Origin of the sequence: Nonomuraea gerenzanensis (genome assembly GCF_020215645.1) — a bacterium.
Lineage (GTDB): Bacteria > Actinomycetota > Actinomycetes > Streptosporangiales > Streptosporangiaceae > Nonomuraea > Nonomuraea gerenzanensis.
On the sequence record NZ_CP084058.1, the window covers coordinates 7475367 to 7702462 of the forward strand.

General features: G+C 72.4%; 204 protein-coding genes (2 of these 204 cut by a window edge). 96 read left to right on the forward strand and 108 right to left on the reverse strand.

Annotation, left to right across the window (positions count from 1 at the left end; translation table 11 throughout):
- The 3 genes from LCN96_RS34645 to LCN96_RS34655 form a co-directional block, all read left to right on the forward strand.
- A protein-coding gene (locus LCN96_RS34645; RefSeq protein ID WP_225266640.1) for an NAD-dependent epimerase/dehydratase family protein crosses the window boundary here: on the forward strand, positions 1–806 show its 3' portion. Its footprint begins 277 nt before the window's first position; 806 of the gene's 1083 nt are visible here — the last part of the coding sequence; its start codon lies off the left edge, out of view; the stop codon is at positions 804–806.
- 16 nt (positions 807–822) lie between these two features.
- Positions 823–1779: a UbiA prenyltransferase family protein gene (locus LCN96_RS34650; RefSeq protein ID WP_225266641.1), complete on the forward strand. Its 957-nt coding sequence runs from the start codon at positions 823–825 to the stop codon at positions 1777–1779.
- 63 nt (positions 1780–1842) lie between these two features.
- Complete coding sequence (locus LCN96_RS34655; RefSeq protein WP_225266642.1) at positions 1843–2613, forward strand: AfsR/SARP family transcriptional regulator; 771 nt, start codon at positions 1843–1845, stop codon at positions 2611–2613.
- Between the two features lie 48 nt (positions 2614–2661).
- On the opposite strand, the gene LCN96_RS34660 is transcribed toward LCN96_RS34655, so the two are convergent.
- The 6 genes from LCN96_RS34660 to LCN96_RS34685 form a co-directional block, all read right to left on the reverse strand.
- Entirely contained in the window at positions 2662–3693 is a 1032-nt protein-coding gene (locus tag LCN96_RS34660) for an endonuclease/exonuclease/phosphatase family protein (RefSeq protein WP_225266643.1), read from the reverse strand.
- 2 nt (positions 3694–3695) lie between these two features.
- Positions 3696–3893 (reverse strand): hypothetical protein, encoded by a 198-nt coding sequence (locus LCN96_RS34665; RefSeq protein ID WP_225266644.1) that lies wholly within the window; start codon positions 3891–3893, stop codon positions 3696–3698.
- 150 nt (positions 3894–4043) lie between these two features.
- On the reverse strand, positions 4044–5087 hold the full coding sequence (locus LCN96_RS34670; protein ID WP_225266645.1) for a glycosyltransferase family 2 protein: 1044 nt from the start codon (positions 5085–5087) through the stop codon (positions 4044–4046).
- Positions 5088–5090: 3 nt separating this feature from the next.
- Complete coding sequence (locus tag LCN96_RS34675) at positions 5091–6095, reverse strand: glycosyltransferase family 2 protein (protein WP_225266646.1); 1005 nt, start codon at positions 6093–6095, stop codon at positions 5091–5093.
- Positions 6092–6793 carry a sulfotransferase family protein gene (locus LCN96_RS34680; protein ID WP_225266647.1) on the reverse strand — a complete coding sequence of 234 codons (702 nt, stop codon included), beginning with the start codon at positions 6791–6793 and terminating at the stop codon, positions 6092–6094. The genes LCN96_RS34675 and LCN96_RS34680 overlap by 4 nt, the downstream gene beginning before the upstream one ends.
- Before the next feature lie 6 nt (positions 6794–6799).
- Positions 6800–7840, reverse strand: a complete 1041-nt coding sequence (locus LCN96_RS34685; RefSeq protein WP_225266648.1) for a glycosyltransferase family 2 protein — start codon at positions 7838–7840, stop codon at positions 6800–6802.
- Positions 7841–7975: 135 nt separating this feature from the next.
- Here LCN96_RS34685 and LCN96_RS34690 point away from each other — a divergent pair, with 135 nt between their 5' ends.
- The 4 genes from LCN96_RS34690 to LCN96_RS34705 all read left to right on the forward strand — a co-directional run bounded on the left by LCN96_RS34690 (position 7976) and on the right by LCN96_RS34705 (position 12952).
- The gene (locus LCN96_RS34690; RefSeq protein ID WP_225266649.1) at positions 7976–9181 is read left to right on the forward strand and encodes an endonuclease/exonuclease/phosphatase family protein; all 1206 of its coding nucleotides are present in this window, start codon (positions 7976–7978) and stop codon (positions 9179–9181) included.
- A gap of 33 nt (positions 9182–9214) precedes the next feature.
- Positions 9215–10297: a glycosyltransferase family 2 protein gene (locus LCN96_RS34695; RefSeq protein ID WP_225266650.1), complete on the forward strand. Its 1083-nt coding sequence runs from the start codon at positions 9215–9217 to the stop codon at positions 10295–10297.
- Complete coding sequence (locus LCN96_RS34700; RefSeq protein WP_225266651.1) at positions 10294–11277, forward strand: lysylphosphatidylglycerol synthase domain-containing protein; 984 nt, start codon at positions 10294–10296, stop codon at positions 11275–11277. The genes LCN96_RS34695 and LCN96_RS34700 overlap by 4 nt, the downstream gene beginning before the upstream one ends.
- Positions 11278–11380: 103 nt before the next feature.
- Positions 11381–12952 (forward strand): phosphodiester glycosidase family protein, encoded by a 1572-nt coding sequence (locus tag LCN96_RS34705; protein WP_225266652.1) that lies wholly within the window; start codon positions 11381–11383, stop codon positions 12950–12952.
- A 6-nt stretch (positions 12953–12958) separates the two neighbouring features.
- Here the strand turns inward: LCN96_RS34705 and LCN96_RS34710 are convergent, their stop codons facing one another.
- Complete coding sequence (locus tag LCN96_RS34710; protein ID WP_225266653.1) at positions 12959–13801, reverse strand: WD40 repeat domain-containing protein; 843 nt, start codon at positions 13799–13801, stop codon at positions 12959–12961.
- A gap of 237 nt (positions 13802–14038) precedes the next feature.
- On the opposite strand from LCN96_RS34710, the gene LCN96_RS34715 reads away from it, so the two are divergent.
- Positions 14039–18766, forward strand: coding sequence for a GH92 family glycosyl hydrolase (locus LCN96_RS34715; RefSeq protein ID WP_225266654.1), 4728 nt, complete (start codon positions 14039–14041; stop codon positions 18764–18766).
- 52 nt (positions 18767–18818) lie between these two features.
- On the opposite strand, the gene LCN96_RS34720 is transcribed toward LCN96_RS34715, so the two are convergent.
- On the reverse strand, positions 18819–19313 hold the full coding sequence (locus tag LCN96_RS34720; RefSeq protein WP_225266655.1) for a DUF305 domain-containing protein: 495 nt from the start codon (positions 19311–19313) through the stop codon (positions 18819–18821).
- Between the two features lie 295 nt (positions 19314–19608).
- Here LCN96_RS34720 and LCN96_RS34725 point away from each other — a divergent pair, with 295 nt between their 5' ends.
- The gene (locus tag LCN96_RS34725) at positions 19609–20769 is read left to right on the forward strand and encodes an FAD-dependent monooxygenase (RefSeq protein WP_225266656.1); all 1161 of its coding nucleotides are present in this window, start codon (positions 19609–19611) and stop codon (positions 20767–20769) included.
- Positions 20770–20853: 84 nt separating this feature from the next.
- Here the strand turns inward: LCN96_RS34725 and LCN96_RS34730 are convergent, their stop codons facing one another.
- From LCN96_RS34730 to LCN96_RS34750, 5 genes are all read right to left on the reverse strand, one after another.
- Positions 20854–22041 (reverse strand): AI-2E family transporter, encoded by a 1188-nt coding sequence (locus LCN96_RS34730; RefSeq protein ID WP_225266657.1) that lies wholly within the window; start codon positions 22039–22041, stop codon positions 20854–20856.
- Positions 22042–22186: 145 nt separating this feature from the next.
- Positions 22187–22747, reverse strand: a complete 561-nt coding sequence (locus tag LCN96_RS34735) for an HdeD family acid-resistance protein (protein WP_225266658.1) — start codon at positions 22745–22747, stop codon at positions 22187–22189.
- 137 nt (positions 22748–22884) lie between these two features.
- The gene (locus LCN96_RS34740; RefSeq protein WP_225266659.1) at positions 22885–23571 is read right to left on the reverse strand and encodes a DUF308 domain-containing protein; all 687 of its coding nucleotides are present in this window, start codon (positions 23569–23571) and stop codon (positions 22885–22887) included.
- A 28-nt stretch (positions 23572–23599) separates the two neighbouring features.
- The gene (locus LCN96_RS34745; protein ID WP_225266660.1) at positions 23600–25063 is read right to left on the reverse strand and encodes an MFS transporter; all 1464 of its coding nucleotides are present in this window, start codon (positions 25061–25063) and stop codon (positions 23600–23602) included.
- A complete protein-coding gene (locus tag LCN96_RS34750; protein ID WP_225266661.1) occupies positions 25060–27810 on the reverse strand; it encodes a cation-translocating P-type ATPase in 2751 nt (916 codons plus the stop codon). The genes LCN96_RS34745 and LCN96_RS34750 overlap by 4 nt, the downstream gene beginning before the upstream one ends.
- 218 nt (positions 27811–28028) lie before the next feature.
- Here LCN96_RS34750 and LCN96_RS34755 point away from each other — a divergent pair, with 218 nt between their 5' ends.
- The 5 genes from LCN96_RS34755 to LCN96_RS34775 all read left to right on the forward strand — a co-directional run bounded on the left by LCN96_RS34755 (position 28029) and on the right by LCN96_RS34775 (position 33266).
- On the forward strand, positions 28029–28511 hold the full coding sequence (locus tag LCN96_RS34755; RefSeq protein WP_225266662.1) for a hypothetical protein: 483 nt from the start codon (positions 28029–28031) through the stop codon (positions 28509–28511).
- Between the two features lie 124 nt (positions 28512–28635).
- Positions 28636–30036 carry an APC family permease gene (locus LCN96_RS34760; protein WP_225266663.1) on the forward strand — a complete coding sequence of 467 codons (1401 nt, stop codon included), beginning with the start codon at positions 28636–28638 and terminating at the stop codon, positions 30034–30036.
- 13 nt (positions 30037–30049) lie between these two features.
- Positions 30050–31279: an arginine deiminase gene (locus LCN96_RS34765; protein WP_225266664.1), complete on the forward strand. Its 1230-nt coding sequence runs from the start codon at positions 30050–30052 to the stop codon at positions 31277–31279.
- 9 nt (positions 31280–31288) lie between these two features.
- The gene (gene argF / locus LCN96_RS34770; RefSeq protein WP_225266665.1) at positions 31289–32290 is read left to right on the forward strand and encodes an ornithine carbamoyltransferase; all 1002 of its coding nucleotides are present in this window, start codon (positions 31289–31291) and stop codon (positions 32288–32290) included.
- Positions 32291–32303: 13 nt separating this feature from the next.
- The gene (locus LCN96_RS34775) at positions 32304–33266 is read left to right on the forward strand and encodes a carbamate kinase (RefSeq protein ID WP_225266666.1); all 963 of its coding nucleotides are present in this window, start codon (positions 32304–32306) and stop codon (positions 33264–33266) included.
- Between the two features lie 102 nt (positions 33267–33368).
- Here LCN96_RS34775 and LCN96_RS34780 read toward each other — a convergent pair whose 3' ends face one another.
- Positions 33369–33833, reverse strand: a complete 465-nt coding sequence (locus LCN96_RS34780; RefSeq protein ID WP_225266667.1) for a DUF7144 family membrane protein — start codon at positions 33831–33833, stop codon at positions 33369–33371.
- 181 nt (positions 33834–34014) lie between these two features.
- Here LCN96_RS34780 and LCN96_RS34785 point away from each other — a divergent pair, with 181 nt between their 5' ends.
- Positions 34015–34311, forward strand: a complete 297-nt coding sequence (locus LCN96_RS34785) for a hypothetical protein (RefSeq protein ID WP_225266668.1) — start codon at positions 34015–34017, stop codon at positions 34309–34311.
- 50 nt (positions 34312–34361) lie between these two features.
- Here the strand turns inward: LCN96_RS34785 and LCN96_RS34790 are convergent, their stop codons facing one another.
- The 4 genes from LCN96_RS34790 to LCN96_RS34805 are packed head-to-tail and all read right to left on the reverse strand — an operon-like array spanning position 34362 to position 36140.
- Complete coding sequence (locus tag LCN96_RS34790) at positions 34362–34796, reverse strand: DUF7144 family membrane protein (protein WP_225266669.1); 435 nt, start codon at positions 34794–34796, stop codon at positions 34362–34364.
- Positions 34793–35323, reverse strand: a complete 531-nt coding sequence (locus tag LCN96_RS34795) for a hypothetical protein (protein ID WP_225266670.1) — start codon at positions 35321–35323, stop codon at positions 34793–34795. The genes LCN96_RS34790 and LCN96_RS34795 overlap by 4 nt, the downstream gene beginning before the upstream one ends.
- 40 nt (positions 35324–35363) lie before the next feature.
- Entirely contained in the window at positions 35364–35621 is a 258-nt protein-coding gene (locus LCN96_RS34800; RefSeq protein ID WP_225266671.1) for an SHOCT domain-containing protein, read from the reverse strand.
- Positions 35622–35648: 27 nt separating this feature from the next.
- Entirely contained in the window at positions 35649–36140 is a 492-nt protein-coding gene (locus LCN96_RS34805; RefSeq protein WP_225266672.1) for a DUF1269 domain-containing protein, read from the reverse strand.
- A 171-nt stretch (positions 36141–36311) separates the two neighbouring features.
- Between LCN96_RS34805 and LCN96_RS34810 the strand changes: the two genes are divergently transcribed.
- The 3 genes from LCN96_RS34810 to LCN96_RS34820 are packed head-to-tail and all read left to right on the forward strand — an operon-like array spanning position 36312 to position 40985.
- A complete protein-coding gene (locus tag LCN96_RS34810; RefSeq protein WP_225266673.1) occupies positions 36312–38981 on the forward strand; it encodes an MGH1-like glycoside hydrolase domain-containing protein in 2670 nt (889 codons plus the stop codon).
- On the forward strand, positions 38978–40459 hold the full coding sequence (locus LCN96_RS34815) for an alpha-amylase family protein (protein ID WP_225266674.1): 1482 nt from the start codon (positions 38978–38980) through the stop codon (positions 40457–40459). Before LCN96_RS34810 ends, LCN96_RS34815 begins: the two co-directional genes overlap by 4 nt.
- Before the next feature lie 40 nt (positions 40460–40499).
- A complete protein-coding gene (locus tag LCN96_RS34820) occupies positions 40500–40985 on the forward strand; it encodes a DUF6069 family protein (RefSeq protein ID WP_225266675.1) in 486 nt (161 codons plus the stop codon).
- A gap of 41 nt (positions 40986–41026) precedes the next feature.
- Here the strand turns inward: LCN96_RS34820 and LCN96_RS34825 are convergent, their stop codons facing one another.
- Positions 41027–41275, reverse strand: a complete 249-nt coding sequence (locus LCN96_RS34825) for a hypothetical protein (protein WP_225266676.1) — start codon at positions 41273–41275, stop codon at positions 41027–41029.
- 194 nt (positions 41276–41469) lie between these two features.
- On the opposite strand from LCN96_RS34825, the gene LCN96_RS34830 reads away from it, so the two are divergent.
- On the forward strand, positions 41470–41892 hold the full coding sequence (locus LCN96_RS34830; protein WP_225266677.1) for a DUF7144 family membrane protein: 423 nt from the start codon (positions 41470–41472) through the stop codon (positions 41890–41892).
- A gap of 190 nt (positions 41893–42082) precedes the next feature.
- On the opposite strand, the gene LCN96_RS34835 is transcribed toward LCN96_RS34830, so the two are convergent.
- The 6 genes from LCN96_RS34835 to LCN96_RS34860 all read right to left on the reverse strand — a co-directional run bounded on the left by LCN96_RS34835 (position 42083) and on the right by LCN96_RS34860 (position 51909).
- Positions 42083–42631, reverse strand: coding sequence for a hypothetical protein (locus LCN96_RS34835; RefSeq protein WP_225266678.1), 549 nt, complete (start codon positions 42629–42631; stop codon positions 42083–42085).
- A 62-nt stretch (positions 42632–42693) separates the two neighbouring features.
- Positions 42694–44907: a cation transporting ATPase C-terminal domain-containing protein gene (locus LCN96_RS34840; protein WP_225266679.1), complete on the reverse strand. Its 2214-nt coding sequence runs from the start codon at positions 44905–44907 to the stop codon at positions 42694–42696.
- Between the two features lie 130 nt (positions 44908–45037).
- Positions 45038–46498, reverse strand: coding sequence for a hypothetical protein (locus LCN96_RS34845; protein ID WP_225266680.1), 1461 nt, complete (start codon positions 46496–46498; stop codon positions 45038–45040).
- 93 nt (positions 46499–46591) lie between these two features.
- On the reverse strand, positions 46592–48772 hold the full coding sequence (locus LCN96_RS34850; RefSeq protein ID WP_225266681.1) for a LuxR C-terminal-related transcriptional regulator: 2181 nt from the start codon (positions 48770–48772) through the stop codon (positions 46592–46594).
- Between the two features lie 208 nt (positions 48773–48980).
- Positions 48981–51443 (reverse strand): helix-turn-helix transcriptional regulator, encoded by a 2463-nt coding sequence (locus LCN96_RS34855; RefSeq protein ID WP_225266682.1) that lies wholly within the window; start codon positions 51441–51443, stop codon positions 48981–48983.
- Positions 51444–51759: 316 nt separating this feature from the next.
- Positions 51760–51909 (reverse strand): hypothetical protein, encoded by a 150-nt coding sequence (locus LCN96_RS34860; RefSeq protein ID WP_225266683.1) that lies wholly within the window; start codon positions 51907–51909, stop codon positions 51760–51762.
- Between the two features lie 183 nt (positions 51910–52092).
- Between LCN96_RS34860 and LCN96_RS34865 the strand changes: the two genes are divergently transcribed.
- From LCN96_RS34865 to LCN96_RS34880, 4 genes are all read left to right on the forward strand, one after another.
- Positions 52093–53265 (forward strand): AI-2E family transporter, encoded by a 1173-nt coding sequence (locus LCN96_RS34865; RefSeq protein ID WP_225266684.1) that lies wholly within the window; start codon positions 52093–52095, stop codon positions 53263–53265.
- On the forward strand, positions 53262–53960 hold the full coding sequence (locus LCN96_RS34870) for a hypothetical protein (RefSeq protein WP_225266685.1): 699 nt from the start codon (positions 53262–53264) through the stop codon (positions 53958–53960). Before LCN96_RS34865 ends, LCN96_RS34870 begins: the two co-directional genes overlap by 4 nt.
- A gap of 162 nt (positions 53961–54122) precedes the next feature.
- Positions 54123–54554 carry an RDD family protein gene (locus LCN96_RS34875; protein WP_225266686.1) on the forward strand — a complete coding sequence of 144 codons (432 nt, stop codon included), beginning with the start codon at positions 54123–54125 and terminating at the stop codon, positions 54552–54554.
- 105 nt (positions 54555–54659) lie between these two features.
- Positions 54660–55298, forward strand: coding sequence for a TetR/AcrR family transcriptional regulator (locus tag LCN96_RS34880; RefSeq protein ID WP_225266687.1), 639 nt, complete (start codon positions 54660–54662; stop codon positions 55296–55298).
- Here the strand turns inward: LCN96_RS34880 and LCN96_RS34885 are convergent.
- Genes LCN96_RS34885 through LCN96_RS34900 form a run of 4 tightly spaced genes read right to left on the reverse strand, consistent with a single transcriptional unit; the run spans position 55295 to position 58987 of the window.
- The gene (locus LCN96_RS34885; RefSeq protein ID WP_225266688.1) at positions 55295–55522 is read right to left on the reverse strand and encodes a hypothetical protein; all 228 of its coding nucleotides are present in this window, start codon (positions 55520–55522) and stop codon (positions 55295–55297) included. The two genes, LCN96_RS34880 and LCN96_RS34885, sit on opposite strands and share 4 nt — an antisense overlap.
- Before the next feature lie 14 nt (positions 55523–55536).
- A complete protein-coding gene (locus tag LCN96_RS34890) occupies positions 55537–56874 on the reverse strand; it encodes a TRAP transporter large permease subunit (protein WP_225266689.1) in 1338 nt (445 codons plus the stop codon).
- Positions 56875–56930: 56 nt separating this feature from the next.
- Positions 56931–57767: an HpcH/HpaI aldolase/citrate lyase family protein gene (locus LCN96_RS34895; RefSeq protein ID WP_225266690.1), complete on the reverse strand. Its 837-nt coding sequence runs from the start codon at positions 57765–57767 to the stop codon at positions 56931–56933.
- Between the two features lie 44 nt (positions 57768–57811).
- Positions 57812–58987 carry a CaiB/BaiF CoA transferase family protein gene (locus LCN96_RS34900; RefSeq protein ID WP_225266691.1) on the reverse strand — a complete coding sequence of 392 codons (1176 nt, stop codon included), beginning with the start codon at positions 58985–58987 and terminating at the stop codon, positions 57812–57814.
- 68 nt (positions 58988–59055) lie between these two features.
- Here LCN96_RS34900 and LCN96_RS34905 point away from each other — a divergent pair, with 68 nt between their 5' ends.
- Positions 59056–59709, forward strand: a complete 654-nt coding sequence (locus tag LCN96_RS34905) for a GntR family transcriptional regulator (RefSeq protein WP_225266692.1) — start codon at positions 59056–59058, stop codon at positions 59707–59709.
- Between the two features lie 6 nt (positions 59710–59715).
- On the opposite strand, the gene LCN96_RS34910 is transcribed toward LCN96_RS34905, so the two are convergent.
- Entirely contained in the window at positions 59716–60552 is an 837-nt protein-coding gene (locus tag LCN96_RS34910) for a Scr1 family TA system antitoxin-like transcriptional regulator (RefSeq protein WP_225266693.1), read from the reverse strand.
- A gap of 241 nt (positions 60553–60793) precedes the next feature.
- On the opposite strand from LCN96_RS34910, the gene LCN96_RS34915 reads away from it, so the two are divergent.
- From LCN96_RS34915 to LCN96_RS34930, 4 genes are all read left to right on the forward strand, one after another.
- Positions 60794–61414, forward strand: a complete 621-nt coding sequence (locus tag LCN96_RS34915; protein WP_225266694.1) for a hypothetical protein — start codon at positions 60794–60796, stop codon at positions 61412–61414.
- Positions 61411–62109 carry an HAD family hydrolase gene (locus tag LCN96_RS34920; protein WP_225266695.1) on the forward strand — a complete coding sequence of 233 codons (699 nt, stop codon included), beginning with the start codon at positions 61411–61413 and terminating at the stop codon, positions 62107–62109. The genes LCN96_RS34915 and LCN96_RS34920 overlap by 4 nt, the downstream gene beginning before the upstream one ends.
- Before the next feature lie 225 nt (positions 62110–62334).
- Positions 62335–63177 (forward strand): TIGR04222 domain-containing membrane protein, encoded by an 843-nt coding sequence (locus tag LCN96_RS34925; RefSeq protein WP_225266696.1) that lies wholly within the window; start codon positions 62335–62337, stop codon positions 63175–63177.
- A 57-nt stretch (positions 63178–63234) separates the two neighbouring features.
- Entirely contained in the window at positions 63235–63975 is a 741-nt protein-coding gene (locus tag LCN96_RS34930) for a GntR family transcriptional regulator (protein WP_225266697.1), read from the forward strand.
- Positions 63976–63997: 22 nt separating this feature from the next.
- On the opposite strand, the gene LCN96_RS34935 is transcribed toward LCN96_RS34930, so the two are convergent.
- Complete coding sequence (locus tag LCN96_RS34935; RefSeq protein WP_225266698.1) at positions 63998–64525, reverse strand: P-loop NTPase family protein; 528 nt, start codon at positions 64523–64525, stop codon at positions 63998–64000.
- Between the two features lie 142 nt (positions 64526–64667).
- On the opposite strand from LCN96_RS34935, the gene LCN96_RS34940 reads away from it, so the two are divergent.
- Genes LCN96_RS34940 through LCN96_RS34980 form a run of 9 tightly spaced genes read left to right on the forward strand, consistent with a single transcriptional unit; the run spans position 64668 to position 75375 of the window.
- A complete protein-coding gene (locus tag LCN96_RS34940) occupies positions 64668–66650 on the forward strand; it encodes a glycoside hydrolase family 127 protein (RefSeq protein WP_225266699.1) in 1983 nt (660 codons plus the stop codon).
- Entirely contained in the window at positions 66647–68341 is a 1695-nt protein-coding gene (locus tag LCN96_RS34945) for an ABC transporter substrate-binding protein (RefSeq protein WP_225266700.1), read from the forward strand. The genes LCN96_RS34940 and LCN96_RS34945 overlap by 4 nt, the downstream gene beginning before the upstream one ends.
- Positions 68342–69277, forward strand: coding sequence for an ABC transporter permease (locus LCN96_RS34950; RefSeq protein WP_225266701.1), 936 nt, complete (start codon positions 68342–68344; stop codon positions 69275–69277).
- Positions 69274–70272 (forward strand): ABC transporter permease, encoded by a 999-nt coding sequence (locus LCN96_RS34955; RefSeq protein ID WP_225266702.1) that lies wholly within the window; start codon positions 69274–69276, stop codon positions 70270–70272. Before LCN96_RS34950 ends, LCN96_RS34955 begins: the two co-directional genes overlap by 4 nt.
- Complete coding sequence (locus LCN96_RS34960; protein ID WP_225266703.1) at positions 70269–71069, forward strand: ABC transporter ATP-binding protein; 801 nt, start codon at positions 70269–70271, stop codon at positions 71067–71069. The genes LCN96_RS34955 and LCN96_RS34960 overlap by 4 nt, the downstream gene beginning before the upstream one ends.
- Complete coding sequence (locus LCN96_RS34965; protein WP_311131996.1) at positions 71066–71878, forward strand: ATP-binding cassette domain-containing protein; 813 nt, start codon at positions 71066–71068, stop codon at positions 71876–71878. Before LCN96_RS34960 ends, LCN96_RS34965 begins: the two co-directional genes overlap by 4 nt.
- Positions 71875–73164: an alpha/beta fold hydrolase gene (locus LCN96_RS34970; protein ID WP_225266704.1), complete on the forward strand. Its 1290-nt coding sequence runs from the start codon at positions 71875–71877 to the stop codon at positions 73162–73164. The genes LCN96_RS34965 and LCN96_RS34970 overlap by 4 nt, the downstream gene beginning before the upstream one ends.
- Positions 73157–74488 (forward strand): aminopeptidase P family protein, encoded by a 1332-nt coding sequence (locus tag LCN96_RS34975; protein WP_225266705.1) that lies wholly within the window; start codon positions 73157–73159, stop codon positions 74486–74488. The genes LCN96_RS34970 and LCN96_RS34975 overlap by 8 nt, the downstream gene beginning before the upstream one ends.
- Positions 74485–75375, forward strand: coding sequence for a dihydrodipicolinate synthase family protein (locus LCN96_RS34980; protein WP_225266706.1), 891 nt, complete (start codon positions 74485–74487; stop codon positions 75373–75375). The genes LCN96_RS34975 and LCN96_RS34980 overlap by 4 nt, the downstream gene beginning before the upstream one ends.
- 106 nt (positions 75376–75481) lie before the next feature.
- Here the strand turns inward: LCN96_RS34980 and LCN96_RS34985 are convergent, their stop codons facing one another.
- Positions 75482–76462 carry an ACT domain-containing protein gene (locus tag LCN96_RS34985; RefSeq protein ID WP_225266707.1) on the reverse strand — a complete coding sequence of 327 codons (981 nt, stop codon included), beginning with the start codon at positions 76460–76462 and terminating at the stop codon, positions 75482–75484.
- 156 nt (positions 76463–76618) lie between these two features.
- Entirely contained in the window at positions 76619–77116 is a 498-nt protein-coding gene (locus LCN96_RS34990) for a hypothetical protein (RefSeq protein ID WP_225266708.1), read from the reverse strand.
- 290 nt (positions 77117–77406) lie between these two features.
- Between LCN96_RS34990 and LCN96_RS34995 the strand changes: the two genes are divergently transcribed.
- The 4 genes from LCN96_RS34995 to LCN96_RS35010 are packed head-to-tail and all read left to right on the forward strand — an operon-like array spanning position 77407 to position 81853.
- Positions 77407–78489: a hypothetical protein gene (locus tag LCN96_RS34995; protein ID WP_225266709.1), complete on the forward strand. Its 1083-nt coding sequence runs from the start codon at positions 77407–77409 to the stop codon at positions 78487–78489.
- A 16-nt stretch (positions 78490–78505) separates the two neighbouring features.
- Complete coding sequence (locus LCN96_RS35000; protein ID WP_225266710.1) at positions 78506–79648, forward strand: toxic anion resistance protein; 1143 nt, start codon at positions 78506–78508, stop codon at positions 79646–79648.
- Complete coding sequence (locus LCN96_RS35005) at positions 79645–81246, forward strand: vWA domain-containing protein (RefSeq protein ID WP_225266711.1); 1602 nt, start codon at positions 79645–79647, stop codon at positions 81244–81246. The genes LCN96_RS35000 and LCN96_RS35005 overlap by 4 nt, the downstream gene beginning before the upstream one ends.
- Positions 81233–81853, forward strand: coding sequence for a hypothetical protein (locus LCN96_RS35010; protein ID WP_225266712.1), 621 nt, complete (start codon positions 81233–81235; stop codon positions 81851–81853). The genes LCN96_RS35005 and LCN96_RS35010 overlap by 14 nt, the downstream gene beginning before the upstream one ends.
- Here LCN96_RS35010 and LCN96_RS35015 read toward each other — a convergent pair.
- Positions 81850–82356: a hypothetical protein gene (locus LCN96_RS35015; RefSeq protein WP_225266713.1), complete on the reverse strand. Its 507-nt coding sequence runs from the start codon at positions 82354–82356 to the stop codon at positions 81850–81852. The two genes, LCN96_RS35010 and LCN96_RS35015, sit on opposite strands and share 4 nt — an antisense overlap.
- A gap of 266 nt (positions 82357–82622) precedes the next feature.
- On the opposite strand from LCN96_RS35015, the gene LCN96_RS56825 reads away from it, so the two are divergent.
- Positions 82623–83525, forward strand: coding sequence for an ArsR/SmtB family transcription factor (locus tag LCN96_RS56825; RefSeq protein WP_263657357.1), 903 nt, complete (start codon positions 82623–82625; stop codon positions 83523–83525).
- Here LCN96_RS56825 and LCN96_RS35025 read toward each other — a convergent pair.
- A complete protein-coding gene (locus tag LCN96_RS35025) occupies positions 83522–85603 on the reverse strand; it encodes an alpha-galactosidase (protein WP_225266714.1) in 2082 nt (693 codons plus the stop codon). The two genes, LCN96_RS56825 and LCN96_RS35025, sit on opposite strands and share 4 nt — an antisense overlap.
- A gap of 228 nt (positions 85604–85831) precedes the next feature.
- Between LCN96_RS35025 and LCN96_RS35030 the strand changes: the two genes are divergently transcribed.
- A complete protein-coding gene (locus tag LCN96_RS35030) occupies positions 85832–86731 on the forward strand; it encodes a siderophore-interacting protein (RefSeq protein ID WP_225266715.1) in 900 nt (299 codons plus the stop codon).
- On the opposite strand, the gene LCN96_RS35035 is transcribed toward LCN96_RS35030, so the two are convergent.
- Both LCN96_RS35035 and LCN96_RS35040 read right to left on the reverse strand, forming a co-directional pair.
- Complete coding sequence (locus LCN96_RS35035) at positions 86732–89644, reverse strand: hypothetical protein (RefSeq protein ID WP_225266716.1); 2913 nt, start codon at positions 89642–89644, stop codon at positions 86732–86734.
- Positions 89644–90510: a hypothetical protein gene (locus tag LCN96_RS35040; RefSeq protein ID WP_225266717.1), complete on the reverse strand. Its 867-nt coding sequence runs from the start codon at positions 90508–90510 to the stop codon at positions 89644–89646. Before LCN96_RS35040 ends, LCN96_RS35035 begins: the two co-directional genes overlap by 1 nt.
- 345 nt (positions 90511–90855) lie before the next feature.
- On the opposite strand from LCN96_RS35040, the gene LCN96_RS35045 reads away from it, so the two are divergent.
- Positions 90856–91176, forward strand: a complete 321-nt coding sequence (locus tag LCN96_RS35045) for an STAS domain-containing protein (protein ID WP_225266718.1) — start codon at positions 90856–90858, stop codon at positions 91174–91176.
- 33 nt (positions 91177–91209) lie between these two features.
- Positions 91210–92631, forward strand: coding sequence for an RNB domain-containing ribonuclease (locus LCN96_RS35050; RefSeq protein WP_225266719.1), 1422 nt, complete (start codon positions 91210–91212; stop codon positions 92629–92631).
- A gap of 105 nt (positions 92632–92736) precedes the next feature.
- Here LCN96_RS35050 and LCN96_RS35055 read toward each other — a convergent pair whose 3' ends face one another.
- The 9 genes from LCN96_RS35055 to LCN96_RS35095 form a co-directional block, all read right to left on the reverse strand.
- Positions 92737–93336, reverse strand: a complete 600-nt coding sequence (locus tag LCN96_RS35055; protein ID WP_225266720.1) for a TetR/AcrR family transcriptional regulator — start codon at positions 93334–93336, stop codon at positions 92737–92739.
- Positions 93337–93475: 139 nt separating this feature from the next.
- Complete coding sequence (locus LCN96_RS35060) at positions 93476–95524, reverse strand: ABC transporter ATP-binding protein (protein ID WP_225266721.1); 2049 nt, start codon at positions 95522–95524, stop codon at positions 93476–93478.
- A 474-nt stretch (positions 95525–95998) separates the two neighbouring features.
- Positions 95999–98722 carry a DEAD/DEAH box helicase gene (locus tag LCN96_RS35065; RefSeq protein WP_225266722.1) on the reverse strand — a complete coding sequence of 908 codons (2724 nt, stop codon included), beginning with the start codon at positions 98720–98722 and terminating at the stop codon, positions 95999–96001.
- Between the two features lie 135 nt (positions 98723–98857).
- Positions 98858–99751, reverse strand: coding sequence for a diacylglycerol/lipid kinase family protein (locus LCN96_RS35070; RefSeq protein WP_225266723.1), 894 nt, complete (start codon positions 99749–99751; stop codon positions 98858–98860).
- Between the two features lie 41 nt (positions 99752–99792).
- Complete coding sequence (tatC, locus tag LCN96_RS35075; RefSeq protein WP_263657358.1) at positions 99793–100626, reverse strand: twin-arginine translocase subunit TatC; 834 nt, start codon at positions 100624–100626, stop codon at positions 99793–99795.
- Between the two features lie 92 nt (positions 100627–100718).
- The gene (tatA, locus tag LCN96_RS35080) at positions 100719–101069 is read right to left on the reverse strand and encodes a Sec-independent protein translocase subunit TatA (protein ID WP_225266725.1); all 351 of its coding nucleotides are present in this window, start codon (positions 101067–101069) and stop codon (positions 100719–100721) included.
- Between the two features lie 64 nt (positions 101070–101133).
- A complete protein-coding gene (locus tag LCN96_RS35085) occupies positions 101134–101313 on the reverse strand; it encodes a hypothetical protein (protein WP_225266726.1) in 180 nt (59 codons plus the stop codon).
- Positions 101310–102275, reverse strand: coding sequence for a helix-turn-helix transcriptional regulator (locus LCN96_RS35090; protein ID WP_225266727.1), 966 nt, complete (start codon positions 102273–102275; stop codon positions 101310–101312). Before LCN96_RS35090 ends, LCN96_RS35085 begins: the two co-directional genes overlap by 4 nt.
- Positions 102272–103222, reverse strand: a complete 951-nt coding sequence (locus LCN96_RS35095) for a helix-turn-helix transcriptional regulator (protein WP_225266728.1) — start codon at positions 103220–103222, stop codon at positions 102272–102274. The genes LCN96_RS35090 and LCN96_RS35095 overlap by 4 nt, the downstream gene beginning before the upstream one ends.
- 38 nt (positions 103223–103260) lie before the next feature.
- Here LCN96_RS35095 and LCN96_RS35100 point away from each other — a divergent pair, with 38 nt between their 5' ends.
- A complete protein-coding gene (locus LCN96_RS35100; RefSeq protein ID WP_225266729.1) occupies positions 103261–104328 on the forward strand; it encodes a DUF3866 family protein in 1068 nt (355 codons plus the stop codon).
- On the opposite strand, the gene LCN96_RS35105 is transcribed toward LCN96_RS35100, so the two are convergent.
- The 9 genes from LCN96_RS35105 to prcB all read right to left on the reverse strand — a co-directional run bounded on the left by LCN96_RS35105 (position 104274) and on the right by prcB (position 111882).
- Positions 104274–104768, reverse strand: coding sequence for a DUF3291 domain-containing protein (locus LCN96_RS35105; RefSeq protein ID WP_225266730.1), 495 nt, complete (start codon positions 104766–104768; stop codon positions 104274–104276). The two genes, LCN96_RS35100 and LCN96_RS35105, sit on opposite strands and share 55 nt — an antisense overlap.
- 16 nt (positions 104769–104784) lie before the next feature.
- Positions 104785–105441 (reverse strand): helix-turn-helix transcriptional regulator, encoded by a 657-nt coding sequence (locus LCN96_RS35110; RefSeq protein ID WP_225266731.1) that lies wholly within the window; start codon positions 105439–105441, stop codon positions 104785–104787.
- Positions 105442–105450: 9 nt separating this feature from the next.
- Complete coding sequence (locus tag LCN96_RS35115) at positions 105451–105774, reverse strand: hypothetical protein (RefSeq protein WP_225266732.1); 324 nt, start codon at positions 105772–105774, stop codon at positions 105451–105453.
- Between the two features lie 45 nt (positions 105775–105819).
- Positions 105820–106716 (reverse strand): FKBP-type peptidyl-prolyl cis-trans isomerase, encoded by an 897-nt coding sequence (locus LCN96_RS56830; RefSeq protein WP_263657359.1) that lies wholly within the window; start codon positions 106714–106716, stop codon positions 105820–105822.
- A gap of 159 nt (positions 106717–106875) precedes the next feature.
- Positions 106876–107829 carry an FKBP-type peptidyl-prolyl cis-trans isomerase gene (locus tag LCN96_RS35130; protein WP_225266733.1) on the reverse strand — a complete coding sequence of 318 codons (954 nt, stop codon included), beginning with the start codon at positions 107827–107829 and terminating at the stop codon, positions 106876–106878.
- A 95-nt stretch (positions 107830–107924) separates the two neighbouring features.
- On the reverse strand, positions 107925–109283 hold the full coding sequence (gene pafA / locus LCN96_RS35135) for a Pup--protein ligase (RefSeq protein WP_080037257.1): 1359 nt from the start codon (positions 109281–109283) through the stop codon (positions 107925–107927).
- A 140-nt stretch (positions 109284–109423) separates the two neighbouring features.
- A complete protein-coding gene (locus LCN96_RS35140) occupies positions 109424–109945 on the reverse strand; it encodes a hypothetical protein (protein ID WP_225266734.1) in 522 nt (173 codons plus the stop codon).
- A gap of 245 nt (positions 109946–110190) precedes the next feature.
- Positions 110191–111012 (reverse strand): proteasome subunit alpha, encoded by an 822-nt coding sequence (gene prcA, locus LCN96_RS35145; RefSeq protein WP_225276127.1) that lies wholly within the window; start codon positions 111010–111012, stop codon positions 110191–110193.
- A 21-nt stretch (positions 111013–111033) separates the two neighbouring features.
- Entirely contained in the window at positions 111034–111882 is an 849-nt protein-coding gene (prcB, locus tag LCN96_RS35150) for a proteasome subunit beta (RefSeq protein ID WP_397351771.1), read from the reverse strand.
- Positions 111883–112098: 216 nt separating this feature from the next.
- Here prcB and LCN96_RS35155 point away from each other — a divergent pair, with 216 nt between their 5' ends.
- The 5 genes from LCN96_RS35155 (at position 112099) to LCN96_RS35175 (ending at position 117371) form a co-directional block, all read left to right on the forward strand.
- Complete coding sequence (locus LCN96_RS35155; RefSeq protein WP_225266736.1) at positions 112099–113469, forward strand: extracellular solute-binding protein; 1371 nt, start codon at positions 112099–112101, stop codon at positions 113467–113469.
- Entirely contained in the window at positions 113444–114370 is a 927-nt protein-coding gene (locus LCN96_RS35160; protein ID WP_225266737.1) for a carbohydrate ABC transporter permease, read from the forward strand. Before LCN96_RS35155 ends, LCN96_RS35160 begins: the two co-directional genes overlap by 26 nt.
- A gap of 73 nt (positions 114371–114443) precedes the next feature.
- Positions 114444–115262 (forward strand): carbohydrate ABC transporter permease, encoded by an 819-nt coding sequence (locus LCN96_RS35165; protein WP_225266738.1) that lies wholly within the window; start codon positions 114444–114446, stop codon positions 115260–115262.
- Positions 115259–116308 (forward strand): ABC transporter ATP-binding protein, encoded by a 1050-nt coding sequence (locus tag LCN96_RS35170; protein WP_225266739.1) that lies wholly within the window; start codon positions 115259–115261, stop codon positions 116306–116308. Before LCN96_RS35165 ends, LCN96_RS35170 begins: the two co-directional genes overlap by 4 nt.
- 22 nt (positions 116309–116330) lie before the next feature.
- Positions 116331–117371 (forward strand): DNA polymerase IV, encoded by a 1041-nt coding sequence (locus LCN96_RS35175; protein ID WP_225266740.1) that lies wholly within the window; start codon positions 116331–116333, stop codon positions 117369–117371.
- 121 nt (positions 117372–117492) lie between these two features.
- On the opposite strand, the gene LCN96_RS35180 is transcribed toward LCN96_RS35175, so the two are convergent.
- The gene (locus LCN96_RS35180) at positions 117493–117702 is read right to left on the reverse strand and encodes a ubiquitin-like protein Pup (RefSeq protein WP_148432818.1); all 210 of its coding nucleotides are present in this window, start codon (positions 117700–117702) and stop codon (positions 117493–117495) included.
- 145 nt (positions 117703–117847) lie between these two features.
- On the opposite strand from LCN96_RS35180, the gene LCN96_RS35185 reads away from it, so the two are divergent.
- On the forward strand, positions 117848–118252 hold the full coding sequence (locus LCN96_RS35185; RefSeq protein ID WP_225266741.1) for a hypothetical protein: 405 nt from the start codon (positions 117848–117850) through the stop codon (positions 118250–118252).
- Between the two features lie 27 nt (positions 118253–118279).
- Here the strand turns inward: LCN96_RS35185 and dop are convergent, their stop codons facing one another.
- The 6 genes from dop to LCN96_RS35215 all read right to left on the reverse strand — a co-directional run bounded on the left by dop (position 118280) and on the right by LCN96_RS35215 (position 127511).
- Positions 118280–119794, reverse strand: coding sequence for a depupylase/deamidase Dop (gene dop, locus LCN96_RS35190; protein ID WP_311131998.1), 1515 nt, complete (start codon positions 119792–119794; stop codon positions 118280–118282).
- An 86-nt stretch (positions 119795–119880) separates the two neighbouring features.
- Positions 119881–120978 carry an acyltransferase family protein gene (locus tag LCN96_RS35195; protein ID WP_225266742.1) on the reverse strand — a complete coding sequence of 366 codons (1098 nt, stop codon included), beginning with the start codon at positions 120976–120978 and terminating at the stop codon, positions 119881–119883.
- Positions 120979–121050: 72 nt separating this feature from the next.
- A complete protein-coding gene (locus LCN96_RS35200) occupies positions 121051–122142 on the reverse strand; it encodes a pyridoxal-phosphate dependent enzyme (protein ID WP_225266743.1) in 1092 nt (363 codons plus the stop codon).
- Between the two features lie 84 nt (positions 122143–122226).
- On the reverse strand, positions 122227–124488 hold the full coding sequence (hypF, locus tag LCN96_RS35205; protein WP_225266744.1) for a carbamoyltransferase HypF: 2262 nt from the start codon (positions 124486–124488) through the stop codon (positions 122227–122229).
- 191 nt (positions 124489–124679) lie between these two features.
- Complete coding sequence (gene arc, locus LCN96_RS35210; RefSeq protein ID WP_225266745.1) at positions 124680–126443, reverse strand: proteasome ATPase; 1764 nt, start codon at positions 126441–126443, stop codon at positions 124680–124682.
- 204 nt (positions 126444–126647) lie between these two features.
- Entirely contained in the window at positions 126648–127511 is an 864-nt protein-coding gene (locus tag LCN96_RS35215; RefSeq protein ID WP_225266746.1) for a tRNA (adenine-N1)-methyltransferase, read from the reverse strand.
- 70 nt (positions 127512–127581) lie between these two features.
- Here LCN96_RS35215 and LCN96_RS35220 point away from each other — a divergent pair, with 70 nt between their 5' ends.
- The 3 genes from LCN96_RS35220 to LCN96_RS35230 all read left to right on the forward strand — a co-directional run bounded on the left by LCN96_RS35220 (position 127582) and on the right by LCN96_RS35230 (position 130804).
- The gene (locus LCN96_RS35220; RefSeq protein ID WP_225276129.1) at positions 127582–128673 is read left to right on the forward strand and encodes a GNAT family N-acetyltransferase; all 1092 of its coding nucleotides are present in this window, start codon (positions 127582–127584) and stop codon (positions 128671–128673) included.
- Positions 128674–128927: 254 nt separating this feature from the next.
- Complete coding sequence (locus LCN96_RS35225) at positions 128928–129404, forward strand: hypothetical protein (protein ID WP_225266747.1); 477 nt, start codon at positions 128928–128930, stop codon at positions 129402–129404.
- A 566-nt stretch (positions 129405–129970) separates the two neighbouring features.
- Positions 129971–130804, forward strand: a complete 834-nt coding sequence (locus LCN96_RS35230; protein ID WP_225266748.1) for an SDR family oxidoreductase — start codon at positions 129971–129973, stop codon at positions 130802–130804.
- Between the two features lie 264 nt (positions 130805–131068).
- Here the strand turns inward: LCN96_RS35230 and LCN96_RS35235 are convergent, their stop codons facing one another.
- Positions 131069–132535 carry an FHA domain-containing protein gene (locus tag LCN96_RS35235; RefSeq protein ID WP_225266749.1) on the reverse strand — a complete coding sequence of 489 codons (1467 nt, stop codon included), beginning with the start codon at positions 132533–132535 and terminating at the stop codon, positions 131069–131071.
- Between the two features lie 340 nt (positions 132536–132875).
- On the reverse strand, positions 132876–134012 hold the full coding sequence (locus LCN96_RS35240) for a site-2 protease family protein (protein ID WP_225266750.1): 1137 nt from the start codon (positions 134010–134012) through the stop codon (positions 132876–132878).
- Between the two features lie 115 nt (positions 134013–134127).
- On the opposite strand from LCN96_RS35240, the gene LCN96_RS35245 reads away from it, so the two are divergent.
- The 3 genes from LCN96_RS35245 to LCN96_RS35255 all read left to right on the forward strand — a co-directional run bounded on the left by LCN96_RS35245 (position 134128) and on the right by LCN96_RS35255 (position 137055).
- Positions 134128–134988 carry a RecB family exonuclease gene (locus LCN96_RS35245; protein ID WP_225266751.1) on the forward strand — a complete coding sequence of 287 codons (861 nt, stop codon included), beginning with the start codon at positions 134128–134130 and terminating at the stop codon, positions 134986–134988.
- Positions 134989–135184: 196 nt separating this feature from the next.
- A complete protein-coding gene (locus LCN96_RS35250; protein WP_225266752.1) occupies positions 135185–136375 on the forward strand; it encodes a sensor histidine kinase in 1191 nt (396 codons plus the stop codon).
- Positions 136372–137055, forward strand: coding sequence for a response regulator (locus LCN96_RS35255; protein WP_185103527.1), 684 nt, complete (start codon positions 136372–136374; stop codon positions 137053–137055). Before LCN96_RS35250 ends, LCN96_RS35255 begins: the two co-directional genes overlap by 4 nt.
- Positions 137056–137242: 187 nt before the next feature.
- Here the strand turns inward: LCN96_RS35255 and LCN96_RS35260 are convergent, their stop codons facing one another.
- The 8 genes from LCN96_RS35260 to metH all read right to left on the reverse strand — a co-directional run bounded on the left by LCN96_RS35260 (position 137243) and on the right by metH (position 148236).
- A complete protein-coding gene (locus LCN96_RS35260) occupies positions 137243–138232 on the reverse strand; it encodes an ABC transporter ATP-binding protein (RefSeq protein ID WP_263657550.1) in 990 nt (329 codons plus the stop codon).
- 32 nt (positions 138233–138264) lie between these two features.
- On the reverse strand, positions 138265–139290 hold the full coding sequence (locus LCN96_RS35265) for an ABC transporter ATP-binding protein (protein WP_225266754.1): 1026 nt from the start codon (positions 139288–139290) through the stop codon (positions 138265–138267).
- Positions 139287–140300, reverse strand: a complete 1014-nt coding sequence (locus LCN96_RS35270) for an ABC transporter permease (protein ID WP_225266755.1) — start codon at positions 140298–140300, stop codon at positions 139287–139289. Before LCN96_RS35270 ends, LCN96_RS35265 begins: the two co-directional genes overlap by 4 nt.
- 96 nt (positions 140301–140396) lie before the next feature.
- Complete coding sequence (locus tag LCN96_RS35275; protein WP_225266756.1) at positions 140397–142163, reverse strand: ABC transporter substrate-binding protein; 1767 nt, start codon at positions 142161–142163, stop codon at positions 140397–140399.
- A gap of 48 nt (positions 142164–142211) precedes the next feature.
- Positions 142212–143204 (reverse strand): ABC transporter permease, encoded by a 993-nt coding sequence (locus tag LCN96_RS35280; protein WP_225266757.1) that lies wholly within the window; start codon positions 143202–143204, stop codon positions 142212–142214.
- A 241-nt stretch (positions 143205–143445) separates the two neighbouring features.
- Positions 143446–143958 carry a cellulose synthase gene (locus tag LCN96_RS35285; protein ID WP_225266758.1) on the reverse strand — a complete coding sequence of 171 codons (513 nt, stop codon included), beginning with the start codon at positions 143956–143958 and terminating at the stop codon, positions 143446–143448.
- A 98-nt stretch (positions 143959–144056) separates the two neighbouring features.
- Entirely contained in the window at positions 144057–144701 is a 645-nt protein-coding gene (locus tag LCN96_RS35290) for an HAD family hydrolase (protein WP_225266759.1), read from the reverse strand.
- 70 nt (positions 144702–144771) lie between these two features.
- On the reverse strand, positions 144772–148236 hold the full coding sequence (metH, locus tag LCN96_RS35295) for a methionine synthase (RefSeq protein ID WP_225266760.1): 3465 nt from the start codon (positions 148234–148236) through the stop codon (positions 144772–144774).
- Between the two features lie 130 nt (positions 148237–148366).
- Here metH and LCN96_RS35300 point away from each other — a divergent pair, with 130 nt between their 5' ends.
- The 3 genes from LCN96_RS35300 (at position 148367) to LCN96_RS35310 (ending at position 150852) form a co-directional block, all read left to right on the forward strand.
- On the forward strand, positions 148367–148825 hold the full coding sequence (locus tag LCN96_RS35300) for a universal stress protein (protein WP_225266761.1): 459 nt from the start codon (positions 148367–148369) through the stop codon (positions 148823–148825).
- Positions 148826–149262: 437 nt separating this feature from the next.
- Positions 149263–150117, forward strand: a complete 855-nt coding sequence (locus LCN96_RS35305; RefSeq protein ID WP_225266762.1) for a PAC2 family protein — start codon at positions 149263–149265, stop codon at positions 150115–150117.
- Positions 150118–150393: 276 nt separating this feature from the next.
- Positions 150394–150852, forward strand: coding sequence for a hypothetical protein (locus LCN96_RS35310; RefSeq protein ID WP_225266763.1), 459 nt, complete (start codon positions 150394–150396; stop codon positions 150850–150852).
- An 87-nt stretch (positions 150853–150939) separates the two neighbouring features.
- Here the strand turns inward: LCN96_RS35310 and LCN96_RS35315 are convergent, their stop codons facing one another.
- The gene (locus LCN96_RS35315; RefSeq protein WP_225266764.1) at positions 150940–151656 is read right to left on the reverse strand and encodes a sirohydrochlorin chelatase; all 717 of its coding nucleotides are present in this window, start codon (positions 151654–151656) and stop codon (positions 150940–150942) included.
- A gap of 160 nt (positions 151657–151816) precedes the next feature.
- Positions 151817–152983, reverse strand: coding sequence for a uroporphyrinogen-III synthase (locus LCN96_RS35320; RefSeq protein WP_225266765.1), 1167 nt, complete (start codon positions 152981–152983; stop codon positions 151817–151819).
- 230 nt (positions 152984–153213) lie between these two features.
- Between LCN96_RS35320 and def the strand changes: the two genes are divergently transcribed.
- Complete coding sequence (def, locus tag LCN96_RS35325) at positions 153214–153702, forward strand: peptide deformylase (protein ID WP_263657360.1); 489 nt, start codon at positions 153214–153216, stop codon at positions 153700–153702.
- Between the two features lie 86 nt (positions 153703–153788).
- On the opposite strand, the gene LCN96_RS35330 is transcribed toward def, so the two are convergent.
- Positions 153789–157391, reverse strand: a complete 3603-nt coding sequence (locus LCN96_RS35330) for an nSTAND1 domain-containing NTPase (protein WP_225266767.1) — start codon at positions 157389–157391, stop codon at positions 153789–153791.
- Positions 157392–157550: 159 nt separating this feature from the next.
- On the opposite strand from LCN96_RS35330, the gene LCN96_RS56835 reads away from it, so the two are divergent.
- On the forward strand, positions 157551–157673 hold the full coding sequence (locus LCN96_RS56835; RefSeq protein WP_263657361.1) for a hypothetical protein: 123 nt from the start codon (positions 157551–157553) through the stop codon (positions 157671–157673).
- 13 nt (positions 157674–157686) lie between these two features.
- Positions 157687–158331: a tetratricopeptide repeat protein gene (locus tag LCN96_RS35335; RefSeq protein WP_225266768.1), complete on the forward strand. Its 645-nt coding sequence runs from the start codon at positions 157687–157689 to the stop codon at positions 158329–158331.
- A 171-nt stretch (positions 158332–158502) separates the two neighbouring features.
- Here the strand turns inward: LCN96_RS35335 and LCN96_RS35340 are convergent, their stop codons facing one another.
- The 3 genes from LCN96_RS35340 to LCN96_RS35350 are packed head-to-tail and all read right to left on the reverse strand — an operon-like array spanning position 158503 to position 160298.
- Positions 158503–158760, reverse strand: coding sequence for a WhiB family transcriptional regulator (locus LCN96_RS35340; protein WP_318528323.1), 258 nt, complete (start codon positions 158758–158760; stop codon positions 158503–158505).
- Between the two features lie 30 nt (positions 158761–158790).
- The gene (locus LCN96_RS35345) at positions 158791–159711 is read right to left on the reverse strand and encodes a glycosyltransferase (RefSeq protein WP_225266769.1); all 921 of its coding nucleotides are present in this window, start codon (positions 159709–159711) and stop codon (positions 158791–158793) included.
- Positions 159708–160298, reverse strand: a complete 591-nt coding sequence (locus LCN96_RS35350) for a D-glycero-alpha-D-manno-heptose-1,7-bisphosphate 7-phosphatase (protein WP_225266770.1) — start codon at positions 160296–160298, stop codon at positions 159708–159710. The genes LCN96_RS35345 and LCN96_RS35350 overlap by 4 nt, the downstream gene beginning before the upstream one ends.
- A 172-nt stretch (positions 160299–160470) precedes the next feature.
- Here LCN96_RS35350 and LCN96_RS35355 point away from each other — a divergent pair, with 172 nt between their 5' ends.
- Genes LCN96_RS35355 through LCN96_RS35395 form a run of 9 tightly spaced genes read left to right on the forward strand, consistent with a single transcriptional unit; the run spans position 160471 to position 169747 of the window.
- Positions 160471–162102, forward strand: coding sequence for a carbamoyltransferase family protein (locus LCN96_RS35355; RefSeq protein WP_225266771.1), 1632 nt, complete (start codon positions 160471–160473; stop codon positions 162100–162102).
- Positions 162099–163070 (forward strand): glycosyltransferase family 2 protein, encoded by a 972-nt coding sequence (locus LCN96_RS35360; RefSeq protein ID WP_225266772.1) that lies wholly within the window; start codon positions 162099–162101, stop codon positions 163068–163070. Before LCN96_RS35355 ends, LCN96_RS35360 begins: the two co-directional genes overlap by 4 nt.
- On the forward strand, positions 163067–164167 hold the full coding sequence (locus LCN96_RS35365; RefSeq protein ID WP_225266773.1) for a glycosyltransferase family 9 protein: 1101 nt from the start codon (positions 163067–163069) through the stop codon (positions 164165–164167). Before LCN96_RS35360 ends, LCN96_RS35365 begins: the two co-directional genes overlap by 4 nt.
- Positions 164164–165357: a glycosyltransferase gene (locus LCN96_RS35370; RefSeq protein ID WP_225266774.1), complete on the forward strand. Its 1194-nt coding sequence runs from the start codon at positions 164164–164166 to the stop codon at positions 165355–165357. Before LCN96_RS35365 ends, LCN96_RS35370 begins: the two co-directional genes overlap by 4 nt.
- Positions 165358–165359: 2 nt before the next feature.
- Positions 165360–165905, forward strand: a complete 546-nt coding sequence (locus tag LCN96_RS35375; protein ID WP_225266775.1) for a D-sedoheptulose-7-phosphate isomerase — start codon at positions 165360–165362, stop codon at positions 165903–165905.
- A complete protein-coding gene (locus tag LCN96_RS35380; RefSeq protein WP_225266776.1) occupies positions 165902–167239 on the forward strand; it encodes a PfkB family carbohydrate kinase in 1338 nt (445 codons plus the stop codon). Before LCN96_RS35375 ends, LCN96_RS35380 begins: the two co-directional genes overlap by 4 nt.
- Positions 167236–167910: an SDR family oxidoreductase gene (locus LCN96_RS35385; protein WP_225266777.1), complete on the forward strand. Its 675-nt coding sequence runs from the start codon at positions 167236–167238 to the stop codon at positions 167908–167910. Before LCN96_RS35380 ends, LCN96_RS35385 begins: the two co-directional genes overlap by 4 nt.
- The gene (locus tag LCN96_RS35390; RefSeq protein WP_225266778.1) at positions 167901–168788 is read left to right on the forward strand and encodes a glycosyltransferase family 9 protein; all 888 of its coding nucleotides are present in this window, start codon (positions 167901–167903) and stop codon (positions 168786–168788) included. The genes LCN96_RS35385 and LCN96_RS35390 overlap by 10 nt, the downstream gene beginning before the upstream one ends.
- A complete protein-coding gene (locus LCN96_RS35395; protein WP_225266779.1) occupies positions 168785–169747 on the forward strand; it encodes a UDP-glucuronic acid decarboxylase family protein in 963 nt (320 codons plus the stop codon). Before LCN96_RS35390 ends, LCN96_RS35395 begins: the two co-directional genes overlap by 4 nt.
- A 126-nt stretch (positions 169748–169873) precedes the next feature.
- Here the strand turns inward: LCN96_RS35395 and LCN96_RS35400 are convergent, their stop codons facing one another.
- The 6 genes from LCN96_RS35400 to LCN96_RS35425 all read right to left on the reverse strand — a co-directional run bounded on the left by LCN96_RS35400 (position 169874) and on the right by LCN96_RS35425 (position 175009).
- Positions 169874–170836: an NAD-dependent epimerase/dehydratase family protein gene (locus LCN96_RS35400; RefSeq protein WP_225266780.1), complete on the reverse strand. Its 963-nt coding sequence runs from the start codon at positions 170834–170836 to the stop codon at positions 169874–169876.
- 241 nt (positions 170837–171077) lie between these two features.
- The gene (gene mshC / locus LCN96_RS35405; protein ID WP_225266781.1) at positions 171078–172304 is read right to left on the reverse strand and encodes a cysteine--1-D-myo-inosityl 2-amino-2-deoxy-alpha-D-glucopyranoside ligase; all 1227 of its coding nucleotides are present in this window, start codon (positions 172302–172304) and stop codon (positions 171078–171080) included.
- Positions 172305–172314: 10 nt separating this feature from the next.
- On the reverse strand, positions 172315–172968 hold the full coding sequence (locus LCN96_RS35410; protein ID WP_225266782.1) for an NRDE family protein: 654 nt from the start codon (positions 172966–172968) through the stop codon (positions 172315–172317).
- Positions 172969–173000: 32 nt separating this feature from the next.
- On the reverse strand, positions 173001–173768 hold the full coding sequence (locus tag LCN96_RS35415) for an SCO1664 family protein (protein WP_225266783.1): 768 nt from the start codon (positions 173766–173768) through the stop codon (positions 173001–173003).
- Complete coding sequence (locus tag LCN96_RS35420; RefSeq protein WP_225266784.1) at positions 173765–174313, reverse strand: DUF3090 domain-containing protein; 549 nt, start codon at positions 174311–174313, stop codon at positions 173765–173767. Before LCN96_RS35420 ends, LCN96_RS35415 begins: the two co-directional genes overlap by 4 nt.
- 9 nt (positions 174314–174322) lie before the next feature.
- Positions 174323–175009 carry an MSMEG_4193 family putative phosphomutase gene (locus tag LCN96_RS35425; RefSeq protein WP_225266785.1) on the reverse strand — a complete coding sequence of 229 codons (687 nt, stop codon included), beginning with the start codon at positions 175007–175009 and terminating at the stop codon, positions 174323–174325.
- A 64-nt stretch (positions 175010–175073) separates the two neighbouring features.
- On the opposite strand from LCN96_RS35425, the gene LCN96_RS35430 reads away from it, so the two are divergent.
- From LCN96_RS35430 to LCN96_RS35445, 4 genes are all read left to right on the forward strand, one after another.
- Entirely contained in the window at positions 175074–176021 is a 948-nt protein-coding gene (locus tag LCN96_RS35430) for an aldo/keto reductase (protein ID WP_225266786.1), read from the forward strand.
- A 157-nt stretch (positions 176022–176178) separates the two neighbouring features.
- Positions 176179–177027 carry a hypothetical protein gene (locus LCN96_RS56840; protein WP_263657362.1) on the forward strand — a complete coding sequence of 283 codons (849 nt, stop codon included), beginning with the start codon at positions 176179–176181 and terminating at the stop codon, positions 177025–177027.
- 160 nt (positions 177028–177187) lie between these two features.
- Positions 177188–177607: a hypothetical protein gene (locus LCN96_RS35440; RefSeq protein WP_225266787.1), complete on the forward strand. Its 420-nt coding sequence runs from the start codon at positions 177188–177190 to the stop codon at positions 177605–177607.
- 89 nt (positions 177608–177696) lie between these two features.
- A complete protein-coding gene (locus LCN96_RS35445; protein WP_225266788.1) occupies positions 177697–178041 on the forward strand; it encodes an STAS domain-containing protein in 345 nt (114 codons plus the stop codon).
- Positions 178042–178048: 7 nt separating this feature from the next.
- On the opposite strand, the gene LCN96_RS35450 is transcribed toward LCN96_RS35445, so the two are convergent.
- From LCN96_RS35450 to LCN96_RS35460, 3 genes are all read right to left on the reverse strand, one after another.
- Positions 178049–179185, reverse strand: coding sequence for a cobalamin B12-binding domain-containing protein (locus LCN96_RS35450; RefSeq protein WP_225266789.1), 1137 nt, complete (start codon positions 179183–179185; stop codon positions 178049–178051).
- A gap of 339 nt (positions 179186–179524) precedes the next feature.
- Positions 179525–180289, reverse strand: coding sequence for an enoyl-ACP reductase FabI (fabI, locus tag LCN96_RS35455; protein ID WP_225266790.1), 765 nt, complete (start codon positions 180287–180289; stop codon positions 179525–179527).
- Between the two features lies 1 nt (position 180290).
- Positions 180291–180986 carry a beta-ketoacyl-ACP reductase gene (locus LCN96_RS35460; protein ID WP_225266791.1) on the reverse strand — a complete coding sequence of 232 codons (696 nt, stop codon included), beginning with the start codon at positions 180984–180986 and terminating at the stop codon, positions 180291–180293.
- A gap of 77 nt (positions 180987–181063) precedes the next feature.
- Between LCN96_RS35460 and LCN96_RS35465 the strand changes: the two genes are divergently transcribed.
- Positions 181064–182557 carry a TldD/PmbA family protein gene (locus LCN96_RS35465; protein WP_225266792.1) on the forward strand — a complete coding sequence of 498 codons (1494 nt, stop codon included), beginning with the start codon at positions 181064–181066 and terminating at the stop codon, positions 182555–182557.
- Positions 182554–183924: a metallopeptidase TldD-related protein gene (locus LCN96_RS35470; protein ID WP_225266793.1), complete on the forward strand. Its 1371-nt coding sequence runs from the start codon at positions 182554–182556 to the stop codon at positions 183922–183924. Before LCN96_RS35465 ends, LCN96_RS35470 begins: the two co-directional genes overlap by 4 nt.
- A gap of 171 nt (positions 183925–184095) precedes the next feature.
- Here the strand turns inward: LCN96_RS35470 and LCN96_RS35475 are convergent, their stop codons facing one another.
- On the reverse strand, positions 184096–184689 hold the full coding sequence (locus LCN96_RS35475; protein WP_225266794.1) for an arsenate reductase/protein-tyrosine-phosphatase family protein: 594 nt from the start codon (positions 184687–184689) through the stop codon (positions 184096–184098).
- Positions 184690–184933: 244 nt separating this feature from the next.
- A complete protein-coding gene (locus LCN96_RS35480) occupies positions 184934–185146 on the reverse strand; it encodes a dodecin (RefSeq protein WP_225266795.1) in 213 nt (70 codons plus the stop codon).
- 99 nt (positions 185147–185245) lie between these two features.
- On the opposite strand from LCN96_RS35480, the gene LCN96_RS35485 reads away from it, so the two are divergent.
- Entirely contained in the window at positions 185246–185560 is a 315-nt protein-coding gene (locus LCN96_RS35485; RefSeq protein ID WP_225266796.1) for a DUF3099 domain-containing protein, read from the forward strand.
- 303 nt (positions 185561–185863) lie between these two features.
- Here the strand turns inward: LCN96_RS35485 and LCN96_RS35490 are convergent, their stop codons facing one another.
- From LCN96_RS35490 to LCN96_RS35500, 3 genes are all read right to left on the reverse strand, one after another.
- Complete coding sequence (locus tag LCN96_RS35490; protein WP_225266797.1) at positions 185864–186121, reverse strand: DUF6457 domain-containing protein; 258 nt, start codon at positions 186119–186121, stop codon at positions 185864–185866.
- A 92-nt stretch (positions 186122–186213) separates the two neighbouring features.
- Positions 186214–187203 (reverse strand): GTP 3',8-cyclase MoaA, encoded by a 990-nt coding sequence (moaA, locus tag LCN96_RS35495; protein WP_225266798.1) that lies wholly within the window; start codon positions 187201–187203, stop codon positions 186214–186216.
- A gap of 146 nt (positions 187204–187349) precedes the next feature.
- A complete protein-coding gene (locus LCN96_RS35500) occupies positions 187350–187715 on the reverse strand; it encodes a winged helix-turn-helix transcriptional regulator (RefSeq protein WP_225266799.1) in 366 nt (121 codons plus the stop codon).
- An 87-nt stretch (positions 187716–187802) separates the two neighbouring features.
- Here LCN96_RS35500 and LCN96_RS35505 point away from each other — a divergent pair, with 87 nt between their 5' ends.
- On the forward strand, positions 187803–188465 hold the full coding sequence (locus LCN96_RS35505) for an NAD(P)-dependent oxidoreductase (protein ID WP_225266800.1): 663 nt from the start codon (positions 187803–187805) through the stop codon (positions 188463–188465).
- A 66-nt stretch (positions 188466–188531) separates the two neighbouring features.
- Here LCN96_RS35505 and LCN96_RS35510 read toward each other — a convergent pair whose 3' ends face one another.
- From LCN96_RS35510 to LCN96_RS35520, 3 genes are all read right to left on the reverse strand, one after another.
- The gene (locus LCN96_RS35510; protein ID WP_225266801.1) at positions 188532–189026 is read right to left on the reverse strand and encodes a hypothetical protein; all 495 of its coding nucleotides are present in this window, start codon (positions 189024–189026) and stop codon (positions 188532–188534) included.
- 146 nt (positions 189027–189172) lie between these two features.
- On the reverse strand, positions 189173–190480 hold the full coding sequence (locus tag LCN96_RS56845) for a hypothetical protein (RefSeq protein WP_263657363.1): 1308 nt from the start codon (positions 190478–190480) through the stop codon (positions 189173–189175).
- Positions 190481–190547: 67 nt separating this feature from the next.
- Positions 190548–192395: an AMP-dependent synthetase/ligase gene (locus LCN96_RS35520; protein ID WP_225266802.1), complete on the reverse strand. Its 1848-nt coding sequence runs from the start codon at positions 192393–192395 to the stop codon at positions 190548–190550.
- 143 nt (positions 192396–192538) lie between these two features.
- Here LCN96_RS35520 and LCN96_RS35525 point away from each other — a divergent pair, with 143 nt between their 5' ends.
- Positions 192539–194011, forward strand: coding sequence for a peptide MFS transporter (locus tag LCN96_RS35525; RefSeq protein ID WP_225266803.1), 1473 nt, complete (start codon positions 192539–192541; stop codon positions 194009–194011).
- An 11-nt stretch (positions 194012–194022) separates the two neighbouring features.
- Complete coding sequence (locus LCN96_RS35530; RefSeq protein ID WP_225266804.1) at positions 194023–194631, forward strand: trimeric intracellular cation channel family protein; 609 nt, start codon at positions 194023–194025, stop codon at positions 194629–194631.
- Positions 194632–194634: 3 nt separating this feature from the next.
- On the opposite strand, the gene yczR is transcribed toward LCN96_RS35530, so the two are convergent.
- The gene (gene yczR / locus LCN96_RS35535) at positions 194635–196056 is read right to left on the reverse strand and encodes a MocR-like transcription factor YczR (protein WP_225266805.1); all 1422 of its coding nucleotides are present in this window, start codon (positions 196054–196056) and stop codon (positions 194635–194637) included.
- A gap of 72 nt (positions 196057–196128) precedes the next feature.
- Here yczR and yczE point away from each other — a divergent pair, with 72 nt between their 5' ends.
- The 4 genes from yczE to LCN96_RS35555 all read left to right on the forward strand — a co-directional run bounded on the left by yczE (position 196129) and on the right by LCN96_RS35555 (position 201027).
- Complete coding sequence (gene yczE / locus LCN96_RS35540) at positions 196129–196731, forward strand: membrane protein YczE (RefSeq protein ID WP_225266806.1); 603 nt, start codon at positions 196129–196131, stop codon at positions 196729–196731.
- A 79-nt stretch (positions 196732–196810) separates the two neighbouring features.
- Positions 196811–198565, forward strand: coding sequence for a glycoside hydrolase family 15 protein (locus LCN96_RS35545; protein WP_225266807.1), 1755 nt, complete (start codon positions 196811–196813; stop codon positions 198563–198565).
- A gap of 186 nt (positions 198566–198751) precedes the next feature.
- Positions 198752–200461 (forward strand): hypothetical protein, encoded by a 1710-nt coding sequence (locus tag LCN96_RS35550; RefSeq protein ID WP_225266808.1) that lies wholly within the window; start codon positions 198752–198754, stop codon positions 200459–200461.
- Positions 200458–201027, forward strand: a complete 570-nt coding sequence (locus LCN96_RS35555) for a hypothetical protein (RefSeq protein ID WP_225266809.1) — start codon at positions 200458–200460, stop codon at positions 201025–201027. Before LCN96_RS35550 ends, LCN96_RS35555 begins: the two co-directional genes overlap by 4 nt.
- 9 nt (positions 201028–201036) lie before the next feature.
- Here the strand turns inward: LCN96_RS35555 and LCN96_RS35560 are convergent, their stop codons facing one another.
- The 3 genes from LCN96_RS35560 to LCN96_RS35580 all read right to left on the reverse strand — a co-directional run bounded on the left by LCN96_RS35560 (position 201037) and on the right by LCN96_RS35580 (position 203825).
- The gene (locus LCN96_RS35560) at positions 201037–202047 is read right to left on the reverse strand and encodes a lytic transglycosylase domain-containing protein (RefSeq protein ID WP_225266810.1); all 1011 of its coding nucleotides are present in this window, start codon (positions 202045–202047) and stop codon (positions 201037–201039) included.
- A gap of 37 nt (positions 202048–202084) precedes the next feature.
- The gene (locus tag LCN96_RS56850) at positions 202085–203410 is read right to left on the reverse strand and encodes an acyl-CoA dehydrogenase family protein (RefSeq protein ID WP_263657364.1); all 1326 of its coding nucleotides are present in this window, start codon (positions 203408–203410) and stop codon (positions 202085–202087) included.
- Positions 203411–203525: 115 nt separating this feature from the next.
- A complete protein-coding gene (locus LCN96_RS35580) occupies positions 203526–203825 on the reverse strand; it encodes a hypothetical protein (RefSeq protein WP_225266811.1) in 300 nt (99 codons plus the stop codon).
- A gap of 242 nt (positions 203826–204067) precedes the next feature.
- Between LCN96_RS35580 and LCN96_RS35585 the strand changes: the two genes are divergently transcribed.
- The gene (locus LCN96_RS35585) at positions 204068–205228 is read left to right on the forward strand and encodes a hypothetical protein (RefSeq protein WP_225266812.1); all 1161 of its coding nucleotides are present in this window, start codon (positions 204068–204070) and stop codon (positions 205226–205228) included.
- Here LCN96_RS35585 and LCN96_RS35590 read toward each other — a convergent pair.
- From LCN96_RS35590 to LCN96_RS56855, 5 genes are all read right to left on the reverse strand, one after another.
- Positions 205167–206411, reverse strand: coding sequence for a cation:proton antiporter domain-containing protein (locus LCN96_RS35590; RefSeq protein WP_225266813.1), 1245 nt, complete (start codon positions 206409–206411; stop codon positions 205167–205169). The two genes, LCN96_RS35585 and LCN96_RS35590, sit on opposite strands and share 62 nt — an antisense overlap.
- A 118-nt stretch (positions 206412–206529) precedes the next feature.
- Positions 206530–209826, reverse strand: a complete 3297-nt coding sequence (locus LCN96_RS35595) for a PQQ-dependent sugar dehydrogenase (protein ID WP_225266814.1) — start codon at positions 209824–209826, stop codon at positions 206530–206532.
- Between the two features lie 104 nt (positions 209827–209930).
- Positions 209931–211097, reverse strand: a complete 1167-nt coding sequence (locus LCN96_RS35600; RefSeq protein ID WP_225266815.1) for a sugar phosphate isomerase/epimerase family protein — start codon at positions 211095–211097, stop codon at positions 209931–209933.
- A gap of 131 nt (positions 211098–211228) precedes the next feature.
- The gene (locus tag LCN96_RS35605) at positions 211229–212392 is read right to left on the reverse strand and encodes an ROK family transcriptional regulator (protein ID WP_225266816.1); all 1164 of its coding nucleotides are present in this window, start codon (positions 212390–212392) and stop codon (positions 211229–211231) included.
- A gap of 342 nt (positions 212393–212734) precedes the next feature.
- On the reverse strand, positions 212735–212860 hold the full coding sequence (locus LCN96_RS56855) for a hypothetical protein (RefSeq protein WP_263657365.1): 126 nt from the start codon (positions 212858–212860) through the stop codon (positions 212735–212737).
- 137 nt (positions 212861–212997) lie between these two features.
- On the opposite strand from LCN96_RS56855, the gene LCN96_RS35610 reads away from it, so the two are divergent.
- The 8 genes from LCN96_RS35610 to LCN96_RS35645 all read left to right on the forward strand — a co-directional run bounded on the left by LCN96_RS35610 (position 212998) and on the right by LCN96_RS35645 (position 224261).
- Entirely contained in the window at positions 212998–214773 is a 1776-nt protein-coding gene (locus tag LCN96_RS35610; RefSeq protein WP_225266817.1) for an aldehyde ferredoxin oxidoreductase C-terminal domain-containing protein, read from the forward strand.
- Positions 214752–215519 carry a substrate-binding domain-containing protein gene (locus LCN96_RS35615; protein ID WP_225266818.1) on the forward strand — a complete coding sequence of 256 codons (768 nt, stop codon included), beginning with the start codon at positions 214752–214754 and terminating at the stop codon, positions 215517–215519. The genes LCN96_RS35610 and LCN96_RS35615 overlap by 22 nt, the downstream gene beginning before the upstream one ends.
- A gap of 29 nt (positions 215520–215548) precedes the next feature.
- Positions 215549–216088 (forward strand): dihydrofolate reductase family protein, encoded by a 540-nt coding sequence (locus tag LCN96_RS35620; protein ID WP_225266819.1) that lies wholly within the window; start codon positions 215549–215551, stop codon positions 216086–216088.
- A gap of 284 nt (positions 216089–216372) precedes the next feature.
- Positions 216373–217332 carry an arabinan endo-1,5-alpha-L-arabinosidase gene (locus LCN96_RS35625; RefSeq protein WP_225266820.1) on the forward strand — a complete coding sequence of 320 codons (960 nt, stop codon included), beginning with the start codon at positions 216373–216375 and terminating at the stop codon, positions 217330–217332.
- 231 nt (positions 217333–217563) lie between these two features.
- Entirely contained in the window at positions 217564–218589 is a 1026-nt protein-coding gene (locus tag LCN96_RS35630; protein ID WP_225266821.1) for a LacI family DNA-binding transcriptional regulator, read from the forward strand.
- Positions 218586–220589 carry a beta-galactosidase gene (locus LCN96_RS35635; protein WP_225266822.1) on the forward strand — a complete coding sequence of 668 codons (2004 nt, stop codon included), beginning with the start codon at positions 218586–218588 and terminating at the stop codon, positions 220587–220589. The genes LCN96_RS35630 and LCN96_RS35635 overlap by 4 nt, the downstream gene beginning before the upstream one ends.
- On the forward strand, positions 220586–222865 hold the full coding sequence (gene yicI, locus LCN96_RS35640) for an alpha-xylosidase (protein ID WP_225266823.1): 2280 nt from the start codon (positions 220586–220588) through the stop codon (positions 222863–222865). Before LCN96_RS35635 ends, yicI begins: the two co-directional genes overlap by 4 nt.
- Position 222866: 1 nt before the next feature.
- Positions 222867–224261, forward strand: a complete 1395-nt coding sequence (locus LCN96_RS35645; protein WP_225266824.1) for a GH1 family beta-glucosidase — start codon at positions 222867–222869, stop codon at positions 224259–224261.
- Positions 224262–224264: 3 nt separating this feature from the next.
- Here LCN96_RS35645 and LCN96_RS35650 read toward each other — a convergent pair whose 3' ends face one another.
- The 4 genes from LCN96_RS35650 to LCN96_RS35665 all read right to left on the reverse strand — a co-directional run.
- A complete protein-coding gene (locus LCN96_RS35650; RefSeq protein WP_225266825.1) occupies positions 224265–225098 on the reverse strand; it encodes an SAM-dependent methyltransferase in 834 nt (277 codons plus the stop codon).
- An 88-nt stretch (positions 225099–225186) separates the two neighbouring features.
- Positions 225187–226224 carry a uroporphyrinogen decarboxylase family protein gene (locus tag LCN96_RS35655; protein WP_225266826.1) on the reverse strand — a complete coding sequence of 346 codons (1038 nt, stop codon included), beginning with the start codon at positions 226222–226224 and terminating at the stop codon, positions 225187–225189.
- 55 nt (positions 226225–226279) lie between these two features.
- Complete coding sequence (locus LCN96_RS35660; RefSeq protein WP_225266827.1) at positions 226280–226918, reverse strand: nitroreductase family protein; 639 nt, start codon at positions 226916–226918, stop codon at positions 226280–226282.
- Positions 226919–226933: 15 nt separating this feature from the next.
- On the reverse strand, positions 226934–227096 hold the end of the coding sequence (locus tag LCN96_RS35665) for a globin domain-containing protein (RefSeq protein WP_225266828.1). The gene runs 1022 nt beyond the window's last position; the window shows 163 of its 1185 coding nt (coding positions 1023–1185); its start codon lies beyond the right edge, outside the window — the gene reads right to left on this strand; the stop codon is at positions 226934–226936.

The window sequence follows — 227096 nt, forward strand, 5'->3', positions numbered from 1 at the left end:
TCCTGGAGGCGGGGCGACGGGCCGGCGTGGAGCGGCTGGTGCACATCTCCTCCACCGCCGTGTACGGGCTGCCGGCGCTCGTGCCCACCCCCGAGGACCACCCGCGCGCGCCGGTCGACCCCTACACCAGGGCGAAGGCGGCGGCCGAGGAGCTGGCCGAGAAGTACCGGGCCGGCGGCATGTGCGTGCCGATCCTGCGCCCGAAGACCTTCCTCGGCCCCGGCCGGATGGGCCTGTTCGCGATGCTGTTCGAGTGGGCCGAGGAGGGCCGCAACTTCCCGGTGCTCGGCAGCGGCGACAAGCGCATCCAGATGTTCGCGATCGAGGACCTGGTGGACGCCGTGACCGTCGTGCTCGACGCGCCGGCCGGCGTGGCCGGCGACACCTACAACCTGGCCGCCGCCGAGTTCGGCACGCTGCGCGAGGACTTCCAGGCCGTGCTCGACGCGGCCGGCCACGGCAAGCGCGTGGTCTCGCTGCCCGCCGGACCGGCCCTGGCGGGGCTCCGGCTGCTGGAGCGCAGCCGGCTGTCCCCGGTGTACGGGCGGCTGGCGCGCAAGCTGCTCGCCGACTCCTACGTCAGCATCGACAAGGCCCGCGAACGGCTCGGCTTCCGCCCGCGGCTGTCCAACCGGGACGCGATCCTGCGCACGTACGCCTGGTGGCGCGAACACCGGGCGGCCGGGTCAGCGGCCGGGTCAGCGGCCGACGCCAAGGCCGGTGCGAACGGCGGCGCGAAGGGCGGCGCGACGAGCCGTGACGCGTGGCGGCAGGGCGCGCTGTCGCTGGCGAAGGTCTTCTTCTGAGCTATCGGGGTGAACCATGCGCCTTGTCGAATCGGCGGACGTTCCAGAGAGCCCGCAGCGTCAGGAGGACACCCAGGACCGGGACACGCAGACCCGCAGGCGCCCGCTCGCCGACCTGGCCGCCCTGATCCGGCCCTCCCACGCGGCCAAGGCGATCCTGCTGGTGCCCGTGGCCCTCATCGGCGCGGCCCCGCCCACGCCGGCCGAGGTGGTCGAGGTCATGTGGGCCACGGTGGCGTTCATGGTGGCCTCCGCCGCCGTCTACATCGGCAACGACATCGCCGACCGGCACCGCGACCGTCTCCATCCGGTCAAGCGCCACCGCCCCGTCGCGGCCGGCCGGGTGAGCGTGCTGACGGCCGCCGCCTGCTGCGCCGTGCTGCTCGCGGTGCTCGCGGCCGTCGTCGCCCGATCGCCCGCGGCCTCGTGGCCGGTGCTGGTGTACCTGGTGCTGAACGTCGCCTACACCCGCCTGCTCAAGCACCTGCCGCTGATCGACGTGGGCACGGTGGCCGTCGGCTTCGTGCTGCGGGTCCTGCAGGGGTACGAGGTGACCGGGGACCGGGTGCCCGGCTGGCTACTGATCACGGTGTTCTCCATGTCCCTGCTGCTGCTCATCGGCAAGCGCCGCCGGGAGCTGCTGGAGGGCGGGGCGCCGCACCGGCCCGCGCTGCGCGGCTACTCGATGGAGCTGACCAACTGGCTGCTGCAGATCGCCTCCGTGCTGGCCCTCGTCTCCGGCCTGATGTACCTGCGCGACGAGGGGCCGTTCGGCCCGCAGCACGGCCAGACGGCCATGATGTTGTCCACTCCGTTCGCGCTCTTCGCCCTCTTCCGCTACCTGCAGCTGCAGCTGGTGCACAAGGAGGGCGGCGATCCGGTGCGCGTGCTGCTGCGCGACCGCGTCATGGTCGCCAACTCGGTGGTGTGGGCCGCCGTCCTCGGCGTGACCCTCCTGCTCGTGCACCTGTGAGAACGACCCGTGAGAAAGCCCTGCGAGAACGACCTGTGCACAACGATCTGTGAGAGGAAGGCGATGGACGTCCGCTTACTGGGACCGGTCGAGGTGACCTCCGGCGGCCGGGGTGTCCCGCTGGGGCCGCCCCAGCGGCGCGCGGTGCTGGCCGCGCTGGCGATCGACGCCGACCGGCCCGTCTCGCTCGGCACGCTGATCGAGCGGGTCTGGGACGATCCGCCGGACCGGGCGGCCGACTCGCTGTACGCCCACATCGCCCGCCTGCGGCAGGCGCTGGCCGGGACGCGGGTCTCCATCGAGCGCCGCGACGGCGGTTACACGCTGGAGGTGGATCCCGACCGGGTGGACGCCTACCGGTTCAGGCGGCTGGCCAAGCAGGCGCAGCAACGGGCGCGCGACGACGCCGCCCGTACCAGGCTGCTGGGCGAGGCGATGGAGCTGTGGCGCGGCACGCCGCTCACCGGCATCCCCGGCGAGTGGGCCGCGCGCATGCGCTACGGCATCGAGCAGCAGTACGTCGGCGCGCTCGTCACCTGGGCCCAGGCGCACCTGCGCCTGGGCCGCCCCGACATCGTGGTCACCGAGCTGACCCCGCTGGTGCCGCGTTACCCGCTCGCGGAGCCGCTGGCGAGCATGCTGATGCGCGGCCTGTGCGCGCTGGGACGCGGCGCGGAGGCGGTGGCCCTGTACGCCCGCCTGCGCGGCTACCTCGCCGACCACCTGGGGGTCGAGCCGGGGCCTGAGCTGCGGGCGCTGCACCTGCGGATCCTGCGGGCGGGCGCGGACCCGGTGCCCCGGCCGGCCCTGCTGTACGCCCAGGTCACGGGTTGAACGACGCTGTACGCCCGGTCACCGGTCGAGCGACGTTGTACGCCCCGGTCACCGGTTCAGCGACAGGACGAGCCGCTGCCCGCTGTGGTCCGACAGGCCGTGCGAGCGGACCAGCCGGTAGTCGTGGACGGCGAGCTCCCGCGTCGTGTACGCCCAGTCGATCCGCCACAGGGACAGCAGGGGCCGCCGCTCGTCCCAGGACACGGGGTAGAGCGAGCGCAGCGCGGGCGTGGCGTCGATCATGCGCTCCGGCACCAGCCGCATCAGGCCCATCGCGGGCGAGGCGTTGAAGTCGCCCGCCAGGACGGCGGGCAGCGGGTTCGCCCGGATGTCGGCGGCCAGGGCGCGCAGGTTGGCCTCGCGGGCCTCGTGCTGCCAGCGGTCGAGGCCGCCCGTGGCGACCGGCGAGTTGATGTGGGTGTTGTAGAACGAGACGGTCCGGCCGGCGACGCGCAGATCCGTGCGCAGCGTCTTGACCGCGTGGAAGCCGGGCCAGGCGGCGCCGGGCGGCACGTGGCCTCCCTCGATGCCGCGCTCCTGGACGACGGGGAAGCGCGACAGCGTCACCAGCTCGCCCGCCGTGGAGAGGTGGAAGCCGGGGAACTCCCGGCGCAGCCGGGCCAGGTCGTGCACCCGGATCGGGCGGGAGTCGGGGCCGAAGTAGACGTACTCCTGCAGCAGGAGCACGTCGGCGTCCTGGGCGCGCAGGTAGCGGTAGAAGGCGGCGACGTCGCTCGCGGGCGTGCCGGTGGGCGGGGGCATCAGGGTGGTCACCGGCTGGTCCCAGTACCAGGTGTTCCAGGAGAACACCTTGATCGCGCCCGGTGGGGCGGGGGCGGGGTGGTGCCACAGCGTGGCGGGGTTGAGCCCGCTTCCGCTCCAGCCCAGCGTCAGCGACACCAGCGCCGCCGCCGCGCACGCCCTGCGGGCGCGGCGGCCCGCGGCCGGCGTCACGGCGAGCAGCGCCACGGGGACGGCCGCGAGCGCGAACGGCGGGACGAGCTCGGCGGCCTGCCACCACCACACCCGGCCGGACAGGGCGCGGTGCAGCACCACGAACACCAGCCACGCGACGGCCACGCTCAACACCAGCGGAATCCGCCGCCGCGCCCGCCGGGCCCCGCGCTCCAGCCTGGCGGCTCGCTCGCCGCCGCGCACCTCCGCCGCCGCGCCACTCCGCGCACCGGCCCGCCCATCAGCCCGCCCATCAGACCGTGCATCAGCCCGCGCACCGGCCCGCCCATCAGCCCGCCCATCAGCCCGCGCATCGGCTTGTGCATCGGCCCGCGCACTGGCGCCGGCGCCGGTCTCAGCGTCAGTCCGCGGGCGGGCCCCTGCGCCGGGCTGCGCCCCGGGGTGCACGACGCCGCGTGAGGCGGCGGGCGGGCGGGCGAAGCGGGCCCGGCCGAGCAGGGCCCGCAGCGGGGCCGTCACGTGGCCGCCTCCCCGGTGGCCGGCCGTCGCATGATCGGATCGGGGTCGTAGAGCCGGCGGAAGCGCGCCGAGCACGACCACCGCACCACCCCGGCCGCCACCCCGGCCGCGATGGCCACGTTCACCAGGAAGTGCACGGCACCGAAATACAGCAGGAACAGCACCCCCCGCCGGCGCAGCACGAAGCGGTACATGCCGAGGTCGGCCAGCAGCGACACGGCCAGGGCGAGGGCCGCGAGCCCGGCGCCGGCCGGGCCGAGCGGGACGGCCAGGGGCAGGGCGGCCAGCGCCGCCAGCGCGGCGAGGCTGCCGCCGGCCCGGCTGGAGGTCTCGAAGCCGCGGGCGAAGCGCCGCCGCCGCGCGTACAGCGGCACCCGGGCGCGCCCCCGCCGGTACAGCTTGCGCAGCAGCTTGACCAGCTTGTCGTCGTGGTCGTGCCGCGAGCGCACGGCGGTGGTGAGCACCATCTCGTACCGCTGGGTGAGCCGGTGGCCGTAGTCGACCTCCTCGGTCTCGCGCAGCCGCGGGTTGAACGGCCCGACCTCGTCGAACACGCGGCGCGGCATCGCCATCAGCGCCGGGAACAGGAACGACACGGGCCCCTCTGAGCTGACCGTCCAGTAGTGGTACTGCAGCGCGCGGTACTCCTCGACGAGGCTGTCGCGGATCAGCGGCTCGGGGTCGTGCACGCTGGACACGGCGCCGAGCCGCGGATCGGCGGCGAGCAGGCCCACCGCCACCTCGGCGGCGTCGGGGTAGGCGGCCACGTCGGAGTCCACGAACATCAGGATCTCACCCCGCGCGTGCTCCGCGCCGAGGTTGCGCGCGGCGGCGGTGCCCAGGTTGCGCTCGGTGCGGATCACCCGCACGCCGAGCCGCCGCGCGACCTCCGCCGAGTCGTCGGTGCTGCCGTCGTCCACGACGATCAGCTCCATCGGCCGGTACGTCTGCGCCTGCAACGCGCGCAGGCACAGCTCCAGCGAGGCGGCGTAGTTGTAGTTGGGCACGATCGCCGACACCAGGGGCCCTTGCCCGGTCATCGCTCACACCTCCGCGGGCAGGTCGTACGTGCGGCGGAACCTGCTGGACACCAGGCACTGGGCGGCGCCGGCGAACACCGCCACCGCGACGGTGACGTTCACCAGGAAGTGCACCCCGGTGAAGAACAGGGTGAAGGGTATGCCGGCGTACCGGCGGACGAAGCGGTACATGCCCAGGTCCGCGGCGATCGAGCCGGCCAGCAGCACGGCCGGCGCGGCCAGCCAGGCCGGGCCGAGCAGGACCGGCAGCGGCGCGGCGAGCACGGCGAACAGGGCGGCCAGCGAGCCCCAGCCGCGGCTGCTGTTGGCCGGGCCGCCGTTGAAGTCGGGGCGGCGCAGGTAGAGCGGGATGTGCAGGCGGGCGCGGTGGAAGAACTTCGACAGCACCACCTTGAGCCGGTCGTCGTGGTCGTGCCTGCCCCTGATCCGGTTGTCGAGCACGATGCGGTAGCGCTGGGTGACGCGGTGGCCGTACTCGGCGTTCTCGCTGTGGCGCAGCGCCGGGTTGAGCGGGCCGATCTCGCGGAAGACCTCCGCCCGCATGGCGAACAGCGCGGAGTAGATCGTGCTGATCTCGCCCTCGTCCCCGGAGATCCAGTAGTGCAGCTGGAGGCTGCGGTAGCGCTCGACGAGGCTGTCGGGGATCAGCGGCTCCGGGTCGTAGGTGCCGCACACCACCCCCAGCGTGGGGTCGGTGGTGAGCAGCCGCACCGCGTGCTCGACCACGTCCTCGGCCAGCGCCAGGTCGGAGTCGAGGAAGAACAGCACCTCGCCGCGCGCGTGCTCGGCGCCGAGGTTGCGCGCCGCCGGGGCGCCGATGTTGGTGTCGGTGACCACGACGCGCACCCCGTGCCGGTGCGCGACCGCCACGGAGTCGTCGGTGCTGCGGTCGTCGACGACGATCACCTCGATGCGCGGGTACGTCTGCCGCTCCAGCGCGCTCAGGCACAGCTCCAGGGTGCGGGCGTAGTTGTAGTTCGGCACGATGACCGAGACCAGCGGCTTCATCGGGCCTCCCGGCGCCCGGTCCGGCGCAGCAGCAGCGGCAGGGGCCGGCCGAGGCCGCTCCTGGTGAAGTCGGAGGAGTTGTTGACCCGGGGGTAGGGCTCGGCCGGGACGGGGACCTCCAGGAACTCGCACAGCGGGCCCCACCCGGCGGCGGCGTCGAAGACGAGCAGCCGCTCGGCCGGGATGGCGGCGACCACCCTGGCCATGTGCTCCTGGAACAGCTCGACGGCCCGTCCGGGCTCCCGGTCGGCTGCCGTGGCGAAGGTCCGCGCGTCGAGGGTCGTGTCGACCATCCTGACGAACGCGGCGAGGTCGGTGCCGAGCAGCGACGACAGCAGGAGGGCGGCCCGGCCGGGCACCGACTCGATGCGCCGCCGCTGCGCGAACAGGGTCCGCTGCATGCTGGCCAGCCAGCGCTCCGGGTCGCGCGTGGTGAGGATGACCTTGGCCTTCGGGTAGTGGTCGGCGAGCTGCCGCCAGTAGGCGGAGGTCGGGCCGTCCACGCACGACTCGTAGCCGACGAGGAGCCGGTCCCAGTCCACCTCGCGGGCCGCGGCCGCGGCGAGCCAGGGCCTGATCTGCCAGGGGTGGGTGAAGACGTCCACCATGTGGTGGCACGGCCCGAACCCGAGCCGTTCCAGCGCCGTCTTGAGCGAGAGCGTTCCGGTCCGGCCGAAGCCGGTGGCGATGACGCGCATGGCCGCTCAGTCCTGGGCCGCGAGCCGGGCGAGCCGGTCCAGGCGGGACAGCGCGAACCGCTGCGTGACGCCCACCGCGCCGCCGAGCGCGCCGGTGAAGGTGACGGCCAGGTGCACGCCGGAGAAGTACAGCCCGAACGCGGCGCCCCGGTGCCGGAAGGCGAAGCGGTAGGTGCCCGCGTCCAGCGCCATGGCGGTCGCGATCATCGCGGGCGGGACGAGCGCGGCGGCGCGGCGCGCCCGCGCGGGCACGCCACCGGAGCGGGCGCCGGGCAGCACCCGGGGTAAGGCGAGGGCCGGGACGGCGGCCAGCAGCAGGACGCCGCCGATCGCGCGCGGCACGGAGTCGCCGGGCGTCTCCCCCTCGCGCCAGTCCAGCGCGCTGAGCCGGGCGCGCCGGAAGACCTTGCGCAGGATCGTCGCCACGGTGGCGTCGTGGTCCTTGCGCCCCCGGATCGCGTCGCTCAGCTTCACCTCGTACGAACGCGTCACGCGCACGCGGTAGTCGGAGGAGACGGTCTCGCGCAGCCGGGGGTCGAACGGGCCGACCTCGGCGAACACCTTGGCGGGCACGGCGAGCACGGACGCGTGCAGTTCGAGCGTCGGCCGGTGGGCTGGCATCCACCAGCGGTGCATCTGCAGCGCGCGGTACCGGGCGGCCGGGCTCTGGGAGACCAGCGACTCGGGCAGCAGGATGCCGCCCAGCGCGCCGACCTCGGGGTGGTCCCGCAGGATCCGCACCGCGTTCGCCACGGCGTCGGGTTCGAGCGCGATGTCGGCGTCGAGGAAGAACAGGATCTCCCCGGTGGCGTGCTCGGCGCCGAGGTTGCGCGCGGGGGTCGGGCCGCCGTTGACCCTGGTGCGGACCACCTTGGCCCCCATGGACGCGGCCACCAGCGCGGCGTCCTCGGTGCCGCAGTCGTCCACCACGATGACCTCGAGGTGCGGGTGGGTCTGTGCCCGCAGCGCGTCCAGGCAGAGTCGCAGCACGCCGGACCGGTTGTAGCTGGGGATGATGACCGAGACTAGCGGGTGCTCCCGACTCATGATGTGTGCTCCATCGGCGGTGTCGGACCTCATGTCCGGCTCACGGTAGGCACGGTGCCTTGTCCCGTTCTTGTCGTGGCGGGCGCGCCTGCCGCGACAAGAACGGGACAAGGCGCGCCCACTACGTTCGGCCCCGTGATCGAGCAGCGGCTAGCCACCCCCTCGCCGCGGCCGGCGAGCTCCTGGGCGGGACGGGTCAGGCGGTGCGTGCGCCCGCGCCGGCGCTGGTGCCTGGGCACCAGGCTGGTGGTGACCGCGTCGGTGGCGTGGCTGCTGTTCGTGCTCTGCCACCTGGCGGCCAGCGGGCGCCTGGCGTGGTGGGCCCCGATCGAGCTGGTCCCGCCGCTGCTGTTCCTGCTGGTGCCCGCGCTGCTGCTGGTCGTGGCGCCGCTGGCCAGGCCGGTGCGCCGGCGCGTCATCCCGCTGCTGGTGCTCACCGCGGTGCTGGGCGCCGGGCGCAGCGGGATCAACTACGCCACCCTCTGGTACGCCCCGCCGCCCGCGGGCCCCGCGGCCATCACCGTGGCCGCCTGGAACACCCAGTTCTGGGACCAGGACTGGCGCACCGCCGACGGCGACCGGTACTCCCCCGGCTTCTACGCCTACCTGCACGAGCTGGACGCCGACGTCTACCTGCTGACCGAGTACCTGTACGTGAACACCGCGGCCGGGGACATGCGGTCCCAGCGCTGGACCGCCGACCTGGCGATGCGCATCGACAAGCTGGCCGAGCTGCGCCGCGAGTTCCCCGGCTACCACGTCGCGGTGTCCGGCGAGCAGATCACGCTGTCCCGCTTCCCGATCGTCGGGCACCGGGGCCTGGACCTGCGCCCGTGGCTGCCGCCGGACCAGCGGGAGATCCCCGAGGCGCTGCGGGGCTGGCCGGAGGGTTACACGGTCGAGACGCTGCGCACCGACCTCGACGTGCGCGGCACGACCGTCTCGTTCTACGCCGCTCAGATCGCCCAGCCGCCGCTCGAATGGCGGCTGTACGACGCCGCGGCCCGTGACGCCGCCGTCAGCAAGACGCTGCGGCGGGAGGCGAGCTACCGGGCCCTCGCCGCGGACGTCGCGGCCAACCCCCATCCCGTCGTGCTCGCCGGCGACCTGAACACCTCCCCCGCGATGGGCGCCCGCCGCCTGCTCCCCGAGCGGCTGGTCGACAGGACGCCCGCGCTCTCCTCCCTCTATCCGGCGACCTACCTGGCCGGCACCGCCGAGCTGTGGCGGATCGACTGGCTCTACACCAGCCCCGACGTGACCGTGCACCGCTACGACCTGCCCGGCGCGCGGGGGCTGTCCGACCATCGGGCCCAGCGCATGGTCGTCTCGGTGCCGTGACCGGCGCCGCTTCACCGACGAGAGGAACGACCCATGCCCGACGAGGTGGCCTGGCGTGATGACGTCGCGGTCGTCGTGCCCAACTACAACAAGAGCAAGACCCTGCGGGCGTGCCTGGAGTCGGTGTACGCGCAGACGTACCGGCCGGCGGAGGTCGTCGTGGTGGACGACGTCAGCACCGACGGCTCGCCGGAGATCGCCAGGGGGTTCCCGTGCACGCTCGTCCAGTCGCCGCGCAACCAGGGGCCGGCGGGGGCCCGCAACCTCGGGGTGGCGCGCAGCTCGGCTCCGCTGCTGTTCTTCGTCGACTCCGACACGGCGCTGGCGCCCGACGCGATCCGCAACGCGGTCAAGGCGTACCGTGAGACGCCGGACTGCGGCCTGGTGCAGGGCATCTACGACATCGAGCCGCTCTACGACGACGGCCCTGTCGAGCGTTACCGGGTGTTGTGCGAGCACTACGAGCGCAGCCGCACCACAGCGACGTTCCTGTCCTGCACGCTGATCCCGCGCTCGGTCTTCGAGGAGGCGGGTGGCCTGGACGAGCGGCTGCGCGACGGCGAGGACTTCGAGTTCGGCACCCGCGTCCCGGCCGGCTACCGGCGGGTCGTGAGCACGGCCGTGGTCACCAGGGCCGACGACGAGGACCGGTTCTGGGGCTGCCTGGCGGAGCGGTTCGTGCGGTCCACGACCCTGCCGGTGATCATGGTGCGGGCGCGGCGGCTGCGCGGCGAGGGCAGGGCCGGATTCCAGCTCGACATGATCGGCACGGGCCGGCAGCGGCGCCGCAAGGGGCCCAGGCTGTCCTCGGCCTCGGCCACGGCCGTGTTCCTCACGCTGCCGCTCGCGCTGGTCAGCCCCTGGCTGCTGGCCGTGCCGGCGGCGGCGCTGACGGTGTTCCTCTACCGGAACCGCGTCTTCCTCGGGTTCGCCCGCCGCCACCGGGGTGTGCGCTTCGCCGGGTGGGTGGCGTGGATGCAGCTCTGCTTCCACGCGGCCTTCTTCCTGGGCGCCTGCGTGGGGCTGCTGCGCGTCGCCTACGAGCTGGGCCGCCGCCGGGGCGAGCCGATCAGGACGGGCCCGTCCCCGGTGCCGTCGGGCGGGGCACGCGAGTGAGGAGGATCAGGCTTCCCCGGCTGCCCCGGCCGGTGGTGCGGGCGCTGGTGGCGGCGTTCGTCCTGGCCGTCCTGGCCGCCATCGCGTGGTCGATGTCCCGGCTGGACTGGAGCGTGGTCGGCGTCCTGTTCTCCCGCAACGACGCCGGCCGGATCGCCCTGCTGCTCGGCGGCTCGCTGCTGGCGAGCACGGCCGGGCTGTCGTTCGGCTTCCTGGCCTGGCGCGTCGTGCTGCTGGAGCTGGGGCCGGCGATCAGCGGGCCGCGCGTGGTGCGCATCTTCTTCGTCGGTTTCCTGTCGAAGTACCTGCCGGGACGGGTGCCCGGCATGCTCGCCACCGCCAAGGTGGCCACGGTCAACGGCATCACCTTCGGCCGGCTGATGACCACGGCGGCGCTCGTCATGAGCCTGGTGCTGCTGAGCGGGTTCACGATCGGGCTGCTGGCGGGCGTGCAGGTGCTGGGGGCGCGGGCGGCGTGGCTGGCGGGAGCCGCCGTGCTGGTCGTGGCCGTGCTGGTGCGCCCGCAGCTCGTCAACCGGGGCGCCGCGCTGCTGCTGCGGCTGCTGCGCCGCCCGGCGGCGGCCAAGGCGGCCTCGGTGCGCGGGGTGCGGCTCGCGGTGGCCTGGCAGAGCCTGTCCTGGGTGGTCACGGGGCTGCACCTGTGGCCGCTGGCCGTCGCGATGGGCGCGCCCGCGTCCCGCTCACTCCTGCTGTGCGTCGGCGCGTTCACGCTCGCCACCTCGGTCGGCATCGCGGCCGTGTTCATCCCGGACGGGATCGGCGTCCGCGAGGCGGTGCTCACGGCCGCGCTGAGCGTGGTGCTGCCTGCCCCGGCCGCCGCGGTGGTGGCCCTGGCCAGCCGGCTGGTCTCCACCGTCAGCGAGGTGCTGCTCGGCGCGGTCGCCCTCGGGGTCGCCGAGTACCTCGTCCGCCGCGAACGGGCCGAGGCGCCCCAGCCCGTAACGGGACGAAAGGTGTGATCTCCGACGCTGTTCACCTGGGTGCTCCTCGGGCAGCGCCCCCCGTTCACCGGCGGGTCCTTGACTGCCGTGGCAGACACTTCGCACGGGACCAAGGACGTACATGCACCGCAACACCCTCTCCGCCGTCGCGGCGGCCGTGACCCTGCTGGCCGCGGGAGCGGCGCCGGCCGCGGCGGCCACGCCGCCCGGCTCCTTCTTCGGCGGGAAGCTGCCGCTGAGCGCGCCCCCGGTGACCACGACGGTGGCGCCCGGCGTGACGCTGACCTCGATGTCGCTCGGCGCCAAGGACGCCGGCGACCACTGGACCGTCCACGTCTACCTGCCGGGCACCGCCGACGGGCCGCTGGGCACGGCCGCCACCGCGCTGGGCGCGCGGGAGATCGCCGACCGGGTGGCGGGCGCGCTGCGGGAGAAGGGGTTCGAGCCGCGGGTGGAGGAGGTCGCCACGCGTGCCTTCGCCGACCGCCCGGCCGGCACGCTGGGCTGGACCGTCCGCGTCGGCCGGTACGCCACCGGCGCCGAGGCCGCCTCCGCGCTGTCCACGATCAGGGCGGCCGGCTTCGCGGGCGGCACCCGCTACACCGCGCAGGACGGCACCGACCCGGGCGCGCCGCAGCAGGTGCACCTGCTGCGGGTGGACTTCCGCCAGTTCCGGGGCACGGTAGGCACCGACTTCGGCGCCGCGCTGAACGGCACGGAGAAGCTCACCGACCTGGCCACCGCCGCCGGCGCCGTGGCGGGGATCAACGGGCAGTGGTTCTACAACAGCGCACCCGGCGGCATGTACGTCAAGGACGGCAGGCTGATCGGCTCCGCCACCCAGGGCCGCGCCGGCATCAAGATCACCAAGGGTGGCCGCGCGGTGGACGTGGACACCTACACCGCCCACGTGACCCTGCGCGCCGGGCGCGACAGCGTCGAGATCGACGGCGTGAACCGGCTGCCCGGCGAGATCTGGAACTGCGGCGGCGTCGGCGGCGACCTGCCCACGGAACGGCCGCAGCACGACCTGAAGTGCACGGACCCGAGCGAGCTCGTGCTGTTCACCCCGGAGTGGGGCACGCCGCCCGCCGGAGCCGGCGCCGAGGCCGTCCTGGACGCGCGCGGCACGGTCACCGCCGTGAACGCCTCGCGCGGCTCGGCCGTGCCCGCCGGCGGCTCCACGATCCAGGCCATCGGCGACAGCGCGGCGTGGCTGCTGGAGCACGCCAGGCCGGGCGAGCGCCTCAGGGTCACCGAGCGGGTCGAGGACGGCAGGGGGCGCCGGGTCGCGCTGACGCCTGACACGACGATCCTCCAGGTGGGCCCCTCCCTGGTACGGGACGGCAGGATCTCGGTGAACGCGGCGGCCGACGGGGTGATCCGCGAAGGCGCCGACCAGACGTTCACCTACAACTGGACCGTCCGGGCCAACCCTCGCTCGATGATCGGGACTGACGAGCGGGGCCGGCTGATGCTGGTGGTCGTGGACGGGCGGCAGGACGGGTACAGCGAGGGGCTCGGGGTGGCGCAGACCGCCGAGCTGATGAAGCTGCTCGGGGCCCGGGAGGCGATGAACCTCGACGGGGGCGGGTCGAGTGTCATGGTCACGTCGGGCGGCGGGATCGTGAACCGGCCCTCGGACGCGGCGGGGCAGCGGTCGCTGGGCAACGTCATCCTGGTGCGGCCGTAACCCTCTCTAGAGGTGGCAGGCCTCGCGGACCGTGAGGTCGCCGAGGTGCCGGGTCCATTCCGGGGTGCCGTGCACGCGTGCGGCCAGCCGTTCGCACGCCGCCGGCGCTCCGGGAGGGACCGGCGTCCGCCACACCTGCAGATCACCGTCGCCGTTCGGCGCGACGAGCGTCGCGCCGCGCCCGTCCAGGGCGAGGTCCGCCGGTCCCGTCGAGAGGTGGTCCAGCTGGGGCCCGGTCTGTCCCTGGCCGTCCACCGACCGCAGGCGCGCGGAGCCGTCCGTGTCGACGCTGGCGATCGTCGTCCTGTCGGCGCTGACCGCCACCTTGCGGATCGCGCCTCTGAGGCCGGTGAACGAGCGGGGCGGGCCGCCGCCGGCCGGATCCCACACGAGCACGCCGGAGGAGTAGGTGGCGGCCGCGAGCACCTTCCCGTCGCCGCCGAGCGCCACGTCCCGCACCCGGTCGGGAGCCTGGAGGAGCTGCTTCCCGGCCGGCCGCTCGGGCCGGGCGGTGTCCCACGCCCAGACGGCGCCGCGGCTGTCGTAGCCGGCCAGGGTGCGGCCGTCGGCGCTCACCGCCACCCCGACGATCGCCGGCGGGCCGCGCAGGGCACGGCCGGGGGTGAACGGTGAGGTGGCGTCCCAGATCCACACCGTTCCCCTGGTGCCGGCCCCGGCGAGCAGGCGGCCCTCCGCGCTCATCGCGATGTCGCCGACGGGCAGGCGGTGGCCGGTGAAGGGCCGGCTGGGCTCGGGCGGGCCGGCCGACGAGGCAGCGTTCCAGGCCGGCGAGGGTGGCGGCGACGGCCGGCAGGTCGGGCAGCCGGGATCCGGGCCCGTGGCGGCCACTGCCGGTCAACAGGACGCGGGCACCGGGGGTGGCCAGCAGCAGCCCGCCGTCGGCCATGAGACCTCCCCGGCACCGGTCAGGGCGAGTGCCCGCATATCGCTGCGAATCGCCGGAGCGCTACATGACAGCGCTGTCTTGACAGCGCGCCGCCCGGGTGAAACTTTCTTACCAGATCGGGGTTGACAACGTTGTCAGATTTGTTCGTCCTGACCTGCCGACCTGCGGAAACGTCCCCGATGAAGCGATCCGTCCTGACAGCACTCTTAGCTCCCCTCATCACTCTCGCCCTCGCGGCTCCCGCCACCGCCGCGCTCACCGCACAGAGAGGTCCCGGCCCCATTCCCCACCCAGGCCCTTCGGGCACCCCCTCCCCCGGCCCGTCCTACAGCCCGCCGCCCGACCCGTCCGTGGCCGAGCCGGCCCCGCCCACCGACGAGGTACGCCGGGCCGCCCGCGACGGCCAGGACCTGGCCAGGGCGGAAGGCGCGGCCTTCGCCACCTCCTTCGAGCCGGGCGACCCGCAGCCGACCTGGACCAACACGGCCGAGCGGTCCAGGAACACCACCGGCACCCTGCCCGGCCGCATCGAGGGCAGCGTCGCCGACCGGATCACCCGGGTCCTGGCCAGCGGCGAGTACGCGGCCTCAGGCGAGGTGAAGGAGAACCTGGCCGACACCGACGCCAACACGAAGTGGCTGGTGTTCACCGGCACGGGCTGGGCCCAGTACGAGCTGTCCGAGCCCGTCGCGGTCGTGCACTACGCGCTGACCTCGGCCGACGACGCCCCCGAGCGCGACCCGCGCGACTGGGAGCTGCAGGGCTCGCAGGACGGCCGGTCCTGGACCACCCTCGACACCCGCACCGGCGAGACGTTCACCGCCCGCCACCAGCGCAAGGAGTACCGCTTCGGCAACACCACCGCCTACGCCCACTACCGGCTGAGCATCACCCGCGTCGGCGACGGCTCCATCGTGCAGCTCGCCGAGTGGGAGCTGTCGGACGGCGGCAGCGGGCCCCCGCCGCCCAGCGACATGCGCACGCAGGTGGGCACCGGCCCCACGGGCGGGTACGTCTCCAAGCCGCGCGCCGGCTTCACGGGCCTGCACGCCCTGCAGTACGCGGGCAGCACCACCGCCGAGGCCGGCGGCCACTCGGTGAACAGGGTGTTCGAGGTGGACCTGCCGGTGACGGCCACCACGGAGCTGTCGTACCTGGTCTTCCCCGAGTTCACGGCCGCCGACCCGCGCTACCCCAGTACGTACGTCTCGGTGGACCTGGCCTTCGGCGACGGCACCTACCTCAGCGACCTCGGGGCCGTGGACCAGCACGGCGTCCGGCTGGCCCCCAGGGCGCAGGGCGAGTCCAAGACCCTCTACGCCGACCAGTGGAACTTCAAGCGCGCCGAGATCGGCCGGGTGGCGAGGGGCAAGCGGATCACCCGCATCCTGGTGTCCTACGACAGCCCCGCCGGCCCGGCCGGGTTCCGCGGCTGGGTGGACGACATCAGGATCGTCTCCGAGCGCAGGCGGCAGCCGTACGAGGGGCGCTCGGCGCACCGCAGCCTCGCGGACCACGTGGTCACCACCCGGGGCACGCACTCCACCGGCGGCTTCTCGCGGGGCAACAACTTCCCCGCCACCGCGGTGCCGCACGGCTTCAACTTCTGGACGCCGATGACCGACGCGGGCTCGACGAGCTGGTTGTACGAGTACCACCGCGCCAACAACGCCGCCAACCAGCCGGAGATCCAGGCGTTCACGGCCAGCCACGAGCCCAGCCCGTGGATGGGCGACCGGCAGACCTTCCAGTTCATGCCGTCGGCGGCCGAGGGCGTGCCTGACCCGTCGCCTACCGCCCGCGCGCTGCCCTTCCGGCACGAGCGCGAGGTCGCGCGCCCGCACCTGTACGCCGTGACGTTCGACAACGGCGTCAAGGCGGAGCTGGCGCCGGCCGACCACGCGGCGCTGGCCCGCTTCACCTTCCCCGGCACCGCGGCGAAGCTGATCTTCGACAACGTGAACGACAGCGGCGGCCTCACGCTCGACACCGGCGCCGGCGTGGTCACCGGCTGGTCCGACGTGCGCAGCGACCTGTCCACCGGGGCCACGCGGATGTTCTTCCACGCCGTCTTCGACCGCCCGGTCACCGGCGGCGGCAGGCTGACCGGCCAGGGCCGCGACAACGTGCTCGGCTACCTCGCCTTCGACGCGGGCCAGGCGCGCACGGTGAGCATGCGCATCGCGTCCTCGCTGATCAGCGTCGAGCAGGCGAGGCGGAACCTGGAGCTGGAGATCGCCGCCACCGACACGCTGGAGACGGTCAGCGAGCGGGCGCGGCGGGCCTGGGACGCCAAGCTGGGCGTCATCGAGGTGGCGGGGGCGAGCAGGGACCAGCTGGTCACGCTCTACTCCAACCTGTACCGGCTGTTCCTGTATCCGAACTCCGGCTTCGAGAACACCGGCACCGCCGCCGCGCCGGTGTACCGGCACGCGGTGCAGTCGGCCACCGGCACCCCGCCCAGCACGCCGACCGAGACGGGCGCGCGGGTGGCCGACGGGAAGGTGTACGTCAACAACGGCTTCTGGGACACCTACCGGACGACGTGGCCGGCGTACGCGCTGCTCACGCCGCGGGCGGCGGGCGAGATGGCGGCGGGGTTCGTCCAGCAGTACCTGGACGGCGGCTGGATCGCGCGCTGGTCGTCGCCGGGGTACGCCGACCTGATGGTGGGCACCAGCTCCGACGTGGCCTTCGCGGACGCCTCCCTGAAGGGGGTGCCGGGGCTCGACGCCGAGGCCGCCTACGCCGCCGCGGTGAAGAACGCCACGGTGGTGCCGCCCAGCCGGCACGTGGGCCGCAAGGGCCTGGAGACCTCCACGTTCCTCGGCTACACGAGCATCCAGTCCACCGGCGAGGCGATGTCGTGGGCGCTGGACGGCTACATCAACGACTTCGGCATCGCGAACCTGGCCCAGGCGCTGGCCGAGCGGTCCACGGGCGCGCAGCGGGCCCGCTACCTGGAGGAGCACGAGTACTTCCGTGAGCGGGCGCTGAACTACGTGCACCTGTTCGACCCGGCGGTGCGCTTCTTCCAGGGCAGGAACGCCGACGGCTCGTTCCGCCGCAAGCCGGGCGCCTACGACCCGCGCGTCTGGGGCTCCGATCACACCGAGACCAACGGCTGGAACATGGCCTTCCACGTGCCGCAGGACGGCCGCGGCCTGGCCAACCTGTACGGCGGCGCGAAGGAGCTGGCGGACAAGCTGGACACGTTCTTCGCCACGCCGGAGACGGCGCGCTTCCCCGGCTCGTACGGCGGCGTCATCCACGAGATGCGCGAGGCCAGGGACGTGCGGATGGGCCAGTACGGCCACAGCAACCAGCCCTCGCACCACATCGCCTACATGTACGACTACGCGGGCCGGCCGTGGAAGACGCAGGCCAGGGTGCGCGAGGCGCTGTCGCGGCTGTACCTGGGCAGCGAGATCGGCCAGGGTTACCCGGGCGACGAGGACAACGGGGAGATGTCGGCCTGGCAGGTGTTCGGCGCGCTGGGCTTCTACCCGCTGCAGATGGGCAGCCCGTACTACGCGATCGGCTCGCCGCTGTTCGAGAAGGCCACGGTGCGGCTGGAGAACGGCGGCAAGCTGGTCATCAGGGCGCCGGGCAACAGCGAGCGCAACGTCTACGTGCAGGGGCTGAAGGTCGACGGCAAGCGCTGGGACAAGACGTACCTGCCGCACGACCTGATCGCCGGCGGCGGCGAGCTGGTCTTCGAGATGGGGCCGAGGCCGTCGCGGTGGGGCACCGGCAAGGACGCCGCGCCGCCCTCGATCACCCGCGACGACCGCGTCCCGTCGCCGCTGCGCGACGTCACGGGGCCCGGCCGGGGCACCGCGTCCGGCGCGGGCGGGGCCGACGTGGGCGCGCTGTTCGACGACACCTCGGCCACCCGGGCGGCGCTGCCCGAGTGGGTGCGCTACGACCTGCCCGCCGAGCGGCGGGTGAGCTTCTACACGCTCACCTCCGGCCCGCAGGCGGGCGCGGACCCGGCCGGCTGGGTGCTGGAGGGCTCCGCGGACGGCCAGACGTGGCGGGTGCTCGACGAGCGGTCCGGCGAGAGCTTCCCGTGGCGGCTGCAGACCCGGCCGTTCAAGGTGGCCGAGCCGGGCGCGTACGCGCACTACCGGATCAGGTTCACCGGCGGGACGCTCGCCGAGATCGAGCTGCTCGCACCGTCCGCGCCGGAGACGTCGCCGCTGGCCGTCGAGTCCGCCGGGGTCTTCGCCACGCCGGGCGAGACCGTGACGCTGCCGGTGACCGTGTCCAACCACGCCGGCCGGCCCGCCGGCGGCGAGCTGACCGCGACGGGGCCCCAGGGCTGGGCCGTCCAGCCGGCCTCCGCCGCCTTCGGCCCGCTCGCGGCGGGCGCGTCGCAGGTGCTGCCGTTCCGGGTGACGGTGCCGGCGACGGCGGCTCCCGGCAGCCATCCGGTACGGCTGGCGGCGGTCTCCGGCCTCGGGACGACGAGCGAGCAGGTGCGGATCACGGTGGTCGGCGACACCGTGGAGTTCACGCCGGGCACCGCCGCCGAGGAGCCGTGGCTGTTCGACGAGGACGGCTCCCGGCTCGACGGCGCCGTGCACGACGGGCGCGCCCGCTTCACCGACGGCGACAGCCAGGCCGTCTACCGGTTCGAGCTGCCGGCCGGGGCGAGGTGGGGGTCGCTGACCATGGACCTCGGCAACCAGTTCCTGGTGCAGGTCTCGGCCGACAACCTGAGCTGGCGGACGGTGCTCCAGGAGGGCGCGAACGTGCGCGACCTGTCCAACCGGGGGGTGCGCACCGTGGAGGTGGGCGGCGAGGGCACGTTCTACCTGCGGATCGCGGACAGCCGGCCGCAGGACGGGTGGGGGGCGTGGCTGGCCAGGGTACGGCTGGAGGTCCACCGCCCGGCCACCTGACCCGCCGGTCCGGGGGCGCTTCCCGCGTCCCCGGGCCGCACCGCCCCGGGCGTCAGGTCAGGCGCCCGGTGATCTCCTTCAGCTCCGCGTTCTGCACCTCGATGATCTTCTCGGCCAGCTCCAGCGTGGGCCCGTGCCTGCCGGACTTGCGCACCGTCTCGGCCATCATCACGCCGTGATGCAGGTGCTCCGACAACGCCGTCAGCCACGCCCGGTCGAACCCGTCACCCTCGGGCAGGTCCTTGCCCGTCCCGGCGGCCGCCTTCACCGGCACCGCCTCGTTCCAGGACCGCAGCCAGGACTCCATCATCGCGATGTCCGCCCGCTCCTCCGGGATGAGCTTCCCGGCTAGCTCGCGCACGTACGAGCTGCCCGCCCGCCCGTCCGCCGCCTCGGCGAGCTGGATCGTCTGCTGGTGATGCGTGATCATCTCCTGGTTGAAGACCACGTCCGCCTGCACGTACGTCTTCTCTGTCTCCGCCGCCGCGGCACAGCCCGCCGCCAGCAGCAGCCCGAGCAGCGCCACGATTGCCGTCTTCCACCGCATGTCGTGAGGTACGCACGCGAACGCCCGCCGGTTCGGTGTATCACTCCAACGGCGGGACGTGCTCCTGCCGGTTCTCCTCCCCCGCGTGAGCCCGTCCCGCATCCTCGACTCCCCCTGGGGACGGGCTGCGGCCCGCCGGCCTGCGCCGGCCGGCCCGCGCCACCGTGACCGGCTGACCCAGCCGCCCGCTCGCCGGTGCGCGGGCGACACGGTGTGAGGCCCTCCGCTGCCGCGACGCCACCGACTGCTACTCTCCGTTATAGATTGCTTACTTTTCGTATAGTGGGGAGCTCTTGTGAAGGTCGCGTGCGTCGGCGGCGGGCCCGCCAGCCTGTACTTCTCGATCCTGATGAAACGGGTGGACCCCGCCCACGACATCACCGTGTACGAGCGCAACCCCGCCGGTTCCACGTACGGCTGGGGGGTGACGTACTGGGACGAGCTGTTCGGCTACCTGCACGACGTCGATCCCGAGTCGGCCCGCGAGATCAGCGCCGGCTCCGCCCGCTGGGACAGCTGGGTCGTGCACCTGCACGAGCGCGCGACGGTGACCGTGGGGCACGGCGACAAGGGGTTCGGCATCAGCCGGCGGCGGCTGCTCGCCATCCTCGCCGAGCGGGCCGAGTCGCTCGGCGTGCGTGTCGAGTACGAGCACGAGATCGCCGCCGAGGAGCACGTGGCCGACGCCGACCTGGTCGTGGCAGGCGACGGCGTCAACAGCCGGCTGCGCGAGCGGCATGCCGAGCACTTCGGCACCGAGGTGGAGGTGGGGCGCAACCCGTACGTGTGGCTCGGCACCACCAAGGTCCTCGACTCCTTCACCTTCGCCTTCGTCGAGACCGAGCACGGCTGGATCTGGTGCTACGGCTACCCGTACGGCGAGGAGGGCAGCACGTTCATCGTCGAGTGCGCGCCGCAGACGTGGCGCGGGCTCGGGCTGGACGTGGCGAACGAGGGCGACGGCCTGGCCCACCTGGAGAAGCTCTTCGCGGAGGTGCTGGACGGGCATCCGCTGATCGGCCGCACCCAGGGCGGCGGCGAGGCGCACTGGCTGAACTTCCGCACCCTGACCAACCGCACCTGGCACCGCGGCAACCTCGTCCTGCTCGGCGACTCGGCGCACACCACGCACTACTCGATCGGCGCCGGCACCGCGCTGGCGCTGGGCGACGCGGCCTACCTGGTGGACGCGCTGCACTCCGGCGAGGAGCTGGAGACGGCCCTGACCGGGTACGAGCGGGAGCGGATGGCCGCCATCAGGCCGTCCCAGCGGGCGGCGCGGCGCAGTGCCCAGTGGTACGAGAACGTGCCTCGTTACATCGACCGGCCGCCCAAGGAGATGATCGCGCTGCTGAACTCGCGGCATTCCGGGGTGCTTCCACACGTTCCGCCGCGCCTGTACTACTGGACGGGCACGGCCGCCGGGGCGATCTCGGGGCTGTTCAGCCGGCGATAGGGCGGGCCTCAGGGCGGCAGCGGCAGCGGCAGCGGCAGCGGCAGCGGCGACGGCGACGGCGACGGCGACGGTGGCAGCGGTGGCTCAGCCGGGCGTGGTGCGTTCGGCGTCCGGCTCCGGCGAAGGCGCCTGGCCACCACCCGGCCCGTCCTCACGCGCGGCGGCATCGCGCGGGCCGTCGTGGCCGGTGGAGGCGGGCTGCACCAGCTCCTGCCGCTTGACGAACGTGTCGATCAGCGACAGCAGCATGGCCACCACCGGCACCGCCAGTAACGCCCCCACGACCCCGAACAACGACGCCCCCAGGATCACCGCCGCGAACGCCACCCCAGGATGGATGTCCACCGACTTCCCACTGATCCGCGGCTCCAGCACCAGATTCTCCACCTGCTGATACAGCACCCCCCATCCCAGCGCGACCAGCCCGATCCACGGCCGGGGCGACACCAGCCCGACCACGGCGGGCAGCACGACGGCGATGTACGTGCCGATGGTGGGCACGAACTGGGCGATCAGCCCCGTCCACAGCCCGAGCGCGAGCCACGACGGCATGCCGAGCACCAGGAACACCACGGCGGAGGCGGCGGCGTTGACGGTGGCCAGGATGAGCCGGGCCCACACGTACCCGCCGGTCTTGACCAGCGACACGTCCCACACGGTGAGGAAGACCCGCTGGAAGTTCGCGGGCATGAGCCGCGCCAGCCACAGGCGCAGGCGGGGCCCGTCGGCCGACAGGTAGAAGACGAGCAGCAGCAGGGTGAACGCGTTGACGAGCGCCCCGGTGACGGTGCCGAGCACGCCCAGCACGTTGCCGAGCACGTCCTGGGCGTACTGGGCGGCCTGCTGCGGGGTGAGGTTGAGCGAGGTGAGAATGGTGGAGATCTGGTAGTTGGTGCCGAAGCGCTCGTTCACCCAGGCGACGGCGCCGGTGAGGATGTCGGGCAGCTCCCGCACCAGCACCGCGACCTGCTCCGCCAGCAGGCTGCCGAACAGGTACAGGAAGATCGCCGACACCAGGGCGAACGCCACCATCACGAGCAGGGCCGCCGCCCCGCGCCGCATGTGCCGGGCCAGGCGGCGCACGGCGGGCTCCATGGCCAGGGAGATGAACCAGGCCATCACCACCACGACGATCAGCCCGCCCGCGTCGATCAGCACGAAGCGCGCGAAGAGCACCACGGCCAGGACCGCGACGACGGCGAAGGCCGCCCGCCACACGTTCGCGGGTGAGAGCAGCACGCGCACCACCCGGGGCTCCTGCCGCTGCGTCATGTGCCCTCCCTGAGGTTCGCGGGTGCCGCGTCCCTCCGGATCGGGTGACATGATCGGCGACAGGTACGTGGCCCTGGGCAGCGTACGTGCTGGGCGAGGTGCTTGCACAGTCTCGATCACCGCGTACGCCGCCGGCGGGCGGGCCTCAGGTGGCCAGGGCGGCCCGCTGCCGATCGGCGTAGCGGATCCACAACATGATCACGATGACCAGGATGCCCCAGGTCACCAGCCAGATCCCCAGCATCCAGATCAGCACCAGCAGCGACAGGCTGGGGATGGCCAGGATCACGATTCCGACGAGGATCGCCAGGATCGGCAGCACGAGGTGCCAGCCCCACTTCGGCCTGGAGCGGTCGCCGAGCACGGTGACCAGCTCGATGACGCCGCCGAGGAGCCAGAACAGGCCCATCAGGATGGCCAGCACGGTGACGGTCTGCGGCACGTTGCGCACCGCCAGGATGCCGATGGCCAGGGACAGCACGCCGAGCAGGGCGTACAGGACGCGGGCGCCACCCGTGGCCAGCTCCGCCATGAGGGCCTGGACGATCCGGTAGATGCCGAGCACGATCAGCTGCAGGCCGAACAGCACGGCCGCGATGGCGATCGAGGGGCCCGGCCAGATCAGCACCGCCAGGCCCAGCACCAGGGACAGGAGGCCGGCGGCGATCGCCCAGCCGGTGGCGCCGCGCATCAGGCGCACGGTCATGCCGTCCTTCTCTGCCGGACCTGCCCCGGCAGCCTCGGGAGAAGTCGCTGATGTCATGGGTCTTCCCTCCTCGGCGCCCTACGCGGGCCTCGCGAGAGTGTCTCCTTCGACGACACCGCGCCTGCGGCGGCGCCGCATCACCCGTCCGAGGGGAGGCGGGGCTGGGCGGTCGTGATGAGGGCGGTGAGGCCGCCGCTCGCGATCAGCTGGACGCCCACGATCAGGATCAGCGCCTCCGGGGAGGGCGCGGGGAGGAGGAGCAGGGCGCCGCCCGCGAGCGTCGTGGCGACGGACAGTGCGGCCGTGGCGCCGGCACCGGGTCGCAACGGGCCGGTGACGACGCTCATCAGCTCGATGATCCCGCTGATGAGCCACATGAGGCCGAACAGCACGCGGAACACCGCCGCCGTGCGCACCTGACCGTCCAGCGTGAGCGCACCGGCCGACGGCATGACGCCGTCCAGCGTGAGACCGCCGGCCGCCGGCATGACGCCGTCCAGCGTGAGACCGCCGGCCGCCGGCACGACGCCGTCCAGCGTGAGACCGCCGGCCGCCGGCACGACGCCGTCCAGCGGGAAGGCGCCGGCTGAGGGCGAGGCGCTGTGCCAGGCGAGCGCGCCCACGACGACCAGCGAGCCACCGTGCAGTGCGAACAGCAGCCGCACCCCCGTGTCGTCCTCCGTGACGCACCTGGCGACGTCGAGCACCCCGGCCACGACCAGGTACCCACCGAGCAGCGTGGCGGCGGTGCCGGGCGCGAGCCAGGGCCCGGTCAGCATGAGCACCCCGGCGACCAGGCTGACCAGCCCGGCCGCGCGCCGCATGGCAGTGGCACCGGGGTCCACGGCCGGCTCAGGCGGCCGTGGACCGCGTCTGCTTGGCCTCCTGCTCACGTGGCAGGAACATCGCGGCGGCCAGCCCGATGAGCGAGATCACCACGAGGGTGGCCAGCGCCGCGGCGTAGGGCCGCCCGCCGGGGAAGCTCGCCGCCACGATCACCGACCCGGCCAGCGCGGTGCCGAGCGACGACCCCAGGTTGGACACGCTGCGCGACAGCCCGGAGATGTCGTCCTGCTCGTCCTCGGGGAAGCTCGACTGCACCACGTTCACCGACGCGGTGAGCATGGTGCCGACGCCGAGCCCCATCAGCAGCAGCCCGGGCGCGTACGCGAGGACCGAGTCGGTGTCCGGCCCCAGCGCCAGCAGCAGCAACATGCCCAGGGCCATGGCCAGGAACCCGACGCGGATCATGCGGCGTTGCGGATGCCGGCTGGCGAAGCGCTCGGCGGCGGCCGAGGAGGCCAGGATGCCGATGGTGGCGGGGGTGAGCATGAGGCCGGTCTGGATGGCGTTGTAGTGCCACGCCTGCTGCAGGTAGACCGAGATCACGAAGAACGAGCCCTGCATGGTCAGCCACTGCACGTTCTGCGTCACCAGGCCGAGGTTGGAGGTGCGGCTGCGGAACAGCGACAGGGAGATCAGCGGGTTGCCGCCCGCCTTCTCCCTGGCGCGTACGTGCAGGCAGAACCAGAGCAGGAACAGCGCGCCGAGCACGACGAACAGCCACACCGGCGAGATCCCGCCGGCGGGGATCACCACGGTGCCGCCGATGACGAAGTCGGCGCGGGAGGCGAGCCAGCCGTAGGTGCCCGACTGCAGGATGCCGAACACCACGAAGAACATGCCGGCCGCCGACAGGACCGCGCCCATGACGTCGAAGGACGGCCGGGGCCCCGTTCGCGGCATCGCGGCGATCCGGCGGGCCAGCACGATGATCCAGACGACGACCAGGACCTGGAGGATGAAGGAGGCCCGCCAGCTGATGGTGCTGGTGATGAGCCCGCCGATGAGCGGCCCGGCCGCCGCGCCCAGCCCCGCCGCGCCGCTGACCACGCCGAAGTACTTGGCCCGCTGGCGCACGTCGGTGAAGGCCACGGTGATCAGGATGTAGATGGGCGGGATGAGCAGGGCCGAGCCGATGCCTTCGAGCAGCGAGTACCCGATGATCATCAGGGGCAGCCCCTGGGCGAGCGACGCCAGCAGGGCGCCTGCCCCGTACACCACGAGGCCGGCCAGGAAGCAGGTCTTGCGGCCCAGGATGTCGGTCAGCTTGCTGCCGGCGATCATCAGGGACGCCATCGTCAGCGTGAACAGGGTGATCGTGGTCTGGATGCCCGTCACCGACGTGCCGATGTCCTGCGCGATCGTGCTGATCGCCACGTTCATGTTGGTGGCCGCGTAGCTGGCGATGAACTGCGCCAGCGCCAGCGGGAGGACCAGGGCCCGCGGGGACGGGCCCGTGCTCGGTTCCGTCATGCCACGCTCCCGGTCAGAGCCTCGTCCGCCTTGCGCTGCTTGCGCCGCGCCAGGGCCTTCTGCACCTCGGACACGGGGATGATGACACCGGCCACCACGATGCAGACGAGCCACTGGCCCAGGTCCATGTCCACGGTGCCGAGCAGCCGCTGGAAGAAGTCGACGCCGCCGGACAGGACGATCGCCAGCACGGACAGCAGGCTCGCGTAGAGGAACGGCTTGTCGGGGGTGCCGCCGCGGGCGAACATCGAGCGCGTCTCGTCCCGGCAGGCGATGGAGAAGAACAGGTTGAACAGCGCGAACGTGGTCAGCGCCATCGTCCTGGCGAGGTCCTCGCCCTGCGCCTGGCCCCACCAGACGACCCCGAGCGTGCCGACGCCGACGACGAACCCGGCGACGCCGAGCCAGCGGAACAGCCGGCGGTCGAGGATCTGCTCGTTGATCGGGCGTGGTCTGCGCTGCATGAGGTCGGCCGCCGCGACGCCGTAGCCCAGCCCGACCGCCTGGCAGATCTGGACGGTGAAGTTCACCCAGAGCGTCTGCAGGGGCAGCATCGGCACGCCGCTGACCAGGTTGAAGACGCTGGCGCCGAGGAAGGTGACGATGAAGCCGATCAGCGTGCCGATCTGGAACTTGATGTACTTCTTCAGGTTGTCGTACAGGCCGCGGCCCATCTCCACCGCCCGCACGATGGTGGAGAAGTCGTCGTCGGTGAGGATCATGGTGGCGGCCTCCTTGGAGACCTCCGTGCCGGTGATGCCCATCGCGATGCCGATGTCGGCGCGCTTGAGCGCCGGGGCGTCGTTGACGCCGTCGCCCGTCATGGCCACGACGTGGTCCTGCCTGCGCAGCACGTCGACCAGGCGCACCTTGTGCTCGGGCGCGACCCTGGCGATGACCCCGATGTCGGAGATCTCGCGCAGCGCGGTCTCGTCGTCCATGGCCGCGAACTCGGCGCCGGTGATCGCCCGCCCCGGGATGCCGAGCTGCCGGGCGATGGACTCCGCGGTCACCGCGTGGTCGCCGGTGATCATGCGGACCTCGATGCCGGCCTCGCGGGCCTTGGCGATGGCCGCCTTGGCCTGCGGGCGCGGCGGGTCCACGATGCCCACGAGCGACAGCAGCACCAGGCCGTCCACCTGGGCGAGCAGATCGCCGTCGGGGTCGAACGCGGCGGGGTCGAAGTCCTTGCGGGCGGTGCCCATCACGCGCAGGCCCTGCTCGGCCAGGCGCTGGTTCTCCTCCAGGTAGCGGGCGCGGAAGTCATCGGTGACCGGGATGGGGCCGAGCCCGGAGTCCAGCACGGAGTCCGAGCGGGCCAGCAGCTGGTCGGGCGCGCCCTTGACCAGGCAGCGGATGACCTCGGAGCCGCGCTCGTCGGGCATCCGGTGGAAGGTCGCCATCAGCTTGTACGCCGCGTCGAACGGCACCTCGGCGACCCGCGGATAGGCCGCCCGGGTGCCGCGCACGTCCAGGCCGCCCTTCTCGGCCAGCACGACCAGCGCGCCCTCGGTCGGGTCGCCGACGAGCACGCCGTCCTGCACCTCGGCGTCCGCGGTCAGCGCCATCGGCAGCAGGAACGGCTCCAGGGGCACGTCGGGCTGGCCCGCCACGCGCTTGATCGTGCCCTCGGTGGAGTAGCCGGAGCCGGAGATCACGTACCGGCGGCCGGGGAGCGTCATCTCGACCGCGGTCATCTGGTTGAGCGTCAGGGTGCCCGTCTTGTCGGAGTTGATGGCGCTGGTGCAGCCGAGCGTCTCGGTCGAGCGCAGCCGCTTGACGATGGCGTTGGCCTTGGCCAGCATCTGCGTGCCCATCGACAGGATGGTCGTGACCACGGCGGGCAGGCCGGTGGGGATGGCGGCCACGGCGAAGGCGATGGAGGCGGTGAAGACCTGCGCGAAGGGGTTGCCGCGGGCCAGGTTCAGCGCCATCGACAGCACGAGCGCGAACCCGGAGATGACCAGGATCTGGTTGGTCAGCGCGGCGAGCTGCCTGGTCAGCGGGGTCTCCGTCTCCTCCTCGGTCTGCAGCATCCCGGAGATGTGCCCGACCTCGGTGGACATGCCGGTCGCCGTCACCACGAAGTCGCCCGAGCCGCGGGTGACGTTGGTGTTCATGAACGCCATCGTGATCCGGTCACCGATCCCCGCGCCGGGTGACAGCAGCGCGGCCGGGTCCTTGCCGACGGGCGTGCTCTCCCCGGTCAGCGCGGACTCGTCGATCTCCAGGGTCGCGGCCCTGATGATGCGGCCGTCGGCCGGCACCAGGTCGCCGGCCTCGACGGACACCACGTCCCCCGGCACCAGCTCGTCGGCGGCGACCTCGGCCAGGGCGCCGTCCCTGCGCACCTTCGCCTTGACGATCATCATCTTCTGCAGCGCGGCCACCGCGGCCGCGGCCTTGCCCTCCTGCCGCAGCCCCAGGAAGGCGTTGAACAGGGTCAGGCCGAGCAGCACGATGCCGGTGCCCCACTGCTGGAGCAGCAGGCTGCCGATGCCGGCGACCAGCAGCACGAGCTGCATGGCGTCGGCGTACTGGCGCACGAAGGCCCGCCAGGCGGGCTCCGGCTTGGCCTCGGCGAACTTGTTGGGGCCGTACTGTTCCCTGCGGGTCTGGACCTCCGCCGCGCTCAGGCCGTGCCCGGCCTCCACGCCCAGCACCTTCAGCGCCTCGACGGCGGGCATGGCGAAGTAGGCGGGGGGCTCGGAATGGGCGGACCCCTGGCCCGCCGAGGACGTTGTCATCGCTGCCTCCTCAAAACCGCGGGCACCGGTGCCGAGTGTCCGGGGGCGAGCACCGTCCGGGCGTCACCCGGCGAGGGTGAACCCGGCGGCGCGGGGCCCGGCCACAGTGAGGACCACGGCGGCGGGAGACTCGGCCGCGGTGACGAGGACCACGGCGGCGGGTGCTCGGCGCAGTGGCGAGGACCACGGCGGCGGCCGGGCGCGGCGGAGGGGGAGCGATGGACGAGGACCTGCGCGCCGACTACACGGGCGCGGTGTACGGATCGTTGCTGGCCGCCTCCGTCGTCGCCGGGACCAGCCCGGGCAAGGACCCGCCCGCCGGCGTGGTGATCAGCCTGCTGGTCCTGGCCACCGGGCTGGTGTTCTGGATCGCCCACGTCTACGCGCGGCTGGTCGGCGAGCGCCGGCACCTCCTGCGGCTGAGCTGGCGGCAGGTGCGGGCGGTGAGCCGGCGCGAGCGGCCGCTGGTGGAGGCCGCGCTGCCGCCCGCGCTGGCGGCCATGGGAGGCTGGGCGCTCGGCCTGCCCGACTCGGTGACCGCCTGGATGGCGTTGACGACCGCGCTGGCAGGCCAGGTGACCTGGGCCACCGTCGCGGGCATCCAGGCCCGCCTGGGCAGGTACCTGATCGTCCTGGCCGCCGTGGGCAATCTGCTCATCGGGCTGCTCCTGGTCGCGCTGAAGGCCCTGCTGGCGCACTGACCCTTGGGCAAGCCGCTCCTGCCTGCACTGATCTCACCCGGAGCGGGTGAGGCCCGCCCGCCGTACGCGCGACGAAGGTGCAAGCGGTGGTGTCAGGAAGCGGCGGGACGGAAGCGAGACAGCCATGGCCGAGGCCGAGGTCAAGAAGGGCGCGCCCACGGCGCCGAGCAGGTTCGGGCTGCCGCAGGCGACCGCGCTGATCCTGGGCAGCATCATCGGGGTCGGCATCTTCAACCTGCCGTACTCGCTGGCCTCGTTCGGCCCGATCAGCATCGTCGCGATGGCCGTGACCACGGTCGGCGCGGTGGCGCTGGCGCTGATGTTCGCGTCGTTGTCGCGGCGGCTGCCCGCCGAGGGCGGCCCGTACGCCTACGCGCGGGCCGCGTTCGGCAACCGGGTCGGCTTCGCCAACGCCTGGTCGTACTGGATCACCGCGTGGGCGGGGAACGCGGCGATCGTCACCGGCTGGGTGTACTACGTCGAGAACTTCGTCAACCAGGACGGCGTGGCCGGCTGGTCCATCCTGATCGCGATGGTCGGGCTCTGGATCCCGGCCGCCGTCAACCTGTCGGGCGTGAAGAACATCGGCGCGGTGCAGCTCTGGACGACGATCATCAAGTTCGTCCCGCTGGCGATCATGTCGACGGTCGGGCTGCTGCTCATCGACCCGGCGAACTTCCAGCCGTGGAACGTCAGCGGGCAGAGCGACCTGCGGGCCATCGCCGGCGCGATGGCCATCTGCCTGTTCAGCTACCTCGGCGTGGAGACCGCCGCCGTGGCCGCGGCCAAGGTCCGCGACCCGGAGCGGAACGTGCCCCGCGCCACCGTGTTCGGCACGCTGGTCAGCGCCGTGGTCTACCTGCTGTCCCTGCTGGCGGTCTTCGGCACCGTGCCGTCGGCGATCCTGGGCGAGGAGGCGAACAAGGCGTCGTACTCGGTGGCGGCGACCACGATGGCGGGCGGCGCGAGCTGGGTGGGCGACCTGGTGGCGCTCGCGGTCATCGTCTCCGGGTTCGGCGCGCTCAACGGCTGGACGATGATCTGCGCCGAGATGCCGCTGGCCGCGGCCCGCGACGGGCTCTTCCCGCCGGCCTTCGCCAGGATCTCCAAGACCGGCGTGCCCGCCGTCGGGATCATCGCCTCCACGTCGCTGTCGTCCGTGGCGATGGCCGTCAGCTTCATGGGGGCCAGCGGGGCGACGGTGTTCAACACGCTGATCCTGATGACCGGGATCACCTCGGCCATCCCGTACGGGTTCTCGGCGCTGGCGCAGCTCAAGTGGCGCTGGCGAGATCACCGCACCCTGCACACGCCGCGCTTCGTGCGCGACGCGGTGGTCGCGGTCGTGGCCCTCATCTTCTCCGTGCTGTTCATCTGGTACTCGCGCAACACCGGGGAGACGGACTGGTTCCTGGTCTGGGGACCGTTCCTGATGGCCGCCGGTGCCTTCCTCGTCGGTATCCCGGTCTACCTGCGCATGCGCGACCGGATGAGCCCACCCCAGCAGGTCCCGCCCTATCACTGAGGAGAACGACGTCATGCCCTTCCACGTGGATTCCGAGATCGGCAGGCTCCGCCAGGTGATCCTGCACCGGCCGGGGCTCGAGCTGAGCAGGCTCAGCCCCGCCAACGTCGACGAGCTGCTGTTCGACGACATCCTGTGGGCCAAGCGGGCCCGCGAGGAGCACGACGCGTTCGCGCAGGTGCTGCGCGACCGGGGCGTGCGGGTGCACTACTTCGCCGAGCTGCTGGCCGACGTGCTGAACGACGCCGTGGCCAGGGAGTGGGTGCTGGACCGGGTGCTGACCGACGACACCGTCGGCCCCACGCTGGCCGCGCCGCTGCGCCAGCTCGCGCAGGACGTGGCGAGCGACCGGCTCGCGGAGCTGCTCATCGGCGGCGTGCTCAAGGCCGAGCTGCGCCGCGCCCACGTCAGCAGCCTGCGCTGGGAGCTGATGAACGCCGACGACTTCCTGCTGACGCCGCTGCCCAACCACCTGTTCCAGCGCGACAACTCCGCCTGGATCTACGGCGGGGTCAGCATCAACCCGATGGCCAAGCCGGCCCGGGCGAGGGAGTCGGTGCACAGCGCCGCCATCTACAAGTTCCACCCGATGTTCAAGGACCAGGACTTCACGATCTGGTACGGCGGCGACGACGCGCCCCACCAGCCCGCCACGCTGGAGGGCGGCGACATCCACGTCCTCGGCTCCGGCGCGGTGCTGATCGGGCTGGGCGAGCGCAGCACCGCCATGGGCATCGAGAACCTGGCGCGCTCGCTGTTCGCCGCCAAGGCGGCCACCAAGGTGATCGCCGTCGAGCTGCCGCACTCGCGGGCCATGATGCACCTCGACACCGTCATGACGATGATCGACTCCTCGACCTTCGTGATGTACCCGTACCTGCAGCTCCCGCTGCGCTCCTGGACGGTGCTGCCGGCCGACGACCCCGACCATCCGGCCGGGCTGCGGATCGTCGCCAACGACGACCTGCTGGAGACGCTCGCCGAGACCCTGGGCGTGGACCGCGTCTCGGTGCTGCGCACGGACGAGGACCTGCGGGCCGCCCAGAGCGAGCAGTGGGACGACGGCAACAACTTCCTGGCCGTCGAGCCCGGCGTCATCGTCGGCTACGAGCGCAACGTCGCCACCAACACCCACCTGCGCAAGCAGGGCATCGAAGTCATCACGATCGCGGGCAGCGAGCTCGGCAGAGGCCGTGGCGGACCGCGATGCATGTCGTGCCCGATCGAACGAGACCCCGCCTGAGGAGCTGTCATGACCTACAACCTGCACGGGCGCAACTTCCTCAAGGAGCTGGACTTCACGCCGGCGGAGTGGAAGCACCTGCTGGACCTGTCCGCCAGCCTGAAGAAGGCCAAGTACGCCGGGCTGGAGCGACCCGGCCTGGTGGGCAGGAACATCGCGCTCATCTTCGAGAAGACCTCCACCCGCACCCGCTGCGCGTTCGAGGTGGCGGCCCACGACCAAGGCGCGCACGTCACCTACCTCGACCCGGAGGGCTCGCAGCTCGGCCACAAGGAGTCGGTCGAGGACACCGCGCGGGTCCTCGGGCGGATGTTCGACGGCATCGAGTACCGGGGCTTCGCCCAGGAGCACGTGGAGACGCTGGGGCGGCTGGCCGGCGTGCCGGTGTGGAACGGCCTGACCGACGAGTGGCACCCCACCCAGACGCTCTGCGACATGCTGACCATGCGCGAGCACAGCAACAAGCGCGACCAGGAGATCACGTTCGCGTACTGCGGCGACGCCCGCAACAACGTGGGCAACTCCCTGCTGGTGGCCGGCGTGATGATGGGCATGGACGTGCGCATGGTGGCCCCCCGGTCGTTGTGGAACCACGAGGACGTGATCAAGCAGGCGCGTCACCTCGCCGAGCGGACCGGCGCCCGGATCACCCACACCGAGGACGTCGAGGAGGGCGTGGCCGGCGCCGACTTCCTCTACACCGACGTCTGGGTCTCCATGGGCGAGCCCAAGGAGGTGTGGGACGAGCGCATCGCGCTGCTGCGCGGCTTCCAGGTCAACGACGAGATGATCCGGGCCACCCGCAACCCGCACGTGCGGTTCATGCACTGCCTGCCCGCCTTCCACGACCGCCGCACGAAGCTCGGCGCGCAGATCTACGACAAGACCGGGATGACCGCGCTGGAGGTCACCGACGAGGTCTTCGAGTCGCACCACTCGATCGTCTTCGACCAGGCCGAGAACCGGATGCACACCATCAAGGCCGTCATGCTCGCCACCCTGGGCGCCTGAGGGGGGCGGCGTCATGCGGATCGTGGCGGCCCTCGGTGGCAACGCCCTGCTCGAACGCGGCCAGCGTCCCGACGCCTCCGTCCAGTGGGCCAACGCGGTGGCCGCGGTCACCGCGCTGGCCCCGCTGGTCGCGCGGCACGAGATCGTCATCACCCACGGCAACGGCCCCCAGGTGGGCCTGCTCGCCCTGGAGAGCGCCGCCGACCCGAGCCTGACCGTGCCCTACCCCTTCGACGTGCTGGGCGCGCAGACCCAAGGCATGATCGGCTACTGGCTCCTGCAGTCGCTGCAGAACGCCCTGCCGGGCCGCCAGGTCGCCGCCCTGATCAACCAGACGCTCGTCTCGGCCGCCGACCCGGCCTTCGCCGCGCCGACGAAGTTCGTCGGGCCGGTGTACGAGGGGGAGACGGCCCGCGAGCTGGCCCGCAGCCGGGACTGGACGTTCGCCCGCGACGGCGAGCACTGGCGCAGGGTCGTCCCCTCGCCCGAGCCGCTGCACATGGTGGAGAGCAGGACGATCCGCCAGCTGCTGACCTCGGGCGCGGTCGTGGTGTGCGCGGGCGGCGGCGGCGTGCCGGTCATCCGCAACGAGTCGGGCCTGCTGGAGGGCGTCGAAGCGGTGATCGACAAGGACCTGGCCACCGCGAAGCTGGCCGAGGCGCTGGAGGCCGACGCGCTCCTGCTGCTCACCGACGTACCGGCGGTGCAGCGGGGCTACGGCACGCCCGCGGCCGAGGTCATCGCCCGCGCCACGCCGGCGCAGCTGCGCCGCGAGCGCTTCCCCGCCGGCTCGATGGGCCCCAAGGTGGAGGCGGTCTGCCGGTTCGTGGAGCTGACCGGCGGGCTCGGCGCGATCGGCGCGCTGGCCGACACCGTCGCGATCCTCGACGGCAAGGCGGGCACGCTGGTCACCCCGGGCGGCGACTACGGGGGCCCCGGCGACCTCGGCCCCGCCCAGTGGACGGGCCTGTCGTAGCAGGCGGCCAGCACAGAGGCCAGTCATGGCAGGCGGCGCAGCACAAGGCCATGAGACGCCCGGCAGCCGGGCGTCTCATGGCCGCACCGTTTTCCGGCGGTGCTAGTAGTACATGGCCGTGTAGTAGTCGTCGTCCCGGATCGCGCCCTTGTGGTAGAGGCACAGGGCCCAGATCACCAGGACGTCCATGGCGATCATGAGCAGCGACCAGACCGGATAGTAGGGCATGAACAGGAACTGGGCGATGGCGTTCAGCGCCGCGAGCCCGATGCCCACGATCCGGGCCCAGAGCTGCCCGGTGAAGACGAAGAACCCGGCCACAGCGGCGAGGGTCCCGACGATCAGGTGGATCCAGCCCCACACGGTGACGTCGAAGGTGTAGACGTAGTCCGGCGCCACGACGTAGAACTCGCCCTGCAGGATCGCGGCCAAGCCCTCGAACGCCTGGAACATGCCGATCATCACCATCATCGTGCCGGCGAAGATCGCGCCACCCACGGCCCAGCCGCTGACGGGCTTCTTCTCCGCCGCCGATCCCGTGGAGCTGGCGGAAACTTGCTCTGCCATCGCACCCTCCTCTTGACCAGCCGGTCGTGAACCACGACTGGAGAGTCACATTCCGGGCCACCCCGTCACATCACCCGCCGAGGATGAGATGCCGGGCCGCTGTCGCCCGGTCCGGGTGAGGCGGGCCGCGGACCTGCGGCGGTTGGGTGGAGTGACACTTCGGCCCGTCAGGAGGATGGCCATGGGATGCCTGTTCGTGCTGCTCGCCGCCGCTTTCCCGCGCCTCATGCTGCTGTTCGTCTGGGTGGCGCGGCCGGCCCTGGTCGACGCCGCGTTCGACACCTGGATCATCCCGTTGCTCGGCGTCATGCTGCTGCCGTTCGCGACGCTCACGTACGTGCTCCTCTACTACCCGACGAACGGCCTGTCCGGCGGGGCGTGGGCCTGGGTGGTCTTCGCCGCGTTCCTCGACGTGCTGCACTGGGTGGCCGGCACGGTCCGCCGCCAGCGCACCGTCTACGGCTGGCGGCCCTACTAGCCCCGGACGCACACAGGCCCCCACCGGACGGCGGGGGCCTGCGGTGCCGGTCAGCTCTCTCGCATCCCGGCTTCCCTGGCCTCGCGCTTGCCGTACACGCAGAGCGTCCAGATGATGAAGATGTCGAGTGCGATGATCAGCATCGCCCAGAAGGGGTAGTAGGGGATGAAGAAGAAGTTCGCCACCGCGCTCAGCACGGCCGCGGCGATCCCCACGATGCGGGCCCAGAGCTGGGCGACCATGACGCCCCAGCCCGCGACGCCGACAGCGACGCCGAGCACCAGGTGGATCCAGCCCCAGGCGGTCACGTCGATGACGTAGACGTAGTTGCGGGTGGGCACGTAGAACTCGTTGGCGATGATGGCCGCGATGCCCTCGAGTGCCTGGAAGAACCCCACGGTGATCATCATGATGGCGGCGAACAGGGCCGCTCCCGCGACCCAGCTCTGCCTGGTCGAATAGCTCTTGCCTGTCATGCCTGTCATCTGTCGCCTCCTTGCCCGAACGACTTTTGCTGGTGCTGGGCGGCCAGGGCCGCACCGGTCGCCACGAAGTCGGCCGGGTGGATCCAGGCGTCGGTGACCGCTGTGCCGCCCGCCTCGCCGATGGCCGTCCGCAGCGGGATCGCCCAGCGGTGCTCCAGCAGGGCGATGGCGGCGGCCGAGCCGGCCGGCACGGCGTCGGCGATGGCCCAGCGCTCCTCGTCGTCGAAGAGCCCGTCGCCGATGATCGCGGCACCGGCCTCGGCGCCCTTCTCCACGCCCTTGTCACCCTCGGCGCCGAACCCCACCAGGGACCCGACGACCGCGCCGAACCTGTGCCGCTCCTCCTCCGACAGATCACTCATCTCCAGCGTGGTGAGCGCATTGTGCTCGTTCTTGCGCACCACCAGCATGTCGATCAGCCGGACGATGTCGTGCTCCCGTAGCCGGTGCAACTCGGTGAGGACCCCGCCCGTGAAGTGCGGATCCTTGAACACCACGACCAGCAACTGCAGGGGGCCGAATTCCACCTCCGGGCACCTCCTCGTCTGCTCGTTCGCCCGCCCGACGTCAGCCGGACAGGACCTGCTGCTTGGCGGTCCGGTACTCCTCCTCGCTGATGGCGCCCTGGTCGAGCAGCGCCTTCAGCCGTTCCAGCTGGTCGGCCATGCCGCCGCCGCTCTGCGGCGGGCCGGACGGCTCGTACGGGTCCTGGTCGTACTCGCCCGTCTCCTGGTGGCGTTTGCCTGCCTGGTAGGCCAGCACACCCGCGCCGGCCAGCATCGCCGCGTTGCGCAGCGGCCGCCTGCGTCTGTAGAGCAAGCCCATCGCTCTCCCGCCCTTCCCCGGTACGGCTTACTTGCCTTCTCCGTGCAGCGCCTCCTGCAGCGCCTGCTCGGTCTCGCGCGACAGGGAGGACTTCAGCACGGTGCCGCCGTACTTGCTGAGCGCGGCCACGGCCTTGTCCGGGGTCACCTTCTCCACCACCAGGAACAGCGCGGACGTGCCGGGCTGCAACATGTCGCGCACCTGCTGCTGGAAGGCCCGGTCGATGCCGGACTTCTCCACCTTGCCCATCACCGCGCCGAGACCGGCTCCCAGGGCCATGCCGAGGAACGGCACGAAGAACAGCATGCCGAACAGCAGCCCCCAGAACATGCCCCAGGTCGCGCCGCTGGCCACCGGCTGGTGGTGGGTGCTGACGTGCAGCTTGCCCTCGGCGTCGCGGGAGATCACCGCCACGGCGTCGGGCTGGATGATCAGCTCGCTGGTGAGCCGCTGAACCTCGCGTTCGGCCTCGTAGGCCGTCGACTCGTCCGGGTAGCCGATCGCGATCAGGTCCGCCATCGCACACTCCTTCCTGTCTGTTCTCCTCAGCACCCAGCAGACGCTCACCGGGGGGCCCGCATCATCACCCGCACAGGGTGAGCGGGCGCGTGTTCACCCTCGGGGGGTGATGAACGGCCGCTCCGCCGGGGGCACGTTGGGCTGCGGACGGTGACCTTGGGAGGTGCTCGCATGAACGCGGAGAGGCAACGGCTGGAGCAGTCGGCTGCGCCCGACGCCCCGTGGCGCCGGTGGGGCCCCTATCTCAGCGAACGCCAGTGGGGCACGGTCCGCGAGGACTACGGCTCCGGCGAGGCGTGGGACTACCTCCCGCACGACCACGCCCGCTCCCGCGCCTACCGCTGGGGCGAGGACGGCCTCGGCGGCATCAGCGACGACCGGCAGCGGCTGTGCCTGTCGGTGGCCCTGTGGAACGGCAGGGACCCGATCCTGAAGGAGCGGCCGTTCGGGCTGACCAACGGCGAGGGCAACCACGGCGAGGACGTCAAGGAGTACTACTACTACCTCGACAACACCCCCACGCACTCCTACATGAAGTTCCTGTACAAGTACCCGCAGGCCGAGTTCCCCTACGCCGACCTGGTGACCGTCAACGGCGCCCGGGACCGGCAGGCGTTCGAGTACGAGCTGCTCGACACGGGCGTCTTCGACGACGGCCGCTACTTCGACGTCTTCGTCGAGTACGCCAAGGCGGCGCCCGAGGACGTGCTGGTCCAGGTCACCGTGGCCAACCGCGGCCCGGAGCAGGCCGAGGTCCACGTGCTGCCGACGGTGTGGTTCCGCAAGACCTGGTCCTGGCCGGGTGGCACCGCCAAGCCCGCCCTGCGCGCGACCGGCGACTCCATCGTCCGGGCCGAGCACGAGGAGCTGGGCACGTACCACGTCTACTTCCAGCAGGGCGCGCCGCTGCTGTTCACCGAGAACGAGACGAACAACGAGCGGGTGTTCGGCAGTCCCAGCACCACGCCGTACGTCAAGGACGGCATCGGCCGGCACGTCGTCGAGGGCGCCGAGAACGCCGTCAACCCCGCCAGGACCGGCACGAAGGCGGCGGCGCACCACGTGCTGAGCGTCCCGGCGGGCGGCACGGCGACCGTGCGGCTCCGGATGACCGCGGGCGAGGTCGCCGACCCGCTCGGCGCGGCCTTCGACGAGCTCTTCGAGCTGCGGCGGGCCGAGGCCGACGGCTTCTACGCCGAGCTCACCCCGGCAGGCTCCAGCGCCGATGAGGCGGCGGTGCTCCGCCAGGCCCTCGCCGGGCTGCTGTGGAGCAAGCAGTACTACTGCTACGACGTGGACGGCTGGCTGCGGGCGCACGGGCAGGACCCGTGGACCCCGTCGGACCGGCGCAACCACGGCTGGTTCGGGATGGACGCCCACGACATCATCGTCATGCCGGACAAGTGGGAGTACCCCTGGTTCGCGGCCTGGGACCTGGCCTTCCACGCGGTCGCGCTGGCCGTCGTGGACCTCGACCTGGCCAAGCACCAGGTGGAGCTGCTGCTGGACGACAGGTACCTGCACCTCAGCGGCCAGATGCCGGCCTACGAGTGGAACTTCAGCGACGTCAACCCGCCCGTGCACGCCTGGGCGGCGCGCTTCATCTACCTGCTGGAGACGCAGCTCCGCGGCCAGGGCGACCTGGACTTCCTGCAGCGGGTGTTCCAGAAGCTGCTGCTGAACTTCGCCTGGTGGCTCAACCGCAAGGACCCCGAGGGCCGCAACGTGTACGAGGGCGGCTTCCTCGGCCTGGACAACATCGGCGTGTTCGACCGCAGCGCGCCGCTGCCCACCGGCGGCTCCCTGGACCAGGCCGACGGCACCGCCTGGATGGCCTTCTACGCCCAGAACATGTTGCAGCTCGCCGTGGAGCTGACCGGTCGCGACCCCGCCTACGAGGACCTCGCGGTCAAGTTCGCCGGGCACTTCCTGTGGATCGCCGCCGCCACCGACCGGGTGGGCGACGTCAAGGACGAGATGTGGGACGAGGCCGACGGCTTCTTCTACGACGTCCTGCGGCTGCCCGACGGCTCGGGCTCGCGGCTGCGGGTGCGCTCGCTGGTCGGGCTGCTGCCCCTGTGCGCCTCCACGGTCTTCCCGCCGCTCGCCCCCGAGGGCGAGGAGGGCCCGCTGGCCGCGAAGATCCGCCGCTTCGCCGAGCGGCATCCGTGGCTGCGCGGCGGCATGTCGGCCGCAGACCGGCAGGGCGTGGCGGGGCGGCGGCTGCTGTCGCTGCTCGACGAGGGCAAGCTGCGCCGGGTGCTGGCCCGCATGCTCGACGAGGAGGAGTTCCTGAGCCCGTACGGCATCCGTTCCCTGTCGCGCCACCACCTCGACCACCCCTACGAGTTCTGGGCGGCCGGGCAGTCCTACCAGGTCCGCTACGTGCCGGCCGAGTCCGACAGCGGCATGTTCGGCGGCAACTCCAACTGGCGGGGGCCGGTCTGGGTGCCGATGAACGCGCTGATCATCCGGGCGCTGCTGAACCTGTACGTCTTCTACGGCGACGACTTCACCGTGGAGTGCCCCACCGGATCCGGCAACCGGATGACGCTGTTCGAGGTGGGCAAGGAGCTCGCCGCCCGGCTCACCCGCATCTTCCTGCCCGACGAGGACGGCCGCCGCCCGCTGTACGGCGGGCTGCGGATCTACCAGGAGGACCCCCACTGGCGGGACCTGCTGCAGTTCCACGAGTACTTTCACGGGGACGACGGGGCGGGGCTCGGCGCCGCGCACCAGACCGGATGGACGGCCGACATCGCCGTCTTCATGATCTTTTTCGGCAACCTCTCCGCCGCCGACCTGCTGGCCGGGCACCGAACCAAGGAGCCGGGACGATGAGGAAGCAACGCGCACCGATCATCTACGAGGTCAACACCCGGGTGTGGCTCAGCGACGTGGGGCTCCGCTACGGCTGCCCGGCCCGCCTCCAGGACGTGCCGAAGGAGGCGTGGGACGAGCTGAGCCCGCCGGGGGTCGACACGATCTGGCTGATGGGCGTCTGGCAGCGCAGCCCCGAGGGCCGCGCCATCGCGCTGGCCGACCCGGAGCTGCGCAGGGGCTTCGCCGAGGCGCTGCCGGGCGTCACCGACGGCGACATCGCCGGCTCGCCGTACTGCGTGCGCGACTACGTCGCCGACGAGGGCGTGGGCGGCCCGGAGGGGCTGGTGGCGGCGCGGGCGGAGCTCAACCGGCGCGAGCTGGCCCTGCTGCTCGACTACGTCCCCAACCACGTGGCCCCCGACCACCCCTGGGTGGCCGCGCACCCCGAGTACTTCGTCCGGGGCGGCGCCGAGGACCTGGGCCGTGACCCCGCCGCCTTCCTCGAACGCGGTGGCCACGTCTACGCCAGGGGCCGGGACCCGTTCTTCCCGCCGTGGCCGGACGTCGTCCAGCTCAACGCCTTCTCCCAGGGCCTGCGCACCTCCACCGTGGACACCCTGGCCCGCATCGGCGAGTACTGCGACGGGGTGCGCTGCGACATGGCGATGCTGATGACCAACCAGGTGTTCGACAGGACCTGGGGCGCGCGGGCCGGCAGGGCGCCGGCCAAGGACTTCTGGCCGTCCGTCCTCGACCGGGTCAGGAAGCGGCACCCGGGGATGACGTTCGTGGCCGAGGCGTACTGGGACATGGAGTGGACGCTGCAGCAGCAGGGCTTCGACTACTGCTACGACAAGCGCCTGTACGACCGGCTGCTGGGCGGCGACGCCGGCTCCGTGCGGGCGCACCTGACCGCCGGGCTGTCCTACCAGCAGGGCCTGGTGCGGTTCCTGGAGAACCACGACGAGCCCAGAGCCGCCGCGACCATGCACCCGGCCAAGGCGCGGGCGGCGGCGACGATGATCGCGACCCTGCCCGGCGCGGTGCTGTGGCACGAGGGCCAGTTCGAGGGCCGGCGGGTCCGGGTGCCGGTCTTCCTCGCCCGCCGTCCCGACGAGCCCGCGGCCGAGGGCCTGCGCGCCTTCCACGAACGGCTCATCGCCGCCGTGGCCTCCTCCGGCATGCGTGACGGCGCGTGGCGCCTGCTCGACTGCCACGGCTGGCCCGACAACGGGTCCTGCGCCGGCATGCTGGCCTGGAGCTGGGCCGGGGCGGACGCGCGGCACCTCGTCGTGATCAATCTCCAGGACCGCCCCGCGCAGGCGCGCCTGCCGCTGCCCTGGCCCGGCCTGCGGGAGCGGCAGTGGATCCTGCGCGACCTGCTCACCGGCGCCGTCCACGAGCGGGCCGGGACCCCGATGCACACCGAGGGCCTGTACGTCGAGCTCGACGGCTGGGCGACGCACGTCTTCACGGTAGAGCCCGCCGCCCCCTGACCACCGATCCCACGAAGGGCGAACGACGATGGCTTACTCGATGTACGACGGAGAATCGCAGCTCGCGCCCTCCTCTCCCCCTCCCCCCGTGATCGACCTGCGCCGGCTCTGGGGCGGCGGCCTGGCCACCGCCATGGTCGCCGCGCTGGTGGCGTGGGTGGCCGTGCTCATCGCGCGGGCCGTCTTCAACGCCGAGCTGCTGACCCCGGAGAGCAGGGGGCTGACCCGCGCGTCCGGCACGACCCTGTACGTCATCTCCGCCGGCGCGGGAGCGCTCATCGCCACGCTGATCCTGCAGCTCATGGTCGCGCTCACACCGCGGCCACTGGCCTACTTCGGCTGGATCATCGGGCTGATCACGGTGGCCTGCTCCGTCCTGCCCTTCACCGTGGAGGCACCCCTGCTCGACCAGCTCCTCACGGGCTTCGCCAACCTCGCCGTCGGGCTCGTCATCGTGACGCTGCTGCCCAAGGTCGGCTACCACACGATCCGGCCGGGCGAGCCCGCTCCACCGCCCCTGCAGTGACGGCACCGGCGGGCAGGAACAGCGGCGTCACCGCCGCCGCGTCACTGCCCGCCGAACCATCCGCGGCGCCGCTCGTCCCAGCGCCGGTCCTGGCGCGCCTCGCCCTTCCGCTCGTCCTCCTCCAGCTCGGCCACGATCCTGGCCCAGCGGACGGGGTTCACCCAGACACCGGCGTCGTGCGCGCCCGTGGGGGGCGGCGGGGAGTGGCGCTTGCGCCACATGCGCCGGGCCGTCCGCGACAGCCACCAGACAACAGTGCCCAGGACGATGAGTTGGAGGAGTAGCTCCATGGTGCCTCCCTGCTTCGTGCCCGCCGGGAACGCTCGGCCGTGCCGTCGATGGCCGCAGTATCCGGCCCGTCGCAACCAGCCCGAATCACCCGCTACGGATGAAACCGCGACAGATGGGCGGTCGGCTTCACCCTCACGAGGTGATGTGTCCCCGGCTCCGCCGCGCGAGGCTGACCGGCAGGGGAGGTGGGCTCATGACTGAGGACCACGCGCCGATCCCGGCGACCGCCAAGGACAACTGGGCCCTGGGGATCGCCGCCTTCGCCGGGTGCGTGATGGTGATGATCGCGATCTTCCAGGTCGTCACCGGGATCGCCGCGCTCGTGAACGGTGAGACCTATCTGATGACCGAGCACCGGCTCCTGCTCGCCGATCCGGCGACGTGGGGCTGGGTGCATCTGGTGCTGGGAGTCCTGGTCGGGCTCGCCGCCTTCGGGATCTTCGCCGGGGTGGGCCCGGCCCGCGCCGCCGGGATCCTGCTCGCGGCGATCGGCGCGCTCGCGAACTTCCTCGACCTGCCCGTGCGGCCGCTGTGGTCGGCGGCGCTGATCGCCCTGTACGTCACGGTCATCTGGGCCCTGTCCGTCTACACGCGCCCGTACCGCGCGGACGGCTGACCCCGCCCCACCGGCACTCAAGGCGAGCGCCCGGCCCGCCGGATCACCACCGGCGGGCCGGGCGACATGCTGAGCAGGGTCGTCAGCAGGGGTCGTCAGCGGGGCGGACCGTCACCGGCGGCGACGGCTCACTCTCCTGGCCGTGCGCCGCCCGGTGCGCCGGGCCACCCTTCGAGCTCCGAACATGTCCCTACCTCCCGTCACTCGACTGCTCCAGGGCCGCCAGCCGCTCGGCCTCCTCCGCCGTGTGCAGCCCCAGCGCGATGAGGTCGAAGGGGCTGATGAAACCGTCGCTGATGCGGAAGCCGCCCGCCCGCAGCACGGCGTCCCGCAGCGGGACCGCCCAGTGGTGCTCCAGCAGGAGGAGCGCGGCCGCGCTGTCGTTGGGGATCTCCTCCAGGACGTCCCAGACCTCCTCGTCGGAGGGCATCACGTGCAGGCCCGATTCCTGGACGGTCTGGGCGCCGGCCACCGCGCCCGCCTCGATGCCCTCCTCACCCTCGATGCCGAGCCCGATGAGGGCTCCGATCTTGGTGCCGAACTCGATCGCCTCTTCCTCCGTGAGGTTGCTGAGGTGCTCGATCTCGACCTCGCCCGCCTTGTCCTTGTAGACGGCGAGCGCGTCGATCACGCGCACGGTGTCGCTCTTCCGCAGCCGCTCCAGCTCGGCGATGATCTCGCCGTGGAACTGGGGATGGTTGAACCCCAGCACGATGAGCTGGACGGGTCCGATCGCCATGTCCGCCCTCCTCTGCTTGTCGTCGGTGCGGTCAGCGTGCCGAGGACGGGGCGGGACGGTCATCACCCGTCGAGGATGACTTGGCGGCGCGCGGGTGGCGTGCCGCGGCGGACCAGCTCCGTGAGCACCGCGATGATGCCGCAGGCGCCGGCGCTCGCGCCGATGATCAACGGCCAGAACGGCAGGTCCAGCGGGGCGGTGGCGAACAGCCGGTTGAACACGGGCACGTAGACCAGGGCCGGCTGGAGCGCGACCATGGCCAGCAGCGCGACGACGGCCCGCCGGTCGTACGGGCCGGCGCGCACGCCGCCGGGGGTGAGGAAGAGCGCGGCCGAGGAGCGGGCGAGCACCACCAGGCTGGTGGACGTCAGCGCCACCGTCTGCGCCTCGGCGGGCCCGGCGTCCTGCGTCAGCGCCCAGGCGGACACGGCGCACGCCTGAACGGCCAGCACGGCCGCGACCAGGAGCGTCTCGACCATGCGGACGGGGGCCAGCGGCGGCCTGACCCGTCCCGGCAGCGGGCGGAACGCCGGCTCGCGCGTGCGCAGCTCGGCGTTGAGCGCGATCATCAGGCCCATCGTGGTGGCGAGGTACAGCCAGAGCAGGTGAACGGGCTCGACCGGCGGGTCCAGGCCGAGCAGCACGGCGAGCACCAGGAGGAAGGCCAGCACGCGGGACACGAGCGCGCAGCCGGTGTAGCGCGCGGCGCTCTCCAGGGCGGCGCGGCCCTCGGCGATGCCCGCCGCCGCCGCCGCGAACGTGCCGCCGGGCAGGACCACGTCGGCGCCCTCGTCGCTGAGGCAGGTGCCGACCCCGACGTCGGCCTGCCCGCGCCCCGCTCCCGCCGCCTGGCCGTCGATCACGGCCACCACGTGGTGGTGGCTGCGCAGCACCTGCACCAGCCGGCGCTCCTCCTCGGGCCGCAGGCGTGCGAACACGGTGGCCCGGTCCAGCGACACCGGCCCGCCGAAGCGGTGGTCGGCCAGCTGCGCGCCGCTCAGCGCCTCTTGCGACAGCCCGACCCAGGCCGCGCTGGACCGGGCCGTGACGGCGTCGTCACCGGTGATGATCTTCACCCGCACCCCGGCGGCCTCGCAGCCCCGCACGGCCTCCAGCGCCCCGGTGAGCACCGGGTTGTGCATGGCCTGCAACCCCAGGAACGTCAGGGGCGGGAGGGAACGCTCCGTCAGCTCCGCCTGGCCTGGACCGGCCGGGGCGGAGGCGAAGGCCAGCACGCGCAGCCCGCGGCGGGTCAGCCACCGCGCGGTGTCCAGGATCTCGCGCCGGTCCAGCTCGCCGGCCTGGCCGTCGGCGCCGAGCCGGTCCGCGCACAGGTACAGGACGCGCTCGACGGCGCCCTTGGCGTACACCATCGCGGGTTCGTCGCCGACCGGCTCGTGCAGGGTCGCCATGAACAGCTGCTCCGGCGTGTGGGGCAGCGTGGCGACGCGCGGCGAGACCTTCTCCAGGCCCAGCTTGCAGGCGCTGGCCAGCAGCGCGCGCTCCGTGGGATCGCCCACGGCGGACGCGACGCCCTCCCGCTCCACGACTCGCGCGTCGTTGCAGCTCAGCCCGGCCTGGAGGCAGGCGTCCAGCGCCAGGTTCTCGCCCGGCCCCACCACCACCCCGGCCAGCGTGATCTCACCCTGGTCGCACCCGGCTCCCGTCACCTCGTAGCCGCGCCCGCCCGCGACCACCGTGGTGACGTAGGCCCGGTCCAGCGTGAGCAGGCCGGCCCTGCGGGTGCAGACGACCGTGGTCGCGCCCAGCTTCTCCACGGCGGCGGGCCGGCGCACCAGCGTCCGGCCGTGCGCCATGCGCACGGCCCCCGTGGCCAGCGCGGCCGCCACGATGGACGGCAGCTCCCAGGGCACGCACACGATCATGAGCACGGCGACGGCGGTACGCACGGCGGACGTCTCCAGCCCGAACACCGTCCCCGCGGCGATCAGGGCGCCCGCGGCCACCAGCATGACCAGCGCCGTCAGGAGCCGGAAGCGGGTGATCGCCCTGGTCAGCGGAGTGATCACGGGAGGCACCCCGAGGGGGGCGATCGTGGCCGCGACCCGCCTGTCCAGGGCCCAGATGTGCACGACCGCCATGGTGACGACGGTCAGCATCGCCGCGCCGGCCCACAGGTCCTCCGACCAGGCCGCGAGCAGGCCGGCGGCGATGACCACGTACACCGGTGGCGAGCACAGGGCCCGTTGCGCGCGTAGTCCCATCAGCAGGAAGGGGCCGGAGCCCGCTTCCCTGGACATTCTGAAGGCGAACATGACCCCCCTCCGGGACGTCCGTCCTGGCTCCCTCATGGTTGCCCAGGAAAGCGGCGCTGTGGAGCCCGCGCGCAGATCTTTTCCGCCACCTCGGTCTCTCCCTCAGGCGTCCTCACCCTTACTGCGGCGCTCAGTGCGGCACCGGCGCCGCCGTGACACCCCGGCCGGCCGGCTCCTGCCCGTCCGCGCCCGCCGGGACCTCCTCGCCCGGCGGCGCGCCACGCGCCAGGAGGGTGACGAGCACCTCGTACGCCACCAGCAGCAGGGCGACCACGAGCAGCGAGAACCACGACGACAGGATCAGCGCGACGACGGCCGCCACGACGATCCCGCCCACCCGCAGCACGTCGAGGTGGCGTCCGGTCCACGTCCGCAGCCGCACGTTCGTCCCGGCGGAACGCAGCGCCCCCCAGCCGTCGCGCAGGCCCTTCGCCCCGTTGCGCCGCAGCCAGACCGGGACGCGGCCCGGCCCCGCCAGGTAACACGCAACCGCGATCACGATGCCCGCCCACAGCAGCCAGGTCCCCCAGGTACGCAGCTCGGTGAAGATGTCGTGGACCGCCACGGACACCCCCTGCCGGTAGACGCCGTCGGGCACGAGGCCGAGGAGCTGGTCGCGCACCGCCCGCAGCCCGCTGGTCAGGACCACCGCGGAGATGGACAGCCACAGCCCCCACTGCAGCAGCGTGCGCCGGCGGTACGGGGAGATCCACAGGGCCAGGCCGAGGGCGAGCAGGGAGCCGGCGATCAGCAGCACCACCGTGCGCTTGAAGGTCAGCATCGCCTCCTGCAGCTGTCCCAGCATCGGCCGGTCGTACATGGTGATCTGCGCGAAGTCCGCGGGCAGGGTCACGCCGACGGCGGTCTGGATGCGCTCGCGCAGACCGGGCGGGATGGCCCCGGAGGTGAGGACAGGCAGGTCGAGTCGCTTGCCGAAGATGGTCGGCAGCCGCTGCTCGATGGTGATCAGGAGGTTGTTCACCACGGGCAGCAGGTTGAGCGTCACCGTGCTGCCCGACACGGAGACCGTCTGGCTGCGGCCCTCCAGGATGGCCAGGATCTGCGCGTGCGCGAACCGGTTGGCGTTGGTCCACAACTCGCGGAACTGCTCGGTGCCCATGAACCTGGTCACCAGGTCCTTGGTGTAGCCGTGGACGGCGCCGGTCACCGGGCCCGCCAGGAACGTCGCCCGCGGCGGCAGCACCTCCGCGAGCCGCTGCTCCACGTTCAGCGCGGTGAAGACCTGGTCGGTGAGGTAGGTCGCCATCGCGTTGGTCACCTCGGGGTGCTCCGGCAGGCTCTGCACCGTCGCCACCCAGCGCTCGGTGTCCAGCGTGGTGCGCGCTCCCCACAGGCCGATGGCCGAGCACACCACGCCGAACCCCGCCACGGCGACCAGGACGGCGGCGATGATCCGGCGGGCGAGGTGCGCGCGCCGGTGCCGCCGCGTGCGGTCCTCCAGCCGGCCGCGCAGCTCGGCCACCTCGGCACGCAGGCGCTCCAGCTCGTCGGTCTCCGGCGGCTCGCTCACCTGGGCGGGAGGACCCGAGGGTGGCGCAGCGGAGTCGAGGTGTGCTTCTTCGCCGGGCATCGCGACCTCCCCAACCGGTGTACAGGGCCTGGGCAGGATGCTGACCGCGTTGAGGCCGCCCGCCTTCACATCTTCCGGGTGACCCCCGCGCGGTCACAGGAGCCTGAGATGGCGGACGAGCTGGACCGCCTCCGCGCGGGAGGTGACCCCGAGCTTGCGGTAGATGGATCGGGTGTGGGTCTTGACGGTGTTGGGTGAGACGAAGAGCTGCAGGCCGATCTCGCGGATGGACAGGTTCTCCAGCAGCAGCCGCAGGACGGCCTGCTCGCGGACGGTCAGGAGGTCGGTCAGCGCGGTGCCCTGGGCGGGGTCGGCGGGCAGCAGGCGGGTGAGCCGGGCGTGGATGTGCGCGAGCCTGGTGCGCAGGTGCTCGCCGCTGTCCTGCTCGGTGGCGAGCAGGTGCCTGGCCTGTACGAGGTAGGCGCTGGCGGTCCCCCGGTCCCCGGCGTCCAGGCAGGTCTCCGCGAGTGCGGTGAGCAGGTTCAGCGTGGGCCAGCCCGAAAGCCCGACCGCGCCGGCGCGCAGCGCGAGCGCGCGTTCCAGCAGCGGCCTGGCCTCCGCGTGCCGCTCCTCGCGGGCCAGCACGGTGCCCAGCGCCGAGGCGGGCAGGGCCGCGTACGGCGAGCCGCTGTACTCGTTGGTCTCGGCCAGCCCGTACGCCGCCCTGGCCGGCTCGCCCGCCTCCGCGACCCGCCCGAGGTCGCAGAGCGCGAGCGCCAGCACGGACAGGGACAGGATCCGGAACGGCGGCCAGCCCGCGCCGCTCTGCGCCGCCTCCGCCGCGAACTCCAGCGCCCCCTTGCTGTCCCCCATCAGATACAGCCCGTACGCCAGCCCCGCCCGGGAGGGGGCGTACCACCGCGACGTCGGGTCCACCTCCAGCTCGCAGGCGATCCAGCCGGACTCCACCATCGCGGGCACGCCGTCGTACCCGAACAGCGCCCCCATCAGGTTGACCGCGAAGCGCAGCGAGGGGGACCCGTCCGGCAGCGCCCCCCGGTGCGGCAGCGCCGCGGCGATGCGGAGCCAGTGCCGGGTCGCCGCGCGGTCGCCGGACAGGGCGGCCAGCCAGGCGGCGCAGACCGCCGTGACGGGATCGCCGTCGCGGCGGGCGGCGGCCGTCGCGTCCAGCCAGCTCTGGACGAGGTCGAGCCGTCCCGTGCTGATGTACTCCATCCAGTTGGCCTCGAACAGGCGGCCGACGCGCCCCTCCGCGCCGCTCTCGCGGGCGTGCTCCGTCGCCTCCATGATCAGGCCGTGGGCGGCGTACCAGTCGCTGGCGCGCAGGTGCAGCTGCGCGACCGCGTCCTGCTCGGTGTCGGACAGGTCGGCGCGCAGCGTCTGGCGGAACATGTGGTGCAGGCGGTACCAGCGGCGATGCTCGTCGAGGGGCACGAGGAACAGGTTCGCCCGCTCCATGACCTGCAGCAGCGTCACGGCGTTCGGGGTGCCGGCCACCGCGTCGCACAGGGGCGCCGTGAACCGGTCGAGGACGGAGATCCGGCACAGGAAGCGCAGCAGCTCGGGCGCGACCGTGCCCAGCACCTCCTCGTGCAGGTAGTCGGCGATCATGCGGTGAGTACCGCCGAACTCGGCCACGAACGCGGTGGGATCGGCCGAGATCCGCAACGACAGCGCCGCCAGGTGCAGCGCGATCGTCCACCCTTCGGTGGCGTCGAGCAGGCGGTCCAGGTCCGTGTCACGCAGCAGCATGCCGGACAGCCGGCGGATCAGCGTGGCCGCCTCCTCGCGCGTCCAGGCCAGATCGGCCATGCGCAGCTCCAGCAGGTCACCGGCCACGCGGTACTGCTGCAGCGGCAGCACCGGCTCGGCACGGGTGACGAGCACGAGCTGCGTGGTCGGCGGCAGGTGGTCGATGAAGACCTCCAGCAGGCGCAGGCACTCCGGGTCCTCCAGCGTGTGCAGGTCGTCCAGCACCAGCACCACGGGGTGCTCCAGCGCGGCCAGGGCGCTGAGCAGGTACGGCAGGGGCGGCCCCCGGTGCTGGGCGGGCAGGTCCGCCATGCCGGGCAGCGCCGTGCGCGCGGCGTTCGTCAGCGCGTCCCACAGGGCGTCCCCTGCGTTGAGCCGGCGGTCGGCCGTCACCCAGGCGGCGGTCCGGTCGGGATCCGCCGCCAGCCACTGGGCGACGAGGGCGGACTTCCCGGATCCCGCGGGCGCGGACACCAGGACGAGCCGCCGGCCGCGCGCGCCGTCCAGCTTCCGCAGCAGAGCGGGTCGTCGCGTCCATTCGGGGTGTACTGCAGGCACCACGCTCCGCACATCCGCGGAGAGCCCGACCAGCGCGGGAAGAGGGCGGGTACCGGTGGAGGTGATCGCCTCTCGTGCCTTCTCGCGGAACCACCTGCGCATTCGATGCTCCGGTTGCGGTGTCCTTGTTCGGAGTTTCTGCCGTGATCTATAAACAGTCAACCATCACAACTCACCCACAAATCGGGCAGACACTTTCACCTTTCCGGCCTCAGACGAGTGAGAGGTGTTTGGCCCGGCGGACCGCCTCGGCGCGGCGGGTGACCGCGAGCTTGCGGTAGATGCTCTTCAGGTGCGTCTTGACGGTGTTGACCGACACGTACATCTGCGCGGCGATCTCCTCGGTCGTCATCACCTTGCTCAGGTGCTGCAGCACGTCCAGCTCGCGGGCGCTGAGCCGGCCGTACAGGGTGGCGTCCAGCCGCTCCTCGCCGCTCTCCGGTGTGAGGCGCAGCCGCGCCAGGAACCGCAGGTACGGCCTGACCAGGTACGGGTCGTGCCGCAGCAGCGGCTGCAACCAGGGCTTCGAGCGGGCGAACGGCATCAGCGCCTGCTCGCGGTCACCGAGCCGCAACGCCCGATCGAGCATCCGGCGGCCACGGGAGGGATCGCCGCCCTGGTAGGCCAGCCGGGCGTCCAGCAGCAGGGCGTCCAGGCGGACGTCCACGGGCACCAGGCCCGGCTCCGCCAGCACCGCGTGCACCGCCCGCACGGCCTCCTCCGGCCGTCCCGCGCTCAGCGCGGCGAGCGCGAGGGCCAGGGGCTTGCGCAGGTCGTCGGCGTCCCCGGCGCGTTCCGCGCACGCCCGCGCCTCGGCGGTCTCGCCCAGCAGCGCGTGCGCCTCCGACTGGAGGAGCAGCAGGCGCCGCCGCAGCCACTGCGGCCCCTGGGTGACCTGGCGCGTCTCCTCCAGAGCCTGGCGGGGCAGGCCCTCCAGCAGCTTGGCCTGGGCGCCGACCAGCGCGTGCAGCCCGGCCATGACCGCGTCGGGGCACTGCCGGACGGCCGCGTGGGCCCTGGCCAGCTCCTGCTTGGCGCGGGCCGGCTCCACCTTCTGGAGCGCGACCCACGCCGAGGCGAGATGCGATGCGGCCCCCCGGCGGCCCGCCGGGCCGGCCTCGGGCAGCTGCTCCGCCTGAGCCGCCAGCTCGCAGGCCCGCGCCGGGCGTCCGCGCAGCCCCTCGGCCAGCGCGAGCTGCCCCAGGCACTGCCGGTACAGGCACTCTCCCCCGGCCCGCGTGGCCGGCTCGATGGCCGCGCGCAGGGCCGCCACGGCCTCGTGCAGCCGCCCCTGCCGCAGCTCCAGCGACCCGCGCGCGGCCAGGACCAGGGCCTCCACCTCCGGATGCTGGTCGAGGGAGTGCGCCGGCGTCTCCTGCAGCAGGCCCTCCACCTCGGTGAGGTTGCGGGACAGGTCCGGGTCGCGCGGCTGCGGGTCCGCCAGCCGTACCAGCCCGATGGCCAGCCGCAGGGCCGGGGACGCGGCGGCCGGGGAGCGGCCGATCAGTGCCGACGCCGTGTCCAGGGCGGCGGCGCAGGTCTCCTCGTCACCGCCGGCCCTGGCCATGGCCGCCGTGACCACGGCCTGCTCGGGAGCCCCTTCCGGCTGCGGCGCGCATTCCGGCATCGCCCGCAGGCTCTCGCCGAGCACGTGGTCGGGCCGCAGGCCGAGCAGCCGGCCGATCTCCAGGTGGTCGACGACGAGCCTGGCGGCGTAGGGCCAGGCTCCGGCGCGGGCGGCGTGCCACACCGCGTCGTGCACGTCGCCGGTGCGCGCGAACCAGGAGGCCGCGCGCAGGTCCAGCTCGGCGAGGTGGCCCGGCGCCTCGTGCCGCAGGATCAGGCGCAGCGCGTCGGCGAACATCGGGTGGAAGCGGTACCAGCCCTGGTCCAGGCGCATGGCGAAGGCGTTGTCGCGGACCATCGCGGCGAACGCCCGGCCCGCCACCGGCCCGGCCAGCTCGGTGGCCAGCTCCGCGTTGATCCGCTCGGGAACGCTGGTGGCCAGCAGCAGGCGGCGCCGGTCCTCGGGCTCGGCGTCCAGGACCTCCTCCATCAGATAGGCGACGACGGAGTTGTCGTCCCCGGCGAAGTGCGCGACGAACTCGTCAGGGGCGGGATGCCCCTCCAGCGAGATCGCGGCCAGGCGCAGCCCGGCGGCCCAGCCTTCGGTCCTGGCCAGCAGCGTCCGCAGGGACGCCTGCGACAGGCTCACCTTGTGCTGCGCCAGGAGCTGCTCGGTCTCCCGCTCGGAGAAGGCGAGCTGCTCGACCCCGACCTCGGTGAGCTCCTGGGCCAGGTGGTAGCGGCGCATCGGCAGCGGCGGGTCCTGCCGCGCCGTCACGACGAGCCGCAGCCAGGCGTGCGTGTCGCGCAGCAGCCGGCCGAGGTCCCGGTTCACCTCGCAGTCGGCGGGCAGGGACAGGTCGTCCAGCACCAGGACCACGGGCTGAGCCCGCTCGGTGAGGTGCAGGGCCAGGGCGGCGACCGGGTCGCCGTCACCGCTCACCGCCACGCCCGCCCGCCGGAAGGCCGACAGGACCATGGGCCAGAAGACCTCAGGTCGCTCGGCCCCCCGCTGCAGGGTGACCCAGGCGATGGGGCCCGGGGCGGCACCGCACGTGGCCCACGAGATCGCCGCCATCGTCTTGCCGGTGCCCGGAGGTCCGGTCACCACGGTGAGAGGACCCTGGACGCCTCGGCGAAGGCGGTCCACGATCCTGCGACGAACGATCAGCCACGGTGGTGGCTGTGGAATGACCACCTTGTACGGCAGAACATCCGCATCCGACTTGATCCGCGCCATGGAGCTCACCCCTGCCCGAAAGGGATCAGCTTGCGTCTGGACATTAGGCGCGTTTCAGGCATTTCTTGGATACCCCGGCGGCGAATTCACCCGGGTGAGCCCGCGCGGGCGGGCTCACCCGGGTGAGGCCGGGCTCTACCCGGCCGCGACGACTCCCTGGGCCTCAGGCGATAGGGAACGCCGATCAGCCCGCCTGCCCCTTGGGCGCCGGAGCAGGGCCGTTGTGGTGGTGGCGGCGCCGGGCCAGATTGACGACGACGGCGGCAGCCGTCACCGCACCCGCTCCTGCGGCGACCAGGAGGCCGCGCCGGCTCTTCTTCTTCTGTCTCCTCATGGGGGCATCATCCGGGGCCATCCCCACCCGCCCATCACCCACGCAGGGTGATGCGCGCACCCGCGCGCGTGGCCAGGCTCTGCGGAGAGGACATCGGAGATTCGGGGGTCGCTGTCCGGCGGACGCCGCCGCACCGTTCATCGTTAGCCACCGTTTGCCGGGAGCCGGGATATGACCACCAGCATGAGACAGACGAGCCACTCGCGGCCGTCGGTGCGGTCCCGCCTGGAGGCGCCGGGCGTGGCCGGGTGGCTGTTCACCGGCCTCGCGCTGGGCGTCGTCGTCCTGCTGTTCGTGCTGCAGGTGCTGCGGCCGCTGCTGCTGCCACTGCTGCTGGCCGCGGCCATCGCCGTCGTCATCGCGCCGCTCGCCGACCGGCTGACCGCCCGGCGGATGCCGCGGCCCGCCGCGGCGGCGCTCTGCTGCCTGGCCGTCCTGGTGACGGCGGCCCTCTGCGGCGTCGTGCTGGTCGTCGGCCTGCGCGGCCAGCTCCAGTCGATCGGCGCCGCGCTGGACGTCGCCTGGGCCAGGGCCGAGCAGCTCGCCCGCGATCTCGGCATGGCGGCCGAGCAGGCCGGGGACCTGCGCCAGACCTTCTCCGAGGCGCTGCCGACCCTGGTCACCCAGCTGCTCAGCGGCCTGGCCGGCGGGGTGGCCGCCCTGGTCGAGCTGGTGGTCGGCCTCGCGCTGGGGCTGTACCTGGTGTTCTTCATGCTCAAGGACACCGGGCTGATGACGTCCGCGACCGTGCGGTTCCTGCCGGTGCCCGCCGACGTCGGGCGGGAGGCGGTCGTGCGGGCCGCCGGGATCATCCGCCGGTACTTCCTGGGCATGACGCTGATCGCCCTGATGAACACCGTGCTCATCGTCGGCGCCGCGCTGATCCTGGGGGTGCCCGCGCTGGGGGTGATCGCGCTGGCCACGTTCCTGGGGGCGTACATCCCGTACGCCGGCGCGTTCGTCTCCGGTGCGTTCACCGTGCTCATCGCGCTCGGCTCCGGTGGCGTGAGCACCGCGCTGTGGATGTTGCTCGTGGTGCTGCTGGCCAACGGCACCCTGCAGAACCTGCTCGCGCCGTTCGTGTTCGGCGCCGCGCTGCGCATCCATCCGATGGTCGTGCTGCTCGTCACCGTTCTGGCGGGGATCCTGGCGGGGCTGGCCGGCGTGATGCTGGCCGTACCGGTGACGGCGCTGGCGCTCGACCTGGCGCGCCTCATCAAGAAGCACGACCTGCGAGAACGCGACGACCACCACCGGCTTGACGACCAGCGGCACGACGACCAGCGGCACGGCGACCAGCGGCACGGCGACCAGCGGCAGGACGAGCCGGTCACCCCTGAGGGGAGGACGCGATGACGGAGCGCGTGGGTGAGGCCCGGACGGCCGGGCCGGGAGACGGCGGCGCCGCCTCGGCGGGGCCACAGGCCGGCCCGGAAACGGTGGACGGCGGCGAGGAGCGCCCCTCGATGCCGCGCATCGTGCTGGCCGGCACCGTGAACGCCGGCCAGCGCCTGCACCTGCTGCCCGACCCCACGCCACCCGCCGTGAACGTGACCGTCGGCCTGCTCGCCCAGGGCGCGCAGGCCGGCGAACGGCTGATCGGCCAGTGCTCGGAGGGCGTGCGCAAGGTGGCGGGCCTGCCGGCACCCTGGCTGCGCCAGGTGATCGCCACCGCCGCCGAACGCGGCGAGGACGCCATCATGGGCAGCAGCCGGCAGACCGCCGCCTGGCTGCGCGAGAAGGTCGGCGAGTCGGCCACCAGATCGCCCCGCTCGCTGCTGGGCGGCCTCGTGACCCGGGCGGTCCGCCAGGCGGCCGAGACGCTCTCGCCCACGGTCATCGACGCGGTGCTGCCGCACATCCGCGAGCAGGCGGTGCCCGCCCTCGTCGGCGACCTGGTGGCGGACCAGCGGCTGCGCGCCATGGTGGCCGCGCAGGGGCGCAGCGTCATGGCCTCGATGGCCGACGAGCTGCAGGCCAAGATCGCCGGCGCGGACGACCGGGCCGAGGCCGCCTTCCAGCGGCTGCGCCGCGGCGGGCCGGCGACGTGAGGGAAGGCGACATAAGAACGGCGGCACGAGGACGACGGCACGAGGACGGCGGCGCAAGGGATGGCGTGAAGGATGACGACGTTAAGGGATGACGACGTTGAGGACGGCGACGTTGAGGACGGCGACGTCGAGGATGGCGACGTAAGGGACGGCGACGTAAGGATGGCATCGCCCTGTTATGCCGGGATCGTGTCACGCATGGTGGCCGTGCTGATCGACGCCGCGGCCCTCACGGTCGTGACCCCGATCGCCGTGCTCGGCCCGCCGATGATGTGGCAGTCCCTGGCGGGCACGCCGCCCTCGTGGTTCACCTCCGGCTTCCAGATCGCGGGGGCGACACTGCCCCTGGTCTACTTCTCGCTCGCCTGGTGGGCGACCGGGCAGACGCTCGGCGGGCTCGTCCTGGCGATCATGGTCAGGCGCGCGGACGGGAGCCGGGTGGGCCTGCTCCGGGCGGCGCTGCGGGCCGGCCTCGGCCTGCTGTTCGCCCCCGTCTGGTTCGTCGGTATGGTGCTGGTGCTGGTGCAGGCACACCGCAGGGCGATGCACGACCTGGTGTTCGGCACCGTCGTGGTACGCAAACCGGCCCGGTGACCAGTGGGTCACCGGTGCCGTGGATCGGCAGCGCTTACGCTCTCCTCCAGCCTTTCTCAGCGCGTCATAGTAGAACGGAATCCTACGTTCCCTTACACTGGCAGCATGAGCAGCGCACCCATGAGCGGCCGCAAGGCACAGGCCGCACGCAACGACGAGCTGATCCTCCAAGCGGCGCGGGCGGTCTTCACCGCCGAGCCCGGCGCCCCCATCGCGGCCGTGGCCGAGAAGGCGGGCGTCGGGATCAGCGCGCTCTACCGCCGCTACCCCAGCAAGGAGGCGCTGCTGCAGAAGCTGTGCGGTGACGGGCTGCGCCTCTACATCGAGGTCAGCGAGCGATCACTGGCCCACGAGGGCGATGCGTGGGAGGCGTTCGCCGAATATCTGCGCGGCATTGTGGACGCCGACTCCAGCTCGCTGACGATCAAGCTGGCGGGCACGTTCACCCCGACCGAGGAGCTGGGTGGGCTGGCGGCCAGGGCCTCGGCCCTGGCCATCGAGGTCTACGACCGGGCGGTGGCGGCGGGCGTGCTGCGGCCGGACGTGACGCCGGCCGACATCGCGCTGCTGTTCGAGCAGCTCGCCTCGATCAAGCTGGGCGACGAGGAACGCGTCGCCCAGCTCCGCCACCGCTACCTGACACTCATGATGGACGCCCTGCGCGTCCCCCCGGCCCGCCGTGACCTGCCCGGCCCCGAGCCACGGGACGAGGAGCTGGCCGCCCGCTGGCGGCCACGCGGCTAGTCCTCGCCGCCCGTCCAGTGGAACAGGTACGACATCACGAAGCCGAGCAGCCCGGTCACCCCGGCCGAGACGGTCATCGCCATGCCGAGTGCGGACACCGCGCCGGAGACCAGGCCGGGGCTGCCGGCGACGAGGCCGGCCGCCTGCACCAGCACGACGACGACGCCGAGCGCGAGGAACAGCACGAGGCCGATCTTGAACAGGACCATGATGAGGCTCTTCATGACGGGGGCTCCTCTCAGATCGGCAGCACGCCGGTCGCGACCAGCACGCCGAGGACCAGGGTCGGGATGACGAACCAGATGATCAGCCGCCCGAACGTCCTGGCCGGGTCCACCTGGGCGATGCCGCTGGCGATGTAGATGGGGGCCGCTCCCGGCGGGGACGCGCCCTCGGTGGAGGCGAAGATCATGATGGCGGTGGCCGCCGCCGCCGGGGCGACCCCGGCCGCGGTCAGCGCGCTGAAGGCCACCCCGCCGACGGCGGCGATCGTGGCGGTGCCGGTCAGCGGCGCGGCGATGATCACCAGCAGCAGGCCGACGATGGTGGCGATGACGACGGCGGGCGCGTCCAGCCCCTGGAGGATGGCGGTGAGCTGGTCCACCAGGCCCAGCTCGCCCAGGCTGGCCGCGGCGGCGAAGGCGAAGAACAACGTCGCGCCGATGACGGCGTACCTGGGTGCCATGTCGCCGAGCAGCTCGCTCCAGGCGCGGCCGGTGCGCGGCAGCCGCTTCCACGCCACGGCGAACGTGGCCAGCACGGTCAGCACGGGGATCCACACGATGATGCTGATGTCGCCGGCCGCCTCGCCGACCCGCGACTCCATCAGCGCGACGCCGAAGTCCAGCGTCATCAGCACCGGCACCAGGATGCCCGCGTACACCAGCAGCGACGTCCACCCGGCCCGCAGCGCGGCGCGCAGCGGCACGAGGTCGGCCGCGTCGGTGGCCGCGATGTCGTGCCGGCGCACCCAGAGGAAGACCACCACGAACCGGTAGGCCACCGTCCACAACCCGCCGATGAGCGCGGGCACGAAGAGCTGGTCGGCGGTCAGCACGGGCGCCACGGCGGCCGAGCCCAGCAGCAGGAACATCGACGAGCTGGGCGGGATCGAGATGCCCAGCCCGGCGTTGCCGGCCACCAGCGAGGCGGCCAGGTCGGGGCGCCAGTTCGACCGGATCATCCACGGGATGGTGACGGAGCCGACGGACGCGGAGATGCCGGAGCCCGACCCGGAGGGGCCGCCGAGCAGCGCGGCGGCGGAGGTCGAGACGTATCCGGCGCCGCCGCGCAGCCTGCCGAAGATCGAGTTCAGTACGGTGACCTGCTCCTGGATGAGGCCCAGCTTCGTGAGCAGGTAGCCCATGAAGACGAAGGCCAGGGCGGCGAAGACGACCTCCTCGGCCATCGCGTCGGCGATACCCGCCCACGCCAGCTCGAAGAACCTGGTGCCACCGAAGAGGCACACGCCTGCGAAACCGATGAGCATCGCTTCACCGATATTGCGTTTCAGCACGCCGTTCCAGACGACGATGATGGCGATGTAGGCGATGAGCGCCCATACGGCGATTCCCATGGCGAATGACCTCCAATGGGGGGTTGTGCGGGGGTGGGCGGCCCGGGGGCCGGTGGTCAGGCGCCGGGGTCCGGCGGTGGTGGGGGCGGGTCGGCCAGGCGCCGGGCCAGCTCGACGGTGCGGCGGGCCCTGACGACGATCGGGGCGTCCACGAACCGGCCGTCGGGCAGCGCCACGGCGCCGATGCCCGCCTGCTCGGCCCGCTCCGCCGCGGCGACGATCTCGGCGGCCCTGGCGGTCTCCTCCTCCGTCGGCCGGAACGCCCGCCTGATGACGGGGATCTGGCGCGGATGGATCGCGGTCCTGCCGAACAGCCCGATCGCGCGGCCGGCCCGGCACGAGGCCAGCAGCCCGTCCTCGTCCTTGACGTCTGGATAGACGGACATGGGCACCGGCGGCAGCCCGGCCGCGGCGGCGGCGAGGACGACCTGGAGCCTGAGGTGGTTCATGGCCTGCTCGTCGGTGATGGCCAGCTCGGCGGCCAGATCCTGCTCGCCGAGCGCCACCCCCGCCACGCGCGGGTGCGCGGCGATCCGCCCCGCCGCGAGGATCCCGGCCGCCGACTCCAGCAGCGCGTACGCGGGCGCGCCGGTGAGCGCGTCCAGCACGGCCACCGACTCGACCTTCGGCAGCCGTACGGCGTCGGCCAGGTCCCCGACGGCGGCCAGGTCGTCGCGCCCGCGATGGGTGGCCGGGTCGTTGACCCGCACGTGCACCTGGACACCACCGGTGTCCCCGCGCTCGCGCAGGTAGGCGACCGCGTGCTGCCTGGCCGCGTCCTTCCTGGCGGGCGCGACCGCGTCCTCCAGGTCGATGATGATCACGTCGGCGCCGGACGCGGCGGCCTTGCCGAACCGCTCGGGCCGGTCCCCCGGCACGTACAACCAGGTCACGGGAGGCGGGGTCACGGGAGGCGGGGTCACGGGAGGTCGCGCGGTCACGCGATCACCCCGTCCGCGCGCAGGGCGGCGATCCGCTCGGCGGGATAGTCCAGCTCGCCGAGCACCTCGTCGGTGTCGCTGCCGAGCGTCCGCCCGGTCCACCGGATCCCGCCCGGCGTGCCGGACATGCGGAACATGACGTTCTGCATGGTGAGCGTGCCGAACTCGTCGTCGGGCACCTCCACGAAGGTGTTCAGCGCCGCGTACTGCGGGTCCTCGGCCAGGTCGGTGACGTCGTAGATGGGCGCGACCGCGGCCTGCACCTCCTCGAACCTGGCGATGACCTCGGCGGCGTCGCGCTCGGCGATCCAGGAGGCGACCGCCTCGTCCAGCTCGTCCACGTGCTGCACCCGGCCGTGCCCGCTGGCGAACCACGGCTGCTCCACCAGGTCGGGCCGCCCGACGAGGGTGACCACGCGCTCGGCGATGGGCTGCGCGCTGGTGGAGATGGCCAGCCAGCGGCCGTCGCGGGTGCGGTAGGTGTTGCGCGGCGCGTTGCTGCTGGAGCGGTTGCCGGTGCGCCGCTGCACGACGCCGAGCGCCTTGTAGATGCTCATCTGCGGCCCCAGCAGGCCCAGGATCGGCTCGATGATCGCCATGTCGATGACCTGCCCGCGCCCGGTCTGCTCACGGGCGTGCAGGGCGACCATGACGGCGTACGACATGGCCAGGCCCGCGATGCCGTCGGCCAGGGCGAGCGGCGGCAGCGTGGGCGGCCCGTCGGGCTCCCCCGTCATGGCCGCGAAGCCGCTCATGGCCTCGGCCAGCGTGCCGAACCCGGGCCGCTTGGCCATCGGCCCGAACTGCCCGAACCCGGTCATCCGGCCCACGATCAGGCGCGGGTTGAGCTCCAGGAGGTCCTGCGGGTCGAGGTTCCAGCGTTCGAGGGTGCCCGGGCGGAAGTTCTCGATCAGCACGTCGGACCGCTCGGCCAGGCGGCGCAGGATCTCCTGCCCCTCGGCCCGCGACAGGTCCACGGCGGCGGCGCGCTTGTTGCGCGACAGCGTCTTCCACCACAACCCGGCGGCGCCGTGCCCGCGCGAGGGGTCGCCCCGGTGCGGGTGCTCGATCTTGATCACGTCGGCGCCGAAGTCGCCCAGCATCATGGCGGCGGAGGGACCGGCGAACAGCGTCGCCGCGTCGATGACCCGCAGGTCAGCGAGGCTCGTCATGAGTATGTAACTTATAAGAAATATGTCATAGGTCAAGAGTGCGACCGTTCTGCGAGACACTTGAGGACATGTCACCCACCGAGCCCCGGCCGCCCATGAGCAAGGCCGACTACGTCTACAGCGTGCTGCTGGAGGAGATCCGCACCGGCCGGATCCCCGGGGGCACGCCGTTGCGGGCCGGGGAGGTGGCCAAGCGCCTCGGGGTGTCGGTCACGCCCGTCCGCGAGGCGCTGCGCCGGCTGGAGAAGGACCGGCTGATCAGCTACGAGGCCCACCACGGCGCGACCGTGGTGGACCTGGGCGACGAGGCGCTGGCCGAGTATTACGGGGTGCGCGCGGTCGTCGAGGGCCTGGGGGCGCGGCTGGCCGCCGGCCGCATCACCGGGGCGGAGCTGGCCGAGCTGCGGGAGCTGCACGCCTCGATGGCCGACAACGCCGCGCGGGGCCACCACGACCGGCTCGGCGAGCAGAGCAGGCGCTTCCACCTGCGCATCGTCGACATCGGCGGGCCCGCCTTCCTGGGCGCGCACGCCAGGTCGGTGCGCAACAGCTTCCCCGTGCCCGCCGAGGCGTCACTGTGGCTGGACGAGACACAGGTCAAGGCACAGCTGGAGGCGCACGAGGCCATCCTGGCCGCGCTGGAGTCCGGCGACGCCGAGACCGCCGAGCGCATCATGATCGACCACGTGCGCCGCGCCGGCGAGTTCCGCCAGCACCACTGATCAGGGTCACTGGGCCAGCGTGGCGCGGATCCCGTCCAGCACGTCGGGGGTCGACTCCACGGGCTGCGCCGACAGCGACAGCCGCGCGAACGCCTGCTGGTGCTCCTCCACCCGCCGCCGGTCCTCCACCACGATCGGCGCGTGCAGCAGGTGCAGCACCAGCGCGTCCGGCCGGTGCTGCTCGGGGAAGCGCAGCAGGGTGAAGGGCGGCCCCTGGTAGAGGTACCCGCTCTCGCGAACGGGCCGCGCCACCTGCACGGCGAGGTGCGGCTGCTTGGCGGCCTTGGCGAGCGCGTCGAGCTGGGCCAGCCGGTCCTCCGGGCGGCCGAGCGGCGGGTCGATCAGCGCCGCCTGGTCGAGCACCGCCCACAGATGCGGGCCCTGGTGCCGGTCGAGCACCCGCTGCCGCACCGCGACCAGGTCGGCGGCGGTCGCGGCCCGCTCGTACGTGGCCCCGGCGGGCAACGCGGCCAGCGCGGCCGACAGGGCGTAGGCCGGGGCCTGCAGCAGCGCGGGCACCTGCAGCGGGCAGTAGGTGTAGATGATCTGTGCCTGGTCCTCCATCTCCAGGAACCCCGACAGCGCCAGCGGCACCCCCGGCGCGTCGTACCAGCCGGGCACCCGCTCCTCGCGCAGCAGCGACAGCAGCCGGCCCACGTGCTCGCCCTGGCCGTACAGCTGCAGGAGGGTGCGCACGGTGGCCTCGCGCGGCGCCACGAGCCCGTGCTCGATCCGGAAGATCGTGGAGGTGTTGAGCCCGGCGGCCTCCGCCGCGGACTTCATCGACAGCCTGGCCTCGGCGCGCAGGGAGCACAGCCGGGCCGCGACAACGCTTAACTGCATACGTCTGTCACAACCATCGATGACAAATATCAGCGTTTACACCTGGTCTATTGAAACCGAGTGACGGGTGTTGCACGATGGCCACTCTAGTGCTCTGACACCTCATGCATACGCCAATCGGAAAGGCAGAGAAACTGTGGCGGACGCGTGGATACTCCATCCCGACTACCGGACTCCTCCGGCCCCCACAGACCTCGGCCTCTCCCCGGGACCATGGCGGCACCCCGACGGCGGCCAGATCATGAACGGCACCTACGAGCGTCCCCTTCCCAAGCGCAGAGTCGAGGTCGTGACCGTCTGGTACGGCTACGCCCTCAGCCACTGGCGCGGCCCGCGCATGCCGCGCTTCAGCAGCCCGATGGTCTCGGCCTGGAACCCGGTGCTGGCACAGGGCCTGGCCGTCGACCCACATGCCCCGGCACCCTACCGCGACGAGCTGTGGTGCGACCGATGGATCGCTGAGGCCCTGCTGTACGGCCGCAAGCCGTACGGGGCGTTCACGCTGCCCCCCGACGAGGCGATGCGCTGGTTCGCCAAGAGCGGCGGCACGAACCTCGTCTACCACGCCCAGCTCGACGGCGACCACGTGCGGGTGGTGGCGGGCACGTCCGAGCGGTACGGGCAGCTCTTCGACCTCGACGCGCTGATCGCCGACTACCGCGAGGCGCTGCCGAGAGACCTCGCGGAGCGGGAGGCGCAGGCGCTGGACGCGCACCGGTCGTGCTCCCCCGCGCTGAACTACGTGCTCACGGAGAACGCCGAGGCGCTGTTCGCGCAGGCCGCCCTGTCGGTACGCGGCCTCACCCTCGGCTACCCGCCACGGGAGACGGCGGCCAGGATCGGCGCGGAAGCCGCCCCGTGATCGAGCCGGCGATCAAGGCCGTCCTGTTCGACCTCGACGGCACCCTGTTCGACCACCGTGCCGCCGCCGACGCCGGCATCACGGCGTGGGTGGCGGGCCGCTTCCCCGGCCATCCGCGCCTGGCGGAGGCGCCGGCGATCTGGGCGGAGCTGGAGGGGCCGTACCTGGCGATGTGGCAGGCGGGCCGGTGCACGGTGCAGGAGCAGCGGCGGCTGCGCCTGGCCGCGCTGTGCGCGGAGCTGTCCGTGCCCGTCCCCGGCGACCTGGACGTCGCCTACGCGATCTTCGCCGAGCTGTACCGGCGGCACTGGGTCGCCTATCCCGACGTGGCGGGGGCGGTGGCGGAGCTGGGCGGGTACCCGCTGGGTGTGCTGACCAACGGCACGCTGCCGATGCAGGAGGCCAAGGTCCGCGCGATCGGGCTGGCCGGGCTGGTCGGTCCCGTGCTGACGGGCGAGGTGCTGGGCGGGCACTTCAAGCCCGCCCCCGCCTGCTACACCGGGGCCGCCGCGGCGCTGGGGCTGGCGCCGGAGGAGGTGCTGCTGGTGGGCGACGACGTGGAGAACGACGTGACCGGTCCCGCCGTGACCGGGATGCGGTCGGTGTGGCTGGACCGGCACGCGGCCGGGCCGCCGCCCGCCGGGTTCCCCCGCATCACCTCGCTGGCGGAGCTGCCGCGGCTCCTCGGGCACTGATCACCATCACCACGAGCGCGGCCGGGACGAGGGCGGCGCCGGCGTACAGAGCTGGGACCGGCGCTGATGGCCAGTCCGCCGAGCCGGCCGCGCCGGCGCCGGACATCATCCAACGGGGCCGGGGTGACTCGACCGCGGGGCTTCCGGTGGTCGTCTACCGCGCGCCCCGCCGGCACGGTTATCTTCGAGGGGCGGCTCCCCCGCATCCCCGCCCGGAGGTGCACGATGGTGACGCTCGTCTCGGCCGTGCTCGTCCTCGGCGTGCTGGCCGTCGCCGGGTTCGTCCTGGTGGAGTGCCTGCTGCGGCGGCAGCTCCGGCAGCTCCGGCGCGGCCCCGTCGCTGAGAGCGTCAGCCCGTACGAGCTGGCCGTGCTGGCCAGGGGGCGCCACGCGCTGCCCGACACGGTGGTCACCGCGCTGGTCAGGCGCAACGCCGTCCGCGAAGCCCGGTCGGGCTTGTGCACCCTGGTCACCGGCGCCGCCGCCGACCATCCGGCCGAACACGTCGTGCTCGGCTTCCTGACCGCCAGGGCGGGCCGCGCCGCCCGGCACGAGATCGTGCGGGCGCCGGAGTGGGCGCCGGTGGAGAGGCGGATGCGGGCCGAGCTGCGGCGGCGCGGGCTGCTGCGTCCCCACTGGATGTCGTCGACGATCGTGCTGGGGGCGCTGACCGTGTTCCTGGTGCTGCTCACCAACATCGCCACCCTCACCGTCCTGCTGGACACCGCCGGCGACCTGCTGACGGGAGAGTCGGCCGCCGCCTGGGCCAGGCTCGGCCAGTGGTGGCCCGCGCTGCTCGTGCCGCCGCTGACCGTGGCGGGCGGGGTCGTGATCACGTGGATGCGGACGCCCGCCGACGACAGGACGCTGGTGGGCGAGGCTGTCTGCCGCGAGACGCTGGCCGCGCACCCGGACCACGACGGCAGCCTGGAGTCCTACGTGCTTCTGGGCGAGCCCTCGCCCGACCCCGTCCCCGCACGCCGCGGCCCGAGCGAAGAAGACGACGGCGACGCCGACGCCGGTGGCGACGGAGGAGACGGGTGCGGCTGCGGCGGCGGTGACGCCTGAATCCCCCACTCACGGCTCGTTTGTCAGGACATTCTTACCTCGGTTAAGCTGATCAGCATGACCGCGAACCTGGCCATCGACCTGGACCGGTCCAGCCCCGTGCCGCTCTACTTCCAGGTCGCCGAGCAGATCGCGGAGGCGATCCGCCGCGGCGACCTGGCCCCCGGCTCGCGGCTGGACAACGAGATCCTGCTGGCCGACAAGCTGGGCCTGTCGCGGCCCACGATCCGGCAGGCCATCCAGTACCTGGTCGACAAGGGCCTGCTGGTCCGCAAGCGCGGCGTCGGCACCCAGGTGGTGCACGGCCAGGTCAAGCGCTCGGTCGAGCTGACCAGCCTCTACGACGACCTGCGCCGCTCCGGCCAGGAGCCTGCCACCCAGGTGCTGGCCCTGGAGTCGCGCCCGGTCGACGAGGACGTCGCCCCCATCCTCGGCGTGGAGCCCGGCTCCCAGATCCTCTACCTGGAGCGCGTGCGCTTCGCGGCCGGCGAGCCGCTCGCCGTCCTGCACAACTGGCTGCCCCCTGGCCTGGCCCCGCTCACGGCCGCCGACCTCGAGGGCCGCGGCCTGTACGAGCTGCTGCGCGGCGCGGGCGTGCGCATGCGCGTCGCCAACCAGCGCATCGGCGCCAGGGCCGCCACCCAGGCCGAGGCCCGGCTACTGGCGGAGCGCCGGGGGGCGCCGCTGCTGACCATGGTGCGCACCACCTACGACGATCAGGGGCGGGCGGTGGAGCACGGCTCCCACGTCTACCGGGCCTCGCACTACTCGCTGGAGGTCACGCTCATCGAGCGCTGATGCCGCGGCCACGACGCCGCGGTCACCGGACGCCGCCGCTCAGGAGTCTCTCGGCGTCGGCCTGGGAGGCGATGCGGACGAACGTCAGATGCGCGTTCGCCGGATCGGCGGCGGCCCGGCGGTAGCGCTCCCGGTAGACGGCGTGCTGCGTCCACGCCCACCGGATGATCGACTCGTCCTTGGACAAGAGGAAGCGGAACGACTCCTTGTTGCCGTTCCACAGCTCGGCCCCGGTCGCCATCCGCCGCACCGTCCTCGGCAGCAGGCGGCGCATCACCGTACGCCTGGGCAGGTCGAACCAGACCACGGTGTCGGCCCGCGCCCACACCAGGTCCCGCGCGGCGGAGTAGTTGCCGTCCACCACCCAGCCGTCGGCGCGCGTGAACGTGTCGACCTCGGCCCGGAACTCCTCCTTGGGCCGTGGCGTCCAGCCCTCCATGTGGAAGACCGAGTCGAGTTCGAGCCAGGGCACGCCGAGCCGGGCCGCCAGACCGGCGGCCAGCGTGGACTTTCCCGAGCCTGAGTTCCCCACCACCGATACGCGTCGCACCGCGCCACTGTAGCCAGCCGCGGGTCCTTGTCCCACATTCCGGACGCGTTACTTTCTCTTTTCGTCACCCCCGCAACCCTTGGCAACACACCTCCCGGACACCTATGGTTCAGTGCAATGCCACACATTACTGGGAAGGTTCATGACGTCTAAGCAGGTCAAGCCGCTGTCCGGTGCCGTACGCACGCTGTCCGGTGCCGTACGCACGTCCGCCGGGGCCGTGCGGCCGGTCGCGGGAGTGCGCATCACCGGTGGGCTGCTGCACCACTGGCAGCGCCGGAACGGCACGGCCACGATCCCGCACATCATCGAGCAGCTGCGGGCGGCGGGCAACGTCGCCAACCTCAGCCGGCTTCTGGAGGAGGACCCGGCGCCGTACCGGGGCCGCTACCCGTTCCTGGACACCGACCTGTACAAGACCCTGGAGGGGCTGGCCTACGAGCTGGGCGACGGCCGCGCCGGGGAGCCCGTGCGGGAGTTCTTCGAGGAGGTCGTCGGCCTCCTGGAGCGGGTGCAGGCCGAGGACGGCTATCTCAACTCCTTCTTCCAGAACCCGGCCGCCACGAAGAAGCCGTGGGAGGACCTGGCCTGGGGGCACGAGTTGTACAACCTGGGTCACCTCATCCAGGCGGCGGTCGCCGCGGCGCGGCGGATGGGCGACGAGCGGCTGCTGCGGGTGGCGGAGCGGTTCGCGGACCTGGTGGTGGAGCGGTTCGCGCAGGACGGGGTGTGCGGCCATCCCGAGGTGGAGATGGCGCTGGTCGAGCTGTACAGGGAGACGGGGCGGCGCGCCTATCTGGACCTGGCCGCCGCGTTCGTGGACCGGCGCGGCTCGGGGCAGCTCAGGCACAGCATCTTCCCCGGCGACTACTTCCAGGACCACCTGCCCTTCCGCGAGCTGCCGTCGGTGACCGGTCACGCGGTGCGGATGGCGTACCTGGCGGCCGGGGCGGCGGACGTGCACCTGGAGACGGGCGACCGGTCGCTGTTCGAGGCGCTGGAGCGGCTGTGGGACGACCTGGTCGCGACCAAGCTGTACGTCACGGGCGGGCTCGGCAGCCGCCACTCCGACGAGGCCATCGGCGACCGGTACGAGCTGCCGTCCGAGCGTGCCTACAGCGAGACCTGCGCGGCCATCGCCGTCATGCAGTGGGCCTGGCGCATGTTCCTGGCCACGGGCGGCGCCGGCTACCTCGACGTGTTCGAGCGGGTGCTCTACAACGCCTACGCCGTGGGCCTGTCGGCGGACGGCAGGGCGTTCTTCTACGACAACCCGCTGCAGCGCCGTCCCGACCACGAGCAGCGCAGCGGCGCGGAGGCCGGCGGCGAGCCGCTGCGCCGCGCCTGGTTCACCTGCCCGTGCTGCCCGCCGAACATCGTGCGGTGGATGGCCCAGCTCGCCGACTACGTGGCGGCGGAGCGGGACGGCGCGCTGCTGGTCGCCTCCTACGCCGAGGGGCGGATCGAGGGCACGGAGCTGGACCTGGTGGTGGAGACCGCCTACCCGTGGGACGGTGACGTGCGGCTCACGGTCGAGCGCGCGCCCGACGGGCCGTACGGGATCCTGCTGCGCATCCCGGGCTGGGCCCGGGGCGCGACGGTCACGGTCGACGGCCGGCCGTACGAAGCGGACGCGGCGGTGACGGGCGGCGGCGGACCGCGCGCGGCCGGGCCGGTGGACGGCTGGCTGAGCATCGAGCGCCGCTGGCAGGCCGGCGACGAGGTGCGGCTCACGCTGCCGATGCCGGTCAGGGCGCACGGCTCGCACCCCTACCTGGACGCCACCAGGGGCGCGGTCAGCCTGGCCCGCGGCCCGCTGGTCTACTGCGTGGAGCAGCAGGACAGCCCGGACGCCGCAGTGGACGACCTGCTGATCGGCGTACCGGAGATCGTAGACGCGAACATCGAGCGGCGGGACGACGCCGTGGTGCTGACCCTCACCGCCGCCGCCGCTCCCCCGCCCTCCGCCGAGCTCTACCCGGAGCTCCCGCTGGAGCGGGCGCTTCCGGAGACGACGGTCACGGCGACCTTCGTCCCCTACTTCCTCTGGGGCAACCGCGGCCCCGAAGCCATGCGGGTCTGGGTCAGGACCCCCGACGCAACCAATGGAAAGAAGGCGAAATGAGGAGATCGGCGGCGCTCACGAGCGTCACGATGACCGCCGTGCTGGCACTCTCGGCGTGCGGCGGCGGTGGCGGAGCGGCCCAGGGCCCGGGCGCCGGCACCGGCGCGGCCGGCTCGTCGGCGGCCCCGGCGACGGGCGGCACGGTGCGCGTCCTGGCCAACGCGGACTTCTCCCACCTGGACCCGGTACGCGGCTTCGACGGCGGCGTGAACAACTTCTACCGGCTCATCTACCGGGGGCTGACGACGTTCGGCGCGGGACCGGGGGCCGAGGGCACGAAGATCGTCCCCGACCTGGCGACCGACACGGGCACGCCGTCCAACGACGCCAAGACCTGGACGTTCACGCTGAAGGACAACCTCTTCTTCGAGGACGGCACGCCGATCACCAGCGAGGCGGTCAAGTTCGGCTTCTCGCGGGCCTTCGACCCCGAGGCGGGCATCGGCTCCCCGTACGGCAAGCTGCTGCTGGACGCGCCCAAGGACTACCAGGGCCCCTACCTGTCGGGCGACCTGGACACGATCGAGACGCCGGACCCGAAGACGGTCGTCATCCACCTCAAGAAGCCGTTCGCCGACTTCCCGAGCGCGCTGGCGCTGGCGAACTTCACCCCGTTCCCCAAGGGCACCGGGGCGGGGGCGGCCTTCGACAGCAAGCCGATCGCGAGCGGGCCGTACAAGGTGGCGAGTTATCAGCGCAACGTGTCGCTGAAGCTGGAGCGCAACCCGCAGTGGAAGCAGGAGACCGACACCGTGCGCACGGCCAAGCCGGACGCGTTCGAGTGGACGTTCGGCCTGGACCCGGCCACGATCGACGAGCGCATGCTGGCCGGGCAGGGCACCGACGCCGACGCGCTCGGCCAGAGCATCCAGGCGGCGACCGTGGCCCGCGTGCAGACGCCGCAGATCAAGGCGCGCACGCTGTCGGGGCTCAACGGCTGCACCACTTACATGGGCCTGAACACCACCAAGAAGCACCTGAGCGACGTGCGGGTGCGCCAGGCGATCAACTACGCGATCGACAAGGACACCATCGTGGCGGCGATGGGCGGGTCGCTGCTGGCGCAGAAGGGCACCTCGATCCAGCCGCCGACGGTCGCCGGCCGGGTGGACTACGACCCGTACCCGTACAACGTCGAGCAGGCCAGGAAGCTGCTGGCCGAGGCGGGCCTGTCGGGCGGCTTCTCGCTGACGCTGGACACGCGGGCGCAGCCGAAGATGGCGGCGGTCTCGGTCGCCGTCCAGGAGGCGCTGAAGCAGGTCGGCATCGACGTCAAGATCAACAACATCGACACCTCGACGTACTACGAGGTCATCGGCACCCCGGCCAAGCAGAACGACATGGCCGTGACCGGCTGGTGCCCCGACTGGGCCTCCGGCGCGACGTTCCTGCCGCCGCTGTTCGACGGGCGCAACATCACCTCCAAGGGCAACTCCAACCTGGCCCAGATCAACGACAAGGAGATCAACGCCAAGATCGACGAGATCGCCGCGATGACCGACGTCGAGCAGGCCAACGCCGCCTACGGCGAGCTGGACAAGCAGATCATGGAGCTGGCGCCGGTCGTGCCGCTGGCCTACGAGAAGCTGATCCTGGTCAACGGCGCGAACATCGCGGGCGCCTACCAGTCCAACTCCTACTCCGGCGGTGTCGACCTGGTCTCCGTCGGGCTGGCGAAGCCGACGAAGTAGATGACCGTCGCAGCGCATCCAGAGCAGGTGGCGGGCGCCGTGCCCGCCACCTCGGGCCGGCGCGTCACCCGCGTGCTGCTGCGTGACCGGGGCGCCGTGCTCAGCGGCGCCTACCTCGCGCTGATCGTGCTGATGGCCATCGGCGCGCCGCTGATCAGCGCGATCACCGGGCACGGCCCCAACGACTTCGACACGGCCGCGGTCAACACCGACCTGGGCGGGGTGCCCTACGGCTCGCTCGGCGGCATCAGCGCCGAGCACCTGCTGGGCGTCGAGCCGCAGAACGGCCGCGACATCCTGGCGCGCATCGCCTACGGCGCCCGCGTCTCCCTGATCATCGCCGCCTCGGCCACCGCGCTCACCACGCTGCTCGGCGTGGTGCTGGGCATGCTGGCCGGGTTCTACCAGGGCTGGGTGGACCAGGTGATCTGCCGGGTGATGGACTTCCTGATGGCCTTCCCCGCGCTCATCTTCATGATCGCGATCCTGTCCGCACTGCCGCAGGGCAACCGGCCGGTGCTGCTGGTCCTGGTGATCAGCGTGTTCGGCTGGCCGTACCTGGCGCGGGTGGTGCGCGGGCAGACGCTCACGCTGGTGAACCGGGAGTTCGTGGAGGCCGCGCGGGCCTCCGGCGCCTCCACGGGGCAGCTGGTGTTCAAGGAGATCCTGCCGAACCTGCGCAGCTCCCTGATCGTGATGACCACCCTGGCCGTGCCCGGCTACGTCGGGACGGAGGCGGGGCTGTCGTTCCTGGGCGTCGGCGTCACGCCGCCCACCCCCTCGTGGGGCCAGATGATCGCCAGTTCGGTCGGCTGGTACGCCGTCGACCCGATGTACTTCGTGATCCCCGGCGCGTTCCTGTTCCTCACGGTGCTGTCGCTGACCGTGCTGGGCGACAGGATCCGGGCCGCCTTCGACGCGGGGGACGCCTCATGATGGCCCGCTACGTGATCGGACGCCTGGCCGGCGTCGTGGTGATCCTGTTCCTGGTGTGCCTGTTCACGTTCGTCCTGTTCTTCACCCTGCAGCCGGACCCGGCGGTGATGATCTGCGGGAAGACGTGCACGCCGGAGCGCATCGACCAGATCCGCGACGTGCTGGGGCTCAACCAGCCGTTCCTGACGCAGTTCTTCGGCTTCCTCGGCGGCATCTTCGCCGGCCGCGACTACGGCCAGGGCGCGAACCTCGTGCACTGCGCGGCGCCGTGCCTGGGCTACAGCTTCCAGACCAACCAGTCCGTGATGGACATGGTGGTGGAGCGCCTGCCGGTCAGCGCCACGGTGGCGATCGGCGCGGCGGTGCTGTGGCTGGTCGTCGGGATCGCCGCGGGCCTGCTCAGCGCGGTCAAGGAGGGCACCTGGTGGGACCGCGCCGCGATGGGCCTGGCGCTCGGCGGCTCCAGCATCCCCAACTACGTGCTGGCGCTGGCCCTGCAGTACGTGCTCGTCGTGCAGCTGCAGGTGCTGCCGTTCCCGCAGGCCGTGGCGTTCGCCGACGACCCGGTGGTGTGGTTCCAGTCGTACCTGATGCCGTGGATCGTGCTGGCCACCGGCTACGCCTGCCTGTACGCCCGGCTCACCCGCGCCAACGTGATCGACACCCTGGCGGAGAACTTCATGCGCACGGCCAGGTCGAAGGGGCTGAGCCCGGCGCTGACCATGCGCAGGCACGCGCTGCGCCCGGCGCTGACGCCGATCGCCACCATCTTCGGCATGGACTTCGCGGCGCTGCTCGGCGGCGCGCTGATCACCGAGACGGTGTTCGGGCTGAACGGGGTCGGCAAGATGGCCGCCGACTCGATCGCCAAGAACGACCAGCCGGTCATCATGGCCGTCACGCTGCTGGCGGCGTTCTTCGTGGTGGTCGGGAACGTGGTGGTGGACCTCGTCTACACGAGGCTGGACCCGAGAGTGAGGATCACGACCCCATGAGCGAGTTGCTTGTCGTGGACGACCTCACCGTCACCTTCCCGACGACGCGCGGCCCGGTGGACGTGGTCAAGGGCGTGTCGTTCACGGTCGGCAGGGACGAGACGGTCGGCATCGTCGGCGAGTCGGGCTCCGGCAAGTCGATGACCAGCCTGGCGATCATGGGCCTGCTGCCCAAGGGCGCCCGCACCAGCGGCAGCGTCCGGCTGAACGGCACGGAGCTGCTCGGCCGGCCGGACCGGGAGCTGCGCAGGCTGCGCGGTGACCAGCTCTCGATGGTCTTCCAGGACCCGCTGTCGTCGCTGAACCCGTACTACACGGTGGGCCTGCAGATCGAGGAGATGTACCGCGCGCACCGCGGCGGCTCCCGCCGGGCCGCGCGCCGGGTCGCCGTCGAGGCGCTCGGGCACGTCGGCCTGCCGGAGCCGGAGCGGCGCGTGGACTACTACCCGCACCAGTTCTCCGGCGGGCAGCGGCAGCGCGTCATGATCGCGATGGCGCTGGTGTGCGAGCCGGCGCTGCTGATCGCCGACGAGCCGACCACGGCGCTGGACGTGACCGTGCAGGCGCAGATCCTGCGGCTGCTGGCCTCCCTGCAGCGGGAGAGCGGCACCGGCATGGTGTTCATCACCCACGACCTGGCCGTGATCAGCTCGATCGCGACCCGCGTGCTGGTGATGCGGCGCGGCGAGCAGGTCGAGTACGGCACCGCCGAGCAGATCTTCGCCGAGCCGGAGCACGAGTACACCCGGATGTTGCTGGAGAGCATCCCGCGCATCGACGATGAGGTGGTCCTATGACGTTGCTCCGCGCCGAGGGCCTGACCAAGCGGTTCGTCTCGCGCGGCCCGCTGGGCGCCAGGGCCGAGTTCACCGCCGTGGACCAGGTCAGCTTCGAGGTACGGCTGGGCGAGACGCTGGCCGTCGTCGGCGAGTCCGGCAGCGGCAAGTCCACCACCGCCCGTATGATCGCCAAACTGATGGACCCGACCGGGGGCACCCTGGAGTTCGAGGGCGAGGACGTCACGCACGCCGGGGGCGCGGCGCTGGCCCGCTTCCGCTCGAACGTGCAGGTCGTCTTCCAGGACCCGTTCTCCTCGCTCAACCCCCGGCACACCGTGGAGCGCATCCTCATGGCGCCGCTGGTCTACCAGGGCCTCGGGCCCAAGGGCAGCCGCCGCGAGCACGCCAAGGAGCTGATGGAGCGGGTCGGGCTCAACCCCGATCACTCGCTGCGCTACCCCGCGCAGTTCTCCGGCGGGCAGGCACAGCGCATCGGCATCGCCCGCGCGCTGGCCGTCAACCCCAAGCTGGTGATCTGCGACGAGGCCGTCTCGGCGCTGGACGTGTCGGTGCAGGCGCAGGTGATCGAGCTGCTGCGGCGGCTGCAGCGCGAGAGCGGCTTCAGCTACGTGTTCATCGCGCACGACCTGGCCGTGGTGCGGCAGCTCGCGCACCGGGTCGCGGTCATGAGCAAGGGGCGGATCGTCGAGCTCGGGCCCGCCGAGCAGGTGTTCCGCGACCCCCAGGACGAGTACACGCGCACGCTGCTGGCGGCCATCCCCCGGATCGACCCGGAGTGGGACCGCCGCAGGAGGGAGAGGTCTTGATCACCGCGACGTACACCATCCCCGGGATGCGGGTGCGCGACCACGTCGAACGGGTGCCCCTGGACTGGTCCGACCCGGGGGCGAGCATCACCGTGTTCGCCCGCGAGCTGGTGGACCCGGCCCGCGACGGGGAGGACCTGCCGTGCCTGCTCTACCTTCAGGGCGGGCCCGGCGGCAAGGGGCCCCGCCCGGTCGGCACGTCGGGCTGGCTGGGGCGGGCGCTGGAGACGTACCGGGTGATCCTGCTCGACCAGCGGGGCACGGGCCGCAGCTCGCGCATCGACGGCCGGGTGATGGGCGCGCTGGGCGCGAAGGAGGGCGCCGACCATCTGGCGCGCTTCCGCGCCGACTCGATCGTGGCCGACGCCGAGCACCTGCGTAAGACGGTCTTCGGCGGGCGGCGCTGGTCGACGCTGGGGCAGAGCTACGGGGGCTTCCTGACTCTGACGTACCTGTCGAACGCGCCCGAGGGGCTGTCGGCCTGTTACGTGGCGGGCGGCCTGCCGTCGCTCGACCCGGACGCCGAGGAGGTCTACCGGCGCACGTACCCGCGGGTGGCGGCCAAGAACGCCGAGTTCTACCGGCGCTACCCGCACCACGCCGAGACGACGGCGCGGCTGGCCGACCGGCTGGCGGAGGGCGACCTGCTGCTGCCCGACGGCGACCCGCTGACCGTGCGGCGGCTGCAGTCGCTGGGCATCGACTTCGGCATGAAGCCCGGCTACGAGCGCATGCACTGGCTGCTGGACGAGGCCCGGCCGGACGACGGTGGCGGTTTGCCCGAGACGTTCCTGCACCAGGTGCTCGCGCGTTCGTCCTATGCCGACAACCCGCTGTTCGCGGCGCTGCAGGAGAGCATCTACGGGCACGGCGCCGGCGCGACCGCGTGGGCGGCGCAGCGCGAGCGCGCCCGCCATCCCGCCTTCGCCGAGGACGCCAGGCCGCTGCTGTTCACCGGAGAGATGATCTATCCCTGGATGTTCGAGGAGATCCGGGCGCTGCGTCCCTTCCGCGGCGCCGTCGAGCTGCTCGCCGGGCGCGGCGACTGGCCGCCCCTGTACGACCTGGACCGGCTGGCCGCCAACGAGGTGCCGGTGGCCGCCGCCGTCTACTTCGACGACATGTACGTCGACTCGGGCCTGCAACTGGACACCGCCTCCCGGGTGGGCAACACGCAGGCCTGGGTCACCAACGAGTACGAGCACGACGGCATCGGCGAGGAACGTGTCTTCGCCCGCCTGACGCGGCTCGTCCGCGACCTTGGAGGAGGGCTCATCGATGGCTGACGGCAAGCTGCCCAAGCTGATCGACATCCCCGCGTTCACCGAGTACATCGCCCAGGGCTGGGACTCCCCCGCCCGCACGCCCGACCTGGTGCCGGGCGCGGCACAGGCCGCCGCCGCGCACCGGGCCAGGCTCGCCGAGGCGCTGCCCGGCCGGACCGTCGTGGTCAAGGCCGGGCACGCGCCGGCCCGCAGCAACGACACCGCCTACGACTTCCGCGTGGACAGCGACTTCTACTGGCTGACCGGCTGCGCGGTGGAGCACGCGGTGGCCGTCGTCCGCGACGGCGCGGCCACCCTGTACCTGCCGCCGCCCGCCCGTCCCGGCGAGACCGGCTTCTTCGCCGACGCCGCCTACGGCGAGCTGTGGGTCGGCCCGTCGCCGTCGCTCGCCGAGTGGTCGGCCGCGCTGGGCGTCGAGGTGCTGCCGCTGAACGACTTCACCGACCCGGGCACGCCCGGCTCCGGCGACGACGTGGGCCGGGTGCTCGCCGAGCTGCGCATGATCAAGGACGAGTGGGAGGTCGGGCAGCTGCGCGAGGCCGTGGACCGCACGGTCGAGGGCTTCGCCGCCGTGCTGGCCGAGCTGCCCGCCGCCGTGGCGGGCGGCGGCGAGCGGTGGCTGCAGGGCACGTTCGACCGGTACGCCAGAACGTACGGCAACGGCCCCGGCTACGCCTCCATCGTGGGCAGCGGCCCGCACGCCCCCACCCTGCACTGGGTGCGCTGCGACGGCCCCGTGCGCGAGGGCGAGGTGCTGCTGCTGGACATGGGCGTGGAGACGCGCTCCCACTACACCGCCGACGTCACCCGCACCTTCCCCGTCTCCGGCGCCTTCACCCCGGCCCAGCGGCAGGTGCACGACCTGGTGGAGCGGGCGCACCGGGCCGGGCTGGCCGAGGTGGTGCCGGGCCGCCCGTTCACCGCCTTCCACCACGCGGCGATGGAGGTCATCGCGCGCGGCCTGCACGACTGGGGGCTGCTGCCGGTGTCGGTGGACGAGGCCCTGTCGGACACCGGCCAGCACCACCGCCGCTACCTGATCTGCGGCATCGGCCACCATCTCGGCCTGGACGTGCACGACTGCGCGCGCTCGCGCCCCGAGGCCTACCACGGGGCGGTCATGACGCCGGGCATGGTGCTGACCGTCGAGCCCGGGCTGTACTTCCACGCCCACGACCGCACGGTGCCGCCCGAGCTGCGCGGCATCGGCGTACGCATCGAGGACGACCTGCTCGTGACGGCGGACGGCGCGCAGAACCTGTCCGCCGCGCTGCCCCTGGACGCGAGCGGGCTGGAGAACTGGACCAAGGAGAACCACCGATGACCACCCCCGTGTGGCACGGCGTGCACGTCGCGACCGCGCTGCCCTTCCACGACGACCTGTCCGTCGACTACGACGCCTACGCCGAGCACGTGCGCTTCCTGGCCGAGGGCGGCTGCGACGGCGTGTGCCCCAACGGCTCGCTCGGCGAGTACCAGACGCTGACCGACGACGAGCGCGCCCGCGTGGTGCGCACCGCCGTCGAGGCCGCGCCCGAGGGGTTCCACGTGATGCCGGGCGTGGCCGCGTACGGGTCGGCCGAGTCGCGCCGCTGGGCCGAGCAGGCCGCCGAGGCGGGGGCGTCGTCGGTGCTGCTGCTGCCGCCGAACGCCTACCGCGCCGACCGCCGGGCCGTGGTCGCCCACTACCGCGAGGTGGCCAAGGCGGGGCTGCCGGTCGTCGCCTACAACAACCCGATCGACACCAAGGTGGACCTGACGCCCTCGCTGCTGGCCGAGCTGCACCAGGAGGGGCTGATCGTGGGGGTGAAGGAGTTCACGGGGGACGTGCGCAGGGCGTACGAGATCGCCGAGCTGGCACCCGGGCTGGACCTGCTGATCGGGTCGGACGACGTGCTGCTGGAGCTGGGCATCGCCGGTGCGGTCGGGTGGATCGCCGGGTACCCGAACATGATCCCCCGCGCCACCGTCGAGCTGTACCACCTGGCCGTGGCGGGCGACGTGGCCAAGGCCCTGCCCCTGTACCGGGACCTGCACCCGCTGCTGCGGTGGGACTCCAAGACCGAGTTCGTGCAGTCGATCAAGTTGTCGATGGACCTGGCCGGGCGCAAGGGCGGTGCCTGCCGGCCGCCGCGCCTGGCGCTGCCGGCCGAGATCGCGGACCGGATCACCCGCGACACCGAGGCGGTGCTGGCCAAGGGCTACCGCTGACGGTGGCGGGCGCCGGTCGGCGGGCGCCCGTCGTCAGCGGGTGCTTGTCAGCGGGCGCCGGTCAGCGGGCGCCCGTCGTCAGCGGGCGCCGGTCAGCGGGTGCTTGTCAGCGGGTGCTGTAGCGGGCGTGTGTGGCGGCGGCCGTCAGGGCCGCCGCCCGTGCGGCCTCCGTCGGGGTGAACGCCAGCTCGGGCCGCCGGACGAGCAGTGCCCGGTCCGGGTTCACCGAGATCACCATCGTGGTGTTGAGCTCGGCCCCCTCGTCCACCGTGTCACCGGGGCGGCGCCACTCCACGTGCGTGACCCGCAGCAGCTCGGCCAGGGCCTCGGGCAGCCGGTCCGGGTCGTCGCTGACGCGCTGCGCCAGCACCAGCGCCTGCACGCCCGGGTCGGTGAGGTCCTTGACCCGCGCGGGCACGATCACCACGTCCTGCCCGCCGGCCTCGGTCAGCGCGCCGGCCAGCACGTCCAGTGCCAGCCCTGGGGGCGCCTCGATGACGAACTCGTCGAGCGCGTCGCATCCGGCGGGGGTGATGGCGCTGCCGCCGGTCGGGGCGATGTGCAGCGCCAGGATGTTGCAGCCCAGCCGGCCGAACGCGCCCGCCACGGTGGCGAGCCTGCCCGGCCGCTCCACCACCCGCATCCGGATCCGCCACAACGCCATGGGCCCGCCGGCGCCGTCCCGCACGGGCAGCGGCGCCGGGTCACGCCCGGTACGACTGCTTCCGCCGGGGTCACGCCCGGCACGCCCTGTCCCGCCCGGGTCACGCCCGGCGGCTCCTCGCCCGCCCGGGTCACGTCCGGCGCGTCCCCTCCCGCCCGGGAAGTCGCCGCGTCCGGACGTCCCGTCGCCGCGGCCGGACGGCCGGGGACGGTGGCCGAGCCGCTTGTGGATCGCGGCACCGACGATCAGTGCCAGGCCGAGCCCGACCAGGACGACGGGCCCCGGTTCCTGGTGCCCGAGCAGGGTGGCGAGCAGGTGCGCCAGGCCGACCGCGAGGAACAGCGCGGCGAGCTCGGCCAGCTCCCGCCGCCAGGAACGGCCGGCCCCGGCAGGTGCGTCCATTACCTTGGGTGCATCGCTCATGACTACGAGTCTGCGCGAGCCGTGTTACGTGATCATGGCCCCTGGGGTTGCGGCGGCATTAAACCCGGTTCACCGCTTGACCTGAATCTGCCTTCGCCGTCCCGAAACACCGCGCGAGGCCCCGCCACGGGCGGCGGGGCCTCGGGGAGCGGCCGGTCAGCCGGAGCGGCCGATCAGCCGGAGCCTGATCGCGTAGTCGTAGTGCTTGTTGGAGTTGCCGTTGACGTTCCCCTCGATGTAGTCCTCGTCCTCCACGAAGTAGCCCGGGTCGAGGTTGGAGCACTGGGTGGCGGAGGCGTAGGCGGTGCCGAGGTTGTAGCCGTCGTTGACGTAGGGCGGGGTGACCTCGCGCAGGCTGACGGCGAGGTCACCGTCGTCGACCTCGAGCAGCGCCACGGGGTCGCCGAAGCTGCCGGGGCCCAGGACGTCGCCGTTCCTGGCGTTGACCCAGCCGTTGTTGGGGAACAGGTTCCCTCCGATCTTGACGCGCAGCTCGTCCTTCCCGTCCTTCTCGCTGACGTCGTAGGCGATGATCTCGACGATCTCCACCTCACAGCTCTCGACGTCGGCGGCGGCCGGGCCGGCGAACACGGCCCCGGGCGCGGCGAGGCCCGTCACGAGGGCGAGGATGGCGATCAGCTTGCGAGAGTGCATGCTTTTCCGCTCCTTCGATGTCCGGACGCCACGCGGTCATCCGCGAGGCGCGGCATCAGGGTGCGGAAGGCACCGTGAGCGCACCGTGAGCGCACCGTGAGCGCGTCGTGAGCGCGTCGTGAGCGCACCGTGAGTGCCCAGGTCGCGGGTATTTCCGCGCCGAAGTGCCGGGCGGGGCGGCCGTGAACGGCGGATGAATTCTGCCGTACGTTCCGCTTCAGCCCCGCGCAGGGTCCGCGCACGCGATCCCATAATTCCGCCATGGGGGTTATTTCACGAAACGGGGTTCAATGAAGCGGTGGATCGGCGTCATTCTGGCGGCGGTTCTGGCCGGGGTGGCGGTGGTCGCCGTCGTCACCGGCAATCAGGGGGACGACGGGCCGGACGTGGCCGTGGTGCGGGGGGTCATCGGGTCGGAGAAGAAGCCGTTCTTCGACGACCAGCGCGTCAAGGCGGCCTTCGCCAGGCACGGGCTGCGCGTGGAGGTGGACACCGCCGGGTCCCGGCAGATCGTCACGGACGTGGACCTGAGCCGGTACGCCTTCGCCTTCCCCTCCAGCGTTCCGGCCGCCGAGCGGATCAAGCGCGACCGCGGCGCCACGGTCACCTACTCGCCGTTCTACTCGCCGATGGCGGTGGCCACGTTCGAGCCGATCGCGGCGCTGCTGACGAAGGCCGGCGTGCTGAGCGATTCCGGCAAAGGCCACCAAACTCTCGACATCAAGAAATATCTAGACCTAGTAGCCAAAGGCACCCGTTGGGACGAAATTCCGGATAATTCGGCTTATAAGACGCGCAAGCGGGTGCTGCTGACGACGACCGACATCCGCACCTCCAACTCCGCCGCCATGTACCTGTCGGTGATCGGTTACGTGGCCAACGGCGAGGACGTCATCACCTCCGACGCCCAGATCGCCCGGATCGCGCCCGTCCTCGCGCCGGCCGTGCTCGACCAGGGCTTCTCCGAGTCCACCAGCGAGGCCTCGTTCGACGACTACCTGGCGCTGGGCGCGGGCAAGACGCCGATGCTGGTCGTCTACGAGGCGCAGTACCTGGCGCACGTCTTCGCCGGCGACGGCGCGATCAAGCCGGACATGCGGCTGGTCTACCCCTCGCCGACCGTGCTGAGCAAGCACACCCTCGTCCCCCTGTCGGGAGACGGCGGCCGGGTCGGCGAGCTGCTCACCCAGGATCCCGAGCTGCAGTCCCTGGCCGCCCGCTACGGCTTCCGCACCACCGATCCGCAGGCGTTCGCCGGCCTCGTCGCCAGGACGAAGGCGCCGGCCGCCGCCGACCTGGTGGACGTCGTCGAGCCGCCCACGTACGAGCGGCTGGACCGGCTCATCACCACCATCGACGCCGCACGTCCCTAGCAAGGAGATCCCGCACGTGTCCGATCTGGTGCTCACGCCGCCCGCGCCGGTCACCCCGGTACCGGCCGAGACGGCGGCCACCATGCTGCCGATGTCCGACGAGCGCGCGGCGGAGCTGACCGCCAGGGCGCGCGAGTTCGCCGGCGAGCTGAGCGGGATCGACCCGCGCTCGCCGGACTTCTCCCGCAAGGTGCACGACATCTCCACGATGGGCGACACCGAGATCAGGTCCGCCTCGCAGGTGGCCAACCGCATGCTGAAGCGGCCGGTCGCGGCTCTCGGCGCGGCCCGGGGCGAGGGCTCCGACGCCCAGGCCAGGGTGGCGAGCGGGCTGGTGTCGCTGCGCCGTACCGTGGTGGACCTGGACCCGAAGCAGGCGGCGAGCGGGCCGCGCAGGCTGCTCGGGCTCATCCCGTTCGGCGACCGGCTGCGCGACTACTTCGCCAGGTTCCACTCCGCGCAGAAACACCTCGACGACATCATCCGCGCGCTGAAGTCCGGCCAGGACGAGCTGCTGCGCGACAACGCCGCCATCGAGGGCGAGAAGGCGAACCTGTGGGAGGCGATGACGCGGCTGCAGGAGTACGCGGTCCTGGCCAAGGCGATGGACGCCGCCCTGGAGGAGCGCATCGCGGCGGCGGACGAGACGCGGGCCACGGCGCTGCGCTCGGACGCGCTGTTCGCCGTCCGCCAGAAGCACCAGGACCTGCTCACCCAGCTCGCCGTCTCCGCCCAGGGCTACCTGGCCCTGGACCTGGTCCGCAAGAACAACCTGGAGCTCAGCAAGGGCGTGGACCGCGCCACCACGACCACGGTCGCCGCCCTGCGCACCGCGGTGACGGTGGCGCAGGCGCTGGCGAACCAGAAGCTGGTGCTCGACCAGATCACCGCGCTGAACGCGACGACCGGCGACCTCATCCTGGCCACCAGCGAGATGCTGCGCACCCAGGCCGGCGCCATCCAGAACCAGGCCGCCGCCACGACGGTGGACCTGGACACGCTGCGCCAGGCGTTCGACAACGTCTACGCCACGATGGACCTGATCGACTCCTTCCGCGCCAAGGCCGTGGACAACATGGCGGTCACGGTGGACAGCCTGTCGTCGGAGCTGGAGCACGCCAGGACCTACCTGGACCGCGCCAAGGAGACCCCGGCATGAGGCGCCTGCCCGGAACGGCGCCGGCGGCCCGCATGAGGCGGCGGCTCGTGGCGGCCCTCGTCCCCGCCGCTCTGCTGCTCGTGACGGCCGCCTGCGGCGCGGCCGGCCCCGGGGAACTCACCGACGGCCCCGACGTGCTGCGCGTCCTGGCCGGCAGCGAGATCAAGGACCTGGAGCCCCTCCTCTCGCGGGCCGCGAGCGAGGCAGGCGTCCGGGTGAAGCTCACCTACACCGGCACGCTCGACGGCGCCGACCAGGTGGCGGGCGGCCGCGCCGACGGCACGCTGGACGCCACCTGGTTCTCCTCCAACCGCTACCTGTCGCTGATCGACGGCGCCCAGGCCAAGCTGGCCACCCAGACCAAGATCATGGTCTCGCCCGTCGTGCTCGGCCTCAAGCCCGCCAAGGCCGCCGAGCTGGGCTGGAACGGCAAGCAGGTCACCTGGGCCGACATCGCCGAGGCCGCCAGGGACGGCAGGTTCAGCTTCGGCATGAGCAACCCGGCCTCCTCCAACTCCGGCTTCTCCGCCCTGGTCGGCGTGGCCGCCGCGCTGTCGGACGCCGACGGGGCGCTCAGCGCCGAGCAGGTCGCCTCGGTGACACCCCGGCTGAAGGACTTCTTCTCCGCGCAGCGGCTGACGGCCGGCTCGTCGGGCTGGCTGGCCGACGCCTACGCCCGCGACCCGAGCGTGGACGGCATGGTCAACTACGAGTCGGTGCTGCTGGGCGCCCGCGAGCCCCTCACGCTCGTCTACCCCGGCGACGGCGTGGTCAGCGCCGACTACCCGCTCACGCTGCTGGCCTCCGCCCCGGAGGAGAAGAAGATCCTGTACGGCAAGCTCGCCGCCTGGCTGCGCACCCCCGCCGTGCAGCAGGAGATCATGACGGGGACCCACCGCCGGCCGATCGCGGGCGATGTCCCGCTGGATGCCAGGTTCGGCGGCACGCAGCTGATCGAGCTGCCCTTCCCCAACCGGCGCAGCACCGCCGACGAGCTGATCGCCACCTATCTCCACCAGGTGCGCGTCCCGGCGCAGGCCACGTTCGTGCTGGACACGTCCGGCTCGATGAAGGGCGGCAGGATCGACGCGCTGCGGCAGGCGCTGGTGGCGCTGACCGGCGCGGACACCTCCGCCTCCGGCGTCTTCACCCGCTTCAGCAACCGCGAGACCGTCACGATGATCCCCTTCAGCGGCTCGCCGCGGCAGCCGGTGCCGTTCACCGTCCCGGAGCGGAATCCCGAGAGCGTGCTCACCGAGATCAGGACCTTCGCCGAGAGCCTGACGGCCGACGGCGGCACCGCGATCTACGACAGCCTCAGGTCCGCCTACGACCGTCCGGTGCAGCCGGGCCACTACGGCTCGATCGTGCTCATGACCGACGGGGAGAACACCGACGGCTCCGGCTACAGCGCCTTCGAGAGCCACTACCGGTCGCTGCCCGAGGACAGGCGGCGGGTGCCGACGTTCGTGGTGCTGTTCGGCGACAGCGACGTCGAGGAGATGCGCCAGGTGGCCGAGCTGACCGGCGGCGCCGTGTTCGACGCCCGCCAGACCTCGCTGACCAGCGCGTTTAAGGAGATCCGTGGCTATCAGTGAGCGGGCCCTGCGGTATCTGGGCTCGACCAGGAACATCGTCGGCTGCTGCCTGGCGCTGCTCGGCCTGGTGGCGCACTTCCTGGGGCTGGCGGGCGCGTACTGGCCGGTCGTCGCAGCCGCGCTGTACGGGGCGGGCGCGCTGCTCACCCCGCCCGACCGGGTCCGGCTGACGATCTCGCACGCCGAGGTGGAGACGCGGGCGCTGCGGGCGGACCTGGACGGGCTGCTGCGCCGCGTCGACGGGCGCTTCCCCGACGACGTACGGGCCGCCGTGGGCCGGCTGGCCGGGGTCATCGGCGGCGTGCTGACCAGGGCCGAGCAGCTCACCGCCTCCCCCGATCAGCTCCACGTCGTCTCCCAGACCATCCGCCGCTACCTGCCCGCCAGCCTGGAGGCGTACGCGAACCTGCCCCGCCGCTACGCCCTGACCCGGCGGGCCGGGCGGGAGCGCAGCGCGCACGAGGAGCTGCTGGAGCAGCTCGCCCTGCTCGACGCCCAGCTGGGCAAGGTCGCCGAGGCGATCCACCGGGGCGACGAGCAGGCGCTGCGCGACCAGGGCCGGTTCCTGCGGGACCGGTTCGGCGGGTCGGAGCTGGATCTGGGTTAGCAGTTGCGGACGTACCAGACCGGCGACCAGTTCACCGGATGCACCGTGGGGTGATCGGGCGTGTAGGTGGCGAGGGGGGTCAGATTCTGGTCGTAGAGCGTGGACACCACATTGCCCGTCTGGTTGTTGAGAATCTCGCCGTCGCCCTCCCAGTTGGACAATGCGTACCGGGCGCAGGCATACAGGTCGAACGCCTTCCAGTTACCGGTCGTGTAATCCCAGACGCCCGTGCAGAAATATCCGGGGTCGCAGATCCAGGGGTCGCCCGGATTGGCGTGGTACGTCCTGGCGGCGGCAGGTGAGATCCCGGGGGAGACCGCCGCCGCGACCCGCGCCTGCGCGTCCGCCGGCGCCGGCGGGAAGGTCGCCGGGCCGGCGGAAACCGCCGCCTGGGCAGGGGTGGTGGAGATCAGTGCCCCGGCCAGAGCCACGACCAGCGCGGCGAGCAAGGCGAAGGCCCACGCCGCCGTGCGGCGCCCGGTGTTCCCGTGCGTCACGTCCATTGACGTTTCTTCCTTCCATGTCATTCCCCGCGGCCGGAAATGCCTTTTCCGGCCCGGTCCCGTCCCTGTTGACGGGCACTTGTCAACAGACTGGACCACGCGCCGAAAACGGGGCATCGTGTTTCGGGGTGCGCCGAAACACTGAGGCGGGCGCAGGGGGCACGACCATCGCGGGGGGCTACGCGCCGATGACTTTACGCATTCATCTTTCCGGGGAAGATCTGGCCCGGGTCCGGGTGGCTCCGGCGGCCGATCCTCTGTGGGAGGTGCTGCTCAGCCTTCACCTGCTGGGCAGACGCCAGGGCATCGCGATGTTCGGCGGCTGGCGCAAGCAGGCACGGCAGGCGCTCGCCCCCGACCTGCGGCTGCTGTTCGCACTCGCCCCGCCCTGGGGGTACTCGGCGGACTTCCTCACTCCGCCCGGCGCGCCCGGCGACATCGACTCCGCCGTGGAGATGGTGCTCGCCACGCCACGACGGCGGCTGCGCGGCGACATCGGGCAACTGGCGGGCCGCTCCACCCCCGATCTGGCCGACCTCGGCCACGGACGGCTGCCGGCGCTGCGGCGGCTCGGCACGAGCATGAGGAGTTACCACCGCCACGCCGTCGCCCCGTACTGGAGCTCGGTCGACACCGCGGTGCGCGCGGAGCGGGCCAGGCTGGCGCGCGAGTTCCTCGGAGGCGGAGCCGAAGCGGCACTCGCGGCGCTGCGGCCGTTCGCGCTCTGGCAGCCACCGGTGCTGTCCCTGCCGCTGCACCCCGCCGACCGGGACGTCCACCTGGACGGCCGCGGCCTGGTGCTGATCCCGTCGTTCTTCTGCTACCGCGCCCCCACCACGCTGCAGGACCCCACCGGCCCGCAGGTGCTCGTCTACCCGGTCAGGCACGACCCGGCCTGGCTCACCCACGACCCGGCGCAGCCGTCACGCGCGCTGCGCAGGCTCCTGGGCGGCACCCGGGCGAGCGTGCTGGCGGCGGTGGCCGACGCCCCGGCCACCACCACCGGCCTGGCCCGCCGCACCGGCATCTCCCCGGCCTCCGCCAGCGAGCACGCCAGAACCCTGCAGAACGCCGGCCTGCTCACCGCCAGCCGCCAGGGCAACCGCGTCTACCACGTCCTGACGGAGCTGGGCGCCCGCCTGCTGCGCGGCTCGGCGCCCTCGGACTAGCCGCCGACCCGTTCCAGCTCGATGACCAGCGCCGTCGCGGGCCGCAGCGCGGGCGCGGGCAGTCCCAGCTCGCCCAGCACCGCACCCGTCAGCCGCACGGGCCCCTGATCCGGCGCGGCGGCCCACTCCGGCAGCAGCACCCGCTCGGGGACGGGCCCGGCGGCCCGCACCTCGTACACGGCCTCGGGGTCGAGCCCCGGCAGCCGCAGCGGGGCGGGCGCGATCGCGAGCCTGGAGCTGAGCTGGACGTAGGCGAACACGGCCCGCTCCGGCAGCACCACCCCGTGCAGCAGCTCCGACGGGTCAGGGTGGTCGGCGCGCACCACCCGCCCGGCGTGCAGCAGCGGCCGCAGCCGCTTGTGCAGCGCGATCCAGGTGGCCAGCTCCTCCAGCTCCTCCTGGCTCGCCGAGGTCAGGTCCCACTCCACGCCCATGTGCCCGAACAGCGCGGTCGCGGCGCGGAACGCCAGCGGCAGCGCCCGGCCGGTGACGTGGTCGCGCGGCGCGCCGACGTGGCAGCCGAGCCGCTCCGGCGGCACCAGCAGCCCCGTCCAGCGCTGGATCAGCTGCCGGTCGAGGGCGTCGTTGCTGTCGGAGGTCCACACCCGGTCGGTGCGGGCCAGGATGCCGTAGTCGACGCGGGCGCCGCCCGACGAGCACGACTCGATCTCCAGCCCGGGGCGGCGGGCGCGCAGCTCGTCCAGCAGCCGGTAGGTGGCCAGCGTCTGCGCGTGCACGCCCGGCACGCCGTCGTGCACGGGCTCGGCGATGTCGCGGTTGTGGTCCCACTTGATGTAGTCGAGCGCGTACTCGCCGACCAGCGTGTCCAGCCGCTCCAGCAGGTACGCGTACGCCTCCGGCCTGGCCAGGTCGAGCACCTGCTGGTGGCGCTGCGGCGGCGGCATCCGCTCGGCGTGCCCCAGGATCCAGTCGGGGTGCTCGCGGGCCAGGTCGGAGTCGGGGTTGACCATCTCCGGCTCGAACCAGAGGCCGAACTGCATGCCGAGCTTGCGCACCCGGTCGGCCAGCGGGTGCAGGCCGTCGGGCCAGACGCCCTCGTCCACGTACCAGTCGCCGAGGCCGGCCCGGTCGTGGCGGCGGTGGCGGAACCAGCCGTCGTCGAGCACGAACCGCTCGATCCCGGCCGCGGCGGCCTTGTCGGCCAGCTCCAGCAGCCGGTCGAGGCCGTGGTCGAAGTAGGTGGCCTCCCAGTTGTTCAGCGTGACGGGACGCACGGGCAGCGGGCGGGCCCGCAGGTGGCCGTGCAGCCGTGCGCTCGCCTCGTCCAGCCCGGCTCCGGAGTAGGCGAAGTACACCCACGGCGTGCTGTACTGCTCGCCCTCGGCCAGCACGACCTCGCCGGGTTCGAGCAGCTCGCCGCCGCCGAGCAGCGCCACGCCCTCGGCCAGCCGCTCGGCGTAGTGCACGTGGTCGCCGCTCCAGCCGGCGTGCACCGCCCACACCTCGCCGCGGCCGAACCCGAAGCCTTCGGTGCCCGCCACGAGCAGCCCGGTCGCGTCGTGCCCGGTGCGGCCCCGCCGGTTCTCCCTGGACCACACGCCCTGCCCGAACGCGCCGCGCTGCGGCACCTTCTCCAGCGCCCACCGGCCGGTGAAGTCGAGCAGCTCACCGGCCCGCGCCGGCACCGGCAGCACGCACACCAGCCCCGCCACCCGGTAGGGGGACGCGGCGGTGTTGGTCACCGTGTGCCGCGCCCGCACCAGCCCGCCGCCGTCCATGACCAGCTCGCTCACCAGCCGCAGGCCCGCCTTCGCGTCGGCGGCCGTCACGGTCGCCGACCCGCCGGAGCCCGGCTCGGCCGTCACGTCTATGCCCTCGACCGTCCAGCGCACCGGCCAGTGCTCGCCGTCCCTGCCACCGGACAGGCCGGGGCGGCCGTACCAGCCGTCACCCTGGGCGGGCAGCAACGGCGGGGCCGGGGCGGCCAGCACCGGCAGCAGGCCGGGCCCTTCGGCGGGCCCGATCCCGGCACCGAAGTGCCGTACCCGTGGCAGGCCGGGGCCGGAGTCGTCGAGCACCAGCGCGACACCGGCCGCGGAGAGGATCACAGGAGACAAGTCGGGCTCCTAACGCAGGGAGGGGGACACCTGTTCAGCGCTACGACGCTACCTCTCCGGCTTCGGCGGGGGCACGACGAGGCCCCGCCGCAGTTCCTTGCCGGCCCGCCACCTGCGCAGATGAACGGACCGCGAAGAGATCACCACGCAGCGGAACCACCGCGAGTGGCTTAAATCCCGTCGATCGTTTAGGTTAGGCTCACCTAATCTAGATCGGAGATTTCGGGGATGACCGAGCCCTTTCACATGTTCCACGTACGGGTGGACCGGCTCGAACGGCTGAGCCCGTCGTTCCTGCGGGTCACCTTCACCGGGGACGACTTGCGGCACTTCGCGGACAACGGCTTCGACCAGCGGCTCAAGCTCTTCCTCCCGGTCCCCGAGCACGGCCTGTCCTACCTGCCCACCGGCCCCGACTGGTTCCAGCGCTGGCGCGCGCTGGAGCCGGCCAAGCGCAACCCGATGCGCACCTACACCGCCAGGACGGTCCGTCCCGAGGCCGGCGAGGTGGACGTGGACGTCGTCATGCACCCCGACGGCGGCCCCGTCGCGCGGTGGGCGGAAGGTGTGCGGCCCGGCGACGCCGCCGCCCTCTTCGGCCCGCACTCCCGTTTCGAGGGCCGCCACGGCGGGCTGGAGTTCCACCCGCCCGCCGGCACGGGCTGCGTGCTCATCGCCGGCGACGAGACCGCCGTGCCCGCCATCTGCGCCATCCTGGAGCGCCTGCCCGCCCACCTGAACGGCGAGGTGCTCCTGGAGGTGCCCTACGACGACGACGCCCTGCCGGTCGACAGCCCCGCCTCGGTCAAGGTCACCTGGCTGGCCAGGAACGGCGGCGAGCGCGGCGCCCGGCTCGTGCCCGCCGTCCGCGCCGCCGCCGACCGCCTGCTCCCGTCGTCCGGCAGCACCGCGGCAGCCGCCGACTTCGTGGACGTGGACACCGAGGAGCTGTGGGAGGTGCCGCCGGAGGCGGAGATCGACTACGGGCCGATATACGCGTGGCTGGCCGGCGAGGCGTCCGTCATCAAGACGCTCCGCCGGCACCTCGTGGCCGAGCGCGGCGTGGACCGGCGCTCGGTGGCGTTCATGGGCTACTGGCGGGAGGGCCGCGCCGAGAACAACGAGTGATCACGGGCTGCGGGTCGGCGACGACGTCGTCTCCACGGCCGGGGCGCTGGGCAGCGGCGCGATCACGTTGTTGACCAGCGCGGTCGCCGCCGTCGTGGCGATGGCGATCGCCACCGCGGCCAGCGGGGCGGCCAGGGCGCGCAGCGTGCGCACGTCCCTGATCCGCCCCCACGGCTCGCCCGCCAGCCACATCAGCCGCCACTCCCACCACAGGCCCAGCCCGATGCTGACCACGGCGATGTTGCCCACCGCCACGAGCACGCCGATGAGCGGCTCCCCGGAGGTGGGCGGCATCGCGCCCGCCGGCACGACGGCGGCCATGACCAGCGTCAGCATGTACGTGGGCAGCTCGACGAGCAGCGCCGTCAGGAAGAACGCCAGGCACTTGGCGAGGGGGTGCGTGCCGCGCACCCGCGGGTAGAAGTAGCCGAACACCATGCACAGCACGGGCAGCGACAGCAGCGCCAGTGCGGCCGCGGCCACCTCGGGCACGCCGGTGTGCTGGCCGCGCACCGACTCCGCGATCCGCACCACCGAGAACGGCAGCGACAGCGCCAGCCCGACCACGAACGAGGCCACCCCGTTCTGCCAGGGGCTGCGCCCGGCCAGGGTGGTGAGCGCGAGGTCGGAGTCGAGCGGCCCGTCGCGCTCGTCGCCCGCCCGCTCCAGCGTCTGCCGCCGCTGCTCGAAGTCCTCGCCCTCCCCCGGCTGCCGCAGCAGCGCCGTCAGCGCGGCACGGGCCGAGCGCCGCTTGATCAGGTCCCGCACGAGCAGCCGGTGCTCGTCCGGGTGCACCGTGCGCAGCAGCTCGGCGCGGGGTGCCGGCAGCAGCACGAACGTGCCCGCCCACACCAGCAGCACCAGGATCCCCGTGGCGACGCCGACGCTCTGCGCCCGGGTGAGCAGCAGCACGAACACCGCCGTGTGGAAGGCCGCCTGCTCGGTGAGCCCCGCGTGGTCCCGGCCGAAGCGGCGCACCCGCACGACGAGCATCACCAGCGCCAGCAGCGGCACGGCGAAGTAGGCCACCGTCAGGGCCAGGCTGGACAGGTCGTCCCACACCAGGCCCGTCCAGGTGCTGCGCTCGTCCAGCAGGGTCAGCGCGTAGAGCGGCACGCCGAACGCGACCGACGTCACCAGCGTCCAGCGGATCGCGCTCGCCACCGACCAGTGGTGACTCGCCTCGCTCGTCCAGCCGAACACCGTGGCCGGCCACCCCAGCACCACCAGGGCCGCCCACAGGAGATGCGGCGGGCCGAACCCGGCCACCACCGCCATGGCGGCCAGCATCGCCCCGATGGCCAGCAGCGCCAGCCCGGTCCTGGGCAGAAGACGACGCCACCGGGGCACGGCTGCCGTCCATGCCGCCACCGCGACCCCCGCGGCCAGCACCCCGGCGGCGGGCCAGGCGCCGAAGGCGGCGCCCAGCGGCCACGCCGCCAGGGCGAGCCCCGCCGCCGCGGCGAACACCGCCGCGACGGTCACCGGCAGGTCGCTGTGCCCTCGCGCGGCCCGGTAGGTGGAGAACAGGGCCAGCACCGGAAGGGCCGCCAGGATCACCCATCCCGTGACCTCCTGGACCCCGTACTCGTCGACGAGCACGGGCGTGCCGGACGCGGTCACGCCCAGAGCCACCAGCGGCCAGTTGCGGCGGCGGCGCCACCACGCGCCGCCGAGGGCGCGCACGAGGGTGTAGAGCAGGAGCAGCGCGGCCGCCGCCAGGCCTGCCGCCAGCAGCGCCCGCGCGGCCCGGCCCAGGAAGGTGCTGGGGTCCGCGGCCTCCCAGAGGCCGGTGACCTGCGTCCCCTCCGTGGTGCTGCCCGGCTCCTCGTACTCGCCGTCCTCCAGGAACGCCGCCATCGCCTCGTCCTGGCCGAGGTAGCCGGCCACCGACGCGTTCCTGCCGTCCCGGACGAAGGCCACCCTCGTCGTGCGGTCACCGCCGTTCAGGCGCAGCAGGTGGGCGTCCTGCGCCAGGGGCGGCGGGCCGTCCACGCCCGCCACCGTCCAGCCGGTCGCGGAGACGGCGATCTCGTGGCTGCTCAGCGCGGGAGCGGCGCCGGCCGTGGGCGGCACGTACTCGACGCCGGCGTAGGACTCCGCGGTCGGGAGGGCCGCGCCGTAGAAGAGGCCGGTGTAGGTGATGACGGCCTCGCCCGAACCCGGCTCCGTCCTGACGACCGGCGTGGCGTAGTCCAGGTCGAGCAGGGTGTGGGACGTCTCCACGGTGAACGCGCCGAGCCGGTCCGCGACGAACCCGGACACGTTGGAGCCCCCCGCGCCCGCGCGCAGGGCCGCCACGTCGGGATCGTCGGCGGGCACCCGCACCTCGTGGACGACCTGCACCCTGGCGACGGCCCAGCCCGGATCGAGCTCGCCCACCGGCTGCTCGCCGCTCGGGTGGTCGCGCCAGTCGCCCGGCCTGGCCGGGGCGAGCGTGATCCGCGTCGTGGCGGTACGCTCCCGCGCCGCGCGGCGCTCGGCCCCGGTGATCTCCAGCTCGGCGCTGCCGAACCGGGTGCCGCACCGGGCGAACACGTGGTACCTGCCGGGGGCGAGCGCGGGGTCCAGGGCGGCGTCCGCGTGCGTGGTCGTCCCCGACGGGTCCCGCTGGAAGCCGGGGTTCCACGCGAACGCGCCCGACTGGGCGGCGGTCTCCTCGGCGGGCGCCGAGCAGACGGCGCTCAGCCGCACCGATCGCGTGCCGGGAGGCACGCGGCGCGGCTCGACCGTGATCTGGAGCGGCGCCTCCGGCTCCCCCGTTTCGGCGGATTCCGACGTGGCCCGCTCCTCCGGATGGACGGTGGGCGTCATCCGGGAGACCGTCCACAGCCCCGCGCCGAACACCAGCAGCATCGCCACCACGGCCAGCCCCCCGCGCAGCACGCCCGCGCGTGCTCCCGTCCCGGCCATCACCGCAGCTCCGGAGAGCTCCCCAGCACGGTACGCAACTCCCCCGGCCTGGGCGGCCGCACCCACGTCACGCCGGGCCCGCCGGCGGCGACCAGGCGGGGGACGACCTCGCGCAGCAGCGTCTCCGCCTCCGCGTCCGGCCGCCGGGCGCGCGCCTCCAGGTAGAGGTCGAGCACCCGGGCCAGGTCCAGCAGCAACGTGTTCGTCTCGCCCGCCTCGTCCTCCTCAGGCTCCGCCGGGGCCTCCTTGGCCGCCAGTGACTTGATCGGCGTGCCGTTGACGTGCGTGAGCGGCCTGTCGCCTGCGTCCCTGGAGTCCTGCCCGCTCTCGTCGCCGGGCACGGTGACGTGCAACGCTCCAACGCCCGCCTCGGCGGCCCACGCTCCCGGGCGGACGACCTGGCCCACCGCCGCGGCGAAGCCGGCCGTGTCCATGCCGTCCACCTCCTGCGGCAGCCAGCCGGGCCGCAGGTGCAGCACCCCGGGCCGCTCGGTGGCGGCCAGCCGCTCCAGCAGCGTCTCGACCGTCCCCTGCGGGTCGTGCAGCGCCGCGTCCCCCCGGGCCGCGAAGGCGTCGGCGAGCAGGTGCAGGGAGATGAGCCGCGGCGGCTCGTACGTGGTGAGCACGCCCTGCCCGGCGCCCACCCGCAATGCCCCGCCCGCCTCGTGGTAGGCCCGCAGGCCCTCCATGAACGCCGCCTCCGCCTCGGACGTCAGCAGCAGCTCCCACCCCCGTCTCGGCCCGGCCCCGGACGCGCCCGCGTCCTCAGCGCCCACCGGGTCCCCGCCGGAAGCCCCGTTCCGGCGGAGCCACCAGGCCACCGCGCCCACCACGGCGGCGGCCAGTACTGCGACTGCGATTAACACGATCTTGGTTCGCTTTCCCCTCGTATCCCACCAGGGCTAGCAGCGTAGTGATCGCCCCCGACAAATACCGATATTTCCACAAATTAGGATCCGAGAAGCGAGTCGCCCGCCATCAGGGAGAAGGGGTGAAGTTTCTTCTATCTGGTAACCGGAAATGTTTTCCTGAGGAATTCTCCTGTCTACCCGAATCGCAGCCGCCCTCTCGACGAGCGCGTACAGGCATGTACACTCCATTCCGGAAGCACACAGTCGCTCTATGTGACGCATGCATGACATCTGGTGCCAAAAGGGCGGGTCCGCGCTACCGACAGGATGATCCCGGCCCTGAGAGAGCGCGGAGCCGGTATGGACGCACTACACCTGACCACCAGCCGCCACGACGGCACGCTCAGGGTGAGCGTGGCCGGCGAGCTCGACATCGCCACCACCGAGGTGTTCCGCGGCCACCTGCTCGCGCTGCTGCAGGAGGCCGGCCGCGCCCGCCGCCCCGCGGAGCTGGTGATCGAGGTGAGCCGCCTGTCCTTCATCGACGCGGCCGGGCTCGGCATCCTCGTCTCCGTCCAGAACCAGGCCGTCAACCAGCACACCCGCCTGCACATCGAGGGCGTGCCACCGAGCATGCGCCGCCTGCTCCGCATCACCGGCCTGGACCGGCACCTCACCTGACCCCGGCGGCCGCGCGCCTGTAGGTTGTCACGCGTGCCTACGATTCAGGTTCCCGATCAGATACCTCTCAAGCTGGAGGACGGGTTCGAACGGATCACGCGGGAGCTGAAGCTGCCCGGTGACTTCCCGCCCGCCGTGCTCGACGAGGCCGCCTGGGTGGCCAAGGTGCCGAAGCTCGACGCCGAGGACCTGACGGACGTGCCGTTCGTGACCATCGACCCGCCCGGCTCGATGGACCTCGACCAGGCCGTGCACCTGGAGCGGCTGCGGGCCGGCTACCGCGTCTGGTACGCCATCGCCGACGTCGGCGCGTTCGTCCGCCCCGGCGGCGTGATCGACGCCGAGGCCCGCACCCGCGGCGAGACCGTCTACCTGCCGGCGGGCAAGGTGCCGCTGCACCCGCCGGTGCTGTCGGAGGGCGCGGCCAGCCTGCTGCCCGGCGCGGTGCGGCCCGCCGCGGTCTGGCGGATCGACCTCGACTCCGACAGCCGCACCGTGGGCGCCGACGTGCAGCGCGCCCTCGTCCGCAGCCGCGAGCGCTACGACTACGACTACGTGCAGGCCGTCCACGACACCGGCACCGCCGACGGCGTGCTGGAGCTGCTGGCCGAGATCGGCGAGCTGCGGCTGGCGCTGGAGCGCGAGCGCGGCGGCGTCACCCTGCCCACCCCCGACCAGGAGGTGGTCCCCGCCGACGGCGGCTACCGCCTGGAGTTCCGGCTGCCGCTGCCCGCCGAGGCGTGGAACGCGCAGATCTCACTGCTGACCGGCATGGCCGCGGCCACGATGATGCTCGACGCCGAGATCGGCGTGCTGCGCGTGCTGCCCCGGCCGCAGCCGGGCGACCTGGCCAAGGTACGCAGGGTGGCGCAGGCCCTCGACGTGCCGTGGCCGGAGGGCGCCGGGTACGGGGCCGTGGTGCACGGCCTGGATCCGAAGGCGGGGCGGCAGGCGGCGTTCCTGCACGAGTCGAAGGTGCTGCTGCGCGGCGCCGGCTACGTGAGCTTCGACGGCGCACCGCCCCGGCTGGCCGAGCACGCGGCGGTCGCGGCGCCGTACGCGCACGTCACCGCCCCGCTGCGGCGCCTCGTCGATCGCTACGCGACCGAGGTCTGCCTGGCGGTCGCCGCCGGCGAGCCGGTGCCCGCCTCCGTGCGCGCCGCGCTCCCGCTCCTGCCCGACCTCATGGCGGCCTCGGGGCGGCGCGCCGGTGCGGTGGAGCGGGCGTGCGTGGATCTGGTGGAGGCGTTCCTGCTGCGCGATCGGATCGGGCAGGCGTTCGAGGCGGTGGTGATCGACGTGGACGAGCGGCGCGGGGGCGGACAGGTGCAGCTCATGGAGCCGGCGGTGATCGCCCGCTGCGACGGGGATCTGCCGCTGGGCGAGCAGGTCACCGTACGGCTCACCCAGGCCGATCCCTCCACCCGCGAGGTCCGCTTCACCCTCGCCACCTGACCGCCCACCGCGCCACCGCCGGCGCACCCCCGCCGCCGCGCCACCGTCGGCGCACCCCCGTCGGCACCCGCCGTCCGTCGGCGCGGGCACGCGGACGGGGCGCCGTCAGAACGTCGGTGGCGGGGAGGCCGGTTTGGCGCGCATGCCCTCGCAGATCACCTCCGCCATCCGCACCGCCCCACCCCTGGCCCGCGCACGGCGCTCGGCGGCCAGGCAGCCACGCAGCAGGTCGTGCACGTCCTGCGGCGCCAGATCGGCCCGCACCGCCCCCACCCGCTGCGCCCGCGCCAGCAGCCGGGCCAGCGCGGCGGCGAAGTCGTCGGCCAGCGTGGAGCCGGGCCGCAGCGTCATCCCCGAGCCGCTCTCCAGCATGTCGCACAGCGCCTGGTTCGCGGCGGCCTGCTCGACCACCGTGGTGAACCAGCCGAAGAACGCCCGCCCCGCGTCCTCGGCGGTGGCCAGCGCTCTGGCGTCGGCCACGAACCGCTCGATCCGCCCCAGCAGCACCGCCTCGACCAGCGCCTCCTTGGTCGGGAAGTGCCGGTAGACGGTGCCGACCCCGAACCCGGCCCGGCGGGCGATCTCGTCGAAGGAGATCGTCAGCCCGTCACTGGCCAGGGCCTCCTGCGCGATCTGCAGGACCCGCTCGCGGTTGCGGCGGGCGTCGGCGCGCAGCGGCCTGGCCGCGCTGTGATCGTCGCCCATCGACCTCGACCTGCCTTCGAGACAAACGGAGAGAGCTCTCCGATTCTATCGGGCGCCTCGCCGGACATACCACCCCAACCCCGACGGCGCCCGCCCCACCTCGATGGGACGGGCACCGCCCGCGCGGGCTACGCCGGGGTCACGACGTGTCGCGAAGCGGCCCGGGAGGGCCATCAGCCCCACCCGGACGCCCTCGCGAGCCCTCCGGCCCGGACGAGCCCTCAGGCACAGCCCGGCACTCGGTCGCGTTCGGCCGAGCCGACGCCGAGGCGCGCCTGGGCGCGGGCACCGGCTCGGCGCCGACCTCCCGGCCCGGCATCGGCGAGCGGCCGGACGCCTGCACATGGTCGGGCGCCAGCGAACGCCCGGACGCCAGCGGACCGCCTGACGTCGGCGAGCCACCGGAGGCCGGTGAGAGGCCGGACGTCGGCGAGCCGCCGGAGGCCGGGCTGGACGCCAACGACCCTGCGGACACCGGCGACCCGCCCGCGACCGGCGAGCGACTGGACGCCGGCGAGCCACCCGGGACCGACGACCGGCTGCGAGCCGGCACGCCGACGCGCTTGAGCCGGATGCGCTCCTCGCGCGGCACCGGCTCCAGCACCACCACCCGCACCCTGTCCGGCAGATTCCGCAGGTCGTGCGTGATGAGCAGGGTGGTCCGCCCGGCCATGAGCCGCCGCAGCGGCCGCATCACCTGAGCGGCGGTGGCGTCGTCGAGCCCGGCCGTGGGCTCGTCGAGCACCAGCACCGGCGTGTCACGCAGGATGGCCCGCGCGATCGCCACGCGCTGCCGCTGCCCCCCGGACAGCAGGCGCCCCCGCTGCCCCACCGGCGTGTCGTACCCCTGCGGCAGCAGCTTGACGAAGTCGTGCACCCCGGCCGCCTCCGCCGCCCTGATCACCTCGTCGAGCGAGGCGCCGGGCCGGCCGTAGGCGATGTTGTCGCGTACGGACCCGGAGAACAGCATCGTCTCCTGGTGCAGGATCGTCACGTTGTCGCGCAGCGACTCCCGCGTCAGGTCCCGCAGGTCTGTGCCGTCCAGCAGGATGCGCCCCTCGTCCGGGTCGTAGAAGCGCAGCAGCAGCTTGGCCACCGTGGACTTGCCCGCCCCGCTGGGCCCGGCCAGGACCACGACCTCGCCGGGCTCGACGGCGAACGACAGGTCCCGCAGCACCGGCCGCCCGCGTCCCGGGTAGGCGAAGCCGACGCGTTCGAAGGCGACGCGGCCCCGGCTGCGGCCGGCCGGCGCGGCGTCGCGGGCGTCGGTGACCGCGGGCCCGGTCCGCAGGATCTCCACGACCCTGTCGGAGCCCGCCGCGGCCTCCGAGACCGTCATGGCCAGCTCGCCCAGCGCCTGCACGGCCGGGTAGAGCAGGGCCAGGTAGGCCGCGAAGGCGAGCAGCCCGCCGAGCGTCAGCCGGCCCGCCGCGATCTCCCACGCGCCGAACCCGAGGATGACGATCAGGCAGACGGTCTCGATGACCTGGACCACCGGGCTGTAGAGGCCGGCCAGCCAGGCCTGCGCCATGTTGGCGCGCAGCCAGCCGCGGCCCTCGCCGTGCAGCCGCCGCGACTCGGCGTCCTGCCGGTTGTAGGCCTGCACGAGCGGCTGGTTGGCCAGCCCCTCCTCCAGGACGCTGTTCATCGCGCCGTTGCTGGCCCGTTCGAGTGCGGCCGCGGATCTGAACCGGCCCGCGAACACCTTCGAGACCACCAGGAACAGCGGGATCAGCGCCATGGTCAGCAGCGCGAGGTCCCATCGGATGAAGAAGGCGGCCCCCGCGAAGAAGATCACGCCGGCGACCGTGGTGATGATCTTGACCAGCCCCGACCCGACGAGCTCCTCGATGGCCTCGATGTCGTCCGTCAGGCGGGCCATCAGGTCGCCCAGCCGCCGCTTCTCGGCGAAGTCGGGGGCGAGCGTCTGCACGTGCGCGTACACGCGGTCGCGCAGGGCCAGCAGGAAACGTTCGGCGCCCAGGGCGGTGGCGTAGGCCCCCGCGAAGGACGTCACCCCGGCGACGGCCGCGAGCCCGAGCCACCAGACGGCGGGCGCCCAGAAGGCCCCCAGGTCGCGGGTCGTCAGCACTTCGTCGGTGATGTGCCCGAACAGGCGGATCGCGGCGACTTCGCAGAGCGCGGCGAGAATGGCGAACACCACCCCGGCCGCGAACAGCTTCCGCAATCCGCGGGTGTCCGGCCAGAATTCGCGAAAGGTGCGGCGAAGGGAAATCGCCGGTGCGAGTTCACGGCCGGAGGCGCTCAAGGAGAGCCGGCGGCTGAGCCGCCGGCTCTCAACGGGGCGCTCTAGCACCCCCACCACCGGCGCCGGTGGCAGCAGTTCCACCTGCGATAGCAGCGGCGGCGGCGTCGGCAGCCCCACCCTTGCTGGTATCCGGCCTGAGACAGTTGCGTGTTCGCCATGATTCCTCCCCCGTTGGCTGAACACTGACAAATCGGACGCTAGCACCCGAAATGCGATAAATCAGCAGATATTCGCTGATTTCAAACAGTCTTGACTGGTAAAACCAGGCCGGAAAGGCACTCACGGCGAAGAAGTAAAGGCGTCCGGCGACAGGTAAAACGACAGGGAGAGGTCAAGGCGGCACAAAAGATGCTCCTGAGAACCAGTTCTCAGGAGCATCCTCGGCGGGCCGGCTCAGGTGAGCGACGAGTACGCCACCACACCCCGCCGCATCGCGTCCATCGCCTTCACCGCGGTCTGCTTGATCTTGCTGCCGGGCGGCGCCGCGTTGCCCAGCTGACCGAGCAGGTCCATCAGCTGCTTGATCCACCGTACGAAGTCACCGGCGGCCAGCTCGTTGCCGTTGACGCCCTCCATGAGCACCGCGTCCAGGCTGTGCCCCTTGGTCCAGCGGAACGCCGCCCACGCGAAGCCCAGATCCGGCTCCCTGATCGTGGACAGCCCGTGGTCGGACTCGATGCCCTCCAGCTCGCCCCACAGCCGGATCATCGCCGACAGCGCGTCCTGCGCCCGCCCCGCGGGGATCTTCGGGCGGCGGGTGTCGTCGGACGCCCGCGACTCGAACACCAGCGCCGACACGCATGCCGCCAGCTCCGCCGGGTCCAGCTCCTCCCACAGCCCCTTGCGCAGCGACTCCGCCGTCAGCAGGTCCAGCTCCGTGTAGAGCCGGCCCAGCCGCCGCCCCTCGTCGGTGACCGCCTCGCCGTCGAGATAGCCGAGCTGCTCCAGCACCGAGCAGATGCGGTCGAACGTGCGCGAGATGACATGCGAGCGCCCCTCGACCCTGCGCCGCAGCCCCTCGGTCTCCCGCAGCAGCTTGTAGTACCGCTCGGCCCAGCGCGCGTGATCCTCCCGCTCGTCGCAGCCGTGGCACGGGTGCTGCCTGATGAGCCGGCGCAGCTCGTTGATCTCGTCGTCCTCCACCGTGTGGTCGCGCGCTCTGACCGGCTTGCCCAGGTCGCGGTCACCGATCTTGGCCAGCAGCGTGGAGACCAGGTTGGCGCGCTCCTTCGGCGAGCGGCCGTTGAAGTTCTTCGGGATGCGCAGCTTCTCCAGCGGCTCCACCGGCACAGGGAAGTCGGCCGGGTCGAGCTTCTTGATCTGCTTGCCGATCGTCAGCACCAGCGGGCTCGGCCCGGTGCCGCGCGGGTTGCGGCCCGGGTCCAGCACGATCGCCAGGCCCGCCCGGCGCCCGCCAGGCACCCGGATCACGTCACCGGGCTGCAGTGCCTCCAGCGAGCGCACCGCCGCCGCCCGCCGCGCGGCGCCCCGCTGGCGCGACAGCTCCGCCTCCCGGTCCGACAGCCGCCGCCGCAGCGCCGCGTACTCGGGGAAGTCGCCCAGGTGGCACGTCATCGCCTCCTGGTAGCCCTCCAGCGCCTCCTCGTGCTTGCGCAGTTGCTTGGCCAGCCCCACGACCGCCCGATCCGCCTGGAACTGCGCGAACGACTCCTCCAGCAGCGTCCTGGCGCGCTCGCGGCCGAACTGGCCGACCAGATTCACCGCCATGTTGTACGACGGCTGGAAGCTGGACCGCAGCGGATACGTACGGGTGCCCGCCAGCCCCGCCACCGACAGCGGGTCCATGCCCTGCTGCCACAGCACCACCGCGTGACCCTCGATGTCGATGCCGCGCCGCCCGGCCCGGCCGGTGAGCTGGGTGTACTCCCCCGGCGTGAGGTCGGCGTGCGTCTCGCCGTTCCACTTGTCGAGCTTCTCGATCACCACGCTGCGGGCCGGCATGTTGATGCCCAGCGCCAGCGTCTCGGTCGCGAACACCGCCTTGACCAGCCCGCGCGTGAACAGCTCCTCCACGACCTCCTTGAAGGCCGGCAGCATGCCCGCGTGATGGGCCGCCAGCCCCCGCTCCAGGCAGTCGCGCCACTCCAGGTAACCCAGCACCGCCAGGTCCTCGTCGGGCAGGTGCGCGGTGCGCTCGTCCACGAGCTGCCTGATCTCGTGCCGCTCGCGGTCGCTGGTCAGCCGGATGCCGGCGTACAGGCACTGCTGCACCGCCGCGTCGCAGCCCGCCCGCGAGAAGATGAACGTGATCGCCGGCAGCAGCCCCTCGGAGTCCAGCTTCTCGATCACCTGCACCCGGTCCGGCGGGCGCGAGCGCTGCGGCCGGCCGTAGCCCCGCCGGCCCCGCCCCGACGTCAGCCGCTCCGCGTCGCGCGTCACCCGCATCAGCGTCGGGTTGATCCGCGGCGTCAGGTCGTCGGTCATGAACAGGTCGTAGATGCGGTTGCCGACCATCATGTGCTGCCACAGCGGCACCGGCCGGTGCTCGTCCACGATCACCGTCGTGTCGCCGCGCACCTCGCCCAGCCACTCGCCGAACTCCTCGGCGTTGCTCACCGTCGCCGACAGCGCCACCAGCCTGACCGAGTCGGGCAGGTGGATGATGACCTCCTCCCACACCGCGCCCCTGAACCGGTCGGCCAGGTAATGGACCTCGTCCATCACGGCGAAGCCCAGCCCGGCCAGCGTCGCCGAGCCGGCGTAGAGCATGTTGCGCAGCACCTCGGTCGTCATGACCACGATGGGCGCCTCGCCGTTGACGCTGTTGTCGCCCGTCAGCAGGCCGACCTTGGCGGTGCCGTACCGCTTGACCAGGTCGTTGTACTTCTGGTTCGACAGCGCCTTGATCGGCGTCGTGTAGAAGCACTTGCGGCCCTGCTCCAGAGCGAGATGGACGGCGAACTCCCCGACGACCGTCTTGCCCGAGCCCGTGGGCGCCGCCACCAGCACCCCGTCACCGGCCTCCAGGGCCCTGCAGGCGTCCAGCTGGAAGTCGTCCAGCTCGAAGTCGTAGAGACCTCGGAACGATCTGAGAGCGGCCCCGTCGTCCCCGTGCTTCTGACGGAAGGCCGCGTAGCGTTCCGCTGGCGTTGTCATACCCGTCAGCCTACCGAAATCGCCATTCCGGTCCGTCCCGCCCGTTACGGCCCGCCGCCGGCCCGTCGCGGCGGTCCTCGGGGAGCCGCCGCACGGGGCCGGCCGTCCAGCCCAGGCGCCTTTACAACGTAGATCTCATACGATGACGCGCAGCGCCCCCGGGCGGACCTCGCAGTGCACCGGCACAGCGCCCACCCGTTCGCCGTCGGCGTAGGCCACCATGTCGGCGGCCTCGATCCGGACGCTGCGCACCCGCCGCACCGACACGGCCCGGTGGGTGACGTGGCTGCCCCGGTAGACGCTCGGGAACACCCGCAGGAACTCGCCCCTGGACAGGGCGCCGATCATCACCACGTCCAGCAGCCCGTCGTCGGGCCTGGCGTCCGGGCAGACCCGCATGCCCGCCCCGTACGAGCGCGTGTTGGCCACCGCCACCAGCATGGACTCGCGCTCGATCACCTCCTCCTCGTCCAGCGTGACGCGGAACGGGACGGGACGGAACGAGCGCAGCTCCCTGGCCGTGGCGACCACGTACCTGGCCATGCCGGGCGGCCAGGTGAGCCGGTTGGCCCGCTCGTTGACGCGGGAGTCGAACCCGCAGCACGCCACCCCGGCGAACAGCTCGTCCACGGCGCCCGCGCGGATGCGCGCGGCGTCCACCGGGCGCGACTTCATCCGCAGCACGGTGGCGGCGGCGGCCACGAGGTCGTGGCGGGGCAGGTCGAGGGCGGCGGCGATGTCGTTGCCCGTGCCGGCGGGGATGATACCGAGCGGCACGTCGGTGCCGGCCACCGCCTGGACGGCCAGGTGCACCAGACCGTCGCCGCCGAAGGCCACGAGCGCGTCGGGGCGCTCGGACACGGCGGTGCAGGCACGCTCCAGCGCGTCGGTGGCGTCGTCGCCGACGATCACCGTCAGCTCGGCCCCTCCGGCACGCAGGCGGCGCGCCACGGGCTCGAGCAGGCGCAGCGTACGCCCGCCGCGCGCGGCGGGGTTGACGAGCAGGGCCAGTTGCGGCGAGGAGGACACGCCCGGAATGTATCGCCTGCCGGGCTGAACCGGAATGCCCCTTAACGCTTGTCCACCGCCGGAGGCTCCTCGTCGAGCGGCGCCGGGTCGTCGAGGGAGGCGGAGTCGTCGGCCAGCGGCGAGGCCTCGTCGTCGGACAGGTGGGAGAAGTCCTCGGTGTTGGGCAGGCGCCGCTCACGCAGGTACATGAAGCCCTCGGCCAGGAAGTACAGCAGGACCATCGGCGCGGCGAGCGCCATCATCGTCAGCGGGTCGCCGCCCGGCGTGATGATCGCGCCGAAGACGAACATGACGAAGATGACCGTACGGCGGTGCTTCTTCACCGTGGCGTGCGACAGGACGCCGATGATGTTCAGGAACACCAGCAGCAGCGGCAGCTCGAACGACACACCGAAGATCACCAGCATGATCAGCACGTAGCTGACGTACTCGTCGATCTGGATGGCCGCCACGGTGTCGGTCGGCGCGAACCCCAGCAGGATCGCCAGGCTGGTGTCCATGATGAAGTACGCCAGCGCGGTGCCGAGCAGGAACAGCGGGACCGCCAGCCCGAGGAAGGCGAAGGAGTAGCGCTTCTCGTTGCGGTAGAGCGCGGGCGTGACGAACGCCCAGATCTGGTACAGCCAGACCGGTGAGGAGACGACGATGCCGACCAGCGCCGAGACCTTCAGCGTCAGGAAGAACGACTGGAAGATGCCGCCGAAGATCAGCGTGCACTCGCCGGGACGGAGCTGACCGGCCGCCGGCGTCTCACAGAAGGGCTCCTTGATGAACGCCCACACCGGGTCGAAGACGATGAAGCCCACGACGATGCCCACCAGCACCGCGGCCAGCGCGATGACCAGGCGGTTACGCAACTCCCGCAGATGATCCATCAACGGCATGCGACCCTCGGGGTCGGGTGCCGTGTTGCTCGACCGTTTGAGCAGCGCCATCTAGCAGTCCAGGTGACGAGGAGGGATGGGGATCAGGCGTGCTTGTCCGCCTGCGGGGCGGCGCTGGCACGCAGCCTGGCGGCCTGCTCCTCGAGCTGGCGGGCCTGCTCCTCCGCGGAGAGCGCCGGCGCCGGGGCGGCCTGGATCTGCTGCGGCTGCACGGGCTGGGGCTGCGGCTGCGGCTGGGCCGGAGCCTGCGCCTGGGCCTGGACGTGGTGCTGGGTGTCCGCGTCGTCGTCGTCGCGCAGCTTGGCGGTCTCCGACTTGAAGATGCGCAGCGACCGGCCGACGCCCCGGGCCATCTCGGGCAGCTTCTTCGCCCCGAACAGCAGCACGAGAACGAGTGCGATGATCAGAAGTTCAGGAACTCCGAGGTTCGGCATGAAACGTCCTTTTGTGAGCGAGTGCCTGTTTCAGCCACGATCGTACGCTGCCTGGGGCGTGGTCTCATCCCCTCGGCCCGTCAATCTGGCCACTCAATCTGGCTCGCCTCGGCTCAAGCTGCGCCTGCGCCGCGGCGATTTCCCTCTTCAGAGTACGTGCCGCGGCGACGACGCGGGCACCGGCGACGCCGAGCACGACCAGCCCGGCCACGCCCAGCCCCACGGACACGAAGATCCACGTCATGAGTGGTGAGCGTACAGGGCCAGGGCGCGCTCGGCCTCCTCGCGCACCGTCTCCGCCATGTCGGGCGGCGAGACGACCCGGCCGGTGTCGCCCAGGCGCAGCGCCAGCTTCAGAATCCAGTCCTCGTCGCGGGCCCGCAGCGCCACCCGCAGCCGCCCCTCACCCAGCTCGGTGACCTGCTCGCACGGGTAGTACTCGGCCACCCACCGCCCGGCGGCGCTCAGCTCCAGCTCGACCAGCTCGTCGGTCGGCGACGGCCGGAAGACCCCGGCGGTCACGTCACGCGGCTCGGCCTCGGCGGGCGGGTCGGCGGGCACGTCGAGCACGTCCACGCCGAGCACCCGGTCCAGCCTGAACAATCGCATCGCCTCGGCCCGGTAGCACCAGCCCTCCAGGTAGGCGCGGCCGTCCACGACCACGACCCGCATCGGGTCCACCTCGCGCGGCGTCACCTCGTCGCGGCCCTGCACGTAGTAACGCAGCGACAGCCGCCTGCCCCTGGTCAGGCCCTCGCGCACGCGCGGCAGCGCGTCGGGGGCGGCGTCCACGTCGACGGCGACCTGGGTGCTCACGGTGGCGGCGCCCTCGCCGGCGGCCCGCTCCAGCTTGGCGGTGACGCGGGGCAGGGCGTCACCGGGCACCTCGGCGAGTTCGGGGGTGGCGGCCAGCATGCGCAGCGCCACCAGCAGCGCGCTGGCCTCGTCGATGCCGAGCCGCAGCGGCCTGGCGATGGTGTCGGCGTTGTCGATGAGGATCTCGCCGCCGTCCCATGAGACGTCGATGAGGTCGCCGGGGGTGTGCCCGGGCAGCCCGCACATCCACACGAGCTGCAGGTCGTCGATGAGCTGCTTCTCGCTCAGCCCGAACACGTCGGCCACCTCGCCGACCTGCGCCCCCGGATGGGACATCAGGTACGGCACCAGCGCCAGCAACCTCGGCAGCCGATCCGCCGAACCACTCATGCCAGAGCCCCCTTCAAACGCCTGATCACGGCCTCACGGGCGTCCGGCGGCTCGACCACCTCGACGTCGGCGCCGAGGCTGGCCATCCACCCGGCCAGCCGCTCGGGGTCGGTGAAGGCCAGCTCGGCCTCGTCCCACCCGTCGGTGCCGGGGTGCACGGCCCTGGCGAGCTGCCGCAGCCCCTCGCACGCCCCCTGGCGCACGCGGACGACGGCGACCCGCTCGTCGGTCGTCTCGTCGGGGAAGCCCACCATGGCCCGCAGGTCGATGCCCTCGGGCACCTCGACGGCGCCCGGCTTGCCGACCGCGGCGACCTGCCCGGCGATGCGGCTGAGCCGGAAGGCGCGCGGCGCGTCCCTGTCGCGATCGTACCCCGCCAGGTACCAGCGGCCGCGCCTGCTGACCACGCCCCACGGCTCCACGGTGCGCCCGCGCACGGTCTCGCTGCCGGCGCCGCGGTAGTCGAAGCGGACCACGCGCCGGTCGCGCACGGCGTCCCACAGCGCGGGGAAGGCCGGGTCACGGGTGTCCACCCGCAGCTCCAGCGCGCCGGTGCCGACCGGCTGGTCGGTGGCCACGCCGCCGGCCCGCAGCTTCAGCAGCGCCCCGGAGGCGGCCTCGGCCAGGCTGGCGCGCTGCCACACCTGCGCGGCCAGGCCGAGCACGGCGGCCTCGTCCGGCTCCAGGGTGATCTCCGGCAGCTCGTACGACTCGCGCTCGATCCGGTAGCCCGGCTCGTCCTCCCACGGGTCGCGCACGACGTCGATCGGGATGCCGATCTCGCGCAGCTCGTTCTTGTCCCGCTCGAACATGCGCTGGAACGCCTCGTCGCCATCACGGTCGTATCCGGGGACGGCCTGGCGGATCTGCTCGGCCGACAGCGGGCGCCGGGTGGCGAGCAGGCAGATCACCAGATTGAGCAACCGTTCTGTCTTCCGGCGCGACATCTGCCTCACTCCTCCTTCATCGACGCTACCCTGCCCCCGTGATCAGATGGCGCAGAGGCGAGGTCGTACGGATCCGACGCGAGTGGCCGGGAGCGGTGGAGCTGGACGTCACCGTCCCCGAGGGGGAGTGCCGGGCGCTGGCGTATCCACCGTTGGTGGGCCGCCCGGAACCCGGCGATGAGGTGCTGCTCAACACGACCGCGCTCGCGATGGGTCTCGGTACGGGAGGTTACGCCATGGTGGTGGCCGTCCCGAACCGTTTGCCGGAAGATCCCGAGGGTCCGGGTCACCTGGTGAAGGCCAGGTACACCCCGCTGCAGGCCACGGTGCAGGGCGCCGACGAGCAGGATTCCCCGTATCACGCCAGGTTGCGGGAGGCCGACTCGCTCGACGGGATGCCGGTGATCGTGGCCGATCTGCATTCGGCGCTGGCCCCGATCCTGTGCGGACTGTACGCCGCCAGGCGGGGCGTGCGGGTCGCGTACGTGATGCAGGACGGCGGCGCGCTGCCCGTGTGGTTCTCGATGGCGGCGGCCCGGCTGCGGGAGGAGGGCTGGCTGGCGGGCGTGGTGACGGTGGGCCAGTCGTTCGGCGGCGACCTGGAGGCGGTCACCGTGCACACGGGGCTGCTGGCGGCCAGGCACGTGCTGGAGGCCGAGGTGGCGATCGTCACGCAGGGGCCGGGCAACCTGGGCACGGGCACCCGGTGGGGCTTCTCGGGGGTGGCGGCGGGCGAGGCGGTCAACGCGGCGGGCGTGCTGCGCGGCCTGCCGGTGGCGTCGCTGCGGGTCAGCGAGGGCGACCGGCGCGAGCGCCACTACGGCGTCTCGCACCACTCGCTGACCGCCTACGGCCGCGTCGCGCTGACGCCCGCGCAGGTGCCGGTGCCGGACCTGCCGGGCGAGTTCGGGGTGCGGGTCAGGGACCAGGCCGAGCTGCTCGCCGTGCGGCACCGCCTGGTGCCGGTCCCGGTGGACGGCCTGCGCGAGGCCCTGGAGGCCTCGCCGGTCAGGCTGTCGACGATGGGCAGGAGCCTGGAGGAGGACCTGGCCTACTTCCTGACCGCGGCGGCGGCGGGCAGGCTGACGGCCTCGCTGCTGTCGTAGGCGTCCTTGAACGTGAACGCCTCGGGGCTCGGCCCCTCGCTCCTGAGGCGTTCCAGCCGCCGTATCCCCTCGGCCAGCGTGGGGATCTCACCGGCGGGCACCCACCACATCACCATGTAGGGCTCCATCATGCGCAGGAACCACTCCCTGCGCCGCCTCAGCACGGCCAGGTGCTCGCTGCGGTAGGTGTAGTTCCACAGCGACTCCAGCGAGTCCCACACCGAGAAGTTGATCAGCAGGTGGTCGCCGTACTCGTGCACGACGGTGGCGGTGGGGTCGCTCTCGCTCTCCTTCAGGCGCCACACGAACCCGGGGGCCGAGTCGGCGACGGCGTTGATCGGTTCGAGCTGCGCGACGAACTCGGCCAGCTCGGGGCTGTCGATGGGGGCGCGCAGGTGGGCGATGTTGATCTCGGCGAGATGCATGGCAGGCGGGTTCATGGGGCTCAGCACACCATCACCCGCCTTCTATGTCAATATCAGTTTGTTTTAGAGCGACGCAGCACTCCCCCGGCCGCGGGTCCAGCGCGGCCCTGCCGGGGTCGTCGCCCAGCCCCTCCAGCAGCCCCTGGCACAGGGCCAGGTTCATCGAGCACACCAGCAGCGGCTGCTCCTCGGCCAGCACGTGGAACGGGCAGTTGCGCAGCCGCAGCTTCCCGCCCTCCGCGTACGGCTCGTAGCCGCGCTCGCCCAGCACCCGCTCGACCGGCTCCCCCGGATGGGCCCTGGCGATCCTGGCGCCCGCCCCGCGCGCCACCTGCTCGGCCTGCTCCTCGGCGCCGAGCGTCTCGACCACGCCGGCCAGCACCGAGGCGAGAGTGGCGTAGTCGCGCGGCGGCAGACTCACCGACCGCTCGCCCCTGGCCCTGCGGTAGACCTTCGCCGGCCGGCCGCTGCCCGGCCCCTTCTTCTCCTGCGCCCGGAACCCGCTCTCCAGCAGCCCGGCCTCCACCAGCTTGTCGAGATGGTGCCCGGCCAGCGTCCTGGACACGCCCGCCGCCTCGGCGGCCTCCCCCCGGCCGACGTCGCCGCCCCGGGAGGCGACGACGTCGTACAGGCTGCGGCGGACGGGGTCGTGCAGGAGGGCCAGCGCCTCGAGGTCGTCGCTACTCACAGCGGGAGTCTACGAAAGCTCGCGCTCGACGTGCTTGTACGTGCACGAGCGGCTCGCCTCCACCTTGCCCGAGCCGTACCTGCGCCAGCACGCCCCCTTCTTGATCACCCGGAGGTCGATCCACTCCGGCGCCCCGTACTGCCGGTGCACGGCCTTGGCGTTGCGCAGCAGCCGGGCGGCCGTGGCGCGGGCCCTGGCCGGGGAGGAGGCGGCGGCGAGCACCCAGGTGGCACCCGCGTCACCGCCGATCACACAGGGTTTGACGCCCTTGCAGAACGGCGGGCCGGCGGAGGCGCCGGCGGCGGGCGTCCCGGCCGCCAGAAGCGCTAACACGGACGCTGTGACGATGAATGCGCGGATCATGGCATTCATCCTGCCCTAGTAGGCGGCGAGGAGATCCACCACGAAGACGAGCGTGTCGGAGCCCTTGATCCCGTACGCGGGATGGCCGGCGCGGCCGTACCCGTCGGCGGGCGGCACGATCATCAGCACGCGGCTGCCGACCGGCACCCCGGACAGGGCCTTGTCCCAGGCCCTGATGACGCTGCCGTCGCCCAGCTTGAACGCCTTCGGCCCGCCGCCCGCCCAGGTGGCCTCGAAGATCCGGCGGCGGCTCCAGACGGCGGCCTCGTACTGGGCGACCACGAGCTGCCCCGCGCGCACCGGACGGCCGTCGCCCCTGGCCAGCACCTTGGCCGCGAACCTGGCCGGCGGCGGGCCCGCGGGCACCGCCAGGGCGGGCCTGGCACCGCCGCCCACCTTCACCCCGGCCAGCGTGCCGCCCGCCGACTCCACCGAGGCGCCCTTGCGGTGCGCGCCGAGGATGTCGACGACGTAGAACAGCTCCTCGCCGGCGGCCACGCCCTGCGGCGGGTTCGGGCCGAACCCGTCCTGCGGCGGGATGGCGGCGATCACGCGGCTGCCCACCGTGCGGCCCTTCAGCGCCCGCTCCAGGCCGGGCAGCAGCTCGCCCAGCGGGAACGCCGCCGGGGTGCCGCGGTTGAAGCTGGAGTCGACCAGGCGGTTGTCCCTGCCGTCCCACACATGCGCGGTGTACTGGACGATCGCCACGTCGTCGCCGTCGAGCCGCTCGCCCTCACCCGTGGCCAGCTCGTCCACCTGCAGCCCGGCCACCGGCTTGCCGTCGGGGAAGTCGATCGTCGGGCGGGCGCCGAACGCGCCTCCCACGCTCAGGCCCAGGTCTCCGGCGGCCTCGCTCGTACAGCCGCCCAGCAGCAGCGGCGCCAGCAACAGCGACGCGGCGGCACGGCGCATCGGTCCTCCCAGCACGGAACGGCCCGGCGGCACCCGCCTCAGGGGCGCGCCGCCGGGCTCGCGATGCTACCGCGACACCGGACCGCCCGTCAGCAGGCGACCGGCACTTCCGGCCGTCACGTCAGCAGGACGTCAGCAGGCGACCGGCGCTTCCGGCCGTCAGTAGGCCGCCAGGACGTCCACGACGAACACCAGCGTGCTGTTGGCGGGGATGCCCTGCTGCGCCTGGGCGCCGTAGCCCAGCTCCGGCGGGATGCTCATCACCACGCGGCTGCCGACCGGCACCCCGGCCAGCCCCTTCTGCCAGCCCTGGATCACCTGCGCGAGCGGGAACTCGGCCGGCTCGCCCCGCTCCCAGCTGGAGTCGAACTGCTGGTCGGTGCCCCAGATCTTGCCGGTGTAGTGCACGACGAGCGTCTGGTTGGCCTGCGCCTTGGCCCCGGTGCCCTGGATGAGCGTCTTGACGACCAGCTCCTTGGACGGCTTCTCGCCGGTCTTGGTGGTCAGCGTGGGCGCCTTCTCGCCGCCGGGGCTGACGACCTCGACGCCCTTGATGGACTCGCCCGTCTCCTTGCCGGTGGCCGCCTTCAGCGCCGCCGGCTGGGTGCCGACCACGTCGAACACGAATACCTTGGTGGGCTCGGCCGGCGTCGTCTGCTGCTGGGCGACCGAGTCGTTGGCCAGCACCGCCAGCAGCCGGCCGCCGTGCTTGACCTTGGTGAAGCCCTCCTGCAGCACCTGCGGGAGCTGCTGGTTGACCGCGATCGTCTCCGGCGCCTTGGTGTCGTAGGAGGAGCCCTGGACGGCGTTGCCCTTGCCGTCCCAGTTGTAGACGGTGAGGTTGACGATCACGCGGTCGCCCGCCTTGACGCCGGCGCCGGTGCCGGGCTGGATCACCTCGTACGACGACTTGGTGGCCGGCGTGCCGGAGGGGAAGGTCACCGTGGGCTTGGCGCCCACGTTCCCGGCGACCTTGACCCCCGACGGCGCGGCGGAGGTGCTCGCGGTGGCGGCGGTGCCGGTGGTGGCGCCCGTGGTGGCGCCGTCGGAGCCGCACGCTGCGGCGAACAAGATCAATGGCACGGCGGCCGATACGGCCAGAGCGCGGCGCATGGGTTTCCCTCGGAAAAGACGTCAGATTCGCGCCACACTACCTGACAGCCCGGTAGGGCCGTGGTAAACCGCGCCCCACGTCCGGCGCCGCCCGCCTACATGCCCGCGATGAGCTTGTCCACCCGCTCGTCCACGCTGCGGAACGGGTCCTTGCACAGCACCGTGCGCTGCGCCTGGTCGTTCAGCTTGAGGTGGACCCAGTCGACGGTGAAGTCGCGCCGCTTCTCCTGCGCCTTGCGGATGAACTCGCCGCGCAGCCGCGCCCGCGTGGTCTGCGGCGGCACCGACTTGGCCTCGAAGATCTTCAGGTCGGACGCCACCCGCTCCACCGAGCCGCGCTTCTGCAGCAGGTAGTACAGGCCGCGCTTGCGGTGCACGTCGTGGTAGGCCAGGTCGAGCTGCGCCACCCGCGGCGAGGACAGCGGCAGGTCGTACTTGCGCCGGTACCGCTCGATGAGCTGGTACTTGGTCACCCAGTCGATCTCCCGCGAGACCAGGTCGAGGTTGCCCGTGTCGACCGCGTTGAGGGTGCGCTCCCACAGCTCCAGCACCCGGTGCGCGATGGCGTCGCCGCCGCGGCGGTCGACGAAGTCCTTCGCCTTCGACAGGTACTCCTGCTGGATCTCCAGGCTGGACGCCTCGCGCCCGTTGGCCAGGCGCACCCGGCGCCGCCCCGTCATGTCGTGGGAGACCTCGCGGATGGCCCTGATCGGGTTCTCCAGCGACAGGTCGCGCATCACCGTGCCCGACTCGATCATGCGCAGCACCAGGTCGGTGGCGCCGACCTTGAGCAGCATCGTGGTCTCGCTCATGTTGGAGTCGCCGACGATGACGTGCAGGCGGCGGAACCGCTCGGCGTCGGCGTGCGGCTCGTCCCTGGTGTTGATGATCGGGCGCGAGCGGGTGGTGGCGCTGGAGACGCCCTCCCAGATGTGCTCGGCCCGCTGCGAGACGCAGTAGACGGCGCCGCGCGGCGTCTGCAGCACCTTGCCCGCCCCGCACACGATCTGCCGCGTCACCAGGAACGGGATCAGCACGTCGGCCAGCCGGCCGAACTCCCCGTGCCGGCCGACCAGGTAGTTCTCGTGGCAGCCGTAGGAGTTGCCGGCCGAGTCGGTGTTGTTCTTGAACAGGTAGATGTCACCGGCGATGCCCTCTTCGCGCAGCCGCTTCTCGGCGTCCACGAGCAGGCCCTCAAGGATGCGCTCGCCCGCCTTGTCGTGGGTGACGAGCTCGATGACGTTGTCACATTCGGGTGTTGCGTACTCAGGATGGCTGCCCACGTCGAGGTAGAGACGCGCGCCGTTACGGAGGAAGACGTTGCTCGATCGGCCCCAGGACACGACCCGCCGGAACAGGTAGCGCGCGACCTCGTCGGGGGACAACCTGCGCTGCCCCCTGAACGTGCAGGTCACGCCGTACTCGTTCTCCAGCCCGAAGATGCGACGATCCATCACCTCACACTATGCCCACGGATCGGCCAGCGGGAGAGATCTTGGCAGGTGTTTTCCCTCCCGGGCCGCGAACGACCACCTCTGCCCCGCTTTCGGCCCCGTGCCCGCCCCCACGGGGCGCGGGTGCCGCGGCGCGCCGCTCAGGGGGTGTAGATCTCCTGAACCTGGACGATCTTGCCCTTGTACACGGTGATCAGGGACGGGTGGCCGGTCTTGCCGTGCCGCTTGATCAGCGTCGCCCTGGAGCAGCGCTTGGCGCCCAGGCCGGTCTTGCGGCTGACGGTCAGGTCCGCGGCGGGCGTCTTGCAGCCGTACGCCGACAGGAAGATCACGTTCGTGGCGATGGGCGAGGCGTACGCCCTGACGTCACCCTCCGGCGGGCCCTCGAAGTGCCCCTCGGTGCGGGTGCCCTTCTTCCACCTGATCGGCTCGTACTCGGCCACGCCGCCCCGCACGTAGGTGATCCAGCCGCGCAGGATGCCGTCGCGGCGGGAGTGGATGCGCTTGGTGAAGTCGTGCTCCGGGTCGGCCTGGAACGTGGTGCCGAAGATCTTCGGCGGCTTGTAGTCGGGGAACGCGGTGGCGGCCCCGGCGGGCAGGGTGGTGAGCATCACGGCCGCCGCGGCACCGGCCGCCAGGAGGCCACGCAAGGGAGTGTTCACGGATCATAAGATCCGCGATCTCCGGGTGGGGTTCGGGCGTCCGGGAGTGAAACAGGTCACACCCGGACCGCTCCCCGCAAACGGCCACGGGGACCCTCACCATGGCGATGAACGGCCACGGGGAACCCCACCATGGCGATGAACAGCGACGGGGACCGCCGCACCATGGCGATCCCCGTCATGACCGTCCTGCGCCCGCCCGAGAGGCTCCTGCAGCGCCTCTGCAAGCGGCCCTACAGCGCGTCCTACAGCGGCGAGGAGCCGTCGTCCACGTCTCCCTCGGGCCCCGTGGGCGGCGGCGTGTCACCGGAGCCCTGCGGCGGCGCGGCAGGCGGCGTGGTAGGCGGCGTGGTAGGCGGCGCGGCGGGGGCCGCGGGCGACTTGCTGGTCTGGGCCAGCAGCCGCTCCAGCCGCGCCCCCGTGAGCCGCAGGAACTTGCGGTGCTCGCGGTTGCGGTCGAGCACCGCCACCTCCAGCTGCCCGACCGGCGGCCGCTCGCCGCCCGGCTCGGTCAGCGCCGTCAGCGCCACCTCCAGCGCGTCGGCCAGCGACATCGACTCGCGGTAACGCTCCTTCAGCCGGCCGGCCACCGCCTCGGCCTGGCCGCCCATGGCCGCGAAGCCGTGCTCGTCGAAGACCGACCCGTCGAAGGTCAGCCGGTAGATGGCGTCGCCCTCCTTGGTGTCGCCCACCTCGGCGACGACGACCTCCACCTCCAGCGACTTGATCGACTCGGTGAAGATGCGGCCCAGGTTGGAGGCGTACAGGTTGGCCAGGCCGCGGCCCGTCACGTCGGAGCGGTCGTAGGTGTAGCCGTTGATGTCGGCGTAGCGGATGCCGCCGAGCCTCAGCTCCTCGAACTCGTTGTAGCGCCCCACCGCCGCGAACCCGATGCGGTCGTAGATCTCACTGATCTTGTGCAGCGCGCGCGACGGGTTCGGCGCGACGAACAGGATGCCGTCCACGTACTGCAGCGTGACGACGGACCGGCCCCGCGCGATGCCCTTGCGCGCGTAGTCGGCCTTGTCCCGCATGATCTGCTCGGGGGACGCATATCCGAAAGGCATGGACACGTGTGGAGGTCCTTTCTAGCGCAGCGGGGCGATGGGGCCGTCGGGCGAGATCAGGCGGGCTTCGAGCATCTGCTGCACGTAGCCGTAGACCTCCTCCTCCGACAGGCGGCGGAAGCCGTCGGCGTCGATCACCGACACGATGGGCCAGATCTTTCTCGTCACGTCCGGCCCGCCGGTCGCCGAGTCGTCGTCGGCGGCGTCGTACAGCGCCTGGATCAGCGTCATCGCCATGTCGTCGGCCGACGCCCCGTCGCGGTAGAGCTTCTTCAGCGAGCCGCGCGCGAAGATCGAGCCGGACCCGATCGCGTCGAACCTCTCCCGCTCGTACGGCCCGCCCGCCACGTCGTAGCTGAAGATGCGGCCCTCGTCCCTGTCGGGGTCGTAGGCGGCGAACAGCGGCACCACCACCAGCCCCTGCATCGCCATGCCGAGGTTGCCCCTGATCATGGTGGCAAGCCGGTTGGCCTTGCCCTGGACCGACATCGAGCGGCCCTCGACCTTCTCGTAGTGCTCGAGCTCGACCCGGTAGAGGCGGGCGAACTCGATGCCCGTGCTGGCCGTGCCCGCGATGCCCATGCACGAGTAGTCGTCGGCGCGGAACACCTTCTCCACGTCACGCTGCGAGATGATGTTGCCCGACGTCGCGCGCCGGTCGCCCGCCATGACCACGCCACCGGCGAAGGTGGCGGCCACGATCGTGGTCGCGTGCGGAACCTGGTCACCGATCGGCGTGGCCAGCACCTCATCCCGCCGCGGCAGCAAGTCGGGCGCGTACGAGCCGACAAACTCGGTGAACGAGGAACTTCCGGTGTTCTGGAAAAGATGATTCACCAAGCCGACGGGCAGATCCCTGTGCGATGCCACGCGACTCCCTCCAAACGTTCAGTGTTCCTAGGGCGACCCTACTCATGTTGGGTTGTTGTCTGCACTTCCCACGATCAGCTCACGGCGAACCACCTCCCCGAGCACGCCAGAAAGGCCCGATAAGCGCCGAAGGTCCGTGTTCAGATCGTTCCTTTACGCCCGCCACGGCCCATGCGACTGTCGGTATGTCTGCACATCCTGAACAGGAGGCCGACAATGCGACTCCCCAGCCGACCCGCGTTGCTCGGGATCATCGCCGCACTGGCCCTCACCTCCTGCGGCACCGGCGGCGGCAGCGCCGACGAGAGCAGCGTCACCCTCACCATCGCCGCCAACTCCATCGAGGGCGGCAAGAACGCCGAGTCCGCCCAGTGGATCAAACAGTGGGTGATCCCCGAGTTCGAGAAGACCCACCCCCATGTCAAGGTCCTGTTCCAGGGCAGCGGCGTCGACGACGAGCAGTACAAGACCAGGATCGCGCTCGACCTCAAGTCCAGGACCGGCGCCGACGTGATCGACCTCGACGGCATCTGGGTCGGCGAGTTCGCTCAGGCGGGCTACATCAAGCCGCTGACCGAGGTCGGCGGCCCCACCGTCGAGCAGTGGGAGGGCTGGGCCCAGATCCCGCAGGCCGTGCAGGGCCTCGGCATCTTCGACGGCAAGAAGTACGGCCTGCCCCAGGGCACCGACGGCCGCGTCCTGTTCTACAACAAGACCCTGTTCAGGAAGGCCGGGCTGGCGGAGACCTGGCAGCCCACGAGCTGGCGGGAGATCATCGACGCCGGCACCCGGCTCAAGGCCGCGGGCGTGCCCGTCCCCATCCAGCTCAACGCCGGCACCGCGATGGGCGAGGCCACCACCATGCAGGGCCTGCTGCCCCTCCTGGCGGGCGCCGGCGCCGAGATCTACACCGGCGGCAAGTGGACCGGCGCCGCACAGCCGCTGAAGGACGCGCTCGGCCTCTACCAGCAGATCTACGGCGGCAGCGGCCTCGGCGACCCCAGGCTCCAGCAGGAGGCCAAGGGCCGCGACAAGTCCTTCGCCCAGTTCGCCGAGGGCAGGATCGCCATCCTGGCCGAGAGCGACTACTTCTGGCGCTCCGTCATCGAGCCCCAGGCGGGCGTCGCCCCCATGAAGGACCGCGACCAGGCCGTCGGCTACGCCAAGATCCCCGCCAAGCAGCCCGGCGCCGGCATCCGCGGCCAGGACTTCGTCAGCATGTCGGGCGGCGCCGTCCGCGTGCTCAACCCGTTCTCCAAGAACCCCAGGCTCGCCTGGGACCTGCTCGCCTTCATGCACTCGGCCGCCGCCACCAAGTCGCAGCTCGCCGGGCAGGTCCGCATCAGCGCCCGCACCGACGTCAACGACGAGGTGCTCACGGCCGACCCCATGCTCAAGTACATCGCCGACGAGGTGCTGCCCCTCACCGCCTACCGGCCGGGCGTGGCCGTCTACCCGCAGGTCTCCGCCGCCCTGCAGGAGGCCACCGCCGCCGTCGTCAGCGGCAGGACCCCCGACCAGGCCGCCACCGCCTACCAGAGCACACTCGAGGGAATCGTCGGTGGCGCGGCCAACATCGCCGGCTGACGCCGCCGGGCTCGGCAGGGGCAGGGCGATCGCGTTCGTCCTGCCCGCGCTCACCCTCATCGCCGTCTTCCTGCTCCTGCCCGCCCTGTGGACGATCTACCTCGGCCTCACCGACTACCGCCTCACCGGCCTGGCCGCCGCGGACCCCCGCATCGTCGGCGTCGACAACTACACCGGCGCCCTCACCGACCCCCGCTTCCTGTCGTCGCTGTGGCTCACCGTCCTGTACGTCGGCGGCTCGGCCATCATCGGCCAGGCCGGGCTCGGCTTCACCCTGGCCTGGGTCCTGCGCGGCCGCACCGGCCCCGTGCGCCGCGCCGTGGAAGGCGTCGTGCTGCTGTCGTGGATCCTGCCCAGCACCGTGGTCGGCTTCCTGTGGTTCGCCCTGCTCGACCGCGACGACGGGACGCTCAACGCCCTCCTGCACACCCCCGGCTTCGCCTGGCTGCTCGACCACCCGCTGCTGTCGATCATCGTGTTCAACGTGTGGCGCGGCACCGCGTTCAGCATGATGCTCTACTCCGCCGCCCTGGAGAACGTGCCGCCCTCCCACCTGGAGACCGCCCGCCTGGCGGGCGCCGGCGTCCTGCAGCAGCTCCGCGACGTCGTCCTGCCCCTCATCCGGCGCCACATCCTGACGAACGTGCTGCTCATCAGCCTGTGGACGTTCAACGACTTCACGCCGTTCGTCCTGACCGGCGGCGGCCCGGAGGGCCGCTCGGAGATCCTGCCCGTGTACGTCTACCGCGTCGCGCTCAGGGACGGCCAGCTCGGCGCCGGAGCCGCCATCTCCTTCCTCATCCTGCTCATCAACCTCCTCTTCGCCCTGGCCTACCTGCGGCTCCTGCGCGGCCGGCGCCGCCACGAGGAGGCCGCCGCCCTCGGAGGCCCGCCCGCATGACCGCCAGCCGCCACCGCGCGCCCCCACGCCGTCACCGGTCACCCGCCCGTCACCGCAGCCGGGAGCCCGTCACATGATCCGCCACACCGTCGGCAGGCTCGCCGCCACCGTCTTCATCGCCGTCGTCCTGGCCTTCTTCACCCTGCCCATGCTCTGGCTGGCCAGCGCCCCCTTCGACGACACCCCCACCATCACCACCTCGATCCCCGAGTTCACGCTCCGCAACTTCACCGCCATCCTGGACAACCCCTACGCCCTCGGCTCCATCGTCAACTCCCTCATCCAGGCGGGCGGCGCCGCCGCGCTCGTCGTCGTCCTGGCCGCACTCGCCGCCTACGCGCTCTCCCGCGTCCGCGTGCCGGGCCGCGACGCCCTGCTCTACCTGCTCCTCCTGCTGTCGTCCGTGGTCACCGGCACCGCCGCCATGGTGCCGATCTTCGAGCTGGCGACCCGCCTCGACCTCATCGACACCCACCTCGGCGTCGTCCTCGTCGTCTCCGGCGGCCTCCTGCCCGCCGCCATCTTCATCCTCAAGGACTTCATGGACGACACCCCCACCTCCTACGAGGAGTCGGCCCGCGTCTTCGGCGCCGGCCCGTTGCAGATCCTGCGCCACATCGTCGTGCCCCTCGTCAGACCGGGCCTGGCCACCATCGCCGTCTGGGCGCTGGCCAGCGTCTGGGGCGGCTTCCTGTTCCAGTTCGTCCTGCTCAGAGACCCGGAGAAGGCCCCCGGGTCCGTCATCCTCTACACCCTCTACACCGAAGGCGGCTCCCCCAGGCTGGACCTCATCTCCACCTTCTCGCTGCTCTACTCGCTCCCCGTCGTCGCCATGTACCTCTTCGTCTCACAGCGCTACGGCTTCCGCTTCCACGGAGGGATCAAACGGTGATCACCCTGCACGCCCTCACCAAGATCTTCCCCGGCGGGGTCCGCGCCCTCGACGACATCCACCTCACCATCGCCGACGGCGAGTTCTTCGCCCTCCTCGGTCCCTCCGGCTGCGGCAAGACCACCCTGCTGCGCACCATCGCCGGCCTGGAGACCCCGACCGGCGGCGCCGTCCGCCTCGACGACAGGGACGTCACCGCCCTGCCCCCGGGACAGCGCGACGTCGCCATGGTCTTCCAGGACTACGCGATCTTCCCCCACATGGACGTCACCGCCAACATCGCCTACCCCCTGCGCATCAGGAAGGTCCCCTGCGCCCAGCGCGACGCCAAGGCCGCCGAGGTCGCCGCCCGCCTCAGCCTCACCGGCCTCCTGCGCCGCCGCCCCGCCGAGTTGTCGGGCGGCCAGCAGCAACGCGTCGCCCTCGCCCGCGCCATCGCCTGCCACCCCACCGCCTTCCTCTTCGACGAGCCCCTGTCGAACCTCGACGCCCGCCTGCGCCTCGAAGCCCGCACCTTCCTCAAACGCCTGCAGCGCGAGCTCGCCGTCACCACCGTCTTCGTCACCCACGACCAGGCCGAAGCCCTCGCGCTCGCCGACCGCATCGCCGTCATGGACGGCGGCCGCATGATCCAGGTCGCCACCCCCGCCGAGATCTTCCACCGCCCCGCCACCACCTTCGTCGCCTCCTTCATCGGCTCCACCCCCATGAACCTCCTGGAGGCCCGCGCCACCCCCACCGGCCTGCAGGTCGCCGGCGCCACCCTCCCCCTCCCCGACGGCCTCACCGGCGACGACGACCTCACCTACGGCGTACGGCCGGAATACATGACCCTCTCCCCCGCCGAACGCCCCGACGCCTTCCCCGGCACCATCTCCGTCCTGGAGAACCTCGGCACCCACACCCTCGTCACCCTCGAAACGCCCGGCCCCCTCATCCAGCTCGTCGTCCCGGAAGGCGACGAACCACCGCTCGGCACCCCCGCCTGGGCCGTGCCCCGCCGCGCCCTCCTCTACCGCGACGGCACCCTCCACACCACCCGCTGACACCGCCGCCATACTGGACACCATGGCCACCAGGAACTGGATCCTGCACCTGGACCTCGACCAGTTCATCGCCGCGGTCGAACTCCTGCGCCACCCCGAGCTGCGCGGCAGACCCGTCGTCGTCGGCGGTTCAGGCGATCCCACCCAGCCCCGCACGGTCGCGGCCACCGCCACCTACGAGGCCCGCGAACACGGCGTGCACTCCGGCATGCCGCTGCGCACCGCACTGCGGCGCTGCCCCGACGCCGTCTTCCTGCCCAGCGACCCGCCCGCCTACGAGGCCGCCTCAGCGCGCGTCATGGAGGTGCTGCGCGAGTTCCCCGTCCTCGTCGAGGTCTGGGGCTGGGACGAGGCCTTCCTCGGCGCCACCACCGACGACCCCGAGGCCCTGGCCGCCGACCTCCAGCACGCCGTACGCGCCCGTACCCACCTCGACTGCTCCATCGGCATCGGCGACAACAAGCACCAGGCCAAGCTCGCCTCCGCCTTCGCCAAACCCGCCGGCGTCCACCGCCTCACCACCGAGAGCTGGGCCGAGCAGATGAACGAGCGCCCCACCGACGCGCTCTGGGGCATCGGCGCCAGAATCTCCAGGAAACTGGCCGCCCTCGGCCTGCACACCGTCGCCGACCTGGCCGCCGCCGACCCCGCCGACCTGGCCCGCCACTTCGGCCCCACCAACGGCCCCTGGTACCGCTACCTCGCCCTCGGCAAAGGCGAGGCCGAGGTCGTCACCACCCCGTGGATCGCCCGCGGCCACAGCCGCGAGACCACCTTCCCCCGCGACCTCACCGACAGGGCCGACCTCACCCGCCACCTGATCGCCCTGGCCGGACACGTCACCCAGGACGCCGTCGACGCCGGCCGCGAGATCGCCCGCGTCTCCGTCAAGCTGCGCACCACGCCCTTCCTGACCCGCACCCGCCAGACGAAGCTCCCCGCCCCCACCACCGATCCCGCCGTCGTCACCCGGACAGCCCTCGACATCCTCGACCGCCACGACCTCACCCACCCGGTCCGCCTCATCGGCGTGGCCGTCGAGTACACGATGCCCGGGAGCTGAGCTCACCCCACCCCCGTCACCGCCCCGAAGAACCGTGATTCACGCACGAACGGCCCGGTGAACGGCCCGGTGAACGGCGCAGAGCCCGCCCTGACGGGCGAGCATGCGCGTCCGTTTTGTTCTACTCTCCGCCCTTCTGGACGTAGCTGCGCACGAATTCCTCTGCGTTCTCTTCGAGAACTTCGTCGATCTCGTCAAGAATCGCGTCGACATCGTCGGTGAGCTTCTCCTGCCGCTCCTGCACATCCGGCGCCGCCGAAGCCTCGGTCTCCTCGACTTCGGACTCGCGCCGCCCGGCCTGCTTCTGCCCGCCGGTGTCCTTGGTTGCCATGTCCTACCTCCGCTTGGGGGACTGCCTCTAGGCATATCTTCCCCGAACGAGCCGACATTTCGCGCCGAACGCCCAGCGATCTTGCGCGCTTGACTAGATAGCATTCCTATCTAACAATGAACCCCTGTACCCACAGGAGGTTGAGATGTCCCCTTCGTCCCTGAGCACCGCGGGTGTGCTCCTCATCACAGTCCCCGGAGTGGCCTACGGCGGCGTCACGCTGCTGTCGTTCCTGATGAGGAACGTCCCCGGCTACCTGGACAACCCGGTCCGCCGCGGCCTGTGGCGGGCCGGTCACGCGCATGCGGGCGTGCTGGTGCTGTTCGCGCTGGTGGCGATGCTGTACGTGGACCAGTCGGGCCTGCCGGAGGCGCTGAAGACGCTCACGCGCGCGCTGATCGTGGCGGCGCCGATCCTGATGCCCCTGGGCTTCTTCCTCTCGGTGATCCGCCCGGGCGACACGAAGCCGAGCAAGCTGATCTATCTGACCATGGCAGGGGGCGTGTGCCTGGCGGCGGGCACGCTCATGCTGGGGATCGGCCTGCTCTAGGAGGCCGATCCCGCGGGTGTCAGATGGTCATTCGCCGCCGGTGAGGGCGGAGACGAGGTCGGCCGCGGTCTTGCAGCGGTCGAAGAGCTCGCCGACGTGGGCCTTGGTGCCGCGCAGCGGCTCCAGGGTGGGGACGCGCTGGAGCGACTCGCGCCCGGGGATGTCGAAGATGACGGAGTCCCAGGAGGCGGCGGCGACGGATTCGCTGTACTGGCTCAGGCAGCGGCCGCGGAAGTAGGCCCGGGTGTCGGTGGGCGGGCTCTCGACGGCGCGCTGGACCTCCTCCTCGCTGACGAGCCGCTGCATGCGGCCGCGGGCGACGAGGCGGTTGTACAGGCCCCGGTCGGGCCGGATGTCGGAGTACTGCAGGTCGACGAGCTGGAGCCGGGGGTGGGACCAGGCCAGGCCGTCGCGGCTGCGGTAGCCCTCGAGGAGTTCGAGCTTGGCGACCCAGTCGAGCTCGCGGGAGAGCTGCATGGGGTCTTCGGCCAGGCGGGTCAGGACGGACTCCCAGCGGTCGAGGATGTCCTTGTTCATCTCGTCCTGGGCGGTGCCGCGTTCCTCGACGTACTTGCGGGCCTGCTCGAGGTATTCCATCTGGAGCTGGACGGCGGTGAGCTTGCGGCCGTCGCGCATGGGGATCTCGTAGCGGCAGGTGGGGTCGTGGGAGACGGCCCTGAGTGCCTGTACGGGGTTGTCGACGGCGAGGTCGCGGGTGAGGAAGCCCTCTTCGATCATGGCCAGGACGAGGGCGGTGGTGCCGAGCTTGAGGTAGGTGGAGATCTCGGACATGTTGGCGTCGCCGATGATCACGTGCAGGCGGCGGTACTTCTCGGGGTCGGCGTGCGGCTCGTCGCGGGTGTTGATGATGGGCCGCTTGAGCGTGGTCTCGAGGCCGACCTCGACTTCGAAGAAGTCGGCGCGCTGGCTGATCTGGAAGCCTTCGCCGCGCGAATCCTGACCGATGCCCACCTTGCCGGCGCCGACGACGACCTGGCGGGAGACGAAGAAGGGGGTGAGGTGCCTGACGATGTCGGCGAAGGGGGTGGCGCGCCGCATCAGGTAGTTCTCGTGGCAGCCGTAGGAGGCGCCCTTGGCGTCGGTGTTGTTCTTGTAGAGCTGGATGGGGGCGTTGGAGGGGATGGCGGACGCGCGGGTGGCCGCGTCGTACATCACTCTCTCGCCGGCTTTGTCCCAGATGACGGCTGCCCGGGGGTTGGTGCACTCGGGCGAGCTGTACTCGGGGTGGGCGTGGTCGACGTAGAGCCGGGCTCCGTTGGTGAGGATGACGTTGGCCAGGCCGAGATCCTCGTCGGTGAGCTGGCTGGGGTCCGCCACTTCCCGTGCCAGGTCGAAGCCGCGCGCGTCGCGGAGCGGGTTCTCCTCCTCGAAGTCCCATCGTGCTCTGCGCGCGCGGGCCGCCGAGGCGGCCAGGTAGGCGTTCACGACCTGTGAGGAGGTCACCATCGCGTTGGCGCCTGGCTGGCCGGGTACGGAGATGCCGTACTCGGTCTCGATGCCCATCACCCGACGCACCGTCATGCAACACCCTCTGTTCGTCCGGGTCTGTCTATCCGCCGTTTATATGCCCGAGCCTATGCCCTTCACAGTGCCCCAGGGCCACAGAGTTATGGCACCGACGTCTTTTCCATCTGTACGGCGGGAGCTGATGGGGTTTGTGTAGGTCTGCGGGGCTTGAGTAGCCGCTGGATGGGGCGTTCGGCAAAGGAGTAGACGAGATACGACACGAGAATCGACACCAGTGTCGTGATCGTGGCCACGGCCCAGGGGGGCAGGTCGCCGGTGAGCAGCGGGATGAGGGCCACCGCGATGACGCTATGGAAGAGGTAAAGCGGGTATGTCGTGCCGCCGAGCGCGGTGAGCGTCCGGGAGCTGCGCATCCGGAGCATGCCGAGTGCCATGAGGGCCATCACGGCGTAGATCAGCGTCAGGGTGATGATCACGCTGACGTCCGTGACGGGCATGTTCTTGAACCCGGCCAGCTCGATCCGGCCGTGCACCCGGCCGAGCGCCGAGTGGAGGGAAAGGCCGTAGGAGACGGCGACGTAGAGCCAGGGCAGCCAGCCGCCGCCGCGTTTGTGCACGAGATACAGGGCCATGCCGGCGACGAAGTATCCGGCGTAGCCGGGCATCACGACCTCGCGGATGATCTCGTTCTCGAAGAGGCCGTTCTCCTCGAGGATCTTGACGCCGAGTGCGGCGGCGAGCCAGATGCCGCAGAAGGCCAGGACGCGCCCGCGCGTGACGCCGATGATCACGAGGATGGCGATCAGGAGGTAGAACCGCAGCTCCGCCCAGAGCGACCAGTAGACGCCGCTGGCGTCGGTGACCTTGAACAGCCGCTGGAACATGCTGGCGTTCAGCAGGTATTCACCTGGGGAAAGTTTTGGGTCCAGCGCCTTGGCTCCGGTCAGGCCGTAGAGGGCGGCGATGGCGGCCAGGCTGAGCCAGTACGCGGGGTAGAGGCGCACCAGCCGGGACCGGGCGAACGCGCCGAGCCCGCGCCCCCACACGGTCATGAGGATGACGAAGCCGCTGATGATGAAGAACAGCTCGACGCCGAGGATGCCGAGCCCGGCGATGGGTGCCAAGGCGGGGAACAGCTCGGCGGGCCGGTCCCCCCACACGGACGCGTAGGCGACCAGGTAGTGGAAGGCGACGACGGCGAGCGCCGCGAGGAAGCGCAACAGGTCGAGCTCGGCCAACCGGCCGTCTCCTCGGGCGTGTCTGGACCGGGACCGGTTGGGAGGTTGCACGCCCCTTTGACGTCACTTCGATCACTTTGGTTCCACTGGTCCCTCTGTTCCCACGAGCAGCACGCGCGAGGACGCGTCGAGGCGGATCGCGTCGCGGGCGGCGGGCGTGAGCGCGAGCAGCCCGGCCGCTCCGGCGGCGCCGCAGCCGGACAGCGCGACGCCGGCGGCGGCGAGCACGCGGGTGGCCGCGGCGGCCTGCTCGTCGGTGATGGTGAGATAGAGGTCGGCGAGGTGGGACAGCAGCCGGTGGGCCAGGAGCGAGGGCTCGCGGCAGTCGAGCCTGCCGAGGCTGGTCGGGTGGCCGCCGACGCGGATGGGCTCGCCGGCGCGGGCGCTGTCGATGAGGCAGGGCGCGCCGTCCGGCTCCACGACGACGATCCTCGGCTGCTCGCCCCACCGGTCGCGGACGTATCCCGCCGCTGCGGCGGCCAGCCCGCCGACGCCCGCCTGCACGAACACGTGCGTGGGCGCCGCGCTGCCAGGACCGCCGGAAGGACCCGCGTGCGGCGCTGTGGCGCTTCCTGAGGGCGGGAACGTGCCGGGGTCGGCCACTTCGTCGAACAGGACGCTGTAACCGCGCATGACGTCCAGGGGGACGGCGGTGTAGCCGTCCCACGAGCTGTCGGCGACGAGCCGCCAGCCGTTCTCCTGCGCGGCGGCCATGGCGGCGGTCATGCTCGTCTCGTAGTCGTGCCCGGCGCGCCGCACCTGGGCGCCGAGCCCGCGCAGCCGCCGCGCGAACGCCTCGGGCACACCTTCGCTGAGGTAGACCACGCACGGCACGCCGACCTCGGCCGCGCCGGCGGCGACCGAGATGCCGTGGTTGCCGGCGCTGGCGCAGACGAACGGCGCGCCGCCGCCGTCCCGTTCGGCCAGCAGGTGCACGGCGTACGCGCCGCCGAGCGCCTTGAAGCTGCCCAGCCCCATGCGCCCGCTCTCGTCCTTGACGTACGCGGTGCCCGCCCCGCCCAGGCCGGGGACGGTGTGGACGGGGGTGGGGCGGTAGTCGGGGTGGCGGGCGAAGCGGGCGCGGGCCTGGCGGGCGTGCTCGACACCGATCAGCTCGTGGTCCTGATCGGTGTACGGGCTGCGCGCCGGGTTGAGGTATTCCATGATCGACATGCTAGGCGCGGGGCGGCGGCAGGACCGGGGACGGGCGTCCGTGTCGCCGGGGCGCCGGAGGCGGGTGCCGCGCGGTCACGACCGGTCGAGGGCGGCGGCGACGGCGGCCTGCCCGAGGCTGATGCCGCCGTCGTTGGGCGGCACCCGCACGTGCTTGAGCACCCGGAAGCCCGCCGCGCGCAGCCGCTGGACGGTGCGGTCGAGGAGCAGCGCGTTCTGGAAGACGCCGCCCGACAGCGCGACGGCGGTCAGGCCGGTGTCATGCCTGAGGGCGACGCAGGTGTGGGTGATGGCGGCGGCGACGCCGTTGTGGAAGCGGCCGGCGATGACGCCGGGGTCGGTGCCGGCGGCGAGGTCGGCGGCGGCGGCCCGGACGAGATCGCCGCCCTCGACGATCAGCGGGCCGGGGCCGGAGGCGGTGATGGCGGCGTGGTAGGCGCCGGTCTCCGCCGGGTCGGCGCGCTGTTCGAGCTCGATCGCGGCCTGCCCCTCATAGGTGATCTTGTCGCGGATGCCGAGCAGCGCCGAGACGGCGTCGAACAGGCGGCCGGCGCTGGAGGTGAGCGGCGAGTCGAGCCCGGTGGCGGCCAGGCGCAGCACCTCGGCCCAGCGGTCGGCGTTGCGCTCGGCCACGCCGAGGCCGGGGTGCTCGTCGCGGAGGTAGGCGGCGGCCATCCGCCAGGGCTGCCTGATCGCGGCGTTACCGCCGGGCATGGGAACCTGGGCGAGGTGGCCGAGCCGCTCGTAGCCGGTCAGGTCGGCGCGCAGGAACTCCCCGCCCCACAGGGTGCCGTCGGTGCCGTGGCCGAGGCCGTCGAAGGCGACGCCGATCACGGGGCCGGGGTCGCCGTTGTCGGCGAGGCAGGCGGCGATGTGGGCGTGGTGGTGCTGGACGCCGACGTGCTCGACGCCGCCGATCTCCAGGGCGTGCCGGGTGGACAGGTAGCCGGGGTGCAGGTCGTGGGCGACGATCTCGGGGCGGATGTCGAACAGGCCGCAGTAGTGGTCGATGCCCTCGACGAAGGTGCGCAGGGTGTCGTGGTTCTCGAGGTCGCCGAGGTGCTGGGAGACGAACGCGCGCCGCCCCTGCGCCAGGCAGAAGGTGCTCTTCAGCTCGGCGCCGCAGGCCAGGACGGGCCTGGGGACGGGCCGGCGCAGGGCGAGCGGCTCGGGGGCGTAACCGCGGGCGCGGCGCAGCACGGTGATCGCGCCGGGCAGCGGGCGCAGCACGGAGTCGTCGGCGCGCAGGTGGATGGCGCGGTCGTGGGTGAGGAAGGCGTCGGCGATGCCACCGAGGCGGGTGAGCGCGTCGTCGTCCTCGTAGGCGATGGGCTCGTCGGAGACGTTCCCGCTGGTCAGCACGATCGGCTCGGCGACTTCTGCGAGCAGGAGGTGGTGCAGGGCCGTGTACGGCAGCATGACGCCGAGGCTGCGGTTGCCCGGGGCGACGGAGGGGGCGACGGAGGCGCCGTCGCGGCGGGGCAGCAGCACGATGGGGCGGGCGCGGCCGGTGAGGAGCGCGGCGGCGGTGTCGTCGATCTCGGCCAGGCGGCGGGCCTGGGCGAGGTCGGCGGCCATGACGGCGAACGGCTTCTCCTCTCGGTGCTTGCGCCCGCGCAGGGCGGCGGTGGCGCGCTCGTCGGAGGCCAGGACGGCGAGGTGGTAGCCGCCGAGGCCCTTCACGGCGACCACGCGGCCGGCGCGCAGGAGCACGGCGGCGCACGAGACGGGGTCGCCGCACAGCTCGGTGCCGCGCGCGTCGCGCAGCAGCAGCCGGGGCCCGCAGGCGGGGCAGCAGGTGGGCTGGGCGTGGAAGCGGCGGTCGCCGGGGTCGTGGTACTCGCGGGCGCAGTCGGCGCACATGCCGAAGCCGGCCATGGTGGTCAGGAGCCGGTCGTAGGGGACGCCGCGGACGATGGTGAAGCGGGGGCCGCAGTTGGTGCAGTTGACGAACGGGTAGCGGTGGCGGCGGTCGCCCGGGTCGGCCAGCTCGCGCAGGCAGTCGTCGCAGGTGGCGGTGTCGGCGGAGACGAGGGCGCGGCGGGGGCCCGCGGGGTCGCTGGTGGCGATGGTGAAGCCGCTGTGGCCGGCGGGCTCGCCGCTGACGACGGTGACGCGTTCGATCGCGGACAGGGCGGGGGCGTCGCGTTCGAGCGCGGTGAGGAACTCCTCGACGCCCGCGTGCGCTCCTTCGACCTCGATGTGCACGCCGTTGACGTCGTTGTGCACGCGTCCGGCGAGGCCGAGCCGGTTGGCGAGCGAGTAGACGAAGGGCCGGAAGCCGACCCCTTGGACGATGCCTTCGACGTGCACGTCCACTCGTTTGAGCGTGGTCACAGGGCCAGTGTGCGCCTCATCGGGGTGGTGTGCATGCGTATCGGCCGTGTCGCCGCGCGTTCTGCGTGTCTCCGGCGCGGGAGGTTTCTCACCATCGCGGGACAAGCGGGGCGTGACGGTGGCGGGCCCGGCCCCTGACAGGCGGCAGGGCCGGGCGGGACGTGCCCGCTCGGCCCTGCCGTCCAGGGGTTCTACAGGTACTGACCGGTGTTGGCGACGGTGTCGATGGACCGGCCGGCTTCGGTGCCCTGCTTGCCGGAGACGAGCGTGCGGATGTAGACGATCCGCTCGCCCTTCTTGCCGGAGATGCGGGCCCAGTCGTCGGGGTTGGTGGTGTTGGGCAGGTCCTCGTTCTCGGAGAACTCGTCCACGCAGGCCGTGAGCAGGTGCTGCACCCGCAGGCCCTTCTGGCCGCTCTCGAGGAACTGCTTGATGGCCATCTTCTTGCCCCGGTCGACGATGTTCTGGATCATCGCGCCGGAGTTGAAGTCCTTGAAGTACAGGACTTCCTTGTCGCCGTTGGCGTAGGTCACTTCCAGGAAGCGGTTCTCCTCGCTCTCCTGGTACATGCGCTCGACGACGCTCTGGATCATGCCCTGGATGGTGGCCTCGCGGGAGTCGGAGTGCTCCGCCAGGTCATCGGGGTGCAGGGGCAGGTCGGAGACGAGGTACTTGGAGAAGATGTCCTTGGCCGCCTCGGCGTCCGGCCGCTCGATCTTGATCTTGACGTCCAGGCGGCCGGGCCGCAGGATCGCCGGGTCGATCATGTCCTCGCGGTTGGAGGCGCCGATGACGATGACGTTCTCCAGGCCCTCGACGCCGTCGATCTCCGAGAGCAGCTGGGGGACGATGGTGTTCTCCACGTCGGAGGACACGCCGGAGCCTCGGGTGCGGAAGATCGAGTCCATCTCGTCGAAGAACACGATCACCGGGGTGCCCTCTGAGGCCTTCTCGCGGGCCCGCTGGAAGACCAGGCGGATGTGCCGCTCGGTCTCACCGACGTACTTGTTGAGCAGCTCCGGACCCTTGATGTTGAGGAAGAAGCTCTTGCCGGACTGGCCGGTCTTCTCCGCGACCTGCTTGGCCAGGGAGTTGGCGACGGCCTTGGCGATGAGCGTCTTGCCGCATCCGGGCGGCCCGTACAGCAGCACGCCCTTGGGGGGACGGAGCTTGTGCTCGCGGAACAGGTCGGCGTGCAGGTAGGGCAGCTCGATGGCGTCCCTGATCTGCTCGATCTGCCGCATGAGGCCGCCGATCTCCTCGTAGGAGATGTCGGGGACCTCTTCGAGCACCAGCTCTTCGACTTCGGACTTGGGTATGCGCTCGTAGACGTAGCCGGAGCGAGGTTCGAGCAGGAGCGAGTCTCCTGCCCTGATGGGCTGGCCGACCAGCGACTCGGCCAGTCGCACGACGCGTTCCTCGTCGGCGTGCGAGATCACCAGGGCGCGCTTGCCCTCGTCGAGCAGTTCCTTGAGCATCACGATCTCGCCGACCTCTTCGTAGCCGAGCGCCTCGACCACGTTGAGCGCTTCGTTGAGCATGACCTCCTGGCCACGCCGCAACGAGTCGACGTCGACGGCCGGGCTGACGTTCACCCGGAGCTTGCGCCCTCCGGTGAACACCTCGATCGTGCCGTCTTCTCTGGCCTCCAGGAAGGTGCCGAAGCCGGATGGCGGCTGCGCCAGCCGGTCGACCTCCTCCTTGAGAGCGACGATTTGGTCCCTGGCCTCCTTGAGGGTTGCCACCAGACGCTCGTTCTGGCCTGTCACGGCCGCGAGATTCGCCTGTGCCTCATGAAGACGCTCTTCGAGGACCCTGGCCTGACGGGGTGACTCGGCCAGCTTCCGCCTCAGCGCGGTGATCTCCTCCTGGAGGAAGGAGACCTGTGTTGAAAGATCAGCGACCTCCCGTTCGCGCTGCGCGGCTCGAGCCTCAGCATCATCGCGAGCTGCCACGCCCCGTCACCTCCTTCCCAGTCGAGGGCGACTACTAAGGACCTTACCTATCTCGGGCCCCTCCGTAACCTGGCCGGGCAGTGTTCGTAGAGTGACATTCAGTATTCGTTGAATAATCCCCAATAGTGCGTTTAATACTCCCAGCATATGAACACGGCGATCTGTTCCCGTGTCACGCACCAACGCACCCTCGTGGCCAAATTGTCATAGTTCTTCAGTGGTCCCCTTCGGTCGACGACGGCGCGGCGGCGGGGTCACGCCGTCGGCCATGCGCCGGGCGATGACGAGGAACCCGGTGTGGCCGATCATCCGGTGATCGGGCCTGACCGCGAGTCCTTCGACATGCCAGTCGCGAACCAGGGTCTCCCACGCATGCGGCTCGGTGAAACACCCGTGATCGCGAATCACCTCGACCGTCTTGGACAACTGGGTGGTCGTGGCCACGTAACAGCAGATCACGCCACCGGGCGTGAGCGCCTTGGCGGCGGCGTCCACGCACTCCCACGGGGCGAGCATGTCGAGGATGACGCGGTCGACGTCCACCTCGTCGATCGAGGACACCAGGTCGCCGACGACCAGGCGCCAGTTGTCGTCCATCGGGCCGCCTTCTTCGGACCCGAAGAACTTCTGCACGTTCTTGCGCGCCACGTCCGCGAAGTCCTCGCGCCGCTCGTAGGAGGTGACGTGTCCCTCGGGGCCGACGGCGCGCAGCAGGAAGCAGGTCAGCGCGCCGGAGCCGACGCCCGCCTCGATCACGCGGGCGCCGGGGAAGATGTCGGCCATGCCGACGATCATCGAGGCGTCCTTGGGATAGATGACGGCCGCGCCGCGCGGCATGGCCAGCGTGTAGTCCTGGAGGAGGTGGCGGAAGGCGAGGTACTGGGTGCCGCCGGAGGAGCGCACGACGGAGCCTTCAGGCTGCCCGATCAGGTCGCTGTGGGGGATGGCGCCCTTATGGGTGTGGAAGACGCCGTCCTCCTTGAGCGTGATCGTGTGGCGCTTGTTCTTGGGGTCGGTGAGCTGCACCTGATCCCCTGCCTGGAATGGCCCATGCCTGCGGAAACCCATGGCGGCAAGGGTATAGGGCTTTTGAGCGCGTCCGGACGCACGATATCTATGGGGGGTGTTCCCGCGTGATGTGATCTCGGCCGGCCCCCTGATCCTCCGCCCCCCGGTGGCGGACGATGCCGAGTCGATGGTGAAGATGTGTGACGATCCGGTGACGGCACGGTTCATGCCGCTGTTGCCGCAGCCGTACGGGCGCGGCGACGCGCTCGCCTACCTGCGCGGGGTGCCCGTCCGGTGGGAGGAGGGCGGGGCGCAGTACGCGATCACGGCGGGCGGGCGGATGTCCGGCCTGGTGTGGCTGGGCCCTCCTGACCGGTGGGGCACGGCGGAGGCCGGCTACCTGGTGGCGCCGTGGGCGCGGGGCGGCGGCGTGGCGGCGACCGCGGTGCGCGCGCTGACCGACTGGGCCTTCGACCAGGGGGTGCGCCGGGTCGAGCTGCAGGTGGAGGTCGAGAACGTGGCGAGCCTGCGGGCGGCGTACCGCGCGGGCTTCTGCGAGGAGGGGCGGCGGCGGGAGGCCAGGCGGCTGCGTGACGGGCGCCCGGCCGACTACGTGCTGCTCGCCAGGCTCCGGGGGGAGGCGGCGCCGGCGGTGGAGCCGTACCTGCCGCTGCTGGCGGACGGCGAGCTGAGCGACGGCGTGGTGCGGCTGGTGCCGATGGCGCCCGGCGACGCCGCCGACTACCAGCGGATGATGGCCGAGCCCAGCGTGGCGGCCTACTCCGTGACGCCGCCCGTCTCCCTGGAGGACGCCGAGCGGCGCTGCCGCTACACCGGCTACTGGTGGCTGTCGGGCCAGCGGGCGGAGCTGGCGGTCAAGGACGCGGGCTCGGGCGCCTTCGCCGGGCACATCCAGCTCACGCAGGTGATCCCGCCGCTCGGCCAGGCCATGATCGGCTACTCGCTGGTGCCCGCCTTCCGCGGCCGCGGCTTCATGACGCGGTCGGTGCGGCTGCTGGTCGACTGGGCGTTCGCGCACACGGCCCTGCACCGGATCGTGGCCGGCACCGACGTGGACAACTCGGCCTCGCACGCGGTGCTGGAGCGGTCCGGCTTCCAGCGCGAAGGGGTGCAGCGGGAGCTGCTGCCGCAGCCGGACGGCACGCGGGCGGACGATCTCCAGTGGGTACGGCTGCGCCCCGCCGGGGTTCCCGTGCCGTAGGCGTGCCGCCGGGCCGCGCGAGGCGCCCGGGAGTGCCGTGACCTCCCGGGAGATCACGACGGTGTTGCGGCGGGACCGGCCCCCGGGCCGAAATGGGCAAAAATCCTGATTTCCTGTTGAGGGGTAGTCAAGGGCCCCGTCGGGGGCGATAGTCAGGGCACCCGCAGGCGAGTTTCGCGCGATCGGGCTGCGCGATCTCGCCCCCTCCGCTCCGAGGGGATTCCGCGATGCCGTACAACCGCCTCGATGTCGCCATGCGCGAACTTCTCTCCACGTTCTCCTGCCTGGAGCCGGCCGAGCTGACCGGCCGGCTGGCGCGCACCGCCGCCGCCGTCACGGGCACCGCCTACGCGGGCTTCGTCCGGGTGGACGCGCTCCGCCAGGAGTCCTGCCTGCTGCACGTCCACACGCCGCCCGGCGACCCGCTGCGCCTGCGGCGGTGGCTGACCGAGTCCGGCGTGCTGAAGGAGCTCACCGCGTCCTGCGAGGCGGTGCGGCTGCCGGCGGACGTGTCGCTGGGCGAGCCGGGGTTCCTGGCCACGCCCGTGCCGGTGACGGCGCGGGAGCACACGTTCGTGTGGGTGGCGGGGCGGGCGTTCTGCGACGGTGACGAGCATCTGCTGGGCCGGTTCGCCACGGCTGCGGGGCGGGCGCTGGAGGCGGCCAGCGGGTGCGAGGCGGCGGTGCGGCTGTTGCGGGGCGTACGGGCTTTCCGACCGGTGCCGCCGTGATCTTGCTGCTTGCGGGCCGGCCGGATCCGGGGTAGGGGGTGGCCGGTTCGGGGGTGGGCTGGTTGTTTCATAAGCGGTTATCTGCAGTGGGGGCTTCTGAAGGATCTTCATGATTTAACGGATTTGGCGAGATATTGGTGGCAATTCACGATTTGGCGTAATACAACCTCCACCGTCCTCTCGGCCGGCGGCCGGGATCGTTGCTTGGGGGCCATTCCGGTCCCGGTTCGCCGGCGGGGGTCGGCGCCTGCTACGGCTTGAGGGCGCAGCCCGCCGTGGAGACGCGCCCGTCCTGGACGCCCGCCCATCGCGGACGTCCGCCCGCCTCGGACGCTCGCCCATCGCGGACGCCCGCCCGCTCTGGACGTGCCGCCGCCAAGAGGCGCAGCACCCTCTGTCCCTACGGCGCGGCACACCCCCAAGGCGTTTCTGACCAGCGGAGATAACACCCCTGAAGACCCACTGTCATCCCAAATATGCAGCCTTTGGCGCATTTGTCGCTCCTTCTCCCGAATGGGCGAGGGTGCGCATGTAAGGGATCACCTGCTCCGATAACGTGACCGGTCATGAGGATGCTGATCGTGGGCGGGAGCGGGTTCCTAGGCGGCGAGCTCGTACGGCGCTGCGCCACCGCCGGCCACGAGGTGGGAGCCACCTACCTCACCCGCCCCGGACCCCAGGAACAGGCGACCTGGCTGCCCCTGGACGTGCGCGCGAGGCAGGACGTGGCCGGCGTGTTCGACGCGTTCGCCCCCGAGGTGACGATCAACGCCGCGTACCGGCAGGCCGACTGGGCGACCACGGCGGACGGAGCCGCGCACGTGGCGGCGGGAGTGGCGCGCGTGGGCGGGCGCCTGGTGCACGTGTCCAGCGACGTGGTGTTCTCGGGGGGCGAGCACCGGTACGACGAGACGTCCCCGCCCGACCCCATCACCCCCTACGGCGCGGCCAAGGCGGCGGCGGAGACGGCCGTACGGGCCTTGCTGCCCGGTGCCGCGATCGCCAGGACGTCCCTCATCCTCGGCCACGGCCGGTCGGGGCACGAGGCGCTGGTCCGGTCGCTGGCGGCGGGGGTGGGTGAGGGGGTGCTGTTCACCGATGACGTGCGGTGCCCCGTTCACGTCGGTGATCTGGGGGCGGCGCTGGTGGAGGTGGCGGAGCGGGGGCTGGCGGGCGTGCTGCACGTGGCGGGGGCCGACGCGGTGAGCCGGTACGAGCTGGGTGTGCTCGTCGCCCGCAGGGACGGCCTCGACGCGGCTCGCCTCCGCACGGGGCGCCGGGCCGACGCCGGGGTGCCCGGGCCGCTGGAGGTGCGGCTGGACTGCTCGGCCACCCAGCGGCGGCTGGCGACCCGGCTGCGTGGTGCCCGCGAGTTCCTGGCTACGTCCGACGCCTCATGACGTTTCAGAGCGGCCAGGCGCACTCAAGCGCCCGGCGAGGGTGCCCGCATCCGTGCGACGTACCTCGACCGCGCCAGAGGCCCCTTACCGCGCCGCCGAAGCACGTCGCCGCCCGGAACGCGCCGCCGCCCAAGCGCACAACCGCCGAAGCGCGTCACCGCCCGGAGCGCACGGTCCCCGGACCCCACAACACCCCAGCACCGTGAAACCCGGCCGCCCGCACCCGCACCGAAGCCACGGGCGGCCGAAAGGAAAGGAGCCCCGCTACCCCCGATGCGCCTCGAAGCGCAATGTCCGTGACACCCCCACCCGCACCGTGGTCCCCGGCGCGATGGTGACAGGCTCGTTCGGCGGGATGTCGTAGAAGTTCGGATCCCCCGGCGGCTGGATCTGGGTGCCGTTGACAGAGCCCAGATCCACCAGGTTGACGTCCCACCCGTCGAGCGCCACCCGCAGGTGGCGGCGCGAGACCGAGCCGTCCGGGCTGGTGACCTTGGCGGGCCTGGCGGTGCCGCCGGCGACCTCGGGTGCGCGCTCCGGGTCGCGGCCCAGGAGGTAGTCGCTCTCCAGGGGCAGCGCGGTGCCGTCGTCGAGGATGAGGACGCCGAGCGAGGGGCGCGGGCCCTTGTAGGGGACGAGGGTGCGCTGCACCAGGGCGATGCCGCAGACGGCGCAGTAGGGCACGCGGGGGTCGTTGAAGTGGTCGTTCTTGCAGTCGACGCCGTAGACGAGCGGCCGGTCGCCGTGCTCGCCCTGCTGCTGCTCCTGCGGGGGCGGGCCCGGGTGGTCGTACGGGTCGGGCGGGCCGAGCACGGGCGGGGCGGGCTGGTCGTAGTGGTCGGGCGGGCCGAGGTGCTGCGGGACCTGCTGGTCGCCGACGCCGTTGCCGGAGGCGGGGGGCTCGTCGTAGGAGGGGAACTGCTGCTGCTCCTGCAGGGGCGGCGGCTGCTCCTGCGCCTGGTAGGCGGGCTCCTGCAGGGGCTGGTAGGCGGGCTCCTGCGGCGGCAGGTAGGGGGCCGGCTCCTGCGGGGTGTGGTAGGCGGGCGGCTCCATCGGCGCGGGCTGGGGGCCGGAGGGCGGGCCGGGCGCGATGGGCGGCTGGTCGGGCATCGGGTACGGCGGGCGCTCGACGGGCTGCTGCTGCTGTTGCTGCTGCTGGGGCTGCTGGATGAGGTCGGCCTCCAGGTGGAAGCCGGTGGCGGGCAGCTCGCTGGTCAGCATGCGGGGCTGGGCGGGGGCCGCGGGCCGGCCGGTGAACTCGCCGGTGAAGTCGCCGACGAGGCCGCCGCCGTGCACGATGCCGCCCTCGAAGCGGACGGCGGGGTGCGGGCTGCCTGCGCCGGGAAGGCTGAGCTCGACGCGCTCGACGGGGCCGTTGACGAGGCGGTCTGCCCAGGTGAGGGAGTCGCTGCCGGCCAGCCGGGTCTCCCCGCCCGAGGTGGCGATGACGGCGGAGGCGGAGCCGCTGACGAGGACGGCGACGCCGCCGCCGACGGGGCCGGCGACCGCGCAGGTGGCGGGGTCGGCCGCCATGTTGGCCGCGAGCACCTGTGCGGCGCGGCGGGCCAGCGCCCGGCCGTCGCCACCGGAGGCGGCGGTCTCGCGCAGCGCCTCGATCAGGGCGTCGGCCGCCGACTCGGCCGAGTCGCACACCAGCAGCAACCCGCCCTCGTAGGCGACAAGCCCGGTGCCGGGAAGCGGACGCACCACTCCGAAGCCCTGGCCGGTCATGCGTCCTCCCTCATGACGACCGTGCTGCGCTCATCGGTGCCCTCGCTGCGCTCGGTCACTCAACTCTCCTCCCCGGAAGCCGGCGTTGTTACGGCACCCGCACTGCCGTGCTGGCCACCAGCCATACGCATACCCAGACGGCGGGGCCGTGTCGCGGCCCCCTCGTCTCGATTCGGTGAACCGGCGGGCCGCGGCAAACCCCTCAACTGTGCAAGTTTGGCCAAACAGAACACTATCGGCCAGTCGCGGCATCGCAGAAATCGCGGGGGTCGGCCTCGGCCGCCTGAAACTGCTGGACACGACCCTATCGAGGGGTCGCTCGTTAAACGAGTGGGACAAATCAGACGCCGGTGAAAACGCGGTTCACATCGGCGGTCGAGAGCACGCCGTAGATCTCGCCACCGTCCTCCACCAGCAGGTACTCGCTGCCGGGCGCCTCGCGCATGGCCTCGATGAGCGGCTCCCCCTCCAGGGCGGCGGACAGTATCATGCGCGCCTCCAGGCTCTTGGCCAGCGAGGAGACGTTCACCCATGGGCGGCGGTGCTCCGGAGTGGCCTGCACGGCGGCCTCGCTGACGATGGCCACGGGCCTGCCCTCGTGGTCGACGACGACGAGGGCGCCCGCGTGGCGTTCGGTGGCCTGCCGCAGCGCCTCCGACAGCGGCGTCTCGCCGGCCACCGGGATCGCCCTGCGCGCCAGGGTGCGCGCGTTGACCTGCGGGATCCTGGCCCTGATCTTGGCCAGGCGCAGCGACTGGCTGGCGCCCATCCAGATGAACGAGGCCAGCACCAGCGGCCACACCAGGTTGGTCAGGTCCAGCTCCCGCCCGGCCGACAGCGCGCTCGCGACCGGGAACACCACCAGCAGCACGGCCAGCACCCGCCCGCCCCAGGCCGCCACGACGGTGCCGGAGCCGGGGCTGCGGGTGAGCTTCCACACGCCGGCGCGCAACATCCTGCCGCCGTCGAGCGGCAGCCCCGGCAGCAGGTTGAAGACGCCGACGATGAGGTTGGCGAACCACAGCTGCCAGGTGAGCACCTCGAGGATGCCGCCGTTGTTGATCAGGTAGACGTCGGCGACGAGGCCGATCCCGGCCAGGCCGAGCGAGAGCGCGGGGCCGGCCGCCGCGACCATGAACTCCTTGCCCGGCGTGGGCGGCTCCTTCTCGATCTCCGACACCCCGCCGAGGAGGTAGAGGGTGATCCTGCGGACCGGCAGGCCGTACGCCTTGGCCAGCACGCTGTGGGCCAGCTCGTGCAGCAGCACCGAGACGTACAGCAGCACCGCGAACACGAACGCCACCCCGTAGGCGGCGAAGTCGTCGAGCTGGGGCAGCATCTGCCGCATCTGCGGCCCGAACATCACGGTGATGAAGGCGGCCACCAGGAACCATGTCCACGACACGTACACCGGAATGCCGAACGGCTTCCCCATCCGGATGCCGGAGGACCCCTGCCGCGGGCTCTGCTCGCTCACCGCACTCCTTGAACGTCCATTACGTGCTGTTGCTGCCTTGATGCTACGCGCCCGATCACGTCTACCTCGTTGCGCGGAGGTTATTCTGTCGGGGTCTTGACCTAGAGTGCGGTGCATGACATTGACCGAGCCGGTGATCATCGGAGCTCTCTCCCCGTCCCGGGCGGGCGATTTCATGACGTGTCCGCTGCTCTACCGCTTCCGGGTGATCGACCAGCTTCCGGAGAAACCGTCGCAGGCGGCGGTGCGCGGCACGGTGGTCCACGCGGTCCTGGAGCGCCTGTACGACCTGCCGGCGCCGCGCCGCTCGGTGGAGGCGGCGCTGGAGCTGCTGGGCCCGCAATGGGAGCGGCTGCTGGCCGACGATCCGCAGTACGCGCAGATGTTCGCCGACGAGGCCGAGCAGGCGCAGTGGCTCGGGCAGGCGCAGGAGATGCTGCGGCGCTACTTCACGCTGGAGGACCCGACGCGGCTGGAGCCGGCCGAGCGGGAGCTGTACGTGGAGGCGGTCCTCGACGGGGGGCTGATGCTGCGGGGGTACGTCGACCGGCTCGACGTGGCGCCGACCGGCGAGGTCCGGGTGGTCGACTACAAGACGGGCAGCGCGCCCGGGCCCGACTTCGAGGCCAAGGCGTTGTTCCAGATGAAGTTCTACGCGCTGGTGCTGTGGCGGCTGCGTGGCAGCGTGCCTCGGCTGCTGCAGCTCGTCTACCTGGGCGGGCAGGGCGAGGTGCTGCGGTACGCGCCCGACGAGGCCGACCTGCTGGCCACCGAGCGCAAGGTGATGGCGTTGTGGGCGGCGATCGAGCGGTCGCTGGAGACGGGCGAGTGGCGGGCGCGCCGCAGCCGCCTGTGCGACTGGTGCGACCACCAGGCGCTGTGCCCGGAGTTCGGCGGCACGCCGCCGCCGGTGCCCGACCGCCAGCCGGGCGACACGACCCGCAGCAGCCGCCGCGCGGCCACCGACGAGCTGTAGTCACCGGGCGATCACCGGCGAGCTGTAACCGCTCAGCGGCCACCGGGAGGCCGCAGCCGCCGGGCAGCCACCGGCGGGCCGTAGCCGCCGACCGGCCACCGCGAGCTGTGACGCTCGTCCTCCGGGCGGGCCCCGCCGGTGCTTATCCTCCCTCGGGAGGAGGTTGCGGGCTTTCACCTGGTCTTACAGTGAAGCGGTGCGCATAGATCGGAGCAGGCTGCACGACACGGTGCTCGCCGGTGTGGTGGCAGCGGCCTCCGTGGCGCTGTACGCGCTCTACGGGCCCGATCGGCTGCAGGCCGAGGGGATCCCGGTCGAGGGCATGCGGCAGCCCGACGTGCTCGGCGCGCTGCTGCTGGTGGCGGCGTCGGTGCCGGTGGCGGTGCGCCGCCGGTGGCCGCTGTCGGCGCTGTGCGCGGGGCTGGTGCCGGAGACGCTGCTCAACGCGCTGGGCTACGGCACGGGCATGTCGAGCCTGGCCGGCATCGTGCTGCTGTACTCGGTGGCGTCCTACCGGGGGCTGGCGGTCGCGCTGGCCGGGCTGGTGCTGTCGCTGGTGACGTACCTGACGGGGGCCGTGTCGAGCCCGGTCAGGGCGGGGAGCGCGAGCGAGTACGTCGTCACGGCGCTGGTGCTGGTGGCGGTGTGGGGCGCGGGCCGCAGCCTGCGGTTGCGGCGGGCGTACCTGGAGGAGCTGAAGGACCGGGCGGCGCGGCTGGAGCGGGCGCACGCGGCCGACACGCGGGCGGCGCGGGCCGAGGAGCGGTCGCGGATCGCGCGCGAGCTGCACGACGTGGTGGCGCATCACGTCAGCGTGATGACGGTGCAGGCGGCGGCGGCGCGGCGGGTGCTGGCCTCCGATCCGGAGCTGGCGCGGGAGGCGCTGTCGGCGATCGAGAACACGGGGCGGCTGGCGATGACGGAGATGCGCAACATCGTCGGCGTGCTGCGCACCGACACCAGGGCCGACGCGCGGGCCGAGCTGGGCCCGCAGCCGGGGGTGCGGGACCTGCCCGCGCTGGTGGAGCAGATGCGGGAGGCGGGGCTGCCGACGCGGCTGCGGCTGGAGGGCGAGCCGGTGGCGCTGCCCGCCGGGGTGGACCTGGCCGCCTACCGGCTGGTCCAGGAGGGGCTGACCAACAGCCTGCGGCACGCGGGCGCGGGGGCGGAGGCGGTGGTGACGGTCCGGTACGAGCCGTACGAGCTGGACGTGCGCGTGGAGGACGACGGGAAGGGGCCGGACCGGGAGCAGGGCCGGCCGCCGGGTCACGGGCTCGTGGGCATTCGCGAGCGGGTGGCCCTCTATGGTGGAATCCTGAACATCGGTCCGCTGCCGGGGGGCGGCTTCGAGGTGCGGGCGAGGCTCCCGTTGAAGGACGGCCAATGACGATCAGAGTGCTGCTGGTGGACGACCAGCCGCTGCTGCGTACCGGTTTCCGGCTGATCCTGGAGGCCGAGCCCGACATCACGGTGGTGGGGCAGGCGGGCGACGGCAAGGACGCGCAGGAGCAGACCAGGGCGCTGCTGCCCGACGTGGTGCTGATGGACATCCGGATGCCCGGGGTCGACGGCATCGAGGCCACGCGCCGCATCGTGCGGGAGGCGGCGCCGTCGGCGCACGTGCCGAAGGTGCTGGTGCTGACGACGTTCGACCTCGACGAGTACATCGTGGAGGCGCTGCGCTCGGGGGCGTCGGGGTTCCTGCTGAAGGACGTGCCGCCGGATGAGCTGGTGCAGGCGATCCGGGTGGTGGCGGCGGGCGACGCGATCGTGGCGCCGAGCGTGACGCGGCGGCTGCTCGACCGGTTCGCGGCGCGGCTGCCGTCGGCCTACGAGCAGGCGGCGCCGGCCCGGCTCGACCGGCTGACCGAGCGGGAGCTGGAGGTGCTGCGGCTCATCGCCAAGGGCATGTCCAACGCGGAGATCGCGGCCAAGCTCGTGGTGAGCGAGACGACGGTGAAGACGCACGTCGGCAACGTGCTGACCAAGCTGGGGCTGCGGGATCGGGTGCAGGCCGTGGTGCTGGCGTACGAGACGGGGCTGATCACACCCGGCGCCATCTCCTGAGACGGCGGACGAGGCGGCGGACGCGGCGGCGGACGCGGCGGCGGGCGCGGCGGCGGGCGCGGCAGGAGGCTCCCGGCACGACTGGACGGCCGCCCCCAGGCACGGCAGAAGGCCCCACGGCACGACGGCACGACAGCACGACAGCACGGCCGCCCGGGCAGAGGCCGGGCGGCCGTCGTGAAGGGCTCTACTCGCCGGCCGTGACGGCGGGCGCCGCCGTCTTCTCGGGGGCGTTCTCCGGGAAGTGGCAGGCGACCTGGTGCCCACTGGCCAGCTCCGCCAGCGGCGGCTCGACCTGCTTGCAGATCTCCTGCGCCTTCCAGCAGCGCGTGTGGAAACGGCAGGCGGGCGGCGGGTTGAGCGGGCTGGGCACGTCGCCGGTCAGCCGGATGCGCTCGCGTTCCTTGCGCGCCTTCGGGTCGGGCACCGGCACCGCCGACATGAGGGCGTTGGTGTACGGGTGCATGGGCGAGGCGTACAGGCTCTTGCGGTCGGCGATCTCGACGATCTTGCCGAGGTACATGACGGCGACCCGGTCGCTGATGTGCCGCACCACCGACAGGTCGTGGGCGATGACGACGTAGGTCAGGTCCAGCTCGTTCTGCAGGTCCTCCAGCAGGTTGACGACCTGCGCCTGGATGGACACGTCGAGCGCGGAGACCGGCTCGTCGGCGATGATCAGCTTGGGCTTGAGCGCGAGGGTGCGGGCGATGCCGATGCGCTGCCGCTGGCCGCCGGAGAACTCGTGCGGGTAGCGGTTGTAGTGCTCGGGGTTGAGCCCGACCAGCTCCAGGATGTCCTGGACGGCCTTCTTGATGCCGTTCTCGGTCTGGATGCCCTGGATCCGGAACGGCGCCCCCACGATCGCGCCGACCGTGTGGCGCGGGTTGAGCGACGAGTACGGGTCCTGGAAGATCATCTGCATGTCGCGCCGGAGCGGCCTGAGCCGGCCCTGGCTCATGTGCGTGATGTCCTCGCCCTCGAACAGGACGGTGCCGCCCGTGGGCTCGAGCAGCCGGGTCACCAGCCTGCCCGTGGTGGACTTGCCGCAGCCCGACTCCCCCACGAGACCGAGCGTCTCGCCCTTGAAGACGTCGAAGCTGATGCCGTCGACCGCCTTGACGGCGCCCACCTGCCTTTTGAACAGGCCCTTGGTCACGGGGAAGTGCTTCTCCATGTCCCGTACGGACAGAAGCAGCTCGTTGTCGCTCACTGGGTCTCCAGCACTGGCTTGATCTCGTTCGCCCACAGGCTCTGCCGTTCGGCGCGGTCCATGTGGCAGCGCACCAGGTGGCCGCCCTCGGTCTCGGCCAGGGCAGGGACCTCGGTGTCCGCCCTGCCCTGCGTGCGCTCGGCGTACGGGCAGCGGGGGTGGAAGGCGCAGCCGTTGGGCACGTTGATCAGGGACGGCGGTGAGCCCTTGATCGGCAGCAGCCGCTCGGTGGGCTCCCGGTCGAGCCGGGGCATCGAGCCCAGCAGGCCCCAGGTGTAGGGGTGTTCCGGCCGGTAGAAGATGTCCTCGGTGGAGCCGTACTCGACGCACTTGCCGCCGTACATGACGAGGATGTCGTCGGACAGCTCGGCCACCACGCCCAGGTCGTGCGTGATGATGATCAGCGCCGAGTTGAACTCGCGCTGCAGGTCGCGCATCAGGTCCAGGATCTGGGCCTGCACGGTCACGTCGAGCGCGGTGGTCGGCTCGTCGGCGATGAGCAGCTCGGGGTCGCACGAGAGCGCCATGGCGATCATGGCGCGCTGGCGCATGCCGCCGGAGAACTCGTGCGGGTAGCTGTCGACGCGCCGGGCCGGCTCGGGGATGCCGACGCGGCCGAGCATGTCGATGGCGTGCTTGCGGGCGACCTGCTTGGAGACGTCGTTGTGGATGCGGTACGCCTCGATGATCTGGTGGCCGACCGAGTAGAACGGGTGCATCGACGACAGCGGATCCTGGAAGATCATCGCCATCTTCTTGCCGCGCAGCCGGCGCACGTGCTCGGCGGAGGCGCCGATGAGCTCCTCGCCGTCGAGCCAGATCTCGCCGGCGAGCCGCGCCCTGCCGCCCTTGTGCAGGCCCAGGATGCCGAGGCTGGTCACGCTCTTGCCGGAGCCCGACTCGCCCACGATGCCCAGGGTCCTGCCTCGCTCCAGGCTGAAGGACAGCCCGTCGACGGACTTGACCAGGCCGTCGTCGGTCGGGAAGTGGATCTTCAGGTCCTTGACGTCAAGGAAGGTCACGAAAGCCTCACCCTCGGGTCGACCACGGCGTACAGCAGGTCGACGATCAGGCTCGCGGCCACCACGAAGCCGGCGGCGACGAGCACGACGCCCATGACCTGGGGCAGGTCCTGGTTCCTGATCGCCAGGATGGCGAACTGGCCGAGCCCGGGCAGAGTATAGGTGGTCTCGGTGAGGATGGCGCCACCGATGAGCAGGCCGAAGTCGATGCCGAACAGGGTCAGGATCGGCGTGAGCGCGGCGCGCAGGCCGTGCTTGACCACGACCTGGTTCTCGCGCAGGCCCTTGGCCCTGGCGGTGCGGATGTAGTCCTCGCTCATCGTCTCCAGCATGCCCGCGCGGGTCAGGCGCGCATAGGTGGCGGCGAACAGGAACGCCAGCGTGATCCACGGCAGCAGCAGGTTGTAGGCCCATTGCGCCGGGTTGACGGTGATGTCGGTCCAGGCGCCGCCGGGCGGTGTCCAGCCCAGGCCGTAGCTGAAGACGACCAGGGAGATCATGCCGGTGAAGAAGATGGGCAGCGACACGCCGGCCAGGGCGGTGCCCATGGAGATCCGGTCGAAGATGCTGCCCCTGCGCAGCGCCGACAGCACGCCCACGCTGACGCCGGCCAGCACCCACAGCAGCGCGGCGCCGAGGGCCAGGGAGAAGGTCACCGGCATGCGGTCGACCAGGTCAGGCCAGACGGGCTGCCCGCTGATGAAGGAGTAGCCGAAGCAGGGCGCGGGGCACTGCTCGACGCCGGCGCCGTAGTCGTACTCGGCGCCCGCGAACAGGCCCTTGACGAACCTGCCGTACTGCACGACCACCGGGTCGTAGAAGCCCAGGCGCTCCGCGACCAGGTGCACCGTCTCCGGTGTGGCGGCGCGCCCGACGTATCGCGAGGCGAGGGCCTCGGGTGTCGCCCCCGCCCATTGCGGCACCACGAAGAAGATGCCGAAGGTGACCATGCTGATCACGACCAGCATGGCGACGGCGCCGATCAGACGCCTGATGATGTATGTGACCACCGCTGTCGGCCGGGTGGCCCGCCCGCCGCGGGCGGGCCACCCATGCCTTCACCTGCCTTCGCTAGATCCCCGGCCCTCGTCCAGTTACCGAATCCGTCACTGGACGCCGAGCAGGACGTAGTCGTACATGCTCTGGCCTTCGTTGTAGGCGAGGTTCGTCACGCCCTGACCCCGCATGAGCAGCGACTTGGCCCACACGACGGGAAGGATGGAGGCGTCCTCCATGACCTTCTTGTCGACGTCGACCCACAGCTTGGCGCGGGCGGCGGCGTCGAGCTCGGCGGAGGCCTGGTCGATCAGCTTGTCGACCTCGGGGTTCTTGACGCTCAGGTTGTAGTTGCCGGCGTCGCGGATGGTGCGGCTGTCGACGATGGCCTGCATGAAGCCGTAACCGTCGGGCCAGTCGGAGCCCCAGCCGTGGGTGGCCAGGCCGATGCCGTTCTCCTTGACGTAGTTCACGTTGCCGGCGTAGTCGGAGAAGTAGCTGGAGGCCGGGAAGCCCTTGAGCGTGAGCTTGATGCCGACGCGCGCCAGCGCCTGCTGCATCGCCTCGGCCAGCGCCTTCTCGCGCGGACGGTCGGAGCGGAACGACATGTTGGTGGTGAAGCCGTTCGGCTGGCCACAGGCGGCGAGCGCCTCCTTGGCCTTGGCGACGTCACCCTTGTTCTCCGGGGTGGCGTACAGGTCGAACTTCTCCTGGCCGACGATGGGCGGCGGCATCACGTTCGTGGCGATGTCGCCACCGGCCACCGGGCCACCGAAGGCGGTCTGGTTGGCGACGCGGTCCGCGGCCCACATGACGGCCTTGCGGCAGTCGACGTTGTCGAGCGGCTTGGTGTCGGGGATGACCGACACGTACCAGAGCCTCGGGATCGTCGGGTTGTCCGTACGGGCCTTCAGCGCCGGGTCCGGCAGCACCTTGCCGAGCGCGGCCGGCTGCATGCCGGTGCCCGGGATGTCGAGCTGGACGCTGCCCGAGATGAGCTGGTTGTCCAGGTCGTCCGCGTTGACGTTGAGCTGGACCTCGATGCGGTCCGGCAGCGCGGGACGGTTCGGGTCGGTCGCCGGGTCCCACTGGTCGTTGCGGACCAGCGCGAACCGCTTGCCGATCTCGTTCGTCTCGAACTTGTACGGGCCGGAGGAGACGACCTTCTCCCGGTACTTGGCGCCCGTGTCCTTGTCCTTGGGCACCGGAGCCGTCATCGGCATCTGGACGACGTAGTCCATGGACGCGAACGGCTTCTTCAGGTGGAAGACGACCGTGGAGTCGTCGGTGGCCTCGACCGCCGACTTGTAGTCCACGTCGGGGGTCTTGTAGACGCCCTTGAAGTCCTTCGGCCAGTCAAGCAGCTCGTTGAGGTACGAGGGGCCGTGCGGGAAGGTCTCCTTGTCGAAGGAGCGGGCCACCGCGTAGGCCACGTCCTTGGCCGTGATCGGGGTGCCGTCCTCGAACTTCACCCCGCTCTTGATCTTGTACGTCCAGGTCTTGCCGTCGGGGCTGGGCTGACCGAGCCCCTCCGCCAGGTCGGGCACGACCGTGTTGCCCTCGGGGCCGGGACCCGTCTTGTACATCGTCAGCGTCCGCCAGTAGAACCGGCCGAAGTTGAACGAGTAGCCGTAGTAGGTGTCGGCCGGGTCGAGGCTGTCCCAGTCGGAGGAGTGGGCCGCCTTGAGCGTCCCGCCCTTCTTCGTGGACGGGTTGTACACCTGCGTGAGAGCGGCGTTGGCCGCGGGTTGCGCGGCACCGCCTGCCGCCGTCTGGGCGGGCTGGCTGGGAGTGCCGCCACCTCCGCCGCCACAGGCGGAGAGCACCAAGGCGAGCGCCGCTGTCGCGGCTCCTGCCAGTGCGTGTTTCCTTCTCATTGACTAACCCCTTGATGAGTGGGATGCGGGGGATGAAGCGTTGGCGGTTCAGTGCGCCCGCGGGTCGAAGGCGTCGCGCAGTCCGTCACCGAACAGGTTGAACGCCAGGACGGTGATGAAGATCGCCAGACCCGGGAAGAGCACGAAGTGGGGCAGCGTGTAGAAGCGGACCGCTTCGGAGAGCATGCCGCCCCAGGTCGGGGTGGGCGGGTTGATGCCGACGCCGAGGAAGGACAGCGCGGCCTCGAACAGGATGTTGGTCGGGATGAGAAGCGTCGCGTAGACCAGGATCGGCGCCATCAGGTTCGGCAGCACCTCGCGGAAGAGGATGTAGCCGTGGCGGGCGCCGAGGCTCCTGGCTGCGTCGACGAACTCGCGCTCGCGCAGCGAGAGCGTCTGGCCGCGGACGAGGCGGCCGATGCTGGGCCAGCTGAAGAACCCGATGATGAAGATCAGCATCGCGATGCGCAGGCCGTCGCCCTCCAGCCCGAACCCCTCGTTGGGCATGACGCCCACCAGCGCGATCGCGAAGACCAGCAGGGGGAAGGCCAGGAAGACGTCCATGATGCGGCCGATGACCTGGTCGACCCAGCCGCCGAAGTAGCCGGCGACGACTCCCGCGACGGTGCCGATGACCACCGACACGATGGTGGCCAGGAAGCCGATCAGCAGCGAGATCCACGCGCCGGACACGATGCGGCTGAAGATGTCGCGGCCGTTGACCGGCTCGACGCCGAGCAGGTACTCGCTGCTCATGCCGCCGAAGGTGCCCTTGGGCAGGAGCGTGTTCTGGTCGATCTGGTCCTGGTGGAACTCCAGCGGAGGGTGGCCGAACATGGAGATGATCGGCGAGGAGAAGACCGCCACGAGGATCAGCAGCACCACGACGATGCCGCCGCCGAGCGCGACCTTGTCGCGGCGCAGCCGCATCCACGCGATTCTGGTCAGCGACCGGCCCTGGATGGCCTTGCCCGCTCCCACGAGCACAGACTCCGGCTGCGCCTCCGCCGCGGAACCGGATACGTCTAGCGGTGCGGTCATGCCGAGATGCCCCCTGGTACAAGACAACGCTGTCTTAACGCGTGGTTGACTTCAGACCGCGGCTCGCGGACCTTCAGGAGGCAGAATCTATGGCCTGAGCTGCTATGACTAGTCCCTCAGGCCGCTATGTGGCTAATCTGTGATTGACGCGAAACTCATTTGTATCGATCTTGAACGGTTGGTCCTGAACGTGTCCCGGTTGTGTCTCAGAACCGTGACACGGGGCTCCGGCGGCGGCCGATCAGCTGATGCCGCGCCGCTTGAGGAGCTCCTCGATGTCGGAGAAGTCGTCATCGCCCTTGGCCGCGGGCTTCGGCGCGGCGGGCTTCTGGGCCACGGCCGGCTGCTGCGGCTTGCCGGCGGCGGTCGCCGCCTTCGGCTGGGCGCCCTGCACCGGCCGCGCGGCGGGCGCGTCACCGGTGTCCTTCTTCTTGCGGCCGGCCGACAGCTTCCTGCCCCGCATCACCCCCGACACCACGAACAGCACCACCGACAGCCCGGCCACGGCCACGCCGGCCCACACGGCCGGGTTGAACACCAGGCCGGTCACGAACCCGACCACGGTCGTGCCGATGTTCCACAGTGACTGCAGCGCGCCCGTGAGGTAGGCCGCGACCGGCAGCAGCGCCCACGCCGTCGTCCGCAGGCCGGCCGCCGCTCCCCTGCGCCTGAAGGCTAGGAACGCCAGCACCAGCCCGGCGATGGTCACCCCGGCGCACAACGGCAGCCAGGCGATCGCCTCGAAGTTACCCATCTCGCCGCCCCCTCGTCATCGCTCGTGCCCTCCATCCTGGCACGCGGAGGCTCGTCCGCCTCCTCCGCGAGAACCACATGTCCCTTAGGGGTAACGCTTCAGGACGGCAGAAGATCCCTGAGATCGGCGACCCCGATCTCCGTCAGGGACGCGACCACCAGCCGGCCGGGCGCCGGCTCGACGGGCAGCAGGCTCGGCACCGCCACCACGGCGCAGCCGGCCGCCGTCGCGGCGGCCACGCCGTTCGGGGAGTCCTCCAGCACCACGCACCGCACGGGAGGCACGCCGAGCAGCCGCGCGGCCGTCAGGTAGGGCTCGGGGTCCGGCTTGGTCCTGGTCACGTCGTCGGCGGTGACCACGACGTCGAACCGGTCGCGGCCGACGCTCTTGAGCACCGCGTCGGCGATGTCCTTGAGCGAGGAGGTGACCAGCCCCACGGGCACCCCCTCCGCGCGCAGGGCGTCGAGCAGCTCAGAGGCGCCCGGCATGATGCGCACCCCGGCCGACAGCCGGGCCACCATGCCGGAGACCATCCACTCGCGCACGGTCCGCGGCGGCACGTCGGCGCCCGAGACGGCCAGCATGTACTCGACGGTGCGCTCCATGGAGCCGCCGACGAGGTGGACCTGGTGCTCGGGTGTCCACTCGGCGCCGAGCCTGGCCATCACCTCGGTCTCGATCGTCAGCCAGACGCGCTCGCTGTCGACCAGCAGGCCGTCCATGTCGAAGAAGACCGCTTGCATTCCTGCCCCCGATCGGTGCCGCCGCCCGCCGTACTGCGTGTCCGGGCCGGGCGGCGGCGGTCACGTCATGTCAGACGTTGAAGTACTTGGCTTCCGGGTGATGGGCGACCAGCGCCGAGGTGGCCTGCTCCGGGTGGAGCTGGAACTCCTCCGACAGCGTCACCCCGACGCGCTCCGGCGCGAGCAGCTCGAACAGCTGCTTCTGGTCCTCCAGGTTGGGGCAGGCCGGGTAGCCGAAGGAGTAGCGGCAGCCCTGGATGTTGACCTTGAGCATGTCGTCGAGCGACTCCTCGCCGCCGATCCCCCACTCCGAGCGCACCCGGGCGTGCCAGTACTCGGCCAGCGCCTCGGTGAGCTGCACCGACAGGCCGTGCAGCTCGAGGTAGTCGCGGTAGGCGTCCTTGGCGAACAGCTCGGCCGTGGCCTCGGAGATCTTCGAGCCCATCGTGGCCACCTGGAAGCCGACCACGTCCACCTCGCCGGTGTCCTTGCCGCGGAAGAAGTCCGACAGGCACAGGTGCCGGTCGCGGCGCTGGCGCGGGAAGGTGAAGCGGGTGCGCTCGCTGCCGTCGTCGTCGAGGATGATCAGCGAGTCGCCGTCGGCGACGCACGGGAAGTAGCCGTACACGACGGCGGCCTCCAGCAGGCCCTCGGTCTGCATGCGCTCCAGCCACATGCGCAGCCGCGGCCGGCCCTCGGTCTCGACCAGCTCCTCGTAGCCGGGCCCGTCGCCGCCCCTGGTGGGCTTGAGGCCCCACTGGCCGAGGAACAGGGCCCGCTCGTCGAGGAAGGCGGCGTACTCGTTCAGCGAGATGCCCTTGACCACGCGGTCGCCGTGGAACGGCGCGCGCGGCACGGGGTTGTCGGCGGCCACGTCGGAGCGCGCGGGCAGCTCCTCGACGGGCGTGCGCACGAGCGTGGCGCCCGTCTTGACGCGCCGCTCGCGCAGCGGCGGCAGCGTCGCGCCCTTCACGCCGCGCTTGACGGCCATGAACGCGTCCATCAGCCGCAGCCCCTCGAACGCGTCGCGGGCGTAACGCACCTCGCCCTCGAACAGGCCGGCCAGGTCCTGCTCGACGTAGGCGCGGGTCAGCGCGGCGCCGCCGAGCAGCACCGGGTACTTCTCCGCCAGGCCCCTGGAGTTCATCTCCTCCAGGTTCTCCTTCATGATGACCGTCGACTTCACCAGCAGCCCCGACATGCCGATGACGTCGGCCTTCTGCTCGTCGGCCGCCTCGAGGATGGCCGAGACGGGCTGCTTGATGCCGAGGTTGACGACCTGGTAGCCGTTGTTGGACAGGATGATGTCGACGAGGTTCTTGCCGATGTCGTGCACGTCGCCCTTGACGGTGGCCAGCACGATGCGGCCCTTCGTCTCGCCCTCGACGCGCTCCATGTGCGGCTCGAGGTGTGCGACGGCGCTCTTCATCACCTCGGCCGACTGCAGCACGAACGGCAGCTGCATCTGGCCGGAGCCGAACAGCTCGCCCACCGTCTTCATGCCGTCGAGCAGCACGTCGTTGATGATCTCCAGGGCGGGGCGCTGCTCCAGCGCGGTGTCGAGGTCGGCCTCCAGGCCCTTGCGCTCGCCGTCGATGATGCGCCGCTTGAGCCGCTCCCACAGCGGCAGCGCGGCCAGTTCCTCGGCCTTGCCGGCGCGCATCGCGGCGGCGTCGACGCCCTCGAACAGCTCCATGAACCGCTGCAGCGGGTCGTAGCCCTCGCGGCGGCGGTCGTAGACCATGTCGAGGGCGACCTGGCGCTGCTCGTCGGGGATGCGCGCCATCGGCAGGATCTTCGAGGCGTGCACGATGGCCGAGTCGAGGCCGGCGTTGACGCACTCGTTGAGGAAGACCGAGTTGAGCACCATGCGGGCGGCCGGGTTGAGGCCGAAGCTGATGTTGGACAGGCCCAGCGTGGTCTGCACGCCCGGGTAGCGGCGCTTGAGCTCGCGGATGGCCTCGATGGTCTCCAGGCCGTCGCGCCTGGTCTCCTCCTGGCCGGTGGCGATGGGGAAGGTCAGGCAGTCGACGATGATGTCCTCGACCCGCATGCCCCAGTTGGTGGTCAGGTCGTCGACCAGGCGGGAGGCCACGCGCAGCTTGTGCTCGGCGGTGCGGGCCTGGCCCTCCTCGTCGATGGTCAGCGCGACCACGGCCGAGCCGTGCTCGCGGACCAGGCGCATGATCTTCTGGAAGCGGGAGTCGGGGCCGTCGCCGTCCTCGTAGTTGACGGAGTTGACCGCCGCGCGCCCGCCCAGCATCTCGAGGCCGGCCTGCAGCACCGCGGGCTCGGTCGAGTCGAGCATGATCGGCAGGGTGGAGGCGGTGGCGAAGCGGAAGGCCAGCTCCTTCATGTCGGCCACGCCGTCGCGGCCGACGTAGTCGACGCACAGGTCGAGCATGTGGGCGCCGTCGCGGGCCTGGTCGCGGGCCGTCTCGACGCAGTCGTCCCAGCGGCCCTCCAGCATGGCCTCGCGGAAGGCCTTGGAGCCGTTGGTGTTGCAGCGCTCGCCGATGGCCAGGTAGGAGGTGTCCTGCCGGAACGGGACCGTCTGGTAGAGCGAGGAGGCGCCGGGCTCGGGGTGCGGGCGGCGCGCGGTGACCTCCTTGCCCCTGACGCGTTCGACGACCTGGCGCAGGTGCTCGGGGGTGGTGCCGCAGCAGCCGCCGACCAGGGACAGGCCGTAGTCGCGGGTGAAGGTCCGGTGGGCGTCGGCCAGCTCCCCCGCCGTCAGCGGGTAGTACGCGCCGTCGGCGGTCAGCACCGGCAGGCCGGCGTTGGGCATGCACGACAGCTTGAGCCGCGAGTGGCGGGCGAGGTAGCGCAGGTGCTCGCTCATCTCGGCCGGGCCGGTCGCGCAGTTGAGGCCGACGATGTCGACGCCGAGCGGCTCGATGGCGGTCAGCGCGGCGCCGATCTCTGAGCCGAGCAGCATGGCGCCGTTGGTCTCGATCGTCACCTGCGCGATGATCACGATGTCGCGGCCGGAGTCCTCGATGGCCCGCCTGGCGCCGACGACGGCCGCCTTGACCTGCAGCAGGTCCTGGCACGTCTCGATGATCAGCGCGTCGGCCCCGCCCGCGATCAGGCCTGCGGCGTTGTCGCGGTAGGCGTCGCGCAGGCTCGCGTACGGCAGGTGGCCGAGGGTGGGCAGCTTGGTGCCGGGGCCCATGGAGCCGAGCACGAAGCGCGGCTGCTCCGGCGTGGCCCAGTGGTCGGCGGCCTCGCGCGCGATCCTGGCGCCCGCCTCGGAGTACTCGAAGACGCGGTCGGCGATGTCGTACTCGCCGAGGGCGGCGAGGTTGGCGCCGAAGGTGTTGGTCTCCACGCAGTCGACCCCGACGGCGAAGTAGGCGTCGTGCACGCCGCGCACGATGTCGGGACGGGTGACGTTGAGCACCTCGTTGCAGCCCTCGTGCCCGTGGAAGTCGTCGAGCGTCGGGTCCTGGGCCTGGAGCATCGTGCCCATCGCCCCGTCGGCGACGATCACACGCTGGGCCAACACTTCTCTGAAGGTCGGGGAGATGCTCATGAGGTGAAGCTTATCGGGTGCGCCTCCGGCGACGGTCGAGCGCGGGCCCGCCCGGGGCTTTTCCCGCATCCTGCGATAAGCGCTATGGTACGACACGTCAATTGTACATGGCGTCCAATTGGGGGCTCCCATGGCCTACCGCACCGTCCTCGTCGGCACCGACGGCTCCGCCTCCTCCTTCCGCGCCGTCTCGGCCGCCGCCTCCCTCGCCGCGGCCACCGGCGCCACGCTCGTGCTGGCGTGCGCGTACCTGCCCATGCGCGAGAGCACGCGCGTGGCCGCCGCCGATCGGCTCGGGGAGCTGGCGTACAAGGTGAGCGGGTCCACGCCCGCCGAGGACGCGCTGCGGGCGGCGCGCGAGCACGCCGTGGCCGCCGGGGCCGTGGAGGTGGTGCTGGCGGCTGAGCGCGGGGAGGCCGTGGAGGTGCTCGTGGGGCTGGCGGAGCGGCACGGGGCGGATCTGATCGTGGTGGGGAACCGGGGGTTGAACAGCTTGGCGGGGCGGTTGCTGGGGTCGGTGCCTTCGGGGGTGACGCATCGGGCGTCGTGTGACGTGCTCGTCGTTCATACGACGGCGGGGGGCCGCTGAACGGCGGCACGGGGCGCGTGGCACTGCGCGGCGCAGACGCGAGGCGCGGCGCAGACGCGAGGCGCGGCGGGAGTTCGCGGGGCGCGGCGGGAGTTCGCGGGGCGCGGCGGGAGTTCGCGGGGCGCGAACGCCGGTTGGCCGGGGTGCCCGTCCGGCGCCGGGGCAGGCCGTGGCGGGGCGGCCGGACGACACGCCCACGCGAGGCCCGGCGGGCGCCCTGATGCGTGCGCCGGCAGCCCGCTCACCAGGCACGATGCCGCGTTCGAGCCCGCAGGCCACCGCCGGCCCCGCCTCCCCGCCCCGCTCGCCCGCCCGGCTCCTCCACCACCTCCCGCCTCCGGGAGGTCGTCGAGGGGCGGCGTTCGGGGAGAGATCGGTGACGGCGACGCCTCCTTACCGCATAGGCTTAGCGGGACGATGGAGAGAGGAGGCGACACGTGATAGAGCTCGAAGGGCTCCCCGAGCTCGTCGACCCGGTGCTCATTGCCGCGTTCGAGGGGTGGAACGACGCGGGCGAGGCTTCCAGCGGTGTGATCGCCCACCTCGAGTCGGCGTGGAAGGCCGAGCCGCTCATCGCGCTCGACCCCGACGACTACTACGACTTCCAGGTCACCCGTCCCGTGGTCGAGATGAGCGACGGGCTGGCGCAGTCGATCGTGTGGCCGACCACCCGGCTGCTGCGCGCCCGGCCGCCGGGCCTGGAGCGCGACGTCGTGCTGCTGCGCGGCATCGAGCCCAACATGCGCTGGCGCTCGTTCTGCGACGACATCATCTACATCTGCCGCGAGCTGGGCGTCGAGCTGGCCGTGATGCTGGGCGCGCTGCTCAACGACTCGCCGCACACCCGTCCCGTGCCGATCCTGGGCGGGGCGACCAACGCGGGCCTGGCCCGTTCGACCAACCTGGAGCTGAGCCGCTACGAGGGCCCGACGGGCATCGTGGGGGTGCTGCAGCACGCGTTCGGCAAGGCCGGGCTCGACGCGATCTCGCTGTGGGCGTCGGTGCCGCACTACGTGGCCCAGCCGCCCAACCCGAAGGCCACGCTCGCGCTGCTGCGCCGGCTGGAGGACGTGCTGGAGATTCCGATGCCGCTGGGCGACCTCGACGAGGAGGCCCGGGCGTGGGAGCGCGGCGTCGACGAGCTGGCCTCGCAGGACAGCGAGGTGGCCGAGTACGTCAAGGAGCTGGAGGAGCGCAAGGACGCGGCCGAGCTGCCCGAGGCCAGCGGCGATGCGATCGCGGCCGAGTTCGAGCGCTACCTGCGGCGCAGGGACCGCGACACTGACAGCTAACCTTCAGGGATTAATTCCGACAACTTTTGCCGCTTTCGGGTAATAATCGGGAACCCGTATAAGTTTGCACCAAGTTGGGACCCTAGATTTAAGCATCCATAACCCCGGGATCCACCGGGGACCTCGGCTTCGCACGTGATGCCTGCTCAACTGACCGCGCACGTTAGGCACGCCATGGCGACACCCCATGTAGACCCGCACCACAGGAGCCAGGACACCAGGCAGCGGGTCCTCCAGCTCGCCGTCTCGCTCCGGGAGGACCGCACGGGCGGCTCGGTGGACTACTACCTCGCCCTGCTGCAGGATCGGCTCCCCCTCTGGCTGAGCATTCTCCACGATCTATCCCATCGCATCGGAAAAGGGTCGGTTTCGGACAACCTTCTGCCGATCGCTCGTGCGGGGATCGATTACTACATAGACATACAAAGTGCGGCACTACCCGCCTTCACCTCCCCGAACGTGACCGTCCGCTTCCGCCAGGCCATCCGCGAGACGGGGCTCGGGCCGCATGCCGAGACCTCGCCGCTGGCCGCGTATCTGGCGGCTGAGCAGCGGCTGGGGCGCGTTCGGGACGACGTGGATCCGGAGGCGAGCGCGCGGCTGCTGGTCGCGGGGTGCTTCCATCGGGCGTACATCGAGATGTTCGTCGGTGCCGATGCCGGGCCTGCCCGTGAGGTCAGCGCGCGGGAGATCGTACGGGAGCTGCGGTTGGAGCCTGTCCCCCAGCCTGCGTGACGAACGGGCGGCCGGCACGGTCGACGCCTCAGGTTGCATGGCCGGCGCCTCAAGGCGAGCGCGCCCGTCGCGGGATGGCAGGCCGGGTCAGGCTCGGCGCAGGGGCCGGCGTTCGGTGGTGGTGTGGTGGCGATGGAGGGCCTGGTCGTAGCGGTGCCAGATGAGGGCCGCCACGTCCGGGTCCGCGCCCAGCGGCTCGCTCACCAGCCCCGCCCCCACCGACGCGAGCCGGCCGTGGAAGAAGCCGGGCGCCAGGACGTACGAGGCGATGGCCACGCGGGCGGCCGGGGTGGAGCCGAGCCGTTCCATGGCCTCCTCCAGCGACGGCGAGCCCGCCGAGGCGAAGGCGGCGGTGACGGGGCGGGCCAGGCGGACGGCGAGCTGGTGGGCGGCGGCGCGGACGTCGGCCAGCGCGGACGGGTCGGAGGAGCCGGCCGCGCCGAGCAGGACGGCGTCCGTGGAGCGCAGGCCCGCCCGCGCCAGCTTGCGTGCCAGCGCCGAGGTCAGCAGCCGGTGCGGGCCGAGCCAGCCGGCCACGATCGCGTCCGGGCGGTGCTGGGCGATGACCTCGGGCAGGTCGATGTGCACGTGGTAGCCGCCCGCCAGCAGCAGCGGCACCACGACCACCGGGCCCGGGACCACGGGCAGGACCTCCGCCAGGAGGGGCGAGCTGATCTCCAGGTAGCTCAGCTCGACGCGCTGCCCCGGGCGGGCCCTGCGGGCCGTCTCCGCCAGCGCCGACAGGGTCTGCTCCCCCTCGGCGCTGCGCGTTCCGTGCGCGGCCAGGACGAGTGCGGGCGTCACCTGCTCCCTCCGGTACGCCTGTCGCGTCCGGACAGCGTGGTGCCCCAGGGCATGGTGTTCTCCTCGTGGTGATGGCGGTGCTGCTGGACGGGCCTGGCGGGGGACGTCCCGGGCGAGGGCGTTGAGGACTCGCCACGCGCCGGGAGCCGGGGGCTGGAAATCAAAGGCCCGCCTCGTACAGGCAGGCGAGGCGGTAGCCGCGCTTGACGACCGTCTCGACGATGCCGCTGGGGCCGAGGGCGCGGCGCAGCCGGGTGATGGCCATCTCGACGGCGTGCTCGGCGGAGTCGCGGGCGACGCTGCCCGGCAGCACCGTGCGCAGGTCGGCCCGTGACACGACGTGGCCCGGCTTGTCGGCCAGGCGCTTGAGCACCGCCATCGGGGCGGGCGGCAGCGGGCGCAGCTCGCCGTCCACGACCACGGCGTGACCGCGGATCTCCAGCTGGTGATCGCCGGCCGTGAGGCGGGTGACGCCGTGCTCGGGCAGGTGGCGGGCCAGGGCGCGGGCCAGCGCGCCGAGGCGGGACCGGTCAGGCTGCAGGGTGGGGACGCCGCGCGAGGTCAGCGGCTCGGCGGTGACGGGCCCGACGCAGGCGGCCACGACAGATCCGCTGAACGCGGCCAGCAGCGTCTCCTCCAGCCCCTCCGCCCTGGCGGCGCCGAGCATGGCGTGCACGGCCGGCGCGCTGGTGAAGGCGACCGCGTCCACGGACCCGGAGACGGTCTGGCTGATCAGGCGGCGCAGCGGCGAGATGTCCCGGTACGGCAGCCACCGGTAGACCGGGATCTCGATCACCTCGGCGCCGGCCTCGCGCAGCGCGGCCACGAAGTCGCGCAGCGGCTCGCCGTGCTGCTGCACCGCGATGCGCCGCCCGCGCAGGTCCTGGGCGAGCAGGTACTCCTTGACCTCGTTGCACGACTCGGTCGAGGGGGTCCAGTGGTCGTTGAGGCCTGCGGCGCGCACCGCTCCCCTGGCCTTGGGCCCGCGGGTGAGCAGGCGGGACTTGGCCAGGTGCTCGCCCAGGTCGGCGGACAGTCCCCAGCCCTCGGCGGCGGCCATCCAGCCGCGGAACCCGACACCGGTGGTGACCACCACGTCGTCGAGAGGCGCCTGCAGGCTCTGCCGGGTGGCGGCGAGCAGGTCGGTGTCCTCGGCCAGCGGGACGAGCCGGATCGCGGGGGCGCTGACCACGCGCGCGCCGCGGCGCTCCAGCAGCGCCCCGAACTCCTCGCGCCGTCTCGTCGCGGTGACGCCGACGGTGAAGCCCGCCAGGGCGTCGGGCGCCGTCTCCGGGGAAGAGCCGCCCTCAAGGGGAAGCGCGCTCATGCCTGCACCTCCAGGTAGTCGAAGATGCCTGGCCGGGCCCCGAGCACCCGGCCAGGCATCACAGGCGCGTGTGACGCAAGTGAGATCACCCTCCGATACTGCTTTCGGGTGGTTTCGCCACTGGGTCTCTTCTGTTACCGCTGTGCTACAAGACATGACCTTCGCGATTGGCGGGGCGCACTCCAGGGAAACGTTCACCGTGACGATCGCGGCCTATCGGGGAGTTGCGAGTGACGGTCCGGCCAATTCGCATGTTCGACGATCCGGTGCTCCGCTCGATCGCGGCGCCGATCCAGGATTTCGATCGGGAGCTCAGACAGCTGGTCAAGTCGCTGACCGCCACCATGCGGGCGGTGTCGGGGCGGGCCGGGCTGGCCGCTCCGCAGCTCGGCGAGCCGGTGCGGGTGGTGGTCTACTCCTACGACGGCAAGTCGGGGCATCTGGTCAACCCGCGGCTGGAGTTGTCGGAGCGCAAGGTGACCGCCGATGAGGCGTGCCTGTCGGCGCCCGGCGTGTGGTGGCCACTGGAACGCTCCTACATGGTCACGGCGCGTGGTCGCGACATGTTCGGCAAGGCGATCACGGTGCGGGCGCTGGGGGTGCTGGCCAGGGTGCTGCAGCATGAGGTCGATCATCTCGACGGGGTGCTGTTCAGTGATCATCTGGAGGCGGGCGAGCGTGAGCGGTTCCTGGCGGAGGCCCTGCCCGCCGGCCGCTGAACGGCCCCGCCGAGCCCCTGGCCTCACGATGGCCTGGCTTCTCAGCGGACGGGCGTGCATGCGGGCGGGCCCGACAGTGGGCGGCGTCAGGGGCAGGTCTCGCGGTACGGCAGCTCCGGGATGTGCCGCCGCCACTCCTCCGGAGACAGGCCCCCGTCCCGCCGGCAGATCGACGCGGCGGCGGTGCCGGGATCCACGACGATCTCCCGAAGGCCGCCGTCCCCTGCCGAGACGAGCAGAGCGGTCCGGTTGAACGCCACGACCGGCGCGGCCCGGGTGTGATAGCTGATCGGATACCCGATCGGCTGATACCTCCGCCAGTCCCAGAGCTGAATGCCCAGCTCACCTTCACTCCCCACGGTGGCGAGCAGCCCGCCCTCCGGTGAGGAGGCGAGCGCGATGACCGAGGTCGTGTACGAGGTCTGCGGCGGGGCCAGCGGCGTGCGCAGCTCCTTGTCCCAGAACGTCAGGCGCCCGTCCCTGTCACCGACCGCGGCCCGGTCCCCCGAGAAGAGGAGCTTCCCCTCGGCCCGGGCGTCGGAGGAGTGCGGGCGCACCTCCCCGGTCACCGTGTCGACCAGGATCCGCCCCCTGCTGGACCCGTCCACGAGCAGCCGGCGCCCGTCCGGCTCGAAGACCAGGACCCGGGCCCCCGCGTCGGGAACGGTGCGCAGCCATCGCCTGCCCCGCACGTCCCACAGCTCCAGATCGCCCATGAGCAGGCGGCCGGGCTCCTGCCCGCCGCCGGGCTCCGGCGTGAGGAGGGCGATCGCGACGGTGCCGCCGTCAGGGGAGAAGGCGGCGGACAGCACCCCGGCCGCCGGGCCGCGGACGCGCAGGGCGCCGAGGGCGCGGCCGTTCGCGGCGTCCCAGAGGGTCACCACGGGGGAGGCGGGATGGGTGAGCGCGAGCGTGCGCCCGTCCGGGCTGAACACCGGCGAGTACGCCGCCTCCCCGGGCGGATCGCCGACGGGCAGCGGGCCGCCCACGGGGGCGCGCGCGGCGACGTCCCACACGCGCACCTCCCGCTGATCGGCCGTCACCAGGAAGCGGCCGTCGGCGCTGAACAGCCGCTCGCCGCCGCCCGGCGCGAGCACCTGCGGGCGGGTGTAAGGGGAGACGTCCAGGACGTTCACCGTGCCGTACCGGCCGGGCACCCGCAGCAGCCGGGCGTCCGGCGAGAACCGGGGCTCGGCTCCCCTCGCGTCCGCGTGGACCTCGGTGTTCAGCAGCAGCGCCCCGTCCTCCACCCGCCACAGGACCAGCCAGCCCCCGCGCCACACCCCGGCCACGAAGCGGCCGTCCGGGCTGAACTCCACCCGCTCGGCGGGCGGGACGAGCCGGCTGCGGATCTCCCTGCCCGAGGAGAGGTCCCACAGCCCGACACCGTCGGCCGTAGAGACGGCCAGGTGCGTCCCGCCCGGGCTGAACTCGCCTTCCAGGGCGGTCTTCGGCAGCGTGGGCGTCCGGAGCGGCTTGCGCCGCTCAAGATCCCAGAGCCGCACCCGGCCGGAGCCCCCCGGTGGCGGGACGACCAGGGCCAGGCGGCCGTCCGGGCTGACGGCGGCGACCGGCTCGTCGAGCACGCGGGTGCGGCCGGCGAGGTTCCAGGCCTCGTACGTCCCGGCGCGCACCCCGATGAGCACCCGCCCGTCCGGGCTGAACCCGGTGGGATCGAGGTGGGGGAAGGCCACGCCGAGGTCCGTCAGGCCGCCGGCGCCGACGGCCCACACCTGGGCGTTGGTCCCGTCGTGCACGGCCAGCGCGCGGCCGTCGGGGCTCCATACGATCTCCGAGACGGGCGGTCCGGTCCACCTGGCGCTCGCGACCTCCTTCCGCGTGGCCAGGTCGAGCACGCGGAGCGAGCCGGGCTCCGACGCCGCGCCGCGCGTGTAGACGGCCAGGGCGGTGCCGTCCGCGCTGAGGCCGTGCACCAGGTCCGCCGGGTCGTACGGGGCGGTGACGACGTCCACCAGGGGCAGGGTCATGGAGTCGATCAGCTCGCCCCTGGCCTCGGGAACCGGGGCGATGCGCCAGGCCGCGGCGCTCAGCCGGCGGGCCAGCCCGGGGTCGCTCGCCCGCAGGGTGGACGCGCGCCTGGCGGCCAGCCGGGCCGTCGCCTCCGCCAGCCGGTCGTCGGCCACGCCGGCCTGACGGACGGCGACGCCCGCCGCGATCATGGAGGCGACGAGCAGGACCGCCAGGACGGCGGAGACGGCGACCCGCGTGCGGGAGGCACGCCGGGCCAGCGCCGTGCCGGCGTCGAGGAACTCGCGCTCCGCCGGGGTGAGGTCGCCCGGCTCGACGAGCAGCTTCCCGGCGGCGGCCAGGCGGGCGCCGCGGTAGAGCAGCCCGGCGTCCCGGCCGTGCGCCTCCCAGGCCTCGGCCGCGTCGGTGAGCTGCCGGTGCGCGCGCAGGCGGTCGCGCCCGTCCTCCACCCAGCCGCGCAGCCGCGGCCACGACTCGATCAGGGCCTCGTGCGCGAGCTCCACCGTGTCCTGGTGCAACGTCAGCAGCCGGGCGCCGGCCAGCCGCTCGACGACCAGCGCGGTGTCCGCCTCGCCGTGCGGGTCCAGCTCCGCCCTGGCGGCGGGGCGGCGGGTCGCCTGGGCCTGCTCGCCCGGGTCGATCAGCCGCAGCAGGATCCGCCGGGCGATCCGCGCCTGCGCCGGCGACAGCGCCGCGTACAGCTCCTCCGCCGTGTGGCTGATCGCCCCGTGGACCCTGCCCACGCTCTCGTAGGCGTCCAGGGTCAGCATCTTCCCGGTACGGCGGCGCCACACCTCCCGCAGCGCGTGCGACATCAGCGGCAGCGCCCCCGGCTCACCGGCGACGTCGGCCAGGACGGCGGCCGTCAGCGCCCGCTCCACGGTCAGGCCCTCGGCGGCGGCGGGCCGGACGATCGCCTCCCTCAGCTCGTCCTGGTTCATCGGCCCGACCAGCAGGTTCGCCTGGCGCAGGGCCGCGGTGAGCTCGTGGTGCTCGGCGCACCGCCCGTAGAAGTCGGCGCGCACCGCGATGGCCACGCTCGCCCGTTCGCGCGCGTCGAGCAGCAGGTCGATGAACCGCTCGCGCTCGCGCTGGTCCTGGCAGAGCGTGAACACCTCCTCGAACTGGTCGACCACCACGAGCGTGCCGTCCGGCGCGATCCGGCCCGCGTGCCGCATCGGGTGCTCGCCCGGCGTGAGGATCACGCACTCCCGCCCGTCCTGTACGGCGGGCACGAGCCCGGCCCGCAGCAGGGACGACTTCCCGCTGCCCGAGGACCCGAACACCGCGGCGAACCGGTGCCGCAGCAGCAGCTCCCGCAGCTCCCCGACGAGCCGGTCCCGCCCGAAGAAACGATCGGCGTCGCAGGTGTCGTAGGAGGCCAGGCCGGGGTACGGCCCGGCGCCGCCGTCCTCGCCCGCCCGCTCGCGGGCCAGCTCCCCGGCGACCTGCCGCCAGCCGCGCTCCCACTCGGCCACGTCCCCGCCGCAGGCCCGCACGAAGGCGAGGACCACGGGCAGCGACGCCAGCCTCTCCCCCGCCGCCGCCTGCGACAGCGTGGTGACCGAGTAGCCGGCGCGCTCGGCCATGGCCCGGTAGGTGAGTCCGCCCGCTTCCTGGCGCAGCTTGCGCAGCTCGAAGGCGAAGCGTTGCACCGGCCCCGCCGCCGGGTCCACCGGGCTCTCGCGACGGCCCGCCACCGTTACGGAGCCCCCGCGGAGGAGTCGTACGCCGGGAGAAGCATTGTTTGCCTGCCTGATGAGGGATGCCGAACAATCGTGCCGCCATGATCCTGGTCCCAACGGGGCCTCAGCGGCAAGCGAACCGGTCTCGTGACCTTGCCGGCAGGAAGGGCCTTCATGCGGACGACCAGCGAGACCATCCGACGTGCGCCGCGACGCGGCGGCACGCTCCTGGGGCTCGCCGGCCCCGCCGCGCCGCGCGCCGGCGGCGGCGACGTCGCCGTTCCCCGCACCACCTGATCGGCGGTTCACCGTGGGGGGAGTCTCGGAGGAGGACAGGCGGGCGCGATGGCTCATGGCGCGGGTGCAGCTCGGGGAGTGCAGGGACGCGGCCGAGGCGCTGAGCGCCGAGCGGGAGGCTCTGGCGATCTACCGTCGGCTGGCCGCGCGCGCCCCCGGGCCCTACCTGCCCGAGCTCGCCGCCTGCCTGACCGCTCTGGGGGTGACCCTCTCGGAGCTAGGCAGGCACGGGGAGGCGCTGGAGGCCGAGCGGGAGGCGGTCGCCGTCTACCGGCGGCTGGCGGCGGACTCCCCCGGCGGCCACCTGGCCGACCTCGCCGACACCCTGATCAACCTGGGGACGACGCTGGCGGAGCTGGGGCGGCGGGACGAGGCGCTGCGTGCCGAGCGGGAGGCCGTCGCCGTTTACCAGCGGCTGGCCGGCGAGTCGCGGGACCGGTACCTGGCCGACTTCGCGGAGGTGCTCGTCGATCTCGCGACGACCCTGGTGGGGCGGGGCCTGACGGTCGAGGCGCTGCCGCTGGCGGTGGAGGCGGTCACCATCCGGCGGGAGCTGGCCGCGGCCTGTCCCGAGCGGCATCGGGCCGCCCTCGACCAGGCGCAGGCGTGCCTCGCCGCCGTCCTGGCGGCGCTCGGCCGGCCACCCGCGCGCGACTGAGCAGCGCGACTGAGCAGCACGGCCGACCAGCACGGCCGACCAGCACGGCCGACCAGCGCGGCCGACCGATGCGGCTCAGTGCTCGCGTCGAAAGACGGCTCAGCGTCGGCGTGAGAAGCGGCTCAGCGCTCGCCTGAGATACGCCTCAGCGTTCGCCGGGAAACGGCTGGGCTAGTGCCGGGCGGCGGCCGCGGCTCGCAGGCCGAGCTCGCGCCGCTGGTCAGGGTCGGTGCCACCCCAGACGCCGTACGCCTGCCTGGTGTCCAGCGCGTACGCCAGGCACGGCTGTCGTACGGGGCACCCGTCACACACGTGTTTGGCCCGCTCGACCTGCGACTGGCTCGGACCTTCCATGGAGATCGGGAAGAACAATTCCGGGTCCAGGTCGAGGCAGGCGGCCCTGCGGGTCCAGTCGAGCATCATCATCATGCTCTTCGCGCCTACCCATCGCCTGGCCCGTCATACCTCGCTGAGCAGCGCGTCCCAGTCGGCGAGGAATCTGTGGAGCCCGTACCGCGACAGCGCGGCGGCCCTGGCGGCCTTGCCGGCCTGGGCCGCGCTCTCGGGGTCCTCGGCGAAGGCGTGCAGCGCGTCGGCCAGTAGGTGCACCTTGGTGGACAGGACGCCCGCCTCCGGCGGCACCGCCTCGATCGCCTCGGTGGCCGCCAGCGCGACCACGGGCATGCCGAGGGTCATGGCCTCGATGAGCGCCAGGCCCAGCGACGTCCACCGGTAGGGGTGCAGGTAGACGCGCCTGCGGGCCAGCTCGGCGTGCATGACGTGCTGGGGCAGGTCCTCGTACGTCCCGTACGGCAGCCCGTCCACCTTCATCCCGAACACGTCGAGCGGCACCCGCTCGGCGAAGCGGGGCAGCAGGTCGGTCCCGGCGACCCGGGTGCGGCGCACGGGCTCGTTGACCACGACGCCGGCCCTGGGCAGCTCACCCGTGTACAGGTGGCCGGGGTCGGGAATGCCGTGCTCGATGACGCGGGTGGGCGCGCGGCCGTTGTCCCAGAACAGCTCGTTGAAGTAGGTGACGTGCACGATCGGGATGTCGGTGCGGTCGGCGAGCGGGTGGCGGGTGCGGGGCACGTCGCCGGCGGGCGCGTTGTGCTCGACGTAGAGGCCGGGCACGTCGCGGCCGAGCCATTCGCGGGCCAGGTCGAGCTCGTGCGGGCGCTGGTAGACGACCACGTCCACGGGCTCGTCGCGCAGCCGGTCCCACGGCACCTCGCGGGCGCGGTCCGGCCAGTCGTAGGTGGCCGCCCGCCCCCGGCCATCGGGACCACGGCCGGGAACGAGCGGCAGCAGGTACTCGTGGGACCCCCTGATGAACGCGCTGGTCCACGAGCCGTGCACGTGCCAGATGAGGATCCTCACCAGCGGCTCCAGCCCATGGCGCGGGCCCAGGGCGCCGCCGCTGCCGGCACGGGGTCCTCGGCGTCGCTCAGGACGCGGTCCACGACGTCGATCAGGTCCTCGGCGACCTCGGCCGCCTGCTGGATCTCCTCCCGCAGCGTCTCCTGCGTCGGGACGAGGATGCCTCTGGCTCCCGCGGCCCTGGCGGCCTCCATGTCGCGGCCGATGTCGCCCACGACCACGCAGTCGCGGGGGCTGACGTCGAGCACGGCGGCGGCTCGGATGACGAGACCGGGCGCGGGTTTGCGGCAGGTGCAGCCGTCGGCGTCGTCGTGCACGCAGATCGCCCATGCGTCGAACGGTCCGAGCAGCTCCTCCACCTTGGCGTTCACCTGGTCCATCTCGTCGGCGGACAGCAGGCCCTTGGCCACCCCCGACTGGTTGGTGACCACGGCCACCGGGACGTCGGCGCGTCTGAGCCTGCCCAGCGCCTCGAGGGCGCCCGGCATGGGCTGGACGAGGTCCGGATCGCCGTTGTACGGCACGTCCCTGATCAAGGTCCCGTCCCGGTCGAAGAGCACGGCGCCGGGACGTCGCTTTTCGAACACCTTTCACCTCCGTCGCGTGCCGGGCAGCTACCCGGCGCCTGTCCCGGCAAACAACTACTTAAAGTGACCAAGTGCAGGAGTTTCCGCCTGTTTCCGCATCTCGCGCCGTCGCCTCATGTTTGAGAACCGCTTCTCTCGGTAGCGGTTCTCGACATCCTTAGGGGGAGGAAGCATGAAATTTCTCGGCATCAACGCGATCTTCCACGACCCTGCCGCCGCGCTGGTGGTCGACGGGAAGATCGTGGCCGCGGCGGAGGAAGAGCGCTTCAGCCGCCGCAAGCATGGCAAGAGGCCGCTGGCGTTCTCCGCCTGGGAGCTGCCCGAGCTGGCCGCCGCGTGGTGCCTGCGCGAGGCGGGGCTCTCCCCCGAGGACATCGACGCCGTGGCCTACTCCTACGACCCGTCCCTGGTGGTGCAGAAACCCGAGGGCGACTGGGAGGACCTGCGGACCAGGTACGCGGTGCGCGCCCCGGCCTTCCTGGCCACGGCCCTGCCCGGGCTGGACCCGGGCCAGGTGACCTACGTCCCGCACCACGTGGCGCACGCCGCCTCGGCGGGCCTGGCGGCGCCGTGGCGGGACTGCGCGGTGCTGGTGGCCGACGGCCGCGGCGAGAACGTCTCGCACCTGGCGGGCCGCTACCGCGGCGGCGACCTGGAGATCCTGGCGACGCAGGAGCTGCCGCACTCGCTGGGCCTCATGTACGAGGACGTCACGGAGCACCTGGGCTTCCTGCGCTCCAGCGACGAGTACAAGGTGATGGCGATGGCCTCCTACGGCCGCCCCCGCCACCTGGAGGCGCTGCGCGAGGTGATCTACACGACCGGCGACGGCGGGTTCCGCGTCGAGCCGGTCGACTGGAGCGGTTACGCCAAGGCGCTGAAGAAGGGCGCCCCCTGGACCTCCGACCACGCCGACCTGGCCGCCAGCGTGCAGGCCCGGCTGGAGGAGGTGCTGCTGGAGCTGGTGCGCTGGCTGCACGAGCGGACCGGCGAGCGCCGGCTGGCCCTGGCCGGCGGGGTCGCGCTGAACTGCGTGGCCAACACGAAGCTGCTGGACGAGGGCCCGTTCGAGGAGATCTGGATCCAGCCGGCGGCGGGCGACTCCGGCACCGCGCTGGGCGGCGCGCTGCACCTGGCGCACGCGTACGGCGAGCCCGCCGCGCCCATGCCGGACGCCGCGCTCGGGCGCGGCTTCACCGACGAGGAGCTCGGCGCGTGGCTGGACGTGGCACGCGTCCCGCACACCCGCCCCAACGACCTGGCCGCCGCCGTGGCGGCCGAGCTGGCGGCCGACCGGATCGTGGCCTGGTTCCAGGGCCGCGCCGAGTACGGCCCGCGCGCGCTGGGGCAGCGCTCGCTGCTGGCCCATCCGGGGCACGCCCGCAACACCGAGCGGCTCAACGACGTCAAGGGACGCGAGCAGTTCCGGCCCATCGCGCCGATGGTGCTGGAGTCGCGGGCCCGCGAGATCTTCGGGCGGGGCCCCGTGCCGTCGCCGTACATGCTGTTCGTGCACGACGTGCACCCGGACTGGGCCGATCGCATCCCGGCGGTCGTGCACGTGGACGGGACGGCGCGGATCCAGACCATCTCGCCGCGGGAGCAGCCGCTGATGGCGCGGGTGCTGAGCGAGTTCGAGGCGCGCACGGGGCTGCCGGTGGTGGTCAACACGAGCCTCAACACCGCCGGGCGGCCCATGGTGGACGACCCGCGTGACGCGCTGGAGTGCTTCGGGTCCTCGCCGGTGGACGTGCTGGTGCTGGGGCCGTACGTGGTGCGGCGCGGGGAGGTGTTCGCCTCGTGATCACCGTGGTGATCCCCACCATCGGGCGGCCCACGCTCCGCGACACGCTGGCGGCCGTGGGGCCGGGCGTCCCGGTGATCGTGGTGGACGACCGGGCCCTCGCGACGGAGCAGGAGGGCGGCACCCGGACCGCGCCGCCCCTGCTGGCGGAGCCGCCCCCGCACGTCCGCGTCGTCCGGTCGGGCGGTCGCGGGCCCGCGGCGGCGCGCAACGCCGGGTGGCGGGCCGCCGACACCCCGTGGGTGGTGTTCCTCGACGACGACGTGATCCCCGCACAGGGGTGGGCCGAGGCGGTCTGGAAGGACCTGGTGGACCTGCCCGACGACGTGGCGGGCAGCCAGGGCCGCATCGTGGTGCCGCTGCCCGCCGATCGCCGGCCCACCGACGGTGAGCGGCACACGGCGGGCCTCACCGGCGCGTTGTGGGTGACGGCCGACATGGCCTACCGGCGCTCGGCGCTGGAGGCCGTGGGCGGGTTCGACGAGCGGTTCCCCCGGGCCTACCGGGAGGACGCCGACCTGGCGCTGCGGGTGACGCGGGCCGGGCACCGGCTGGTCAGGGGCGAGCGGGTGACGGAGCATCCGGTCCGCGCCGACGGGTTCTGGGCGAGCGTGCGCTTCCAGCGGGGCAACGCCGACGACGCGCTCATGCGCCGCCTGCACGGCCCCTCGTGGCGGGCCGACATCGGCGGCGGGCGCGGGCGGCTGCGCCTGCACGCGCTGACGACCGCCGCGGGCCTGGCGGCGCTGCTGCTGGGCACGGCCGCCGCGACCGGCGCCCGTACCAAGGTGACCGCACTGGGGGCCGGGGCCGCGTGGGCGGCGCTGACCGCCGAGTTCGCGTGGCGGCGCATCGCCCCCGGCCCGCGCACCCCGCTGGAGGTGCTGCGGATGGCCGTCACGAGCGTGCTGATCCCGCCGGTCGCCTGCGCGCACCGGCTGCGGGGGGAATGGAGAGTGCGGCGATGAGCAGGACCTCGCGGGAGCGTGCCAAGGACCAGGCCGCGCGAGCCGGTGCGGCCCACCGCGCCGGGGACGCGGGCCGCGTGCTCGTGGCGCGGCTGGACGACGCCGGCGACGTGCTGCTGGCCGGTCCGGCCGTGCGGGCCATCCGTACGAGAGCCCGCGAGGTGATCTTCCTGGCCGGCCCGAACGGCAGGGCGGCCGCCGAGGTGCTGCCCGGCGTGGACCGGGTGATCACGTGGCGGGCCCCGTGGATCGACCACACGCCGCCGCCCGTCACGGAGGAGGGCGTGCGGGAGCTGGCCGAGCAGACGAGCGGGATCGACGAGGCGGTGCTGCTGACCTCCTTCCACCAGTCGGCGCTGCCGCTGGCGTTGCTGCTGAGGCTGGCCGGGGTGGGACGCATCACCGCGATCAGCAACGACTATCCGGGCTCGCTGCTCGACGTGCGGCACGTGGTGGACGAGAGCGTGGACGTGCCGGAGGCGGAGCGCATGCTGGCCGTCGCACAGGCGGCCGGGTTCGCGCTGCCGGACGGCGATGACGGGAAACTCGCTGTTCAGCGGCCGTTGCCGGATATAGAGAAATTTACGGGGCACTGTGTAGGCGTCGGCGGCGTTGCCGACAAAGGCGCGTATGTCGTGGTGCACCCGGGGACATCGGCCCCCGCCCGGACCTGGCCTGCCGACAGGCACCGGCAGACAGTGCGGGAGCTGGCCGACGACGGGCACCAGGTCGTCGTGACCGGCACAGAACGTGACCTGACCGCCTACGTGGCCAGCGACGTCGCGCTCGACCTGGGCGGCATGACCACATTCGCGGAGCTGGCTGCCGTGATCGAACGGGCCGGCGTGCTCGTGGCGGGCAACACCGGCCCCGCGCACCTGGCCGCGGCTGTCGGAACGCCGGTCGTGAGCCTGTTCGCCCCTGTTGTCCCAGCGGTGCGGTGGGCCCCGTACGGCGTGCCCATGGTGCTTCTGGGCGACCAGGAGGCGCCCTGTCAGGGAAGCAGAGCGCGCGTCTGCCCGGTGCCCGGGCACCCGTGCCTGTCCCAAGTGACAAGTGAGCAGGTGGTCAAGGCAGTGAGGGAGCTGACGCAGTGAAGGTCGATCTCATCTCGGAGCACGCGGACCCGCTGGCAGCGGTCGGCGGCGTCGACTCCGGCGGCCAGAACGTCCACGTCGCCGCGCTGGCCGTGGCCCTGGCCGAGCGGGGGCACACGGTCGTCGTCCACACCCGTCGTTCCTGCGCCTCGCAACCGGATTCGGTGAGCCTGGCGCCCGGCGTCACCGTCGAGTACGTCCCCGCAGGTCCCGCGGCGCCCGTTCCCAAGGACGAGCTGCCGCCGTTCATGCCGGAGTTCACCGAGTGGCTGGCCGCGCGCTGGGCCGCCGACCCGCCGGACGTCGCGCACGCGCACTTCTGGATGAGCGGCCAGGCGGCGATGCGCGCCGGGGCGTCCGCCGGGGTGCCGGTGGTGCAGACGTTCCACGCGCTGGGCACGGTCAAGCGGCGCTGGCAGGGCGCGGCCGACACCAGCCCCGCGCACCGGATCGAGACCGAGCGCGAGATCGGCCAGCGGGCCGACGCGGTGCTGGCCACCTGCAGCGACGAGGTGGCCGAGCTGTGCGCGATGGGGATCCCCGAACACCGTGTCGCGGTCGTGCCGTGCGGGGTGGACCTGTCGGCGTTCTGCCCGGAGGGGCCGGTGGCCCCGCGCGCGGACGGCCCGATGGTGCTGAGCATCGGCCGGATGGTGCCGCGCAAGGGCGTGGACACCGTGATCGCGGCGCTGCGCCAGATCCCCGGCGCGAACCTGGTGATCGCCGGCGGCAGCGACGCGGACGAGGAGGCGCTCAGGCTGCGCGAGCTGGCCGAGGCGTACGGGATCGGGGACCGCGTGCACGTCATCGGCTCCGTGCCGCGCCGGCACGTGCCCGCGCTGATGCGCTCGGCCGACGTCCTGGTGACGGTGCCCTGGTACGAGCCGTTCGGCATGGTGCCCGTGGAGGCCATGGCGTGCGGCGTGCCGGTCGTCGCCTCGGCGGTCGGCGGCCACCTGGACACGGTGGCGGGCTGCGGCGTGCTGGTGCCGCCGCGCCGGCCGCGCGCGCTGGCCAGGGCGCTCAAGGACGTGCTCGGCGACGCGGAGCGGCGCGCCTCACTCGGCGCGGCCGGCGCCCGCCGGGCCAGGGAACGGTACGCCTGGCCGCGCGTGGCCGAGCTGACCGAGGCCGTGTACACGCAGGTCATCGACGGAAAGGTCTGCCGGCTGGCGGCCCTGGGGGGTTGATCATGGATGCTCATCTGGAGAAGCTCTGGAACACCCTGGAGAAGGTCGATGACCACGCGGTCACCGTCCGGGCCTGGGGTGGCAAGCTGGCCGGCGTGCTGGCCGCCGGAGGCAGGCTGCTGGCCTGCGGCAACGGGGGATCCGCTGCCGAGGCGCAGCATCTGACGGCCGAGCTGGTCGGCCGGTTCAGGGACGACAGGCAGCCGTACGCGGCGATCCCGCTGCACGCCGACGGCTCGTCACTGACGGCGATCGCCAACGACTTCGGCGCCGATGAGGTCTACGCCCGCCAGGTGCGCGCGCACGGCCGCACCGGAGACGTGCTGCTGTGCCTGTCCACCAGCGGCGGCAGCCCGAACGTGCTGGCCGCCGCCGCGGCGGCGCAGGAGGCCGGGCTGGTGGCCTGGGCCATGACGGGCCCCGCCCCTAACCCGCTCGCCGGGCTGTGCGACGAGGCGGTGACCATCCCGGGTGAGACCGCCACCGTGCAGGAGGTGCACCTGGCGCTGATCCACCTGCTGTGCGACGCCGTAGAGGAGGCGCTGTGACGGACAGGCCGCTGGTCGTCATCGGAGACACGCTGCTCGACGTGGACGTCGAGGGCGAGGCGGAGCGGCTCTGCCCGGACGCGCCCGTGCCGGTGGTGGACGTCGCCACCGAGCACGCCCGTCCCGGCGGAGCGGGGCTGGCGGCGCTGCTGGCCGCGCGTGACGGCGCCCGCGTGGTGCTGATCACGGCGGTCGGCGACGACCCCGACGGGCACCGCCTGTGCGGGCTGCTGTCGGAGGAGCTCGACCTGGTACGGCTCCCGCTGCGCGGCGGCACCGTACGCAAGACCAGGGTCAGGGCCCGCGGCCAGACGCTGGTCCGCCTGGACACCGGCGACGGCACGGCCAGGTACTCCCCCACCACCGAGGCGGTCGAGGCGATCAGAGGAGCCGGCGCTGTGCTGGTCTCCGACTACGGCAGGGGCGTGGCCAGGATGGCCCGCGAGCTGCTGCAGGACCTCGACGTGCCGGTGGTGTGGGACCCGCATCCGCGCGGCGAGCAGCCGATGCCCGGCTGCGCGCTGCTGACGCCCAGCGAGGCGGAGGCGCGGATGCTCTGCCCGTCCGGCTACCACGGCCCCGACCAGGCGGCCCGCCGGCTGGTGCGGGCGCTGCGGGCCAAGGCGGTGGCCGTCACGACCGGCGAGCGCGGTGCCGCGCTGGCCATCGCGGGCGGCCCGCTGACCACCGTGCCGCCACCGGTGCGCACGGGCGGTCAGGACGCGTGCGGCGCGGGCGACCGGCTCGCCGGCGCCGCAGCGCTGGCCCTGCGCGACGGCGCGGGTGCGGAGGAGGCGGTCACGATCGGCGTGGGCGAGGCCTCCCGCTTCGTCGAGCGCGGCGGGGCCGCCACCGTGAAGGTGCAGGAGCAACGGCTCGGCGACCGGCCGCGCACGGCGCTGGAGGTGGCCAGGCTGGCCCGGGCCCACGGCGGCCGGCTGATCGCCACGGGCGGCTGCTTCGACCTGCTGCACGCGGGCCACGTGAGCCTGCTGCGGCGGGCCAGGGCGCTGGGCGACGCGCTGGTCGTCTGCGTCAACTCCGACGAGTCGGTCCGCCGGCTGAAGGGCCCCTCCCGGCCCATCGTGGACGTGCGCGACCGGGTCGAGGTGCTGCGGGCGCTCGGCTGCGTGGACGCGGTGCTGGTGTTCGACGAGGACACCCCCGCCGCGGCCATCGAGCAGCTGCGCCCGGACGTGTGGGTCAAGGGCGGCGACTACGAGGGGGAAGTGCTGCCCGAGTCCGAGGTCCTCGGCAGGCTCGGCGCGGAGATCGTCGTGCTGAGCACCCTGCCGGGGCGTTCGACAACCAATCTGATCAGGGAGATCCAGTGAACGTATTGATCACCGGGGGCGCGTCCGGGCTCGGCCTGGCCACCGCCGAAGCAGTGGAGAAGGAGGGCTGGAAGGCGCTCGTCGTGGACGTCCGCGAGCCCGACCAGCGATTCGAACACGTGACGGCGGACCTGTCCGACCGGGCTCAGGCCGAGCGCGCGGTGCGCGAGCTGGCCGAGCGGGCCGGCGGCCTGGACGCCGTCGTGACGGCCGCCGGCATCGACGCGTGCGGCCGCCTGGAGGACGTGCCCGCCGACGACTGGGAGCGGGTCATCAAGGTGAACCTGCTGGGCACGGCCTCGATCGTGCGGGCGGCGCTGCCGTACCTGAAGCACACCCGGGGCAAGGTCGTCACCTGCGCCTCGACGCTGGGGCTGCGGCCGCTCAGCGACGCGTCGGCGTACTCGGCCTCGAAGTTCGGCGTCGTCGGATTCACCAGGGGGCTGGCGATCGAGACGCGCGGGGAGATCGGGGTGACCCTGCTGATCCCCGGCGGCATGCGCACGGGCTTCTTCGACGGCCGGCCCGAGCAGTACAAGCCGGGCCCGGAGGCCGGGCTGAACGATCCGGCCGACGTGGCCCAGGCCGTCGTCTTCGCGCTGCGGCAGCCGGCCGGATGCGAGGTGAGAGAGCTGGTCGTCTGCCCGTCCACGGAGACGTCATGGCCCTAGAGATCCTCGTGCTGCGCGGGCTCGGCCTGGGCGACCTGCTCACGGCCGTGCCCGCCCTGCGGTCACTGCGCCAGGCCTTTCCCGAGCACCGGATCACGCTGGCCGCGCCGCGCTACCTGTCCGCCCTGCTGCCGCTGACCTGCGCGGTGGACGGCCAGGTGGACGTGTCGGGGCCGGGCCCCGTACCGATGGACGAGCTGCCCTTCGAGCACCCGGACATCGCGGTCAACCTGCACGGGCGGGGGCCGCAGAGCATCGAGGCGCTGCGCCGCACGGAGCCGGGCCGGCTGATCAGCTTCGGCACCGGCCCCGCGTGGGAGGAGCACGTGCACGAGGTGCGGCGCTGGTGCGACCTGCTGGAGTGGCACGGCATCCCCGCCGATCCCGGCGATCTGACGCTGGGCATCTCCGACCGTACGGGGCCGGTGATCGTGCATCCGGGCGCGGCCTATCCGGCGCGGCGCTGGCCGCCCGAGCGGTTCGCCGAGGTGGCGGCGGCCCTGGACGACGTGATCGTCACGGGGAACGCGGAGGAGGTGCCGATCGCGCGCCGGGTCGCCGAGCTGGCCGGGCTGCCCCCCGAGCGGGTGCTGGCAGGCCGCACCTGCATGGCCGACCTGATCGACCTGGTCAGCAGGGCGAAGCTGGTGGTCTGCGGCGACACCGGCGTGGCCCACCTGGCGACGGCGTTCTGCGTGCCGTCGGTGGTCCTGTTCGGGCCGGTCTCGCCCCAGCTGTGGGGCCCGCCGCCCGGCTGGCGTCACGTCGCGCTGTGGGCGGGGCAGCAGGGCGACCCGCACGGCCAGCGGCCCGATCCCGGGCTGCTGAAGATCGAGGTTTCCGAAGTCGTCGACGCTGCCATGGAGGTCATCTCATGAGGGCTCTGGTCACCGGAGGCGCCGGCTTCCTCGGCTCCTACCTGTGCGAGCGGCTGCTGAACGAGGGTGCGGAGGTCGTCTGCATGGACAGCTTCCTCACCGGCGGGCCGCGCAACGTGGAACATCTGCTGGAGCGACCCGAGTTCCGGCTCATCGAGTGCGATCTGACCGGATACGTGCACGTGCCCGACCGGCTGGATCTCGTGCTGCACTTCGCCTCGGCCGCCTCGCCGGCCGACTACCTGCGCTACCCGATCGAGACGCTGCGGGTCGGCAGCGTCGGCACGCTGCACGCGCTGGGGCTGGCCAGGGAGAAGGGCGCCAGGTTCGTGCTGGCCTCGACGAGCGAGGTGTACGGGGATCCGCTGGAGCATCCGCAGAAGGAGACGTACTGGGGCAACGTCAACCCGGTCGGGCCGCGCAGCGTGTACGACGAGGCCAAGCGCTTCGCCGAGTCGCTGACCACCGCGTACCGGCAGTCGCGCGCCACCGACACCGGGATCGTGCGCATCTTCAACACCTACGGCCCCCGGATGCGGCCCTTCGACGGCCGGGCGATCCCGACGTTCATCCGGCAGGCGCTGACCGGCGAGCCGATCACGATCACCGGCGACGGCTCGCAGACCCGCTCCATCTGCTACGTGGACGACACCGTGTCGGGCATCCTGGCCATGGCCCGCAGCGACTTCGCGGGGCCGGTGAACATCGGCAACCCCGACGAGCTGACCATGCTGGAGCTGGCCACGCTGATCAAGGAGCTGACCGGCACGTCGTCGGAGATCCGGTTCATCGACCGGCCGGCCGACGACCCGAAGGTGCGCCGGCCCGACACCTCGCTGGCCGCCGAGCGGCTGGGCTGGCGGGCGCAGGTGCCCGCCGCGGAGGGGCTGCGCCGCACGATCGAGTGGTTCTCCACGGAGCTGGCGGCGATCGAGCAGCTCGAACGCCTCCAGGTCTGACCGCCTACGGGTCCGACCACCTACAGGTCCGACCACCTACAGGTCCGACCACCTACAGGTCCGACCACCTACAGGTCCGACCGCCTTCTGGGCCCTCGCCGGTGCGCCGGCGGGGGTCTTCGCCGTCTAGCGCTCGTGGCCCGCGCGCAGCCAGTCCACGTACTCGGCGACCGCCCGCCCGGTGTCGTAGGCGGGCTCGAAGCCGGTGTCCTCGCGCAGCCGGGTGATGTCGAGCGGGTGGTCGACCGGGCCGGGCGCGCGCCCCTCCGGCAGCTCCACGCGGGCGCCGGGGACATGCTGCCTGATCGCCTCGATCAGCTCGCCGTTGGTGGTGATCCGCCCCGAGGCCACGTTGTACGTGCGGTGCCGCAGCCGCCCGGCCGTCTGCAGCAGCGCCAGCGCCCGCCCGCAGTCCTTGACGTAGCACACGTCGATCCCGCTCCCCGCGCGCGCCTCGGTCATCAGCGCGGACAGATCGGGCTCGGTGCCGCGGGCGGCGGCGTGCACGAGCTGCGGCGCGGGGAAGAACGGGTCCGGGTTGTGCCCGAGCGGCCCCCAGATGCCGCCGATGCGGTAGCTGACCGTCTCGACGCCGAGCACCTCGTCCAGGTGACCGGCCAGCAGCTCGCCGATCTTCTTGAACCGGGGGATCGGGTGCGGGGCGTCCATCGTCAGCGGCAGGTCCTCGCGCAGGGGCCCGTCGGCGGTGACGCCGGCGTACACGCCGATCGTGCTGGCCAGGCCGAGCCGGCGCACCTGCCAGTCGCGCGCCGCGCGGAACAGGTTGAGCAGGCCGCGCAGCGCCCGCTCGGTGTGCTCGACCGGCTCGTACGCCCCCACCGGCCAGGGCATGGAGCCGGCCAGGTGCAGGATGCCAGTGATCTCGTACCGGTCGCCGATGGCGGACAGGGCGCCCTCGTCGGTGACGTCGGCCTGCTCGACGAAGAGCCGCTCCCCCGCCTCGGCCGCGAAGCCGGCGGGCACCTCGGCGGGTCGGCGCTGGACGAGCACGCAGGACTCCCCGAGGTCCAGCAGGGCACGGGTGGTGTGCGTGCCGATGAAGCCGAGGCCACCGGTGATCAGAATCATATGCATGTCTCCCTGATGATCAGCACTACTGATTATCAGGATAGCCCAACCTCGCTCGGAAGCGGTAGCACGGGAGTGGTCGTAGCCGGTCTCGCGCAACAAAAAAGCGGCCGCCCTGGTGAGGGCGACCGCTTGTGCGGCTCGGATCAGCGGAGGGCACCGCCGGCGCGGCTCGGGGCGGCGGAGCGCATCACCCGCGCCGCCCGGATCGGCGCAGGGCGACCGCAGCCTGTGCCGCGGGTCAGCGCAGGTCGATCCCCAGCAGGGCGTCGGCCAGGTCGCGGACGAGGCCGGGGGCCGACTCGTCGCGGCCGCCGCCGGCGAGGGCCTGCTCGGCCCAGGCGTCCACGGCGGCCAGCGCGCCGGGTGAGTCGAGGTCGTCGGCCAGCCGCTCGCGCACCTTCGCCAGCAGCTCGTCGGCGGGCGGCCCCACCGGCAGGGCGGCGGCCGAGCGCCACGTGGCCAGCCGCTGCTCGGCCCGCGCCATCATGTCGGGCACGTACTCCCAGTCGGTCCGGTAGTGGTGGGCCAGCAGCACGAGCCTGATCGCCATCGGGTCGTGCTCGCGGCGCAGCTTGGAGACGAAGACCAGGTTGCCCTTGGACTTCGACATCTTCTCGCCGTCGAGCGCCACCATGCCGGCGTGCGTGTAGAACTTGGCGAACGGCCACTCGCCGGTCGCGGCGTGCCCCTCGGAGGCGCCGCACTCGTGGTGCGGGAAGATCAGGTCGGAGCCGCCGCCCGCCACGTCGTAGCCGGCGCCCAGGTGGTCGAGGGCGATCGCGGTGCACTCGATGTGCCAGCCCGGGCGGCCCCGGCCCAGCGGCGAGTCCCAGGCCGGCTCGCCCGGCCGCTCGGCCCGCCACAGCAGCCAGTCGAGCGGGTGGCGCTTGCCCGGCCGCTCGGGGTCGCCGCCGCGCTCGGCGAACAGGGCCAGCATCTCCTGCTCGCCGTAGCCGGACACCTGGCCGAACTTGGGGGCGTCGGCCACGCTGAAGTAGACGTCGCCGTCGAGGTCGTAGGTGACGCCCTTGGCGGCCAGCCTGGCGATCAGGCCCGCCACCCGGCCGACGACCTCGGTGACGCCGACGTACTCGCGGGGCGGCATGATCCGCAGCGCCTCCATGTCGCCGCGGAACAGCTCGATCTCCCGCTCGGCCAGGTCCTGCCAGTCGACGCCGGTCTGGGCGGCCCGCTCCAGCAGCGGGTCGTCCACGTCGGTGGCGTTCTGCGTGTAGTGCACCTCGTGGCCCGCGTCGCGCCACACCCGGCCGACGAGGTCGAAGGCGTGGTAGGTGTTGGCGTGGCCGAGGTGGGTGGCGTCGTACGGGGTGATGCCGCAGACGTACATCCTGGCGGTGGGACCGGGGTCGGTCTGCCGCACCTGCTTGGCCGAGGTGTCGTAGAGACTGAGCGGAATGCTCTCACCTGGGAGTTTGGGAACGTTCTGGGCAGACCACGATCTCATGTCTTTGAGCCTATCCGTCCCGATCAGCGGTCAGGTCGGTGAAGTCGTAGGTCACGCCCTCCTGCGCGATCGCGACCTCCATCACCGACAGGGAGGCGAAGATCCGGCCGTCGGGCAGCTCGTGCCTGACGATGAGCGCGCCGGGGTCGGCGGACGGCTCGGCCTTGATCAGCTCGCCCCATCGCTCGGAGTCCCTGAAGCGGGGCAGGTACGCCACGACCCGCTCGCTCTCGGGGTCCAAGCCGGTGTTGACGACCATGCTGGTGCCCTGGGGCAGGTCCGACACGGCCGCCCGCTCGCCGTCCCAGCTCAGCAGCCGCACCCGCGACAGGCCGGCCAGGACGAGGTGGAAGGGGTCGTAGTCGCGCAGGCCGGCCTCGGCGGGGAGCTCCCCCGTGTACGCCGCCCGCAGCGCCAGGTCGCCCCGCGAGACCCTGGTCCTCTCGTCGGCGGCCCTGCCGCGGCCGTTGAGCAGCGCCGCGGCGCGGCGGCCCGCCGGGTTGACCGCCAGCCAGGTGCCGCCGGCCTTCAGGTCACGCCCACCGAGCACGCCCGGGTACTCCGGCCAGTGCTCCGCCGGCCCCTCCCAGGGCCGGTCGGTGAGCTCGTCCCTGACGCCCATGAGGCTCAGCCGCCGCCCGGTTCTCACGATCAGCGTGCACATGGGCAAAGAGTATTAAACGGGCGCCGGCTCGTTCAGATGGGGGGCCAGGGTATGGCCGGCCAGCCCTCTGACGGGTACGGATGCACGCCGGTGTCGAGCAGCCGCCTGACCCGCTGCCAGGTGGCCTCCACCTCCGCCAGCGTGAGCAGCTCGCGCAGCCTGCGCCCGAGCGAGCCCGACTCGATGTCGCGCTCCAGCTTGGCCAGCACCGCCACCGCCTCGCGGGCCAGCGGCTTGCCGCGCCACTGCCACAGGACCGTGCGGAGTTTGTCCTCCACCGAGAAGCACACGCCGTGGTCGACGCCGTACACGTGGCCCGTGGGCAGCGGCAGCAGGTGACCGCCCTTGCGGTCGGCGTTGTTGACCACCGCGTCGAAGACCGCCATCCGCCGCACGACCGGGTTGCGGCTCTTGACCAGCCGCATGAGGTCGATCTCGCGCTCGGTGTCGATCCAGAGCTGGCACATGCCGGGGCCGAAGGGGCCGTCGCGGTAGACGGTGGGCGGGACGATGCGCCAGCCGGTGGCCTGGGAGACCTCGAAGGCGGCCACCTCACGGGCTGCGAGGGTGCCGTCGGGGAAGTCCCACAGGGGGCGCTCGCCGCGTACGGGCTTGTAGACACAGGCGGCCGACCGCTCGCCCAGCTTGACCGAGCAGTAGAGCGTCATGTTGGTCGCCTCGACGAGGCGACCGGCGACCTCCAGCGTGCCGTCGCGCAGCAGCGCGAGCGCCTCCTCGTCATGCAGGGACGGCGGTGGGGAGGGGGGCTTGATGGCCGGTTCGCTCTCGGGAGCGGTCATGAAGCCGCCTCACCCCCGCGGTAGCCGTTGAGACGGACACAGACGTGACCGGCGGCGTCGAGCGGCTGCCCGCACAGGGGGCACGGCGGCCTGCCCGCCGCGACGATCTGCAGGGCTCGCCGGGTGAAGGCGCGGGCGGCGCCGGCGCTGATGCGCACGCGCAGCACCGCGGGGTCAGGGGTGTCGAGATCGTCCTCGTCGATGACCTCCTGCGCCTCTATCACCACCTGCGACTTCTCGGCGTCCCAGGTCAGCGCCATGGTGCCGACGCGGAAGTCCTCCGCGACCGGCGTGTCGAGAGGAGCGTCGTCGGCCAGGTCGGCCGGGGCCAGTGCGGGCACCTGGGCGGTGCCCCCGCTGAGCCGCAGCACCTCGTCGAGCAGCTCGTCGAGCCTGCCCGCGAGTGCGGCGACCTGCAATTTCTCCAGCGCCACCGTGGTCAGTCTGCCCTCGGCCCTGGCCTGCAGAAAAAAGATCCGTGCGCCCGGCTGCCCCAGGGCACCGGCGACGAACCTCTCTGGTGGGTCGTAGTCGAAGACCGGCATAGCCTGACCTTACGTGGTTCCGGGTCCGCCGCCGACGGCGGCATCGCTCCCGGTGATGTTTTCTCCCCCGTCTTTCTCCTCCGAATCCTCAGGAAGCCGCAATTCCCCCATATCGTTGAGCCTGAGAACAAAGGGGCGCAAGGGGGCATAGCGAATGACGGTGAGGGCCGCCGGATCAGCCGTTATCCGCTGAAACTGATCGAGGTGGAGGCCCAGGGCGTCCGCGACGATCGCCTTGATCACGTCGCCGTGGCTGCACGCCAGGTAGACAGCCTTACTCCCCAGGGTGCGATTCCACTCCCTGATCGCCGCGACGGCCCTGTGTTGCATCCCGGCCAGCGACTCCCCCTCCGGGAAGGTCGCCGCGCTCGGATGCGCCTGCACGACCTGCCACAACGGCTCCTTGGCGAGCTCGGTCAGCGGCCTGCCCGTCCACTCCCCGTAACCGCACTCGATCAGCCGGTCGTCGACGCGCACCTCCATCCCGCGCCCTTCCGCGACCGCTTGCGCCGTTTCCCGGCAGCGCTCCAGCGGACTGGAGACAATGGCATCGAGCCTGACGCCAGCGACGCGCCCGGCGAGCGCGGCGGCCTGCGCCCTGCCCGCCTCGCTCAGATGCACTCCCGGGGTGCGGCCGGCCAGCACCGGCCCGGTGAGGTCCGTCAGCCCATGCCGGGCCAGAAGCAGCGTGGTCATCCAGCAAGTGTCGCAGGCGTCGATTCCCACGTTTCATCGGCCTGGACGGTAACCTGGCGGGATCATGGAGCAGCGCTATGTCGGCCACAGCGGCCTGTCGGTGTCCCGGCTGGGGCTCGGCACGATGACCTGGGGTCGTGACACCGACGCGGACGAGGCCGCCGCCCAGCTCCGCACGTTCATGGACGCGGGCGGCACCCTGGTCGACACGGCCGACGTCTACACCGGCGGCGACGCCGAGCGGCTGCTGGGGCGGATGCTGCGCGACTCGGTGCCCCGCTCGGAGCTGGTCGTCTCCACCAAGGCCGTGGTCACGCCGGCGGGCCGCCGCCCGCGCGACGCCTCCAGGCGCCACCTGATCGCCGCGGTCGACGACTCACTCAACCGGCTCGGCCTCGACTACGTCGACCTGTGGCAGCTGCACACCTACGACGCCGAGGTGCCGCTGGAGGAGACCCTGGCCGCGCTCGACGCGATCGTCTCCTCCGGGCGCGCGGTCTACGCGGGCGTCTGCGACTACACCGGCTGGCAGCTCGCCGCCGCCGCCGTGACCCAGAGGACGGTGCCGGGCCGCATCCCCATCACCTCGGCCCAGGCCGAGTACTCCCTGCTGGCCCGCGAGCCGGAGCGCGAGCTGCTGCCCGCCGCCGCGCACCTGGGGGTGGGCGTGCTGGCCTGGTCGCCGCTGGGGCGCGGGGTGCTGACGGGCAAGTACCGCACCGGCGTCCCCGCCGACTCGCGCGCCGCGACCCCGCACTTCGCCGACTTCGTCCGGCCCTACCTGGACGAGCGCAGCCGGCGCGTCGTGGAGTCCGTCATGACCGCCGCCGACGGTCTCGGCGTGTCGCCCCTGGCCGTGGCGCTGTCCTGGGTGCGGGACCAGCCCTGCGTGGCCTCGGCCATCGTGGGGGCGCGTACGCACGCGCAGCTGAAGGGCGTGCTGCCCGCCGAGGACGTCGTGCTGCCGATAGAGATCCGCGAGGCCCTCGATGACGTGTCGTCCCTCGACTGACCGGCCGCGCGGCAGCCGCGATGGCCCCGACCTGGAACGAGAGACCTTCTCGCGTATCACTACTCGATACCGAATCGCAACTTTACCCGGCAAACGCCTGCGTCTGACGCCCGATGTCCATAAAGATTTCCTCCGGAAGCGACGCAGGAGGGGACGGATGGGGAGCAGGACCGCGATCTCGGCTGGAGTTCTCGCGGTGGCGCTGGTGGCCGTCCCGGTGGCGGCCCCTGCCGCCTCGGCCGCCGTCCAAGACTGCACGCGCGACGGGGGCCTGCTCTCCGGAGTGACCAACACGCTGTGCGACGTGGTCGAGGCCGTCACCGGCACGGTCGACACGCTCACCGGGGGCGCCACCGACCCGGTGACCGACGGCGTCGACAAGACCACCGACGAGGTGCTCGGCCGGGTCGGCGAGGCCGTGCCCACCACCAAGTCCAGCCCCGCCACCTCCTCCTCCGCCCGACCGTCCACCTCCTCTCCCACCACCCCCAGGCCGAGCAGGACCGGCCTGGTGCCGGAGACGCTCGGCGACGTGTGCCTGCCGGTGCTCGCCTGCGACGACCAGGGGGTCGTCGACCGGCTCACCCCCCGGCCCAAGCCCTCGGCCACGCCGACGGGGGTCCGTACGGGACGAGGCTGGGAGAGCACCGCCTCGGCCGCCCCGGCCGAGCCCCGCGCCACTCCCCCGTACAACCGCCCGCAGTCCGTCGGCAGCGGCGAGCCGGTGCAGGAGAAGGAGACCGCGCACGCCGAGGAGCCGCGGGTGGACCTGCTGTGGCCGAACCCGTTCGTGCACGAGCTGGCCGTGCCCATGCAGGACCAGCGGGTGGTGCGCCCCACCCCGCCCGCCTCCGACGTGCTCGGCACGGTGCTGACGATCGCGTTGCTCGGCTCCGCGGTGCTGGCCACCCGGATCGTGCAGCAGCGGCGGCAGCGTACGGAGCCCACCGAGTCGATCCCCTTCGAGCCGGCGCGCACGGGCAACGGGCGGCACCGGCTGGCCTGACCACCTTGGTCACCCGATGTGTTGCATCGGACACGAAGGCGTCTACATTGGTGATTGCGGCTGCCCTAAGGACCCTAGGCCGGATGATGGGACCTTCGCGGGGGCGGGGTGGGCGCTCGCGCCTGAGGGAGTCGTGATGTCCGCCCCAGAGCATCCTGCCTTGGACGACCACCGCCGGCCCGGCGACGGCTCATGGCCCGGCGACGGGTTCATGCGACTCGCGAAGGCGGCGGGTGAGCGCGCCGCACGCGCCGCCGAGCGGGCCCGCCGGGCTGGCCTGCGACTGCAACGCCTGCGCACGGGCCGCACCGACGCCTGCGCGGACTCCTGCGGGAGCTTCTGCCAGGACGCCGACCGCCCCGTCCCCGTGCCGTTGCCGGCGACTCTCGACCACGTCTGGACCTACCGGATGCTGATCGCGGTGCACGAACAGGCGGTCCGCCACTTCCGGACGTGCGCCGAGCGCGGTCTCGGGGACGTCGAGCGCTACCGCGAACGCGCCACCTGGCACAGCCGCGCGGCCGAGCACGCCCGCGAGGCCAGGGCCGCCTGGACGGCCGCACGCCGTCTCTCCTCCTGAACGGGCTGCGGTTCTCCGGATGGGTATCACCTCTGGGGGCAGGTGAAAGCCCACCTATCCGTGCCAAGACAATGAGACGATCAGTGCTCGTGGCAGAACGCAAGGACGTTCCGGACTTCCAACGCACCTGGGCGGTCATCGCTCTGGGCGGAAGCCTCGACGAGGCCACCGTGGACCAGGTGGAGCGGGAGATCCAGCAACTGGGCGGCGCAGGTGCCCGCCTCATCGTCGACGTCAGCGAGCTGCACTTCCTCGACGACTTCGGCGTGGACATGCTGGTGCTCCTGGCTCACCACATGCACCGGCAGGGCGGGCTGATGGCCCTGACCGACCGGCGCGGCCACATGCGTCAGATCCTCGGTGAGGCCGGCCTGGAAGGACTGCTGCCGCTCTTCGGCACCGTGGCCGAGGCCATGCGCGGCCTGGAAGGCTGAGCTGTCCTCAGAAGGGGTGGCCGGGTCTGTCCTTGCCGTGCTCGCGGCGCAGCGCCTCCTGCCCGTGCTCCACGGTGGCCCGCGCCCGCGGGCAGCCCTTCAGGCCCGTGGCGATCAGGTCGAGGGCTGGGAACAGGGTGTCCTCGGGGACGTTCCTGGCGGTGAGGATGCCTGCCATCCACAGCAGGAAACGGGAGTAGAGGGTGGGGTCGTCGACGTAGAGGGAGATGGCGAGGAAGTCGATGAGGTGGCCGATGTCCTCGCGGGTGTGCTTGAGCTGCCGGTTGTCGTAGGCGGCCATCGCGGGGATGCGCTCTCCCAGGCGCCACATGACGGTGTCGATCAGTTCCTGGGCTGTTTCCGTGAGGTGGCCGTACTCCCGGTCGGGGGCGGTGGCGGGATGGCCGTGCTCCTGGCCGGTCGGGGTGGTGGGGTGGCCGTGCTCCTGGCCGGCAGGGCCCGTTCCGCCGTTCGATCCCTCGTATGCCGTCTCCCCTGGCGCCGGGCCGGCGGTCAGGCGCTCGGCCGTGGCGCGCGCGTCGGGCGCCCAGCCGTCGGCGCCCAGCAGGCGCGCGTAGCGGCCGTCCCCGCCGAAGGCGGCCCCGCCCGCCAGCACCGGCCTGCCCGTCTCCCGGCACGCCGCGATCGCCTCATGGGCGGCGGGCAGCCGCGTGGGCAGCGACGCCGACAACAGCACCACGTCCACCTCCGCCTCCCGCACGTGGATCGGCAGGAACGGAGTCGGCACGTGCGGCCCCAGGTAATCCACCCGCCAGCCGTCCAGCCGCAGCACCTCGGCCAGCAACCGGGCGGGGAACGCATGCCACTCCCCGTCCACGCACGCCACCGCCGCCCGCCCCTTGACGCCCACGTGCCGCGCCCGCGCGGCCGGATGCCGGGCGGCGGCGGCCAGCACCCGCTCGCTGACGGCGGTCACGATGTGCTCCTGGGCGACGGTCACCTCGTTGGCGGCCCAGGCGTCGCCGACCTGCCGCTGGATGGGGGCCACCACGTTCAGCAGCAGGTCCTCCACGGGCAGGCCGTCGCCGAGCGCCGCCAGGGCGGCATCGGCGGCGCCGTGGTCGTCTCCGTCCAGGGCGGAGGTCCAGATCTTGCCGGTGAGGGTTTCGAGGTTGTCCGCCATGTGGGCCGCCTCCTCGTGATGGGCGATTCACCGGCCAACATCGCGCGGTCCGGGGAGACGGTCAAGCGCCACCGCCGAACGCGATCGCGCTGGACCGTGACCACATCCGGCCGACCGTGCCGGCTGCGGTGGGCGCCGCCCGGGGGCCGCCCGTGCCGCGCTCGTGCGCAACCGCGGCATGTGCCGTACCCCCTCGGCCGGCGGAATCCACGCGGACGGCCGGCGTTGCGCACGTGACGGCGGCCGGCCCGTGAACCGGAGGAGCGTTCCCCTGGACAGAGGCCGGCCACGGGCGGCGGGTGGCGTGCCGTCGGCTGTGCCGTAAAAGAAAGAAAGCAGTCAGCCGCCGATCGCGTGGACGCCGCCGTCGACGTGGACGATCTCGCCCGTGGTGGCGGGGAACCAGTCGGACATCAGGGCCACGCAGGCCCGGGCGGTGGGCAGGGTGTCGGCCAGGTCCCAGCCCAGCGGTGCCTTCTCCGGCCAGCTGTCCTCGAACTCCTTGAACCCCGGGATCGACTTGGCCGCCATCGTCCGCAGCGGGCCCGCCGCCACCAGGTTGACGCGGATGTTGTGCTTGCCGAGGTCGCGGGCCAGGTAGCGGTTGCAGGACTCCAGGCCGGCCTTGGCGACGCCCATCCAGTCGTAGACCGGCCACGCCTTGGAGGCGTCGAAGTCGAGGCCGACCACCGCGCCGCCCTCCTTCATGAGGGGCAGGCAGGCCACGGCCAGCGACTTGTAGGAGTACGTCGAGACCTGCAGGGCCGTGGCGACGTCCTCCCAGGAGGTGTTGAGGAAGTTGCCGCCCAGTGCCGTCTGCGGGGCGAAGCCGATGGAGTGCACGACGCCGTCGAGGCCGTCGACGTGCTCGCCGATGCGGGCGGCGAGGGTGTCGAGGTGCTCGTTGTTCTGGACGTCGAGCTCCAGGACGGGCGCCGGCGAGGGCAGCCGCTTGGCGATGCGCTCCACGAGGCTGAGGCGGCCGAAGCCGGTCAGGACGACGGTGGCGCCCTCCTCCTGGGCCAGCCTGGCCACGGAGAAGGCGATGGAGGCGTCCGTCAGGACACCGGTGACGAGGATCCGCTTGCCTTCGAGAATGCCCATCTCAGTGCCCCATTCCGAGTCCGCCGTCGACCGGGATCACGGCCCCGGTGATGTAGGAGGCGTCGTCGCTCGACAGGAACCGCACGACGCGCGCGATCTCCTCGGGGGCCGCCTGGCGCCCGAGGGGGATGTTGGCCAGGATCGCCTCCTGGTCGAGGTCGGCCGTCATGTCGGTGGCGACGAAGCCGGGCGAGACGACGTTGACCGTGATGTTGCGCGAGCCGTACTCGCGGGCCAGGGAGCGGGCGAAGCCCACCAGGCCGGCCTTGGAGGCGGCGTAGTTGGCCTGGCCGGCCTGGCCGGACAGGCCGACGACGGAGGAGATGAGGATGATCCGGCCGCGCTTGAGCCGCATCATGGGCCTGATGGCCCGCTTGGCGACGCGGTAGGCGCCGGTGAGGTTGGCGTCGATGACGTCGGTGAAGGTCTCCTCCTTCATCATCGCCAGCAGGGTGTCCTTGGTGATGCCGGCGTTGGAGACCAGGACCTCGACCGGGCCGTGCTCGGCCTCGGCCTTGTCGAAGGCGGCCTCGACGTCGGCGGTGCTGGTGACGTCGCAGCGCACGCCGAACAGGCCCTCGGGCGGCTCCCCCGATCGGTAGGTGACCGCGACGGCGTCGCCGGCCGCGGCGAGTTCACGGGCGATCGCGAGGCCTATGCCGCGATTGCCCCCGGTGACGAGTACAGAGCGTGCCATGAGACCTGACGCTATCTCGTGACGGCGAGTTTCGGCTTGTCCGGGTGGCACAAGATCACAGGGTTAGGATCGTGGACATGCGCCAGATCGACCCCGATTTCCTGGAGCTGCCGCTGCGGCAGCTGGCGGACGCCGCCCTGCAACGCGCCCGCGAGCTCGGCGCGCAGCACGCCGACTTCCGGCTCGAACGCGTCAGGGCGGAGACGCTGAGCCTCTACGACACCCGGCTCGAAGGCGCCATGGACGCCGACGACCTGGGCTACGCCGTCCGGGTCGTCAAGGACGGCACCTGGGGGTTCGCCGCCGGCATCCACCTGACGCCCGAGGCCGCCGCCGTGGTGGCCGAGCAGGCGGTCAGGGTGGCGGAGGTGAGCGCGCCGATCAACAGGGAGCCCATCGAGCTGGCCGCCGAGCCGGTGCACGCCGACGCCGTGTGGGTGTCGGCGTACGAGGTGGACCCGTTCGAGGTGCCCACGGCCGACAAGGTGAGCCTGCTGGCGGAGTGGTCCGCCGGGCTGCTGAAGGGCGCCGACCACGTGTCGGCGCGGCTGCTGCAGGTCAAGGAGCAGAAGTTCTACGCCGACACGGCCGGCACGGTGACCACCCAGCAGCGGGTGCGGGTGCACCCCAAGCTCAACGCGATGAAGGCCACCGAGAGCGGCTTCGACGACATGTCGACGATCGCGCCGCCGGTCGGCCGCGGTTACGAGTACCTGACGGGCACCGGGTGGGACTGGCAGGGCGAGCTGGCCAGGCTGCCGGAGCTGCTGGCGGAGAAGCTGGCCGCGCCGTCGGTCGAGGCGGGCGACCACGACCTGGTGATCGACCCGTCCAACCTGTGGCTGACGATCCACGAGTCGATCGGCCACGCCACCGAGCTGGACCGCGCGCTCGGCTACGAGGCCGCCTACGCGGGCACCAGCTTCGCCACGTTCGACCAGCTCGGCGAGCTGGTCTACGGCTCGCCGGTGATGAACGTGACCGGCGACCGCACCGTCGCCCACGGCCTGGCCACGATCGGGTACGACGACGAGGGCGTGCAGGGCCAGAGCTTCGACATCGTCAAGGACGGCATCCTGGTGGGCTACCAGCTCGACCGGCGGATGGCGCTGATGAAGGGGCTGGGCCGCTCCAACGGGTGCGCGTTCGCCGACTCGCCCGGCCACATGCCGATCCAGCGCATGGCCAACGTGTCGCTGGCGGCGGCGCCCGGCGGCCCCTCGACGGAGGAGCTGATCGCGGGCGTCGAGCGCGGCCTCTACATCGTGGGCGACAAGAGCTGGTCGATCGACATGCAGCGCTACAACTTCCAGTTCACCGGCCAGCGGGCCTACAAGATCTCCCACGGCAAGCTGGACGGGCAGGTCAGGGACTTCGCCTACCAGGCGACGACGACGGACTTCTGGCAGTCGATGGAGGCGGTGGGCGGGCCGCAGACGTACGTGCTGGGTGGCGCGTTCAACTGCGGCAAGGGCCAGCCGGGGCAGGTCGCGCCGGTCAGCCACGGGTGCCCGTCGGCGCTGTTCAGGGGCGTGCGGATCCTCAACACCGTGCAGGAGGGTGGCAAGTGACTCCTCAGGAGATGGTGGAGAGGGCCCTGGAGCTCTCCCGTAACGACGGCTGCGTGGTACTCGTGGACGAGGGCTCCACGGCGAACCTGCGCTTCGCGGGCAACACGCTGACCACGAACGGCGTCGCCCGCTCCGCCCAGCTGACCGTGATCTCGATCGCGGGGCGGGGCGTGGGCGTGGTGTCGCGGGCGGCCGTACGCGACGACCAGCTCGCCGACGTGGTGGCGGCGGCCGACGCGGCGGCGCGTGAGGCGCAGCCCGCCGAGGACGCCCGCCCGCTGGTCGAGGCCGGGCCGGCCTCGCCGCACTGGGACGAGGTCGTGCGGCCGACCGACATCGGGGTGTTCGAGGGGTTCGCGCCGGCGCTCGGCGAGGCGTTCTCGGCGGCCGAGGCGGGCGGCAGGAGGCTGTACGGGTTCGCGGAGCACTCGCTGACCTCGACGTTCCTCGGCACGTCCACGGGCGTGCGGCTGCGCCACGACCAGCCGACCGGCCGGCTGGAGCTGAACGCCAAGTCGGGCGACCTGAAGCGCTCGGCGTGGACGGGCGTGTCCACGCGCGACTTCACGGACGTCGACGTGGCGGCGCTCGGCTCGTCGCTGGCGCAGCGGCTGGAGTGGGCCAAGACGCGGGTGGACCTGCCGGCGGGCCGCTACGAGACGCTGCTGCCGCCGAGCGCGGTGGCCGACCTGATGATCTACCTGTTCTGGTCGTCGGGGGCGCGGGACGCGCTGGACGGGCGCTCGGTGTTCGCCAAGCCCGGCGGGGGCACCCGCGTGGGTGAGCAGCTCGCCGCGCTGCCCGTCTCGCTGTCGAGCGATCCGGGGGCGGCGGGCATCGCGTGCTCGCCGTTCGTGACGGCGCACGCCTCCAGCAGGGAGAGCTCGGTCTTCGACAACGGGCTGCCGCTGGGGCGTACCGACTGGATCAAGGACGGGCGGCTGGAGGCGCTGCTCCAGACCCGCTACTCGGCGGAGCTGAGCGGGCTGCCGGTGACGCCCGCCATCGACAACCTCATCATGACCGGGCCCGCCGGTGGGCCCTCGCTGGAGGAGATGATCGCCTCCACGGAGCGGGGGCTGCTGGTGACCTGCCTGTGGTACATCCGCGCGGTGGATCCGCAGACGCTGCTGCTGACCGGGTTGACCCGTGACGGGGTCTATCTGGTGGAGCACGGCGAGGTCGTGGGTGAGGTGAACAACTTCCGGTTCAACGAGAGCCCGGTCGATCTGCTGGGGCGGTTGACGGAGGTGGGGCGCAGCGGGCAGACGCTGCCGCGTGAGTGGAACGACTACTTCCAGCGGACGATCATGCCGGCGGTCCGGGTGGCGGACTTCAACATGTCCACGGTGAGCCAGGCCAGCTGATCGCGGCCGCAGCTCCGACGGGCCCGTCCGCGCGCTGCGGGCGGGCCCCTTTCGCCGGATGAGGCGCGCCCACGGCCACACGCCTGTGCCGGCGCGTGGTCCCCTCGCCCCGAGCCCGGAGACCCGTGCGGTGGCCGGTCGGCCACGGTGCTCTCCACTGGCTCACACCCCTCAGCGAGGGCCCAGGAGGGCCGCCAAGGCGTGGCTGAGGGACTGCCCGAGGGTCTTGGCGCACGCCTCGTAGCCCTGCGGCGGGCCGCCGTACGGGTCGTACACCTCCTGCGGCCGGCCGCGGGTGCGGCGGACCGCCGCCGACTGGACGATGGCCCTGGCCCGCTCCACCGTGTCGGACCGGTAGCGGCGCTGGCCCGCGCCCGCCGCCAGCTCGGCGAACTCGGGCAGCGTGAACGTCTTGCCCGCCGCGCGCGGGTCGAGGCCGACGGCGACGGCGCGGTGCGCGTCCTCCATTGTGAGCAGCAGGTCGGACGCGCCGATCAGGGCGGGGTCGAGCGGCCTGGCGCGGTGTGCCCTGCCGTTCAGGCCGAGCCTGTCGAGGGCGGTGATCGCGTGCGGGGCCATGGGGTGGCCGACCAGCGCCCGTACGCCGGCGCTCGCCGTGACCACGGGCAGCGGGGCTGAGCTGAGCATCGCCTGGGCGATCACCTGGGCCATGGCCGAGCGGCAGATGTTGGCCGTGCAGACCAGCAGGATGCGGAACTCGCCTCGTGCGGGTGCCGTGTCGCCGGCGGCGGGAGAAATGGCCATGATGTGCGCTCCCCGTGGGTCAAGGCCAATCTAGCCGCTCGCGGCGGCCCGGGGCAGCCCGAGGGCCGGCCGTTGGCCGCCGAGGGCTCCAGGGAGCTTCAGGAGGGGCTCCGGGGCGCCGAGAAGGCCGCTGGGCGGGCTCCACGTCGCGGGGAGAGGCGGCGGGGGAGCTCACGAAGGGGGAAGGCTGCGGGGCCGTGCGGTGGGAGCGGAGCTCCGCCGGAGGAGCCCCGCCCGGTCGTCCTCAGGAGTCCTCGAGGCGGAACCCCACCTTCATGCCGACCTGGTAGTGCGCGATCTCCCCCGCGTCGATGTGCCCCCGGATCTCCGTCACCTCGAACCAGTCGAGGTGCCGCAGCGTCTGGGAGGCCCTCCTGATGCCGTTGCGGATGGCATGGTCGACGCTCTCCCCCGAGGTGCCGACGATCTCCGTGACCCGGTACGTGCGATCCGTCATCTCCACATCCTCCTTACTCGAAGGCCATGATCGCATGACCCCCGCGCCCGCACCGGGCTGCCGTCGCCACCACGCCACCCTGGGGCTACCGTGGAAGACATGAAGGGGTGGCGCAGGAAACCAGCCGTCCACCAGGTCACGGACGCCAGGCCGTCGCTGACCGCGGACATCCGTAAGCGTGAGGTCAGCTACCTCATCAAGATGGGGATTCGCACGATCTGCCTGATCCTGGCGGTCGTGGTGCCGGTGCCGTGGCCGTACCGGCTGCTGTTCATCGCCGCTGCGGTCTTTTTGCCATACATAGCCGTAATCGGGGCCAATGAGAGGAGCAACGACGCCCCTCCCCCTACCTTTCAGTCCCCTGAAGCTAACCAAAGCGAGATACCGCTGCATCGACGCGAGATCGGGTCGTGACTAAGTCTTGACGCATCCCACGGGTTGTAGGTGTACGCTTTAGCCAAGCGCTCCGGTCCCCCGTCGGAGTGCTGGTGCCGGCGTTCCGGGCCCCCGTCGGAACGCCGATGAAGCGACGCCGGGTGGTTTGCCCCCGTAACCACCCGGCGTCGCCCTTTTCCCGGCCATGATTCGATCAGTGTGTGCCGCGCCCCTCGTTGGATAGGGCGGCTTTCCCGAAATCGTTTACACTCGCCCCCGCCTCGTTATTCACAGGAAATCTTCAGGCAGGGGCGAGCTTGACTTCAAGAGTTCGTTCGAGTGTCAGCCGTCTGTCAGCGTCTCAGTAGTCGCTTGAGCCCAGTTCTTCGCCAATGTGGTCAAACGCGCCACGGCGTCCTCGGGCGCGGTGCCCGCCCCCTGAGCCAGCCCCAGCAGGTACGCCGTCAGCGGCGCGGCCGGCCTGGCGACCCCGTGGGCGACCTCCTTCGTCAGGTCGAGTATCAGGTCGCGGTCCACGGTGGCCGGGTCGATCCCCAGCTCCTTGCAGGCCAGCGCGGTCCATTCGTTGAGCACGTGCATGCGAGCCTCCTCCAGGTGAGCCATTGTGTCGCAGTCACGTCACGGACGGCCGGGGCGCGGCGCGTCCGGGCGCGGCGGATCCGCCGGGCCCGTCAGCCGCCGATGGCCGACATCGGACGCGACGGCTGCAGGAACGACGGGTCGTCGATGCCGTGACCCGCCCGCTTGCGGGACACGGCCGCCATCCACCGCTCGGCCAGCTCCTCGTCGGAGGCGCCGTCCCGCATCGGCGTCTTCAGGTCGGACTCCTCGGTGGCGAACAGGCAGTTGCGGATCTGGCCGTCGGCGGTCAGCCGCACCCGGTCGCACGCGCCGCAGAACGGCCGCGTCACCGAGCCGATCACGCCCACCCTGGCGGGGCCGCCGTCCACCAGGAACCGCTCGGCCGGGGCGCTGCCCCGCTCCTCCTGGTCGTCGGGCGTCAGCTCGAAGGAGGCGGACAGGAGCTGGAGTATCTCGTCGGCGGTGACCATGTCCTGGCGGCTCCAGCCGTGCTGGGCGTCGAGCGGCATCTGCTCGATGAAGCGCAGCTCGTAGCCCTGGTCGAGGCACCAGCGCAGCAGCGGGACCGCCTCGTGGTCGTTGACGCCGCGCATCAGCACGGCGTTCACCTTGACCGGGCGCAGGCCCGCGGCGTCGGCGGCGGCCAGCCCGGCGACCACGTCGGCGTGCCTGTCGCGGTGCGCGAGCCGCTTGAACGTGGCGGGGTCGAGGGTGTCGAGCGAGACGTTGACCCGGTGCAGCCCCGCGGCGGCGAGGGGCCCGGCCAGACGGGCCAGGCCGATGCCGTTCGTGGTGAGGGAGACCTGGGGCCCGGGGGCGAGGGTGGTGGTGCGGCCGACGATGTCCACCAGCTCGCGGCGGAGCAGGGGCTCGCCGCCGGTGTAACGCACCTCGGTGATGCCCAGGCGCTCGACGCCGATCGTCACCAGCCGGACGATCTCGTCGGCGGTCAGCAGCTTCGCGCTCGGCAGCCAGTCGAGACCCTCGGGCGGCATGCAGTACGTACAGCGCAGGTTGCACTTGTCCGTGAGGGACACCCGAAGATCCGTCGCCACCCGTCCGAACGAGTCTCGCAACATGGGGCGTCACCTCCTGTTCGTTCGCCAGAGGGCCAGACTACGACGGCTGCCGCCCCGCCCTCAAAATCCGACACTTCACGGCACGACAACACATTCTTCCCTAGATCGATTCCAGGCTCGTGTTCGGGAGGCCCGGCCGGCACGGGCTAGGAGGTCGCGTACCAGGCGTCCCGGGCGCGCATCAGCTCGGACAGGTGCTTGCGTGACCACTCGCAGCCCGCGTTCATCGGCTCCAGGAGGCTGCGGCCGAGGTCCGTGAGCTCGTACTCGACGCGCGGCGGGATCTCGGGGTAGGCGGTGCGGGTGAGCAGGCCGTCGCGTTCCATGGCGCGCAGCGACTCGGTGAGGACCTTCGGGGTGATGCCCCGCAGCGGGGCCTGCAGCTCGGTGAAGCGGCGCGGCCCCCGCTCCAGGCAGCGGATGATCTTGGCGGTCCACTTGTCGCCGATGCGGATCGGCGCGGCGACCGGCGGGCAGCCGGTGAACATGTCCGGATCGAGAGGCTCGGCCATCCCGCCATCGTAGGTAACTATCGTTGCGGAAAGCGACATCTCACCCCCTACCGTCTGCGGGGACGGGCGGAAGGACCGGTCCGCAGGATGACGGAGGTACAGGTAAGCAGGATCGTGGTGTTCGGAGCCGGTGGGCGCGCCGGGGTCAAGGTGGTCGCGGAGGCGGCCGGGCGCGGGCACGAGGTGACGGCGGTGGTGCGGGAGCCCGGCAGGCACAGGGAGCTGGGCGGCCCGCGCGTGAAGGTGGTCGCCGGCGACGTCACCGACGCCGGCAGCGTGGCAGGGGCCGCGGCGGGGCACGACGTGGCGCTGCAGGTGGCGGCGCGGCTGGACGTGGCCGCGGAGGAGTTCTACGGCGCCGCGACGCGGGCGCTGGTGGACGGGCTGGGGCGGGCGGGCGTGTCGCGGCTGGTGGCGCTGGGCATCGGCAGCCTGCTGGAGGTCTCGCCCGGCGTGCGGCTCATCGACACCCCGGGCTTCCCCGCGGACGCGCGGGCGTTCTCGCTGGGGCACGCCGCCGAGCTGGCGCTGCTGGAGGCGTCGGCGCTGGACTGGGTGGTGATCGCGCCGCCGCCGGTGTTCCTGGACGCGGAGGCGGGCAGGACCGGGCGCTACCGGTTCGGGGACGGGCGGGTGCCGGAGGTGCGGGAGGGGGATCCGGCCTTCTCGTACGCGGATCTGGCGGTGGCGCTCGTGGACGAGGCGCAGGCGCCCCGGCATCACCGGGTCCAGGTGGCCGTCTCCTACTGACGCTCACGGGGGCCCGGCATGGCGAACGCCCGGCCGGTGCGGCCGGGCGTTCGTGGTACCGGTACGTCAGTGACGGCCGAGAACCCGCACCCAGTCCTTGCCCTCCGAGGGAGCCAGGTAGCGGCTGCCCTCGAAGACCGCGCGCCACGTGCCCGACTCGCGGGCGGGCACCCGCAGGCCGAAGTAGCCCTTGCCGCTGGTGCGGACGGTGTCCACGTGCTCCCAGCCGCCGCTGCCGGCCGGCTGGAAGAGGATCACGACCCGCTTGTGCGCCAGGCGGTGCCAGCGCTCCTGCTTCTTGCAGGTGTCGGCGTGGTGCACCGAGACGAAACCGCTGATGTAGTCCTCGTCGCACTGCACGGAGAGCTTGCCCTCGATGGTCAGGGGCTTGCCCCGCCAGGCGGGCTCGGGGTTCACGTCGAGGCTGAGGCTGGTGTGGCCGCCGGCGACATCCGGGTCCAGGCCCGGGTCGTCCGCGAGGGCGGGCGAGGCGGCGGTGGCCACCACGGTCGCGCCCAGGGCCGCAGCCGCCAGGCCGGCGGCGAGACGTCGCATCTTCAAAACAGAAATCCTTCCCCGTCCGAACGCACGCACCCGTGCGGGCACGTCAACTGCCAATGACGCGTAAAGGTCAGGAAAAGTTGCGACAAAGTTGATCACGATTCGGCAACGGGAGGGTGGTGGGGGTTCTGTAGACCCTGCTGGGTTTATTGAGCTATTTGTCGGGATTTAGAGAGATCTGGTGCGTAGTGTCCTGTTCCGGGGAAGCGGACGCGCCAGTAGCCGTCCGTACGTCCCTGGAACGTGCCGACGAACGCGCCGGCCCCGTCGGTCGTCGTCTCGCCGACCGCCTGCCAGGCCGAGGACGCGTCCGGGCGCCACAGCACCTCCAGGCGCTGCTTGGCGAACGGGCCGTAGTCGGTGAGGCCGCGCGGGTCCACCCGGGTCAGCGAGCCGCGCAGGCGCACGCCGTCCGTGCGGGCCGACTTCTCCGCCCGTACGGAGGTGAGCCTGGTCTCACGCTTGAGCTCGAACGAGGCGTACTGCGTGATCGTCGCCCCGTTCGTGCCCTTGGCGGTGGCGGTGATCGTCCAGGTGCCCGCCGGGTAGAAGCGGTTCAGCTTCTTGTCCGGCAGGAAGCGCCAGGTCTGCCAGTCGTCCGTCCTCGTGCGGGCCGCTCCGGGTGCCGGGTCCAGCAGGGTGATTCCCGGTGCCAGGCGCCACACCAGGCGCTGCGGGAGCGCCGGGCGGCTCGCTCCGGGGACGCCTTCCCTGGGTGCGGCGGCCTGCTGCTGGTCGCCGTGCACCGTGGAGCCGGTCGCCGGGCCCGGGCCGAGCGCGCCCGCGGACGCCTGTGCCGGGGTGAGGCCCGTGGCCGGCGCCGCGCCGGGTGCGAGGGCGGGTGCTTCCGCGCCGCCTTGAGCGGGCGCCTGGGGCTGGACCGCCGGTCCGGCTACGGACGGCTCGGCGGGAGTGTGGGCGGGCGGTTGGGCTTGGGAGTGCGCGGGTGGTTGAGCCGGTGAGTGAGCCGGCGGCTGCGCGGCGGGCTTGCCCGGGTGGGCCTGCGCGGGCTGCTGTGCCGATTGCTGGCCCGGCTGCTGGCCCGGATGCTGGCCCGGCTGGGCGGGCGGCTTGGCGGGCAGGTGCACGGGCGGCTGGGCAGGCGGTTGCGCGGGCGGCCGGGCGGGTGGCTGAGCGGGTGGTTGAGCAGGTGGCTGGGCGGGTGGCTGGCCCGGGGATCCCGCCGGTGGGCCGACCGTGACCGGGCGGGGCTGGGGAGCGTGGGCGGGCGGGGCGCCGGGCTCGACCTTGACGGTGACGCCGTCCTTGCCCCGCACCACCCCCTTGGCGACCACATCGATCACCAGGCGGACGGACCCCTGCGCCCCGACCACGGGTTCCGCTGGGCGTACGGTGATGGCGCGGATGGCGGGCTCGGTCGCGGCGGAGGCAGCAGGTGCGGGCACCGTGAGCGACCCCGCCGCGAGCGAGACGAGAAGAACACTTCTGGTCATGATCGAGACGGTAGGAACCGTCCGGTAATGGACAGGACCACAACACACGCCCCGAATGGCAAAAGCCTCAGGCGGTGCCGGGTTCGCCGTAGAGCCCGTCGATGATGTCGGCGTACTTGGTGTGGATGATGCGCCGCTTCAGCTTGAGGCTCGGGGTGAGCTCCTCGGTCTCGGCCGTCCACTCCACGCCGAGCAGCGCCCACTTCTTGACCTGCTGCACCCTGGCCAGCTTGGCGTTGGCCGCCTGTACGGCCGAGTCGACCTCCGCCAGCACCTCGGGATGCTCGGCCAGTTCGGCCAGCGAGCCGTACGTGATACCGCGCGCCTGCGCCCAGCCCGGCGCCACCTCGGCGTCGAGCGTGAGCACGGCCACCGGGTGCGGCCGGTTGTCGCCGTAGGCCAGGGCCTGGCCGATGAGGCTGTGCTGCTTGAGGTGGTTCTCGATCTCGGCCGGGGAGATGTTCTCGCCGCCCGCGGTGATGATCAGCTCCTTCTTGCGGTCCACGACCCGGTAGAAGCCGTCCTCGTCCACCGTGCCGATGTCGCCGGTGTGCAGCCAGCCGTCGGCGTCGACGAGGTCGGCGGTGGCCTCGGGGCGGTTGAGGTAGCCGGCCGTGTTGAGCGGGCTGCGGGTGAGGATCTCGCCGTCGTCGGCGATGCGGATCTCCACGCCGGGCTCGGCCCTGCCGACGGTGCCCAGGCGGTAGCAGGCGGGGCTGTTGCCGGTGAAGGCGCCGGTCGTCTCGGTCATGCCGTACACGTCGATGACCTTGAGCCCGAGACCGGCGTAGAAGCGCTGCACCTCGTCGGGCAGCGGCGCGGCACCGGTGGCGGTCCACTCGGCGCGGTCGAAGCCGATCATGCCGCGGATGACGGACAGCAGCGCGGCGTCGGCCTTGTCGTAGGCGGCCTGGATCTCGGGGGTGACCGTGTGGCCGTGCTGCCCCGCCTCGACGTAGGCGGCGCCGGCCGCCATGGCCTCGCGTACGGCGGCCTGCTGCTCCTCCGGCTGGGTGGCGAGGACGGCGAGCAGCCGGGCCATCATCTTCTCCCACACGCGCGGCACGCCGAAGAACATCATCGGCCTGACCTGCCCGAGCGTGGCGCCCAGGTTGGCCAGGTCGGTGCAGAAGTGCACGTGGGAGACCTTCACCAGCGGCAGGTAGAGGCTCAGGATGCGCTCGGCGATGTGCGCGTAGGTGAGGTAGGAGATCTGGGTGCCGCGCATGGGCAGCGAGGTGAGGCGGTCGGTGGCGGCGACCTCGTAGAAGATGTTGGCGTGGGTGAGCGGCACGCCCTTGGGGGTGCCGGTGGTGCCGGAGGTGTACAGGACGGTGGCGACGTCGCCAGGGGTGACGGCGCGCCAGCGGGCCTCGACCTGGCCGGGGTCGGCGGCCAGGCGTTCGCGGCCGAGGGCCAGGAAGTCCGCCCAGGTCATGAACCGGTCGCCGGCCGGAGCCCCGTCCAGCATGATGATCCTGCGCAGCCCGTCCAGCCGGTCCAGCACCGGCTCCCAGCGGGCCAGGTCGGCGGGGCCGCCCAGCACCGCGTACCTGGCGCCGACGTCGCCGGCCACGAAGGCGATCTGGTCGGGCGCGAACGTCGAGTAGACCGTGCAGCCGACGCCGCCCGCGTGCACCGCGCCGAGATCGGCCAGGACGTGCTCGCTGCGGTTGACCATCATGAGGGCCACGGACTCGCCGGGCTCGAGCCCCAGGGCGACGAACGCGGCGGCGATCTCCAGCACCCGCTCCCTGGCCTGCCCGTAGCTGAGCGTGTTCCAGCCCTCGCCTTCGGGATCGGAGTAGGCGGGTGCGTCGTGGTGCTGCTCGGCCGCCTGTCTCAGCTGCTCGCACACCGTACGGCCGGCGATCTGCCGCTCGATCTCGGCCCGGACTTCGAGGACTTCGCCCATGGCACGCGCCTCCAGTCAGTAATCACTTGCATGATTGGTTCGCATCGCACCACAGCGCGGGGGTAGCGGCAAGAGCTTGCGGAGAAAGACGCGCCTTCGTCACGTACAGTGATCACAGCGATGCGAGCAGTGTGGGGGCAGGCGTGAGCGACAGGACGTTCTTCGGGCATCCGCGGGGCCTGGCGACCTTGTTCGGCACCGAGATGTGGGAGCGGTTCTCCTGGTACGGCCTGCGGGCGATCCTGGCCACGTTCATGGCCGCCTCGCCCGCACACGCCGGCCTCGGGCTCTCTCAGGAGACGTCCCAGGCGGTGGTGGGCGTCTACGGCGCGCTCATCTACCTGGTGGCGCTGCCGGGCGGGTGGATCGCGGACCGCATCCTGGGGGCGCGCAGGTCGGTGTTCTGGGGCGGGTTCGTCATCATGCTGGGGCACATCAGCATGGCGATCCCCGTGACGTCGGGGCTCTTCGTCTGGCTGGGGCTGCTGCTCATCATCATCGGCACGGGCCTGCTCAAGCCGAACATCTCGGTCATGGTCGGCCGGCTCTACCCCGAGGAGGACGACGGGCGCAGGGACGCCGGGTTCTCGCTGTTCTACCTGGGCATCAACCTCGGCGCCTTCTTCGCGCCGCTGGTGGTGGGCTGGCTGGCCGAGGGCGACCGCTGGCACCTGGGCTTCAGCGCGGCGGCGGTCGGCATGGCGCTGGGCCTGGTCCAGTACGTCCTGGGCGGCCGGAGCCTGCGCGGCGTCGGCGAGCGGCCCGGCATGCGGCTGTCCCGGCGCGAGCGCCGCCACTTCGGCCGCCTGGTGGCCCTGGGCGTGGTGCTGCTCCTGGTGGTGCTGGGCGCGTGGGCGGCGACGGGCACGCTCACGATCGACCGGTTCACGGTGGCGCTCACGGTGGTCATCGTGATCGTGCCGATCGTCTACTTCGGCTACATCATGTTCGGCAGCCACGACCTGACCGGCGACGAGCGGACCCGGATGAAGGCCTACATCTGGCTGTTCGTGGCGGCGTCCATCTTCTGGATGATCTACGACCTGGCGCCGAGCAAGCTGCTGTTCTTCGCCCAGGACCACACCGACCTGTCACTGTTCGGCCTGAAGATCAACCAGGCCACGACGCAGTCGTTCAACCCGCTCTTCATCATGATCTTCGTGCCGGTGTTCGCGGCGCTGTGGGTAAAGCTGGGCACGCGGGTGAGCACGCCGCAGAAGTTCGCGTTCGCGCTGGTCATGGTGGGGCTGAGTTTCGTGGTGATGGCCGTGGCGGCGGGGCTGGCCGGCACGGGCCGGGTGTCGGTGTGGTGGCTGGTGCTGGTCTACCTCATCCAGGTGTTCGGCGAGCTGTCGCTGAGCCCGGTCGGGCTGTCGGTGACGACGAAGCTGGCGCCCGAGGCGTTCAAGGGGCAGATGCTGGGGATCTGGTTCATCGCGGTGTCGGTGGGCGACGCGGTCGGCGGGCAGACCGGGCGGCTCAACCGGGTGCTGTCGGAGCCGATGTACTACCTGGTGCTGGCGGCGATGGCGATCGTGGCGGGGCTGGCGCTGTTCCTGTTCACGCGGAGCTTGCGGGTGATGATGGCCGAGCACCACGAGCCCGTCATGCGGTAGACATTCCGATCGTGTCCGAACTTCTCGACCTGGTAGGCATCTTCGTCTTCGCCCTGTCCGGCGCGCTCATGGGAGTGCGCAAGCGGCTCGACGTGGTGGGCATGGGGGTGCTGGCGGAAATCACCGCGCTCGGCGGTGGCCTCGTCCGCGACCTCATCCTGAACGTGCGCCCGATCGCCTTCCAGAGCCTCGGGTACGTCCTCGTGCCGGTGGCCGCCACGGTGATCGTCTTCTTCTTCCATCCGCACGTGGCCCGGGTGATGCCGGCCATCCTGGTGCTGGACGCGGCGGGGCTCGGGCTGTTCTGCGCGGTCGGCACGGAGAAGGCGATGGAGTACGGGCTCAGCCCGCTGCACGCGGCCCTGCTCGGCGTCACGACGGCCGTGGGCGGGGGCATGCTGCGTGACATGCTGGCCGGGGAGATCCCCACCCTGCTGTACGACCGGCAGCTCTACGCGGTGCCCGCGCTGCTGGGCTCGGCGGTGATGGCGGGGCTGTCGGCGTACGGGCTGCACGGGTGGCAGGCCACGCTGGCGGCGGCGCTGCTGGCGTTCGGGCTGCGGATCGCGGCGATGCGCTTCAAGTGGCGCGCGCCGCTGGCCAGGGGGGTCGGCGAATGAGCCTCACACCATCGCGATGAGCTGGTCAGAGGGGCGCGGGGCGCCGGTGGGGCCGTGGTCGCGGGCGGCGCGCAGGCGGGTGACGGCGTCGGCGAGCAGGCTGGGCGGCTGCGTGTACGGCAGGCGGAGGTAGCCCTCCAGGGTGCCTTCCAGGCCGAACCAGGGCCCGGGCGCCAGGCGTACCCCGTGGGAGAGCGCGGCCTCCGCGAGCGGGGTGGAGCCGGCGCCGTCCAGGCGCACCCAGAGGGCGCCGCCGCCGCGCGGCGGCTCGAACGTCCACTCGGGCAGCCGGGCGCGCAGCTCGGCGGCCAGGGTGTCGCGCGAGGCGCGCAGCGTGCGGCGGCGCTCGGCGCGGGTCTCCTCCAGCCGGTCGAACAGCCGGGCCACCACGAGCTGCTCCAGCACCGGGCTGGCGATGTCCACCGCCGAGCGGAACATGGTGAGCCGGCGGGCCAGGGCGGCCGTGGCGCGGATCCAGCCGATGCGCAGCCCGCCCCACCACAGCTTGGAGGCGGAGCCGATGCTGATCACGCGGTTGTCGGTGTCGAAGGCGGCCATCGGCGAGGTGCGGGGCACCTCGTCCAGCGCCAGCTCCGACCAGGTCTCGTCCACCAGCAGCAGCGTGCCGGCGCGGCGGGCGGCCCCGGCGACGGCGGCGCGGACGGCGTCCTCCATGAGGGCGCCCGTCGGGTTCTGGAAGTCGGGCATGAGGTAGGCCAGGCGGGCGCCCGACTGGAGCATGGCGCCGGCGACGAGGTCGGGCCGCCAGCCCTCGTGGGAGACGCCGGTCGGGACGAGGCGGGCGCCGAGCCTGCGGGCGGCGTCGATGGCGTGCGGATAGGTCGGCGACTCCACCATCACCGGGTCGCCCGGTCCGGTGAGCAGGCCCATGACCAGGTGGATGGCGTGCTGGGCGCCGGTGGTGACGACGATCTGCTCGGCCCGGGTGGCCACTCCCCTGGCGGTGTAGCGGGCGGCGATGCGCTCCCTGAGCGACGGCAGGCCCATGGGGTCGTAGCCGTTGCCCATGCCGTACCTGGGCAGGTCCTCCACCGCCGCCGCCATGGCGGCGGTCAGGGCCGCGGGGGCGGCGGGGGCGGCGGTGTGCAGCTGGATGAGGCCGTCGCGGTCGGTGCCGAGCCACGGGTTGTCGGGCCAGACGGCCGGGTCGGGCAGCGCCGTCCAGCTTCCCGAGCCCTGCCTGCTCTCCAGGTAGCCGCCCTCGCGCAGCAGGTCGTAGGCGGCGGTCACGGTGGTGCGGCTGACCTTGAGCGTCTCGGCGAGGTGGCGCTCGGCGGGCATGCGCACGCGTACCGGGATCTGGCCGTCCATGATCAGGGTGCGGACGCCGTCGGCGAGGGCGCGGTAGTACGGCCGCGCCGCCGGATCGACGTCCACGAGCCTGGCCACCTGCATCGCTGACATGTGCCGCATAAGGCCACTTTTCGTGATTGGCCCTGTTTTGGCAAATCGGAGGATGCCAATCTGGGGGCCATCATGAGTGAATCAACCGTCCCGTTGCCGAGTTCCCTGCCCGCCCGTCTCGTCCGGCTCTACGGAGGTCTGGCCCTGTACGGCCTCGGCATCGCGCTGCCGCTGGAGTCGGGCCTCGGCAACAGCCCCTGGAACGTCTTCCACGAAGGCGCCGCCCTGCGCACCGGCCTGTCCATCGGGACGGTCATCCTCGCGGTGGGCGCGCTGGTGATGCTGCTGTGGATCCCGCTGAAGCAGAAGCCGGGGCTCGGCACGATCAGCAACGTGCTGCTCGTCGGCCCGTTCGCGGACGCCGCAGTCTTCCTGCTGCCGACCCCCGAGCTGCTGGTGTTCCAGATCTTCTACTGCGTCCTGGGTGTCGTCGTCATCGCCCTGTCCACCCTGCTCTACATCGGCGCGGGCCTGGGCCCCGGCCCCCGCGACGGCATCATGACCGGGCTGGTGCGGCTGGGCATGTCCGTACGGGTGTCCCGCCTGTCCATCGAGGTCGCCGTGCTGATCGCGGGCTGGCTGCTCGGTGGCACGGTGGGTCTGGGGACCGTGGTGTTCGCGCTGGCGATCGGACCGTTGACGCAGGCGTTCACCCGCTGGTTCCCTCTGACGTGATCCCGTGGCCCGGGGCGGACATGACGCGACATGATCGACCCGGCCACGGGATCACCCTTTCTCCGAGTAGCGTCTAGGCATGCGGATCGAGGATTACGCGCTGATCGGAGACATGCAGTCCGCCGCCCTGGTCGGTCGGGACGGCTCGATCGACTGGCTCTGCCTGCCCAGGTTCGACTCGCCTGCGTGCTTCGCGGCACTGCTCGGCAGCGAGCGCAACGGGCACTGGTGGCTCGGCCCCACCGGGAGGAAACCCGCCACCAGGCGGCGCTACCGTCCCGACACGCTGATCCTGGAGAGCGAGTGGGACACCCCCACGGGCACCGTGCGCGTGGTCGACTTCATGCCGCCGCGTGACCGCAACCCCGACGTCGTGCGCATCGTCGAGGGCGTGTCCGGCTCCGTCCAGGTCTCCACGCAGTTGCGTGTCCGCTTCGACTACGGCCGCATCGTGCCGTGGGTGCGCCGCACCAACGGTCACCTGCAGGCCATCGGCGGGCCCGACTCGGTGTGGCTGCACTCCCCCGTGCCGCTCAAGGGCGGCGACTACGCCCACCGGGCGACGTTCACCGTCAACGCGGGCGACCGGCTGCCGTTCGTGTTCACCTGGCATCCCTCGCACGAGCCGATGCCGCCGGAGATCCAGTGCGACGCCCAGCTCGACGAGACCGAGGCGTTCTGGGCCGAGTGGGTGGACAGATGCACCTACGCGGGGCCGTACCGGGAGGCCGTGGTCCGGTCCCTGATCACGCTCAAGGCTCTGACGTACGCGCCGACGGGCGGCATCGTCGCCGCGCCCACCACGTCCCTGCCGGAGGACCTGGGCGGCGTGCGCAACTGGGACTACCGCTTCTGCTGGCTGCGCGACGCCACGCTGACGCTCGACGCGCTGATCAGCTCCGGCTACCTGGAGGAGGCGGCCGACTGGCGCGCCTGGCTGCTGCGCGCCATCGCGGGCCGCCCGCAGGACCTGCAGATCATGTACGGCGTCGCCGGCGAGCGCCGCCTGCCCGAGCTGCGCCTCGACTGGCTCGACGGCTACGAGGGCTCCCGCCCCGTCCGCATCGGCAACGAGGCGGTCAAGCAGCTCCAGCTCGACGTCTACGGCGAGGTGATGAACTCCCTGTACGTCGCCCGCACCCGCGGCCTGTCCGCCGACGACCGGGCGTGGACCATCCAGCGCCAGCTCCTCGACTACGTGGAGGAGCACTGGGACGAGCCCGACGAGGGCCTGTGGGAGGTGCGCGGCCCGCGCCGGCACTTCGTGCACTCCAAGGTGATGTGCTGGGCGGCGCTCGACCGGGCCGTCAAGTACGTCGAGCGCTTCGGCCGTACCGGGCCGGTCGACAAGTGGCGGACGCTGCGCGACACCATCCACGCGGAGATCTGCGAGAAGGGCTACGACGCCGAGCGCAACACCTTCACCCAGTCCTACGGCTCCTCGGAGCTGGACGCGGCGCTGCTGATGATCCCCATGGTGGGCTTCCTGCCGATCGACGACCCCCGCGTGACCGGCACGGTGGCGGCGATCGAGAAGGAGCTCATGTCCGACGGGTTCGTGCTGCGCTACCCGATCGCCGAGGACAACGACGTCGACGGGCTGCAGGGCGGCGAGGGGGCGTTCCTGGCGTGCAGCTTCTGGATGGTGGAGGTCATGGCCATGCAGGGGCGCAAGGCGGAGGCCGAGGACCTGTTCGAGCGGCTGCTGGGGCTGCGCAACGACGTGGGGCTGCTGGCGGAGGAGTACGACCCGCGCTACGGGCGGCTGGTCGGCAACTTCCCGCAGGCCTTCAGCCACGTGCCGCTGGTGCACGCGGCCCGCGCCCTTTCGTAGTGGTGAGCGGGTCGTGAGCAGGGTCGTGAGCAGGGTCGTGAGCAGGGTCGTGAGCAGGGCCGAGAGCAGGGTCGTGATCAGGTAGGCATCCCCCGCTCCCTTGGTGTTCAGGTCCGATTCATCCGGTTCCGCCACGCTCCCGCCGTAGCCGGCGCACCCTTTCCGGCAAGGACGGAGAAACACCCCATGGGCCACGGGCACCACCATCACGATCACGACCACGCGCACGAGCAGCTCGGAGACACCGAGGCCGCCGTGGTGCGGGACCTCACGGTTCCCGACGGGGAGCTGTCGCCGGGGCAGCTCTCGCGCCGCCGCATGTTCCGGCGGGCCGGGCTGCTGGGCGCCGGGCTGACCGCCGCGGGCGTGCTGGGGGCCGAGGGGCAGGCCGCCGCCGCCACGTCCAGGGACGAGGGGCGCGGGCGGGAGCCGAGGGACGGCTACCAGTGGCTGGCCGGCGACCACCACATCCACACGCAGCACAGCTCCGACGGCGTCTACCGGGTCATCGACCACGTGCGGCACGCCAACGCGTACGGGCTGGGCTGGATGGTCATCACCGACCACGGCGGCGCCACGCACGCCAAGATCGGCGTGGAGAAGGTGAACCCGGACATCGTGGCGGCCCGCGAGTCCGTCAAGGACACGCTGGTCTTCCAGGGCCTGGAGTGGAACATCCCGGCCGCCGAGCACGGCACCGTGTTCGTCGCGCCCGGCAGGAACGAGGTGGCGACGCTCAAGGAGTTCGAGAGCTCCTTCGACGGGTCGGTGAAGGGCGCCAGCTCCAACACGCCGCAGAACGAGGCGCTGGCCATCGCCGGGCTGAACTTCCTGGCCGAGGCGGTCAGGAAGCGGCGCGTGCCGGACGCGCTGTTCCTGGCCAACCACCCCTCCAGGAAGGGCATCGACTCGCCGCACGAGATCCGCGGCTGGCGCGACGCGCAGCCGTCGATCGCGATCGGCATGGAGGGCGCGCCCGGCCACCAGGCCGCCGGCATCGCCAAGCCGAACGGCCCCGGCGGCGGGCGCGGCTACTACGACAGCAACCCCGGCGCCGACTCCTTCCCCGGCTACCCGGCCGAGAGCTACAAGACCTTCGGCGGGTTCGACTGGATGACCTCCACCGTGGGCGGCCTGTGGGACAGCCTGCTGGCCGAGGGCAAGCCGTGGTGGATCACCGCGAACTCCGACTCCCACTGGGTGCACGGCGACACCAGCGACCGCGGCCCGAACAGCGACTTCAACGCCAACGGCCGCTACGAGGACCCCGTCTACAAGGGGGTGCCGAACTTCGGCTCGGGCGACTTCTGGCCCGGTTTCTACAGCAGGACGCACGCCGGCGCCGAGGACTTCTCCTACCGCGCCGTCATGGACGCCCTGCGCGCCGGCCGCGTCTGGGTGGACCACGGCGGGCTGATCAGCGGCCTGGTGGTACGGGCCCGCGCGGCCGGCACCGGCCAGCGGGGCGTGACGCTCGGCGGCACCCTCCAGGTACGGCAGGGCGCCCGCGTCGAGCTGGCCATCGAGATCACCCTGGCCGGGCGGCCGAACTGGGCGCAGTTCGTGCCCACGCTGGCCCGGGTGGACGTCATCCAGGGCGACGTCACCGGCCCCGTCTCCGACCAGGACGCCTTCACCACGCCGAGCACGAAGGTCGTGCAGTCGTACGAGGTGAACAAGAACGCCGGCACCGTCACCTTCACCTACCAGCTCGGCGCCGTCGACCACCCCGTGTACGTGCGGCTGCGCGGCACCGACGGCAAGCGCGGCGCGCCGGGCCTGCTGGGCGCGGCCGTGGACCCGAACGGGCCGGCCATCGACGTGTACGGCGACGCCGACCCGTGGAACGACCTGTGGTTCTACAGCAACCCGATCTGGGTGCTGCCGCGCCGATGATCCTCGGTCTCGACGCGGGATCCCGGACGTTGCCCGAGGCCGAGCACCTGCTCCACACCGTGGCGCGGGAGCTCGGCCTGCCGGGTGACACCGTCGGGTGCACCCATTTCGTCCCGGCGGGGCAGGCGGGCGACGAGCCGCACGTGGCCTGCTCGCTGTCCGTCCCCGCCTCCGTGACGCCGCCGGAGGTGGCCGCCGCGGCGCCGGAGGGCGCGTCGTGGGCGCTCGGTGAGGCGCGCACCGGCCCGCTGGCGGCCGGGGCGGCGCTGGCGGCGGCCGAGCACGAGGCCAGGAGCGGTGGCCGGGTCGTCCTGTTCCCCGGCCGCGACGTGCTCACCGGCACCCTCAGCGCGGGCGAGCTGCGCGACGGCTCGGCCATCGAGCGGGTGCTGCTGCTCGCCTCCCCGGGCCCGCCGGCCGACGACGTGCCGGTGGTCACCAACGACCACGTCAGGCCCGTCTGGCGGGACGGCCTGATGACCCTGCTCACCATGCCGGCCGCCGGTGGCCGGATCACCCCGGCCGAGGTGCCGAACCCCACTCCCTGCTGCGCCGACCACGCCTGACCTGCTCCGCTACGGGCCGGTCAGGCGCCGCTCCCCCGCCGTGGTGATCACGTACACCTGCCAGCTGTAGTAGGCGTAGTAGGCGCGCGGGTCGCGTTCGATCTGGCGGGCGTGCAGGAGGATGGCGTCCACGTACGCCTGGGACGGGTTGTAGGCGTGCAGGGCCCGCTGGTAGTCGCGGGGCGCGCCGCTGGCCTTGAGGTAGTTGGCCGCGCCCATGACCGCGTCGCGCGGGTCGCGCACGTCGCCGCCCATCCCGTACGCCTTCCAGGTGGCGGGCATGAACTGCATGGGGCCCTGGGCGCCGACGTGGCTGTCGGTGCGTACCCGGCCGAACTTGGTCTCCGCGAACATCACCGCCGCCAGCACCTCCCACTCCACCCCGAACCTGCGCTCGGCCTTCTTGAAGTGGCCGAGCAGCTCGCCGGCCGGGCGCGGCTGCTGCGTCCTGAAGACGGCGTCCGGCTTGATGGGGTGGGCCAGGGCGAGCAGCTCGCGGATCGCCGCCGTGTTGTCCCTGGCCTGCGCCGCCAGCGCGGCGGGCAGGCGGGCGAAGGTCTTGGTGGCCAGCCCGGGGTTGCGGGCGGCGTGGCGGTAGATGCGCTGCTGGTGCAGGGCCAGCAGCTCGAGGTCCTCCGGCGGCTCGCCGGGCGCGGGCTCGCCGCCCCGCGTCCAGGCGTCGATGGACGCGTTCAGCGCCTCGGTGGTCTTCTCCAGGGTCTCGGCCAGCTTCGCGGGGTTGCTGGGGATCTTCTCGTCGGGGGCCGGGAGCTGTTGCTCCTGGGACGGTGATGGCGCGGGGGCCGTGCTGGACGGCGGGGTGAATGGCTGCGTGGACGGCTGCGTGGACGGCTGCGTGGACGGCTGCGGGGACGGTGCGGTGGACGGCAGGGTGGGGGGCGGGCTGGACAGCCGGTTCGCCGGGGCCGGGCCGCACGCCGTCGCGCAGACGAGCACGCTGACGGGCAGGGCCGCCGCGGTCCAGGCGAGCCGTCGCGGGTGCTTCTGGCGTGCCTCCATGGTGGGCCAACCTACCCGGTGCCGGGCGGCCTGATCATCATTCGGCGGTTCCGGGGTCGCCGAGGGTGAGCTTGCCCGCGTACAGGAGGGTCGCCTCGGGGGTGAGGGGGTGGAACGTCCCCGCACGGACGTCGCGGTAGGCGCGTTCGAGGGGGGAGCGGCGGAAGTACGAGCCTCCGCCGGCCAGGTCCATGGCCAGGCCGACGACCTCCACGGCGGCCACGACGGCCTCCCGTTTGGCGATCATCACGGTGGCCAGGGTCTCCGGGGTGCAGGCGTAACCGGGGCCCAGCTCGTCCAACGCGCCGGCCAGCGCCCACCATGCGGTCCTGAGCCGCGCGTCCATGAGCCCGGCCAGCCGCTGCGCCGTCGGCGGCATCACCTGGGGGCGGGCGGCGGGCGAGGGGCCGGCGGCGTGGGGTGCGACGCCACCTCCGGCCTGGGGCGCAGCGCGGGTGGCGGCGCGGGTGGCGGCGCGGGTGGCGGCGCGGGTGGCGGCGCGGGTGGCGGCGCGGGTGGCGGCGCGGGTGAGGGCGCGGGTGACGGCGGTGTCGCGGGCCTGGGCGGCGATGCCGAGGTAGGTGGCGGCGATGACAGGCGCGAAGTGCACCTCGGCCGTGGTCAGCACGTCGCCGAACTCGCCCCACGGCCTCCTGGCGACGACGGCCTCCGCCGGGACGCGCACGTCCTCGAAGACCAGGTCGTGGCTGGCGGTGCCGCGCATGCCGAGCGTGTCCCAGGTCTCCTCCAGCCGCACGCCGGGCGACGGCAGCGGCACCGAGAAGTGCGCCACCTCGCACCCCGGCCCCGGCCGGCCGAGCACCGCGCAGGTGCTGATGGCGCCCGCCTCGGGAGCCTGGCTGCAGAAGACCTTGCGGCCGCTCACCCGCAGCGAGCCGTCGGCCTCGACGACGGCGGTCGTGTCCGGCCACAACCAGTCGGAGCCCCCGCTGGTGGCGATCACCAGCTCGCCGGAGCCGATCCGGCGCAGCATCCGCTCGGCGCCCGCAGCGCCCCTGGCGTGCAGGTAGGCCTGGTTGACCGTGCTGTGCAGGTGCATGGACACCGCCAGCGCCGTGGCCCCGTCGTGGCGGCCCAGCTCGGCCTGCGCGTAGCACACCTGCCGCAGGGACGCCCCCAGCCCGCCGAGCTCGACCGGCACGGGCAGGCGCAGGTAGCCGTTCGCGCGCATCGCCCGGTAGGCGGGGGCCACGAACGTGGCGTCCCGGTCGTGCTCGGCCGCGTGCCGCGCCGCCACCGCGCCGATCTCCGCCGCCAGCGGCACGAACGCGTCGTCGCCGTCCCTGAGCGGCACCGGGTAGGTGCGGCGGGCCCGCCCGGGCGCCGCTGCTGTCGTCGCCATGGTGATCAGTCCCCTCCTGCTTCGTCCCTGCGGGAGCTAGAGAGGCGGTGGGGCGCCGGATTAGTACGAGGACCGCGCGGCGGGGATCGGGGGCCGGGGAGGGGACGGTCCCCGGTCACGCGTACGGCGTCAGGAACGCCTTCGGGCGCAGTGCCCTGGCCACGATGCGCACGTCGCCGATCCAGCCGTGGAACCCCTGCCCGTACTTCGACGTACACGACAGTGCGGCGCGCGTCGTTGACCACGGCCACGTGCGTCCAGCGGCCCACCGGCAGGCGTGGCTCCATGAGGTGGAGTCGGCGTCGCGGCCGGTGGGGTCGGGCGACCGGCCGCTGCTCTCGCCGGCGTCGCCGCTGCGGCCCTCCCCAGGAAGAACCTCCTGCTTGATCGTTACAGGGACGTAGTCTCCCTTCATGCCGGATGTCTCCTTCCTGCTCGTCTTCGTGATCACGCTCGGGGTTCCGGTGATGCTGGCGTGCTGCGCCACGATCCTCGCGGCGAAGGCGGCTCCTCGCGGGCGGCATGGCAAGGTGCGGGCCGGCTACCTGTTCCAGGGCGCGACCGTGGCGGGAATGGGCCTCGTGGGGATGGCGATCGCCGCGCGGACCACGCTCGCGGACGGGTCGTACGACGACTTCGGCTCGGCGATGACCGAGCTTGGCCGCGATCTTCAGCGCGGCGGTGTTCCTGCTCGGGCTCGGGCCCGCCGTCCCGTGGCTGCTCGGGGCGCTCGGGCGGCTGCCTGGGCCGCTCCAGGCGGCGGCCCGGCACCTGGCGGACGACCGGGCTCGCACGGCCCCCGCCGTGGCGACGACCATGGTGGCCACGGCGGTCACCGTCGCGCTGGCGATCGTCGCGCCCGCGCAGACCGCGCAGGACAGGGCGAACTACGAGCCCCGGGCCCAGCCGGGCGCGCTCGTCGTCCTGTTCGCACCGGAGCAGGCGGCGGCCACCGAGGCGGCCGTCCGGCGGGAGTCACCCGGCGTGCCGGTCGCCCGCGGCTACGAGGTGGCGACGGGGTATCTCGACGTGCTGGACGACAACGACCACGCCAGCAACATCGGCGACCGTGCGCTGCTCAGCTACCTCACCGGCGATCCATCGCCGCCCTACGACCCGGGCACCGCCGTGGTGGTCGCGGAGGAGGCGGAATCCGGTCACACCGTGCGGTACCAGTACCATCTCTCCGACCCCGACGACTCCAGGACCAGGAGCATCCAGGCGATCTCCGTCGAGCCCGCTCCCGGCGGCCTGGAGCGGGTGTTCGTACCCATGGAGTTCGTGCAGGGGTTGGGGCTGCGGCTCGACGTCGTGGCGCTGATCGTGGATCCCGCGCTGCATCGCGCCTCGGCGGCCGATCGGGACCGGCTCGCCGGACTGCTGGGCGATCGTGTCGAGGTGTACCTGGAGCAGGGGTTCCGGGACACGGGCGGCTGGCGGTACCTCGCCGCGATCCTCGCGCTCGTCGGCCTCGCCGGGGCCCTGGTGGCCACGGCGCGGTCGGAGCGCCCGCGGGTCCTGCGCCGGCTCGGCTCCCCGCGGCTGCTCACCGCCTGCCGGGCGGCCCTGGCGGCGGCCTGCGGCACGGTGGCCGGCGTGCCGGCCGGGTGCGTGATCGGCCTGCTGCTGGCCTGGCCCTTCACCACCTCGATCGGGTGGGACGTGGCGCCGCGGGTGCCGTTCGAGACGCCGTGGGCGCTGATCGGGCTGCCGGCCGTGGCGATGCCGCTGCTGGCGGGGCTGGGCGGGCTGCTCGTCAGGAAGCCGACATCCGGTCGCGGATGGCGTCCACGTGCGTCATCGCCGGCGTCGCCGTGACGCCGTGCAGCACCACCGAGGCCACCACCGTGAACCCGGTGACCGCCCACAGCTCCTCCGCCGGTACGCCGAAGTCGGCCTGCCCCAGCGCGTACGCCAGGTAGAACAGCGACCCGATCCCCCGGATGCCGAAGAACGAGATCGCCAGCCGTTCCCTCGGCCCCGCCGGGCCGCCCCACTGCACCAGCCAGCCCGCCAGCGGCCGGATGACGAGCAGCAGCAGGAGGCCGACGGCGGCGCCGCGCCAGGTGAGCGCGGCCAGGCCGCCGGTCGCCACGAAGCCGCCGAGCAGGAGCAGCAGCCAGGCCGTGAGCAGGCGTTCGATCTGCTCGACGAAGCCGTGCAGGACGTTGTTGTAGCCGTGGCCGTGCTCGGCGCTCCTGATCGCGCACGCGGTGACGAACACCGCGACGAACCCGTACCCCTGCGCCAGCTCCGTCACCCCGTACGCGAGGAACGTGCAGGCCAGCGCGACGAAGCCGTCGCGGCGCTCCGACAGGCGCAGCCCGTCGGACCTGGCGCGGAAGAACAGCCGGCCGAGCAGGCGGCCGATCAGGAGTCCCAGGACGGCGCCCGCCGCCGTCCGGTAGAGCACGTCCACCAGCGCCCACTCCCCCGCCCAGCCCGCCGTGCCGGCGGCGACGGCGATCGCCGCGTACACGATCGGGAAGGCCAGCCCGTCGTTGAGCCCCGCCTCCGAGGTCAGCGCGAAGCGGACCTCGTCGTCGGCGTTCTGGGCGTCCACGGGCTCGCCCACGTGCACGTCCGAGGCGAGCACCGGGTCGGTGGGCGCGAGCACGGCGCCGAGCAGCAGCGCGGCGGCGATCGGCCAGCCCGGCAGGGCCAGGGCCGCGGCGGCCACCCCGGCCACGGTGAGCGGCATGCCCAGGGCGAGCAGCCGCCAGGTGGTGGACCAGCCGCGCGCGCCGGTGCGGCGGTTGATCGCCAGGCCGGCGCCCATGAGGGAGATGACCACGCACAGCTCGGTGATGTGCTCCAGGGCCGTGCGGTGGGCGATCGGGTCGGGCTCCGGTAAGCCGATGGGCAGGGCGAACAGGAGCACCCCGGCGAGCAGATAGACCAGGGGGAGGGAGACGGCGCGGCGGTCGAGGTACTCGGGGAGGATCGCGGCGAGCAGTGCGGCGGCGCCCCCGAGGGCCAGGATGAGGTCGAGGGTGGACATCGCCGCCCCCTCTGCCCGAAAGATCGCGAAATATCCCTTTATGGAGGGCCTGTCTAGGAGCCGGCCGGCCTCCCCGCTGGGTGTGGGGAGGCCGACGGTGCCCGTCGCTGAGGGCGGGTCAGGTCTGGCGCAGCCGCTCGATCAGCGCGTCGGCGTCGCGGACCAGGGCCGATCTGACCGCCGCGTCCCGCACGTTCCCGCGCTTCTCGGCGATCTTCACGAACCGCTCGAGCGCCGCGATCGCGAGCGCCCGCTTGCCCTTCTTCTCGTGCCGCTCGGCCTGCGCGAGCTGCTCCTGCAGGTCGGCGGCGGCCCGCCAGGTGATCGCCCCGCTCTGCCGGAAGCGGGAGACCAGCACCCGCACGTCCGCGTACGAGGTGGTCGTCGAGAACGTCACGGTCGTGGTCGCGGTCCGGCCGGCCTGGTCGGTGACGGTGCCCGTGAGCCGGTGCTCGCCGAGCGGCAGCGTCCACAACGCCACCGGCTTGCCGGAGCCGATCGCGGCGCCGTCGAGCTCCGCCGTGACCCCGGCCACGCCCGACACCGTGTCGGCGCCGGTCAGGACGGGGGTGAGGGTGGCGGAGTCGCCGTGGGGGCCGGGCTCCACGCCGGTGACCGTCAGCGTCGGGTTCGACTTGTCGATCTTGACGGTGAGGGTGCCGACCGCCGAGACGTTGCCGCCGTTGTCGGTGGCCCGGTAGCGGACCTGCCTGGCGCCCTCGGCGCTGAGCGTGACGGGGTTGTTGGCGTTGGACCAGGTGGCGCCGTCCAGGGAGTACTGGCGCGAGGCGACCGTGCCGTTGTCGGTGGCGGTGACGGCGAGCGTGACGTTGCCGGTGTACCAGCCGTTCGCGCCGTCCGGCTGGGCCGGGGTGAGGGTCGCGGAGACGACCGGCGGGGTGGTGTCGGCGACGCCGCCGCCCTGGAAGGTGAACGCGTCCACCTCCACGCCGCCCGAGGAGGTGACGTACAGGCGGCCGGTGCCCTCCGGCAGGCCGGTGAGCGGCGTGGTGACCGTCTGCCAGCCGTCGCCCGCCGGGACGGTCACGGTGGCGAACGGCTCGGCCGCCGGCGACTTCCACCGCAGCGCCAGCGTGCCCGCCCCCGAGGCCCTGGTCTGGACGCCGGTGATGCCGGCGAAGTGCACCGGGTCGTAGACGATCCAGTCGCCGGCGTCGAACGAGGTGACCTTGGCCTTGGCGGAGGCCGTGTCGTCGGCGGTCTCGGTGACGCCGCTGCTCTCGTCGGCGTGCTCGGCCTGCGCCAGCTTGGGGTTGAGGGTGAGCGCGGCCTCGCCGAGCGCGCCGGGGATGGAGCCGGCGCCGTTGTCGCGGTAGCTGACGACGACCACGCCGTAGATGTTCTCGGTCTCGCCGTGCTCGGGCGCGCTGGCCGGAGTGGGCCAGGCGCCCGCGCAGCCGGTGCCGAGCGTCTCCGGGTGCGCGTGCGTGTCGTGCCCGAGGCCGAACGTCCACTGCACCCGAGAGCACACCGGGTTGTCCCCGTCCTCGGCGTCGGACACCCCGATCTGGTACGGCAGCGCGTTCCCCCAGTCGAAGAACCCGCCGTTCGGCGGCGCCTTGACGGTCACCACGGGCGCGGTGTTGCCCACGGTGATCTCGACGGAGGTCAGTCCGGCCCGGCCGCCGGAGTCGGTGACGCGCAGCCGCGCCGCGTACTGGCCCAGCTCGGTGTAGGTGTGGGTGGCGGTGACGCCGGTGGCGTCGAAGTCGCCGTCGCCGTCGAAGTCCCACTCGTAGGTCAGCGTGCCCGGCTCGGTGTCGGTGGAGGCGGTGGCGTCGAAGGCCACGGTGAGCGGCGCGGCGCTGCTGGAGGTGCGGTCCGCCGCGATCCTGGCCTGCGGGGTCTTGTTGGCCGGGGTGTAGTCGATGCGGTAGAGGCCGGCGTCGGGGTTGGCGCGGAAGAAGCCGTCGCCGTACTCCAGCACGTACAGGGAGCCGTCGGGGCCGAACTCCAGGTCCATCGGGCTGTCGGTGATGGGCTGCGCCGCCGTGCGCAGCGCGCTGTTGGGCAGGAAGTGCTCGATCGCGGTGACCGGGCCGTCCGCGCCGGTGAAGGTGAAGGCCGCCAGGTAGTCCTGGGAGAACTCGGCGAAGAACGCCTTGCCGTCCCAGTACGCGGGCAGCTTGCCCGGCGCCGGGTTGTCCGGGTCGTAGTGGTAGACCGGGCCGCCCATCGGGCCCTGGCCGGTCTGCGGGTCGAAGTCGGTGAGCCCGGCCCAGGCGGCGGGCTGGTGGGTGTTGTTGTCGCCGTAGTACAGGTCGGCGGGCACGGCGGGCGGGAGCTGGGCCAGGCCGGTGTTCCAGCGCGAGGTGTTGCGCGGGCCTGCGGCGCAGTCGAACCACGGGCCCGGCTGGGCGGTCGCGAAGTTCCAGTCGTTGTAGTTGAAGTCGTCACCCGTGCAGTACGGCCAGCCGCTGTTCATCGGCTTGGTGAGCGGGGTGATGTTCCACTCGACGTACCCCATGGGCCCCCTGGCGGGGTCGCCGGTGCCGGCGTCGGGTCCGTAGTCGGCCCAGGACAGGGTGCCGGTCTCGGCGTCCACGTCCATCCTGAACGGGTTGCGCACGCCGGTCACGAAGATCTCCGGCCTGGTGCCGGCCGTGCCCGGCGCGAACAGGTTGCCCTCCGGGACCGTGTACGTGCCGTCCGCCGCCACCTTGATGCGCAGGATCTTGCCGCGCAGGTCGTTGCTGTTGCCCGCGCCGCGCCGGGCGTCGAGGCCCGGGTTCATGCCGGGCGCGTCGTTGTTGGGCGCCATGCCGTTGGCGCCCGGCGTGCCGGCGGGGGTGTTGTCGCCGGTGGCGAGGTAGAGGTTGCCGTCGGCGTCCCAGTCGAGGTCGCCGGCGACGTGGCAGCACTGGCCGCGCTGCGTCTCGACCTTGATGATGACCTGCTCGGTGGACAGGTCCAGGGCGCTGCCCGTCCACTTGAAGCGGGAGAGCTGGTTGTAGCCCTTCCACTGGTTCCAGTACGTCTCGTCCGCCCCTGCGGGCAGCGTGTTCGGCGCGGAGCCGGCGGGGGTGGCCTCGGGGTAGGGCGCCGTCATCGTCCTGGGCGCGTAGTAGAGGTAGACCCACTTGTTCTGGTCGAAGGCGGGGTCGAGGGCGATCGTCTGCAGGCCGTCCTCGGAGTTGGCGTAGACCGGGACGGTGTTGATGATCCTGGTGACGCCGGTGGCGGGGTCGGTCAGCCGGATGTCGCCGTTGCGGGCGGTGTGCAGCACCCGCCGGTCGGGCAGGACGGCCAGGTCGATCGGCTCGCCGACGTTCTTGGTGAGGGTGATCTTCTCGTAGCTGGACCACGTGGTGGCCGGGTCGTGCGCCTGGGCGGGTAAGGACAGGCAGGCGCCGGCCAGCACGAGGCCGCCGAGCACCGCGAGGGTACGCTGCATGGTGATGCTGCTCCTAGGACGAGGAGTGTCAGAGCCCGGGCCGCCACGCCCGCCGCGCCAACGGCGGGGTCGTCGTGGCGGTCCGGTTCCGTGTCAGGTCCGCCTCAGCCGCGCAGGGCGGCCAGGTTGCGGTAGCTGAGCTCGGCGAGCCGCAGTGACTGCGCCGGGTCGGCGCCTGGGGCGTTGTCCTGCTCGTACATCGGGTTGTGGTAGCCGTGCGCCCGCAGGCGGGAGAAGAAGCGGCGGTAGTCGATGTCGCCGGTGCCGAACGGCACCATGTCGTATCCGTTGGGCACGGCCGGGTTCGAGACGCCGTCCTTGGCGTGGAAGAGCGGGAAGCGCTTCTCCTGGGCCCTGACGGTGCGCAGCGGGTCGAAGACGTCGGTCCTGGTCGAGCCGTCGGGCGCGGTGTAGGTGCGGTGCTTGTACTGGGCGACGTGCGCCCAGTAGATGTCCATCTCGAAGTGCACGAGCCTGGGGTCGCTGATCCTGAAGAAGTACTCCAGCTTGCGGATGCCGGACGAGCGTGTCGGGCGGCCCTGCTCGTCGAGCGGGCCGCTGTCGAGCAGGAACGCGTAGGCGGCGTCGTGGTTGTGGGTGTAGAGCTTGATCCCGGCGTCGCGGGCGATCGCGCCGAGCGCGTTCCACTTCTCCGCCGCCACGTCCCAGTCCGCCTTGTACGCGCTGCCGGTCGGGTCGGCGCCGGTGCCCATATGGCCCAGGCCGAGGATGCCGGCGATCTCCAGCGACTGCTTGAACCGGTCGAGGTCGGGGGTCGTCAGCGGCCAGGAGCCGGGGATGAACCCGTGGTTGCCCTGGGCGCGCAGCCCGTTGTCGTCCAGCCAGCCGCGCAGCAGCCTGGCGCCCTCGACGGTCTCCAGGCTCGCGCCGCCCTCGGCGTCGGCGTGCTGGCGGTAGCCGGCGAACTCGACCTGCCGGTACCCGATGGCCGACAGCGCCTCCAGCACGCGCCGGAAACCCGACGGCGAGGTGGTGGCGGCCGGGTCGCGGGTGATCGCGTCGCGGACGGTGTAGAGGATGATGCCGCGCTTGCCCGGCGGGACGAGCACCCTGCGGGTCGTGGCGGCGGCGGGCTCGGCGAGGGGGATCGCCGCGGCGGCGGCCAGGCCGGTGGTGGCGGCGAAGAGGCTGCGGCGGGTCAGGCCCAGCCGGTGGCGGAGCGTCTGGGCGCGCTCCCGCTCCTCGTGCACGTGCTCAGGTAAGTCGCGCTCAGGTAAGTCGCGCTCGGGTAAGGCATGGTGAGGGCTCACGCGAGGGTTCCCTTCCTTGAGGGACGCGTGCGCCGACCACGTCGCAGCGGATCCGTGCCCGTTCGCCGCGGGCATGCCACCGCCCCCGGATCCCGGACGATCACCATTGTTACGCCGCCGTCGCGCAAGGGTCAATGGCCCTCGATGCCGCCGGGGGCGAGCACGTGCTCGACGACCATGACGGCGGCGCCGACGACGCCCGCGCGATCGCCCAGCTCGCCGGGCCTGATGCCGAGGTGCTGCGTGGCCAGCGGCAGCGACCGGCTGTAGATCGTCTCCCGCACCCCCGCCAGCAGTTGCTCCCCCGCCTCGGCGATGTCACCGCCGATCGCGATGACGGAGGGGTTGAAGAAGTTCACGATCGCCGCCATCACGGTGCCCACCTCGCGCCCGGCCTGCCTGACCAGCCGGGTGGCCCGCGGGTCGCCCGCGCGCATGAGCGTGACCACGTCCTTGCTGCCGCGGGCCTCGACCCCGGCGCGGCGCAGCGCGGCGGCCATCGAGGCGCCGCCCGCGACCGCCTCCAGGCAGCCGGAGTTGCCGCACCGGCACGGCGCGTCGGACGCGGGCACGCGGATGTGGCCGACGTCCCCCGCCGCGCCCCGCGCGCCGCGGTGCAGCCGGCCTCCGGAGACGATGCCGCAGCCGATGCCGGTGCCGATCTTGACGTAGATCAGGTGGTCCACGGCCGGGCGGGCGGCCCAGTGCTCGCCCAGCGCCATGACGTTCACGTCGTTGTCCACCAGGACGGGCGCCCCGAGCCGCTCCCGCAGCCACTCGGGCACCGCGAACCCGTCCCAGCCCGGCATGATCGGCGGGTTCACCGGGCGTCCGGTGCGGTGCTCGACCGGGCCGGGCAGCCCGACGCCGACGCCGCACACCTGCTCGGGGTCGCGCCCCGCCTCGGCCAGCAGGTCGCTCAGCTCCGCCGCCACGCCGCCGAGCACCCGCTCGGGGCCCAGCTCGACGGGCAGGTCGGCGACCCGCTCGGCCAGCACGTCCAGGCCGAGGTCGAGGACGGCCAGGCGGGCGCGGGTGGCACCGACGTCGGCGGCGAGCACCGCCCGGGCGCCGACGTTGAACGCGAACACCGCCGCCGGCCGGCCTCCTGAGGAGATCGAGCCCTCGCCCTCGACGACCCAGCGGGAGCCGATCAGCCCGTCCAGCCGCTGGGAGACGGTGGACCTGGACAGACCGGTGAGCCGGGCCAGCTCGCCCCTCGTCCTGGCCCGGCCGTCCCGCAGGATCGCCAACAGTGCCCCCGCCCCCACCGCGTGCCGGCCGTAGGTTGGCATGATCCCTACCTTACTTCGGCAATCGACTGACTTATGTTGACAAGAATTAAAAGTCAGATCTATCGTCCCGAAATATCACGGACATATGCGGTACTCGGGCGGGATTTCCGAGGATGTCCGGCGTTTTACGAGCTCCTCGCGCTGCGAGGGTCCGGCCCGGTCCACACCCGCCGTCGCGCCGAGACGCGCGGGCCAGGGAATGCCACCCGGGCCGGATTCGCCCTGCGGGGTCACGCGCGATGAGGCTGCCTGCTTCGATCCCCACTCCTTCTCGGTCACGGCCGCCGGGACCGGCGCGCAGCGACACGAGCGCGTCTCCGGCCGGCGGGCGGCACCCCTCGCTCACTGCTGCCCGCTCCGGGGGAACGCGCCCGGGCAGCGCACCATGTCGCGGGCCAGGTGACGGGCCAGGTGGCGGGCCAGGTGGCGGGCCAGGTGGCGGGCCAGGTGGCGGGCAGGTGGAGGCACGCCTGCCCGGACGGGCGGCCGTCGCGGGACGCGCAGGCCGAGGCTGCCGACGGGCGGGGCAGCGGGTTGCGGGTGCCGGGTGATGTGTGATGTGGTGCCGCTCCTGAACCCCGCTCCGGCTCCAAGGAGGCCCTGTCATGCCGTTCATGGTGGATGTGACCAGCGCGAACGTGACTACGGAATATCGCTCGGCGGAGCAGGGCCACTACGGCGGCACCATCCTGGGCCTGCGGCTGATGGCCGAGCGCACGCCGGCGGGGCTGGATCCGTTCGACCCGGCGGCCATGCTGTACGTGGCGGCCGGGACGCTGGGCGGGACTGCGGCTCCAGGGCTGGCCAAGGCGGTGTTCCTGGCGAAGTCGCCGCTGACGGGGGTGGCCGGGGAGGCGCACGCGCTGGGGCCGTTCGCGGCGGGGATGCGCGAGGCGGGGGCGCAGGCGCTGGCCGTGCTGGGCAGGGCGCCGCGGCTGTCGTACCTGCTGATCCAGGGCGGCGAGGTGACGCTGCACGACGCGGGTGAGCTGCGCGGGCTCGGCACCGCCGCCACGACGGACGCGCTGCGGGCGCGGCACGGCGCGCACGCGCACGTGGCGGCGATCGGGCCCGCCGGGGAGAACCTCGTGCGGTACGCGAGCGTGGTGACCGACCACGCCTACGCCGCCGGCCGGTACGGGCTCGGCGCGGTCTTCGGCGCGAAGAACCTCAAGGCCGTCGTCTGCGCAGGGGACGCGCCCGCCGAGGTGGCCGCCCCGGGGACGATCGCCGCGCTGACGGCCTACTATCGCGACTCCCTGGCCACCAACCCGCTCGCCAGGCTCCAGGCCGGGCTGCCCGGCTTCGCGGGCTGGGCGGACGACCCGATCGCCCCCGGCTACGCCTCGGTCCGCAACTTCTCGGTGCCCGGCGCACCCGGCCTGCGGGTCCCCTCGGCCCGCGACTACGACGGTCGCGCGGTCTCGGTCACGGGCTCCTGCCCGGGCTGCCCGAACGACTGCCTCAAGGTGTACGGGGACCGGTCCGGCGGGCTCGGGCAGGAGGCGTTCCTGTCGCTCGGCTGGAACCTCGGCATCGACGATCTGGATGTGATCCTGGCGGCCAACGCCCGCTGCAACGACCTCGGCCTCGACGTGGTTTCGCTGGGCGGCACGCTGGCGTTCGCGATGGAGTGCGCCGGGCGCGGCCTGCTGCCCGGGGGGCCGGCGTTCGGGGACGCGGCGGCACTGCCCGGACTGATCGAGCAGGTGGCCACCCGGTCGGGGGCGCTGGGCGGCCTGCTGGCGGAGGGCTCGGCGCGGGCGGCGCGCAAGGTGGGGCGGCGCGCGGAGGCGTACGCGATGACGGTCAAGGGCGCGGAGCTGCCCTGCTTCGACCCGCGCCCGCAGCCCGGCATCGGCCTCGGCTACGCGCTGGCCCCCGGCGGCCCCCGCTACGACGCGCTGGAGCACGACCTCGACTTCGACCCGGTCGCCGGGCTGACGTACTGCTTTCCCGAGGCCGCCCGCGCCGGCGCCCTGCCCGCCCCCGCGCACGACCTGGACGAGGAGCGGGGCAGGCGCAGCGCCCGGCTGCTGCGGCTGTGGAGCGGCCTGGACGCGCTCAACCTGTGCGTCTTCGCCTCCACCCCGACCCGCCCGCTGACCATCGACCACCTGACCACCCTGGTGACGGCCGTCCTCGGCGAGCCGTTCACCCTGGAGGGCCTGCTGGCGGCGGGGCAGGAACGGCTGGACGGGCTGCGCGCGTACGCGCTGCGCGAGAGCGGCGGGCGGCTCGACGAGGCGCTCCCTGACCGCCTGCACGAGGAGCCGATCACCGAGGGCCCGCACCGGGGCGCCGTCCTGGACCGGGCGGCGTTCGGGCGGGCCCGCGACGCGTTCCGCGCGGAGCTGGGGTGGGCGTCGCTGCCCGGTTGAACGCAGGACATCTCCCGTCGCCGGGGGCGGCGAGCCGGCGACCTCAGGCCGCGACGACCTCGGCACGCTGCGCTCGCCGCGATGGCCAGGGTGGATCGGGCCGTCGTCTCGCGGGTCGTCAACAAGAGCCCCACCCCGTCCACGCCGAGATCATCAAGGGCGCGGAGGCGGAGGCGGCCGCGCAGGGCTACGTGCTGGTCACCGGCAGCGCGACCGGCGCCGGGCCGGGCGAGTACATGGACCGTATCGGGCAGGGCCGCATCGACGGGCTGCTGCTGGCAGGCACCGGCGACGACACCACGCTCACCCAGCAGCTCGACCAGGCCGCCATCCCGTGGCTGATGCCGACCAACCGCAGCAGGGGCGTCGAACGGTACGTCATCCTGGACGACCAGCGGGCCGCCGCCCTGGCCGTGGAGCACCTCGTGCGCCTCGGCCACCGCCGCATCGCCCACCTCGCCGGCCCGTCGCGGGCCGACACCGCCGCCCGCCGCTCGGCCGGCTACTCGGCGGCGATGCACGAGGCGGGCCTGCCGGAGGGTCCGATCGTGGCGACCGGCTACACGCCCGCGGGCGGGGCGGGGGCCATGGCGCGGCTGCTGGCCGGCGACGACCGGCCGACGGCGGTCTTCGTGGCGAACGTGGCCTCGGCCATCGGGGCGATGGAGGGGATGCGGGCGGCCGAGGCGCTGGCCGGGCCGATCGAGCTGATCCGGCGCCGCTCCACCGTGCCCCCTGGACGATGACTTCCACCGTCCGCGATCGTCTACAGGTCATGAGCAGACTCCTGTACTCGGTGACCATGTCGGCGGACGGCTTCATCGCCGGACCGGGCGGCGACATGTCGTGGCTGTCCGCCCACCTCGGGCCGAACCCGGTGGCCGACGACCTCGTCGGCCGGATCGGCTCGCTCCTGGTCGGCAACCGCACCTTCCGCGGCGACGACCCGAACGCGGGCACGGACAAGGAGGGCGCGTTCGAGGGCGCCTGGCACGGCCCCCAGATCGTGCTGACCCACAACCTTCCCGGCACGCCGGTCCCCGGCGTGGAGTTCCACGACGACCTGCCCGGCGCCGTCGCGGCGGCCAAGGCCGCGGCGGGCGGCAGGTACGTCAACGTGCTCGGCGCCGACGTCGCCCGGCAGTGCCTGGAAGCGGGCGTGCTGGACGAGGTGCTCACGATGGTGGCGCCGGTGTTCCTCGGCGACGGCGTGCGGCTCTTCGACCATCCCGGCGGCACGAACGTCAAGCTCGACCGCCTCAGCGTCAGCCACGTGCCGCATGCGGTGAACATCTGGTATCGCGTGCCGAACTGAGCCTCCCGGGCCGGGGGAACCGACCGGACCTGAGGGGCCGGCCGGCAGGGGACAACGCGGGCGCAGCGCTGATGTTAGCGTTAACATCACGACTGGAAAGCGGCCCGAACGTACGAACGCTGACAATGCCCTGTCAAGAGCCCGCCCACCGGGCACGCGCATCGCCGCACTTCGCACGTCCACCCGCATGTAACTTTCACAGCCGGGTTGACGCTCGCGGAAGAGCGCGCCTACATTGCCTGCGACGCACCGGCGCAGCGTCCGACCCACCCCGAGGAGGACTCTTGCGCCGCCTGTTCCGTCTCGCCGCCACCGCCGCCAGCGCGCTGGCGCTCATGGGCGCCTCGTTCGCCTACCCCAACCCCGGCCGGGTCACCGGTGACGTCGTCGTGCACGACCCCACCATGATCCGCACCTCGTCCGGGTACGTGCTGTACTCCACGCACGGCTACCTGGAGGCCCGCACCTCCACCGACCGGATCACCTTCACCAGGGCCGGCTCCGCCTTCCGCACGCCGCCGTCGTGGTGGCGGACCTACTCCTCGGGCAACGACCCGTGGGCCCCGGACATCTCCCAGCAGGGCGGGAGATACCTGATGTACTACGCGGTCTCCAGCTTCGGCTCCAACAACTCCGCGATCGGCCTGGCCACCAGCTCCACCGGGCAGCCCGGCTCCTGGAGCGACCAGGGCATCGTCTACGCCACCACGACCGGCAACGACCACAACGCCATCGACCCGAACCTGCTCGTGGACGCCTCGGGCCGGTGGTGGCTGAGCTTCGGCTCGTACTGGACGGGCATCCGCATGATCCGGCTCGACCCCGCGACCGGCAAGCGGCACTCCTCCGACCGCACCCTCCACCACCTGGCCACCCGCCCCGACGCACCCTACGCGGTCGAGGCGCCCGACATCGTCCGGCACGGCTCCTACTACTACCTGTTCGCCTCCTACGACCGCTGCTGCGCGGGCCTCGACAGCACGTACAAGATCAAGGTCGGCCGCTCCACCAGCCCCACGGGGCCCTACACCGACCGCTCCGGCCGGTCGATGCTGAGCGGCGGCGGCACGATGGTGCTGGAGACCCACGGCGGCATCGTCGGGCCCGGCGGGCAGAGCGTGCTGTCCGACGTGGACGGCGACCTGCTCGTCTACCACTACTACGACGGCAACGCGAACGGCACGCCGAAGCTGGGGATCAACCTCATCGGCTGGGACTCGGCCGGCTGGCCGTACGTGTACTAGAGCACGTAGCTCTCGGCGGCGGTCAGGCTCCAGGCCGTAGGCGGCGGATCCTCCTGGGTCCCGCCGCCCGCGGCGCCGCCGTGGGCAGAGTTCGGGGCCCGGGGAGGCGGGTGACGCCCCGCGCGTCCTGATGTTTCGGCCATCCCAATCGAGGCCATTGACATCCCCACAAACCGGACTTTAGCGTGGTGCGAAACGTTTCGGCCCGCCGTACCGGCCCCCCGGAGTCCCATGACCTCGCTTCGTGACGTGGCCGAGCGCGCCCAGGTCGCCGTGAGCACCGCGTCCGCCGCGCTCAACGGCACCCGCCCGGTGGCCGCGGCGACCAGGCGGCGGGTCGAGCGGGCGGCGGCCGACCTCGGTTACCGTCCCAACCTGCTGGCCCGGGGCCTGCAGAGCAAGCGCACCCGCATCCTGGCCCTGCTGTTCCCCGCGCCGCGCGGCGGTTTCGGGCTGACCGAGATGGAGTTCGCCACCGGCGCCGCCGAGGCGGCCGGGGAGCTGGGCCATCACCTGCTGCTGTCCCCCGAGAGCGCCGACCCCATCGAGGAGTTGCGGCACCTCACCGGCCTGGGGCTGGTGGACGGGGTGCTGCTGATGGAGGTCGGGATGGAGGACGAGCGGACGGCGTTCCTGGCGGCGGCCGGGGTGCCGTTCGCGATGATCGGGCGGACGCGGGAGCCGGGCACGATCGACTACGCCGACATCGACTTCGCCGCCACCGCCAGGCAGGCGGTGGCGCACGTGGCCGGGCTGGGGCATCGCAAGCTGGCCCTGTTCGGCCTGGCGCGAGGCGCGCACACGGCCTGGTACGGGCCCGCCGTCCGCGCCGGGGAGGAGTTCGCCGGGGCCGCGCGCGAGCAGGGGCTCGCCTACGTGGACGGCTTCCGCCCCGGCTCCGCCGAGGAGGGCGGCCGGGCGTTCGAGGACCTGCTCGACGCCCATCCGGACGTGACGGCGCTGGCCGTGATGGACGACCGCGCGGCAGCCGGCGTGATCGCGGCCGTGGCGCGGCGCGGCCTGCGCATCCCGGAGGACCTGACGCTGCTGCTGGTGCTGTCGTCGGCGCGGGTGGCCGAGATGTTCCACCCCCGGCTCACCACGCTGGAACCGCCCAGCACGGAGCTGGGCCGGCTCGGCGCCCGCATGCTCATTGACCGGTTGCGGGGTGGCGGGCCGCCGCAGCAGCGGCTCGTGCCCTGCCGTCTGGTGGTCGGGGACAGCTCCGCGCCACCGCGTGAAGGGGGCGGATCTTGACGCTCGGGTTGCACACGGTCACCGAGGGCCGCGGGCTGCTTTTCGGCGGGGACTACAACCCCGAGCAGTGGCCGGAGGAGGTGTGGGAGCAGGACGCGAAGCTGATGCGGGACGCCGGCGTGAACCTGGTCACGGTCGGCGTGTTCAGCTGGGCGCGGCTGGAGCCGGAGCCCGGCAGCTACGACTTCGGCTGGCTCGACCGGGTGCTCGACCTGATGAGCGGGCACGGGATCGCGGTGGACCTGGCCGTCCCGACGGCCTCGCCGCCGCCGTGGCTGGGGCACCGCTGGCCGGAGACGCTGCCGGTGGACGAGGGCGGGCACCGGCTCTGGTACGGCTCGCGCAACCAGTTCTGCCCTTCTTCGGGCCCGTATCGGGAGCGCTCCCAGTCGATCACCACCGCGCTGGCCGGGCGCTACGCCGGCCATCCGGCACTGGCGATGTGGCACGTGGGCAACGAGTACGGCGAGGTCTGCCACTGCGACGCCTCCGCCGCCGCGTTCCGCGCCTGGTTGCGGGAGCGCTACGGCGACCTGGCCACGCTCAACCAGGCGTGGGGCACCACGTTCTGGAGCCAGGGCTACAGCGAGTGGGCCGAGGTGGTGCCGCCGCGCCGCGCCCCGTACCTCATCAACCCCACCCAGCGCCTCGACTGGTGGCGCTTCTGCTCCGGCGAGTTGCTCGCCCACTTCCGCGAGCAGCGCGACATCCTGCGCGCGCACACCCCGGGCGTCCCCGTCACCACGAACTTCATGGGTTTCTTCAAGCGGGTGGACTACTGGTCGTTCGCCGGCGAGCAGGACGTCGTCTCCAACGACTGCTACCCCGAGCCGGGCAACCCGCTCACCCCGGCCAGGACGGCGCTCACCCACGACCTGATGCGCGGTCTGTCGGGCGGCCGGCCGTGGCTGCTGATGGAGCAGTCCACCAGCGCCGTCAACTGGCGCGCGCACAACCTGCCCAAGCCGCCCGGCCAGCTCAGGCTGGAGTCGCTGCAGGCGCTCGCGCGGGGCGCGGACGGACTGTGTTACTTCCAGTGGCGGGCCTCCCGGTTCGGCGCCGAGCGCTTCCACGCCGCGATGGTGCCGCACGCGGGCGCGGACACGCGGCTGCACGCCGAGGTGCGCGCGCACGGGCAGGAGCTGCGCGGGCTCGCCGGGGTGGCGGGCGAGCCGGTGCCCGCGCGGGTGGCGATGGTGTTCGGCTGGGAGAGCTGGTGGGCGCTGGAGGAGCGCGGCAGGCCCAGCGACCGGCTCAACGCCGTGGACCAGTTGCTGAGCTACTACGTGCCGTTCTTCGAGCGCGGGGTGAGTGTGGACGTGGTGCCGCCTGACGCGGACCTGCCGGCGTACGCGCTGGTCGTGGCGCCGAATCTGTTCCTGCTCGGCGACCGCGAGGCCGCGGCGCTGACCGCGTACGTGGACGGCGGCGGCGTGCTGGTGGTCGGGCCGTTCTCGGGGGTCGTGGACCCGAACGCGCACGTGCGGACCGGGCGGTTCCCCGTGCCGCTGCGCGAGGTGCTGGGCGCCTCCGGCGAGGAGTGGCTGCCCGCGCCCGGCCCGGTGGCCTGCCGGTGGGAGGGCGGGGCGCCGTTCGAGGCGCAGACCTGGACCGAGCTGCTGCGCGCCGAGGGCGCCGAGGCGGTGGCCGAGTTCACCGAGGGCGACCTGGCCGGGCGGCCGGCGATCCTGCGGCACCGCTCCGGGGCGGGCGTCGCCTGGTACGTGGGCACCATGCCCGAGCCCGCCGCGCTGGTGAGCCTGGCGGGGCGGGTGCTGGCCGACGCGGGCGTGACCGGCGTGCTGGACGGCCTGCCGCCCGGCGTCGAGGCGGTGCGCCGCGGCGAGGTGCTGTTCCTGCTCAACCACGGCGCCGCCACGGTACGCGTGCCGGTCCCCGGGCCGGGCGTGGACCTGCTGACCGGCTCCCCCGCCGAGGGCCACGTCACGCTGGCTCCGCGCGCCGTCGTCGCCCTGCGCCCGGAGGTGCCGGCGGCATGAAGTTCAAGGACGGCTACTGGCGCATGCGCCCAGGCGTGCGCGGCGACTACGCCACCGCCGCCCACGACGTGAGCGTGCGGGACGGCTCGCTGCGCGTCCTGGCCGCGACGCGGGCGATCACCCGCCGGGGCGACACCATCGACGGTCCTGTCCTGCGGGTGGACCTGTCGTCGCCGATGCCGGACGTGATCCGCGTCCGCACCGTGCACTTCGCCGGGTCGGTGCCGGACTCCCCCGCCTTCGCCGTACGCGACGACCGGCCGGAGGTGAAGATCGCCGTGGACGCCGGGGAGGCCACCCTGACCAGCGGCGATCTCACCGTCCGGGTCCGCAGGGACGCGCCCTGGGAGCTGGCGTTCAGCGCCGGCGGCCGGGAGCTGACCCGCAGCGCCGGCAAGAGCCTGGGCGTCATGCGCGACCCCGCCGACCGGCACTTCATGGTCGAGCAGCTCCGGCTGAGCGCGGGCGAGCTGGTGTACGGGCTCGGCGAGCGCTTCGGCCCCCTCGTCCGCAACGGCCAGTCCGTCGACGTCTGGAACGAGGACGGCGGCACCAGCAGCGAGATGGCCTACAAGAACGTGCCCTTCTACCTCACGAACCGGGGTTACGGGGTGTTCGTCAACCATCCGGGCCGGGTCTCCTTCGAGGTCGGCTCGGAGACCGTGTCACGGGTGCAGTTCAGCGCCGAGGGGCACGACCTGGAGTACCTGATCATCCACGGCCCGACGCCGGCGGACATCCTGCGCCGCTACACGGCGCTGACCGGCCGCCCGGCGCTGCCGCCCGCCTGGTCGTTCGGGCTGTGGCTGTCCACCTCCTTCACCACGGACTACGACGAGGCCACGGTGACCTCGTTCGTGGCCGGGATGGCCGAGCGGGACCTGCCGCTGAGCGTCTTCCACTTCGACTGCTTCTGGATGCGGCAGTTCCGGTGGTGCGACTTCGCGTGGGACCCGGAGGTGTTCCCCGACCCCGAGGGCATGCTGCGGCGGCTGAAGGAGCGGGGCCTGCGGGTGTGCCTGTGGATCAACCCCTACATCGGGCAGGCGTCGGAGCTGTTCGAGGAGGGGGCGGCGGCCGGGCACCTGCTGCGCGGGCCCGACGGGACGATCTGGCAGGATGATCACTGGCAGGCCGGGCGGGCGCTGGTGGACTTCACCTCCCCCGCCGCCCGCGCGTGGTACGCGGGCAAGCTGCGCGCGCTGCTCGACATGGGGGTGGACGCGTTCAAGACCGACTTCGGCGAGCGCATCCCCACCGACGTGGTCTACGCCGACGGCTCCGACCCCGAGCGGATGCACAACTACTACAGCCTGCTCTACAACCAGACCGTCCACGACGTGCTGGCCGAGCGGCGCGGGCCGGGGGAGGTCGTGCTGTTCGCGCGCTCGGCCACGGTCGGCGGGCAGCGGCTGCCGGTGCACTGGGGCGGCGACTGCGAGTCCACGTTCGAGGCCATGGCCGAGTCGCTGCGCGGCGGGCTGTCACTGGGCCTGGGCGGGTTCGGGTTCTGGAGCCACGACATCGGCGGCTTCGAGGGGCGGCCCGATCCGGCCGTGTTCAAGCGGTGGGTGGCGTTCGGGCTGCTGTCGTCGCACAGCCGGCTGCATGGGAGCGGGTCCTACCGGGTGCCGTGGCTGTTCGACGAGGAGTCGGTGGACGTGCTGCGGGCCTTCACGAAGCTGAAGGCGCGGCTGATGCCGTACCTGTATCAGGCCGCCGTGCAGGCCGCGGCCGAGGGGCTGCCGATGATGCGGGCCATGCACCTGGAGTTCCCCGGGGACCGGGCCTGCGACCACCTGGACGCCCAGTACATGCTGGGCTCCGACCTGCTGGTGGCGCCCGTGCTGTCGGCCGATGGAGAGATCTCCTACTACGTCCCCGAGGGGGTGTGGACCCGGCTGCTCGACGGCGAGAGCGTCAGCGGGCCCGGCTGGCACACCGAGCGGCACGGGTTCGACAGCCTGCCGCTGCTGGTGCGGCCGGGCGCGGTGCTCGCGACCGGCGCCCGCGACGACCGGCCCGACTACGACTACGCCGACGGCGTCACCCTCGACGCCTACCACTTCGGCGACGGCGCCACCCGCACCGTCACCGTCCCAGCTCTCGACGGCGGCCCCGCGGCCGTCTTCGAGGTGTCCCGCCGGGGCGACCGGCTGCACGCCCGCCGGACCAGCGGCGCGCCGGCCCCCTGGAACCTGCGGCACGCCGGGGCGCACGCCGCCGCGGCCGCCGAGGCCGACCACATCGAGATCCCGCTCAGCGTCAAGGAGTGACATGCCTGCCTTCCCCGAGAACTTCCTGTGGGGCACCGCCACAGCCGCCTACCAGGTCGAGGGAGCCTGGAACGAGGACGGCCGCGGCCCGTCGATCTGGGACACCTTCTCCCACACGCCCGGCCTCGTCGCCAACGGCGACACCGGAGACCTCGCCTGCGACCACTACCACCGCCTGGAGGAGGACCTCGACATCCTGGCCGAGCTGGGCGTCGGCGCCTACCGCTTCTCCCTCTCCTGGCCGCGCGTGCAGCCGGGCGGCCGGGGCGGGCTCAACCGGCCGGGCGTGGACTTCTACAACCGGCTCGTGGACGGGCTGCTGGCCAGGGACATCGCCCCGGTGGCCACGCTCTACCACTGGGACCTGCCGCAGGAGCTGGAGGACGCGGGCGGCTGGCCGGAGCGTGAGACCGCGCTGCGCTTCGCCGAGTACGCCCGGCACATGGGCGAGGAGCTGGGCGACCGCGTCCGCACCTGGATCACCCTGAACGAGCCGTGGTGCTCGGCCTACCTGGGCTACGCCTCCGGCGTGCACGCGCCCGCCCGTACCGACCCGGCCGCCGCGCTGGCCGCCGTGCACCACCTGAACCTGGGCCACGGCCTGGCCGTGCAGGCGCTGCGCTCGACCGCCGCGAAGGGCGCGCAGATGTCCGTCACGCTCAACCTGCACCACGTGCGCGGCGTGTCCGAACGCGACGCCGACGCGGTGCGCCGCGCGGACGCGCTGTCCAACCGGGCCTTCCTCGGCCCGATGCTGGAGGGCGCCTACCCGCGCGACCTGATCGCCGACACCGCGAAGGTGACCGACTGGTCGTTCGTGCGCGACGGCGACGAGGCCGCCGCCTGCCAGCCACTGGACGTGCTGGGCGTCAACTACTACAACCCGACCCTGGTCCGCCAGTGGGACGGGGCCAGCGCCAGGGAGACCGCCGACGGGCACCAGGACGGGGCCGCCTCGCCCTGGATCGCCTGCGAGGACATCGAGTTCGTCAAGCAGCCGGGCCCGTACACCGAGATGGGCTGGAACATCGACGAGACCGGCCTGACCGAGCTGCTGCTGCGCCTGCACCGCGACTACCCGGACCTGCCGACGATGATCACGGAGAACGGCGCCGCGTTCCCCGACCCGGTCTCCGCCGACGGGCTCGTGCACGACGCCGACCGCGTGGACTACCTGCACCGCCACCTGACGGCCGTCAGCGAGGCCATCGCGGGCGGCGCGGACGTGCGCGGCTACTTCGTGTGGTCGCTGATGGACAACTTCGAGTGGGCGCACGGCTACGCCAAGCGGTTCGGCATCGTCCGCGTGAACCGCGACACGATGGAGCGCACCTGGAAGGACAGCGCCCACTGGTACCGCGAGGTGGTCGCCACCGGCAAGCTGCCGGTGGTCTGACGGCTACGGCTTGCGGGCCACGCCTCCCACGAAGGTGTGGTACGTGATGCCCGGCGCGGCCTGGTGGTCACCGGTCTCCGGACGCCATTCGGGGAGCGGCACCAGGCCGGGCTCCAGCAGCTCCAGCCCGTCGAAGTAGGCGAGGATCTCCGCGCGGGTGCGCCACCGGCCGGTGCCGAGGTGCTCGTTGAACAGCTTCTCCGCGGTGAAGGCCTGCTGCGACACCTCGGGGTGGGCCTCCATCGGGTTGTGGAAGTGCGAGATCACCACGTGGCTGCCCGAGGGCAGCGGGCGGAGGAGCCTGGCCGCGATGCCGGCCGGGTCCTCCTCGTCCTTCAGGTGGTGCAGGATGGCGAACAGCAGCAGCCCGACCGGCTCACCGAGGTCGATGAGGGCGCGGGTGCGCGGGTCGTCGAGGATCTTCTCGGGCTCGCGGGCGTCGGCGTCGACGATCGCGGTGGTCTCGTCCACGGCCAGCAGGGCCCGGCCGTGGGCGAGCACGATCGGGTCGTGGTCGACGTAGACGACGTGCGCGCCGGGGGCGACGGCCTGGGCGACCTCGTGCACGTTGCCCTGCGTGGGCAGGCCGGAGCCGACGTCCAGGAACTGGCGGATGCCGGCGTCAGCCGCCAGGTAGCGCACGGTGCGGCGGAGGAACTCCCGGTTGGCCAGGGCGGCCTCGGGCGCGTCCGGCGCGATCTGCAGCGCCGCCTGCGCCACGTGCCGGTCGATCTCGTAGTTGTCCTTCCCGCCGAGCATGTAGTCGTAGACGCGGGCGACGCTCGGCTTGGTGGTGTCTATCCCGCTGGGCGCGCTTTCCTGCTCGCTTCCGGACACTTCGGGCTCCTCGCTGGATCAGGGGGTCAGCGCGATGATCCTAAAGTGGAGCACCAGGTCCAGGCGGGAATTTCAGGAGGATTTAAGATTATCCGCGCAGTTCCTCCCGCAGCAGGCGGGCGGCACCCGCCATCGCCCGCATCTTGCCCTCCGCCGACCGCCGGGGCAGGTACTTCATCCCGCAGTCGGTGGCGATGACGATGCGCTCGGGCGGCACCCGCTCGAACGCCCTGCGCACCCGGCCCGCCACCACCTCGACGGGCTCCACCTCGGGGGTGGACAGGTCGATCACGCCGAGGATGACCGTCTTGTCCTTCAGGTCGGACAGCACCCCGAGGTCCAGCCCCGACTGCGCGGTCTCGATCGACACCTGCCGCACCGGGCAGCCGGCCAGCTCCGGCAGGAACGAGTACGCCTCCGGCCGCTCGTGGATGATGGCCGCGTACCCGAAGCAGAGGTGCACCGCCGTCAGGCCGGTGATCCCGTCGAGGGCGGCGTTCAGCGCGGCCAGCCCGTAGGCGCGCGCCACGTCCGGCCTGGCCTGCATGTACGGCTCGTCGATCTGCACGATGTCGGCCCCGGCGGCGAACAGGTCACGGATCTCGGCGTTGACCGCCGCCGCGTAGTCCATGGCCGCGGCCTCGGCATCCGGGTAGTGGTCGTTCTGCGCCTGCTGGCTCATCGTGAACGGCCCCGGCACCGTCATCTTGACCACGCGGCCCGTGTGCGCGCGCAGGAACAGCAGGTCGTCCACCTCGACAGGCCGCGCCCGCCGGATCGGCCCGACGATGCGCGGCACCGGGTTCGGATGGCCGCTGCGGTCCAGCGCGGAGCCCGGGTCGTCGAGGTCGATGCCCTCCAGGGCGGTCGCGAAGTGGTTGGAGTAGCTCTCGCGGCGGATCTCGCCGTCGGTGACGATGTCCAGCCCGGCCCGCTCCTGCGCCCTGATCGCCAGCTCGGTGGCGTCGTCCTGGGCCTGGCCGAGCAGCTCCGGCGGGATCCGCCACAGCTCCCTGGCCCGTACGCGCGGCGGGAACCGCCCGGCCAGCCTGGCCCGGTCGATCAGCCAGTCCGGCTGGGCGTAGCTCCCGACCAGCGACGTCGGCAGCAGCGGCAAGGAGATCACGGGGGCCCTCCCTCAGGTCGGTCGTGACCTCCACTGTGCGCGCGCCGCGCCGGGGTTACCAGTGATCGACGTGCAGCACCTCGTCCAGCGGCTGGCGCTTGGCGGGGCGGAAGGTCTCACCGGTGTAGTACGCCGTGGGCAGCAGCACGCCCTGCCGGACATGGGCGGGCAGACCGAGCAGCTCGGCGACCTCCGCCTCGTAGGCCAGGTGCAGCGTCGTCCACGCCGTGCCGAGCCCTCTGGCGCGGGCGGCCAGCATGAAGCTCCACGCGGCGGGCAGCAGCGAGCCCCACAGCCCGGCCTGGTTGCCCTCGGGCAGCCCGCCGGGCACGGTCGTGCAGCCGATCACGTGCACCGGCACCTCGCCGAGGTGCTCGGCGAGGTAGGCGGCGCTGTCGGAGACCCGCTCCTGCGTCGCCGCGCGCACCGGGTCGTCCTTGAACAGCGACCTGGCCGAGGAGCCCGAGCCGTAGTAGCTGTTCCACGAGCGCGCGTAGTACTCGCCGATCGTCCTTCGCTTGTCGGGATCGGTGACCACGACCCAGTGCCAGAGCTGGGCGTTGCCGCCGGTGGGTGCCTGAAGGGCGATCTCCAGGCACTCCCGGACCAGCTCCATGGGGACGGGACGGGTGAGGTCGAGTCGCTTGCGTACGCTGCGCGTGGTGGTGAGCAGCTCGTCCGCTGAGATCATCATGCGGCCATCATGCCCTCAGGCGGCGCCCAGCCACAGGTCCGGCCCGAAGACCTCGTAGTGGATGTCACGCGGCGCGACCCCGGCCTCGATCAGCCCGGCCCGCGCGGCCCGCATGAACTCCACCGGCCCGCACATGTAGACGACCGCGCCCTCGGGGATCTCGACGCCCGTCAGGTCC

Bases quoted from the DNA above. Each gene is read 5' to 3' on its own strand.
- LCN96_RS34650 (WP_225266641.1), top strand. From the start codon at position 823: ATGCGCCTTGTCGAATCGGCGGACGTTCCAGAGAGCCCGCAGCGTCAG.
- LCN96_RS34655 (WP_225266642.1), top strand. From the start codon at position 1,843: ATGGACGTCCGCTTACTGGGACCGGTCGAGGTGACCTCCGGCGGCCGG.
- LCN96_RS34665 (WP_225266644.1), bottom strand. From the start codon at position 3,893: ATGCACAAGCCGATGCGCGGGCTGATGGGCGGGCTGATGGGCGGGCCG.
- LCN96_RS34670 (WP_225266645.1), bottom strand. From the start codon at position 5,087: ATGACCGGGCAAGGGCCCCTGGTGTCGGCGATCGTGCCCAACTACAAC.
- LCN96_RS34675 (WP_225266646.1), bottom strand. From the start codon at position 6,095: ATGAAGCCGCTGGTCTCGGTCATCGTGCCGAACTACAACTACGCCCGC.
- LCN96_RS34680 (WP_225266647.1), bottom strand. From the start codon at position 6,793: ATGCGCGTCATCGCCACCGGCTTCGGCCGGACCGGAACGCTCTCGCTC.
- LCN96_RS34685 (WP_225266648.1), bottom strand. From the start codon at position 7,840: ATGAGTCGGGAGCACCCGCTAGTCTCGGTCATCATCCCCAGCTACAAC.
- LCN96_RS34695 (WP_225266650.1), top strand. From the start codon at position 9,215: ATGCCCGACGAGGTGGCCTGGCGTGATGACGTCGCGGTCGTCGTGCCC.
- LCN96_RS34705 (WP_225266652.1), top strand. From the start codon at position 11,381: ATGCACCGCAACACCCTCTCCGCCGTCGCGGCGGCCGTGACCCTGCTG.
- LCN96_RS34715 (WP_225266654.1), top strand. From the start codon at position 14,039: ATGAAGCGATCCGTCCTGACAGCACTCTTAGCTCCCCTCATCACTCTC.
- LCN96_RS34720 (WP_225266655.1), bottom strand. From the start codon at position 19,313: ATGCGGTGGAAGACGGCAATCGTGGCGCTGCTCGGGCTGCTGCTGGCG.
- LCN96_RS34730 (WP_225266657.1), bottom strand. From the start codon at position 22,041: ATGACGCAGCGGCAGGAGCCCCGGGTGGTGCGCGTGCTGCTCTCACCC.
- LCN96_RS34735 (WP_225266658.1), bottom strand. From the start codon at position 22,747: ATGACCGTGCGCCTGATGCGCGGCGCCACCGGCTGGGCGATCGCCGCC.
- LCN96_RS34740 (WP_225266659.1), bottom strand. From the start codon at position 23,571: ATGCGGCGCGCGGCCGGGCTGGTCAGCCTGGTCGCCGGGGTGCTCATG.
- LCN96_RS34745 (WP_225266660.1), bottom strand. From the start codon at position 25,063: ATGACGGAACCGAGCACGGGCCCGTCCCCGCGGGCCCTGGTCCTCCCG.
- LCN96_RS34750 (WP_225266661.1), bottom strand. From the start codon at position 27,810: ATGACAACGTCCTCGGCGGGCCAGGGGTCCGCCCATTCCGAGCCCCCC.
- LCN96_RS34755 (WP_225266662.1), top strand. From the start codon at position 28,029: ATGGACGAGGACCTGCGCGCCGACTACACGGGCGCGGTGTACGGATCG.
- LCN96_RS34760 (WP_225266663.1), top strand. From the start codon at position 28,636: ATGGCCGAGGCCGAGGTCAAGAAGGGCGCGCCCACGGCGCCGAGCAGG.
- LCN96_RS34765 (WP_225266664.1), top strand. From the start codon at position 30,050: ATGCCCTTCCACGTGGATTCCGAGATCGGCAGGCTCCGCCAGGTGATC.
- argF (WP_225266665.1), top strand. From the start codon at position 31,289: ATGACCTACAACCTGCACGGGCGCAACTTCCTCAAGGAGCTGGACTTC.
- LCN96_RS34775 (WP_225266666.1), top strand. From the start codon at position 32,304: ATGCGGATCGTGGCGGCCCTCGGTGGCAACGCCCTGCTCGAACGCGGC.
- LCN96_RS34780 (WP_225266667.1), bottom strand. From the start codon at position 33,833: ATGGCAGAGCAAGTTTCCGCCAGCTCCACGGGATCGGCGGCGGAGAAG.
- LCN96_RS34785 (WP_225266668.1), top strand. From the start codon at position 34,015: ATGGGATGCCTGTTCGTGCTGCTCGCCGCCGCTTTCCCGCGCCTCATG.
- LCN96_RS34790 (WP_225266669.1), bottom strand. From the start codon at position 34,796: ATGACAGGCATGACAGGCAAGAGCTATTCGACCAGGCAGAGCTGGGTC.
- LCN96_RS34800 (WP_225266671.1), bottom strand. From the start codon at position 35,621: ATGGGCTTGCTCTACAGACGCAGGCGGCCGCTGCGCAACGCGGCGATG.
- LCN96_RS34805 (WP_225266672.1), bottom strand. From the start codon at position 36,140: ATGGCGGACCTGATCGCGATCGGCTACCCGGACGAGTCGACGGCCTAC.
- LCN96_RS34810 (WP_225266673.1), top strand. From the start codon at position 36,312: ATGAACGCGGAGAGGCAACGGCTGGAGCAGTCGGCTGCGCCCGACGCC.
- LCN96_RS34815 (WP_225266674.1), top strand. From the start codon at position 38,978: ATGAGGAAGCAACGCGCACCGATCATCTACGAGGTCAACACCCGGGTG.
- LCN96_RS34820 (WP_225266675.1), top strand. From the start codon at position 40,500: ATGTACGACGGAGAATCGCAGCTCGCGCCCTCCTCTCCCCCTCCCCCC.
- LCN96_RS34825 (WP_225266676.1), bottom strand. From the start codon at position 41,275: ATGGAGCTACTCCTCCAACTCATCGTCCTGGGCACTGTTGTCTGGTGG.
- LCN96_RS34830 (WP_225266677.1), top strand. From the start codon at position 41,470: ATGACTGAGGACCACGCGCCGATCCCGGCGACCGCCAAGGACAACTGG.
- LCN96_RS34835 (WP_225266678.1), bottom strand. From the start codon at position 42,631: ATGGCGATCGGACCCGTCCAGCTCATCGTGCTGGGGTTCAACCATCCC.
- LCN96_RS34840 (WP_225266679.1), bottom strand. From the start codon at position 44,907: ATGTTCGCCTTCAGAATGTCCAGGGAAGCGGGCTCCGGCCCCTTCCTG.
- LCN96_RS34845 (WP_225266680.1), bottom strand. From the start codon at position 46,498: ATGCCCGGCGAAGAAGCACACCTCGACTCCGCTGCGCCACCCTCGGGT.
- LCN96_RS34860 (WP_225266683.1), bottom strand. From the start codon at position 51,909: ATGAGGAGACAGAAGAAGAAGAGCCGGCGCGGCCTCCTGGTCGCCGCA.
- LCN96_RS34865 (WP_225266684.1), top strand. From the start codon at position 52,093: ATGAGACAGACGAGCCACTCGCGGCCGTCGGTGCGGTCCCGCCTGGAG.
- LCN96_RS34870 (WP_225266685.1), top strand. From the start codon at position 53,262: ATGACGGAGCGCGTGGGTGAGGCCCGGACGGCCGGGCCGGGAGACGGC.
- LCN96_RS34875 (WP_225266686.1), top strand. From the start codon at position 54,123: ATGGCATCGCCCTGTTATGCCGGGATCGTGTCACGCATGGTGGCCGTG.
- LCN96_RS34880 (WP_225266687.1), top strand. From the start codon at position 54,660: ATGAGCAGCGCACCCATGAGCGGCCGCAAGGCACAGGCCGCACGCAAC.
- LCN96_RS34885 (WP_225266688.1), bottom strand. From the start codon at position 55,522: ATGAAGAGCCTCATCATGGTCCTGTTCAAGATCGGCCTCGTGCTGTTC.
- LCN96_RS34890 (WP_225266689.1), bottom strand. From the start codon at position 56,874: ATGGGAATCGCCGTATGGGCGCTCATCGCCTACATCGCCATCATCGTC.
- LCN96_RS34900 (WP_225266691.1), bottom strand. From the start codon at position 58,987: ATGACGAGCCTCGCTGACCTGCGGGTCATCGACGCGGCGACGCTGTTC.
- LCN96_RS34905 (WP_225266692.1), top strand. From the start codon at position 59,056: ATGTCACCCACCGAGCCCCGGCCGCCCATGAGCAAGGCCGACTACGTC.
- LCN96_RS34910 (WP_225266693.1), bottom strand. From the start codon at position 60,552: ATGCAGTTAAGCGTTGTCGCGGCCCGGCTGTGCTCCCTGCGCGCCGAG.
- LCN96_RS34915 (WP_225266694.1), top strand. From the start codon at position 60,794: ATGAACGGCACCTACGAGCGTCCCCTTCCCAAGCGCAGAGTCGAGGTC.
- LCN96_RS34925 (WP_225266696.1), top strand. From the start codon at position 62,335: ATGGTGACGCTCGTCTCGGCCGTGCTCGTCCTCGGCGTGCTGGCCGTC.
- LCN96_RS34930 (WP_225266697.1), top strand. From the start codon at position 63,235: ATGACCGCGAACCTGGCCATCGACCTGGACCGGTCCAGCCCCGTGCCG.
- LCN96_RS34940 (WP_225266699.1), top strand. From the start codon at position 64,668: ATGACGTCTAAGCAGGTCAAGCCGCTGTCCGGTGCCGTACGCACGCTG.
- LCN96_RS34945 (WP_225266700.1), top strand. From the start codon at position 66,647: ATGAGGAGATCGGCGGCGCTCACGAGCGTCACGATGACCGCCGTGCTG.
- LCN96_RS34950 (WP_225266701.1), top strand. From the start codon at position 68,342: ATGACCGTCGCAGCGCATCCAGAGCAGGTGGCGGGCGCCGTGCCCGCC.
- LCN96_RS34955 (WP_225266702.1), top strand. From the start codon at position 69,274: ATGATGGCCCGCTACGTGATCGGACGCCTGGCCGGCGTCGTGGTGATC.
- LCN96_RS34960 (WP_225266703.1), top strand. From the start codon at position 70,269: ATGAGCGAGTTGCTTGTCGTGGACGACCTCACCGTCACCTTCCCGACG.
- LCN96_RS34965 (WP_311131996.1), top strand. From the start codon at position 71,066: ATGACGTTGCTCCGCGCCGAGGGCCTGACCAAGCGGTTCGTCTCGCGC.
- LCN96_RS34975 (WP_225266705.1), top strand. From the start codon at position 73,157: ATGGCTGACGGCAAGCTGCCCAAGCTGATCGACATCCCCGCGTTCACC.
- LCN96_RS34980 (WP_225266706.1), top strand. From the start codon at position 74,485: ATGACCACCCCCGTGTGGCACGGCGTGCACGTCGCGACCGCGCTGCCC.
- LCN96_RS34985 (WP_225266707.1), bottom strand. From the start codon at position 76,462: ATGAGCGATGCACCCAAGGTAATGGACGCACCTGCCGGGGCCGGCCGT.
- LCN96_RS34990 (WP_225266708.1), bottom strand. From the start codon at position 77,116: ATGCACTCTCGCAAGCTGATCGCCATCCTCGCCCTCGTGACGGGCCTC.
- LCN96_RS34995 (WP_225266709.1), top strand. From the start codon at position 77,407: ATGAAGCGGTGGATCGGCGTCATTCTGGCGGCGGTTCTGGCCGGGGTG.
- LCN96_RS35005 (WP_225266711.1), top strand. From the start codon at position 79,645: ATGAGGCGCCTGCCCGGAACGGCGCCGGCGGCCCGCATGAGGCGGCGG.
- LCN96_RS35015 (WP_225266713.1), bottom strand. From the start codon at position 82,356: ATGGACGTGACGCACGGGAACACCGGGCGCCGCACGGCGGCGTGGGCC.
- LCN96_RS35030 (WP_225266715.1), top strand. From the start codon at position 85,832: ATGACCGAGCCCTTTCACATGTTCCACGTACGGGTGGACCGGCTCGAA.
- LCN96_RS35035 (WP_225266716.1), bottom strand. From the start codon at position 89,644: ATGGCCGGGACGGGAGCACGCGCGGGCGTGCTGCGCGGGGGGCTGGCC.
- LCN96_RS35045 (WP_225266718.1), top strand. From the start codon at position 90,856: ATGGACGCACTACACCTGACCACCAGCCGCCACGACGGCACGCTCAGG.
- LCN96_RS35055 (WP_225266720.1), bottom strand. From the start codon at position 93,336: ATGGGCGACGATCACAGCGCGGCCAGGCCGCTGCGCGCCGACGCCCGC.
- LCN96_RS35065 (WP_225266722.1), bottom strand. From the start codon at position 98,722: ATGACAACGCCAGCGGAACGCTACGCGGCCTTCCGTCAGAAGCACGGG.
- tatC (WP_263657358.1), bottom strand. From the start codon at position 100,626: ATGGATCATCTGCGGGAGTTGCGTAACCGCCTGGTCATCGCGCTGGCC.
- tatA (WP_225266725.1), bottom strand. From the start codon at position 101,069: ATGCCGAACCTCGGAGTTCCTGAACTTCTGATCATCGCACTCGTTCTC.
- LCN96_RS35085 (WP_225266726.1), bottom strand. From the start codon at position 101,313: ATGACGTGGATCTTCGTGTCCGTGGGGCTGGGCGTGGCCGGGCTGGTC.
- LCN96_RS35090 (WP_225266727.1), bottom strand. From the start codon at position 102,275: ATGAGTGGTTCGGCGGATCGGCTGCCGAGGTTGCTGGCGCTGGTGCCG.
- LCN96_RS35095 (WP_225266728.1), bottom strand. From the start codon at position 103,222: ATGTCGCGCCGGAAGACAGAACGGTTGCTCAATCTGGTGATCTGCCTG.
- LCN96_RS35105 (WP_225266730.1), bottom strand. From the start codon at position 104,768: ATGAACCCGCCTGCCATGCATCTCGCCGAGATCAACATCGCCCACCTG.
- LCN96_RS56830 (WP_263657359.1), bottom strand. From the start codon at position 106,716: ATGCGCCGTGCCGCCGCGTCGCTGTTGCTGGCGCCGCTGCTGCTGGGC.
- LCN96_RS35130 (WP_225266733.1), bottom strand. From the start codon at position 107,829: ATGCGCCGCGCTCTGGCCGTATCGGCCGCCGTGCCATTGATCTTGTTC.
- pafA (WP_080037257.1), bottom strand. From the start codon at position 109,283: ATGGATCGTCGCATCTTCGGGCTGGAGAACGAGTACGGCGTGACCTGC.
- prcA (WP_225276127.1), bottom strand. From the start codon at position 111,012: ATGCCTTTCGGATATGCGTCCCCCGAGCAGATCATGCGGGACAAGGCC.
- LCN96_RS35155 (WP_225266736.1), top strand. From the start codon at position 112,099: ATGCGACTCCCCAGCCGACCCGCGTTGCTCGGGATCATCGCCGCACTG.
- LCN96_RS35165 (WP_225266738.1), top strand. From the start codon at position 114,444: ATGATCCGCCACACCGTCGGCAGGCTCGCCGCCACCGTCTTCATCGCC.
- LCN96_RS35175 (WP_225266740.1), top strand. From the start codon at position 116,331: ATGGCCACCAGGAACTGGATCCTGCACCTGGACCTCGACCAGTTCATC.
- LCN96_RS35180 (WP_148432818.1), bottom strand. From the start codon at position 117,702: ATGGCAACCAAGGACACCGGCGGGCAGAAGCAGGCCGGGCGGCGCGAG.
- LCN96_RS35185 (WP_225266741.1), top strand. From the start codon at position 117,848: ATGTCCCCTTCGTCCCTGAGCACCGCGGGTGTGCTCCTCATCACAGTC.
- dop (WP_311131998.1), bottom strand. From the start codon at position 119,794: ATGACGGTGCGTCGGGTGATGGGCATCGAGACCGAGTACGGCATCTCC.
- LCN96_RS35200 (WP_225266743.1), bottom strand. From the start codon at position 122,142: ATGGAATACCTCAACCCGGCGCGCAGCCCGTACACCGATCAGGACCAC.
- LCN96_RS35215 (WP_225266746.1), bottom strand. From the start codon at position 127,511: ATGGGTTTCCGCAGGCATGGGCCATTCCAGGCAGGGGATCAGGTGCAG.
- LCN96_RS35225 (WP_225266747.1), top strand. From the start codon at position 128,928: ATGCGCGAACTTCTCTCCACGTTCTCCTGCCTGGAGCCGGCCGAGCTG.
- LCN96_RS35230 (WP_225266748.1), top strand. From the start codon at position 129,971: ATGAGGATGCTGATCGTGGGCGGGAGCGGGTTCCTAGGCGGCGAGCTC.
- LCN96_RS35235 (WP_225266749.1), bottom strand. From the start codon at position 132,535: ATGACCGGCCAGGGCTTCGGAGTGGTGCGTCCGCTTCCCGGCACCGGG.
- LCN96_RS35245 (WP_225266751.1), top strand. From the start codon at position 134,128: ATGACATTGACCGAGCCGGTGATCATCGGAGCTCTCTCCCCGTCCCGG.
- LCN96_RS35255 (WP_185103527.1), top strand. From the start codon at position 136,372: ATGACGATCAGAGTGCTGCTGGTGGACGACCAGCCGCTGCTGCGTACC.
- LCN96_RS35260 (WP_263657550.1), bottom strand. From the start codon at position 138,232: ATGGAGAAGCACTTCCCCGTGACCAAGGGCCTGTTCAAAAGGCAGGTG.
- LCN96_RS35275 (WP_225266756.1), bottom strand. From the start codon at position 142,163: ATGAGAAGGAAACACGCACTGGCAGGAGCCGCGACAGCGGCGCTCGCC.
- LCN96_RS35280 (WP_225266757.1), bottom strand. From the start codon at position 143,204: ATGACCGCACCGCTAGACGTATCCGGTTCCGCGGCGGAGGCGCAGCCG.
- LCN96_RS35285 (WP_225266758.1), bottom strand. From the start codon at position 143,958: ATGGGTAACTTCGAGGCGATCGCCTGGCTGCCGTTGTGCGCCGGGGTG.
- LCN96_RS35290 (WP_225266759.1), bottom strand. From the start codon at position 144,701: ATGCAAGCGGTCTTCTTCGACATGGACGGCCTGCTGGTCGACAGCGAG.
- metH (WP_225266760.1), bottom strand. From the start codon at position 148,236: ATGAGCATCTCCCCGACCTTCAGAGAAGTGTTGGCCCAGCGTGTGATC.
- LCN96_RS35300 (WP_225266761.1), top strand. From the start codon at position 148,367: ATGGCCTACCGCACCGTCCTCGTCGGCACCGACGGCTCCGCCTCCTCC.
- LCN96_RS35320 (WP_225266765.1), bottom strand. From the start codon at position 152,983: ATGAGCGCGCTTCCCCTTGAGGGCGGCTCTTCCCCGGAGACGGCGCCC.
- LCN96_RS56835 (WP_263657361.1), top strand. From the start codon at position 157,551: ATGCGGACGACCAGCGAGACCATCCGACGTGCGCCGCGACGCGGCGGC.
- LCN96_RS35340 (WP_318528323.1), bottom strand. From the start codon at position 158,760: ATGATGATGATGCTCGACTGGACCCGCAGGGCCGCCTGCCTCGACCTG.
- LCN96_RS35355 (WP_225266771.1), top strand. From the start codon at position 160,471: ATGAAATTTCTCGGCATCAACGCGATCTTCCACGACCCTGCCGCCGCG.
- LCN96_RS35365 (WP_225266773.1), top strand. From the start codon at position 163,067: ATGAGCAGGACCTCGCGGGAGCGTGCCAAGGACCAGGCCGCGCGAGCC.
- LCN96_RS35375 (WP_225266775.1), top strand. From the start codon at position 165,360: ATGGATGCTCATCTGGAGAAGCTCTGGAACACCCTGGAGAAGGTCGAT.
- LCN96_RS35390 (WP_225266778.1), top strand. From the start codon at position 167,901: ATGGCCCTAGAGATCCTCGTGCTGCGCGGGCTCGGCCTGGGCGACCTG.
- LCN96_RS35395 (WP_225266779.1), top strand. From the start codon at position 168,785: ATGAGGGCTCTGGTCACCGGAGGCGCCGGCTTCCTCGGCTCCTACCTG.
- LCN96_RS35400 (WP_225266780.1), bottom strand. From the start codon at position 170,836: ATGATTCTGATCACCGGTGGCCTCGGCTTCATCGGCACGCACACCACC.
- mshC (WP_225266781.1), bottom strand. From the start codon at position 172,304: ATGAGATCGTGGTCTGCCCAGAACGTTCCCAAACTCCCAGGTGAGAGC.
- LCN96_RS35410 (WP_225266782.1), bottom strand. From the start codon at position 172,968: ATGTGCACGCTGATCGTGAGAACCGGGCGGCGGCTGAGCCTCATGGGC.
- LCN96_RS35415 (WP_225266783.1), bottom strand. From the start codon at position 173,768: ATGACCGCTCCCGAGAGCGAACCGGCCATCAAGCCCCCCTCCCCACCG.
- LCN96_RS35420 (WP_225266784.1), bottom strand. From the start codon at position 174,313: ATGCCGGTCTTCGACTACGACCCACCAGAGAGGTTCGTCGCCGGTGCC.
- LCN96_RS35425 (WP_225266785.1), bottom strand. From the start codon at position 175,009: ATGACCACGCTGCTTCTGGCCCGGCATGGGCTGACGGACCTCACCGGG.
- LCN96_RS35430 (WP_225266786.1), top strand. From the start codon at position 175,074: ATGGAGCAGCGCTATGTCGGCCACAGCGGCCTGTCGGTGTCCCGGCTG.
- LCN96_RS56840 (WP_263657362.1), top strand. From the start codon at position 176,179: ATGGGGAGCAGGACCGCGATCTCGGCTGGAGTTCTCGCGGTGGCGCTG.
- LCN96_RS35450 (WP_225266789.1), bottom strand. From the start codon at position 179,185: ATGGCGGACAACCTCGAAACCCTCACCGGCAAGATCTGGACCTCCGCC.
- fabI (WP_225266790.1), bottom strand. From the start codon at position 180,289: ATGGGCATTCTCGAAGGCAAGCGGATCCTCGTCACCGGTGTCCTGACG.
- LCN96_RS35460 (WP_225266791.1), bottom strand. From the start codon at position 180,986: ATGGCACGCTCTGTACTCGTCACCGGGGGCAATCGCGGCATAGGCCTC.
- LCN96_RS35465 (WP_225266792.1), top strand. From the start codon at position 181,064: ATGCGCCAGATCGACCCCGATTTCCTGGAGCTGCCGCTGCGGCAGCTG.
- LCN96_RS35475 (WP_225266794.1), bottom strand. From the start codon at position 184,689: ATGGCCATTTCTCCCGCCGCCGGCGACACGGCACCCGCACGAGGCGAG.
- LCN96_RS35480 (WP_225266795.1), bottom strand. From the start codon at position 185,146: ATGACGGATCGCACGTACCGGGTCACGGAGATCGTCGGCACCTCGGGG.
- LCN96_RS35485 (WP_225266796.1), top strand. From the start codon at position 185,246: ATGAAGGGGTGGCGCAGGAAACCAGCCGTCCACCAGGTCACGGACGCC.
- LCN96_RS35490 (WP_225266797.1), bottom strand. From the start codon at position 186,121: ATGCACGTGCTCAACGAATGGACCGCGCTGGCCTGCAAGGAGCTGGGG.
- moaA (WP_225266798.1), bottom strand. From the start codon at position 187,203: ATGTTGCGAGACTCGTTCGGACGGGTGGCGACGGATCTTCGGGTGTCC.
- LCN96_RS35500 (WP_225266799.1), bottom strand. From the start codon at position 187,715: ATGGCCGAGCCTCTCGATCCGGACATGTTCACCGGCTGCCCGCCGGTC.
- LCN96_RS35505 (WP_225266800.1), top strand. From the start codon at position 187,803: ATGACGGAGGTACAGGTAAGCAGGATCGTGGTGTTCGGAGCCGGTGGG.
- LCN96_RS56845 (WP_263657363.1), bottom strand. From the start codon at position 190,480: ATGACCAGAAGTGTTCTTCTCGTCTCGCTCGCGGCGGGGTCGCTCACG.
- LCN96_RS35520 (WP_225266802.1), bottom strand. From the start codon at position 192,395: ATGGGCGAAGTCCTCGAAGTCCGGGCCGAGATCGAGCGGCAGATCGCC.
- yczR (WP_225266805.1), bottom strand. From the start codon at position 196,056: ATGTCAGCGATGCAGGTGGCCAGGCTCGTGGACGTCGATCCGGCGGCG.
- yczE (WP_225266806.1), top strand. From the start codon at position 196,129: ATGAGTGAATCAACCGTCCCGTTGCCGAGTTCCCTGCCCGCCCGTCTC.
- LCN96_RS35545 (WP_225266807.1), top strand. From the start codon at position 196,811: ATGCGGATCGAGGATTACGCGCTGATCGGAGACATGCAGTCCGCCGCC.
- LCN96_RS35550 (WP_225266808.1), top strand. From the start codon at position 198,752: ATGGGCCACGGGCACCACCATCACGATCACGACCACGCGCACGAGCAG.
- LCN96_RS35555 (WP_225266809.1), top strand. From the start codon at position 200,458: ATGATCCTCGGTCTCGACGCGGGATCCCGGACGTTGCCCGAGGCCGAG.
- LCN96_RS35560 (WP_225266810.1), bottom strand. From the start codon at position 202,047: ATGGAGGCACGCCAGAAGCACCCGCGACGGCTCGCCTGGACCGCGGCG.
- LCN96_RS56850 (WP_263657364.1), bottom strand. From the start codon at position 203,410: ATGGCGACGACAGCAGCGGCGCCCGGGCGGGCCCGCCGCACCTACCCG.
- LCN96_RS35580 (WP_225266811.1), bottom strand. From the start codon at position 203,825: ATGAAGGGAGACTACGTCCCTGTAACGATCAAGCAGGAGGTTCTTCCT.
- LCN96_RS35590 (WP_225266813.1), bottom strand. From the start codon at position 206,411: ATGTCCACCCTCGACCTCATCCTGGCCCTCGGGGGCGCCGCCGCACTG.
- LCN96_RS35595 (WP_225266814.1), bottom strand. From the start codon at position 209,826: ATGCAGCGTACCCTCGCGGTGCTCGGCGGCCTCGTGCTGGCCGGCGCC.
- LCN96_RS35605 (WP_225266816.1), bottom strand. From the start codon at position 212,392: ATGCCAACCTACGGCCGGCACGCGGTGGGGGCGGGGGCACTGTTGGCG.
- LCN96_RS35610 (WP_225266817.1), top strand. From the start codon at position 212,998: ATGCCGTTCATGGTGGATGTGACCAGCGCGAACGTGACTACGGAATAT.
- LCN96_RS35620 (WP_225266819.1), top strand. From the start codon at position 215,549: ATGAGCAGACTCCTGTACTCGGTGACCATGTCGGCGGACGGCTTCATC.
- LCN96_RS35630 (WP_225266821.1), top strand. From the start codon at position 217,564: ATGACCTCGCTTCGTGACGTGGCCGAGCGCGCCCAGGTCGCCGTGAGC.
- yicI (WP_225266823.1), top strand. From the start codon at position 220,586: ATGAAGTTCAAGGACGGCTACTGGCGCATGCGCCCAGGCGTGCGCGGC.
- LCN96_RS35645 (WP_225266824.1), top strand. From the start codon at position 222,867: ATGCCTGCCTTCCCCGAGAACTTCCTGTGGGGCACCGCCACAGCCGCC.
- LCN96_RS35660 (WP_225266827.1), bottom strand. From the start codon at position 226,918: ATGATGATCTCAGCGGACGAGCTGCTCACCACCACGCGCAGCGTACGC.